The sequence below is a fragment of the Cytobacillus firmus genome, from assembly GCF_023657595.1.
GTDB classification, from domain to species: Bacteria; Bacillota; Bacilli; order Bacillales; family Cytobacillaceae; genus Cytobacillus; species Cytobacillus firmus_B.
The window spans coordinates 1,952,988-2,183,673 of the sequence record NZ_CP098323.1 but is presented as its reverse complement, the minus strand read 5'-3'; the positions used below and the strand labels follow the sequence as shown (position 1 = coordinate 2,183,673).

The 230,686-nt window shown below is 41.3% G+C and carries 221 protein-coding genes, 2 pseudogenes and 3 riboswitches (2 of these 226 only partly in view); of the genes and pseudogenes, 62 read left to right on the top strand and 161 right to left on the bottom strand.

Features of this window, described 5'->3' with window-relative positions; genetic code table 11:
- The 17 genes from NAF01_RS11130 to NAF01_RS11050 form a co-directional block, all read right to left on the bottom strand.
- Window positions 1–505: the beginning of a 5'-deoxyadenosine deaminase gene (locus NAF01_RS11130; protein ID WP_250802289.1), read on the bottom strand. Its footprint begins 833 nt before the window's first position; only the first 505 of its 1,338 coding nucleotides appear in the window; its start codon is at window positions 503–505; its stop codon lies off the left edge, out of view.
- Window positions 502–1,674 (bottom strand): M20 family metallopeptidase, encoded by a 1,173-nt coding sequence (locus tag NAF01_RS11125; protein ID WP_250802288.1) that lies wholly within the window; start codon window positions 1,672–1,674, stop codon window positions 502–504. The genes NAF01_RS11130 and NAF01_RS11125 overlap by 4 nt, the downstream gene beginning before the upstream one ends.
- The gene (locus NAF01_RS11120; protein WP_250802287.1) at window positions 1,671–2,297 is read right to left on the bottom strand and encodes a DUF1989 domain-containing protein; all 627 of its coding nucleotides are present in this window, start codon (window positions 2,295–2,297) and stop codon (window positions 1,671–1,673) included. Before NAF01_RS11120 ends, NAF01_RS11125 begins: the two co-directional genes overlap by 4 nt.
- A gap of 21 nt (window positions 2,298–2,318) precedes the next feature.
- Entirely contained in the window at window positions 2,319–3,002 is a 684-nt protein-coding gene (locus tag NAF01_RS11115) for a cyclase family protein (RefSeq protein WP_048010082.1), read from the bottom strand.
- Between the two features lie 59 nt (window positions 3,003–3,061).
- Window positions 3,062–4,873, bottom strand: a complete 1,812-nt coding sequence (locus tag NAF01_RS11110) for an adenine deaminase (protein ID WP_048010083.1) — start codon at window positions 4,871–4,873, stop codon at window positions 3,062–3,064.
- Window positions 4,874–4,876: 3 nt separating this feature from the next.
- Window positions 4,877–5,155, bottom strand: coding sequence for a EutN/CcmL family microcompartment protein (locus NAF01_RS11105; RefSeq protein ID WP_048010084.1), 279 nt, complete (start codon window positions 5,153–5,155; stop codon window positions 4,877–4,879).
- 13 nt (window positions 5,156–5,168) lie between these two features.
- Window positions 5,169–5,876: a hypothetical protein gene (locus tag NAF01_RS11100; protein ID WP_227887022.1), complete on the bottom strand. Its 708-nt coding sequence runs from the start codon at window positions 5,874–5,876 to the stop codon at window positions 5,169–5,171.
- Window positions 5,877–5,902: 26 nt separating this feature from the next.
- On the bottom strand, window positions 5,903–6,187 hold the full coding sequence (locus NAF01_RS11095; RefSeq protein WP_009334686.1) for a BMC domain-containing protein: 285 nt from the start codon (window positions 6,185–6,187) through the stop codon (window positions 5,903–5,905).
- Window positions 6,188–6,210: 23 nt separating this feature from the next.
- Window positions 6,211–6,624, bottom strand: a complete 414-nt coding sequence (locus NAF01_RS11090; protein ID WP_035332393.1) for a BMC domain-containing protein — start codon at window positions 6,622–6,624, stop codon at window positions 6,211–6,213.
- A gap of 85 nt (window positions 6,625–6,709) precedes the next feature.
- On the bottom strand, window positions 6,710–7,669 hold the full coding sequence (locus NAF01_RS11085) for a hypothetical protein (RefSeq protein WP_250802286.1): 960 nt from the start codon (window positions 7,667–7,669) through the stop codon (window positions 6,710–6,712).
- A gap of 32 nt (window positions 7,670–7,701) precedes the next feature.
- Window positions 7,702–7,965 carry a BMC domain-containing protein gene (locus NAF01_RS11080; protein WP_048010087.1) on the bottom strand — a complete coding sequence of 88 codons (264 nt, stop codon included), beginning with the start codon at window positions 7,963–7,965 and terminating at the stop codon, window positions 7,702–7,704.
- A 25-nt stretch (window positions 7,966–7,990) separates the two neighbouring features.
- Window positions 7,991–9,328, bottom strand: coding sequence for a UbiD family decarboxylase (locus NAF01_RS11075; RefSeq protein ID WP_048010088.1), 1,338 nt, complete (start codon window positions 9,326–9,328; stop codon window positions 7,991–7,993).
- Window positions 9,325–9,912 carry a UbiX family flavin prenyltransferase gene (locus tag NAF01_RS11070; RefSeq protein ID WP_206701238.1) on the bottom strand — a complete coding sequence of 196 codons (588 nt, stop codon included), beginning with the start codon at window positions 9,910–9,912 and terminating at the stop codon, window positions 9,325–9,327. The genes NAF01_RS11075 and NAF01_RS11070 overlap by 4 nt, the downstream gene beginning before the upstream one ends.
- Entirely contained in the window at window positions 9,905–10,495 is a 591-nt protein-coding gene (locus NAF01_RS11065) for a cysteine hydrolase family protein (protein WP_250802285.1), read from the bottom strand. The genes NAF01_RS11070 and NAF01_RS11065 overlap by 8 nt, the downstream gene beginning before the upstream one ends.
- Window positions 10,496–10,521: 26 nt before the next feature.
- Window positions 10,522–11,982 carry an allantoinase AllB gene (allB, locus tag NAF01_RS11060; RefSeq protein ID WP_048010090.1) on the bottom strand — a complete coding sequence of 487 codons (1,461 nt, stop codon included), beginning with the start codon at window positions 11,980–11,982 and terminating at the stop codon, window positions 10,522–10,524.
- A 70-nt stretch (window positions 11,983–12,052) separates the two neighbouring features.
- Complete coding sequence (locus NAF01_RS11055) at window positions 12,053–13,381, bottom strand: nucleobase:cation symporter-2 family protein (protein WP_284709506.1); 1,329 nt, start codon at window positions 13,379–13,381, stop codon at window positions 12,053–12,055.
- Between the two features lie 254 nt (window positions 13,382–13,635).
- Window positions 13,636–13,986: a Na-translocating system protein MpsC family protein gene (locus tag NAF01_RS11050; RefSeq protein WP_163145025.1), complete on the bottom strand. Its 351-nt coding sequence runs from the start codon at window positions 13,984–13,986 to the stop codon at window positions 13,636–13,638.
- Between the two features lie 164 nt (window positions 13,987–14,150).
- A riboswitch (purine riboswitch) is annotated at window positions 14,151–14,248 on the top strand.
- 182 nt (window positions 14,249–14,430) lie between these two features.
- Here NAF01_RS11050 and NAF01_RS11045 point away from each other — a divergent pair.
- From NAF01_RS11045 to ade, 8 genes are all read left to right on the top strand, one after another.
- Window positions 14,431–14,919, top strand: a complete 489-nt coding sequence (locus NAF01_RS11045) for a (2Fe-2S)-binding protein (RefSeq protein ID WP_163145024.1) — start codon at window positions 14,431–14,433, stop codon at window positions 14,917–14,919.
- A gap of 3 nt (window positions 14,920–14,922) precedes the next feature.
- Window positions 14,923–15,519 (top strand): nucleotidyltransferase family protein, encoded by a 597-nt coding sequence (locus NAF01_RS11040; protein WP_163145023.1) that lies wholly within the window; start codon window positions 14,923–14,925, stop codon window positions 15,517–15,519.
- 4 nt (window positions 15,520–15,523) lie between these two features.
- On the top strand, window positions 15,524–16,399 hold the full coding sequence (locus NAF01_RS11035; protein WP_163145022.1) for an FAD binding domain-containing protein: 876 nt from the start codon (window positions 15,524–15,526) through the stop codon (window positions 16,397–16,399).
- Entirely contained in the window at window positions 16,396–18,684 is a 2,289-nt protein-coding gene (locus NAF01_RS11030; RefSeq protein WP_163145021.1) for a xanthine dehydrogenase family protein molybdopterin-binding subunit, read from the top strand. Before NAF01_RS11035 ends, NAF01_RS11030 begins: the two co-directional genes overlap by 4 nt.
- 8 nt (window positions 18,685–18,692) lie before the next feature.
- A complete protein-coding gene (locus NAF01_RS11025) occupies window positions 18,693–19,526 on the top strand; it encodes an XdhC family protein (protein ID WP_163145020.1) in 834 nt (277 codons plus the stop codon).
- On the top strand, window positions 19,505–19,819 hold the full coding sequence (locus tag NAF01_RS11020; protein WP_163145019.1) for an XdhC family protein: 315 nt from the start codon (window positions 19,505–19,507) through the stop codon (window positions 19,817–19,819). Before NAF01_RS11025 ends, NAF01_RS11020 begins: the two co-directional genes overlap by 22 nt.
- A 90-nt stretch (window positions 19,820–19,909) precedes the next feature.
- Window positions 19,910–21,277 carry an NCS2 family permease gene (locus NAF01_RS11015; protein WP_163145018.1) on the top strand — a complete coding sequence of 456 codons (1,368 nt, stop codon included), beginning with the start codon at window positions 19,910–19,912 and terminating at the stop codon, window positions 21,275–21,277.
- Window positions 21,278–21,315: 38 nt separating this feature from the next.
- A complete protein-coding gene (gene ade, locus NAF01_RS11010; RefSeq protein WP_250802284.1) occupies window positions 21,316–23,058 on the top strand; it encodes an adenine deaminase in 1,743 nt (580 codons plus the stop codon).
- A gap of 26 nt (window positions 23,059–23,084) precedes the next feature.
- Here the strand turns inward: ade and NAF01_RS11005 are convergent, their stop codons facing one another.
- From NAF01_RS11005 to NAF01_RS10995, 3 genes are all read right to left on the bottom strand, one after another.
- The gene (locus NAF01_RS11005; protein WP_250802283.1) at window positions 23,085–24,806 is read right to left on the bottom strand and encodes a glycosyl hydrolase family 18 protein; all 1,722 of its coding nucleotides are present in this window, start codon (window positions 24,804–24,806) and stop codon (window positions 23,085–23,087) included.
- A gap of 128 nt (window positions 24,807–24,934) precedes the next feature.
- Window positions 24,935–26,377, bottom strand: a complete 1,443-nt coding sequence (locus NAF01_RS11000) for a phospholipase D family protein (protein WP_163145015.1) — start codon at window positions 26,375–26,377, stop codon at window positions 24,935–24,937.
- A 130-nt stretch (window positions 26,378–26,507) separates the two neighbouring features.
- The gene (locus tag NAF01_RS10995; protein WP_048010102.1) at window positions 26,508–26,831 is read right to left on the bottom strand and encodes a DUF3243 domain-containing protein; all 324 of its coding nucleotides are present in this window, start codon (window positions 26,829–26,831) and stop codon (window positions 26,508–26,510) included.
- 195 nt (window positions 26,832–27,026) lie between these two features.
- Between NAF01_RS10995 and plsY the strand changes: the two genes are divergently transcribed.
- The 5 genes from plsY to NAF01_RS10970 all read left to right on the top strand — a co-directional run bounded on the left by plsY (window position 27,027) and on the right by NAF01_RS10970 (window position 31,064).
- The gene (plsY, locus tag NAF01_RS10990; protein WP_048010103.1) at window positions 27,027–27,611 is read left to right on the top strand and encodes a glycerol-3-phosphate 1-O-acyltransferase PlsY; all 585 of its coding nucleotides are present in this window, start codon (window positions 27,027–27,029) and stop codon (window positions 27,609–27,611) included.
- Between the two features lie 186 nt (window positions 27,612–27,797).
- Window positions 27,798–28,514: a sensor histidine kinase gene (locus NAF01_RS10985; RefSeq protein WP_250802282.1), complete on the top strand. Its 717-nt coding sequence runs from the start codon at window positions 27,798–27,800 to the stop codon at window positions 28,512–28,514.
- 110 nt (window positions 28,515–28,624) lie between these two features.
- Window positions 28,625–29,785: a CapA family protein gene (locus NAF01_RS10980; RefSeq protein ID WP_250802281.1), complete on the top strand. Its 1,161-nt coding sequence runs from the start codon at window positions 28,625–28,627 to the stop codon at window positions 29,783–29,785.
- 66 nt (window positions 29,786–29,851) lie between these two features.
- Window positions 29,852–30,664, top strand: a complete 813-nt coding sequence (locus NAF01_RS10975; RefSeq protein WP_250802280.1) for a CPBP family intramembrane glutamic endopeptidase — start codon at window positions 29,852–29,854, stop codon at window positions 30,662–30,664.
- Window positions 30,665–30,770: 106 nt separating this feature from the next.
- Window positions 30,771–31,064 carry a HesB/YadR/YfhF family protein gene (locus tag NAF01_RS10970; protein WP_061790817.1) on the top strand — a complete coding sequence of 98 codons (294 nt, stop codon included), beginning with the start codon at window positions 30,771–30,773 and terminating at the stop codon, window positions 31,062–31,064.
- A 349-nt stretch (window positions 31,065–31,413) separates the two neighbouring features.
- Here the strand turns inward: NAF01_RS10970 and NAF01_RS10965 are convergent, their stop codons facing one another.
- The 9 genes from NAF01_RS10965 to acnA form a co-directional block, all read right to left on the bottom strand.
- Window positions 31,414–31,713: a hypothetical protein gene (locus NAF01_RS10965; protein WP_250802279.1), complete on the bottom strand. Its 300-nt coding sequence runs from the start codon at window positions 31,711–31,713 to the stop codon at window positions 31,414–31,416.
- 67 nt (window positions 31,714–31,780) lie between these two features.
- Complete coding sequence (locus tag NAF01_RS10960) at window positions 31,781–32,218, bottom strand: acyl-CoA thioesterase (RefSeq protein ID WP_048010108.1); 438 nt, start codon at window positions 32,216–32,218, stop codon at window positions 31,781–31,783.
- 2 nt (window positions 32,219–32,220) lie between these two features.
- Window positions 32,221–34,533, bottom strand: coding sequence for an AAA family ATPase (locus NAF01_RS10955; protein WP_250802278.1), 2,313 nt, complete (start codon window positions 34,531–34,533; stop codon window positions 32,221–32,223).
- Window positions 34,534–34,659: 126 nt separating this feature from the next.
- Window positions 34,660–34,911 carry a small acid-soluble spore protein Tlp gene (gene tlp / locus NAF01_RS10950; RefSeq protein ID WP_048010110.1) on the bottom strand — a complete coding sequence of 84 codons (252 nt, stop codon included), beginning with the start codon at window positions 34,909–34,911 and terminating at the stop codon, window positions 34,660–34,662.
- A gap of 540 nt (window positions 34,912–35,451) precedes the next feature.
- Window positions 35,452–35,595, bottom strand: coding sequence for an acid-soluble spore protein N (locus tag NAF01_RS10945; protein ID WP_035332449.1), 144 nt, complete (start codon window positions 35,593–35,595; stop codon window positions 35,452–35,454).
- A gap of 61 nt (window positions 35,596–35,656) precedes the next feature.
- Entirely contained in the window at window positions 35,657–35,788 is a 132-nt protein-coding gene (locus tag NAF01_RS10940) for an FbpB family small basic protein (protein ID WP_175609044.1), read from the bottom strand.
- A 232-nt stretch (window positions 35,789–36,020) separates the two neighbouring features.
- Entirely contained in the window at window positions 36,021–36,542 is a 522-nt protein-coding gene (locus NAF01_RS10935; RefSeq protein ID WP_250802277.1) for a peroxiredoxin family protein, read from the bottom strand.
- Window positions 36,543–36,597: 55 nt separating this feature from the next.
- A complete protein-coding gene (locus NAF01_RS10930) occupies window positions 36,598–37,014 on the bottom strand; it encodes a hypothetical protein (protein ID WP_250802276.1) in 417 nt (138 codons plus the stop codon).
- Between the two features lie 102 nt (window positions 37,015–37,116).
- Entirely contained in the window at window positions 37,117–39,825 is a 2,709-nt protein-coding gene (acnA, locus tag NAF01_RS10925; RefSeq protein ID WP_284709505.1) for an aconitate hydratase AcnA, read from the bottom strand.
- A 353-nt stretch (window positions 39,826–40,178) separates the two neighbouring features.
- On the opposite strand from acnA, the gene sspO reads away from it, so the two are divergent.
- The gene (gene sspO / locus NAF01_RS10920) at window positions 40,179–40,328 is read left to right on the top strand and encodes a small acid-soluble spore protein SspO (protein WP_048010116.1); all 150 of its coding nucleotides are present in this window, start codon (window positions 40,179–40,181) and stop codon (window positions 40,326–40,328) included.
- Between the two features lie 314 nt (window positions 40,329–40,642).
- On the opposite strand, the gene NAF01_RS10915 is transcribed toward sspO, so the two are convergent.
- Window positions 40,643–40,900 carry a hypothetical protein gene (locus NAF01_RS10915; protein ID WP_009334724.1) on the bottom strand — a complete coding sequence of 86 codons (258 nt, stop codon included), beginning with the start codon at window positions 40,898–40,900 and terminating at the stop codon, window positions 40,643–40,645.
- An 86-nt stretch (window positions 40,901–40,986) separates the two neighbouring features.
- On the opposite strand from NAF01_RS10915, the gene NAF01_RS10910 reads away from it, so the two are divergent.
- Window positions 40,987–41,166: a hypothetical protein gene (locus NAF01_RS10910; RefSeq protein ID WP_250802275.1), complete on the top strand. Its 180-nt coding sequence runs from the start codon at window positions 40,987–40,989 to the stop codon at window positions 41,164–41,166.
- A complete protein-coding gene (locus tag NAF01_RS10905) occupies window positions 41,163–41,309 on the top strand; it encodes a small acid-soluble spore protein P (protein ID WP_076256329.1) in 147 nt (48 codons plus the stop codon). The genes NAF01_RS10910 and NAF01_RS10905 overlap by 4 nt, the downstream gene beginning before the upstream one ends.
- Window positions 41,310–41,353: 44 nt before the next feature.
- Here the strand turns inward: NAF01_RS10905 and selA are convergent, their stop codons facing one another.
- Window positions 41,354–42,751 carry an L-seryl-tRNA(Sec) selenium transferase gene (gene selA / locus NAF01_RS10900; RefSeq protein ID WP_250802274.1) on the bottom strand — a complete coding sequence of 466 codons (1,398 nt, stop codon included), beginning with the start codon at window positions 42,749–42,751 and terminating at the stop codon, window positions 41,354–41,356.
- A gap of 92 nt (window positions 42,752–42,843) precedes the next feature.
- On the opposite strand from selA, the gene NAF01_RS10895 reads away from it, so the two are divergent.
- Window positions 42,844–43,245 (top strand): Hsp20/alpha crystallin family protein, encoded by a 402-nt coding sequence (locus NAF01_RS10895; RefSeq protein WP_048010119.1) that lies wholly within the window; start codon window positions 42,844–42,846, stop codon window positions 43,243–43,245.
- 86 nt (window positions 43,246–43,331) lie between these two features.
- On the opposite strand, the pseudogene NAF01_RS25050 reads toward NAF01_RS10895, so the two are convergent.
- Window positions 43,332–43,514, bottom strand: a pseudogene (locus NAF01_RS25050) (Rdx family protein); the annotation flags it as partial.
- Between the two features lie 175 nt (window positions 43,515–43,689).
- Here NAF01_RS25050 and NAF01_RS10890 point away from each other — a divergent pair.
- Window positions 43,690–44,433: an arylamine N-acetyltransferase family protein gene (locus NAF01_RS10890; protein WP_250802273.1), complete on the top strand. Its 744-nt coding sequence runs from the start codon at window positions 43,690–43,692 to the stop codon at window positions 44,431–44,433.
- 34 nt (window positions 44,434–44,467) lie between these two features.
- Here the strand turns inward: NAF01_RS10890 and NAF01_RS10885 are convergent, their stop codons facing one another.
- Window positions 44,468–45,412 carry an L-threonine 3-dehydrogenase gene (locus NAF01_RS10885; protein WP_076256322.1) on the bottom strand — a complete coding sequence of 315 codons (945 nt, stop codon included), beginning with the start codon at window positions 45,410–45,412 and terminating at the stop codon, window positions 44,468–44,470.
- Between the two features lie 56 nt (window positions 45,413–45,468).
- Complete coding sequence (locus tag NAF01_RS10880) at window positions 45,469–46,659, bottom strand: glycine C-acetyltransferase (protein ID WP_048010122.1); 1,191 nt, start codon at window positions 46,657–46,659, stop codon at window positions 45,469–45,471.
- A gap of 351 nt (window positions 46,660–47,010) precedes the next feature.
- Between NAF01_RS10880 and arcA the strand changes: the two genes are divergently transcribed.
- From arcA to NAF01_RS10860, 4 genes are all read left to right on the top strand, one after another.
- On the top strand, window positions 47,011–48,246 hold the full coding sequence (gene arcA, locus NAF01_RS10875) for an arginine deiminase (protein ID WP_250802272.1): 1,236 nt from the start codon (window positions 47,011–47,013) through the stop codon (window positions 48,244–48,246).
- Window positions 48,247–48,527: 281 nt separating this feature from the next.
- A complete protein-coding gene (gene katA, locus NAF01_RS10870; protein ID WP_163141200.1) occupies window positions 48,528–49,985 on the top strand; it encodes a catalase KatA in 1,458 nt (485 codons plus the stop codon).
- A 286-nt stretch (window positions 49,986–50,271) separates the two neighbouring features.
- Window positions 50,272–51,825 carry an ABC-F family ATP-binding cassette domain-containing protein gene (locus NAF01_RS10865; protein WP_197215106.1) on the top strand — a complete coding sequence of 518 codons (1,554 nt, stop codon included), beginning with the start codon at window positions 50,272–50,274 and terminating at the stop codon, window positions 51,823–51,825.
- Window positions 51,826–52,093: 268 nt separating this feature from the next.
- Window positions 52,094–52,948 carry a DegV family protein gene (locus NAF01_RS10860; RefSeq protein ID WP_163141206.1) on the top strand — a complete coding sequence of 285 codons (855 nt, stop codon included), beginning with the start codon at window positions 52,094–52,096 and terminating at the stop codon, window positions 52,946–52,948.
- A gap of 33 nt (window positions 52,949–52,981) precedes the next feature.
- Here the strand turns inward: NAF01_RS10860 and NAF01_RS10855 are convergent, their stop codons facing one another.
- The 17 genes from NAF01_RS10855 to NAF01_RS10775 form a co-directional block, all read right to left on the bottom strand.
- Window positions 52,982–54,136, bottom strand: coding sequence for a homogentisate 1,2-dioxygenase (locus NAF01_RS10855; protein ID WP_250802271.1), 1,155 nt, complete (start codon window positions 54,134–54,136; stop codon window positions 52,982–52,984).
- A gap of 9 nt (window positions 54,137–54,145) precedes the next feature.
- On the bottom strand, window positions 54,146–55,069 hold the full coding sequence (locus NAF01_RS10850) for a fumarylacetoacetate hydrolase family protein (protein ID WP_250802270.1): 924 nt from the start codon (window positions 55,067–55,069) through the stop codon (window positions 54,146–54,148).
- Between the two features lie 4 nt (window positions 55,070–55,073).
- Window positions 55,074–55,694, bottom strand: coding sequence for a flavin reductase family protein (locus NAF01_RS10845; RefSeq protein ID WP_163141215.1), 621 nt, complete (start codon window positions 55,692–55,694; stop codon window positions 55,074–55,076).
- 5 nt (window positions 55,695–55,699) lie between these two features.
- Window positions 55,700–56,794: a histidinol-phosphate transaminase gene (hisC, locus tag NAF01_RS10840; RefSeq protein WP_250802269.1), complete on the bottom strand. Its 1,095-nt coding sequence runs from the start codon at window positions 56,792–56,794 to the stop codon at window positions 55,700–55,702.
- 67 nt (window positions 56,795–56,861) lie between these two features.
- On the bottom strand, window positions 56,862–57,977 hold the full coding sequence (gene hppD, locus NAF01_RS10835) for a 4-hydroxyphenylpyruvate dioxygenase (protein WP_250802268.1): 1,116 nt from the start codon (window positions 57,975–57,977) through the stop codon (window positions 56,862–56,864).
- Window positions 57,978–58,090: 113 nt separating this feature from the next.
- Window positions 58,091–59,533 (bottom strand): dihydrolipoyl dehydrogenase, encoded by a 1,443-nt coding sequence (gene lpdA, locus NAF01_RS10830; protein WP_163141223.1) that lies wholly within the window; start codon window positions 59,531–59,533, stop codon window positions 58,091–58,093.
- Window positions 59,534–60,757: a dihydrolipoamide acetyltransferase family protein gene (locus NAF01_RS10825; protein WP_163141226.1), complete on the bottom strand. Its 1,224-nt coding sequence runs from the start codon at window positions 60,755–60,757 to the stop codon at window positions 59,534–59,536.
- 11 nt (window positions 60,758–60,768) lie between these two features.
- On the bottom strand, window positions 60,769–61,764 hold the full coding sequence (locus NAF01_RS10820) for an alpha-ketoacid dehydrogenase subunit beta (RefSeq protein WP_163141229.1): 996 nt from the start codon (window positions 61,762–61,764) through the stop codon (window positions 60,769–60,771).
- Entirely contained in the window at window positions 61,764–62,831 is a 1,068-nt protein-coding gene (gene pdhA / locus NAF01_RS10815; RefSeq protein ID WP_163141232.1) for a pyruvate dehydrogenase (acetyl-transferring) E1 component subunit alpha, read from the bottom strand. Before pdhA ends, NAF01_RS10820 begins: the two co-directional genes overlap by 1 nt.
- 74 nt (window positions 62,832–62,905) lie before the next feature.
- The gene (locus NAF01_RS10810) at window positions 62,906–64,015 is read right to left on the bottom strand and encodes a Leu/Phe/Val dehydrogenase (protein ID WP_048010134.1); all 1,110 of its coding nucleotides are present in this window, start codon (window positions 64,013–64,015) and stop codon (window positions 62,906–62,908) included.
- 84 nt (window positions 64,016–64,099) lie between these two features.
- A complete protein-coding gene (locus tag NAF01_RS10805; protein ID WP_048010135.1) occupies window positions 64,100–64,489 on the bottom strand; it encodes a thioesterase family protein in 390 nt (129 codons plus the stop codon).
- Between the two features lie 165 nt (window positions 64,490–64,654).
- Window positions 64,655–65,449, bottom strand: coding sequence for an ABC transporter ATP-binding protein (locus tag NAF01_RS10800; protein ID WP_163141235.1), 795 nt, complete (start codon window positions 65,447–65,449; stop codon window positions 64,655–64,657).
- On the bottom strand, window positions 65,424–66,455 hold the full coding sequence (locus tag NAF01_RS10795) for an ABC transporter permease (protein ID WP_048010137.1): 1,032 nt from the start codon (window positions 66,453–66,455) through the stop codon (window positions 65,424–65,426). The genes NAF01_RS10800 and NAF01_RS10795 overlap by 26 nt, the downstream gene beginning before the upstream one ends.
- Window positions 66,456–66,533: 78 nt before the next feature.
- The gene (locus NAF01_RS10790; protein ID WP_163141238.1) at window positions 66,534–67,547 is read right to left on the bottom strand and encodes an ABC transporter substrate-binding protein; all 1,014 of its coding nucleotides are present in this window, start codon (window positions 67,545–67,547) and stop codon (window positions 66,534–66,536) included.
- Window positions 67,548–67,794: 247 nt separating this feature from the next.
- Window positions 67,795–68,745 (bottom strand): NAD(P)H-dependent flavin oxidoreductase, encoded by a 951-nt coding sequence (locus NAF01_RS10785; RefSeq protein WP_048010139.1) that lies wholly within the window; start codon window positions 68,743–68,745, stop codon window positions 67,795–67,797.
- Window positions 68,746–68,889: 144 nt separating this feature from the next.
- Window positions 68,890–69,390: a hypothetical protein gene (locus NAF01_RS10780; protein WP_048010140.1), complete on the bottom strand. Its 501-nt coding sequence runs from the start codon at window positions 69,388–69,390 to the stop codon at window positions 68,890–68,892.
- Entirely contained in the window at window positions 69,374–69,856 is a 483-nt protein-coding gene (locus tag NAF01_RS10775) for a hypothetical protein (RefSeq protein ID WP_163141241.1), read from the bottom strand. The genes NAF01_RS10780 and NAF01_RS10775 overlap by 17 nt, the downstream gene beginning before the upstream one ends.
- Window positions 69,857–69,997: 141 nt before the next feature.
- On the opposite strand from NAF01_RS10775, the gene NAF01_RS10770 reads away from it, so the two are divergent.
- On the top strand, window positions 69,998–70,525 hold the full coding sequence (locus NAF01_RS10770; RefSeq protein WP_350457434.1) for a CBO0543 family protein: 528 nt from the start codon (window positions 69,998–70,000) through the stop codon (window positions 70,523–70,525).
- A 118-nt stretch (window positions 70,526–70,643) separates the two neighbouring features.
- Here NAF01_RS10770 and paaX read toward each other — a convergent pair whose 3' ends face one another.
- From paaX to NAF01_RS10710, 12 genes are all read right to left on the bottom strand, one after another.
- Entirely contained in the window at window positions 70,644–71,519 is an 876-nt protein-coding gene (gene paaX / locus NAF01_RS10765; protein WP_163141247.1) for a phenylacetic acid degradation operon negative regulatory protein PaaX, read from the bottom strand.
- A 177-nt stretch (window positions 71,520–71,696) separates the two neighbouring features.
- Window positions 71,697–72,893, bottom strand: a complete 1,197-nt coding sequence (locus tag NAF01_RS10760; protein ID WP_163141249.1) for a thiolase family protein — start codon at window positions 72,891–72,893, stop codon at window positions 71,697–71,699.
- Entirely contained in the window at window positions 72,890–73,756 is an 867-nt protein-coding gene (locus tag NAF01_RS10755) for a 3-hydroxyacyl-CoA dehydrogenase (protein WP_082138993.1), read from the bottom strand. The genes NAF01_RS10760 and NAF01_RS10755 overlap by 4 nt, the downstream gene beginning before the upstream one ends.
- Window positions 73,757–73,871: 115 nt before the next feature.
- Window positions 73,872–74,645 (bottom strand): enoyl-CoA hydratase-related protein, encoded by a 774-nt coding sequence (locus tag NAF01_RS10750; RefSeq protein WP_048010144.1) that lies wholly within the window; start codon window positions 74,643–74,645, stop codon window positions 73,872–73,874.
- Window positions 74,646–74,663: 18 nt separating this feature from the next.
- Window positions 74,664–75,443, bottom strand: a complete 780-nt coding sequence (locus tag NAF01_RS10745) for an enoyl-CoA hydratase-related protein (RefSeq protein ID WP_048010145.1) — start codon at window positions 75,441–75,443, stop codon at window positions 74,664–74,666.
- Complete coding sequence (locus tag NAF01_RS10740; RefSeq protein ID WP_009334759.1) at window positions 75,436–75,744, bottom strand: EthD family reductase; 309 nt, start codon at window positions 75,742–75,744, stop codon at window positions 75,436–75,438. The genes NAF01_RS10745 and NAF01_RS10740 overlap by 8 nt, the downstream gene beginning before the upstream one ends.
- 63 nt (window positions 75,745–75,807) lie before the next feature.
- Window positions 75,808–76,305 carry a 1,2-phenylacetyl-CoA epoxidase subunit PaaD gene (paaD, locus tag NAF01_RS10735; protein WP_163141255.1) on the bottom strand — a complete coding sequence of 166 codons (498 nt, stop codon included), beginning with the start codon at window positions 76,303–76,305 and terminating at the stop codon, window positions 75,808–75,810.
- Between the two features lie 21 nt (window positions 76,306–76,326).
- Window positions 76,327–77,127 carry a 1,2-phenylacetyl-CoA epoxidase subunit PaaC gene (gene paaC, locus NAF01_RS10730; protein WP_204260524.1) on the bottom strand — a complete coding sequence of 267 codons (801 nt, stop codon included), beginning with the start codon at window positions 77,125–77,127 and terminating at the stop codon, window positions 76,327–76,329.
- Window positions 77,128–77,140: 13 nt separating this feature from the next.
- The gene (gene paaB / locus NAF01_RS10725) at window positions 77,141–77,506 is read right to left on the bottom strand and encodes a 1,2-phenylacetyl-CoA epoxidase subunit PaaB (RefSeq protein ID WP_048010148.1); all 366 of its coding nucleotides are present in this window, start codon (window positions 77,504–77,506) and stop codon (window positions 77,141–77,143) included.
- Between the two features lie 9 nt (window positions 77,507–77,515).
- Window positions 77,516–78,475: a 1,2-phenylacetyl-CoA epoxidase subunit PaaA gene (gene paaA / locus NAF01_RS10720; RefSeq protein ID WP_048010149.1), complete on the bottom strand. Its 960-nt coding sequence runs from the start codon at window positions 78,473–78,475 to the stop codon at window positions 77,516–77,518.
- 34 nt (window positions 78,476–78,509) lie between these two features.
- Window positions 78,510–79,817 carry a phenylacetate--CoA ligase family protein gene (locus NAF01_RS10715; RefSeq protein WP_222499518.1) on the bottom strand — a complete coding sequence of 436 codons (1,308 nt, stop codon included), beginning with the start codon at window positions 79,815–79,817 and terminating at the stop codon, window positions 78,510–78,512.
- Window positions 79,818–80,014: 197 nt separating this feature from the next.
- On the bottom strand, window positions 80,015–83,410 hold the full coding sequence (locus tag NAF01_RS10710; RefSeq protein WP_250802266.1) for a hypothetical protein: 3,396 nt from the start codon (window positions 83,408–83,410) through the stop codon (window positions 80,015–80,017).
- Between the two features lie 341 nt (window positions 83,411–83,751).
- Between NAF01_RS10710 and NAF01_RS10705 the strand changes: the two genes are divergently transcribed.
- Window positions 83,752–84,936 (top strand): processed acidic surface protein, encoded by a 1,185-nt coding sequence (locus tag NAF01_RS10705; RefSeq protein WP_222499514.1) that lies wholly within the window; start codon window positions 83,752–83,754, stop codon window positions 84,934–84,936.
- Window positions 84,933–85,532: a class D sortase gene (locus NAF01_RS10700; protein WP_163141270.1), complete on the top strand. Its 600-nt coding sequence runs from the start codon at window positions 84,933–84,935 to the stop codon at window positions 85,530–85,532. Before NAF01_RS10705 ends, NAF01_RS10700 begins: the two co-directional genes overlap by 4 nt.
- Window positions 85,533–85,585: 53 nt before the next feature.
- On the opposite strand, the gene NAF01_RS10695 is transcribed toward NAF01_RS10700, so the two are convergent.
- From NAF01_RS10695 to NAF01_RS10685, 3 genes are all read right to left on the bottom strand, one after another.
- Window positions 85,586–85,777: a hypothetical protein gene (locus tag NAF01_RS10695; protein WP_048010154.1), complete on the bottom strand. Its 192-nt coding sequence runs from the start codon at window positions 85,775–85,777 to the stop codon at window positions 85,586–85,588.
- Window positions 85,778–86,134: 357 nt separating this feature from the next.
- The gene (locus tag NAF01_RS10690; RefSeq protein ID WP_048010155.1) at window positions 86,135–86,854 is read right to left on the bottom strand and encodes a YebC/PmpR family DNA-binding transcriptional regulator; all 720 of its coding nucleotides are present in this window, start codon (window positions 86,852–86,854) and stop codon (window positions 86,135–86,137) included.
- A 169-nt stretch (window positions 86,855–87,023) separates the two neighbouring features.
- The gene (locus NAF01_RS10685; RefSeq protein WP_250802265.1) at window positions 87,024–87,974 is read right to left on the bottom strand and encodes a Gfo/Idh/MocA family protein; all 951 of its coding nucleotides are present in this window, start codon (window positions 87,972–87,974) and stop codon (window positions 87,024–87,026) included.
- A 176-nt stretch (window positions 87,975–88,150) separates the two neighbouring features.
- Here NAF01_RS10685 and NAF01_RS10680 point away from each other — a divergent pair, with 176 nt between their 5' ends.
- Entirely contained in the window at window positions 88,151–88,381 is a 231-nt protein-coding gene (locus NAF01_RS10680; RefSeq protein ID WP_226619234.1) for a hypothetical protein, read from the top strand.
- An 89-nt stretch (window positions 88,382–88,470) separates the two neighbouring features.
- Here NAF01_RS10680 and NAF01_RS10675 read toward each other — a convergent pair whose 3' ends face one another.
- From NAF01_RS10675 to NAF01_RS10655, 5 genes are all read right to left on the bottom strand, one after another.
- On the bottom strand, window positions 88,471–89,589 hold the full coding sequence (locus NAF01_RS10675; protein WP_250802264.1) for a thermonuclease family protein: 1,119 nt from the start codon (window positions 89,587–89,589) through the stop codon (window positions 88,471–88,473).
- A gap of 111 nt (window positions 89,590–89,700) precedes the next feature.
- Window positions 89,701–90,579, bottom strand: a complete 879-nt coding sequence (gene sdaAA / locus NAF01_RS10670) for an L-serine ammonia-lyase, iron-sulfur-dependent, subunit alpha (RefSeq protein WP_250802263.1) — start codon at window positions 90,577–90,579, stop codon at window positions 89,701–89,703.
- A 31-nt stretch (window positions 90,580–90,610) separates the two neighbouring features.
- The gene (gene sdaAB, locus NAF01_RS10665; protein ID WP_222499510.1) at window positions 90,611–91,273 is read right to left on the bottom strand and encodes an L-serine ammonia-lyase, iron-sulfur-dependent subunit beta; all 663 of its coding nucleotides are present in this window, start codon (window positions 91,271–91,273) and stop codon (window positions 90,611–90,613) included.
- 78 nt (window positions 91,274–91,351) lie between these two features.
- Window positions 91,352–92,026, bottom strand: coding sequence for a helix-turn-helix transcriptional regulator (locus NAF01_RS10660; RefSeq protein ID WP_250802262.1), 675 nt, complete (start codon window positions 92,024–92,026; stop codon window positions 91,352–91,354).
- Between the two features lie 171 nt (window positions 92,027–92,197).
- Window positions 92,198–92,431: a hypothetical protein gene (locus NAF01_RS10655; RefSeq protein ID WP_061790869.1), complete on the bottom strand. Its 234-nt coding sequence runs from the start codon at window positions 92,429–92,431 to the stop codon at window positions 92,198–92,200.
- 159 nt (window positions 92,432–92,590) lie between these two features.
- Between NAF01_RS10655 and NAF01_RS10650 the strand changes: the two genes are divergently transcribed.
- From NAF01_RS10650 to NAF01_RS10640, 3 genes are read left to right on the top strand one after another with little or no spacing between them, the layout of a single operon-like run.
- Entirely contained in the window at window positions 92,591–93,967 is a 1,377-nt protein-coding gene (locus NAF01_RS10650; RefSeq protein WP_250802261.1) for a HAMP domain-containing sensor histidine kinase, read from the top strand.
- Entirely contained in the window at window positions 93,964–94,641 is a 678-nt protein-coding gene (locus NAF01_RS10645; protein ID WP_250802260.1) for a response regulator transcription factor, read from the top strand. The genes NAF01_RS10650 and NAF01_RS10645 overlap by 4 nt, the downstream gene beginning before the upstream one ends.
- A 3-nt stretch (window positions 94,642–94,644) precedes the next feature.
- Window positions 94,645–95,205: a TVP38/TMEM64 family protein gene (locus tag NAF01_RS10640; RefSeq protein WP_250802259.1), complete on the top strand. Its 561-nt coding sequence runs from the start codon at window positions 94,645–94,647 to the stop codon at window positions 95,203–95,205.
- 40 nt (window positions 95,206–95,245) lie between these two features.
- On the opposite strand, the gene NAF01_RS10635 is transcribed toward NAF01_RS10640, so the two are convergent.
- From NAF01_RS10635 to NAF01_RS10625, 3 genes are all read right to left on the bottom strand, one after another.
- Window positions 95,246–95,845, bottom strand: coding sequence for a YdhK family protein (locus NAF01_RS10635; RefSeq protein WP_250802258.1), 600 nt, complete (start codon window positions 95,843–95,845; stop codon window positions 95,246–95,248).
- A gap of 192 nt (window positions 95,846–96,037) precedes the next feature.
- The gene (locus NAF01_RS10630; RefSeq protein ID WP_163141291.1) at window positions 96,038–96,367 is read right to left on the bottom strand and encodes a four-helix bundle copper-binding protein; all 330 of its coding nucleotides are present in this window, start codon (window positions 96,365–96,367) and stop codon (window positions 96,038–96,040) included.
- A gap of 128 nt (window positions 96,368–96,495) precedes the next feature.
- Window positions 96,496–98,463: a lipoteichoic acid synthase gene (locus NAF01_RS10625; RefSeq protein WP_250802257.1), complete on the bottom strand. Its 1,968-nt coding sequence runs from the start codon at window positions 98,461–98,463 to the stop codon at window positions 96,496–96,498.
- A 328-nt stretch (window positions 98,464–98,791) separates the two neighbouring features.
- Here NAF01_RS10625 and NAF01_RS10620 point away from each other — a divergent pair, with 328 nt between their 5' ends.
- On the top strand, window positions 98,792–99,418 hold the full coding sequence (locus tag NAF01_RS10620) for a YczE/YyaS/YitT family protein (RefSeq protein WP_222499497.1): 627 nt from the start codon (window positions 98,792–98,794) through the stop codon (window positions 99,416–99,418).
- Window positions 99,419–99,453: 35 nt separating this feature from the next.
- Here NAF01_RS10620 and NAF01_RS10615 read toward each other — a convergent pair whose 3' ends face one another.
- Window positions 99,454–101,745, bottom strand: coding sequence for an ATP-dependent DNA helicase (locus tag NAF01_RS10615; protein ID WP_222499494.1), 2,292 nt, complete (start codon window positions 101,743–101,745; stop codon window positions 99,454–99,456).
- Window positions 101,746–101,903: 158 nt separating this feature from the next.
- Here NAF01_RS10615 and NAF01_RS10610 point away from each other — a divergent pair, with 158 nt between their 5' ends.
- Window positions 101,904–102,338, top strand: coding sequence for a hypothetical protein (locus NAF01_RS10610; RefSeq protein ID WP_048010170.1), 435 nt, complete (start codon window positions 101,904–101,906; stop codon window positions 102,336–102,338).
- Window positions 102,339–102,442: 104 nt separating this feature from the next.
- Window positions 102,443–102,628 carry a hypothetical protein gene (locus NAF01_RS10605; protein ID WP_048010171.1) on the top strand — a complete coding sequence of 62 codons (186 nt, stop codon included), beginning with the start codon at window positions 102,443–102,445 and terminating at the stop codon, window positions 102,626–102,628.
- A 69-nt stretch (window positions 102,629–102,697) separates the two neighbouring features.
- On the opposite strand, the gene NAF01_RS10600 is transcribed toward NAF01_RS10605, so the two are convergent.
- Window positions 102,698–103,732, bottom strand: a complete 1,035-nt coding sequence (locus tag NAF01_RS10600; RefSeq protein WP_222499492.1) for a mechanosensitive ion channel family protein — start codon at window positions 103,730–103,732, stop codon at window positions 102,698–102,700.
- A gap of 135 nt (window positions 103,733–103,867) precedes the next feature.
- Between NAF01_RS10600 and NAF01_RS10595 the strand changes: the two genes are divergently transcribed.
- Window positions 103,868–104,953: an AI-2E family transporter gene (locus NAF01_RS10595; protein WP_048010173.1), complete on the top strand. Its 1,086-nt coding sequence runs from the start codon at window positions 103,868–103,870 to the stop codon at window positions 104,951–104,953.
- A gap of 107 nt (window positions 104,954–105,060) precedes the next feature.
- Entirely contained in the window at window positions 105,061–106,110 is a 1,050-nt protein-coding gene (locus NAF01_RS10590) for a M42 family metallopeptidase (RefSeq protein WP_163141303.1), read from the top strand.
- A gap of 40 nt (window positions 106,111–106,150) precedes the next feature.
- Here NAF01_RS10590 and NAF01_RS10585 read toward each other — a convergent pair whose 3' ends face one another.
- On the bottom strand, window positions 106,151–106,705 hold the full coding sequence (locus NAF01_RS10585; RefSeq protein WP_261391476.1) for a M15 family metallopeptidase: 555 nt from the start codon (window positions 106,703–106,705) through the stop codon (window positions 106,151–106,153).
- Between the two features lie 220 nt (window positions 106,706–106,925).
- On the opposite strand from NAF01_RS10585, the gene NAF01_RS10580 reads away from it, so the two are divergent.
- Window positions 106,926–107,117: a CsbD family protein gene (locus NAF01_RS10580; protein ID WP_035330463.1), complete on the top strand. Its 192-nt coding sequence runs from the start codon at window positions 106,926–106,928 to the stop codon at window positions 107,115–107,117.
- A 53-nt stretch (window positions 107,118–107,170) separates the two neighbouring features.
- On the opposite strand, the gene NAF01_RS10575 is transcribed toward NAF01_RS10580, so the two are convergent.
- The 11 genes from NAF01_RS10575 to NAF01_RS10525 all read right to left on the bottom strand — a co-directional run bounded on the left by NAF01_RS10575 (window position 107,171) and on the right by NAF01_RS10525 (window position 120,138).
- Window positions 107,171–108,157, bottom strand: coding sequence for a C40 family peptidase (locus NAF01_RS10575; RefSeq protein WP_222499490.1), 987 nt, complete (start codon window positions 108,155–108,157; stop codon window positions 107,171–107,173).
- 286 nt (window positions 108,158–108,443) lie between these two features.
- Entirely contained in the window at window positions 108,444–110,321 is a 1,878-nt protein-coding gene (selB, locus tag NAF01_RS10570) for a selenocysteine-specific translation elongation factor (RefSeq protein ID WP_250802255.1), read from the bottom strand.
- Between the two features lie 78 nt (window positions 110,322–110,399).
- Window positions 110,400–111,200: a type II pantothenate kinase gene (gene coaW / locus NAF01_RS10565; RefSeq protein ID WP_250802254.1), complete on the bottom strand. Its 801-nt coding sequence runs from the start codon at window positions 111,198–111,200 to the stop codon at window positions 110,400–110,402.
- Complete coding sequence (locus NAF01_RS10560; RefSeq protein WP_250802253.1) at window positions 111,197–111,928, bottom strand: YwaF family protein; 732 nt, start codon at window positions 111,926–111,928, stop codon at window positions 111,197–111,199. The genes coaW and NAF01_RS10560 overlap by 4 nt, the downstream gene beginning before the upstream one ends.
- Before the next feature lie 68 nt (window positions 111,929–111,996).
- A complete protein-coding gene (locus NAF01_RS10555; protein WP_197215064.1) occupies window positions 111,997–112,371 on the bottom strand; it encodes an SET domain-containing protein in 375 nt (124 codons plus the stop codon).
- A 37-nt stretch (window positions 112,372–112,408) separates the two neighbouring features.
- Complete coding sequence (locus tag NAF01_RS10550) at window positions 112,409–113,086, bottom strand: Dph6-related ATP pyrophosphatase (protein WP_250802252.1); 678 nt, start codon at window positions 113,084–113,086, stop codon at window positions 112,409–112,411.
- 65 nt (window positions 113,087–113,151) lie between these two features.
- Window positions 113,152–116,286, bottom strand: a complete 3,135-nt coding sequence (locus NAF01_RS10545; RefSeq protein ID WP_250802251.1) for an AAA family ATPase — start codon at window positions 116,284–116,286, stop codon at window positions 113,152–113,154.
- The gene (locus NAF01_RS10540; protein WP_222499484.1) at window positions 116,283–117,428 is read right to left on the bottom strand and encodes an exonuclease SbcCD subunit D; all 1,146 of its coding nucleotides are present in this window, start codon (window positions 117,426–117,428) and stop codon (window positions 116,283–116,285) included. The genes NAF01_RS10545 and NAF01_RS10540 overlap by 4 nt, the downstream gene beginning before the upstream one ends.
- A 172-nt stretch (window positions 117,429–117,600) precedes the next feature.
- Window positions 117,601–118,887, bottom strand: coding sequence for a Na+/H+ antiporter NhaC family protein (locus NAF01_RS10535; RefSeq protein ID WP_222499483.1), 1,287 nt, complete (start codon window positions 118,885–118,887; stop codon window positions 117,601–117,603).
- A gap of 86 nt (window positions 118,888–118,973) precedes the next feature.
- Window positions 118,974–119,078, bottom strand: a riboswitch (SAM riboswitch).
- Window positions 119,079–119,236: 158 nt separating this feature from the next.
- Window positions 119,237–119,821 carry a DUF421 domain-containing protein gene (locus NAF01_RS10530; protein WP_222499482.1) on the bottom strand — a complete coding sequence of 195 codons (585 nt, stop codon included), beginning with the start codon at window positions 119,819–119,821 and terminating at the stop codon, window positions 119,237–119,239.
- A gap of 116 nt (window positions 119,822–119,937) precedes the next feature.
- Window positions 119,938–120,138, bottom strand: a complete 201-nt coding sequence (locus NAF01_RS10525; protein ID WP_009334826.1) for a cold-shock protein — start codon at window positions 120,136–120,138, stop codon at window positions 119,938–119,940.
- A gap of 339 nt (window positions 120,139–120,477) precedes the next feature.
- On the opposite strand from NAF01_RS10525, the gene NAF01_RS10520 reads away from it, so the two are divergent.
- Window positions 120,478–120,756 (top strand): phage holin family protein, encoded by a 279-nt coding sequence (locus NAF01_RS10520; protein ID WP_396021350.1) that lies wholly within the window; start codon window positions 120,478–120,480, stop codon window positions 120,754–120,756.
- Between the two features lie 50 nt (window positions 120,757–120,806).
- Here the strand turns inward: NAF01_RS10520 and NAF01_RS10515 are convergent, their stop codons facing one another.
- The 4 genes and pseudogenes from NAF01_RS10515 to NAF01_RS10500 all read right to left on the bottom strand — a co-directional run bounded on the left by NAF01_RS10515 (window position 120,807) and on the right by NAF01_RS10500 (window position 123,693).
- Window positions 120,807–121,133 carry a hypothetical protein gene (locus NAF01_RS10515; protein WP_163141315.1) on the bottom strand — a complete coding sequence of 109 codons (327 nt, stop codon included), beginning with the start codon at window positions 121,131–121,133 and terminating at the stop codon, window positions 120,807–120,809.
- Between the two features lie 127 nt (window positions 121,134–121,260).
- Entirely contained in the window at window positions 121,261–122,016 is a 756-nt protein-coding gene (locus tag NAF01_RS10510; protein WP_250802250.1) for an SDR family oxidoreductase, read from the bottom strand.
- A gap of 327 nt (window positions 122,017–122,343) precedes the next feature.
- Window positions 122,344–122,491: pseudogene (rpmG, locus tag NAF01_RS10505) on the bottom strand (50S ribosomal protein L33).
- Window positions 122,488–123,693, bottom strand: a complete 1,206-nt coding sequence (locus NAF01_RS10500; protein ID WP_197246136.1) for a GTP-binding protein — start codon at window positions 123,691–123,693, stop codon at window positions 122,488–122,490. The pseudogene rpmG and the gene NAF01_RS10500 overlap by 4 nt, the downstream one beginning before the upstream one ends.
- 295 nt (window positions 123,694–123,988) lie before the next feature.
- Between NAF01_RS10500 and NAF01_RS10495 the strand changes: the two genes are divergently transcribed.
- The gene (locus tag NAF01_RS10495) at window positions 123,989–124,981 is read left to right on the top strand and encodes a permease (RefSeq protein ID WP_227886955.1); all 993 of its coding nucleotides are present in this window, start codon (window positions 123,989–123,991) and stop codon (window positions 124,979–124,981) included.
- A 10-nt stretch (window positions 124,982–124,991) separates the two neighbouring features.
- Window positions 124,992–125,966: a TIGR03943 family putative permease subunit gene (locus NAF01_RS10490; RefSeq protein WP_250802249.1), complete on the top strand. Its 975-nt coding sequence runs from the start codon at window positions 124,992–124,994 to the stop codon at window positions 125,964–125,966.
- Window positions 125,967–125,998: 32 nt separating this feature from the next.
- Here NAF01_RS10490 and NAF01_RS10485 read toward each other — a convergent pair whose 3' ends face one another.
- The 7 genes from NAF01_RS10485 to NAF01_RS10460 form a co-directional block, all read right to left on the bottom strand.
- Window positions 125,999–127,687 (bottom strand): methyl-accepting chemotaxis protein, encoded by a 1,689-nt coding sequence (locus tag NAF01_RS10485; protein ID WP_250802248.1) that lies wholly within the window; start codon window positions 127,685–127,687, stop codon window positions 125,999–126,001.
- Window positions 127,688–128,045: 358 nt separating this feature from the next.
- Window positions 128,046–129,071, bottom strand: a complete 1,026-nt coding sequence (locus tag NAF01_RS10480; RefSeq protein WP_048008808.1) for a VanW family protein — start codon at window positions 129,069–129,071, stop codon at window positions 128,046–128,048.
- A gap of 163 nt (window positions 129,072–129,234) precedes the next feature.
- Complete coding sequence (locus tag NAF01_RS10475) at window positions 129,235–130,731, bottom strand: sodium/proline symporter (RefSeq protein WP_250802247.1); 1,497 nt, start codon at window positions 130,729–130,731, stop codon at window positions 129,235–129,237.
- Window positions 130,728–130,853 carry a hypothetical protein gene (locus tag NAF01_RS24970; RefSeq protein WP_261391473.1) on the bottom strand — a complete coding sequence of 42 codons (126 nt, stop codon included), beginning with the start codon at window positions 130,851–130,853 and terminating at the stop codon, window positions 130,728–130,730. The genes NAF01_RS10475 and NAF01_RS24970 overlap by 4 nt, the downstream gene beginning before the upstream one ends.
- A gap of 23 nt (window positions 130,854–130,876) precedes the next feature.
- Window positions 130,877–131,668 (bottom strand): enoyl-CoA hydratase, encoded by a 792-nt coding sequence (locus tag NAF01_RS10470; protein ID WP_048008810.1) that lies wholly within the window; start codon window positions 131,666–131,668, stop codon window positions 130,877–130,879.
- A gap of 17 nt (window positions 131,669–131,685) precedes the next feature.
- On the bottom strand, window positions 131,686–133,230 hold the full coding sequence (locus tag NAF01_RS10465) for an AMP-binding protein (protein WP_163141333.1): 1,545 nt from the start codon (window positions 133,228–133,230) through the stop codon (window positions 131,686–131,688).
- Between the two features lie 251 nt (window positions 133,231–133,481).
- A complete protein-coding gene (locus tag NAF01_RS10460; protein WP_197215050.1) occupies window positions 133,482–134,849 on the bottom strand; it encodes a sigma-54 interaction domain-containing protein in 1,368 nt (455 codons plus the stop codon).
- A gap of 644 nt (window positions 134,850–135,493) precedes the next feature.
- On the opposite strand from NAF01_RS10460, the gene NAF01_RS10455 reads away from it, so the two are divergent.
- Window positions 135,494–135,676: a hypothetical protein gene (locus tag NAF01_RS10455; RefSeq protein WP_250802246.1), complete on the top strand. Its 183-nt coding sequence runs from the start codon at window positions 135,494–135,496 to the stop codon at window positions 135,674–135,676.
- A gap of 46 nt (window positions 135,677–135,722) precedes the next feature.
- Here the strand turns inward: NAF01_RS10455 and fosB are convergent, their stop codons facing one another.
- Together fosB and NAF01_RS10445 are read right to left on the bottom strand one after the other, a co-directional pair.
- Window positions 135,723–136,145, bottom strand: coding sequence for a metallothiol transferase FosB (gene fosB / locus NAF01_RS10450; RefSeq protein ID WP_048008813.1), 423 nt, complete (start codon window positions 136,143–136,145; stop codon window positions 135,723–135,725).
- A gap of 133 nt (window positions 136,146–136,278) precedes the next feature.
- A complete protein-coding gene (locus NAF01_RS10445) occupies window positions 136,279–137,820 on the bottom strand; it encodes a DHA2 family efflux MFS transporter permease subunit (RefSeq protein ID WP_163141339.1) in 1,542 nt (513 codons plus the stop codon).
- Window positions 137,821–138,006: 186 nt separating this feature from the next.
- Between NAF01_RS10445 and NAF01_RS10440 the strand changes: the two genes are divergently transcribed.
- Together NAF01_RS10440 and NAF01_RS10435 are read left to right on the top strand one after the other, a co-directional pair.
- On the top strand, window positions 138,007–138,897 hold the full coding sequence (locus NAF01_RS10440) for a TetR/AcrR family transcriptional regulator (RefSeq protein ID WP_250802245.1): 891 nt from the start codon (window positions 138,007–138,009) through the stop codon (window positions 138,895–138,897).
- A 116-nt stretch (window positions 138,898–139,013) separates the two neighbouring features.
- Window positions 139,014–140,504 (top strand): spore germination protein, encoded by a 1,491-nt coding sequence (locus tag NAF01_RS10435; RefSeq protein WP_250802244.1) that lies wholly within the window; start codon window positions 139,014–139,016, stop codon window positions 140,502–140,504.
- A gap of 36 nt (window positions 140,505–140,540) precedes the next feature.
- On the opposite strand, the gene NAF01_RS10430 is transcribed toward NAF01_RS10435, so the two are convergent.
- On the bottom strand, window positions 140,541–141,956 hold the full coding sequence (locus tag NAF01_RS10430; protein WP_250802243.1) for an FMN-binding glutamate synthase family protein: 1,416 nt from the start codon (window positions 141,954–141,956) through the stop codon (window positions 140,541–140,543).
- Between the two features lie 134 nt (window positions 141,957–142,090).
- Here NAF01_RS10430 and NAF01_RS10425 point away from each other — a divergent pair, with 134 nt between their 5' ends.
- Window positions 142,091–142,246 (top strand): hypothetical protein, encoded by a 156-nt coding sequence (locus NAF01_RS10425; protein WP_250802242.1) that lies wholly within the window; start codon window positions 142,091–142,093, stop codon window positions 142,244–142,246.
- 36 nt (window positions 142,247–142,282) lie between these two features.
- On the opposite strand, the gene NAF01_RS10420 is transcribed toward NAF01_RS10425, so the two are convergent.
- From NAF01_RS10420 to NAF01_RS10380, 9 genes are all read right to left on the bottom strand, one after another.
- On the bottom strand, window positions 142,283–143,368 hold the full coding sequence (locus NAF01_RS10420) for a nitric oxide synthase oxygenase (RefSeq protein WP_284709504.1): 1,086 nt from the start codon (window positions 143,366–143,368) through the stop codon (window positions 142,283–142,285).
- Between the two features lie 181 nt (window positions 143,369–143,549).
- Window positions 143,550–145,169, bottom strand: coding sequence for a glycoside hydrolase family 13 protein (locus NAF01_RS10415; RefSeq protein WP_250802241.1), 1,620 nt, complete (start codon window positions 145,167–145,169; stop codon window positions 143,550–143,552).
- Window positions 145,170–145,227: 58 nt separating this feature from the next.
- Window positions 145,228–146,913, bottom strand: a complete 1,686-nt coding sequence (locus tag NAF01_RS10410; RefSeq protein ID WP_250802240.1) for a glycoside hydrolase family 13 protein — start codon at window positions 146,911–146,913, stop codon at window positions 145,228–145,230.
- Between the two features lie 34 nt (window positions 146,914–146,947).
- Window positions 146,948–147,769 carry a carbohydrate ABC transporter permease gene (locus NAF01_RS10405; RefSeq protein ID WP_250802239.1) on the bottom strand — a complete coding sequence of 274 codons (822 nt, stop codon included), beginning with the start codon at window positions 147,767–147,769 and terminating at the stop codon, window positions 146,948–146,950.
- The gene (locus NAF01_RS10400; RefSeq protein ID WP_250802238.1) at window positions 147,769–148,632 is read right to left on the bottom strand and encodes a carbohydrate ABC transporter permease; all 864 of its coding nucleotides are present in this window, start codon (window positions 148,630–148,632) and stop codon (window positions 147,769–147,771) included. Before NAF01_RS10400 ends, NAF01_RS10405 begins: the two co-directional genes overlap by 1 nt.
- A 57-nt stretch (window positions 148,633–148,689) precedes the next feature.
- The gene (locus tag NAF01_RS10395; RefSeq protein ID WP_250802237.1) at window positions 148,690–149,922 is read right to left on the bottom strand and encodes an ABC transporter substrate-binding protein; all 1,233 of its coding nucleotides are present in this window, start codon (window positions 149,920–149,922) and stop codon (window positions 148,690–148,692) included.
- Between the two features lie 75 nt (window positions 149,923–149,997).
- Entirely contained in the window at window positions 149,998–151,005 is a 1,008-nt protein-coding gene (locus tag NAF01_RS10390; RefSeq protein WP_250802236.1) for a LacI family DNA-binding transcriptional regulator, read from the bottom strand.
- A gap of 201 nt (window positions 151,006–151,206) precedes the next feature.
- Window positions 151,207–152,019 (bottom strand): uroporphyrinogen-III synthase, encoded by an 813-nt coding sequence (locus NAF01_RS10385; protein WP_250802235.1) that lies wholly within the window; start codon window positions 152,017–152,019, stop codon window positions 151,207–151,209.
- Between the two features lie 178 nt (window positions 152,020–152,197).
- Window positions 152,198–154,201 (bottom strand): lipoteichoic acid synthase, encoded by a 2,004-nt coding sequence (locus tag NAF01_RS10380; RefSeq protein WP_250802234.1) that lies wholly within the window; start codon window positions 154,199–154,201, stop codon window positions 152,198–152,200.
- Window positions 154,202–154,616: 415 nt separating this feature from the next.
- Between NAF01_RS10380 and NAF01_RS10375 the strand changes: the two genes are divergently transcribed.
- Entirely contained in the window at window positions 154,617–155,903 is a 1,287-nt protein-coding gene (locus NAF01_RS10375; RefSeq protein ID WP_250802233.1) for a serine hydrolase domain-containing protein, read from the top strand.
- A gap of 40 nt (window positions 155,904–155,943) precedes the next feature.
- Here the strand turns inward: NAF01_RS10375 and NAF01_RS10370 are convergent, their stop codons facing one another.
- The 15 genes from NAF01_RS10370 to NAF01_RS10300 form a co-directional block, all read right to left on the bottom strand.
- Entirely contained in the window at window positions 155,944–156,618 is a 675-nt protein-coding gene (locus tag NAF01_RS10370) for a lysozyme family protein (protein ID WP_250802232.1), read from the bottom strand.
- A gap of 139 nt (window positions 156,619–156,757) precedes the next feature.
- On the bottom strand, window positions 156,758–157,651 hold the full coding sequence (locus NAF01_RS10365; RefSeq protein WP_250802231.1) for an NAD(P)-dependent oxidoreductase: 894 nt from the start codon (window positions 157,649–157,651) through the stop codon (window positions 156,758–156,760).
- Window positions 157,648–158,409: a hydroxypyruvate isomerase family protein gene (locus tag NAF01_RS10360; protein ID WP_250802230.1), complete on the bottom strand. Its 762-nt coding sequence runs from the start codon at window positions 158,407–158,409 to the stop codon at window positions 157,648–157,650. The genes NAF01_RS10365 and NAF01_RS10360 overlap by 4 nt, the downstream gene beginning before the upstream one ends.
- Window positions 158,406–159,281 (bottom strand): MBL fold metallo-hydrolase, encoded by an 876-nt coding sequence (locus tag NAF01_RS10355; protein ID WP_250802229.1) that lies wholly within the window; start codon window positions 159,279–159,281, stop codon window positions 158,406–158,408. Before NAF01_RS10355 ends, NAF01_RS10360 begins: the two co-directional genes overlap by 4 nt.
- A gap of 120 nt (window positions 159,282–159,401) precedes the next feature.
- Entirely contained in the window at window positions 159,402–160,769 is a 1,368-nt protein-coding gene (locus NAF01_RS10350) for a vWA domain-containing protein (RefSeq protein WP_250802228.1), read from the bottom strand.
- Window positions 160,770–160,885: 116 nt separating this feature from the next.
- Complete coding sequence (locus NAF01_RS10345; RefSeq protein ID WP_250802227.1) at window positions 160,886–161,359, bottom strand: RidA family protein; 474 nt, start codon at window positions 161,357–161,359, stop codon at window positions 160,886–160,888.
- Window positions 161,360–161,654: 295 nt separating this feature from the next.
- A complete protein-coding gene (locus NAF01_RS10340) occupies window positions 161,655–162,005 on the bottom strand; it encodes a 2Fe-2S iron-sulfur cluster-binding protein (RefSeq protein WP_222496848.1) in 351 nt (116 codons plus the stop codon).
- 95 nt (window positions 162,006–162,100) lie between these two features.
- A complete protein-coding gene (locus NAF01_RS10335) occupies window positions 162,101–162,787 on the bottom strand; it encodes a GntR family transcriptional regulator (protein ID WP_250802226.1) in 687 nt (228 codons plus the stop codon).
- Between the two features lie 15 nt (window positions 162,788–162,802).
- Window positions 162,803–163,333 carry a chromate transporter gene (locus NAF01_RS10330; RefSeq protein WP_250802225.1) on the bottom strand — a complete coding sequence of 177 codons (531 nt, stop codon included), beginning with the start codon at window positions 163,331–163,333 and terminating at the stop codon, window positions 162,803–162,805.
- Window positions 163,330–163,926: a chromate transporter gene (locus NAF01_RS10325; RefSeq protein ID WP_250802224.1), complete on the bottom strand. Its 597-nt coding sequence runs from the start codon at window positions 163,924–163,926 to the stop codon at window positions 163,330–163,332. Before NAF01_RS10325 ends, NAF01_RS10330 begins: the two co-directional genes overlap by 4 nt.
- A gap of 83 nt (window positions 163,927–164,009) precedes the next feature.
- Entirely contained in the window at window positions 164,010–164,489 is a 480-nt protein-coding gene (locus NAF01_RS10320; RefSeq protein ID WP_163141408.1) for a GlcG/HbpS family heme-binding protein, read from the bottom strand.
- Window positions 164,490–164,508: 19 nt separating this feature from the next.
- Complete coding sequence (locus NAF01_RS10315; RefSeq protein ID WP_250802223.1) at window positions 164,509–165,972, bottom strand: aldehyde dehydrogenase family protein; 1,464 nt, start codon at window positions 165,970–165,972, stop codon at window positions 164,509–164,511.
- Between the two features lie 122 nt (window positions 165,973–166,094).
- Complete coding sequence (locus tag NAF01_RS10310; protein ID WP_019382771.1) at window positions 166,095–166,826, bottom strand: iron-containing redox enzyme family protein; 732 nt, start codon at window positions 166,824–166,826, stop codon at window positions 166,095–166,097.
- 223 nt (window positions 166,827–167,049) lie between these two features.
- A complete protein-coding gene (locus tag NAF01_RS10305; protein WP_048008848.1) occupies window positions 167,050–167,820 on the bottom strand; it encodes a creatininase family protein in 771 nt (256 codons plus the stop codon).
- 62 nt (window positions 167,821–167,882) lie between these two features.
- Complete coding sequence (locus NAF01_RS10300) at window positions 167,883–168,215, bottom strand: 2Fe-2S iron-sulfur cluster-binding protein (RefSeq protein ID WP_048008849.1); 333 nt, start codon at window positions 168,213–168,215, stop codon at window positions 167,883–167,885.
- 493 nt (window positions 168,216–168,708) lie between these two features.
- Here NAF01_RS10300 and NAF01_RS10295 point away from each other — a divergent pair, with 493 nt between their 5' ends.
- A complete protein-coding gene (locus NAF01_RS10295) occupies window positions 168,709–169,044 on the top strand; it encodes a hypothetical protein (protein WP_197246196.1) in 336 nt (111 codons plus the stop codon).
- Window positions 169,045–169,753: 709 nt separating this feature from the next.
- The gene (locus NAF01_RS10290; protein ID WP_222496855.1) at window positions 169,754–171,136 is read left to right on the top strand and encodes a hypothetical protein; all 1,383 of its coding nucleotides are present in this window, start codon (window positions 169,754–169,756) and stop codon (window positions 171,134–171,136) included.
- Between the two features lie 19 nt (window positions 171,137–171,155).
- Here NAF01_RS10290 and NAF01_RS10285 read toward each other — a convergent pair whose 3' ends face one another.
- Together NAF01_RS10285 and NAF01_RS10280 are read right to left on the bottom strand one after the other, a co-directional pair.
- Entirely contained in the window at window positions 171,156–171,836 is a 681-nt protein-coding gene (locus NAF01_RS10285; RefSeq protein ID WP_222496856.1) for an NAD(P)-binding domain-containing protein, read from the bottom strand.
- Window positions 171,837–171,927: 91 nt separating this feature from the next.
- Window positions 171,928–173,373: a hypothetical protein gene (locus NAF01_RS10280; RefSeq protein ID WP_222496857.1), complete on the bottom strand. Its 1,446-nt coding sequence runs from the start codon at window positions 173,371–173,373 to the stop codon at window positions 171,928–171,930.
- Between the two features lie 529 nt (window positions 173,374–173,902).
- Here NAF01_RS10280 and nadX point away from each other — a divergent pair.
- Window positions 173,903–174,709: an aspartate dehydrogenase gene (gene nadX / locus NAF01_RS10275; protein WP_163141430.1), complete on the top strand. Its 807-nt coding sequence runs from the start codon at window positions 173,903–173,905 to the stop codon at window positions 174,707–174,709.
- A gap of 30 nt (window positions 174,710–174,739) precedes the next feature.
- On the opposite strand, the gene NAF01_RS10270 is transcribed toward nadX, so the two are convergent.
- A complete protein-coding gene (locus tag NAF01_RS10270; protein ID WP_163141433.1) occupies window positions 174,740–175,414 on the bottom strand; it encodes a GntR family transcriptional regulator in 675 nt (224 codons plus the stop codon).
- 105 nt (window positions 175,415–175,519) lie between these two features.
- Window positions 175,520–176,140: a spore protease YyaC gene (gene yyaC, locus NAF01_RS10265; protein ID WP_250802222.1), complete on the bottom strand. Its 621-nt coding sequence runs from the start codon at window positions 176,138–176,140 to the stop codon at window positions 175,520–175,522.
- A gap of 287 nt (window positions 176,141–176,427) precedes the next feature.
- On the opposite strand from yyaC, the gene NAF01_RS10260 reads away from it, so the two are divergent.
- On the top strand, window positions 176,428–176,580 hold the full coding sequence (locus NAF01_RS10260) for a hypothetical protein (protein WP_250802221.1): 153 nt from the start codon (window positions 176,428–176,430) through the stop codon (window positions 176,578–176,580).
- A 35-nt stretch (window positions 176,581–176,615) separates the two neighbouring features.
- Here NAF01_RS10260 and NAF01_RS10255 read toward each other — a convergent pair whose 3' ends face one another.
- The gene (locus NAF01_RS10255; RefSeq protein WP_250802220.1) at window positions 176,616–177,740 is read right to left on the bottom strand and encodes a M14 family zinc carboxypeptidase; all 1,125 of its coding nucleotides are present in this window, start codon (window positions 177,738–177,740) and stop codon (window positions 176,616–176,618) included.
- A gap of 352 nt (window positions 177,741–178,092) precedes the next feature.
- Between NAF01_RS10255 and NAF01_RS10250 the strand changes: the two genes are divergently transcribed.
- Together NAF01_RS10250 and NAF01_RS10245 are read left to right on the top strand one after the other, a co-directional pair.
- Window positions 178,093–178,998 (top strand): DMT family transporter, encoded by a 906-nt coding sequence (locus NAF01_RS10250; RefSeq protein WP_250802443.1) that lies wholly within the window; start codon window positions 178,093–178,095, stop codon window positions 178,996–178,998.
- A gap of 48 nt (window positions 178,999–179,046) precedes the next feature.
- A complete protein-coding gene (locus tag NAF01_RS10245) occupies window positions 179,047–179,982 on the top strand; it encodes an acetamidase/formamidase family protein (protein WP_250802219.1) in 936 nt (311 codons plus the stop codon).
- Window positions 179,983–180,035: 53 nt separating this feature from the next.
- Here NAF01_RS10245 and NAF01_RS10240 read toward each other — a convergent pair whose 3' ends face one another.
- The 4 genes from NAF01_RS10240 to NAF01_RS10220 form a co-directional block, all read right to left on the bottom strand.
- A complete protein-coding gene (locus tag NAF01_RS10240; RefSeq protein WP_250802218.1) occupies window positions 180,036–181,283 on the bottom strand; it encodes a helix-turn-helix domain-containing protein in 1,248 nt (415 codons plus the stop codon).
- 109 nt (window positions 181,284–181,392) lie between these two features.
- Complete coding sequence (locus NAF01_RS10235) at window positions 181,393–185,580, bottom strand: S8 family serine peptidase (protein WP_284709503.1); 4,188 nt, start codon at window positions 185,578–185,580, stop codon at window positions 181,393–181,395.
- Window positions 185,581–186,119: 539 nt separating this feature from the next.
- Entirely contained in the window at window positions 186,120–187,064 is a 945-nt protein-coding gene (locus NAF01_RS10225) for an alpha/beta hydrolase (RefSeq protein WP_250802217.1), read from the bottom strand.
- A gap of 66 nt (window positions 187,065–187,130) precedes the next feature.
- Entirely contained in the window at window positions 187,131–188,777 is a 1,647-nt protein-coding gene (locus tag NAF01_RS10220) for a flavin-containing monooxygenase (RefSeq protein ID WP_250802216.1), read from the bottom strand.
- 176 nt (window positions 188,778–188,953) lie between these two features.
- Here NAF01_RS10220 and NAF01_RS10215 point away from each other — a divergent pair, with 176 nt between their 5' ends.
- On the top strand, window positions 188,954–189,649 hold the full coding sequence (locus NAF01_RS10215; RefSeq protein ID WP_163141457.1) for a response regulator transcription factor: 696 nt from the start codon (window positions 188,954–188,956) through the stop codon (window positions 189,647–189,649).
- 66 nt (window positions 189,650–189,715) lie between these two features.
- On the opposite strand, the gene NAF01_RS10210 is transcribed toward NAF01_RS10215, so the two are convergent.
- The 7 genes from NAF01_RS10210 to NAF01_RS10180 form a co-directional block, all read right to left on the bottom strand.
- Entirely contained in the window at window positions 189,716–190,990 is a 1,275-nt protein-coding gene (locus NAF01_RS10210; RefSeq protein ID WP_250802215.1) for an L-cysteine desulfidase family protein, read from the bottom strand.
- Between the two features lie 139 nt (window positions 190,991–191,129).
- Entirely contained in the window at window positions 191,130–191,483 is a 354-nt protein-coding gene (locus tag NAF01_RS10205; protein WP_048008865.1) for a hypothetical protein, read from the bottom strand.
- Between the two features lie 213 nt (window positions 191,484–191,696).
- On the bottom strand, window positions 191,697–192,995 hold the full coding sequence (locus NAF01_RS10200; RefSeq protein WP_250802214.1) for a Kelch repeat-containing protein: 1,299 nt from the start codon (window positions 192,993–192,995) through the stop codon (window positions 191,697–191,699).
- Between the two features lie 346 nt (window positions 192,996–193,341).
- Window positions 193,342–194,859 carry an osmoprotectant update ABC transporter permease/substrate-binding subunit OpuFB gene (opuFB, locus tag NAF01_RS10195; RefSeq protein WP_250802213.1) on the bottom strand — a complete coding sequence of 506 codons (1,518 nt, stop codon included), beginning with the start codon at window positions 194,857–194,859 and terminating at the stop codon, window positions 193,342–193,344.
- Window positions 194,856–195,809: an ABC transporter ATP-binding protein gene (locus tag NAF01_RS10190; RefSeq protein ID WP_163141472.1), complete on the bottom strand. Its 954-nt coding sequence runs from the start codon at window positions 195,807–195,809 to the stop codon at window positions 194,856–194,858. The genes opuFB and NAF01_RS10190 overlap by 4 nt, the downstream gene beginning before the upstream one ends.
- A 176-nt stretch (window positions 195,810–195,985) precedes the next feature.
- Entirely contained in the window at window positions 195,986–196,282 is a 297-nt protein-coding gene (locus NAF01_RS10185; protein WP_048008869.1) for a hypothetical protein, read from the bottom strand.
- Window positions 196,283–196,418: 136 nt separating this feature from the next.
- Window positions 196,419–197,624, bottom strand: coding sequence for an NAD(P)-dependent malic enzyme (locus NAF01_RS10180; RefSeq protein ID WP_222496867.1), 1,206 nt, complete (start codon window positions 197,622–197,624; stop codon window positions 196,419–196,421).
- A 138-nt stretch (window positions 197,625–197,762) separates the two neighbouring features.
- On the opposite strand from NAF01_RS10180, the gene NAF01_RS10175 reads away from it, so the two are divergent.
- The gene (locus NAF01_RS10175) at window positions 197,763–198,656 is read left to right on the top strand and encodes a LysR family transcriptional regulator (protein ID WP_250802212.1); all 894 of its coding nucleotides are present in this window, start codon (window positions 197,763–197,765) and stop codon (window positions 198,654–198,656) included.
- Between the two features lie 48 nt (window positions 198,657–198,704).
- Here the strand turns inward: NAF01_RS10175 and NAF01_RS10170 are convergent, their stop codons facing one another.
- Both NAF01_RS10170 and NAF01_RS10165 read right to left on the bottom strand, forming a co-directional pair.
- On the bottom strand, window positions 198,705–199,409 hold the full coding sequence (locus tag NAF01_RS10170; RefSeq protein WP_048008872.1) for a gamma-glutamyl-gamma-aminobutyrate hydrolase family protein: 705 nt from the start codon (window positions 199,407–199,409) through the stop codon (window positions 198,705–198,707).
- A gap of 144 nt (window positions 199,410–199,553) precedes the next feature.
- Window positions 199,554–201,203 (bottom strand): catalase, encoded by a 1,650-nt coding sequence (locus NAF01_RS10165; RefSeq protein ID WP_048008873.1) that lies wholly within the window; start codon window positions 201,201–201,203, stop codon window positions 199,554–199,556.
- A 228-nt stretch (window positions 201,204–201,431) separates the two neighbouring features.
- On the opposite strand from NAF01_RS10165, the gene NAF01_RS24965 reads away from it, so the two are divergent.
- On the top strand, window positions 201,432–201,557 hold the full coding sequence (locus tag NAF01_RS24965) for a hypothetical protein (RefSeq protein WP_258549827.1): 126 nt from the start codon (window positions 201,432–201,434) through the stop codon (window positions 201,555–201,557).
- 331 nt (window positions 201,558–201,888) lie between these two features.
- Here the strand turns inward: NAF01_RS24965 and NAF01_RS10160 are convergent, their stop codons facing one another.
- Complete coding sequence (locus NAF01_RS10160; protein WP_197207221.1) at window positions 201,889–202,674, bottom strand: glucose-1-dehydrogenase; 786 nt, start codon at window positions 202,672–202,674, stop codon at window positions 201,889–201,891.
- A 12-nt stretch (window positions 202,675–202,686) separates the two neighbouring features.
- Window positions 202,687–203,541, bottom strand: a complete 855-nt coding sequence (locus NAF01_RS10155; protein ID WP_250802211.1) for a GRP family sugar transporter — start codon at window positions 203,539–203,541, stop codon at window positions 202,687–202,689.
- A 294-nt stretch (window positions 203,542–203,835) separates the two neighbouring features.
- On the opposite strand from NAF01_RS10155, the gene sstT reads away from it, so the two are divergent.
- Window positions 203,836–205,068, top strand: a complete 1,233-nt coding sequence (gene sstT / locus NAF01_RS10150; RefSeq protein ID WP_250802210.1) for a serine/threonine transporter SstT — start codon at window positions 203,836–203,838, stop codon at window positions 205,066–205,068.
- Window positions 205,069–205,181: 113 nt separating this feature from the next.
- Here the strand turns inward: sstT and NAF01_RS10145 are convergent, their stop codons facing one another.
- The 5 genes from NAF01_RS10145 to NAF01_RS10125 all read right to left on the bottom strand — a co-directional run bounded on the left by NAF01_RS10145 (window position 205,182) and on the right by NAF01_RS10125 (window position 209,857).
- Window positions 205,182–205,577 (bottom strand): VOC family protein, encoded by a 396-nt coding sequence (locus NAF01_RS10145; protein ID WP_250802209.1) that lies wholly within the window; start codon window positions 205,575–205,577, stop codon window positions 205,182–205,184.
- A 417-nt stretch (window positions 205,578–205,994) separates the two neighbouring features.
- Window positions 205,995–206,429 (bottom strand): SRPBCC family protein, encoded by a 435-nt coding sequence (locus NAF01_RS10140; protein ID WP_250802208.1) that lies wholly within the window; start codon window positions 206,427–206,429, stop codon window positions 205,995–205,997.
- A 14-nt stretch (window positions 206,430–206,443) separates the two neighbouring features.
- The gene (locus NAF01_RS10135) at window positions 206,444–207,220 is read right to left on the bottom strand and encodes an SRPBCC domain-containing protein (RefSeq protein WP_048008879.1); all 777 of its coding nucleotides are present in this window, start codon (window positions 207,218–207,220) and stop codon (window positions 206,444–206,446) included.
- A 297-nt stretch (window positions 207,221–207,517) separates the two neighbouring features.
- A complete protein-coding gene (locus NAF01_RS10130; RefSeq protein ID WP_250802207.1) occupies window positions 207,518–208,876 on the bottom strand; it encodes an IS1182 family transposase in 1,359 nt (452 codons plus the stop codon).
- 138 nt (window positions 208,877–209,014) lie between these two features.
- A complete protein-coding gene (locus tag NAF01_RS10125; RefSeq protein ID WP_250802206.1) occupies window positions 209,015–209,857 on the bottom strand; it encodes a hypothetical protein in 843 nt (280 codons plus the stop codon).
- Between the two features lie 168 nt (window positions 209,858–210,025).
- Between NAF01_RS10125 and NAF01_RS10120 the strand changes: the two genes are divergently transcribed.
- From NAF01_RS10120 to NAF01_RS10105, 4 genes are all read left to right on the top strand, one after another.
- A complete protein-coding gene (locus NAF01_RS10120) occupies window positions 210,026–210,703 on the top strand; it encodes a response regulator transcription factor (protein ID WP_048008881.1) in 678 nt (225 codons plus the stop codon).
- Entirely contained in the window at window positions 210,703–212,082 is a 1,380-nt protein-coding gene (locus NAF01_RS10115) for a sensor histidine kinase (protein WP_048008882.1), read from the top strand. Before NAF01_RS10120 ends, NAF01_RS10115 begins: the two co-directional genes overlap by 1 nt.
- A gap of 215 nt (window positions 212,083–212,297) precedes the next feature.
- Complete coding sequence (locus NAF01_RS10110) at window positions 212,298–213,332, top strand: ABC transporter permease (RefSeq protein ID WP_048008883.1); 1,035 nt, start codon at window positions 212,298–212,300, stop codon at window positions 213,330–213,332.
- Window position 213,333: 1 nt separating this feature from the next.
- Window positions 213,334–214,011 (top strand): ABC transporter ATP-binding protein, encoded by a 678-nt coding sequence (locus NAF01_RS10105; protein WP_163141548.1) that lies wholly within the window; start codon window positions 213,334–213,336, stop codon window positions 214,009–214,011.
- A gap of 57 nt (window positions 214,012–214,068) precedes the next feature.
- On the opposite strand, the gene NAF01_RS10100 is transcribed toward NAF01_RS10105, so the two are convergent.
- Window positions 214,069–215,736: a M4 family metallopeptidase gene (locus NAF01_RS10100; RefSeq protein ID WP_250802205.1), complete on the bottom strand. Its 1,668-nt coding sequence runs from the start codon at window positions 215,734–215,736 to the stop codon at window positions 214,069–214,071.
- Between the two features lie 417 nt (window positions 215,737–216,153).
- Between NAF01_RS10100 and NAF01_RS10095 the strand changes: the two genes are divergently transcribed.
- A complete protein-coding gene (locus NAF01_RS10095; protein ID WP_250802204.1) occupies window positions 216,154–218,064 on the top strand; it encodes a CoA-disulfide reductase in 1,911 nt (636 codons plus the stop codon).
- Window positions 218,065–218,202: 138 nt separating this feature from the next.
- Complete coding sequence (locus NAF01_RS10090; RefSeq protein ID WP_048008886.1) at window positions 218,203–218,535, top strand: hypothetical protein; 333 nt, start codon at window positions 218,203–218,205, stop codon at window positions 218,533–218,535.
- 51 nt (window positions 218,536–218,586) lie between these two features.
- Here the strand turns inward: NAF01_RS10090 and NAF01_RS10085 are convergent, their stop codons facing one another.
- Together NAF01_RS10085 and NAF01_RS10080 are read right to left on the bottom strand one after the other, a co-directional pair.
- Window positions 218,587–219,237, bottom strand: a complete 651-nt coding sequence (locus NAF01_RS10085) for a YdeI/OmpD-associated family protein (protein WP_048008887.1) — start codon at window positions 219,235–219,237, stop codon at window positions 218,587–218,589.
- A 22-nt stretch (window positions 219,238–219,259) separates the two neighbouring features.
- Window positions 219,260–219,712 carry an SRPBCC family protein gene (locus NAF01_RS10080; protein ID WP_250802203.1) on the bottom strand — a complete coding sequence of 151 codons (453 nt, stop codon included), beginning with the start codon at window positions 219,710–219,712 and terminating at the stop codon, window positions 219,260–219,262.
- 175 nt (window positions 219,713–219,887) lie between these two features.
- Between NAF01_RS10080 and NAF01_RS10075 the strand changes: the two genes are divergently transcribed.
- Both NAF01_RS10075 and guaC read left to right on the top strand, forming a co-directional pair.
- Entirely contained in the window at window positions 219,888–220,286 is a 399-nt protein-coding gene (locus tag NAF01_RS10075) for a nuclear transport factor 2 family protein (RefSeq protein WP_048008889.1), read from the top strand.
- A 391-nt stretch (window positions 220,287–220,677) separates the two neighbouring features.
- On the top strand, window positions 220,678–221,667 hold the full coding sequence (gene guaC / locus NAF01_RS10070; protein WP_048008890.1) for a GMP reductase: 990 nt from the start codon (window positions 220,678–220,680) through the stop codon (window positions 221,665–221,667).
- A 157-nt stretch (window positions 221,668–221,824) separates the two neighbouring features.
- On the opposite strand, the gene NAF01_RS10065 is transcribed toward guaC, so the two are convergent.
- The 4 genes from NAF01_RS10065 to NAF01_RS10050 form a co-directional block, all read right to left on the bottom strand.
- A complete protein-coding gene (locus NAF01_RS10065) occupies window positions 221,825–222,001 on the bottom strand; it encodes a hypothetical protein (RefSeq protein WP_019381986.1) in 177 nt (58 codons plus the stop codon).
- 137 nt (window positions 222,002–222,138) lie between these two features.
- Window positions 222,139–222,588 (bottom strand): GNAT family N-acetyltransferase, encoded by a 450-nt coding sequence (locus tag NAF01_RS10060; protein WP_048008891.1) that lies wholly within the window; start codon window positions 222,586–222,588, stop codon window positions 222,139–222,141.
- A 216-nt stretch (window positions 222,589–222,804) separates the two neighbouring features.
- Complete coding sequence (locus tag NAF01_RS10055) at window positions 222,805–223,995, bottom strand: aminotransferase-like domain-containing protein (RefSeq protein ID WP_048008892.1); 1,191 nt, start codon at window positions 223,993–223,995, stop codon at window positions 222,805–222,807.
- A 55-nt stretch (window positions 223,996–224,050) separates the two neighbouring features.
- A complete protein-coding gene (locus NAF01_RS10050) occupies window positions 224,051–224,623 on the bottom strand; it encodes a GNAT family N-acetyltransferase (RefSeq protein ID WP_048008893.1) in 573 nt (190 codons plus the stop codon).
- 92 nt (window positions 224,624–224,715) lie between these two features.
- Between NAF01_RS10050 and NAF01_RS10045 the strand changes: the two genes are divergently transcribed.
- On the top strand, window positions 224,716–226,092 hold the full coding sequence (locus tag NAF01_RS10045; RefSeq protein WP_250802202.1) for a MocR-like pyridoxine biosynthesis transcription factor PdxR: 1,377 nt from the start codon (window positions 224,716–224,718) through the stop codon (window positions 226,090–226,092).
- Between the two features lie 30 nt (window positions 226,093–226,122).
- Here NAF01_RS10045 and NAF01_RS10040 read toward each other — a convergent pair whose 3' ends face one another.
- The 3 genes from NAF01_RS10040 to NAF01_RS10030 form a co-directional block, all read right to left on the bottom strand.
- Window positions 226,123–226,506, bottom strand: coding sequence for a PH domain-containing protein (locus tag NAF01_RS10040; RefSeq protein WP_197246307.1), 384 nt, complete (start codon window positions 226,504–226,506; stop codon window positions 226,123–226,125).
- A 25-nt stretch (window positions 226,507–226,531) separates the two neighbouring features.
- A complete protein-coding gene (locus tag NAF01_RS10035; protein ID WP_163141579.1) occupies window positions 226,532–227,110 on the bottom strand; it encodes an O-methyltransferase in 579 nt (192 codons plus the stop codon).
- Between the two features lie 106 nt (window positions 227,111–227,216).
- A riboswitch (SAM riboswitch) is annotated at window positions 227,217–227,323 on the bottom strand.
- Window positions 227,324–227,397: 74 nt separating this feature from the next.
- On the bottom strand, window positions 227,398–230,686 hold the 3' portion of the coding sequence (locus NAF01_RS10030) for a coiled-coil domain-containing protein (protein ID WP_250802201.1). It continues 1,172 nt past the right edge of the window; the window shows 3,289 of its 4,461 coding nt (coding positions 1,173–4,461); the start codon falls outside the window, past its right edge; its stop codon occupies window positions 227,398–227,400.

Genomic DNA, 230,686 nt, shown 5'->3' with positions numbered 1-230,686 from the left:
TTTGCTGGATGGATTTAGAGGTATTTTCTCTTAACGGAACAGGGACCTCATCCCCTTTATCCATCATGACCTTTCCGGCAAGTGCCCGAATGCCGCTTTCGGCAATGGCCTGAAAGGCATATTCCGTATGATTAACGGTTTCCATGTCCACTACAGTTGTTGTTCCGCTCTGGAGCAATTCGCCAATTCCGAGCATAGCAGAATAATAGATAGACTCTTCATCATGTGATGCCTCAAGCGGCCAGATCTTCTGCTTCAGCCAATCAAGAAGCTCCAAATCATCAGCCTGCCCGCGGAATAATGTCTGGCACAGATGGATATGTGTCTGAATAAATCCTGGAATGACCGTCTTTCCAGTGGCATCGATTACTTTATCCGCTTTATGTGTTAAATTCTGTCCAATGTCGGCAATGCGGTCATCTACAATATATAAATCCCCGAAAATGATTTCTTCAGCTGCATTCATTGTAATAATTTCAGCGTTTTTTATCAGAATACTGCTCAATTTCTTCCTCCCCCTCGTATTGGACTGACTTCTGACGGCTCCAGCTTCCCATATGACATAATAAGCTGTCTGTAAAATTGAATGGAGCGCTGATATGCCGCCAGACTAACCCACTCATTTGGCTTATGCGCCAGCTTTTCATCACCTGGGCCATAAATCAAGGTAGGAATTTCACTTCTTGGATTAAGTACGGCACCATCTGTATAGTAGGACACCCCGTAATGGTCCGCTTCCGATTCGTCCTTTACCATCTGCGCAATTTGAATAATGTCCCGGGCAGGATCAGTTAAAATAGATGGACGGTCAAGAAGGGTCTCAATACTGTATTTATAAATTTCTCCCTGATCCAAGAGAACATCGAGTTTGGATTTTAGCTTGTTTATAAAAAGGGAATGGGATTGAGGGGGAACTGTTCTAATATCTGCTCTGATGCTGCATTTATCTGGAATGACATTGGTCTGCACTCCGCCTTCAATCATAGTAACAGCCAGGCTGCTTTGTCCGAGGGGCTTCTTTTCTGTCTTCCATTCAATTTTCATTTCATCCAATACCCGGATTATTTTCAGCATATGATCTACTGCATTGATTCCCTGTTCCGGCATGGAACCGTGAGAGGTTTTCCCATAAGCTGTGATCTCAAGCCAAAGGGCTCCCTTATGGCCAATCACAATTTTTTCATTTGTCGGTTCGGCAATGACAAGTGCATCAATTTTTCGGCCATCGTTTTCTTTTAAAAAAGTCCTGGCACCGCAGCTGTCGACTTCTTCCCCGGCTGTTGCCAGAAAGGTAACGTCTGCAGGCAGATCAGTATTGGAGAGATACAGCTGCTCCAAAGCCAGGAACATTGCTGCAAGGCCGCTCTTCATATCAGAAGCTCCTCTGCCATAAATCCGGCCATTTGCGATTTCTCCTGAAAAAGGGGAGTAAACCCATTCTCCTGTTCCAGGTGAAACTGTATCCATATGCCCGCATAAGAATAGCTGTTTACCGCTTTTTCCTGGAAGCGTAACTTCAAAATTGCTTCGGGTCGCATCAAGCATGGTCACTTTAAACGGCAGACCATTTTGCTTGCATCTGTTAATAAAGGCTTCAGTCACTAAATGCTCGTTTCCGGGCGGATTGGAGCTGTCAATCTGGAGCAGATGCTGAAGAAACTGAATATCATTCATGAATCCGCCTCCATAATTTGCATTTTAATAGGGGTCACCTTAAACCCATTAACAGGCGCCATGTCCTGTGAACATGTTGTACAGGCAATGACAACATCACACAACGCTTTCAGCCTTATGTAATCGCCAGGCTTGGAAAGGGGTTCGGCAATGACATAATCCCCGGCATCATCAAGAACATTATTCATAAAGATATTAATAGGATCCGGAATAACAGCAGGATGAATATTATACTTTTTCAATGCATCCGCAATATTATCATGGCAATTAGGATGGTCCTCTTTGTCGAAATCAACTTTGTAGCGGTAATAATCACATGCCGGAAAGAAGAAATCATGTTTTCCAACAGTATCTTCCAAAAGCTGCATTAGCGGACGGCGGCGGTTGCTGTATAGCCAGTCTCCCGTTTTAAGCCGTATGCTGCTTAGTGAAGCCCGCATATGGACAGGTGAAACATGTTCCTCGGGATCTTCATAGTTAAAACAGACAAAGTCCCCAACCTGTTTTCCTTCCATATCAATAATAATCAGCTCTTCCCCTTTGTGAATCAGTGCGCTTCTTCCTTCATACGGCGGGATAATAATTTCGTCCCGGATCTTGCCTCTGTTAAAAACCTCTTTCATTTAGAACACCAGCCTTTGTTGTTATTCAATGAAAACTGCAACCGCACGAATCGGAGATCCCGTTCCTTTCCGAATTCTGAGAGGGAGTCCGAAATATAGAAATCGCATGCCTGCGATCTGGTCGAGATTGCAAAGATTTTCAGTATTGGTTATTCCGTATTCACGGCAAATAAGATGTCCGGAGTACTTTGGATCATCCGGATGGTCAATGGCCGGGGCATCAATGCCTATATTGACTGCACCTTTATCAGCCAGCCATTTTGCTGCCTGATAATCCAGGCCGGTATAAGTGGTGAGCCATTTGTCGGTACCATAAGACCGATTGTAATGGCCTGTATAGAGGAGGACGATATCTCCTTTTTCAATAAACTGCTGTGATTTCCTCAGTGCATCCTCGAGATCACGGTCTGTTATATATTGATGAGGCTGGATGTGGGATACATCAAGGCAAACTGCCGGCCCGTAAAAATACTCAAGCGGCATTTCATCGATGTATTGGCCGTTAGGATCATACTCATAAGTTGCATCACTATGAGTTGGACCATGTTCATTGATTAATAGATTATTAGTAGCAAACATAAATCCAATTTGCTTTTCACTTTCTTCGTGGGAGATATTCGGGAAGATCATTGTTTTCTGATGAAGGGGAAAAACAGGCATCCCCTGATAAATTTCCTGTGTTAAGTCGACAAGCTTAACTCCCATGCTATTCCTCCTTTACCTGCTGTATATATGAAAAGCGGCAGAGAACGCCGCTTTAATGATCAATTAATAATGGTCGGAATGACCTCAAACTTATCTACATCAATAAGCCCCATATCTGTAATTTTCCATTTGGGGCTTGTTACCAATGACCAGAATGATAAATGCATAAAGGGAACTTCCATACCGCAGCCCAGAACTTCTTTGGCAAGCTGCGATAATTCGTCGACCTTTTCACTCATTTCTTTTCCAGTTAATTCATCTGTCATTAAACCGCCAATCCGGAGAGGAAGATCACCTACTACTTTGCTATCCTTTATCATCGCTATTCCGCCATCCATGGCAATGACACGGTTAACCGCCATGGCCATGTCTACGTAGTTAGTTCCTGTAACAATGATATTGTGTGTATCATGGGCTACACTTTCTGCTATGGCTCCGCTTTTCAAATCAAAGCCATGAAGAAACGTCTTGCCGATTTTTCCGGTTCTGCCGTGGCGCTCAACAACCAGCAGAGGCAGAACATCCTGCTTTAGGCATGGCTGCACAATGCCTTCTTTGACATTCAGCGTATATTCGCTTCCGCCGGTTAAGTTCTGGAAAGGTATCGCTTCAATTGCCCTTACTTTTGCACGGCTGCCTGGAGCTTCAATGGCGATTTCCTTCACTGTTACAGGCTTCCGCTTCACTGACTTTTTCACACTTTCCGGATATATGTAAGGAGCAATATCTATAGTTAATTCGCCTTTTTCAGCTGCTTTTTTACCTGCCAGGTATACCTGATCAATTGTCATATTGTTCAGATCACTGATCACAACGACATCTGCTCTTTTGCCTGGTGCAATAACCCCCACATCCTTAAAGCCAAAGTGGGTGGCAGGATTAATGGTCGCCATTTGGATGGCTTCCACTGGATCAATCCCCACTGCAATGGTTCGGCGGACGATATCATTCATATGTCCGTAATTTAATAGATCAGCAGGCACCATATCATCTGATACGAGGATTGCACGGCGGGAATCCAGCCCATCCTCTGTTATGGCACGAATACAGTCGGCCATATTCCTTTGGGAAGAGCCTTCACGCATGAACACACTTACCCCATTGCGCAGCTTTTCGACTGTTTCTTCTTTCGTTGTAGTTTCATGGCAGGACACATGGTTACCTCCGCTGATAATATGGGCGGCAAGCTCTTTGCCAAACAATCCTGGGGCGTTCCCTTCAACGGTTTTTCCTATGCTGTTTGCATATGAAACTGCGGCAACAAGATCGTCTATTAATTCCGGTGCATGCTCATACACGGGACCTATATTGCTGAAGCTTTGAATCTCCCCAATTCCCTGCACATATGGGTCTGCCAGGAGCTCTTTCATATCCTTTGATGTCACATCAAAGCCGGATGTTTCAAGACCGGGAGCATCAGGCACAGCACAAGGTACCGTGAATAATACCCGGTTTGGAAGTGTCTTAGCTTCTTCAATCATTGCCTGCATTCCGTGAACACCCAGGACGTTCCCTATTTCATGCGGATCACCTATCAGCGTGGTGGTTCCTGTCGGAATGGAAAGCTTGGAGAATTCCGTACAAGTCAGCATCGCACTCTCAAAATGCATATGAGAATCAATGAACCCTGGACAAACGAATTTCCCCTGAATGTTTTCAACTATCGTTTTTGGCCCAATTAAGTCTTTTGCGTCCCCTGCCATTAATATATATTCGCCTTTCATCGCAACGTCCGCTTCATAGATCTCACGGGTGATTACATTAATAAAGTATCCCCCTTTCAGAACTACATCGGCATACTGGCTGGAATCAAGCAAAACATCAATAAGCTTGCGGTACTGCACTGCCTTTTTGATATTTTTTGCATCCATTTATTAACCCCCTGTTTCCATTCCTTCTACACTGTCAATAATTCCGATAATGGCAGCATCGATAGGTGCATCTTTATTCTGAACCGCTCTTGATGCCATGCTTCCAGTCACATAGATGACTTTCTCGCCAATGCCTGCACCAACAGTATCAACGGTTATAATGGGGTTCGGTAACATTGAGCCGTCCAATCCTATAGGCTGGGTAATTAATAGTTTTGTGCCCACCAGATTATCATCTTTTCTTGTGGCAGTTACACGGCCAACCACTATTCCCATTTGCATAAAGACCTACCCCTTAATGTAAAATAATTTCGATCTTAAGTTCCTTTGCTGTATCTTTTGCCAGGGGGGTTATGATAGCCCCTTTTGGAACAGTCAGCTGATCAAGATTGTTCAAATAGGCAAATCGGACTGTCTCATCGGTAATAACCGTTTTCTTCATTTGATGAACAGCAAAGTCTGCCCTATCATTGAAATCTATTAATCTTATGCCAAGCACCTTCAGCTCTGCCATCTGCCCATTAAGCTTTCTTTTTAATATGTCCGGCCCTTTATCCATTCCTTTCAGTTTCCAATACTGACTGAAAGGATCACCTCCAGCCTTCAACGCCGTGACCCGTTTTCCTTTTAATAAACCCATTAGTATAATCCGCACCAAAGGCCTTTGTTCGTTACAGTTCAATAGATCTGCTATCAGAGAAAATGATAGAATTGGCAAAAGAATTTCATCAAACTGATCAAGAAGCTGATCATTAATCATGGAAGCAGAGATCCAATCGTCATTTCCGGTCAGAGAAACTAACTCCTCAAGCGGAAATTGGGTCAGCAATTCTTCTTCAGCAGTCATTCTAAGTGTAATATCTTCCTCTGTTAACTTTTTCAAGTAAGAAAATCCCGGATCCATTCCTATCAAATGAGAGGTTAATAGAGCCAGGATATGAGGTTTTCTGTCTCTCCAGTTTTCATTTCGCATATAAAGCGCCTGCAGAGTGTTTTTTGCCATAACACTCTGCTTTTTGCTCCTCATGCTTATTCACCGATATTTTTTGATAATAGAGCTCTTTCAACTTCGCTGTGCGGTCTCGGAATGACATGGACCGAGATGAGTTCTCCTACTCGGCTGGCAGCTTCGGCTCCTGCATCGGTCGCTGCTTTAACCGCTCCAACATCTCCTCTGACCATAACTGTTACAAGACCAAATCCCACTTTTTCATATCCGCAGATCTCCACATTTGCTGCTTTAACCATTGCATCCGCTGCCTCTACTGCGCCAACAAGGCCTTTCGTCTCGATTAATCCCAATGCTTCACCCATTGTGTGTTTCCTCCTTAAGTTTATTAAACTGATGGTTTATCATTATCATTTTCATCAGGTTCAATTTGTTTTTTAACTTGCTTTTTTTCATGTGGCTTATCTACGGATTTAACCTCTTTTTCAGCACCTGCTTCCGGATGCATGTCTTTCAGTTTGAAATTCGGAAGCAGCTTCCCTGCCACTTCACTGTGTGCACGCGGGATTACATGAGCAGAAATTACTTTTCCTATTCTCTCTGCTGAACTCACACCGGCATCGACTGCAGACTTTACAGCCGCAACATCACCGTTAAAATGGATTGTGACGCCAAGGTAGCCATCCACTCCTATTACTTTTTCAATTCCTACAATTTCTACATCTGCTGCTTTTACGGCTGCATCTGCTGCAGAAACTGCTGTTGAATAACCAACGGTTTCAATCAAACCCAATGCTTGCAACTGAAAAATCCTCCTCATATGAAATTGTCAGACCGGCTAAATTTTCTGGAATTATTGAGCTGATCTGTGACTTGCTGGCCAAGCCTTATTTAATCCTGTCGAATTCCTTACAAAGCAGATCCGTGATCCGGGATACCTCATCAAACTGACCGTGAAGAAGCACATATTCCTTCTCTATTAAAAAATTAATGTGTTCAGCCGTATTTTTTTTCATCTGCCGGTCAAGGAGCAAAATACCCGAATAATAGTCAATTCCTTCAATGACAGCTACACCGCCAATTGACGAGTTAATCCCTAATTGTTTTGTAAGCCACGGACTGGGGGATTTTTCTTTATGTGCTGTAATCGTTTTAAATGATTTTTGGGAAAGTTTTTTGAAGAAGCTCTTTAAGGCGTTTAACAGTACTTCATAATCCTCTTCATAAAGCTCCAGCGAAAAGGATTGCCCGCTGTTTTTGTCCCATGACAGGCAATATTTTAAAGAAGGAAACTCTCTTAAAAGGTCATTCAGTAAAAATAGCTGTCCGGGCGTACATTTTTTTGCAGTCACTACCCCGATGGAGGCTGTTTTTAATTCCCGCTGGAAGGAGCCTTCCAAGGTGGGGTGAAGATCAGAGAATAGCCAGACTTTCACACCCTCCGGCGTTTGTCCGATAAGCTGGCTTTCTCTTGCATTTCGGCAGGGTTTTGTTTCTGCGGATTCAGCCCTGGCAGTAACCCGCTGTTTCCCTTGTACCAGGGACAGGGTCTGAAGCTGTGCCATTTTTCCTTTAGCGGAAGGCATAGGTGAAGAAAGTGAAACTGTCTGCCTTCTAACGTTTTGGTGTGGATTAGCAGACTGTGGCGCATCCGCATGATTAACAGCTATTCTTTTTTTCATTTTTTCTTTCTGATAATTTGGCCGGTTTATGCCCGGTATACCCGACTTCAATCCCGGCTGGCTGCGGGGCGGGGGAAAACTGGGAGCTCCATTAATAGGATTTTCTTTTTGCTTGCTGTAGGGCTTCATTACTTCTTCTACAACACTTTTAATAAAGTCAGACACACATTATGCACCTCCACTTTTGACACATACTCTTATAAAATTTTACGAAGTTCTGAATGAGGGCGGGGTATTACATTTGCCGAAACCAGTTCTCCTCCAGCCGTGGTGTGAGCAGTCTTCCCAACCTCAACAGCAGCTGTGACTGCTGCCACATCCCCTTCAATAATGACGGTGACAAGTCCGGATCCGACTCTCTTTAAATCTACTAAGCTGACATTTGCTGCTTTTGCCATTGCGTCCAGCGCTTCAATAGCTGCTGTCAAGCCCCTAGTTTCTATCAAGCCAATTGCCTTCATTTTTGACCTCCTCTACTGCAAAAGCTTAAAGATAGTCTTCAAGATTCACTTCAATGGGGATTGAAGTTCTTTTAAATAACTCTTCTTTTCCAAGCGGATAGGTGGCATCGATGCCCATCTTATCACTGACTCCTTTTAAATGATGGGAAGACTCGAGCGGTGATCCCTTCGCACCCTGTACGATAAAAATATCATCCCCCGCCTGCACTCTTGTCGCAATAGCCCACTCAACATCATCCGAATCAAAGATATCGACGTCATCATTCACAACAACCACATGCTTTAAATCCTTATCGCTTGCAAAAGCTGCAAGTGCCGCCTGTTTGCCGTCACCATCATGCTTCTTTTCAATTTGTATGACTGCATGATAGCGGGCGACACCGCCCATCGGGATATGTACAGCTTTGATATTTGGAACAACCTGCCTGACGGTGCTTAAAAGTGTAGCTTCCCTAACAAGCGCCATTGGCAGCCTTTCTTCATAACTTGATGGAAAAATAGTCTGTGAGATAGCGTTATTCCGGTAAGTAACGGCTGAAAATTCTACTATCGGCTGTGGCGTTCTGGTGCCATAATAACCGGCCAGTTCGCCAAACGGACCTTCCAGTTCTCTTTCAAATGGAAGCATCTTGCCTTCCAGAACAATTTCCGCATCAGCCAGCACTTCCAAATCGACCGTTTTGCACTGAACCACATCCAGAGACTGGCCAAGCAGTGCACCTGCTACATCCAATTTGTCGGTATGGTACAAATGCGTACTGATCTGAGAACTTAGGACAACCGCTGGAACAACACCAAACATAACAGCCACCTCCATCGGTTCGCCGATGCTTTCATAATGGGCATATTGCTCCATCAGTTCCGGTGAGGTTATAAGAATGTTCGTTCGATTACCGCCAAGGTATTGCATCCTGCGAATCGAGGTATACCTCTTTTTGCCGGATAAGTCTTTAACTACCAGAATTCCTGCCACATAATATGCACCTGAGTCTTCTGCATGATAGGTTGGTATAGGAAACAAATCTGCCAGGTCGAATTCCCCGGTTACAAGATTCTCCTGGACAGGACCAGTTTGCCTTAAAGTTGTCGGAATAGGATTCACAATTGATTCAATGATTTTAGGAATAAGTTCAGATGGGGTGATTCCCATGCTGTCAGCCAAAAGCTCTCTGTCTCCTCCCAAACCGGCAGCCATGGAAGATTGATAGCCTTTGATTTTCTGAAATAAGAAAGGCTGTCTGCCATTTTTCGTGTTTATCACTGCTCCCAGTTCATAGAGAGGGTCCACCTCTTTTTTCACCCGATAAAGAAGTCCCATGCTATCCCATCTGTCCAGCAAAGCCCTCATTGTTACAGGGTTCATGCCTTTTCCCCCCATCTCTCCAAGAGCTCATGGTCAATATCCAGCATGTCCAATATCCTCGCCACCATAAAGTTGGCCAGCTCCCAGATTTCCGTCGGCTTATGATAAAAGCCTGGAGATGCTGGCATTATGCAAGCCCCGCTCTCAGCTAGGAGAGTCATATTGCGCAGGTGAATCAAATTAAAAGGGGCTTCTCTCGGAACAATAATAAACTTTCTATTCTCCTTTAAAACCACACTGGCAGCCCTGCTTAGAAGCGTATCGCCGACTCCATTTGCAATCGCACCCAATGTATTCATCGAACATGGCACAATCACCATTCCGTCTGTTTTAAAGGATCCGCTGGCAACCGCAGCGAAAAGATTCCGGTTGCTGTGGATAGCGGCATATTCCTTCAGCTCGTCCATCTTGATCCCGCATTCAAATTGCATTACTTTTTCTCCCATCTCCGTAGCAATTAAATGCGTTTCGATCTCTAATTGATGAAGAGCTCGGATCAGTGTATATGCATACAATGATCCGCTTGCTCCGGTTATGCCCACTAAAATTCGTTTTTTCCTTGGAACTTGAGATGAGTTATACAACGGATTCGTCTTGGGAGAATTTCTTTTTAGCCAGTTCTTTGTATTCTTCTGTTGATAATATATCTCCGAAAATGTCAATGTCCCTTAGACCTGATACGTGCATATCATCATCCTGCGAAGCGGTGGCATCTGATACGCAAATCACATTATAGCCATGATACAAGGCATCAGAGGCGGTACTGCGTACACATACATTGGTCCAGACTCCAGTAAGGACGACCGTATCAATTTCTTCTTCTCTCAGGAAGAGATCAAAATCAGTATAACTGAATGCACTATGCCGCCTCTTTTGGATCACATAATCTCCTTTGCTCTCATCGGGCTGAAGCTCTGGAATGAACTCCGAACCCCAGGTCCCTTTTACTGCATGGACAGGTCTTACACGGAAATCACGGTCATTCTTTCTGTGAGCTTCCTGAACATGCACAACCTGAATATTGTGATTATGTGCGAATTCAATAAGTTCTTGAATTTTAGGAACAATTTTTTCGCCATTTTCACACCTTAATGCTGCTTTTTCACCGATAAAGTCGTTTAACATATCAATAATGACTACACAGTGCTTTTTTCCCCTAAGTTCCAATCCCTTCAGCCTCCCTCGATATATATTTATTGCTGTGCTACAGGATCTTTTGTTTTCACATTTACCGCCTCGTATTTTTCATACTTCAATGTTCTTTCAAGTCTCTGGATGCTTTGACGAGGAACATATTCTCCATATCCCGCTTCTCCAACTATCCCCTTATCTTCTTCGAAGACCACGCTTCCGCGGATAATGGTTTGTACTGGCTTCCCTTTTAGTTTCATGCCATGCAGCGGGTTGTATTTAGCCATTGATTCTGTTTTCTGTTCATCAATTACATACTCTTTTTCAAGGTCGATAACCGTGAAATCAGCATCGCTGCCAATTTCCATTGAGCCTTTCTTAGGGTAAATTCCATAATGAATGGCGGCATTACGGCTCGTTACTTCTACAAATCTCGATAAGGATATGCGTCCTTTATTTAAGCCTTCACTGACAAGGATCGGCACCATCGTTTCTACACCCGGAATGCCAGGGAAGGTGTTCCAAATCGTTGCACCTGGATAATCCTTTTCGGTGGCAATTTCATATGGGGCATGGTCGGTTCCGACGAAGTCGATTGTTCCATCAGCCAGTGCCTGCCAGTGGGATTCGTTATCCTCTTTTCCTCGCAGCGGAGGAGCAATTTTGGCATAGGAGCCCCGCTCTGACATGGAATCCTGAGCATTTAAAACAAGGTAGTGAGGGCAGGTTTCAGCTGTAACCTTGACACCACGCTTCTTTGCAGCTTTTACCAGCTCGACGCCTTCCTTTGTGCTCATATGTACGACATGTACACGTGCGTCTGTAGCTTCCGCGAAGCTGAGAATCAGTTCAATGGCCACTTTCTCAGCGAGGCTTGAACGAGCTTCAGCCCATGCCGGTCCGTCAAGGCGGCCTTCTTTTTCAAGTTTTTTCGAATTGAATGTGCAGATATCATAGTTTTCAGCATGAACACCAATAGGAAGACCGGTTTTTGCAACGTTTTTAAAAATCTCCAGCATTTCTGCGTCAGATACTTTAGGGAAGGTAGGCACAGAAGGAGTCATGTAAACTTTAAATGCAACAACTCCCTGGTCTATCTGAGGGTAAATATTATCAATCCAGCCTTCACGTGCATCTTCACCAGTCATGCCGCCCCAGAAGCAGTAATCAATATAAGCCTGATCTCTGATTGGACCGATTTTTTTATTGAAGCTATCCCCATCCCGAACAGATGGCTTGCTGCAGCATGGCATATCGATAATGGTTGTCAAGCCTCCAGCTGCTGCAGAACGGCTGCCGGTTGCAAATGTTTCTCTGTGAGTAAACCCGGGATCCATAAAGTGGGTATGTGGATCAATACAGCCTGGAACAACTAATTTTCCTTGAATATCAATAACCTTGGCTGCATTCAGAAAAGAAATGTCATTCGTATAGCCAACAATCTTTCCCTCGTTTACTAGAATATTCGTTAAAACCTGACGATCTCCCTGCGGAATATTTGCATTTTTCAGAATTAAATCCATTTACACTGCTCCTATCTATTAATTTGATTTCTGCCTCAAAATAAGAGGCAGATGGTTACAGCAGCTGCTATTAAATCATTTCAGCTGAGTGATCTCCTTTCAGCTGTTCGATTCTTTCACTTTCACTTATATTTAAATCTTTATAATTAAATACCAAATTTAATAAAATTGCTGTGATGCTTCCCAGTACGATTCCATTTTCAACCAGCAGGCGTGCACTTGTCGGCAGACTCTCAAAAATCTGCGGAACAACTGCCGAACCAAGTCCAATTCCTATTGAACAGGCAACAATCAGCAAGTTTTCATTTTTGCTGAAATCCACTGCAGAAAGCATTCTGATTCCTGATGAGATAACCATCCCAAACATCGGAATCATGGCTCCTCCAAGGACAGCCATAGGAATAATCGTAGTCAGAGCAGCCACTTTAGGCAAAAGACCTAAAGTCATCAATATGACACCAGCTGCGATAACAACATTCCGTGTTTTTACTTTAGTCAAAGCTACCAGCCCCACATTCTGGGAAAAGGAGGTATAAGGAAACGCGTTAAAAATGCCCCCTATAACAACAGCCAGTCCTTCTGCACGCAGCCCTTTCTTAATGTCTTTAGAGTCCAGTTTTCTTTCACAGACATCTCCGAGAGCAAGAAATACTCCAGTAGATTCAATCATGCTCACAATTGCTACTAAAGTCATCGTAAGGATGGCTGAGGCATTGAATGTCGGGAATCCGAAATAAAACGGCTGAACGACATGAAACCAGGAAGCCTGGCTGACTTCGGCAAAACTGACAAGCCCCATAAAGTAAGCTGCTATTGTCCCTGCCACCAATGACAGCAGGACAGAGATCGCTTTCATATAGCCTTTAAAAAACCTGTTCATTAAAATAATCAGGACCAGTGTAAATGCAGCCAGGAATAGATTTTTCGAGCTTCCATAACCAGGTGATCCCAGCCCGCCTGCAGCATTATTCATGGCAACAGGAATCAGTGATACCCCGATAATAGCGACGACTGAACCGGTAACGACCGGCGGGAAAAACCTCATAATTTTACTCATAAATTGTGATAGAATCATGACGATAATACCTGAAGCAATAATAGCCCCGTAAATGGCAGTAATGCCCTGCAAATTCCCGATGGCAATCATCGGGCCGACTGCTGTAAAAGTACATCCCAGAATGACAGGCAGCCTAATGCCAAAATGCTTCCCCCCTATAACTTGAAGCAATGTAGCAATCCCGCAGGTAAACAAATCAATCGATATTAAGTAAGCAAGCTGCTGGGCATTAAGCCCAATTGCCGGTCCCACAATCAGCGGTACAATGACAGCACCTGCATACATGGCTAGCACATGCTGAAATCCCAAAGTCCCTACCTTCCAAGGATTTAGCTTTTCCAAAGATTTTCCCCCCAGGTTTAATTCTTTGTTATGCCATAGCCTACTCCAGCTTTTAAAAAACGACATCACCTCCCAAAAGAAAAATTTGTATAAAAAAAACCGCAGCAATAGATAACATCAAAGTAAACCATAGATGTTCTATTACTGCGGTTTCATTCAGCTTCCGTTAAACAAAAGACAAAGGAACCGCTCCTATATTCAGGTTTAAGAAAAACTGCGGCATGCACAGCTCTCCCTAACATAATGTAAAACTGCTATTCTTCAAAATAAATAATGGTGCATGCTTCTTCAGTAACAGGATCATAATCTTTTAAAATCGTCTTGACTTTCAAATGAAGAGCATCTTCAATCATCCCTTTAAAAAGCGATTTGAATTCAACAATCAATGCTGAATCAACCGAAATGGTCAGGTGATGGAAGTTCTGGCTCAGCATATGCAGTGCCTGAACACGCTTATGCTGGGCAAAGATGATGACTCTATCATCAAAAGTTTCAATACGCTGTTTTTTTACGCCTGTTCCATAGATCTCCTGGTTCACACGATTATAGAGATAAGCGAGATCTTTTTTTATGGTCTGAGATAATTTTGAGGTAGAAACAGTCATGTAATCCTCCTGTTAATCAATATATTAAACAAGGCTATTTTATAAGTCAATATCTTTTTTCAGAAAATTCGTACTTGACAAAATATTGACTTAACTATTACACTACAAATCAACTCCCCCTCTATTTCTATAATTGTTCCAATAAAACCTCCCTACAGCACCATGAAAAATTAAATAGAATTTTTCGTATAACCTCAATAATCGGTTTGAGGGTTTCTACCGGGAACCGGAATTCCTATCTACGAAAGGTATATTTCCTGTGGACTTCAAACAGGGAACCTTTTGTGCAGGAATTTTTTTGTGCTTATTAGTCTATTTAGAAGAAGAAGCATAATATCATAATTTAAATACCTCTGCTTGCTCGCCAGACTAATATCCCTACAAACTGCTCACACTATTTTTTCATTGCCATTATAGTTTCATAATCTATGAGGAGGCGAAGATTTGAAAAGTATTCAATTTATTGTTAATGGAAAGGAATGTACGGTCCTTTGCCCGCCTGCGAAAACGCTCCTTGATGTTTTGAGGGAGGATCTGGGTCTGACTGCCAGCAAGGAATGCTGCGGAAAGGGAGAATGCGGATCATGCTCTGTTTTAATCGATAATGAGGTTGTATGTTCCTGTCTTGTCCTCGCTGGCCAGGCTGAAAACCAGGTGATCACCACTTGTGAAGGAGTCGGATTATCACCAAATCTGGATGTGATTCAGGAATCATTTATAGCTGAAGGAGCAACACAATGCGGCTATTGTACTCCGGGAATCATCGTATCAGCAAAAGCTTTCTTGGATGGAATTGACCATGTTCCATCCGTCGAGGATATTAAAACTGCATTAGGAGGCAACCTATGCCGCTGTACAGGCTATACCAAAATCATTAAGGCCGTTCAGACAGCTGCCAGCCAAAAGATATCTGAGCCGGAAACAATGAGGTAGTCCATGACACATACAGCCATTTTGCTTGCAGCGGGCCATTCCAGCAGAATGGGTACTCTAAAAGGACTGCTGCCATGGAATGGAACGACATTATTCGAGCATCAGCTCAATACTCTCAAAAAATCGGTGTTCACAGATATTGTAGTTGTATTGGGATATGAAGCTGAAAAATTCCTTTCAATCGCAAAAAAGTATTCTGCTAAATTGATAATAAATGAACATTTTCAAGATGGTAAATGCTCGTCCATCATTGCAGGGGTGAAAGCTGCAGACACGTTATCAGAAACGATTCTGATTACATCCGTGGACCAGCCGCTTCATTCTGTCATCATTAATAAGCTCGCCGGGAATCTTAGAAGAAGTCGCTGCCTGATTGCAGTCCCCAGCCACCAGGGCAAAAGAGGTCACCCAATCCTCTTTTCCTCTGGATTGAGGAACGAGCTTTTATCGTTAAAGGAAGAGAAAATGGGCTTGAGACATGTAATTCAGCAGCATGAAAAATTCCTCCTTGAGGTGCCAGTGGAAGATGAGCAGATTCATCTCAACCTGAATCATCAGGAAGATTATATAAATGCGCTTAATAAATATACCAGGAGGTAAGCCGATGCTTGTTTCAGAGATTGACATGATTACCCCTTCCTCTCTATCCGAATGTCTGATGCAGCTATCCGAGGAAGGCAGGATTCATAGATTGATAGCAGGCGGTACAGATGCTGCAGTCCGGATGAAGGAAGGCAAATGGCGGCCGGAGATTTGGATCAATATAAAAAACTTAAATGAGCTGCGGTATATCAATGAAAGTGAAGATTGTATTCAAATAGGCCCATTGACCACACATACGGATATTATTCATTCTCCGCTTCTGCAAAGAAAAGCGGATGTTCTCGTGGATGCAGCGAGGGAAGTCGGCGCCACTCAGATGCAGAATATGGGAACCATCGGCGGCAATATTGGCACTGCCTCTCCTGCAGGCGATACCCTTCCGGCTTTGTATGTTCTTGGAGCAAGGCTTGAACTCACTTCTATGTCGAATAAACGAATCCTTCCAATCGAAGAGTTTATCCTTGGTCCCGGCAGGACAGTTTTAAAAGAAAATGAAATGATCACAAAAATCCTCATAAAACCGCAAAAACCAAATGAAATAGGCATTTTCCAGAAGCTCGGACCCCGCAAAGCACAATCTATTTCCATTGTGAATGTTGCTATTTCACTCACAATGGACCAGGATCTGAAATGCAGGGAAGGAAAAATCGCTTTCGGATCTGTGGCACCAACTATTATCCGGGCACGCAAGTGTGAATCTATGCTTCCCCTGGGAACGCTTAACGATGAATTAATCCGGAATATCGCCAAAATTGCCTGGAAAGAGGTCATGCCTATCACAGATGGAAGAGCAACCGCTACATATAGAAGGGATATGGCGAGCGCTTTATTAGAAAGAGGATTGTACCGTTTAATCAGGAGGTGGAATAACCAGTGAACACCAAATGGGTTGGAAAAAGGGTGAAAAGAATTGATGGCCCGGAAAAAGTAACCGGAGAATTAAAATATATGACCGATTACCATTTTGACAATATGGTTTGGGGCAAAGTGCTGCGGTCTGAGTATCCGCACGCAAAAATTAATTCCATTGATATTGAAGCAGCCAAAAATCTGCCTGGTGTTATATGCGTACTAACCCATAAAGATATTCCCGGCTTTAATGGATTTGGGATTGTGGTTCCCGACCAGCCTGTTCTGTGTTCTGATGTCGTCCGGTGCACAGGGGACGCTGTAGCCCTGGTAGCTGCAGAAACACTGGAAATCGCCGAACAGGCTTTGAGTTTAATTAAAGTGGATTATGAGCCCATCGAGGTTGTCGCAGATGCTGAATATGCCCTGACAGATTCTGCTCCGAAGCTTCATCCGGATGGCAATCTGCACAGCCATGTCAAAATTAATAACGGAAACATTGAGAAGGCCTTCGAGGAAGCTGACATCATTGTAGAGAATACCTTCTACTCTCCCCGGCAAATGCATGCTTTTATCGAAACAGAAGGCGGCTGGGGGGTAATGGATGACGAAGGGTTCCTAACGATTCGCTGCCCTGGCCAATACGCATACCGCGATCGAATGCAAATTGCGAGGTCCCTGGCTTATAATCCTGAAAGAATAAGAGTCATTTCAAGCCCAATTGGCGGTGCTTTCGGCGGGAAGGATGAGATCACGGTTCAAATATACCTTGCCCTCCTTGCACTGCATACAAAGGGACGGCCTGTAAAAATCCATTTGAGCCGGGAAGAGTCTGTCATTGCGGGTATAAAAAGGCATCCTTTTAAAGTTCAGATGAAGACCGCTGCTAAAAAAGACGGGACACTTCTTGCCAATCAGGTTAAAGCCATTGGAGATACTGGTGCTTATGCATCACTTGGAGGGGCAGTCATTGCATTGGCGATCGAACATTCATGCGGCCCTTATAAAATTCCCAATGTGGATCTCGAAGGCTTCTGTGTGTATACCAATAATGGCATTGCCGGTGCTTTCAGAGGGTTTGGCGTCAATCAGGTATGCATGGGAATTGAAACACATATGGACATGATTGCAGAAAAGCTGGGAATGGACCCTATCGAATTGCGCAAAAAAAATGTCTATCACCAGGGGGAGGTTTCAAGTGTCGGCCATATTGTGAAATCCAGTGTTGGCACCTATAAAACCCTGGAAACAGCAGAGAATTGTGAGCTGTGGAAGAACCGGGAAAAGTATAAATCCGAAGTAAGTGAGCCATGGAAAAAACGGGGAGTTTCCGTTGCAACATCCTTTCATGGCATCGGAATGGGCATTGGCCTTCCTGACTATGGTGCCGCCTCTATTGAACTTCTGCCGGATGGAACATTCCTTGTAGGTGTGGGATGCGAGGAGATCGGAGGAGGCAATAGCACCGCCTATGCCCAGATAGCCGCTGAAATGCTGAACTGTGATATCAGCAATATTAAAATCGTTCAAGGTGATACACAAAAAACACTTGATGGCGGTACTGTAACTGCATCCCGCTCTACCTATACCGGTGGAAGAGCTGTTGCGGCAGCAGCACCCAGGATGACTGAGCTTCTTATTCAAACTGCTGCTGAAATGCTGAATTTAGATTCTTCTCAAATTGACTTAAAACCGAACCATATTTCAGCCCATGGAGAGATCATACCTTATAAGTCTATCTATAAATACCTTTATGATCATCATCAGGCAACTAGAGTAGAAGGTCACTTCTACCTGCCGAAAGAAAAAGAAGAAATCAAAGGTTCCGGCGGTGCTCCCCACCATTTATACGGATATTTGACACATGTAGTGATGGTGGAAGTTGATACTTTAACAGGTGAAACAGAAGTTCTGCGGGTTGTATCCATCCCGGATGCGGGCAAAGTCATTAATCCGCAGGGGCTGGAGGGCCAGACTGAAGGCGGAGCCGTAATGGGCATCGGCTATACCCTTTATGAAGATGTACTGATCGAAAATGGTTATCATAAAACGCGGAATTTCACTGATTATATCATCCCTACTATTCGAGAGACTCCTTTGATTGAGACCTTTCCGGTAGAAGAGCCTGAACAATCAGGGCCCTTTGGGGCGAAGGGAATCGGAGAAGTGGTGATGATTCCGATTATTGCTGCCATCATGTCAGCCATATATGATGCAACAGGAGCCAGAATCCGCCATCTGCCCGCTACTCCAGAAAGAGTGTTTAATGCATTAAAAGATCTCAAAAAACAAAAAGTCCAATCCTCAAGGTGATCCTATTGATGAGCCGCAGTTTATTTGCCAGATTAGAAGAATCAATCAAAAACCGGAAAGATACATTTCTGCTGACTATAACAGATTATCCTGATGAAGAACTCATTGGAGTGAAAGCTTTATTATGGCCAGACGGAGATTTCTGCACTGAAGCCTCCCTTCTGCCCCTGGATGTGAGGGATTTATTATTGGTACATTGCAATAAACTGGTCACCAAAAAACGGTCCGGCACTGTGAGATTTATGTGGAAGGATCGTTTAGTTGAATGTTTTGCTGAGTACTTCCCTTCTCCTCTTCATATGATAGTAGCCGGTGCCGGCCATGTGTGTGAACCCGTGGCAGAAATGGGACGTATGCTCGGATTTTTCGTGACAGTAATAGATGATCGGAAAGAGTTTGCAAACAGAGAACGCTTTCCAAATGCAAATGAAGTGGTTTGCCAATCCTATCTGGATTATTTCAGGCATGTCGACATTTCAGAAAAAACTTATATTCTCCTTCTTACCCGGGGACATAAGTATGACGTTCTCAGTTTGGATGAACTTTTAAAAAGGAAATGTCAGGCAGGATATATTGGCATGATCGGCAGCAGAAGACGTATTTCGGGTGTATTTGAAGAACTTCAGCGGGATTTTCCGGATGAAAGCTTTGAAAATTTATACACCCCTGTGGGTCTCGATATTGGTGCTGAAACTCCTGCAGAAATTGCAGTCAGTATCATGGCAGAAATTCTGAAAGTGAAAAATCAAAAATCAGGAGATTCCTTAAGTTCGCAAATTAAAAGATTTGCAAAAATGGGTTTCCATGAGGGGGCTGGCAAATGGACCAAATGCAGCTTATAAAGCGCACCCTCGATATCAGGAAAGGAGGTGAGAAAGCAGCACTCGCTACAATTATCCGCACGAAGGGCTCTACCCCAAGAAAAACTGGAAGCCGAATGATTGTGTTCCCCTGCGGAAGAATCGAAGGAACAATTGGCGGAGGCTGCGGTGAAGCAGAAGTAATTGAGAAGGCTTTTCAGGTCATACAAACAAATACCCCAACTCAAAAGCGCGTTGATTTAACAAAAGGGCTGTTTTATGAAGATGGCGGAATATGCGGTGGAATTATGGATGTTTTTATTGAACCCATCTAACCTCAAGAAAATAGATCTCCCGCCTATTCCATGGTCAAGTCAGTTCGTGTCTCAGGATGAACATTAACCATGAATAAGGAGTGACCTTTCATGTCGATGATTGAAAAGGATCTTGGGTCGGGCCTTCCGCCTGCCTCTAATGCGAACCTCTTAGAACGGCTCTTTAAGCTTTCCGAACGGAACACAAATGTTAAGACAGAAATACTGGCAGGCATTACTTCATTTATGACAATGAGTTATATCATCTTTGTCAACCCGATTATCTTAGCTGATGCAGGAATACCAAAAGAAGCCGCATTGGCTGCAACTATTTACGCAAGTGTCTTCTGTACTCTTCTAATGGCACTGTGGGCAAATTTCCCTGTAGCAGTTGCCCCGGGTATGGGGCTGAATGCCTTTTTTGCCTATACAGTTGTACTTGGTCAGGGTCTTTCCTGGCAAACAGCGCTTGGTGCTGTATTTATATCGGGGATTGTGTTTTTAATTTTAACTGTTACCGGAGTCCGGCAGAAGATTGTAGATGGTGTCCCGGATGTCTTAAAGTCAGCCATAGGTGTTGGAATTGGTTTGTTTATTGCTTTTATCGGGTTGAAAAATGCAGAACTTGTGGTCGCTAATGAAGCTACATTTGTCGGCCTGGGAAGCATCACAAGCAAGGGACCGCTTCTTGCCTTATTCGGATTAATTATTGCCGCCCTCCTAATGGCAAAGAAAGTAAAAGGCGCCCTGCTTATTAGTATCTTGGGTACAAGTGCAGCAGCCATGATTGTTGGCTTTATTGCCTATCCAAAAGCCGTAGGTGACATCGTTTCCCTCAATCTCCCTAGCATGTCTGAGACGTTTTTAGCTATGGATATTATGGGAGCAGTAAAATATGGCATCATCTCAGTCATTTTTTCCTTTACGATCGTAGAATTATTTGACAATTTAGCTACCCTCATCGGATTATCAAGAAAAGCCGGCCTCACAGATGAAAATGGAAAAATTGAAAACCTGGATCGTGCCCTTCAGGCAGATGCAGTTGGAACGATGGCAAGTGCAGCCTTCGGAAGCACTGCTTTAAACGCTTATGTGGAAAACGCCACAGGGATCTCGGAAGGCGGACGCACTGGCTTAACTTCTTTAACTGTAGCTGTACTATTTTTCCTTTCGCTCATTTTTGCTCCGCTCATCTATTTCATACCGTCTGTCGCCACTGCGCCTATTCTTATTCTTGTTGGCGCCTTAATGCTTAGTGAAATAAAACATATTAGCTTTGATGACTTTACGGATGTTATTCCTGTATTTTTAACGATTGTTCTCATGCCTTTAACTTTCAGTATCGCACAGGGACTGGCATTCGGCTTTATCTCTTACACACTGCTCAAGCTTCTTACAGGCAAGCATAAGCAAATCCATTGGATCATGTATTTTGTCAGTGCTGCCTTTATTATTAATTTCATTATGGGCGGACATTAATCTGACGATGGCCATTTTTTAAAAAGCGAGGAGTACAAATGAAGCTTACCATTGAAACGTTACGAAAAAGAATTGATGTGGCGGCCAAAAGAACTCCTGCCGATCTGGTTATTAAAAACGGAAAAGTTATAAACGTATTTACACGTGAAATCATTGAGGAAGACATAGCAATTTCCGATGGATTTATAGCTGGCTTAGGAAGCTATGAAGGCAAGGAAATTATTGATGCTGGGGGCAGCTATATCGCCCCCGGCTTTATTGATGGGCATGTCCATATTGAGTCGGCGATGGTGACTCCTGCCGAGTTTAGTAATGTTGTCCTCCCACATGGAGTAACGACTGTGATTGCAGACCCTCATGAAATAGCCAATGTCAGCGGAACTGACGGCATTGATTTCATGCTGGAATCTTCGGAAGATATCCCGCTTGATGTATTTTTTATGCTTCCATCCTGCGTGCCTGCAACTCCATTTGAAAATGCCGGCGCGTCCCTCAGTGACACGGATCTAGAAAAGTATTACAGTCACCCAAGAGTGCTGGGGCTCGGTGAAGTTATGGATTATCCCGCTGTTATGAACAACGTTGATGATATGCTGAAAAAACTGGAAGCAGCCTATAGCAAAAGGAAATGCATTGATGGGCATGCAGCAGGACTTAATGCGGATGAAATCAATATTTACATGGCTGCCGGCATAAGAACAGACCATGAATGCATCATTCCTGAAGAAGCACTGGACCGAATTCGGAAAGGGATGTATGTTATGCTGCGGGAAGGGTCTGCAGCAAGAGACTTATTGTCACTTCTCAAATCTGTCAGCGAACAAAACGCACGGCGCTGTTTATTTGTTACAGATGACAAGCACCTGGATGACCTGATCAATGAAGGCAGCATCGACCATAATGTCAGAATGGCCATTAAGGAAGGGATGGATCCTATCCTTGCGGTACAAATCGCTACTCTGAATGCAGCAGAATGCTTCGGACTGAAAGATAAAGGGGCTATTGCTCCCGGTTATGAAGCCGACTTGATTTTTCTTAATGACCTCAGGAATATCAAGGTTGATAAAGTATTAAAGAGCGGAATACTTGCTGCAGAAAACGGGGCCATGAAGAATTCTGTTCCAAACAGAATTGCACCTGCAGAACCCATCTTGAACAGTGTCAAAATCAGCAGCCTGAACTATGAAGATTTAAGTATTAGCATTGGCAAGGGTGACTGCAATATCATTGGCATTATACCGAACAGCATTGTGACCAGACACCTGGTGGAAAAGACAGAATCAATTGATGGATATTTCCAGCCAAATCCTCAAAGTGATCTTTTAAAGCTGGCTGTTGTGGAGCGCCACAATTGCACAGGCAGCATTGGACTTGGCATTGTTAAGGGATTAGGGATTACAAGAGGCGGGATTGCTTCAACAGTTGCCCACGATTCCCATAACATTGTCGCAGCAGGCACTTCTGATGAAGATTTGCTGGCTGCCATTAAGCATACCGAAGCAATGAGTGGCGGCCTTGCTGTTGTCCAGGATGGGAAAATTCTTGCCGAACTGCCCCTGCCTATTGCAGGACTCATGACTGATCGGGATTCTTCATTTATCCATGCACGTTTATCCCAATTGAATCATGCACTTATGACAATCGGATGCAGTATGGAATTCAACCCGTTTTTGACGCTCTCATTTTTAGCGCTTCCAGTTATCCCTGAACTCAAATTAACTGATAAAGGTCTATTCTCCGTAAAATCCTTTAGCCACATTAAAGCCGAGGCAGAAAAATAAGGCCGGGATGTTCTCCGGCCTTTCTTTCATTTTTTAGCTGCTTCCTTATTAGTTAAAGTTAAGGCAGACCAGGCTGTTTCATCAGCAAAGTACCTGCTCCAGCTTGCCACACCGGCCAAATGATATTTCTTTGCTAATTCAGCCCGTTTTGTCAGTGAGATTTCATCTTCAAGCCACACTTTGTATGTGACTTTATCTTTTTCTGAATAATGCTCCGCATAATTTTGCCCGCTTACCGGATCGTATACCGGAGTAATTTTATTTTGACTGAGCCATTCTTTCACTTTTCCCATAGAAAGGGCTTTGGAAGAAACATCCCCATTTGATTTTTGTTCCCATAATCTTGTATATAAAGGCACACCCAATATTAATTTCTCATTGGGCACAACCTCTAGCAAAAGTTTCAGGTTTTTCTCCACCCACGGGAGGCTTGCAACACTTCCAGCAACCTGAGAGCTGCCCCAATGCTCATCATAAGCCATGACTACCATGTAATCTGCTATCCGGGCAAGCTTATCCCTTTCATAAAAAGCCGACCAATTGCCGCTTGATGAAATGAAGGTGATATCCATCGACACTACTAAACCTGCGTCATGAAAATATGGAGTGGCTTCCCTCACAAACTGTGTTATGAAAGGCCCGTCTTCAGGATTAACATTTTCAATGTCAAGATTGATCCCGTTTAATTCATATAATTGACTGAAATGCAGAAGCTGGCGAATCATATTCTGCCTTGTTTCAAAAACACCAAAAGCTTCATGTGTTAATTCAGGGTCAAATGCATTTGAAAACAAGCCCCAAATTTGGTATCCCTGTTTTTTGGCCCATTTTGCATAATCCTTCGAACCCAGGTTTTTGATAGCCCCTTTTCCGTCCGCCAGCTCAAACCATGTTGGTGAAATGACATTCACGTCAGCCATCTTCGGGATGCTCGAAGTATTCGGGTTTTTTGTATATACAGCTTCCCAGGTCAGCTGAATTGGACCTTCCATTTTCGGCACTGTGTTTTTTGCTTCTTCAAGAGAAATAGCTATCTCCTTTCTCTCTCCCTTTTTTATGTATTTCTTTTTCAAATAGCCGGCTCTGCCGTCTTCTTTTCTTATAAAATAGTAGTCTTCTTTTTCCTGTTCTATAAATACATTCTCTTTCGGAGATACGGTGGCCGTATATGGAGAATCCAGGCTTGCTTTTGTCCGCAGCCGGAGCAATTCTTCACGAATATCTTTTTCCTGCACTTTACCGGCAGCAAAGGTCTCTCCATTCTTTTTAACCCAAACTGCACCTGTATCAGAGAGTATTGAATAAATTATTGGATAGAAAGCCAATAAGGGCTCAATCGCTAAATACCTGTTTCCTTCTATCTGTTTAACAACAGAAAAGTCCAATTTCACAGGTTTCTCATTCACATAATAGCTCGAAGATTCAGACGGCAGCTGCACTACTTTATTTGTAGTGGCAGTAATGATAGATTGTGAATGTTCATCAAAAATAATAGCTTCGTCAACAAATTCCTGCAGAAAAGTTAACGGCAGGTAGATCGTTTTGCCTTCTATATAAGCATTTCCCGCTTGTTTGCCCATAAACAAAATCGGATGATCTCCTTTAAAGTAAGATACCTTCTCTTTTGAAGCAAAAGGATATAATAATAGGATGACACTCGAAGTTATCAGTGTAAAAGCAAACAAAAGCCCCGCAAAAATAATTTTTTTAGCGGAAGGCTTTTGTGGTCTTGTTTCAATTTCATACATTCCTTTTCCTCCCCTGCATTCATCGTAACGAAATTATCAAAAAATGGGAAGAAAATTTAAAATGTTTTCCAATTATTTCACCCCTCCTATATTAACGGAATTTATATAAGAAAGGTTTCATGTTTTTGTCAGTATGTTGTAAAGTGAGTAAACTTCTGCAGTCTGTAAGTAATATATTTAACCCCCGGCATTTTCTCATTGGATGAATAGTTATTTGTATAAATGGCACCGTTATTATTCCAAAGCTTATTAAAATACCTGTCAACATCCCTTATAACCTGGGATTGGGCTGGGGCAATGATTTTTAAATTTGTCTCCAGGTTTAAATCATCCAGATTTCTTTTTGTAAAATTAGCTGAACCAGCTATGATCAAACTTTTTTCTTTGCCAGTTACATACATGATTTTCGGATGGTATTGTTCAAATCCAGTATTGTACCATTTGATATTTATGTTTTCATGGCCTAGTTTATCCAATTCAGCTGCAACAGGTATATTAGGCAGCCCAATTTTTTCAGATCCGAAAGCGTTCTGGTTGGGATCCAGGATCATTTTTACTATAACTCCCCGGTCGGCTGCTTCTTTAAGTGCATCAACTACTTTTCGGTCAGCAAGATAAAACATGCCAAGCCAGATGGTTTCCCCTTTCTTAACTTTATTAATTTCCTGCAGAATGTGTTTATAAATCTTTCCTTCAGTCAGTACCTGGACCTTAAGCGGGCCGGTTTTGTTGCTCTTTTCAGGCTTGAAATCTGCCAGTTTGCCGGATGCTGAATAATCGGCCACCGCCTGCTCGGTTTTTACGAGATCACCTAAGATTGGCCCTTTTACTTCAAATGCTATATTTGAGTGAAATCCACTGGCATTGTGGGGATTTCCAGATGTTACAATCCCTGATTTTTCTGTCACAAAGACTTTACGGTGATTTGCTTTTATGTTCATAAGATCAAGATAAGACCGGAATGTCACTTTAGGTGCATTTTCTGCGAGCGGATTGGGCAGCCAGCCTTCTCCACCCTGGCCAAACCATTGTATAAACACACGCCAAAATGCCGAATAAATGGGATTTGAATCCCTTAAAGGAACTAATGAAGTATAAACAACATTTATGCCATTCTCTTTGAGTTTCCGGAATTCCGGAACTTCATGCGATCCATAGGTGCTGTTAATCCGATCTGTGATCACAGTAATATCCATATTCGGGCGGCTAAGCTTTTTATCGATCAGCTTATCAGTTATTTTACCGCTAATATTAGGATAATCTTTATCACCGTCGTTAAAGCTATTGAATAAAAACATATCCATCACTATAAAATCCTCTGCCTCGTCAACTGCTTCTATAATACGCTGAAAGATCTGCTGTTCACTTTCTCTTTTGCCATTTTCTTTTTCATATGTTAAATCGTATAAGAACTGAACATCTTCTGCAGAATATACTTCCCCCTCAAATGAAAGACCCTTTGGCAAAGTTTTATTGGATTGATAGATAATGGTTGCTGCCAATACCAGCACAAGGCTCAAAATGGGTATCCATACCTTTTTTGTTTTTACTTTTCCCAGAACCTTTTTCACCAAGACTCCCCCTGCTCCTTAGACTGCGATAACTATATATAGACCATTTTTGACTATTGTAAACTCATCTATGCGCTTTCAGGCAAAATAAAAGACGAAGGCCGGTGCCTTCGCCATTAATATATATTTTTTAGCCAACAAGCTTTACAAGCATATGAGACAGCTTATGCTTTTCTTCTTCTGTTCCTACCTTCCACAATTCCTGAAGAAGCTTTTCTTCACGGTTTCTCGGTTCTTCTTTGGAAGCCAGATAATCGCCTACCTTTTGAGCAGTATTAGCAAGCTGCTCCTCATCCATGCCCATTTTCTGTCCCATGGAAACCTTTCCGCTTAAATAATCTTTAAATCCGTCAAAGCTTGAAAGAATTTCATCTTTCTTTTCGCTCCCCATATTATCCAGCTTTCCCTCTACATTTGCTGCTTGTCCATTTACGTTATTCATATTTTGTTCCATGCTGAATCTCTCCTTTAATTGGATTTGTTTGCTGTGACAGTCTACGTATACCCGGTGTCAAACATATCAAACACAAGCCAGAGAGTTTGAAGCACCCCTCAGAAATAAATTGGACTACTTTTTAATTGCACATGGTATGCTGCTTTGCTCACATGGTACAATATACTAACATAGAAAGTATGAAGGAGAGTTCTTATGATTTATGGAATTATCATTATTTTAGCTTATTTACTTGGCTCCATTCCTTCTGGTTTAATTGTAGGAAAACTTTTTTATGGAATGGATATTCGAGAGCATGGCAGCGGAAATCTTGGCGGTACCAATACTTTTCGGACCCTTGGAGTTAAGGCCGGCATGATCGTGACCATAGCTGATATCTTAAAAGGCACCCTTGCTGCATCCCTGCCATTGTTCTTTGGATCAGATATGCATCACCTTATTGCCGGGATTTTTGCAGTAATTGGACACATGTATCCTCTGTTTGCCGGCTTCCGCGGAGGAAAAGCAGTGGCAACTTCAGGCGGAGTGCTATTAGCCTACGTACCGTTCATGTTTCTTATCCTATTGGGTGTTTTCTTCTTAAGCCTTTACATAACCAAGTATGTGTCTTTATCCTCTATTCTGGCAGCAGCAGCATCTATCATTTACGCACTTGTACTAGGTGACATACCCTTGATAATAGTCGTTTCTATCCTGGGATTCTTTGTTATTTACAGGCATAGGGCAAACATTAAACGAATCAGGGACAAAACCGAGCCCAAAATAAAATGGCTTGGCTGAAAACCAGCCGTAAATGCAAAACAGCAGACCTTTTATCTGCTGTTTTTTATTTTGATTAAAAAATATTTTTTAATTAATAACATGAATAAACTTTATACATAAAAGAACATATATTGATATCTTTCGCCATACATTAGTTTAGGCTTAAATTTTGCCGAAAACGCTAATGTTAGGATGAATAATGAGATGGAAAAGGAAAAAATGAAGAATTTAAAAATAGCTGAAGGAAAAATCCTGGAAAACGACGGCCAGCTGGCAGCAGCATTAGCCCATGAAATCAGAAATCCGCTGACAACAGTAAAAGGGTTTATGGAGCTCTTAAAGCCTTATTTAACTGAAATCGGCAAAGAACAGTACGCCCAAATTGCGATTGATGAGATTAATAGGGCAAATGATCTGATTTATGAATTTCTAAATGCATCAAAACCTGGAATAAACAAGAAAACGGAAATAGACTTAAACAAATTGATTCAGGAAATGAAGATTTCTTTCGAAAATCAGGCAAATATTAAAAATATAAACCTTTCAGTTAACCTATGTCCTGGAGAGCCCGCCATCTATGGTGATTCTAATAAGATAAAGCAAGTACTGATTAATTTAATAAAAAATGCACTGGAGGCATGTGAAGAAGCTCATGCAGGAGAAGGAATGGTTTGCCTGACTGCCAAATCAAACAGCCGGAAAATCCAAATCATTATTGAGGATAATGGACCGGGAATGACAGGAGAAACGATCAGCAGATTATTTTTGCCATTTTATACAACGAAAGAAAAAGGGACTGGCATCGGTCTATCCATATGCCGGAAAATAATAGAGGAACATAAAGGCAGAATTAAAGTCCATTCCACACTTTCACAAGGCAGTATTTTTACAATTGAACTTCCTATGGCATTTAGCAAATAAAAAAATTGAATTTGAATGGGAAAATTGCAGAAAAATGATGAAAAATGCAAAAATTCATATTAAAATTAGACTATTAATATATTCTGCTTCATATTAAGGGGATAATTTTGATGAAATACACCAAAGCCTTCCTGTTATCTGCATTTTTCTGTACCACATTAGTAATTTGCTCGGGTCTCTTAATCTATAAAATGCACACTGAATATAAGGCTGAGGCAGCTGAAGCCAAACCTGTTCAATTGCATGCTGAAAACAGAGAAACTGCCGAGGGCAACAAAATCCTTATTGAAAGGGTGACCTTGGGAGCTATCGGAGACATCCTTATTCATGATTGGGTATATAATGATGCTAAAACAAAAACAGGCTATGATTTCAACCCGATGTTTGAACATGCAAAATCGCTATTAAGTACGCCTGATCTCTTACTTGCCAATCAAGAGACTATTCTTGGCGGCCCAAAGATAGGAATTTCCAGTTACCCAATGTTCAACAGCCCTCAGGAAGTGGGGAATGCCCTCATTGATGCAGGCGTTGATATCGTTTCAACTGCCAATAACCATTCACTCGATAAGGGAGTAAAGGGCTTGGAAGCCTCTCTGGATTATATGGATCAAATTGGATTGCCGCATGTGGGAACGAGCAGAACACCACGTGAGCAGCAAACCTTGAAAATACTCAGCAAAAACGGAATTAAAGTTGCCTATCTTTCTTATACCTATGGCACAAACGGAATTCCTGTTCCGGAAGGTAAGGAATATCTCGTTAATCTCATTGATGAAACCGCCATAAAAAAAGAAATTAACCGGGCTAAAGACGAAGCTGACGTCGTTGTGATGAGTATGCATTGGGGAAATGAATATCAGCTTCAGCCAACAGAGGAGCAGAAGAAATTAGCTGAGACTCTGGTAAATGAAGGTGTTGACATTATCTTCGGCCACCATCCACATGTTCTGCAGCCTATGGAGTGGATTGACAGAAAAGACGGCGGCCGGTCATTGGTCGTTTACTCGCTTGGCAATTTTTTATCCGGGCAGATGCGCGATTATAAAGATATAGGCGGGCTTGCCACTGTGGAGGTTACAAAATATATTGACCAAAACGGGGTCGATATCACACTTGCCAATCCGGAATTCGTCCCGACCTATGTCAGCAATAAACAGCTGAGTAATTACCGGATCGTACCGCTCGAGGATGCGGGCAGCTTTGGTTTACCACATGCAGAGTCCAAATTTGCCGAAATTATGAAACATATGACTGGAAACGTTCAGTAAAGCGCTTATTAGCGCTTTTTTTTTGTAAAGAATGGTAAAATATTTTGTATACTGGGAGGTTCGAATATGAAAACCGCTTATGTTAATAAATCTCTTCCTTTTTTGCAGCTAAGCGTATTCACCGCTGGCGTATTGCTTTTTCAAGTGAAGCTTTTCGCTTTCGCTTTCATTCTTTCGTTTGGCCTTATCATTTTTTTATTGTTTCTCTCAAAGCAGGAGCGTGTTTTTTCCTGGACCACTGCCGGATACTTAACAGGCAGCCTTTTGTTTCTTTATGGCGATAAGCTGCTTGATGCACTGCCCCTTCCATACTATATCTTATTGATATTGAATAGGCTACTTCTGGTAATCCCGATCCTGATTCTGGTCTATATTTCAATAAAGTTTAATAAAACGGCTATCCCCTTTCTGCAAAAACCGGATTGGAATTCCCTCATATTTTTCCCATTCATATGGAGCGGTTTCCATTCAATAAAAATAAAGCATTTTCTTATGATTGCTATCGTAATTAATTTTGCCGCATTTGCTTATTCTATTTTTTCAGCAGATAACTCGTTTTCAAGGGGCTTTTTAATATTCCTGATTGGCTTCTCAATTGTAAATGGACTAATGGAAGAGCTCTTATGGAGAGGAATTATCTTATCCAGAATGGCTGAACTTTCAGGAGAAAAGGCAGCAGTTCTTTTTTCCGGGCTGGCATTTGGATTTTCTCATATGATGCTTGGCTACTCATTTATTTTGTGTCTTCTGTTTGCTGTCGGCGGCATATTTTACGCGGCCGTCACAGTGAAATCCCAAAGCATCTTTCCTGCCTTCATATGGCATATGGCCATGAACGTATTTATGATATTAAGCGGTTTAATATCTTTTCCGGGCTAGTTGAATGCTGACATGGCATCAAAAAAGAAATGAAGCAGACATTTTATTCGCGCATAGGGAAAAACTAGCCTATAATATGACTATCACCCAGGAGGAGGAATTTCAAATGAACATACATATCGAAGATCAGGCTGCCCAATGGTATCAGGAAGAAATGCTCTTAAAAAAGGGTGACTATGTCCGCTTTTTTGCAAGGTATGGAGGCTGCAGCACTGTGCAGCAGGGATTTTCACTAGGGGTCTCGAATGAACAGCCACATGACGCTGGAGTGCAGACCGAAAAAAACGGAATTACTTACTTTATCGAAGAAAAGGACTTATGGTATTTTGATAATCACGATTTATTCGTGACATTTAATGAAAAAGCACAGGAACCTGAATTCAAATATAACAATGAGTAAAAGAAGCAGACACCGCCTGCTTCTTTTTTTCAGAAAATAAGTATATATTCTGAAGTTAGATAACTGTCTAGCTCCAGGCGCCATCGGCTCGAGATCATAAGCTTGTCTTGTTTCGGCTCCTAGGGACTCGCCTCAACATTTCTTTCAATCCGTCCAAAAGGTTAAAGAACAACCTTTCAGCCGGCTCGTCTTATGCTTGAGGCCCGCAGGACAAGGAAGACTTCGTTAGCATAAACATCGCACGACCAAAAGCGACAGCTTTTGGGAGGATGCGGGTCATGCAGACGTTGCCACAGGACGTGGCGGTTTTAGTCTGCGCTCCTTTATAGGCGGGCGCCTTCCGCTTTTCTTATTCCAGCTGTTCCAGCTGCTCCAATAGCTTCTCTTTTTTAAGGATTTCCTTCTGCCTGGAACCAATTAAATCAAAGTGTGAGTAGCCATCAGTCCGATAATCAATCCACTCTGGCTTAAGCCCATGCGATTCTCCCCAATCTATCAATTTCTTCAAATCTGAACAGCCGACCTTTGTGACCGTTTTACACCCAGGGAATCGCTCATCCAGCCAATAATGAGTTAAAAAAGCAATTTCTCCACGGTCTATTTTCCTCTTCCATTCTTGAAGATCTTTTCTTCGAAGGCCGAATGCCATTTCTATTCTCCATCCTTTAGTTTATCGCAGTTTAAGGCAGTAAGACTCCCACTGATTGAAGTTTCACTTATCTGACAGCACCTTCAGGCTGCTTTTTCGCTTTTTCATATGCTTCATGCCAATCAGGATATTTCTTTTTAATTGAAATTGGGCGGAAATTATCCTTTTTGACGCAAACATGCTTTGACAAGCCTGTTACGGCAAGCTCTCCTTCATCATTGAATATTTCATATCCGTAGCTGACGCGGAAACCGTCATACTCTTCGATCCAGGTTTTAATTGTTGCAGTCTGTCCGTAGCGCAATGGTTTTTTATAAGAAGCAAGAATATCCAGAACAGGAGAGATAATTCCATCCTTCTCCATTTCAGCATAGCTGAATCCAAGATCTTTAATGATCTGTGTCCGGCCAAGTTCCATCCATACCAGGTAATTGGCGTGATATACTACTCCCATTTGATCTGTTTCTGCATACCTTACCTCTATTTCTTTTGTTGAGATGAGCATCCCTATTCCCCTTTACTTATTTTATTTAAAGCTATTTCGAAATCCGGCTTCTCCAAAATACTTACCTGCTCAATATCCTCAGCAAGTGCTGAAACAATTCTCATAGCCTGTGCCTGAATGGCCTCATCAGCAAGATTGGCCGCAAAACGTCCATTCCCGTTTACTTCAATCTTTGATAAAGTGTGGTTAAGGTAATCCTTTGCTTCCTCCGTTAGTGTGTATTCATATTTTCCAGCATACGAAATAATAATTTCCAGGAGCTCTGGGGTTGAATAATCTTTAAAATGAAAGAACTTTTTGAATCGCGATTTTAACCCCGGGTTACTTGACATTAGCTTCTCCATTTCATTCGGATAGCCAGCCAAAACAACAACAAGATTTTCATTATGCTTTGTCATTTCATCCACTAACGTATCAATGACTTCTTTGCCAAAATCTCCTGATGTCTGAGAAAGAAGTGAATATGCCTCATCAATGAATAGGACACCACCCAATGCCTCTCTTATCTTTTTCTTTGTCTTGATAGCAGTTTGGCCAACATAGCCGGCTACAAAATCAGCACGGCTCGCAACTATCAAATGTCCGCGTTTCAGAAATCCGCATTCCTTCAGCAATTCTGCATAGATCTTTGCTACAGTCGTTTTTCCTGTTCCCGGATTACCGGTAAATACTGAATGAAGCTGGATAGGGACAACCGGAAGACCTCTTTCACGGCGTACCTGCTGCATTTTAACAAAGGACACTAAATGTTGAACTTCTTTTTTAACTGTTTCAAGTCCGATCAGCCGGTCAAGCTGCTCCCGAGGATTCATCAGCTTTTCTTCTTCTTCACTTTCAAAATCTTCTTTTTCCAAAAGTGTATAAGACATGATGTTTTCGTTACTTTTTGCTTGAGAGCCTTTTTTAAAAATCGCATCCAGAACAATGTTTCTTACAGTCCTGGCATTACCGAATGTATCATCAACCCGCTCTTTTTCAATACGTTTGCCCAGTTCCTGTTTTGCTCCTTCTGTTAGAACATAATCATTATCGGCTGACAGCTTCTCAGCAATCTGCAAAAGCTCCATATTCGAATAATCAGGTAGCGCAATAAAGTTTGACTCCGGGAAACGGCTGCGGAGACCAGGATTACTGTCCAGAAATTGTCTCATTTCTTCAGGATAACCGGCCATAATAACCGCAAACTTTCCTCCGTATTCAGTTCCGGTCATCAACGATACAAGGGTATCAATAGCAGTTTGTCCATAATCGCTGCCAGTCTGTCCCTCACGCTTTAAGCTGTAAGCCTCATCAATGAATAGTACACCGCCGATCGCCTTTTCAACTGCCGCTCTGACATTTTCTTCTGTTTGCCCGACAAACCCTCCAACCAGCTGTGACCGGTCAGCTTCGATTACTTCTTCCCGAGGCAAAACACCAAGGCTGTGATAAATCTTTGCCAAAAGCCGTGCGATAGTCGTTTTGCCCGTACCTGGATTCCCGGTTAGTATCATATTGAGGCTGAGTTCATCCTTCGTCTGAAAACCAAGTGACTTCCGTTCATTTTGATATTTTAAAAACCGATAAAAATCATGAACTCTGCTTTTGACCGAGTGCAGGCCAACCATTTCATTTAGTTCATCCAGAGGATCGGTTTGCACATCAGACTCCTCTTCCTCTGATTCAAATATCATTTTCCACTCATTTTTAAGCCTGCTGATGGCATTCAAGTGGTTTTTCATATCGGTATAATAAGTTGAAGTATGGAAAACACCTGATATGGATTGCTCATATTCCTCCGAAGCCTTTAAAAGTAAAGCTGTCTCCTCAATAGCTTTTTCAAGTATTTCAGCCAGCTTCCGGTATTCCTTATCCTCATAGGCATGCTGCTTTTTCTGCAGGTCTTCTAACTCATCATCAGCTTTGTTTATAAAGCTTCGGCAAATTTCAATAAATTGCTCCGCTGTTTTCTTTTTAGCTGCCCTGTTATCGGTTTCGCGAATTGGAGGGAAAGTCAGGGCTTCAAGTAGATTGCTTTTATTTTTCCATTCGGATTTTCCTAATTGGGCTGCTGCCATTGTATTTCCAGTGTCCAGTTCAACAGCTTTTTGCAGCCATGCACTGGCAAGAGTATCATCAGTATTGTTGTTTAGCCTGGAGATAGCAGCCATGGCCAATAATTCCGAAAGCAGACCTGGGTCTGTCTTTTCATTGATATTCTTAATTACATTTAGCAGCTCTGCTTCATTTTGTATGTATCCGTATTGATCAAGCTCATTCTTCCAATGGCCGACCTTAATTTCTTCTGATGTTGCCTGTCTATTCTGCTGTGTCATCGATTATCACTTCTTCTTCTTAGTTTCCTCAACTTATCTTACCATATTTCTGTAATTATCTATAAGGATGCGCACCTTTGCTCCAAAGGAAAAGACCTAATCACATTGGATTAGGTCTTGAAGATGTCAATAATTATTGTTCTCACTGCTATTGCCGTTTTGCTGTGCCTGATATTCATCTTTTATTTCCGAACGGAATGAAGCAAGACTTTCCCGGCGGCGTTCATTTTTAGCTTCAATTCTGGCAAGATCTTCTGCATTTGCATACTTCATTGATTCTTCAGCTTCGTCCATGTTCTCAATTGTATGAACGATCATGGATTGAAGCTTTTCAACGTTATCGCTGCGGTCATCAGGGTTTGGTCTATTATGTGCCATGGTATGTTCCTCCCTTTGTTAGGTGATGGTACAAATTTAGTTTGTGAAAGAACAAGAAAAATATTGGCGGAAAAGTGTGGGTCGCCTGCCTGATTTACCAGAAATGATCAGAAACAAAAGAACCTGCCCTATATAAATGGCAGGTTTTATATATAATTTTGAACGTCGATAACTGTCCAGCTCCAGCGCCTACCCCCTCGAGGTCACAAGCTTGTCTAGTTGCGGCTCCTAGGGACGAAAGACTAGCCAATCCCTTCCAGAAGGAAAGAACACCTTCTTGCAGGGCTCGTCTTATGCTTGTCGTCCCTGGACAGTCGCCTTCACTTTTCAGGCAATCCTCCCAAAAAGGCAAAGAACGTCTTTCCGGGAGGCTCGTCTTGTGCTTGAGGCCCGCAGGACAAGGAAGGCTTCGTCAGCATGAACATCGCACGACCAAAAGCGACAGCTTTTGGGAGGATGCGGGTCATGCAGACGTTGCCACAGGACGTGGCGTTCTTAGTCTGCGTTCCTTCGTGGGCAAGGCGCTTCCGCTTTTCTTAATTATTCGCCTTTAGTTTGTATCACTTGAGCATGCTGTCCGGATTTGTCCTGCATCTTCTTGCCTTTGTTGCCGCCAAATCCGCGTGATTGTGTACCAATATGGTTCGGATTGAAATGATTAGGGTGTCTTTTTGGATTACTCATTATATCCCTCCTCATTTAAAGTTTGTGCATTTGAGGAGGGTTTCATGATTGGCAAGTAATTCTATTCGGCCTTGTTCAGACGTTTAAGCTCGAGGCGCTCTTCAATTTTTTCCATAGCATCATGATCTTTAAGCAGCTGGCGTTTATTTTCTAGTACTAATTCAGCAAAGGAGCGTTTTCTAGGCTTTCTCATAAATCTTTCACCTTCCTTTAATAACATTGTAACAATCATTATCTCCAGAAAACCGTTGAATTATTACAACTTTTCGAAAATTTAATCCACATTTACCCAGACTACGTGAAAAAAGTACATATGGTTTGAAATTATTGATAAAATATTCTGAAAACGTTAATTCTAATTTAATTTTTCCCTTTTTATTACAGCATAAACCTATAAAAAAACATCTGCTTATGCAAATGTTTTTTTACATTTCATCTATATACTGATTCATAAGCTCCTCGGACATCGCACTTAAATATTTATTCCGAATAATTCCTTCTTCATCAATAAAAAAAGTGGTTGGAATTGTTATTATTTGATAGGCGTTAGAAGCTTTTTCGTCCACATCAAGTAAAATCGGAAAGTTTACTCGCATTTCCTTAGCAAACCCTGCTACATCAGACTGAGGATCAATGTTCACTGCCAATATAGCAACATTATCTCCCTTCTGAGTATAAAATTTTTGAATATCAGGCATTTCAGCTTTACATGGAGGACACCAGGTTGCCCAAAAGTTTAGCATGACTTTTTTTCCTTTGTAATCTGAGAGCTTGACGGTTTCCCCTTGCAGGTTTTTCAATTCGAAATCCGGGGCTTTCAATCCTATTCCTAATCCTGTCTGATTAACGGGCTGACTTTCGACATCACTTTTTTCAAAAGCCTGCACTGCAAAAACCGCGGTAATAATGATTAATAACAGAGAAGCTGCAAACATTTTTTTGAACATGCTGTTTTCCCTCCCGGCTTATTAAGCCTTTTTGCTTCCTTGATTGTATTTTAACCTAGAAAAGCAAAATTAATAAGGTTCTGAACAGCCAATAAGACAGCATAAATGTGACAGATCCGTAAACAATTCCTTGAATCCATTTATTCAGCGGATAGTTGTATTTCTTAATAGCTAATACTAAATAGAATATAGCAAAAAAGGTTCCTAAAATAATTCCTTTTCGTCCTCCTGAGAAATATATAAATCCCATCGGGCTGCTAAGAATATTTTCTGTTTGGAAAAGGATTGAACTAAACTTATAAGTAAAATAGCCGATAAGAACTGAATTCAAGATGACATTCAGAAAGACTTTTTTATATTCCTCGCTGTCCCTTAGGACTTGTAGAAGAGTGAAATAAGTAACAAATCCTGAAAGCAGCACAATAACCCATTCGTACTTCACTAATAATGGTCCAATCAAAAAAGCACCCAATATCAGCCCTCCAAAATTAAAGATACAATCAAGATACCTAAACCCGTATATTTTGTAAATAAAAAAGCCGCTATGTGAGCAAACACATAGCGGCGGGTCAAATTAGTTAGCCAATTTATCACGAAGAACCATTTGCAGGATTCCGCCATGACGGTAGTAATCGATCTCAACTTCAGAGTCGAAACGGACAAGAACTTCGAATGTAGTCTGGTTGCCGTTTTCATCTGTAGCTGTAACCTTAACAAAGTCACGTGGTCTAACATTTTCGTCGATTTGAACATCGATCGTTTCTTTTCCTGACAAGCCGAGAGTTTCTGCACTTTCGCCTTCCTTGAACTGAAGTGGAAGAACTCCCATTAGAACAAGGTTAGAACGGTGGATACGCTCATAGCTTTCAGCAATAACAGTTTTAATTCCAAGCAGGTTCGTACCTTTTGCAGCCCAGTCACGGGAAGATCCCATTCCATAGTCTTTGCCGGCAAGAACAACAAGGCCAGTTCCATCTTCTTTATACTTCATACAAGCATCATAGATAGATGTAACTTCACCAGTTGGCCAGTAAGTTGTGAATCCGCCTTCTGTGCCTGGCGCAATTTGGTTGCGGATACGGATGTTTGCAAATGTACCGCGCATCATTACCTCATGGTTACCCCGTCTGGATCCATAAGAGTTAAAGTCACGTGGTTCAACACCGTTCTCGCGAAGATATTTTCCTGCTGGCGTATCTTTGCCGATCGCACCTGCCGGAGAAATATGGTCAGTTGTTACAGAATCACCGAACTTGCCGACAACACGCAATCCTGATAAAGGTTTAACTTCATCAGCATTAGGAGTTAAGCCTTCGAAGAACGGAGGATTCTGGATATATGTTGAATTATCATCAAATGAATATAAAGGCTCATTGCTAGTTTGAATTTGATTCCAGCGAGCATTGTCGTCAAATACATGCTCATATTCTTTACGGAACAATTCAGGTGTAACAGTCTGTTTAACCACTTCATTAACTTCAGCAGTTGAAGGCCAGATATCGTTAAAGAAGACATCATTGCCATTCTTGTCTTTTCCGATTGGCTCGTTTTGAAGGTCAATATCAACCGTACCAGCTAGTGCATAAGCGACAACTAATGGCGGAGAAGCCAGGTAGTTAGCTTTTACAAGCGGATGGATACGTCCTTCAAAGTTACGGTTGCCTGAAAGAACAGATGTTACAAGAAGATCGGTTTCGGCTACAGCCTTTTCGATTTCTTCTCTTAATGGACCGGAGTTACCGATACATGTTGTACAGCCATAACCAACAAGGTTGAATCCAAGCTGTTCCATGTATGGAAGAAGTCCTGAATCACGCAGGTATCCAGTAACAACCTTAGATCCCGGTGCTAAAGAAGTTTTTACGAACTTAGGAACTTCCATTCCAAGTTCAACTGCTTTTTTCGCCACTAAACCTGCACCAACTAAAACGTAAGGGTTTGAAGTATTTGTACAGCTAGTGATGGCCGCAATGGCAACAGCACCCGTTTTCATCTTGGTTGAATCGCCATTTGCAAATTCAACAGTGACTTTTTTGTCGATTTCTTTCTTATCCAAGCCAAAGCCCTGGTTGCCCTGTGGAGCAGTGATCGCGTCATTGAACTCCTTTTTCATTGCTGAAAGCGGAATTAAATCCTGCGGACGCTTAGGACCTGAAAGGTTCGCTTCAATTTCGGAAAGATTGATTTCAACTACATTTGTGTATACCGGCTCTAAAGATGGATCGAAGAACATTCCATTTTCTTTGCAGTATTTTTCAACAATCTTGATTTGCTCTTCAGGACGTCCAGTCAGGCGCATGTAATCAAGGGCTTCTGCATCAACAGGGAAGAAACCGCAAGTTGCACCGTATTCTGGAGCCATGTTAGCAATTGTAGCGCGGTCAGCCAGTGGAAGCTGTGTAACACCAGGGCCGAAGAATTCTACAAACTTGCCAACTACTCCCTGGCTGCGCAGTACTTGAGTTACCTTTAATGCAAGGTCAGTAGCAGTTGTTCCGTTAGGAAGCTCGCCAGTAAGCTTAACCCCTACAACTTCAGGAACAGGGAAATATGAAGGCTGGCCCAGCATACCTGCTTCAGCTTCAATTCCTCCTACACCCCATCCAAGAACGCCGATACCGTTGATCATGGTTGTATGGGAGTCAGTACCTACAAGAGTATCAGGGAAAGTTTCGTAGTCGCCCTCTGTTGTCTCAAGCGCATGAACAACATTTGCAAGGAACTCAAGGTTTACCTGGTGAACAATACCTGTTGCAGGCGGAACTGCACGATAGTTGTCAAATGCTTTTTGTGCCCAGCTCAAGAACTGGTAACGCTCAGCATTTCGCTCGAACTCAAGCTCCATGTTGGCTTCAAGAGAATCAGGTGTTCCATACTTATCTACCTGTACAGAGTGGTCAATAACCAGATCAACAGGCTTCTCAGGATTAATTTTATCAGGATCCCCACCCATGTCAGCCATTGCCTTACGCAATGAAGCAAGGTCAACTACTGCCGGAACTCCAGTGAAGTCCTGCAGAATTACACGTGATGGTTTGAAAGGAACATCTACTTCTTTCACTTCAGAAGTTCCCCATTTTGCCAGGTTTTCAACATGCTCTTTTGTAATTACACGGCCGTCATATTGACGAAGTACTGATTCCAATAATACCTTAATTGAATAAGGCAATTTAGAAACATTACCTACTCCGGCTTCTTCCAGAGCACCTAAATGATAGTAATGATAGCGCTTCCCGTCCAGATCAAAGGATTTGCGGGAATTGAACACATCGTTCTTTGCCAAATGTATTACCCCCTCTTTCAATAAACATCATATACCAAGTGTTAGGTAATTGTCGAAAAGTTTGAATTTTCATCCATCCTTACTTTTCTCACAATTCCTATATTAATACAACCTGCTATATAAGTAAATAACAAGAAAGTTATTGTTTTTGATAAGTTTTTCTTATCATAATTTCTTATTTACTTCATTAAGCCTTTTAAATGCCGTAATTGATAGTGTTTTTCAATTAGACAAAAATACCTTACCTTGCCTGGTTATTATTCTGCAAAAACGAAAAAGGGAATCCGCCAGTCTAAAAAACAACATAAATTGACATTATCCAAGGAAAAATAGTATCAGGGAGGTGATTGACTATGGCTAAAAGAAAGTCTAATCATATTATTGAGGGTATGAACGCCGCAAAAGGTCAGGGCATGGGCGCAGGGTATAATGAGGAATATGCGAATGAACCATTAACAGAAGCTCAAAGGCAAAACAATAAAAAGCGCAAGAAGAATCAATAAAGTGAAACTTCAATCAGTGGGGAGTGCTTTTCTCCCCGCTGATTGTTAGTTGCGGCCCACAGGAAGTGGGTCACAAAGACGTTGCCACAGGACGTGGCGTTCTTAGTCTTTGTCCTTCTTTCGGGCCTTTACATTTAAAGCGAGACGACTTGCCCAGGGGTGACAAGCGAGCCCCTAGGAGTCGTAGCTAGACTGGGCAGTTTGACCCCCCTCTTATCTTCCTTTGATACCTTTGAGTCTTGAAGTGGGGGTCTTACTGCCCGTTAGACTGCGATAAATAATAATACCCGGCTGAACTGCAGCCGGGTAAATTTCTAGTATTGGTTTACATCATCAACCATGGATCTTAAATCCTGCTGGAATCTCTCCAGCTGTGCACGCTGATGGTCAGAAGCAACCTCCAGGGCATTTTCAATTTGAGCGTATGCTTCATTTACTTCCTGCTTTAGATGTTTTAGCTGATGTCCATAACTGGCAGAATCTTTTACAATTTCAGCGTAGAGCTCCTGTGCATCTTCCATTCCCTGCTGTGCAGCCTGAAATGCCTGCTGTTTATCTTTATGATATGGCATGCTTATTTCACTCCTAATAAAATTTGTACCATTAAATTGTGCAATAGCATCATAAAATATTCCGCGAAATCACTCAGGAGGAAATCTTGACATTCAGCCACATTTTGCAAGGCAATTTTTCAATAAAAAGAGACAAACTAACACATGAGATGAAGGTGAATATCACCTTGTATCTTTTCTACCCGTCAGCCATTAAGACGGCAGCCGGCATATCAGTTGCCTGGAGCGGAAGAAACATCCTATTATCCGAGGAGGGCTTCAATTGAACAAAAACAATGGCAAAGACATGCGCAGAAATGCACCTAAAGGACATAACAATGATGGACAGCCTGAACCATTAAGCGGCTCTAAGAAAGTAAAAAACCGTAACCACACCAGACAAAAACATAATTCACACCACGATATGTGAATGTAAAGAAGCAGCTGCCTCATCATCAGGCAGCTGCTTTTTCTTTATACAGCAATTAAAGCATTTATTATGGTGTCCTCTTCTTCAGCAGTTACTGTCCTAAGATCAATCAGAATTTCTTCCTTTTGAATCCTGACTATTATGGAAGAATTAATCCTTAACTGGCGGCCGATATGATCTGCTGAATATTGACGGTGCTTTAAAACAGCAATCCAGGATGGAAGCTCTACCTCAGGCATCGTGCCTCCCCCAACCTGCCCTGTACTTTGTCTCATTGAGCATACATAATCGTTCCCGGCGGCTTGTAATCTGTTAAGAAATTGGGACGTTCTCACTTTGAGTTCATCACTGGTCATCAAAACATCATGGACCACAGGAATATTTTTCAGACCCTCTTCGCCTTTTAAGTAATCAATTAGCGTGCCTTCGAGAGCAGCAATGGTCATTTTATCTACCCGGAGAACCCGGGCAAGCTGATGTTTTTTCAGCTTTTCGATTAAATCCTTTCTTCCGGCAATAATTCCTGCCTGTGGACCGCCCAAAAGCTTATCTCCGCTGAAAGAAACGATATCTGCCCCCATTTTTAAAACATCGCTGACTGCTGGTTCATTTCCGATTCCTTTGCTTTTAAAATCAAAAAGTGCACCGCTTCCCAGATCTTCATAAAATATGAGGTTTTTTTCTTTTGATAGGCGGGCAAGTTCCCCGGTGCCGACTTCTTTCGTAAAACCGATAATTTTAAAATTGCTCGTGTGCACCTTCATAATCATGGCTGTATCTTCATTTATCACTTTTTCATAATCTTCCAGGTGGGTTTTATTTGTTGTTCCCACTTCAACGAGCTTTGCCCCGCTCTCTTCCATTATGCTTGATACCCTGAAGGAGCCTCCGATTTCAACTAGCTGTCCACGGGAAACGATTACTTCTTTTTCTTCCGCAAGAGCTCTTAAAATGAAATAAACGGCAGCAGCGTTATTATTGACTGCCATGGCTGCTTCTGCACCTGTCAGTTCTTTGACCAGATTTTCCAGGTGACTATGCCTGGATCCCCGTTCGCCTTCAACCAGGTTATACTCCAAATTGGAATAGTTCATGGCAGCTTCAAGCACATGATCCGCTGCAGACTTGCTTAACCGTGCCCGGCCAAGATTAGTGTGAAGAATAGTGCCAGTAGCATTAATAACTCTTTTAAGTGTATATCCATACCGAACAGTGATTACCTCTTCTGCTTTTTGAAATATTAGGTCCGTAAACTTCTCCGTACCGGGCTCCTCACCGGTCCAATTCCCAGCAAGAATAGTATTCCTTATTTCAGAAATTACCTCTTTCAGCATGTTGGTTGTATGTATAAAGTCAATTCCATACTGGTTCATTAAATTAGTAAAACGCCGGTCTTTTTGCAGTTCATGCACCGGCAAAATATTTCTGACTGTACTCTTCATAATATCCCTCCAGCATTTCCCCCGTTATTATATCATTTTTCACTAATTTGCATGAAATGAATACTATAGAATGAAACAAGGGGGTTTTGAAGTTGAACAAAAAGGAAGATTTCCATCCTTTTAATTTGAGTGAATTGGAAAAATGGATGGAGGATTATTACCTGGACCCGCTTTCTTCTTATTTGGATCAGATAACATTCCGCATCGACTTATACGATACGGAAGCGCAGATTATCGTTGAGGCGCTTTTAACGGGATGTGCATCAAAAGATGTAACCGTTTCCTTAAAAGAAGACAGCGTAATCATCAAAGCTGCTAAAATAGATGACACAGAAGCAATTCGGCGCGGTCATCCATGCATGCGAAAAGTTAAACTGCCTTTCTCAGTTGTAAATAAAATGGTTAGTGCAGAGTTTGCAAATGAGATATTAGAGATTTTTATCAATAAAAATGAAGCGGGACCGGGATGCAATAGAGAGATAATCATCGATTGATAAACTGAGCTAGAGGTTGCCTTATACCCTTTGTTTACATAGATCAGGAAAAAACCTTCTCCGCCCGGAGAAGGTTTTTTACCGTTTTAATTTTGCATTTTTTCGATGATTTCTTTGGTTTTAGGAAAAACGCCTGTATCCAGCTTAGAATAAAGCTTTTCTCCATTCACTGTTACTTCAAAAGCTCCGCCCTTGCTTGGGACCAGCTCCATTTTTGAAATATCAGAACGAAAATGAGTAAATAGCTCTTCCGCGAAACTCGCGGCTTTAGGTGCGTAGTTTCACATCATGCAAAATTCAACTTTTACTTCATAAGTCATATTTTAACCCCCGTGTATTTGTTAAAATAAAATATAATGACATTCTAGTATAACTATTTTATTACTGCAAATCGATTTGTTTTTCCTTCAAAATAGAAAGCAAAAAAATTTATGGAGTGATTTGATGGATGCACAAAAATACCTGCAGCGAATTAAAGTTTCGGCTGACCGTAATCTGGATCTTGAATATCTGACAAAACTGCAGAGAGGGCATATGCTCAATATTCCATTTGAAAACTTGGATGTGACACGAAAAATCCCGATAAGGCTGGACACAGATTTGTTTTCTGAGAAAATACTGGAACGGAGCCGGGGAGGCTTTTGCTATGAATTAAACGGTCTGTTTCAACTTCTGCTGTCGGAACTGGGATTTCAATCACATCTTATTTCCTGTACCGTTAAAAAGCCTGATGGATGGGTCAGAGAAGATTCTCATGCAGCCATACTGGTTTACTTGCACCAGCTTCCTTATTTGGTTGATGTAGGGTTTGGTGATTCCGTCAGGCAGCCTCTGCCTTTAACCGGTGAGGAAAGAACCGATGTCAGCGGAACATATAGGATAAAATCAACAGCTGGAGAAAAGTTCGATCTTCAACGGCTTGCGGATGGCAAATGGAAAATTCTATACCGTTTTTCTGATAAGCCGGTGCAGCTTGGCGACTTTCATGATGCCTGTTTATTCAATCAAACCTCACCCGAATCCCATTTTACACATGGCGACCTGGCCACTATTGCTACAAAGGATGGCCGTATTACACTTTCGGGATTAACTGTCACTAAGTCTGAAGAATCCAGAAAAAATAAATTCGAACTAACCGAGGAGGAAAAAAGAGAATTTCTTCTCGGGCAATTCAGAATAAAATTGTAAAAGGGACAGCCCAGCGGCGTCCCTTTTAAATTGATCATAATTTTGTTCTTAATTTATCAAGCATATCAGCAGTCATTTTTGCTAAATCAAAATCTGCTTTGAATCCCCACTCTTCTTTTGCTGCAGAAGCATCAATCGAGTTTGGCCAGCTGTCTGCAATTCCCTGGCGCACAGGATCCACTTCATAAGAAATTTCAAACCCAGGGATATGCTTTCTGATCTCAGCTGCAATCTGTTCAGGTTCAAAACTCATTGCTGTTACATTAAAGGAGTTGCGGTGGATGAGTTTATCTGCATCAGCTTCCATTAAATCAACGATGGCATTCAGCGCATCCGGCATATACATCATATCCATATATGTGCCTTTGTCGATATAGGATGTATAGCGGCCATTTTTAATGGCTTCATAATAGATCTCAACAGCGTAATCCGTCGTTCCGCCCCCTGGAGGAGTTACATAGGAGATTAAACCAGGGAACCTCAAGCCTCGAGTATCTACTCCAAACTTGTAATAGTAGTAATCTGACAGCAATTCGCCTGCAACCTTATTCACGCCATACATAGTAGTTGGGCGGTGAATAGTATCCTGTGGAGTGTTGTCTTTAGGCGTAGAAGGGCCAAATGCGCCAATAGAGCTTGGCGTAAAGAATTGTGCATTACACTCTCTTGCTGTTTCAAGTGCATTCATAAGCCCGCCCATATTTAAATTCCATGCAAATACAGGGTTAGCCTCAGCTGTAGCTGATAATAGAGCTGCCATATGAATAACTGTATCTACATTGTATTTCTTTGCTGTATCCAGCATTGATTTTGCATCGGTAACGTCAACCATTTCAAATGGCCCTGAATTAGCAGCCTCGGAGTCATTTTTTCTGATATCTGTTGCGATAACATTGTCCGTTCCATAAATTTCTCTTAATTTCAAGGTTAGTTCAGAGCCGATTTGGCCTAAAGCTCCTGTAATCATTATCCGTTTCATCTTATTCCTCCAACGTTTCCTCTTTGCCTTAATTTTGAAGCCATTTATAGCCGAACTTAAATAATTCCCATTTCTTTGCCGACTTTTTCATAAATCGCAATTGCCTGATCCAGCATTTCTTTCGTATGTGCTGCAGATGGCATGTTTCTGACACGGCCCGTTCCCCTAGGGACTGTCGGGAAGACGATTGATTTTGCATAAACGCCTTCTTCATTGAGCTTTTTACTGAATTCCTGTGTTTTTACTTCATCTCCAACAATACAAGGAGTAATCGGTGTTTCGCTGTCGCCAATATCAAAGCCTAATTTTTGCAGCCCGTCTTTAAGGTAGTTGGCATTTTCCCATAGCTTTTCATTCAGCTCTGTGCTTTCCATCAGCAGCTCAATAGCTTTCGTACTTGCTGCTACATCTGCAGGTGTTAAAGATGTAGAGAATAGGAATGGTCTGCTGCGTACTTTCAGCCAATCAATCAAGTCCTTTTTGCCGGCCACATATCCCCCAACAACACCAATCGCCTTTGAAAGTGTGCCGATCTGGAAATCGATTTTATCGGAAAGGCCGAAGTGCTTAACAGTGCCTGCTCCCTTTCCAAGAACACCTGAACCGTGTGCATCATCCACATATGTGATCAGATCGAACTCTTCAGCGATTTCCACGATCTCAGGAAGCTTGGCGATATCCCCATCCATCGAGAAGACTCCGTCAGTAATAACCATGATCTTGTTGTACTGTCCTGATTCTTTCGCTTCCTTCGCTTTAGCTCTTAAATCTTCCATATCAGAATGATTTACGCGAATAATCTTGGCTTTGGATAAGCGGCATCCATCAATAATGGAAGCATGGTTCAGCTCATCAGATAAAATGGCATCATTTTTATCCATAACAGCAGAAATAGCAGCCATATTACAATTAAATCCGGACTGGTATGCGATAGCTGCTTCTGTATGCTTGAACTCAGCCAGCTTTTCTTCTAGTTTCGTGTGAAGCTCAAGTGTTCCATTGATCGTGCGGACAGCACCTGCTCCAACCCCATATTTTTCAATTGCTTCGATTGCAGACTTTTTTAGTCTTTCATCAGTTGCCAAACCTAAATAGTTATTGGATGAAAGATTAATTAGTTCTCTGCCGTTGATTTTAATTATTGGACCATTTGGGCTTTCAAGTGGGTCAATTACGTTGTAAAGTCCTCTATCCTTTAAATCCTCCAGGTTTTCTTGTAAAAAAGCATCTAAAATTTTGCTGGTCATATCAGTATCCCCCAGTACTTTTTATTGAATGTCGCCAACTCATATACAACTGTATTTTCAGAGAGGACATTTTTTAATTAAACAAACTTAGCTATGTAAAGGTTTTTTCACATTATACTTTAACACAATTTTTCATTTTGTACACTTATGAAGGACAGATTTTCTATTAGTGTTTCTATGAAATTTCCTTATAATAAGTTTTCCCTATTATCTCGAAAAAATTTACCTGCATATTTAGCTCAATTGAATAAATATACACATAATTGATCTGTTTACTCTATGATTGCACAGGGAACCAATCAAACATAGAACAATAGGTCAGGCATTAAGCCTTTGGAGGTATTTATTATAATGAAACATCCGCTAAATGTAACTTCGGAAATAGGAGAATTAAAGACGGTCCTTCTGCATAGGCCGGGTAAGGAGATCGAAAATCTTACGCCTCAATATTTGAAAAGACTTTTATTCGATGACATTCCTTTTCTGCCTGCCATTCAAAAAGAACATGATTATTTCGCCAATATATTAAGCAACCGCGGTATTGAGGTCTTATATCTCGATAAATTGATGACAGAAGCCATACAGCAGGACGAGCCCAGACTGGCTTTTATTGAAAAGGTCTTACGGGAAAGTCAATCAAATATCAATGGTTCCTACGATACAGTGAAAGAGTATCTTTTAGCTCTTCCTCCCGATGAACTGGTTAAGAAAGTGATGGCTGGTGTCGTTAAATCGGATATTGATCAGGATAAGAAAATTCATCTTCATGAAATGATGCCGGATCATTATCCTTTTTATCTCGACCCTATGCCCAACCTTTATTTTACCCGGGATCCGGCTGCGGTTATCGGTGAAGGCATAACGATTAATCGAATGCATGAGCCTGCAAGGAGAAGGGAATCCATTTTTATGGACTGCATCATGAATCATCATCCGCGTTTTAATAAACATGAAATCCCTGCTTACTTCAAGCGTGATGATCTCTACTCTCTTGAAGGTGGAGATGAACTGATTTTAAGTGATGAAGTGGTTGCTATTGGCGTCAGTGCAAGAACCTCTGCACAAGGAATTGAAAAACTTGCACGAGAGTTATTCTCCCGTCAGGATGCCATTAAAAAGGTTGTGGCAGTTGAAATCCCTAAAATTCGCGCATTCATGCACCTGGATACCGTTTTCACTATGATTGATCATGATAAATTCACCTACCATCCTGCAATTGAGGATAGAGATGGCAGTATGAAAATTTACATACTGGAACAGGAGAATAATTCTGATACTCTTAAGATTACAGAGAAAAACTCGCTGAAAGAAACCTTGAAAGAAGTGCTTCATCTTAATGAATTAGTGTTAATCCCCTGCGGAGGAGGCTGCCCGATTGCATCGGCACGCGAACAGTGGAATGATGGCTCCAATACACTCGCCATCGCTCCCGGTGTAGTTGTCACTTACGACAGGAACTATGTTTCAAATGATATACTCCGGCAAAATGGAGTTGAAGTTATTGAAATTCTCAGCTCAGAACTTTCAAGAGGTCGCGGCGGCCCAAGATGCATGAGCATGCCGATCATAAGGGAGAATATTAGCTAATAAATCGGGCGGTTGCCAAACCGCCCGATTTTTTATATTAGAGATCCTTCCTACTCCTACTCCTTCCCCTTTCAAAAAACAAGTTCTTTTAGGTAAAAACGGAAATATAAATATACTAATGCCTTTTTAAAACAAGCATTTGCCTGCTCTTTTTATAAGATGTTTCTCTTAATAATTTATATTTATTTATAATAATTATAAAAAAGTATTGATTTTACTTTGAGAAGTGTTATCATTACAAATATAAGCAAGTTATTAAACTTTTATGAGGTGATTATAGAATGACAAAAAAGAACAATCTCACTACAAGCTGGGGAGCCCCAGTTGGCGACAACCAAAATTCAATGACTGCCGGCTCAAGAGGGCCAACCTTGATCCAGGATGTACACTTGCTGGAAAAGCTCGCCCATTTTAATAGAGAACGTGTGCCTGAGCGTGTTGTTCATGCAAAAGGTGCGGGTGCACATGGCTATTTTGAAGTTACAAATGACCTCACTAAATATACAAAAGCCGCATTTCTGTCTGAAGTAGGCAAAAGAACGCCTTTATTCATCCGTTTTTCAACTGTAGCCGGCGAACTTGGTTCTGCAGATACTGTACGCGATCCGCGCGGCTTTGCTGTTAAGTTCTATACAGAAGAAGGAAACTACGATCTTGTAGGAAACAACACGCCTGTATTCTTTATCCGGGATGCAATCAAGTTCCCTGACTTTATTCATACACAGAAGCGTGATCCTAAGACTCATTTGAAAAATCCGACTGCCGTCTGGGACTTCTGGTCATTATCCCCTGAGTCGCTGCACCAGGTAACCATCTTAATGTCTGACCGGGGAATTCCTGCAACACTAAGACATATGCATGGATTTGGAAGTCATACCTTCAAGTGGGTTAATGATAAAGGCGAAGGCGTCTGGGTGAAATATCACTTTAAAACAGAGCAAGGTGTTAAAAACCTCAGCGTAGAAGCTGCAGCTAAAATGGCGGGCGAAAATCCGGATTACCATACAGAGGACTTATTCAATGCAATTGAGAATGGAGACTATCCTTCCTGGAAGCTTTGCGTGCAAATCATGCCGCTTGAGGATGCAAATACTTACCGTTTCGACCCATTCGATGTCACGAAAGTGTGGTCACAAAAAGATTACCCATTAATCGAAGTAGGACGTATGGTTCTCAATAGAAATCCGGAAAACTACTTTGCTGAAGTTGAGCAGGCTACCTTCTCTCCCGGAACTCTAGTACCTGGCATTGATGTGTCACCTGATAAAATGCTCCAGGGCCGCCTGTTTGCCTACCATGATGCACACCGTTACCGTGTAGGGGCAAACCATCAGATGCTGCCAATCAACCGCCCTAAAAACGAAGTGCAAAACTATCAGCGTGACGGCCAGATGCGCTTTGACAACAATGGCGGAGGATCTGTTTATTACGAGCCGAACAGCTTTGGGGGACCAACTGAAGTACAGGAGCACAAACAGGCTGCATACCCTGTATCCGGTTTAGCCGAAAGCGTTGCGTATGACCATAATGACCACTACACACAAGCCGGTGATCTATACCGCTTAATGAGTGAAGAGGAACGCTCCCGTCTTGTGGCAAACATTGTTGCTGCCATGAAGCCTGTAGAAAAAGAAGAAATTAAACTGCGCCAGATTCAGCATTTCTTTAAAGCGGATCCTGATTACGGTACACGTATTGCTAAAGGCCTTGGCCTGGCAGTTCCGCAGGGAGTCAAGTGAACCATTAGAAATAGTAAAAGGTGCCAATAACCTAATTGGCACCTTTTTTCCGGTTGAAGTGTTAATGTGACCCCCTATTTGCTGATCTCCCAATATTACTTCCCGCCTATTTTTCAATGCTATAAAATTAACCATCAGTTTTAAAAGAGCCTATAATTAAATAAGGGCAGAATTCATTTTATCCCAATAATTGAATTGCATTTTTCACAGGAAATAACTTTAGATAGAAAAAACAGTTTAAATCTAGTAAGATATCCACATGGAATATTAGAGAAGGGGTAAAAAAATGAGCGTATTAAACGTACAAAACTTAAGTCACGGTTTCGGTGATCGTGCGATTTTCAATGATGTGTCTTTTCGGCTTTTAAAAGGTGAACACGTTGGGCTAGTAGGGGCAAATGGTGAGGGTAAGTCTACTTTCATGAATATAGTTACCGGGAAGCTGCAGCCCGACGAGGGGAAAGTTGAGTGGTCACGAAAAGTTCGTGTTGGTTACTTAGATCAGCATGCTGTACTCAAAAAAGGCACTACGATGCGTGAAGCTTTAAGTACTGCTTTTCAATATCTTTTTGATGCTGAAACAGAGATCAATGAACTTTATGCAAAAATGGGTGATGAAGGTGCTGATATCGATGCATTACTTGCAGAAGTTGGAGAGCTGCAAGAAACTTTAGATAGTAATGATTTCTATCAAATTAATTCAAAAGTTGAGGAAGTTGCCCGTGGCCTGGGATTAGACGAAGTTGGACTTGATAGAGATATAGATGACCTTAGCGGTGGGCAGCGTACCAAAGTTTTGCTGGCTAAGCTTTTGCTGGAAAAGCCTGAAATCCTATTACTGGACGAGCCTACAAACTATTTGGATGAACAGCATATCGAATGGCTGAAGCGCTATTTACAGGAATATGAGAATGCATTTATTTTGATTTCACATGATATTCCATTCCTGAACAGTGTTGTTAACTTGATCTATCACATGGAAAACCAGGAGTTGAATCGCTATGCTGGGGACTATGATAACTTCTTAAAAGTATATGAAATGAAAAAGCAGCAGCTGGAATCTGCATACAAGCGGCAACAACAAGAAATTGCCGATTTAAAGGATTTCGTTGCCCGCAACAAGGCAAGTGTTGCGACTCGCAATATGGCGATGTCCCGTCAAAAGAAGCTCGACAAAATGGAAATTATTGAATTGGGGAGAGAGAAGCCGAAACCAGAGTTTATTTTCAAAGAAGCTCGTGCAGCCAGCCGCTGGATTTTCACGACTGAAGATCTTGTTATTGGTTACAATGAACCACTTTCCCGCCCTCTTAATTTGAAAATGGAACGCGGACAAAAAATTGCATTTGTGGGTGCTAACGGTATTGGTAAATCTACTCTGTTAAAAAGTATTCTTGGCTTGATTAATCCAATTTCGGGTATAGTGGAACGCGGTGAGTATCAACACATCGGTTACTTCGAACAGGAAGTTAAACAGTCCAACTATAACACTTGTATTGAAGAAATCTGGAGCGAGTTCCCAAGTATGAATCAGGCTGAAGTTCGTGCTGCTCTTGCAAAATGCGGATTAACGACGAAACATATTGAAAGTAAAGTCGAAGTCCTTTCTGGTGGCGAAAAAGCGAAGGTTCGATTGTGTAAAATATTAAACACAGAAACGAATTTATTAATTCTGGACGAACCTACCAATCACTTGGATGTGGATGCAAAAGAAGAATTAAAGCGTGCTTTAAAGGCATACCGCGGAAGTATCCTGATGGTTTCCCACGAACCTGATTTCTATCGTGAAATTGCGACCGATATTTGGAATTGTGAGGATTGGACTACGAAAGTTTTTTAATAAAGATTAAGGACTCTCCCCTGCCACGCAGGGGATTTTTTCATTTTAAGATACTTTTTATCATTACATTCATTGTTCACAAAAGATTCTTATTTGCCTTCAAGTGCTCCATATATACTTCTAACTGACATACACAGGATATTTCCTATAAATGGATCACTAAAAAGCAATACAGGTAATGGTCTATTCGTGTATAATGAGGGGAGTTTTCAATAATGGAAGCGGTTCAATTTATTCCAAAATAATTGACAAAGGACTTAAAACATTTATGATAAAAAAGAAAATTGCCTGGATTACAGACAGCACAGCCTATGTTACTAAGGAGATGCTGGGACATCCTGACGTTTATGTGGTTCCTCTAACTATTACATTCGGTGAGGAATCCTATGAAGATGGTATTGATTTAAATACAGATCAGCTGTATAGCCGGATTCGCAATGAAAAAGAAGTTCCTAAAACTTCACAGCCCTCCGCCGGAAAATTTGCGGAACTATTTGAATCATTGAAGCCGGAATATGATGCTGCAGTTGCTGTTCATGTATCCAGCAAGCTTAGCGGCACGCTAAATAGCTGTATAGCCGGAGCAGAGCTGGCAGAGTTTCCTATTTTCACAGTCGATTCTAAATGTATGTCTTATGCTATTACAACATTGATCAATAAAGGATTAAAGCTTGCTGAAAATGATATGCCGGCGCATAAAATTGCAGATATCCTGCAAAGTGAGACAGAGAAATCCGAGAATTATATATTGCTTGGAAGCCTTGAGCAATTTTATAAGGGCGGCAGAATGTCAGGCACACAATACCTGCTGGGAAGCATATTAAAAATAAAGCCAATTATCCGCATTAACCGGGATGGGGAGTTTGAACTGTTTGATAAAGTCCGTTCAGAAAAAAAAGCAATCAAAAGAATGATAGAATTGCTTGGGAATTCATATGAAAACCACACAATCCCCCAGGTTCAAATCATGCATGGGAATGTGCCTGCAAATGCGGAGGAGCTGGCCGAAGAAATAAAGTCCCATTTTCCGCGCCTCGATATTTTCATTGGTGATATTAGTTCAACGATCGCTGCACATGCCGGCGAGGGAACTCTAGCCATTATTTGGCAGAACGCAAGTTAAAAAAGCACTCTCCGAAAGGAAAGTGCTTTTTTTCTACTCCACCCAAGTAAACATGTACTTCTCATCTTCTATTAGATTAGCGTGTTTCACCAGCTTTAACGGCTTGAATGTATCAATCATAACAGCAAGCTCAAGAGTTTCCTTTTTCCCTATGCTGGCTTCTGTTTTTCCAGGGTGAGGGCCATGTGGAATCCCGCTTGGATGAAGGGTGATGGAGCCTTCTCTAATCCCCTTCCTGCTCATGAAATTGCCTTCCACATAGTACAGCAGTTCATCACTGTTGACATTGCTGTGATAGTAAGGGGCAGGGATGGCCTCTGGATGATAGTCATATAATCTGGGAACAAAGGAACACACAACAAAGTTATGGCCTTCAAATGTCTGATGGACCGGCGGAGGCTGATGCACCCTTCCGGTAATCGGTTCAAAATCTTCTATATTAAAGACCCACGGATAAAGATAGCCGTCCCAGCCCTCCACATCAAGCGGGTGATGATTCAGAATATGAGAATGCAAATATCCCCTGGTTTTCGTGATAATTTCATATTCTCCTTTTTGATCATATGTTTCCAGTGTTTCCGGTCCCCTGATATCCCGTTCGCAAAATGGACTATGTTCAAGCAGCTGCCCATACTCATTCCGGTATCTTCTTGGTGTTGTAATCTGGCTGAAAGACTCAACAAGGAGCACTTTAGTCATCTGCTCTTTATCCGGAATTACGCGGTAAATAGTGCCAATCGGAATAATGACATAGTCTCCAGGACGATAGGATAAAGTTCCGAACATGGTCTCAACTTTTCCGGTTCCATAGTGAATGTAGAGCATCTCATCTCCATCGCCATTCCGGTAAAAGCTTTTCATGGGCTCAGTAATATTTATGGTGCCTATTAAAAGGTCATCATTCCCGAGCAGATATTCCCTTGCTGAAAGTGCATCCCCTTTCTTTTCAATTTGATCTGTAAACAAATGCCTATGCTTTAAGCTCCCCTGATCTTCATACTCTGGAACATATTTTCCGATCAGTTCAGTTCGTGCTACTTCTGTCGGCATATAGTGATGATAAAGAATGGATTGGGTGCCGGAAAAACCTTTTGTTCCCATTACCTGTTCCCTGAATAGAGTTCCATCCGATTTTTTGAAGGTTGTATGGCGTTTGTGCGGGATTTTCCCCATTTGACGATAAAACATATTTCCACCTCACTCATTTGCGATCCGATTTTTTAATATTCCGAGATTGCCAATTTCAAGCTCAACCTCATCTCCAGGCTTAAGCCAGCGGTGCACATCGGTGCCCAGCTCAAGGATGCAGCCGCTGCCAACAGTCCCGGAGCTTATCATTTCACCTGGGCAGAGTGTTACACCATCTGAAGCCCGCTCAAGCATTTCGTAAAAGGAATAGTAGATATCCTGCATATTCCCTTCTGAAAGAAGAGTTCCGTTGACTTTTGCTGTCATCAGCAAATCATAGCCATTTTCAACACGGAAATTCTCAAGCTCATCCTTTGTAACGATATATGGCCCGACAGAAGTGGCAAAATCCTTCCCTTTGGCAGGGCCAAGACCTACCTTCATTTCTTTTCGCTGAATATCTCTTGCACTCCAATCATTCAGGATGCAATACCCAAATATATAATCATCCGCTTCGGCAGCTTTAATATCCTTTCCTTCTTTGCCGATAATACAGGCAATTTCGAGCTCGTAATCAAGCCATTCACAATGCTTGGGACGCGAAATTTCTTCATTTGGACCCTTAATGCTCAGATGATTTGAAAAATAAAAGACGGGTATTTCATACCATTCGGGTATCATATCAAGTCCGCGGTTATCTCTTGCCGTTTTCACGTGTTCTTCAAAAGCATAGAAATCCCGAAAGCTTTTTGGATTTGGCAGTGGAGCCATTAAGTTCACTTCGGATAAAGGATATACCCCTTTATCCGTGTTCTTCAGTTTTTTGCTGGAAGATAGGTACTCCATAAAAAACTCATGATTCTCAAGGAATGCCAGCATTGTTTTGGGCAGAACACCATTGGTCGCTTCATGCATATCAACAGCATACTCCTCATTCTTCAGCCAGCCCGCTCTTATAGATCCATCCGGTTTTCGAAAGGTTATGAATTTCATAGCATCACCTTGGGTCCGTTTTTCGGATCAATTCAAATACATCAGTCATTGGCCTCGTATAGATATGTCCTGCCATCCGGCCAACAGGCTTCAGCTTTTCGGAATTAATCCTTCCATTTTCGTAAAGCTCTTCAGCAACATGCACATGCTCCACTTTTCCAATTACCAGACTTCCTGAACCGGGTTGTTCTCCAAAGTGAAGTACCTGATAGAGACTGCATTCTAAGTGGACTTTTGATTCTTTAACCCTAGGAGGCTTAACAGAGGCACTTTTTTCTTTTTCGAGACCCGCTGCGTCCAGTTCGTCTATACCAGCCGGATAATCCGCTGCACAAATATTCATCTTTTCAGTAAAGTCTTCACTGACGATGTTAATAACGAATTCCTTAGTGGCTTCAATATTAGCAAGCGTATCTTTCTTAGAGCCATCTGTCCCTTTTCGCATAGGTGAAAAGCAAATCAGCATCGGATCTGCACATATGGCTGTAAAAAAGCTGAATGGAGCTGCATTAACATTTCCATCTGTGTCCATAGTGGTAACAAACGCAATGGGACGCGGCAGAATTGAGCCAACCATCAGCTTATATGCGTCTTTCCACTCGAGACTCTGTGGATTTAATTCCATATGCCCTACACCGCCTTTTCATTCAGAAGTTTGTTTATCACAGCCAATGCCGCTTCATTATCTTCCCTTGTTCCTAACGTCATCCGAAAAGCATCAAGATAGCCGTCAAGCTTCATTTTCCGGACAACCAAGCCATTTGCAATCAAGTTGTCTGCAATAGGAAGCTGGCTGAAAATATACATAAAATTAGTTTGGGAAGGAAAATAGCCGACATGTAATTCAGTTAGTTTTTGGCACACAAATTTCATCTCTTCGGCATTTTTTTGTGCACAATCCTTTATAAAGTCCTGATCATTTAGTGCTGCAGAAGCCGCTGCCTGTGCCAGGTGGTTGACATTAAATACATCTTTTACCTTATGAAGGTCATTCACGATCTCCCGATGCATGATTCCATAGCCGACACGGAGTCCTGCAAGACCATAGATTTTGGAGAAAGTCCTTAGGATGATTAAGTTAGGCCTCTGTGCAAGAAGCGGAATAGAGTCAGGATAATCCTCGGAATTCACATATTCATAGTATGCTTCATCAAGAATAATCAGGATGTTTGAAGGAACTTTATCAATGAATTGCAGCAGTTCTGTTTTTCCGACTATGGTTCCTGTAGGATTGTTGGGATTGCAGATAAACACCATCTTTGTTTTTTCATTCATCTTCTCATACATGGCTCTTAAGTTATGTGTTCCATTTTGCAGCGGTACTGTTATCGCACTGCCTCCTTCAATAAGGACGTTTGTTTCATATCGTGGAAATGTATTCTGAGCCATGACAGCTTCATCTCCAGCACTTATGTATGCTCTAGTCAATAATCGGATGATCTCTTCTGAACCATTGCTGACCAGAAAGTTATCTTCACTTATATTATAGAATCCGGCCAGCTTGCGTTTGAGGAGGGAAACAGTGCCATCCGGGTAAAAGTAAAGACTGTTCATCGCTTTGCTGATGCTGTTCCTGACTTCGGGTGAACAGCCATACACATTTTCATTATCAGACATTTTCCGGACAGCCATTAAATTGTACTTTTCTTTGATCTCTTCCGGCGAGCTGCCAAGCGGATAAGAAACAATCTTTTCCACAGCGCTTTTTGTCTGGATTCTAGCCATCTGGTCTGCCTCCTTCTAAAATTTATTAAAAAAGGGAGAAATGCTTTCTCCCTTTTAAGCTGAAAAGTTATAAATTCCCCCGTCTTTCCTGCTCACGTTCAATAGATTCAAAGAGTGCTTTAAAGTTGCCTTCACCAAACCCTCTGGCACCTTTACGCTGAATGATTTCAATGAATAAGGTCGGACGGTCTACGATTGGTTTTGTGAAAATTTGAAGCAGATAGCCTTCGTCATCGCGGTCAACGAGAATATTTAATTCCTTCAATTTGTCGATCTCTTCATCAATTTTCCCTACGCGCTCAGAAAGCATTTCATAATAAGAATCTGGAGTGCTTAAGAACTCTACCCCATTTTTGCGAAGGATGCTGACAGTGCTGACAATATCTTCTGTCAGAATGGCCAGATGCTGTACTCCAGCCCCGTTGTAGTATTCAAGGTATTCTTCAATCTGGGATTTGCGCTTCCCTTCTGCAGGCTCGTTAATTGGGAACTTAATTCTGCCTCCATTATGCATAACCTTGGACATCAGAGCGGAATATTCTGTTGTAATGTCTTTATCTGTAAAGTGCTTCATTTCCTTAAAGCCCATTACATTTGCATAATAATTCACCCATTCCTCCATTCTCTCTACATTTCCAACAACATGGTCGACGCCGATAAAACCTGCATCCTCAAATGGAACTTCAGTTTGATAAGGCTCAAAGCCAGGCATGAATACCCCTTTATAATCATTCCGTTCAACAAGTGTATGAATGGTATCTCCATATGTACCAATAACTGCCTTTTTGACCGTGCCGTATTCGTCTTTTATCTCAGCTGGAGGCTGTATTTCGATTGCACCTCTTTCAACCGCTGCTTTGTATGCCTTTTCAACATCATCAACAGTTAATGCTATATCTTTTACACCATCTCCATGCTTATGAATGAAATTTGAAACTCTGGAACTGTCATTTAATGTTCCTGTGATCACCAGGCGAATCTTTCTCTGCTGAAGGACATAAGAGACTGTTTCTCTATTGCCGGTTTCCAGACCGGAATAAGCAACTGGCTTAAAACCGAAAGCTGTGCAGAAATAATGGCAGGATTGTTTTGCATTTCCTGTATAGATTTCTAAATAATCTACCTCCTTCACAGGAAAGAAATCGGCTACCTTCTGTTCCTTCAACAATTTTTCATTTTGCATGCTAACCCCTCCGTTTTAATATTAATAATATTTTGAATTCATCATATAGGAAACGTGTAAATGTTCTCAAGAGTTCAAGTTAAAGCTATAATGCACTTCTGCATTAAAGGAATTTATACTTTTATTTTTTGCGTTTTTTTGCTTAGGGGCGGTATGTGAACAGCCAAATTCTTTAAAGCTTCTACAGCTTCCAGCAAGCCTTCATTTATACTTGGATGCGGGTAGTTAGGGAAAATTAAATCTTCATCCCTTGCTCCCATTTCCAATGCAGTAATTCCAGCTGAAATTAATTCTATTGCTCCGGAGCCTACCATGTGGATCCCCAGAAGAACTTGTTTTTTCCTGCAGCTGATCACTTTTATAAATCCATCTTTTTTCCCGCTCAATGTGCTGAATCCGTTGGCAGATAATGAGGATACACCAATTTCAATGTCATAGCCCATGTTAATGGCTTCCTGTTCCGTTAACCCCGCACACGCAATAGGAGGCTGTGTATGTGCAGCAATCGGAATGAAGTGAAAATCTGATTCCGATTTAATTCCCGCAATTGCTTCAGCGGCTGTTTTTCCTTGTTTAATAGCTTTTACCGCAAGTGCAGGACCTTCTGTTACATCACCGACTGCGAAAATATGTTTCTGTGTTGTCCGGCTTTGACGGTCAACCTTAATAAACCCTGCTTCACATTGCTCCACCCCTATACGGGAGAGTCCCAGCTGGTCAGTGTTTGGCCGAATGGAAGATGAAACAAATAGATGTGTGCCTGAAATGGTTTCTCTTTTTCCTTTACTCTCAAAAGTTACTGTTAACATTCCTTCATTATGCTCAAGTCCCAATACATCCGAATTTCTTACAATATCTATTTTTTTCTTTTTTAATATCCTCTTCAGTTCCCGGCAAATGGACTGATCAAAATCAAAATCCTCTTTTCCATCTTCGAGGATCAGAGTCACTTTAGATCCCAGTGCCTGATAGGCCATACCTATTTCGAGGGCAATGTAATCATTGCCATAGATTAATAGTTTATCGGGTATTTCACTCAAATTTGAAATGGAATGCTGATCGAATACTAATTCACTTATTTCTCTGAACCAAAGAGGTTTTTCCGGTCTGCCGCCGGTCGCAATGATGGCATTTTGAAATCGGAAAACGTCAAATTGGTCTCCTTTTTCGATCCCAATCTTATCCTCTGACAGAAAAAAGGCTGAACCATTAAGAACTTCTATTTTATTAGCTTGACAGAGGGCTTCAATTCCTGCCCGGAGCTGCTTAATTTTCTTCTGCTTGTATTCCTGGAGCTTGTTTAAGTTTAATGAAATATTTCCTCCTTCAAGCCCCCAATTTTCCCCTTCCTGGAATGAAGTGAATTTTTCAGCAGACTGTGTGAGAATCTTGGAAGGTATGCACCCTTTATTTAAACAGATCCCGCCAAGCTGATCCTGTTCAACTAATGTAACATTTCGCCCCAGCTGTGCAGCGCGGATTGCGGCATGATAGCCCCCGGGGCCGCCGCCGATTACGATGACATCACGCTCATGTGCCAGTTCTCCAACTACCATTTATACCATCTCCAGAACAAGCATTTTCGGATTTTTAATCAATTCAGCAAAGCGGTTTGTAAAGCGTACAGCTGTCGCCCCGTCTGCAACTCTATGATCAAAAGACATTGATATATTCATCATTGACCGAATGACAATCTGGTCATCATCGGTCACAACAGGCATCTTTTTTGTTTTATGGAAAGATACCAAAGCGGTTTGCGGATGCTGGATAATCGGAGTTGCTCCAAAGCTTCCGCCAAGAGGCCCCACATTGCTGATTGTAAAAGTCCCCTCAGAAATTTCTTTAACAGTAAGCTTATTCTCCACTGCTTTTTCCGTCAGATTTTTCATTTCTGCATGAATTTCTCTAATTGTTTTATTTTCGACATGCTTTATGACCGGAACGATTAGACCTTCGTCCGTATCAACCGCAATACCGATATGATGTTCACCTGCCAAATGTATTTCTTCCTTTTCTTCATGCAGCACTGCATTAAACACAGGAAATTCCTTCAGGCAAATTGATAAAGCCTTCAGGAAAAAGGCTGTAGCAGATATATTTAGGTTTAGAAGCTTAAGCTCTTTTCTGAAAGCAATCAGCTCGGTTACATCGATTTCTTCAAAATGGGTACAATGGGGAATGGTAAAGAGTGATTGTGCCATTTTCCTGGCAATCTGCTTCCGTCTGCCCCTGAACGGAATGATCTCTTTCTCAGCAGGGGGACTTTTTATGTTTTCATTCAAAGTTGCTTGTTCCTGTTCATCATGGGCCGGCTTCGTCTGAAGAGAAGCTATGTATTGATAGATGTCTTCATCTAAAATACGGCCAGCAGGACCTGTTCCTATGATTTTCTCAATATCAATGTCATTATCGCGCGCTATTTTTCTTGTGAAAGGAGAAGCAAGAACCCGATTTCCTTTGAATGCCACAAAAGAATGGTTTTGCTTCTGCGGCGAATGTGTGTAAACAGGAATAGAAACAGCATTCTCTTTTTCAGCGCCTTCCTCACCAGCAGATTCTAAAATTAAAATGGTCGAACCCACTTTAACCGTATCGCCAGGCTGCACTGTAAATTCCTTAATAATGCCTGCTTTCGGGGCAGGTATTTCAGCAGTCATTTTATCAGTCTGTACTTCAACAAGCGGATCGTCTGCTTTGACTGCATCCCCCGGCTTAACTAAAAAGCAATTAATATCTGCTTCCGTCATTCCTTCACCAATATCGTGCAGTTTCACCTCCACGGCTTCCCCTCCTAAAACTTCATTACTTTTTCTATTGCCTGCTGAATCCTTGCCGGAGTTGGCAGGTAATGGTCCTCAAAACCAAAGTATGGAACTGGCGCATCAAATCCAGTAACCCGTTCAACAGGTGCTTTCTGATATAAAAAGGATGTATCATTAATGATGGCAAGCACATCATTTCCGACTCCGCCGGTGGCATGAGCTTCATGGACAATAACTGTTCTCCCTGTCTTTTGGACAGATTCTGCAATCATGTCTTTATCCAGTGGAAATAGGGTTCTTAAATCAATTACATCACAATGTACGTTATTTTCTTTCATCTGCTTTGCCGCTTTCATAGCCTCTGGCACCATGGCTCCCCACGTGATGACCGTTACATCGTCCCCATCCATGAGTTTTTTGCCTTTTCCTATTTCAACTGTATACTTCCCTTCAGGCACTTCCTCTCTGGCCGAACGATAGCAGCGCATCGGCTCAAGAAACAGAACTGGATCCGGGTCTTCAATCGCAGCAATCAGCAGTCCTTTGGCGTCATAAGGGCTGGATGGGCAGACGACCTTGATGCCGGGCATGTGAGTGAAAATAGCTTCTGTTGAATCACAGTGAATTTCCGGAGCCCTAACCCCCGCTCCATATGGAGCCCTTATTACCATCGGAACAGTAAAATGTCCCATTGTCCGCATCCGGAGCCTTGAAGCATGGGTCATGATCTGTTCATATGCAGGATAGATAAAGCCAAGAAACTGAATTTCGATCACCGGTAAAAATCCATTCACAGCCATTCCAATCCCCGCTCCGACAAAACCGGCTTCACTTAAAGGCGTATCGATAACACGGCCTTCGCCGTACTTAGCCTGGAGACCATCGGTTGCACGGAAAACTCCGCCGTTCCTGCCGATATCCTCGCCCAGCAGCAAAACCTCTTCCTTTTCATTCAGCATAGTATCTAAAGCATCCGTAATGGCTTGCACTAATGTCATGGTTTTTGCTCCAACTGCTGTTTTCATTAACGGCCGCCTCCAATCAGCTTCAGATACTCTTCTTTTTGCTGCTTGATTTGCCAAGTAGGCTCAGCAAAGACATAGTCAAAAATAACAGCAGGATCTACAGGAGGAAAATCCTCCATTTCATCTACAGCTTTGTCTATTTCAGCTGCTGCTTCCTCTTCTATTGCCTTTTGCCAAATCTCATCAAATATTCCTTCATTTTTCATCCAGCGTTCCAGCCTTAAAATAGGGTCAGTCTCCTGTCTTCTGCTATTGCTTTCCGATTGATCGCGGTATTTGGATGGGTCATCTGCAGTAGTGTGTGCACCATATCTCCATGTCATGGCTTCAATGAGTGTCGGCCCTTCACCTTTACGGGCCCGCTCTAAGGCTTTTAGTGTTTCAAAATAAACCATGAAAACATCATTCCCATCAATCCTGACTCCTGGAATATCATATGCCAGGGCTTTCTGGGCAATCGTTTTTGTATTCATCTGCTTCTCAAGCGGTACAGAAATGGCGTATTGATTGTTCTGATTAAAAAAGACAACCGGAGCTTTAAATACGCTGGCAAAATTTAAGCCTTCATGGAAATCTCCCTCTGAGGTTGCACCATCACCAAAATAAGCAATAGCAGCATTGGCAGTGCCTTTTTTCCTTTCTGCGAATGCAGCTCCTGCTGCATGAGGGATTTGTGTCGCAATCGGAATGCCTGGAGGGAAGATCTTCTTTCCGTCAGGCGGCACACACCCTTCATTTCTTCCGTTCCAAAACAACAGGATGTTTCGCAGTGAGTGGCCAAAGGTCATAGCTGCTCCGTGGTCGCGATAGGTAGGAAACATCCAATCGCTCTCCCCCAGCGCAACAGCAGTTCCGACCTGGGAAGCCTCCTGACCTTCATAAGGAGCATATGTGCCTATCCTGCCCTGCCGCTGAAGTGAAATAGCTTTGCGGTCAAAAGTACGGATTCTTACCATATGTCTATAAAACTCTTTTACGATCTTTTCAGTTACTTTTTCTTTATAATCAGAATTGATGATCGTTCCATTTTCGTTCATTATTCGCCTGATCGGAAAGTGATTTTCCATCTTCTCACCCTTTGGCTGGTAAATTATTTTAATAACTTTTATACGGTACAAATATTGTTATCCAAGCAAAAAAATTAGGTTCTTACTGCCCACTTCGGGCGTTTCATATGGGAGAAAAAGCTGTTTCTGCGTGTGCGTGCTTCAATGCGGCTCTCGCAGAATTGGTTGGATGCTTCAACTGTTGTAATTCCATTTGCTTCAGCATGTTCGTAGATGTTCAGAAGAGAGTTATAAATAGCTTTCGTTTTGCGGAGTACCCTTTCTTTATTAGGTGTATATAATTCATCTGCGACCTGGATTAATCCCCCTGCATTTACAATATAATCAGGTGCGTATAAAATTCCCTTATCTTTTAGGATTTGGCCATGGCGTATATCCATTAGCTGGTTATTGGCAGAGCCTACAATTGCTTTTACTTTAAGCAAGTCGATTGTGTCATCATTAATGATGCCTCCCATTGCACAAGGAACAAAAAAGTCTGCCTCGGCCTCATATATCTCATTGCTGGATAAAACCTTCACACCGGCACCAATTTCTTTCGCCTTGCTGAGGAGCTGGTCGATTGCCTGCTGGCTGATATCTGTCACAAATAAATCTGCCCCTTCCTCCAGCAGCCTTTCTGCGACTTTATACCCCACTTTGCCAAGTCCCTGAATGGCATAACTCTTGCCTGAAAGGTCGTCTGTTCCGCTCAGTGCTTTATTTGTTGCCTGGAGGCCGTAAATAACACCCTGCGCTGTTGGTACAGAAGAATCGCCGCTTCCCCCATAAACCTCATCAACCCCCACAATGCAATTCGTTTCCTTTAGTGCATGAACGAAATCCTCTGTAGAAGTACCCATGTCTGTTCCTGTATAGAAGCGTCCGTTCAATGATTCAACAAATTGGCCAAAAGCACGGAACAGCTCAGGTGTTTTATCTTTTAATGGATCCCCGATAATGACAGCCTTCCCGCCTCCGAAGTCACAATCACTAGCCGCACATTTATAGGTCATGCCTTTTGATAATCGGAGGACATCCTCAAGGGCATCATCAACGCTTTTATACGGAAACATGCGGCAGCCTCCCAATGCCGGCCCCAGCCTTGTGCTGTGGATAGCAATGATTGCCTTTAGTCCGGTAGATTCATCGTTGCAGAATACGACCTGTTCATGGTCTTTAATTTTTTGAAACATATCTGTCATTTCGTTCTCCCCTTTATATATGGTAGCGCTTACAATATAATTTAATTAAAATCCCTTTTTTGTAACTCTGATACTGCTATTCTTTTAATCTTTCTTTAACAACTGTGCAATCCTGCTTTTCTTCAGAATCACCTGTTTGACTTCACCTTCGCCAGCAAGGTTTTCTCCATTATGGACGGATACAGTTGAGTAAACTGAATTTCCTTCCAGCTTGGATACGGTAGCTGTTATAACAATGGAGGATCCTTCAGGTGACGGAGATAAATGCCTGGCAGAAACAGCTCCACCCATCCCTTCTTCTTCCTCATCCAAATAGGGGGTGATCAGGAGTCGGGAGGCCCACTCCATGTGATAGATCATGGTTACAGTGGAATAGACAGGATGAATGACCTCTCCTTCAAATTGTGCGAACATTTCAGGTGAGACCACTGCACGGATAACTGCCTGGTTCCCAATTTGCAGCCCAGGTTTCATAACACCCCTCCCTTTTTGATTATAAATATGTATGACGTTTATTTAACGATATGATACCATTACGTTAAATGAATAGTCAATAAATTGTAAAAACTTTAAAAATTCTTTTGATTTGATCCATGTAAAAAGGATTAACCGGCAAATTGGCTAATCCTTTTTATTATTTTAAGAAAGCAGTGCACGATCACTTGCCATTTTTGTTCCGCGGATTCGCTGAAATTCATTCAACAGCTGTTCAATTGTCAAATGCTGTTTCTGTCCATCATCTACTTCAAGTATAATCTGGCCTTTATCCATCATAATCAGTCTGTTTCCTAAATCCAGCGCCTGCTGCATATTATGTGTGACCATTAAGGTTGTTAAATTATACTTTTGAACAATTTCTTTTGTGAGATTTGTAATAAGCTCTGCACGTGCCGGGTCGAGGGCAGCTGTATGTTCATCCAGCAAAAGAATGGAAGGCTCTGTGAAGGTTGCCATTAATAATGAAAGTGCCTGCCGTTCTCCTCCTGATAATAAACCGACCTTAGCATTTAAACGGTCTTCAAGGCCAAGATGAAGGCTTTCAAGAACTTCACGGAAATAATCCCTGCGCTTTTTCGTCACACCTTTTCGTAATGTTCTTGTTTTATTCCTTGAAAACGCCATGGCCAGATTTTCTTCAATTGTCATGGACGGGGCAGTGCCAGCCATCGGATCCTGAAAAACCCTGCCTATAAGCTTTGCCCGGTTATATTCCGACATGCCTGTGACATTTTGACTGTCGATAAACACAGACCCCACATCAGGTATCATGACGCCCGAAATAATATTCATTAAAGTGGATTTCCCTGCCCCATTACTTCCGATGACTGTGACAAAGTCTCCCTCATTCAATGTTAGATTGATCGTATCAAGTGCAATCTTTTCATCTGGTGTCCCTTCATTGAAGACTTTATGAATCTGATTTAATTGCAGCACCAGTCTCACCCTTTCTGCCTGATGGCAATTCACTTATGTTCATGCTTCCTGCCAGTCTTTTAGCTTTCCGTTTCTTCTCCTTCGTGCGGTCAATAATCTTCGGCATTATTAATGCAAGGATGACGATAGTTGCTGTAATCAGCTTCATATCACCCGGCTCAAGGAACTCTACCCTTAGCGCCATAGTAACCACGATACGATAGATAATTGCTCCGCCAATGACCGCTAAAGTCGTTCTGGCAATTGTTTTTGTTCCAAACAAGGCTTCACCGATAATAACTGAAGCCAGTCCGATAATAATCATTCCGATACCCATACCAACATCGGCGAATCCGCCCTGCTGGGCAATCAGTGCTCCTGAGAAAGCGACCATTGCATTGGAAAGGCCAAGCCCCAAAATCACCATCATGTTGGTATTGGCAGAAAGACTGCGGATCATCCTCTTGTTGTCACCAGTAGCCCTTAAAGCTAAACCAATCTCAGTCTGAAGAAAGCGATCTGTCAAAAATTTTATAGCCAATGTGACAACCAGCATAAAGAGAATAATGCCCCATGTTCTCGGGAGGCTGTCGCCCAGCCCTACCATGGACAAAATAGAATTGAAAAAAGAATCGATTCCTGTTTTATCCCAAAAATCTCTTACATGTGTAATGGCTGTTTCTGTGTTCAGGAGAGGAACATTTGATTTACCCATGATACGAAGGTTTATCGAATACAGGGCAATCATCATCAGGATTCCAGATAACAGAGCATTAATTTTTCCAAAAGTATGAATAATACCCGTTAGGCAGCCGGCAATAAAACCAGCAAATAATGCAGTGACCGTAGCAAGAAAAGGATTAGCCCCGCTGACAATCATGGTTGCAGCTACAGCTGCTCCAGTCACAAAGCTTCCATCGACCGTTAAATCCGGAAAGTCCAGGACCCTGAACGAAAGATATACTCCAAGTGCCATAATTGCGTAGATAACCCCTGACTCGAATGCACCGAATATCGCTGTAAACACTAAGAATCACACCCTTTATTTTGTTTTAGCTTAAAAAGCAGCCGGCCGGATATTTGCATTTCCAGCCGGCGGATTTTCCTACTCTTCATGGAACTCTGCGAAATCAGCCCATTCCTCTTTTACTTCCAGTCCCTGTGCTTCAGCTGCTTTTTTATTGATGACCAGTTTCAGGCTTCCAGGAAGCTCAACCGGAATTTCAGAAGGCTTTTTGTTTCCTTTTAAGATCTCAGCTGCCATTTTGCCTGTCTGGTAACCAAGATCAAAGTAGTTGAATCCGCTGGCTGCTATAGCTCCGCGTTTCATGGAATCAAGCTCACCGACGAATAAAGGAATTTTTTTGCTGTCAGCGACAGAGATAACCGATTCCAAAGCAGACACAACTGTATTATCCGTAGGGATATAGATGGCATCCACCCTTCCAACAAGGGAGTCGGCAGCCTGTTTTACTTCTGCAGAGGTTGAAACAGAGGCTTCAACAATCTTGGCTCCTTTTGGTTCTGCAAGATCTTTCACCTGTTTAACCTGAACCTCGGAATTTTGCTCTCCGGAATTGTAGATGATGCCAATATTTTTAACACCCGCTTCATCAATCATAAAATCAATCGTTTTTGCCGTTCCTTCCGGGTGGTTATCTGTTGTGCCTGTAATATTGTCTCCAGGCTGATCAAATGATTCAACAAGACCGGCTCCAACAGGATCTGTAACAGATGTAAAGAGAATTGGAATATCTTTAGTCGCATTAAGAGCACTAACAGCACTTGGAGTAGCATTTGCAAAAATCATATCTACTTTATCACCGACAAAATTATTAGCGATCGTCTGGGTATTGTTCATATCCGCCTGAGCATTTTGGAAATCAAATTTTACATTATCGCCTTCTTTAAATCCCTCATCTTCCAAAGCTTTTTTAAATCCCTCTGTCGCTGCATCCAGGGAAGGATGCTCGACAAATTGTGTAATGCCAATTGTGTACTGCTGCTTCTTTTCATTACCTTCTGAAGAAGAACCACTGGATTTCTCCTGTCCGCAGCCGCTCAAAACAAGCATGCCTGCAGCCATTAATAAAGAAAAAGCTTTCAACGATTTTTTCATTATATGACCCCCTATACTACTTTATTTAACTATCAGCTTGCTGATAGCTTACACACCTTATGTATACGCTTACATGTTGAAGTAAATAAATGGTTTTTACCATTTATATGATATTTACTTTAGATATCGTAAATACAACGTTATATTATCACCCGGAACCCGAGAGTGTCAATAATATTCTAAAAATTTGATATATTTTAATAAATCATCTTTATAAAAAAGCAAGCAGGTGTTTAAAACCTGCTTGCTAGTTTAATAGCTTATTAGCCTTTTGGAGCTGAAGATCAGCATCCTCTATCATCTTATCCAAGAGCTCCTTTACGCTTGGCAGATCGGAAATCAGGCCGGCTATCTGGCCGCTGTTCATAAAACCTTCGTCACCGTTTCCATTTATCGCTCCAATTTTATGATAGTCTTCAGAAGTGAGTTTATTAAACTCATCAATAGAAATCCCTTGTTTTTCGTAACCTAATAATTTATTGGCATAACCGGTGGAAAGAACTCTTCGAATTCTGCCTACTGAACGTCCCACTATAAGGGTTTCATGATCAGATGCTTCAATGATTTTCTTTTTATATTCCGGATGAAATGGCGCTTCTTTGGTTGCTATGAATCTGGTGCCCATTTGAACACCGCTCGCCCCCAGTGCAAGCATGGCAGCAAGCCCTTTGCCATCGCCGATTCCTCCTGCTGCCACTACCGGGACTGCGACATTGCCTATTATTTGAGGAATCAATACGAGTGTAGTCGTTTCAAGAGCACTATTGATTCCTGCTGCCTCATACCCTTCCGCCGCAATGATATCAGCTCCTGCTGCCTCTGCTTTCATCGCCTGTCTTACGGAAGCAGCAACAGTTATGACCTTCACCCCATTCTCATGAAGCTTTGGAATAAAAGGAGCAGGGTTTCCGGCCGAAAGGGAAACTGCAGGAACCTTATGCTTAATGACAAGAGAAAGAATTTCCTTTACATATGGGGAGACACTTAATGCAACGTTAACAGCAAATGGCTTATCTGTTAAACTCTTAGTTTCCTCAATTATTCTTTCAACATCCTCAGGAAGCATTGTTCCTGCTCCGATCGTGCCCAGCCCGCCGGCTTCCGAAACGGCCGCTGTTAAAATGGCATTGCTTATATTCCCCATGCCGCCCTGAATAATTGGATATTTAATATTTAATATGTCTGTTAATCTATTCAATAAAATTCCTCCTTCGTTAAAATAATGTTATACTAATTTTAATAGTTTGACAATTAGGAACACATATACTTAACAATGAAGGTGCAGCTATGCCTCAAGTTAAAATGACCGTTACATGCATATCGCTGTTTTGCAGACAGACCTCTATTCAGTACGCTTTTCCATTTTTAGTGAAATTTTATAAAACATGATTTGCAGGGTTTGAACAAATGCATAAATAGGAAAAGACCAGGCCATCTGATAGCCTTTTTCATAATGAAATATGCCGAGCTTAACAGTGAACCATTCAATCAGTACAGCAAGAATAGACCAGAGGGTGACATACAGGATATTCTTATATCCATTTAGATTTAGTTTCACATATAAATAAACAAAAAAATAACTGTATGGCCCGTACAAAATATAGCTCAAAAGATCAATGATTTGATAATTCGATGTATCATTTACATCATATAAATCCCACGGCCTGATACTAATGGTATGATCGAAGAACATCCCGATAAATACGCCGATGGTGAAATGAACTGCCGTTTCCAAGCCAGATAATTTTTTGGGCAGTTTCCATATAAGAATTAGCGATATCAGTAAATTTGCTAATACAAACCATTCATTTGCGTCAAAAGCTCTTTCATATACCTTTTCCAAATTTAGTAGGCTCCTGCTTTAGATACATTATCCCCCTGGACAATCCGAGCCCGGCAATCAAAAAGGCCAAATTTCCTATGCCTGCTTTAATTAAATTCCAGTCTAAAAATGTAATTACACCGGACATCAAGCTGAAAAGATCCATTCCAAGAAGACAGATTAAGAATATGGAGAAGACACTTACCCTTTTTACGCCAGATTGAGTTTTCCAATATAAATTAATAAACATTAGAACTAGAAAGGGGCCAATAATTTCACGATGAATCAAAAAGACAATAAATAAAATAGAGTCTTCTGTTATATGAATCCACTTTAATTGAAGGGCAAGTATGGTTGTGTAATTTCGGGCTGCAATGGAAATTAGCATAAGAACCAGAGAGTTTTGCATAAAGGAAAGCTTTTTTTCTATAAAGAAAAAGAAACTTAGTGTATAAAATGCAATTACAAGAGCTGCAGGCAGAACCATAAAATCACCTTATTTGAATGGATTCTCGCGATTAATTAACTATCATCAAGAAATGTATCATAAAAATAATATTGTTTAGGAAACATATATTTATTCATTAATGCGATGTTTTATTTTTGGGATTCGTATTGAAAGAGGGATATGATGCATTTATTTTATAATTTTTTCTTTTTATTGGCGGGACTGAAATGGGGGGATTGGAGAAACTGGCGTGAATACTACCCGACTATACTTTTTTTTATTGGAGGTGATTTGTTAAAAAACTTTCTTTTTCGCAATTACCCAATGTGGCAATATAAAGAGACCATATTTGCAGAAAATATCCTTATTGGACACCCGATCATTAATCTCATGATTATGGCAATCGTGTATCCGGTAACTATTCTAATTTTCATCGGCCGTTATCCGGCTGGACTCCTCAAGCAGGCTGGATGGATTTTGCTATGGGTGTTTCTATATACCTCAATTGAATTTATCAATCTTTACTATTTGAACCTCATTGAGCATTTAAATGGCTGGTCCATTCAATGGTCGTTCTTTTTTAATGTTTTCATGTTTATTATTCTTAGGATTCATCATAATCGGCCGTTAGCAGCAGTGGGAATCGGGTTCATCTGGATTATATTTTTGTGGAAAACGTTTGAGGTGCCGATAGATCTTTTACGTTAGATTTATATAATGATACTGCGAGGAAAGCTTTAATATTTACTGATGGAAATAGATTCGATTCCTTTGTTTGCGAAAATAATTGAGCCATCCTGCTTGTCTGCAGCAAGATGGCTCTTTATCACTCTACCATATAGGGGTGATTTAATGCGTCATAATCAGCATCTCTGTTTTTCAGTTCATTTCCTTCTTTAAAAACACTTTCAAAGAATCTGGATGCGGGTTCTGCCAGTTCTTTATAATATTCACTGAATAAGGCAGCAGCATGACTGCCCAGCCACTTATCAGGCAGAAGCTCTTCAGGCAGACCAGGGTCCACAAATAGGAACTTCCGGTATTCATGCACAAGCTTCGTTCTTTCTACGAAACATTCTGCATCAGTCATATTTCCCTTCAGAATCTTATTTTTATCAATGATATATTTCTGGCTGTATTGAGAAATAAACTCCTGGTATCTTTCGTTGATTTCTGTCAGGTTCCAGCTCTTTTCTACAATTTCGATATTTTTATGCGGTCCTGCATAACGGGCAATAAAGAAATCAACATAGTTGGCAATATCATATTTCTCAATCAAATCAAATACTTGTTTCTCAAGATTATTAGCAGAGATCCAGCAGCTGCTGGACATGGATCCAAAACCGCTCCATACAAGCTCCTTGCGCAATTCATCCCTCACATTGCGTATTTCCTCCGGGATGGTATACATAAGGATGCGCCACTCGCCATCCCACTCCTCAGGCTTTAATTTAAAAATACGCTTAGCCGCTTCCTCAATCCTTTTCTGGCCTCTTGGCGTTAAGGAATAATAGCTTTTATTGCCGATCTTTTCTGCACTTACCCAACCCTGCTTATTCATCCTTGAAATAGCCGCTCTGACGGACTGGTCATTGTGCCCAAATTCACTTAAAAGCTTTATAAGACTGCCGATCCAAATTTTGCTTCCATAATGTGAAATATAATCACCATAAAGTGTGAAAATCATTGATCTCGTATTCAACTTGCCTTCATCCTCATTTCATCATGTCGGTTGAGCGGAAAAATTTCGTTATATATTATTGTACTAAAATTAGGCAGTTTTGAAAATACTTTTTCGGCATACTAAATAATTGCCTTCCTTCTCCAACGCTAAAATCGTTAAGAGCTTTAAAAACCATAGAGTATAATGCCTCTATGGTCAGCGCTCAACAATTGTTGATATCCCCTGCCCGACACCCACACACATCGTTGCCAGGCCATATTTAGAATTCCTGCGCTTCATCTCATGCAATAATGTTGTCAGGATACGTGCGCCGCTCGCCCCAAGCGGATGGCCAAATGCAATCGCTCCCCCATTCACGTTTACCCGTTCCGGATCTGCGCCCAGTTCTTTGATGCAGGCGAGGGATTGTGAAGCAAACGCTTCATTTAATTCAGTTAAATCTATATCACTCATGGCAAGTCCCGCCCTCTTTAAGGCTTTCTGAGTGGAATAAACAGGACCTGCTCCCATAATCGACGGTTCAAGCCCTGCTGCTGCGGAAACAATATAAGATCCGAGGGGCTTTAATCCCAGTTCACGGGCTTTTTCCTCAGACATCAGCAGCAATGCAGAGGCACCGTCGTTAACCCCTGAAGCATTGCCGGCCGTAACAGTTCCCCCCTGGAAGATAGGCTTTAAACTTGAGAGCTTTTCATAAGTTGTTTCCGGACGGGGATGCTCATCATGTGAAATCGTGATTTCTTTCCCTTTTTTATCCATGTATGTAACAGGAATGATTTCATCGTCAAATAACCCGTTTTCAATAGCTGATTTTGCTCTCTTCTGGCTTTCAAGTGCAAACTGGTCCTGTTCTTCTCGGGATATACCATATTTCTCTGCAACATTTTCTGCCGTCTTAGGCATGCTTTCGGCACCATACATATTCTCAAGCCTGCTGTTTGTAAATCGCCAGCCGATGGTTGTGTCATACATTTCCATATTCCCTCTTGGAAACTCGCTGCTTGGCTTTGCCATGACAAATGGTGCACGGGTCATGCTTTCCGTACCACCGGCAATAAAAATATTTCCTTCTCCTGCCAAAATAGCGCGTGCAGCATAATTAACCGCATCTAAACCAGATCCGCAAAGCCGGTTAACCGTTGAAGCAGCCACTTCGACAGGCAAACCGGCGAGCAAGGCTGCCATCCTGGCGACATTGCGATTATCTTCTCCTGCCTGATTTGCATTTCCCATTATGACCTCTTCAATTTCTGCAGGGTCCACTACGGGGTTTCTATCCAGCAGGGCCTTAATAACGATAGCTCCCAAATCATCGGGACGGATATCCTTTAACCCGCCTTTATATCTTCCAATCGGAGTTCGGACGGCATCAACGATTACTGCTTTTCTCATTGCCTGACTTCCTCTCTGGCAGTGTAATCATAAACACCTCTGCCCGTTTTACGACCAAGCCTGCCAGCTTTCACATACTGTTCAAGCAGCGGTGCCGGCCGGTATTTTTCACCCAGCTTGCTGTGAAGGTATTTTAAATTATTCAGGCGTGTATCGAGGCCGACAAGGTCGCCCAGTTCGAAGGGGCCCATGGGATAGTTCAGACCAAGCTTAATGGCTTTATCAATTTCTTCGGGAGTACCGAGACCTTCCTGGAGCATATAAAATGCCTCATTTCCCACGAGCGCGCTGATCCTGCTCGTCACAAAGCCCGGAAACTCATTTATGACGACTGTTTCTTTTCCCATTTGCTCGGCAGCATGTTTTATTAACTGTGCTGTTTCTTCGCTCGTTTCAAGCCCTTTAATAATTTCTACAAGCGGCATTTTATGGACCGGGTTAAAGAAATGCATGGCAATCACTTTGTCCGGGCGATTGGTAAAGGACCCAATCTCAGTTGGACTCATGGTAGAGGTGTTTGTTGCAAAACAGCAATGCTCTGAAGCGTGCTGATCGATCACTTCAAAAATATTTCTCTTTATATCCATCACTTCAGGGACGGCTTCAATAACAAGATCTGCTTCACTTACATGCTGTGCAAGACTTACAGAATAGTTAAGCCGGTTCTTGCTTTCTTCCATATCAGCAGCTGTAATTTTCTTCCTCGCGAGCCCTTTTTCAAAGATGCTGTCAATCTCTTTTTCCGCACGGATTAATTGCTCCTGGCTGATATCTACAATGGTTGTATGGAAGCCCCCGACTGCACTTACATACGCAATCCCGCGCCCCATGACACCTGAACCGATCACGACAATATTTTTCAAGGTATACTCCTCCTTTCAGTTTAAAAAAAGACGAGCACCCGATACGAGATGCTCGCAAACCATATAACGGGCAAATATTCTAAAAGTAATTCTAAGTTTTATAGTTTTATAAAGGTTATTTCCCTTGAAACACAGGCTTCCGCTTTTGCATAAATGCCGCTACACCCTCTTTATGATCAAGAGTAAGGCCCGCAATCCGCTGTCCTTGTGCATCCCGCTCCAGACTTTCTTCCAGAGTTGAATCCCAGCTCGCTTTCAGGTTTTTCTTGATTACAGCAATCGCCGCTGTCGGCATACTGGCAAGCCTTTCTGCAAAAGCAGTTATTTCAGCCTGCCATTGCTCCATAGGAATTACCTTAGTAGCAAGGCCCAGCTCTTTGGCTTCCTCTGCATTAATTTTTTCACCAAGCACAGCAAGCTCCATAGCTTTGGCATGACCGATAAGTTTTGGCAGAAAGTATAGATTGCCGGCATCAGGCACAAGCCCGACATGAATAAAAGCTTCTAAAAAACTGGCTTTTTCAGACAGGAGCCTGAAATCGCAGGCTAACGCAAGACTCATTCCGGCACCTGCTGCCACCCCATTAACAGCCGCGATAATAGGTTTTTCGCATCTATGAATCTCCATCACCATTGGATTATAGAACTGCCGAAGAACCTCACCATGATCCATGTCCTCATTTACACCCTGAAGATCCTGGCCGGAGCAGAATGCACGTCCTTCACCTGTAATGACAAGACATCTGACTTCTTTATCTCTGCTTGCCTGTTTTACGGAATGCTGAACCTCTTTATTCAGCTGTTCGGTGAACGCATTCAGCTTATCCGGCCGGTTTAAGGTAATCCATGCTACACCGTTTCCGACCTCGTATTTAACAGTTTCAAACATTCGCTATGTACACCTCCTCTACTTTCCTTTAAAATGAGGCTTGCGTTTTTCAATAAAGGCATTCATTCCTTCTTTTTGATCTTCTGTCGAGAATAATAGGTAAAAATTCTTTCTTTCGAATTCCATTCCTTCATTTAAAGGAGTGTCAACTGCCTTTAGGACCGCTTCTTTTATGAGGCGTATGGCGATTGGCGCCTGGCTGGAAATATGCTCAGCCGCTTTCATTGTTTCTTCCATCAGAAGCTCTTCTGCTATAAGCTGGTTGACGATGCCGTGGTGAAGCGCTTCCCTCGCCGAGATTCTTTTGCCGGTAAAAAGCCATTCCATTGCTTTCGTTTTTCCGACAAGCTTAGTAAGCCTTTGCGTGCCGCCTGCACCAGGCATAACGCCAAGGTTCACCTCCGGAAACCCAAATTCAGCATTATCCGCCGCATAAAGCAAATCACAGCATAACGCTAGCTCAAAGCCTCCGCCAAGGGCAAAGCCCTGCACCGCTCCGATAATCGGTTTCTTGATCATGGCCAGCCGATCCCAATCTTTAAATTGATTGCGAAGCTCAAAATCGATCGCATGATCATTTGCCATTTCATCAATGTCTGCCCCGGCTGCAAAGGCTCTTCCATTGCCGCTTAATACGATGGCCTTGACGGTTGAGTCTGCCTCAAAGCCCTCCATTGCAGCAAGAATCTCTGAAACCATCGTGCGATTAATAGCATTTAGAACCTTGGGCCGGTTCAAAACGATTAATCCAAGTTTTCCTTGCTGTGAAACTTCAATGGTTTCATAGCTTTTACTCATCTGCTTCCTCACCGATCATAAGTGTGATAATATCACCTGCAAATTTCATGGCGTCTTTGCCTGATGCCTTGCCTTCGTCTGTTCTCATGGCTTCCTGCAATGCTTCATGGCTGTCATAGTACATTTCGCACATCAAATAGTACTTCCCTTCGCCTCCCATAGGGCTGCCCACAATTTTTGTAACTTCCATTTTTCGGAGACCCGGAATTTTGGCTGTAAGGGGCGCGTGCGTGTTAAAATAATGATCATCAAATGCCTCCTTATTTTCAGGATGCTTATAAAGAGCGATTAATTTTACCATTTGTCAACTTCCTCTCAATTTTTAATAGTTTTACGTATTGGATTTTATTTTTAAAGATACCTGCTACATCATAGTCGATACTGGTTTCATAGCTTCAAAAGGGTTCTTGCAGGATTTGCAGTATAAGATGCTGCGGCAGGCTGTGGGGCCAAAAAGGTTATCCATCGTCGTGTATGCGGACCCGCAAAAAGGACAATCCACATGCCATTCGCCCGTTTCACTTATGAATTTTGGAGGTGGCGCGATCCCGAATTCCTTTAGCTTTATCCTGCCTGTCTCTGTTACCCGGTCAGACGTCCATGGCGGATGATAGATAAACTGGACTTCTATTTTTTCAAAAATCCCTGCTTTCCTCAGCTCGCCTTCAACGTTTTTTTGAATAATATCCAGGGCAGGGCATCCCATAAAAGTAGGCAGCAGTTTAATCAAAACTGACTGACCCTCCACCTTAATCTGTTCTACCATTCCTAAATCAACGATTGAAATGGTATCTATTTCAGGGTCTTTAACATTATGAAGCGCTTCTAACACGTTTTTTAGCAATATTTGATCCTGCTCCATTTACATCACCCTTTAGAAAACTTACCAGCTTGCAGCTGGATTTATGTTATATACCTCGCTCAAAGTGGATAAAGCGTCATCAAGGTCGGCAGTATGCTCTCCTATTCGTCCGTTTCCAGTCTTCATAGCCAGGTCTGCTTCTGAGACTGCCAGTTTGACAGATTCAAAAACAGGCTTCATGATAAACAGCCAGCGCTGCTTTAAAACGTCTTCCTTGTCAATGAGGCCATGTTCAGCCATTTCTTTTGCCAGGGGTCCCAAATTCAGGACTCCTTCGAAATCCGCTAATACCCTTCCAATGGCCGCTTCCATTCTCGTTCTGGCTTCCCCGCCAGCCTGCATCAGCTGTATAAACCATGTTTTCCAGTGAAGAAGGTGGTAATAAAGCTCCATATTGACCTTTAATGCCACTTCGGCTAAAGGCTGATAAGAAGAGTTTTTCAGAGAATCCATTCTGATTTTTTTCGCTTGGGCATAAAAATAATTTCTTACAACCGCAAATGCCCAGTCATATTGTGCTGAAGACAGATAATGACCTGGTCCATTTACCAATTCCAAAAGGACTGCATTTCTCCTTTCAGATGTTTTTCTTGCATGAGCAAGACTGTCTACATTGCCTTCCCCGAGATCAGCCAGCAGCTGATAAAACATGGCCGCATGGCCCATGGTATCCTGGCTGATGGATGAAAAGGCGACATCCTCCTCTATGTGAGGCGCCAGGCCAAGCCACTCTGATCCACGGTAGGCAAGAATGAAATCATCGTCAGCCAGCTGATACAATAATGATGTCAGTGGCGGCTTAATCTTAGCGTCGATAGGCATATTTCCTGCTGGCTCAGTCACCTTTCTTCATCCCTCCCCATGAAAGTATTTCCTTTTCATCAAGCATTTCCTGCTCATAGTGGCGCCACTTTTTCTTCAGATAGCCATATCCTTTTGTCGTGCGGTATTCTTTGTTGTCCAGACGCTGAAGTGATTGCTTTTCTTCCGGAGTCATCTTCCGGATATCAGAGCGTTTGACGACCCAGATATCAGCAGCCGGCTCTCTCCTCATAAAATTTTCCTGCGCCATGACGAGTGCAAGCTCCCGATTTGGCGCCAGCAGGGAAAATTGATATTGCAGAGGCGAGGTATCTGTTCTTTGACTAAAAACTTCATATTCCTGATAAAATCCTTCGTTACCCAAAGGTACCCCTCCCATCTGAACGGTTTAGTTTGCAGTATTGAGAGCTTCACGCACCCATTTGTTAGTATCATAAGCTGTGCGCCGGAGGCCGAGCCGCTCTTGAGATTTTGGCCCATTATTTTTAATAATGTCCTTGAACCTATTCCAATCAGGCTGCTTATAAACCCAAAGCTCCCGCTCCTGATCGAAATGCATCGTCTCGTCCGGCAGAGTGAGGCCAAGCGAGAGAACTCGGGGAATATATTTTGTAAAAAAGTCCTGTCTTAAGTCTTCGTTCGTCTTTGTCCGAATTCTGTATTTTATCGTTGTGTCCTGTTTGGAAGTGCCTGTTGTAGAAGCATCACCCGGGCCAAAGAACATTAACAGCGCTTCCCACCATCGGTTAACCGCATCCTGAACCATCGCTCTTTGCTCGCCGGTTCCTTCAGCCAGGGCCATAATTATGGCTTCACCATGCTGGGCATGAAAAACCTCCTCCGCGCAAATTCTCTTAAGTGCTCTTGCATAAGGTCCGTAAGAGGCGTTAAGCATATTGGTCTGGGTAATGATCGCTGCACCGTCAACCAGCCAGCCAATCAGACCGGCATCCCCCCATGTTGGTGCTTCCATATGAAAGACATTATGGAATTTCAGTCTGCCGCTGAATAAATCCTGCATAATATCTTCACGGTTTTTGCCGAGGGGCTTCATTAAATCCTCCGCAACACGAAGCAGCAGCTGACCATGTCCCATCTCATCCTGTACCTTTGCCATGATGCCCAGCTTGCGTTTTAATGAAGGAGCTTTCGGCACCCATTCCTTTTCAGGAAGTGCTCCCATAATTTCACTGATACCATGCATTGAAATTAATTTGATTAATGTCATTCGATAATCTTCCGGCATCCAATCATCCGCTTCAATTTTTTCTCCTGCATTAATGCGTTTCATGAACTGCTCATATTTTTGTTCTTCCGTCATTTCTTGAAAGAAAAGAGCTTCTGACATGTGTTTCACCCCCAGTGAGTTTAAAATAGTTCATTCAGGTTACTGCATTTTCCACTGCCGGGCTTACAACCCTGACAGCTTTCCCTTCCGATCTCGGCAGCGTTTTGGGCGGATGGAGAACAAGTCTGATGGTAATAAAGCAGTTTTGTTTCAATGCTTCCTGAATCTTCTTTTTTACAAATTCCGCTTCTCCCATATCCCTATAAAACTCTTCGCTCCATTCAGCATGAAGCTCTAAAACTTTTAAGCTTCCCTTTTTATGCACGTGGATTTGATAATGGGGAGCAAGCTCAGGCACTTGAAGAATACACCGTTCAATTTCGGACGGAAAGATGTTTACACCATTAACATTGAGCATATCGTCAATGCGGCCTTTCACACGGCTCATGCGGATCGTGGTTCTTCCGCACGCACATTTCTCTTTTGAAAGGGAGGCGATGTCCCCAGTCCGATAGCGGATGACAGGAAAAGCTTCCTTCGTTAAACTGGTAAAAACAAGCTCACCTTCTTCTCCGCTTGGAAGCGGTGTCATTTTTATTGGATCGATCACCTCTGCAAAAAAGTGATCCTCTGCAATGTGCAGCCCATCCTGAGCTTCATGGCATTCCATAGCTATGCCCGGTCCCAGCACTTCACTCAACCCATAAATATCGCATGCTTTAATCCCAAGCTTAGCTTCAAGTGCTTTCCGCATTTCTTCAGACCAGGGTTCAGCCCCAAATATCCCAAATTTTAATGATGTACTTGCCGGCTCGATTCCCCGCTCCTCCATCTTCTCTGCTAAATTGAGAACATATGAAGGAGTTCCGCAAATAACCTCCGGCTTAAAGTCCTGAATCAGCATAATTTGTCTCTCTGTGTTTCCTCCAGAAACAGGTACGGTTGCCATGCCAAGCTGTTCGCTGCCATAATGCAGGCCCAATCCGCCGGTAAACAGCCCGTACCCATAAGCATTATGCAATATCTGACCAGGTTCCCCTCCTCCAATGGAGATTGCCCTGGCTATCAGATTGCTCCACATTTCGATGTCATTCCGGGTGTAGCCCACTACAGTCGGCTTTCCGCTCGTTCCTGATGAAGCGTGCAGACGCACAATTTCTTTTTTATCCACAGCAAAAAGCCCGAATGGGTAATGTTCCCGCAAATCTGCTTTCACAGTAAAGGGCAGCTTTTGAATATCATCCAGGCTGGTAACGTCTTGAGGCGCAATATTACTTTCCAAAAACTTTTTCCGATAAAAAGGCACATGGTTATATACTCTCTCCACTGTCTGCCTGAGCCGGTCCAGCTGCAATTCCTCTATCATATCGCGGCTTTCCGTTTCAATATCATGCAGAATCAAGACATGACCTCCCAGAATATTAGGATAATAATTTAATATAACGTTTAAATATCGTTAGATAAAATAAGTGTTATATATTTAACACAAAGATACCGTGTAAATAGGAAAAAGTCAACTTATTTTCTGAAAATTTACTTTTTTATTTTAAAGTTAATAAAAAGACCTAGCCCATATAATGGAGGGCTAGGTTAAATTTCTCAGGACCATTCTTTTAACTTATTGACTATGTTATTTTTCCATTTAGAAATTAAAGGCTCTTCACCTTTTGCTGTTTTCTGTTTCTGCCATTCATTATAGCTTGCTGCAGAAATGAGAATAGAGCCTGCGATTAAAAGGTATGCCCACCAAGGGAGGTTCCCCCAATACGGTCTGGTTTGAAGCAGTACATTCAGGAGCAGAACCCCGGAACCTACAAAGAAATAAGACTTTACCCTCCAAAAAGTGCCGGCCAGCATCGAGGTTAGCGAGAGCGTACCGACTATAAGTGCATCATAAACCGTATTACTTGAAAGAGCATCCTGCACAAGCAGCAACGATACTGCTATGAGAACTCCCCACTGAATTTTACTGGTCAGCTTTGAGTACTGCCCCTTCAGGACTTTCCTGACAAAAATAATCAGGATGAACCAAGGGAGAACATATGCCTCTCTAATAAAAAGATCCGGTATTTCAATATTCCTTAATACACTATAATATGGCTCCAGTAATACTGCTCCTGCCAGCAATTCAGGGAGCCTATAGTATTTAGATGCCACTCTGCTCCTCTGAAAAAATAAAAATGCGCTGATCAGGAGTCCAGGGAGAACTTCCGCCCATAGGGAAACCGCCGGAAAAAGATAAGCGGTAAGCAAAAATAGCAGGGAAATAATTGTGTAGCTATCAGCTTTTTTGCCCATGAAAATTTTGGCATATACCATTTTGCCGGTGAAAACCGCAGCCATGCCGAAGCCAGCGGAAATCACAATTTTCATATCTGGAGCAATACCGTTAATGAATAAGAATTTAAGTACTGCTGCATACAGTAAAAACAATGGAATAGCACCTAATATATCAAGCTTGGTTCTATGCATATATAAGATTAACCCTGCTGCATAGATAATAGATACGATAAACGGGAGAACTCCAAAGGGATAGGACGCCAGAAAAGCCAATAACCCAATCACAGACCAGGGTATAAAAAAGTAAACACTCCTCTGTTTATCCTGAGTTTTACCAGTCATCCAGAATAAGAGTACGGCACAGCTGACTGATAATATAGCATACTCACTATAGCTCTCCTCCCAAATATGCTCCATACCTGTCAAAATCACCATAAACAAAGTCATAAATGAGCTGTAGAGGAATATCTTTACTTTCCACTCATTAGCAGAAACCTTGAAACTGATCCAATAGACTGCCAGGGTGGCTATAAATGGCCAGATACTATCTTCCCTGTAAAGGAAAAATGTTAGGATCATGGCAAAAGGCATGAAGATATGGCCAATCCAGCTGAACCCTCTTGCCAGGACAACGTCTTTTTTAGAAATATAAAAAGCCGCACCAAGCAGGATCCATGCCCCTAGCGGAAATTGAACCCAATTAAAAAATGTAAAGTTAAATGGTAAACCAATCAAAATCATAAAGTAAGTAAAAAGTGAAATCGATGCTGTCACAAACGGAATCCAGCTTTGCTTATGGAATTGATATAGGACAAGGTACATTATTATACCGCCTATAAATACTGCAGGTCTCATCCAAACTTCATTGATCGTCAAAGCAGCGGCTGTAAACAGTGAGATTGTATAAAATCCCAGCGAAATTAAAAACACGTTTTTGGCTTGAGTTTTGTGCCCTTTCTTAGAAAGGATGACATAAAGGATAAGGAGGGCTATACTTGCCATTACGGTATTCATGGCCATACCCAGCTCCTTCTGATAAAAGCTTGAGTAACTTCGCAGATGTTCACCATAAAACATAAAGGCAAACCCGATTGACAATGGAATAGCCCAGGGAATCGTTTCTGTATAAAAAATCCGATTTTCAGCCTTATTCATGAGGTACAGGACAAAGCTGAAGATTAATAGCACGGTGCCTGCAGCAAGCCAATCAAGAAGTCCTGCAGCTATCACAGCCGAAAACAGCATAATACTGACAGCCACATCGCGTGAGCTTGATTCCACGACTTTAATTAGCGGATATTTAAGCAGATAACCGAAACTGATAAAAAGCACAAAGCCAATGAAGAAAACAGGTAAAGATAGATTGTTGAACGGGATGGCTTTATCCAGCATAAGAACTGCTTGGAATAGGGCAGAAGCTAAAAATACAGGTGCCAGGTAAGCAAACAGCCTGTTTCCCATAATATTTGCCAAATATATAAACTGCCCCGCGAGTATTGTATAAGCCAGCAGCAGTGATACAGAGGGTTCCCCGGCCGTTAACAGGATTCCTTCGATTGAAATATAAAGAAAAGCAAGTAGCGAAACTCCTGCACTGGTCAGTCTGAAAATCTTCTCCCAGGAATATTGCTTATCCATTACCATAGGAACAAACAGAAAACCAATTCCTGCAAGCGCATAGAAAACCGGGCCAGCTGCATTTAACATACTGTTTTCAATCAGCTGATAGGCACCATAGACAATCAGTAAGCTGAAGACGAAATGAAACTCCTTCCTGCCTGTTACATACACCATTGATAAATAAACGGCTGCAGTCAACAGGATATTCACACTGTAAAAAACATGGCTATTGAAAAAGATAAGCATCAATAAAGTGGAGATCACTAAATTGATTTGAGCAAAATAAACCATTTCTCTTGTAAATAATTTAAGGAAAGTATGCTTTTTTATGCGATGAAAGGCTGCAGACAAAAGAGCATTAAAAATCATTAAACCTAGATAAAAACTGTCATTTTCAAGGCTGAATGCTGCCAGGATATAACCTGCACATGCAGTCAGGGCAATAAAAGCAAACCAGACAAAAAGACGGGAATTCAGTTTCTTAGCAAATATACCGTATATTGGAAAGATCAATAAGCTGCCAGCCGCTCCAAGTATATAGCGTCCTTCCCCATAAAAGGAAAGATATGGGCCAAGCAGTTCAAACCAGCCGACAGACAAAATGAATATTGGCAAAAATAAACTCCCAAGAACAATGAAAGCAAACGATGTTCTTTCAATTTTCAGCAACTTTCCGGAAATAAACGCAAAGCCATAGAAAAGAAGGGAAACCACTGCAATGGATGCACTTCTCATAAAATTCGACATTGTCGCCCAGTTGCTTGTTGCAACAAAAAGTCCGCCGATCAGGAGCAGGATGACTCCAATATTCAGCAGCCAGGAAATGTTCCTTTCACGGATTTCTTCCTGAGATAACTTCTTTTTCACAGTTTTTTTTGCCGGCTGAATGGGCTTTAGTCTGATTTCTTCTGCAGCATTTACAGCCTTTATGTGCTCTCTTTTCATCTCTTCAAGGTCCTGATAGTACTGATGATGGGCTTTCATAGTCATTTCATAATGTTCTGGTGAAATATAGTCCTTCTCTTTCAATTTAGTGAGTTCAGCATGAAATATGTCGTGATAATCTTTTTCTGTCTGTGGGTTCAAAGGATCCACCTCTTTTAGTTATAATCGGTTCTTTTAGTGTAATATTACACACATAAAACAAATTAATCAATCCCTGATTTGGCATTTATTACTTCGCAGGGAAGTGTATTTAAACTTTATTTAATTACAGGAAGAAATGGTGCATTAAGGAACTTCACGCACAGTTTTGTTCTGAATTCTATGCCCCCAATTATTAAATCCCTTGATAAACAAGGATTTCTTCCGTCCCTTTCTGCTGCAAAAAAACCAAATATTATAGCTAATAAAATCCCAAATAACAATTCTATCCGAAAAATATTTTTTCCATTATATTATTCTAGAATTAATTATCTTATTTGGAGGAACTACCATTGAAAAGACTAAGTATTGTTATAGCATTGATCTTTTTGTTGAGCCTGTTTCCGGCTGTCAGCCTGGCAGCTCCAAGCAATGCGGAAGTGACAAAATTCCTGAAGGAAACAAATTGGTCTGAAAAAGGCTTAAATGACCATCTGGAATACTTTTGGGATATGAGTATTGAAGATTTCGAGACAATCGAAGAAATGATTGAATATCTTGGTGAGCCTATTACTGAAGAAAACCTTCAGCAGCTGCTGGCTGACTATGGTTTTGAAAATGAGGAAGAATTAACGGCATTGCTGGTCGAGAACGGAGAAATGGAACCAACTGATGATGTTAGCGATGTGTTTAGATATTTTGATGCATTGGATTCAACTGTTTCTTTTTTAACCTATACAGGCACTGAAATTAACGACGAAACTCTTCAGCAGCTATTAAATGATTACGGACTTACAAAAGAAGAGCTCCTTTCTCTGCTTGAGGAGAACGATGACTCCCTTGAAAACTACGAATATATTGAGGATCTTGATATCATGGTTTCCATTTATATGGGCGGCGATGAAATGCCCGGTGATGACGAAATGACTCAAATTCTTGGAGATATAGATCTTACCGATGAAGAACTTGAAGCATTATTTGCACATTTTATGACTCTGGATTTCGAAGATCCAGAATTGCTTGATAAAATGATGGATCTTGAAAGCCGGTTAATGGCATTTGGCGAGTTTGACAGTGCCGATGACTTAACAGAAGCAGAAATTGCTGAACTAATCAGCATTATGCAGGAAATGATGAATCTGTTCCAGCTTGATGCCGAGTTTTACCTATTTAAAGATGGTGAAAAAATCCATTTAACAACAGCTGAAATGATTGCTTTAGAAGATACAAATGGCTACGACATGCTTATAGAGCTATATAATACACAAGGCCAGTTCCTGGCAGATATGATTATTACAGCTGACATGTTCAGTTCGGAGCTAATAGAGGACACAGTGACCGATTTGGATCAGGCCGAAACGGTAATTAAAAAACAAGATCCTGGTAAAGTAAAACAGGCTTCAAAGCCTGTAAAAACTGTGAAAGGCGGAAAACTGCCAAACACAGCAGGAAACTATATTGAAGGAGTAATAGCAGGCATTGGACTTCTCCTAATTGGGATTGCCATTTTACTCAGACGGAAAGTGAAAGAGGCGTGAAAAGAAAACTCACGTTAAAAGGAGTTATTGGTCTGGCTTTTATTTTGGGTGGGGTTTGGCTTGCCGCTTCAAATCTTATGCCATATTTGAATGATCAAAAGACTTCAGCCCATATAGCTCCCCCGAGCAGCAATGTAAAAACAGAAGTGAAGGCCGCACAAAAAACGGAGCCTCATAACCTTTACAATGTCCGTCCTAAAATGGGCGAAGAAATGGGTGTCCTGTCAATACCGAAGATATCAGCGGATTTGCCAATCTTCCATGGCACTAATGAAGATGAACTGGAAAAAGGCGTTGGCCATTATGCAGGCAGCGTCCTTCCTGGAGAAGAAGATAATTCTGTCCTGTCCGGCCACCGGGATACCGTCTTTCGTAAACTTGGCGAAGTAGAGATAGGTGATCTGCTTGTCGTGAATACTTCAGCCGGAGAGTTCACTTATAAGGTGCGTAAAATCAGGATTGTCGATGCAGACGACAGAACAGTTATTGTTCCTAAACCTAGAGCAACTCTGACTGTAACCACCTGTTACCCATTTAATTTTATTGGAGATGCGCCACAGAGATACATTCTGATTGGGGATCTTGTTAGAAAGTGAAAAGCCCGCTAATCAGGCGGGCTCAGGGGGGGAGGCCGATTCCGGCCTTCCTTTTATTCTGTGATTGTGACTAACTTTACATCAGCGAAATCAAATCGGTGATAGTGACCTTCAGAACATGTCAGTTCAACATACCCTTCCAGATCCTTAATGCTCCCGATTACCTCGGATTTATTTTCTGCTTCAATCTCTTCTGTTACGGTAACGCCTTTTTCAAAAGTATAAATAACTTTAAATTTATTCATGTGTGTAAAACTCTCCTTTCCCTATTTTTGTTCCCATCACTGAAGTGATTAAAACACAAAAATTCTTATTTCAGTTATTTTCCAATAACCAGAATTATAAAAAGTGGGAAGTTAATGGCATTATCTATATCAGGCAGACATTAATAGCGCGCGCTAGCAATATGATATTCGACAGATATCATCTGATTTCATCATAAAACTGCACTTACCGCCTCTATTTTTAATAGAGGTTCATTTTTTCCGACAACCTTAATTTCATTTAGTGGAAATGATAATGGATTTATAGTTTACATAACATGATTATGGAAAACTTATTAAATAAAAATGGAGCCCAGCTATTAAGCGGACTCCTCTTCATTATTCACCTAAATCAACATTATGATATACACGCTGGACATCTTCCAGGTCTTCAAGGGCGTCAATCAGTTTTTCAAATTGCACCTGTGCATCAGCTTCAAGGGTGACTTCATTTTGCGGGAGCATTGTTAATTCAGCAACAGCAAACTCATTGATGCCTGCTGACTTGAATGCTTCCTGAACTGCATGAAACTGATCGGGCTCAGCATATACAATTACCGTATCTTCTTCTTCCAGAATATCACGTGCGTCTACGTCTGCTTCCATTAGTATTTCCAGTACTTCTTCCTCTGATTTGCCTTCAATGCCGATAACAGCGGTTGAGTCGAACATATAGGAAACAGATCCGCTCACACCCATATTTCCGCCATTCTTTCCAAATGCAGCACGTACATTAGAAGCTGTGCGATTTACGTTATTCGTTAATGCATCAACAATAATCATGGATCCGCTAGGCCCGAATCCTTCGTAGCGAAGCTCATCATAGTTTTCTTCCGCTCCGCCTTTTGCTTTTTCTATTGCACGATCAATAATATTTCTTGGCACGTTATATGTTTTTGCACGCTCAAGCACAAATTTCAGGGCCTGGTTTGCTTCCGGATCAGGCTCCCCTTGCTTGGCAACCACATATATCTCAAGTGCAAACTTGGAATAAACACGGCTCGTATTTGCGTCTTTTGAGGCTTTCTTTTCTTTGATATTGTTCCATTTACGGCCCATATGTCCCACTCTCTTTCAACTTTGGATCAAATAAGTTATAGAGTCTTCAGTTTTCTGAAGAACTCTCACTAAATTATTATACATTAAGACACCTGTTTTTTTCGAGCATTGTTTCTTGATAATGACTGTTGGCTTATAAGTGAAAAAAGAGACACAAATGTGCCTCTGATCAATTCAATAGGATTCTTTCTAATACCTTTTGCACCTGGTGGCCTTCTTTAAAGGATACCAAAAATGCTTTATCTCCTCTTATTGCTTTGAGGAGTTCTGCAGCAAGACTGGTTTCTGGCTCATCAAGCTTTATAATTTCTCCGTTCTTTTCAGTGGTAGTTTGAACCAGAATACTCCAGTTCTGCATATCTAAAGTTCCTTTATCACCAAAAACTTTAAAAGACAGATGTTCTTGCTGCCCGATTCCGGCTATTCCGTTAAACACAACCGGAATACCGCCTGGCAGCGTTAAAAATGTCGAAAAGCTTGTTTCACATAATCGTTCATCTTCAGGGAATTCAACAAAAGAATGGACATTGTCCAATTCTCCGAAGGTATCATGAATCATGTGGATGAAATGGGGCGCTACTTCCCTGATAAAGCCTCCATGTTCCCTGCTTGATATCCAATCGTTCTGCTGCCATTCACGCGGCCATTGCTTAAACTGCAGGTGCAGTTCAACTTTCTTAATCTTACCCAGCTCACCATTATGTATCTTATCCTTAAACAATTTAAAAGCAGGACTATATGCCATGGGAAAATTCATTGCGTGTATGATCCCGGCATTCACAGCAGCTTCACACATTTCCTTGGCCTCTTCAATGGAATTGGCCAGAGGCTTCTCACAAAGAAGATGCTTGCCGCTCTTTATAATATCCATTGCAATTGTATGATGAAATTTTGGCGGAACACCTAAATAGATCAGCTTGATGGTTTCATCCTGAAGTACATCCAAATAATTGGTATGCATTGTTGCATCCGGCAGCTCAGCTTTAAATTTATCTAGTCGTTCAGCATTTCGATCACAAAGTGCTGCAATCTCAAACTCCTCATTCTGCCGAAATTGACGGAGTATTCTTTCCCCTACGGCACCCATCCCTATCAATCCAACTTTAATCTTTTCTCTCACATACTTCACCTTCTTATGAAAAATCATGTACTAAGTGAATTATAACGTTAATTGCAAATATTCAAAAGTTTAATTTATCTTATAAGTTCTCAGAGTATGGACCAAAAATATACCGGCCAATAATTGGATAGAAAAACGTTGTATGGGGATAATAATTTTAATAAAACAATCAGGAGGTGCCATCATTGAACCTGGATAAGGATATGCAATTTGAAATCACAAGTACCTTCATGCCAAATCTTAACCGTTCCCAAACTCTTAAAATTCTGGAGGTGACCCAGAACAGCGTTGTCATTCAGATGGACAGATCAAATGGACGCGGAGTTTTTCCGGCAGAAAACTTTCATTACTGGATTAAAAGAGGCTCTCTTATTAAATTGAATGGCCACCATAAAAGAACCTCATAGAGCACTGGCGCCAGTGCTCTTAATTTTTTATTTTTCACACTGCAGCCTATTAAAAGAGGCTGGCTCTACATCCTGAGCCAGCCCTTCTCTTATCGTTCACAAGCATAATTGTCTTTATCTCTATCATGCTTTGAATCATATGCAGGGTGTGTAGATGGCACACCATTTGGATATACCTTTCTCAACTCCGTACAGTTTTGATAGGACTCTGAACCGCTTTCTGAAGAAGTTGAATTGCCGGCTGTACCGCTGCTGTCATTGGACCCGCTTTTACCGGTTTTACTTTTTGAACCGCTCACAGCTTTAGAATCCAGGTCCCCTTTAGTCGTTCCTTCATCTCCCAGGGCCCATAACCCTTTGTTGGCTTCTCTTGCTTCCCTGCCAAATTCTCTAAAGTATTCACTATATTTCACATCCGGATTGTAGGTGGATGGCTCCGCATAACCATTCAGTACCAAATGGGCATTGAACATTTTTTCACGTATTTCACCTTCGTCCATATCATCCGCCGGAATATCCAGCCAAACAATTCTCAGCAGGCGGCCATACCGATCTGTGTCTGAAACATCCTTTTGCATCCAGATTTTCTTGCCAGTCAGCTCAGATGTGGTGAATTGGCTTGCTTCTTTTCCGTATTCTTCTACTCTTGTCGTTGATTCGGGAGTGTTCACTCCAATGAGGCGGACTTTCCTGCCGTCAGAAGTTTCAATTGTGTCACCGTCTACTACTCTGCCAACGGTAACTAATTCCAGGCCTAAGCTCTCCGCAGCCTGACTTTGTACTTGTTCCTGTTTTTGCTTTTCTTCCTCTTCCTGCTTCTGTTTTTCTTCCTGTTCTGCTTCTAGCCGTTCTTGCTCCTCAGCTTGCTTTTTTGCTTCCTCTTCTTCAGCCTTCTCTTGGGCAAGCTTTTCGTCTTCAGCTTTTTTCTCTGCTTCATTCTCTTCTGATTGTATTTGTTCCTTCTCAGGCTCATTTACCGTTTCGGTTGCATCGGAATCTGCAGTTGCTAAAAATATGGATAAAATGAAGCCTGCTGCCATAATCCAGCCCGATTTTTTAAAATTAATTTTATATTTACGGTGCTGGTTACTTAAATATAAACCAATTAAAAAGACTGCTAACCCGATAAATGCAGCAGGAGCAGCTATGCCCATTAAAAGCATAAACACAATAACAATAGTAATAATAGTCCATCTTATAACTTTCAAACTCTTATTTCTCCCCTTTATAAAATTTCCCTAAATAAGCATACCTTTTTTCCTTCCAAATTTAAACACCAATTCACTAATGAATTGGTGTTTAAAGGCCATAAAATAAATTTACTGCTTTTTACCAAAAATCTTTACCTGCAGTCTTCTGCCGGTAGGCGTAGCAGCGAGTCCTCCCTCAGCTGTTTCCCTTAGTGCTGAAGGCATGGATTGTCCGATTAGGAACATTGCATTAATGACTTCATCACATGGAATTCTGCTCGTAATTCCGGCAAGTGCCATATCCGCCGCAGTCATGGCATTGGATGCACCCATGGCATTCCGCTTTACACATGGAACTTCTACTAGTCCGGCAACTGGATCACATACAAGGCCCAGCATATTCTTAAGTGTAATTGCCATCGCTTCGGCGGCCTGCTTTGGTGTTCCGCCTGCCAGTTCTACGATGGAAGCTGCCGCCATGCCGCTTGCAGACCCCACCTCAGCCTGACATCCTCCAGCTGCACCTGAAATGGAGGCATTGTTTGCCACAACAAAGCCAAAAGCTGCGGAAGTAAACAGGAATTCGATCATTTCCATCCGTGTGGGTTTGAGGACTTCTTTTACAGCGAACAACGTACCCGGCACCACGCCCGCTGAACCTGCTGTCGGTGTGGCACAGATTATACCCATTGCTGCATTAACTTCATTGGTTGCGACTGCTTTGCTGACAGCATCCAATAAAATATTTCCTGATAAAGCCTTTCCGCTCTGAATGTATTTTTGCAGAAGAACTGCATCGCCGCCTGTAAGTCCTGTAACAGATGTTACCCCTTTGAGTCCCCTCTCAACTGCCTGTTCCATGACAGTCAGGTTGCGGTCCATTTTGGCAATAATTTCATCACGTGTTAATCCCGTTACTTCTATCTCCTGCTGAATCATGATTTCAGCTATTTTTACACCTTTATTTTCAGCGAGCTCTACAAGCTCAGCAACATTTCTAAATAACATTAGACTTTCCCTCCTGATGACCAGCTAACTATTAGTCAACCATTCTGATTATTTGCGTTACATTTGGAAGCCCTTCAAGCTCCGTCATCACATCCTGGTCGATCTTCTGATCCACTTCAATAACCATGATGGCCATTTTTCCTTTTTCCTTGCGCGAAACTTCCATATGGCCGATGTTGATCTGGTGCTTGGATAAAATATTCGTTACAGCGGAGATAACACCAAACTGATCGTTATGAACAACTAAAATGGCAGGATGCTCCCCGGATAATTTAAGTTCAAAGGAATTCAGTTCAGTTATTTCAATAGTTCCGCCGCCAATGGATATTCCTACAAGTTCAATTTCACGATCACCTTCAGTTAGCTTCACTCTTACCGTATTAGGATGGTCTGTAACAGTATCTTCAACTGTAAAAATGACTTCAATCTCAGCTTCTTCAGCTAATTGAAGGGCAGAAGGAATTCGCTCGTCAAAGGTATCAAAGTCAAGGATACCGCCAACAATCGCCACGTCCGTGCCATGTCCTTTATAGGTTTTTGCAAAAGAACCATATAAGGAAATCTCTGCTTTGGACGGCTGTTTTCCAAAAAGAGTCCGGGCAACACGTCCAATGCGTGCAGCTCCTGCTGTATGAGAGCTTGAAGGACCGATCATAACCGGGCCGATAATATCAAATGCTGATCTGTATTTCATTTTGTATGCCCCTTTACTGTTAAGGTCTATAATTGGATACAGCTGTATTGATAACAGCATCTATTTTAATAACTACTCTTATTTATGCTCCAAGGCTGCTTCAGGCTGGAGCTCATTTATTGTTCTGATTTTCTGCAGGTAATTATAGATGGTAAATTTCGAAACCCCCAGAACCGATGCGACATAATCAGTTGCCCCTTTAATGAGGAATGTCCCTTTATCTTCAAGCTGGCGTACACATTCGACTTTTTCTTCAAGCGTCATCAATGAAGGTGCCTTCTTAAAGCCCTGAAGAACCTGATCTACCATCTCGTGAATAACATCCTGAACGGAATTAAAAAAGGTTTCCGATTTAGACGAATGTTCATCAAAGCTGATAAATTGTTCAATTTCTCCTCCGAATTGCATGAGCAGACTAATATCATAATTAAGGCATAATGCGCCAATTACTTTATTTTCATCATCCCGGAGAAAAATCGTAGATGATTTCATAACATTTCCTTTTTTTGACTGAGTTTTATAATTCGCAATATCATTAACTTCGTTTTTATGTTTGGCTAATTCCTTTAATACAAGGTCGGTGATGGGTGAGCCGATCTTTCTTTCTGTTATATCTCCTGCTATATGGATAAGCGATTTTTTTAAGTCGCTGAAATCGTGAACGGCCACTTCACAGCGGGAACCAAACATTCGCACAAGCATATCAGCAGTCCGGATCGCCAAATCAAATACAGGTCTATGGCATTCCTTCAACTTCGTCACTTCCTTTTATGAAATCGCTTTCAATATTATACTACTCTATATTTCTCTTCAATTTCATAATACCATAAAAACAATATAGTTAAAATAAAATTTTAATAGCTACAAAAAAATTGTAAGATAAATAAATATTGCCGCATCTGATTTATATGCGGCAATTCAATATTATACATTCTTTAGTACAAGGTAAAGCCTGCTGACACGCTCTGTTCGTTCTTCTTCAGAAGCAAGATCAAATTTTTTCAGCAGATGGAAGACCTCATTTAAAATATCCTGTGTATGTTCCTGCTGGAAAAATGACTGAAACAGCGGGTTCATATCTTCCGGGAGAAAACCTCTCTGCTGTTCAAATTTCTTTTGAACATCTTCCGGAGTATGATCCAATTTACATTCGCTCATTAAAAAAACCTCCTGTATGACTGTATACTTTTTTCGTTAGTATTAATCATTATTCTATTTTACCTTCTACAGTCCTATTAAAACATATACCTCTTCTGCATCGTTTCTTCAAACATTTCGACTATAATAGAAGTAATTGATTTGAAATGAGTGAGTTCTTTGAAAAAACTGTCTGTGAAGCTCGGTCTGCTGTTCCTTCTGATCCTTTTTGGCCTTGAAACAACTATGTTCTTCTTTTTACATAGTACCCTTGTTGAATCACGTGTGGAAGAAGAGCTCATAGCCTTGCAGACACGCGGCAATTCACACCGTTCTATACTCGAAAAGCATTTTGATGAAAATACGATTTCCCATGTAGCTCTGATGGAATCTGAAGCCACTACAGATGTAGTTATTACAAATTCAGCCAAGGAGATCCTTGGTTCTTCTGTTGATAGCAGTTTGATCCAAAGGTACATAGAAAAGCCGGCTATTTCTTCTGAAAGGGAGGGCAAAACCATCGGTGACAATTGGAAAGAAGAAGATTATATTTCAACTGTCAGCCCGATTGAACAGAATGGTGTGCTGATTGGCCATGTATATATGTTTCAAGATACAGCCTGGATTCAGTCGTTAATCTCACGCTTAAATGAACAATTTTTAATCGCCGGGTTCGTTGCCGTCATTTTTACCATTACGATCATTATCTTTTTATCAAAGGCTCTGGCGAAACCGCTGATTAAAATGAAGGAAGCCACCTCACAAATAAGCAGCGGTGATTTTTCAGTTTCCCTACCTAAAACAGGTGACGATGAACTTGGGGATTTAGCAAGGTCCATCCAGTTATTGGCAGGAGACCTGAATTATCTCAGAGAAGAACGAAGTGAATTTTTATCCAGCATTTCCCACGAGCTTCGCACTCCTCTTACTTATATTAAAGGATATGCGGATATAGTTCAGAAGCGGAACCTGAGCCCGGAAGAGAGAAATCAGTATTTATCGATTATCCTGGAGGAAACGAACCGGCTTTCAGATATGGTTAAAAATCTTTTCGATTTGGCTAAGATCGATAAAAATACCTTTGATATTATAAAAAAACCAATAGACCTGAACGAATTCATGAATAAAATTGAAACAAAATTTTCTCCGGCATTCGCTGAAAAAGGCATGCAGCTATCTGTCAGCTGCCCTGAATCAATCATCCTTTCTGCGGATGGATCAAGGCTGGAGCAAATCATATTTAATCTTCTGGATAACGCGATTAAATATTCCTCAGCTGGAAATAAAACAACAGTAGAGGTAAGCAGGACTAAAAAACATGTCATCATCAGAATAAATGATTCCGGAAGAGGAATCTCTGAAGAGGACCTGCCACTTATCTTTAATCGTTTTTACCGGGTGGATAAATCACGTGCAAGAGCTCTTGGGGGCACAGGTCTTGGACTCGCCATTGTGAAAGAACTTGTCCATGCCCATGGAGGGACTATTTCTGTCTTCAGCAGAGAAGGTGACGGAACAGAATTTGAAATTGTTTTTAAGGGAGAAACGGAAAGATGAAAACAATACTTTTGGTTGACGATGAAACTAGAATGCTTGATCTAATTTCTCTATACTTAGCGCCCCGCGGCTACAATTACATAAAATTGACTTCAGGTTCAGATGCCTTGCTTTACTTGGAAACCCATTCTGCAGATCTGGTCCTTTTAGATGTCATGATGCCTGATATGGATGGATGGAGTGTATGCAAGGAAATTAAAAAATATTGGGATATTCCTATCATCATGCTCACTGCCAAAAGCGAAAAGCCTGACATTGTAAAAGGATTGAACATTGGAGCAGATGATTATATTCTGAAGCCGTTCGATGAAGAGGAATTATCTGCAAGGATTGAAGCGGTTTTGAGAAGAAGCAAAAAAGATGGAAAAACCAAAACCTTTAAAGGGCTGGAACTTAAAGAAGATTCTTTTGAGCTTTCCTATAAAAATAAGGAAATTCTGTTAACCCCAAAAGAGTTTTCAATGTTAAGCCTTTTTCTCTCAAACTTGAACAGAGTTTTCTCACGTGAGCATTTAATAGGCTCTGTTTGGGGTTATGGGGTGTCAATCGAAGATCGCACCATTGATTCGCATGTAAGAAATTTACGTGAAAAATTAAGGAAAGCCGGGTTTCCTGCAGATGAGTATCTGACGACTGTCTGGGGTTTAGGCTATAAATGGGCCGGAAAGGATTAATAGATGTTTTCTGATATCATCGAATCGCTTTCAGATGAACCGATATTGGCGGCTTTATTTAGTATCTTCATGAACATTGCTGCAGCGATAACGGGATTCCTCCCAAGTGCCTTTATTACGGCTGGAACAGTTGCCGCTTTTGATTTAAAAGTGGGTCTAGTCCTTTTGATCATCGGAGAAGCAGCCGGAGCAATTATAAGTTTTATACTTTATCGCAAAGGGATCACCAAGCTTACCTCCTCTTTTCCTCAGCTAAAGAATAACAAATTTTTTTCAAAGCTTCAGAGTGCGGAAGGTACAGATGCGTTTTTCATGGTTGTTTTGCTGAGGGTCTTGCCTTTTGTCCCATCAGGTGCAGTCACACTGGCAGCTGCATACAGCAAAATGATGCTTCTGCCCTTTGGCATTGCCAGCACGATCGGTAAAATACCTGCTTTGTTCATGGAAGCCTTTGCGGTTTCACATATACTAAAATTTGAAAGGGAGCTGCAAATAGCCTTTCTTCTTTTAGTTGCGTTCTTCTTTTTAGTTTACTATTCATATAAAAAGTATAAATTAAGTTAAAGAGCTTATCTTCTGCTGATAAGCTCTTTAACTTTCTATATTATTCAGCAGGAGAAAGCTCGTTTTCTGTTACCCACATGTGATTTTTTACTTCCTGCCCGTCAGCTGTAGTAAAGTCAACCATATAGACAGTTGTTTCCTTCACAGAATCGATTTCGGCAGTTGCTCCTTCCATTCCCTTCATGTGGCTTGCGTTTAATGTTACCTCGTCGCCTTCTTTAAATGGCTCCTCACCTGCATCAGCAATCTCCTCGTGAACTACCCATTTATGGTTTTCAACTTTTTTACCGCCAGTGGTTGGTGTATAAGAGACCGTATATACGATTGTATTATATGCACCTGCAATGGTTGCTTCCGCTCCCTCCATTCCCTCCATATGTCCTTCTGTTATAAAGGCTTTGCTTCCAACTTCATATTTAGGGTTTTCAGCTTCCTTTATTCCTTCAGGAACTTCTCCGGAGCCGGAATGATCCATGTCTGAATGGCCTCCTGAATGGCCGCTGCTTTCATTATTCGTTGTATTCTCTTCCTTGCTGGCACTTTCCTCTCCAGTATTCCCGTCATTTCCGCCGCATGCAGTTAAAGTTAACGCTGCAGCCAGGGAAACAAACCAAATGGCGAATTTTTTTCTTGTTAACATATTCAATTCCTCCTTTTCTTCATGAAGTTAGTATGGCAATAAATTGTGCAGAAATTATGAAACAGGTATGCAAATGTCTAAATTAATACTGCCTTTTCAGACGGAAAATATGTACAGTCTTCATAACCAAATATTGCAAATAATCTGGATTAAAAACAGACACCCTGCTGGATGTCTGTTTTGTCTGATGATTTAAGCAGCCATTTTACGGCATTCTTCTGCACACTTAAAGCATGCTTCAGCGCAGCGCTGGCAATGATCGTGATCGTGTTTTTTGCACTCATTTCCGCAGGCATCACATATATCTGCACATAGATTGCAAATTTGCTTGGCAAAGGGGCTGTCAGACTGCATTGCCTTAGCAGCAAAGGCACAGATATCAGCACACTCCCTGTCCAGTCGAATACATTCTGCCATCATTTTAACATCCTCTTCTCCCAAGCATGCATCATAGCATACATTACAGGCTTTCATGCACTCTAAACAAGCTTGGATGCATTCTTCAAAAGATTGGTTGTACATCCTTATCACCCTTTCATTATATCTTTTCAATGATATTCTACCCTTGCATTTTCTCAGTAAACTCCATACTTTCTGCATATATTTAAGGGTTAAAAAAGAGCAGAGAGTATTCTCTCCGCTCCTGAATCTTACTTCTGTACACCAGGCCCATTTCTTTCCTCTTTAAACGGGACCTCTTTCTTAATATATGAATAATCACTCCGGTTCACTGGAACAAATCCTTCCGGCTTATAAAAGCGCAGCAGGTCTTTATAAACAATGTTGTCCGACATTTCCAGCTCTATTTTCGCCTGATCAGAAAGTGACTTACATGCATTAGCCTCAGCTATTTCGCCGGTTTCCGTAAAATAGCAGGTTTCTTCAATTTGGGTATATTCCAGTGAAATAAAGTTGCCGTTTCGGAATGGGACAACTTCACGGTGTTTTGCCGATAACAGATCTGATCCCATTTCAAGGTGATTTTTCGTATCAATGCCCAGCAGGTGAAGTAAAGTCGGACGCACATCTACCTGTCCGCCGACATTATGGATAATGCCGCCATCTACTCCCGGTACATGTATGAATACTGGCACTCTTTGAAGCCTGGCGTATTCGAACGGAGTAATTTCTTTTCCGATCACCTCTGCCATTGCCTCATTGTGGTTTTCAGAAATTCCGTAATGATCTCCATATAAGACAACTACTGTGTGATCATACAGTCCGGAATCCTTTAAATCGTTAAAGAACTGCTCGAGTGCCTGGTCCATATAATTCGCCGACTGGAAGTAGTGATTAACCACATCATTTTCTGTTTCTCCAGCAGGAAAATCAGTATCCCACTCATCCATCTTAAAAGGGAAGTGGTTAGAAAGAGTGATGAACTTTGTATAAAATGGCTGCGGAAGACTGGTTAGCATCTGCATGGATTCCTTGAAAAAAGGCTTATCTTTCAATCCATAGTTTTTCGTGTTTTCATCGCTCATATTGTAATACTCAGCATCAAAAAACTTATCATAGCCCATGGTTTTATACATTTCGTTACGATTCCAGAATGTCTTGTAGTTTCCATGGAAAGTTGCTGAAGTATAGCCATGTGGCTTTAAGATAGCAGGTGTGCCATGGAATGTATTTTGAGCTTTTGTTACATAAACGGCTCCCTGTGACATGGGATATAGCGATGTATCCATGATGAACTCAGCATCGGAAGTCTTTCCCTGTCCGGTTTGATTGACTATATTATCAAAGTAAAATGTCTTGCCGCTATGTGCCAGTGAGTTCAGGAATGGGGTAACTTCTTTTCCATTCAGCTTGTAATCTATAATAAAAGTCTGCAGTGATTCCATGGATACATAAATAACATTCATGCCCTTGGCTTTTCCGAAGTATTCAGGGTTTGGAGGTGCATATTTTGCTTTAACATAGTTCTCCACTTCAGTCACATCGTTCGTATCCGCAAGAGCTCTCTGGCTGGCAGACTTCGCATTCTGCACAATATCATAAATCGTGAAATTGTATGCTCCCAGGTATTTCACCAAATAATTGCGGTCAAAAGAACGTGTAAGCAGTTCAGGGCGGTCATTCTCTGCAATTCCAAGATTGATGAAGAAAACAATAATCCCGGCAGCCATAACAGCCAGGGCTGGTTTTCGGCTAATTTTCTTTCCAGGTTTGTACCACTTCCTGATTGCCAGAAAAAGAAGCAGCAGTGTATCTGTAAAATAAAAGATATCCCAAGGAGTCATTAACGACAGAGCACTATCTCCCAGCTGCCCCCCATTTACTTTTGCCTGCATTAGAACAGGAACCGTAATAAAGTCGTTAAAGAATCGATAATAAACGACATTTGCATAAAGCAGGAAGGATAAGAAGAAATCCAAGCCAATAAGCATGCCGGATTGCCATTTCCCTTTAAATAACAAAGCCAATCCCAGGAATACCAGTGTAGAACTTAACGGATTCAAAAACAGGAGAAATCGCTGTATGTCATTATTAATCCCTAAGTTAAATTCAATGCGATAGGCTACATATGTTTTTAGCCAAAAAAGAATGACAGTCAGAAAGAATACAGCAAGGCTGCTTTTCGCCAATTTGACAGGCGATTTAAATAACTTTCTCATTAGTGTGGTTTCACCTCTTAAATTGTACAATACGAAAAACTTAGCAGCGGCTAAGTTTTTATTATGTAAAAATTTTGTAGATGCAGCATTAATAAATGGTGAACGAATGTAAAATAATATAGCACAATTTCAAATCGATGAAAATGGTTATCTCCTTTATATCTTTCGCCTTTTTCCTGCAAAAACCAACAACTTTTACTAAAACAACCTGTTACCCAATATATTTTAATGGTAAAATGAATTTTCCCTTCATAATTTCAATGCTGAAGGAGTATTGATTTTAAAAAGGGCCAAGCTAAAATTAAACAAGTTGGATTGGAGAGTCTTCATGAAAGAACGTCTATTATTTTTTATAATTGGGATGCTGATCCTGACAATGGGTGTAGCCCTGATTATCAGGTCAAACCTCGGAGCTTCTGCATGGGATGCCCTGGCTGTTGGTGAATCGCAAATGTTTAACTTAACAGTTGGCACCTTTGTTTTTATAAATGGGATCGTGCTCATTTTTATAAATGCCTTTCTAATGAAAAAAAAGCCTGAAGTCCTTGCAGCCATCTCCATTTTGATTATTGGCGCACTGATTGACTTTTGGCTTCTCATCATTTTTGGTGACCTATCGCCGCAGACATTGGCAATGCAATCAATCATATTATTCGTTGGAATCCTTTTGATGGGAATGGGAGTTGCCATCTATCTTCAGGCTAAATTTCCGGCAAGCCCGATGGATACATTAATGGTAGCCATTCACACCAGATTCGGATTAAATTTAAGGAATTCAAGGATCATCAGCGAGAGCTTTGCTTTGCTGCTTGCATTTTTATTCAGAGGTGCAATCGGAGTAGGCACAATCGTGGTAACATTAACACTTGGACTTGTTGTACAATTCTTTTACCCGGTTTTCGAAAGAGCACTCGGAAAAATGCAAGCCCCGAAAGGTCCTGTCATTACTAAATAATACGATTTACATCCTGCTCTTTGAGCAGGATGTTTTTAACTTCTTAATACTTTAAAATCCTTCCATTCCTCTGGCAGCAGGGCCCGATATTTTGCCTGCACATACCTGTCATCCATTAAAACAATCATTCCTGTATCGTCCTCAGAGCGGATCAATCTGCCCCCTGCCTGCAAAACCTTGTTCATTCCAGGATAAGTATAGGCATAATCATAGCCGTTTTTTCCTTGCTGATTAAAATAAGCTTTCATAATGTTGCGTTCAAACCCTAACTGCGGAAGCCCTACACCCACCACGAATACACCGTTCAGCCTATCTCCCTGCAAATCAATTCCCTCTGAAAAAATCCCGCCCATGACGGCGAACCCCAACAGAGTTCCAGAAGGATTTGGCTGAAATGCATCCAGAAACTTCTCCCTTTCCCCTTCATCCATTCCAGTCCTTTGAATGATTGTATGTGCCGGCAGTTCCTCATCGAGTAACCGACGATAAACATCCTCCATATATTGATAGGATGGAAAGAAGATCAAGTAGTTCCCCTTCTGTTCCTTTAACATGCTCTTAATAGTACTGACGATCGGTCCGATAGACACTTCCCGGTCGCGATATCTTGTGGAAATCGGCTGTATGTATACCTTAGCCTGATCTTTTGAGAAAGGAGAAGGTACGGTTAAAATATAGTCTTCCTCTTGAAAGCCAAGCATGTCCAAATAATAATTAAGAGGCATTAAGGTAGCAGAAAAAAAGATTGATGATTTATATCCTTTTCTGGCCTTGTGCAGAAGATTCGATGGATCCAGGCAAAATAGCTTGATGTTCAGGTCATTTCTCTGCTTTTGAATATACGTTACAAACCTTTCATCATACAGTTTACCTATTCTGATAAAGTTCTGGGCAGCAAAGAATACTTCCAGCAATTCTTCGTCCGTATTGTCTCTGTTTTGCCCCAGATAGTCTTCGGCATATTGAACAAATTCCTCAAGAACTTCAAAAAGTTCTTCAGGAGGATCTTTTTCTGCGATTTCCTGATTTTCACCACATTTCTTTTTTAATGCAATAAAAATTCCATTAACCTGTTTTGCACTTTTTTGAATCCTTTCACCCTTCCCCTTAAAGCTTCTGCTCAATTGAAGAAAGGCTGATTTGTCAAGCGAGCTTGAATACATTTCCCTTCCGCGGTCCACAAGGTTATGTGCTTCATCGATCAGGAGCGACGTCTTCTTTTTCTCCTCTTCCAGCAATCGCTTCAGTGAGATCTTCGGATCGAAAATATAATTATAATCACCAACAATGGTGTCAGCTGCATATGCAGCATCCAATGAAAATTCAAAAGGGCAGACTTTATGCTTCAGTGCATATTTTTCAATTGTCGTTCTGGTTATCATGCTCTCATTTTTCAGGAGATCAAGTATTGCATTATTAATCCTGTCGTAATACCCATTGGCAAACTCACAGCTGTCTTTGTGGCATTTGGTTTCTTCCTTAAAGCAAATTTTGTCCTTGGCCGTGATTGTGACCGATTTAAGATTCAAACCATTATCCCTCATCAGGCTAATGGCCCCTTCTGCAGCCTGACGGGTAATGGTTTTAGCCGTGGCATAGATGATCCTCTGAATATGTCCTTCCCCAATGGCTTTTAATGCTGGAAAAAGGGTTGAAATGGTTTTGCCAATGCCTGTAGGTGCGTTGGCAAATAAGTTTTTCCCTTCGGCAATGGTTTTGTATACTGCCCCTGCCAATTTCCTCTGGCCATTTCGATAAGCTGGAAAAGGAAAAGTCAGTTCCTGAAGACTTTTTATTAAATCCTTTTGATGCCGAACCCTTAATTCTGTGTAGGGAGAATAGGATTCGAGAAGATGCACTATGAATTCTTCCAGTTCACAAAACGAATAGCTTTGCAGAAATCTTTTCACTTCATTTGTTTTAGCATGTACATATGTTAATTGAACTGTCATATTTGAAATATTTTTGTCTTTCGCATACATGAAAGCATAGCATTTAGCCTGAGCCCAATGGACTGGATATGCAAATTTATCAATTTCAGATAGAGGGAGAGATACAGACTTAATTTCATCAATAATCCGTTCGCCATTTTTAATGATAAGCCCGTCACATCTTCCATCGAGCTGAAAGTCGAGGTGATTGAAGGTTAATCCTGCTTGCAGATACACTTCTTTTTGATCCTCTTCCCCATACTGCTTTTGAATTCTCTGATGAATTCTTGTTCCTTCTGAAAGCGGCACTGCAGAACGGAAGCCCGTTTCAATGCTGCCGCTTTTATATACATATTCAACCAGTGATCTTACTGATATTTTTATCTTATTATCCATTGAAACGGCCCCTTATTTTACTATTCATCTATTATAGCACATACGTTCTGCATATAAGAAAGATTTGCAAAAGAAGGAACTAACCATATACAATTTAAGAAGAAAGAAAATGAGAGGAGTGTGAATGGAACTGTTCGCTTCTTGAGCAGTCCATAAAGTTGAAAAAAATTATTTTTTGGACAATCACTGGAGGGTCTTTTATTCTATTGGGTTTTCTCATTTATTTTGCTTCAATGAACTCCATATCAAATAAAGTAATGACAGAAGTTGCCGGCAGCATTACTGAGGATGACCTTGCGATGCTTGCCAGTGACCCAAATGTAGAGGCACTGCTTGGAAGCAGTGAGGATGATTTAATAGCTGTAGATCTTCAAAAGACATCATTGCCGATCAAGACAAAAGAAGAGGCTATGAAAAAGATTTCAGAAAGCTTCTCGATTGATGAAATCCAGAAGAGTGCTTCAAAAGTTAAAGGCGGATTGACTGCTGCAGAGAAAAACGAACTATACAGTCTTTTAACAGAAAGGTTATCCGAGGAAGAATTAACTGCCCTGAAAATCATTGCAGTACAGGAAGCAAAGCATGCACATTAAATAATTCAACAGAATTATTTTTGAGTTATTCTGAAGATTCGGGATATTAGACCAAGCAAGATTGCTTCCTTTTCATACGTTAGTATGGAAAGGAGGGATTTGTAATGTATCAATTGGCATTATTATATCTTGCATGTATGCTTGCTGGCTACGGCATGACAATGGTACCTGTTTCTGCAGTTATTACTTCAGGTATTGCCAGCTTTTTCACCGTTGTCGGCAGTCTGGCTATGATCATCTTTGGTCTTGCCATTCTTTATCTTGGAGTGAAAGCTCTGTTAGGAAAATAGATTTTACGTAGGAAAACACCAGCCCTTAGCAGCTGGTGTTTTCGTTATTTCTCCTGCTAACTTTATCCTTCATTCACTGGGCAGCAGCTGTGCTGAGGCAAGCTCAATTCCGTTCAAATAAAAGCTCTCTGCAATTACATGTCTTAGCCGGCTTTCAAATTTCTGCTTGGCTTCAAAGTTTGCAACAGGGACCTCTATTAGAAAGTCCATGGCTTTACTGCGAAAATCGACAAAGCGGATATCAGGTGCAGGAGCGGTTAAAACCCCTTCTGTTTTGGGGATTACCATATCCACAGCGTCTCTCAGAAGCTTATCAACTTTTTCAGTATCAGTCCCGTACACTACGCTGATTTGAACCTGGGCAAGCATTTCTGATCCTGTACGGTTTTTAATGATCTGTTCGATAAAGTATTGGTTTGGCACAATCAGGGTTCCCTCTTTAGCTGTGCGGACGATAGTGGATCTGAGACGGATGCTTTCTATTTTACCGATTTTGTTGTTTATCTCAATCATTTCCCCAATTTCAATGGGTCGTTCGAAGAGGATAATAATGCCTGAAATAAAGTTACCGGCAATATTGCGCATGCCGAACCCTATCCCAATACCGAGAACACCCAGTATGGCAGCAGCCGCTGTTAAATCAAGGCCAACCGTTGTCAGACTGATGGCGAGCGCTGCAATCATGACAGTATAATAGATCATTCTGTTGAATGAATAGCCGAGCCCCCGGTCAACCCCATAGAATTCATAAACAGATGTTAATACATATTTGGTGAATACTTTTACGATTCGACTTGCGAGTGAGACTGTCAAAAACGCTACAATTATTAAATATAGCGTCACATCTACTTCCCCTGCTGTGAACAAGGTATAAAAAAGCCACTTCTCCTTTGAAAAATAGAACAAGAATAGAATGATAATTCCATAAAAAGCAGCCCAGTTCACGAGTGAAGAAACTCCCTGCATGATCCGGTCGTTCTGAACAGACTTGCCCCTCCTCTTTTTCACAAGAAAGTTAACTGTCCATTTGGCAGCCAATATCACTCCTGCAAACAATAAAAACAGCAGTATTTCCTGCATGGTTACATTTTTTAAAAATAGCATCGTCAGATTCCCTCACTGTAATATAGTTCATTCTTAAACTATTCCTCTTACATAGATTCTTAAACCGGTGTTTAATCCTGTTTAAAAAAAGGAACAGTGAGTAGTAAATACATATATAAGGGTTGGGGTATATGCATGTGGATCAATAAACCATTTTTTAAATATGCAGCAGGCACTATCTTCGTGTTAATCATCATTTTCCTCCTTGGGAAAATTGATTATTTCTTATGGCCGATCCGTGCCCTGATTGCAACTATTTTCTTCCCTGTTTTAATTGCCGGCATTTTTTACTATATTCTAAGACCCCTCGTCAGGCTGGTTTCAAGGGCTGTGCCAAAAACAGCGAGCATTCTGCTTATTTTTGCTGCGGTCCTGGGTTTAGGATATTTAGGTTTTAATCTGCTGGGCACAACAATTGGCAGCCAGATAGCAGAAATCAGCGAAAATCTGCCTGCTAAGATGGAAGACTTATCGGATGAAACGGAGAAAGTGGTTGAGGAAAATAATATGGGCATGTTCTCCTATGACCGTGTAAAAAATAAAGTACTGAACTTCCTGGAAACACTTTTATCAGGGGCAGGAGAAAATGTTATGAAAGTTTTTTCTACCATTACTAGTATTGTCACTGTCATCTTTGTTGTACCTTTTATTCTTTTCTACTTCCTTAAGGATGACCACAAGCTCAGGCCTTTTCTTTTAAAATACCTTCCTGACAAACACGAGGAAGAAGGCCAGCGGATTTTGGGGGATATAGACAAGACCTTATTTTCCTATGTAACCGGCCAGTTTATTGTGGCAGTCGTCGATGGCGTGTTAATGTATGCCGGATATATGATTATCGGATTGGAATACGCATTGATATTAGCTGTGTTTGCGATGTTCCTGACTGTTGTCCCTTTTCTTGGTCCTGTACTCGGAATCATTCCTGCAGTATTCATCGGGTTATTGCAGGGACCGGGAATGGTATTGAAAATTATCATGGTACTGATTTCAGTTCAGCTTCTTGAAAGCAATCTCGTCTCACCTCATGTGATGGGCAAAAGACTTAACCTCCATCCGCTTACAGTCATTATTATCTTAATGGCAGCAGGATCGATTTATGGTTTTATCGGAATCCTGATTGCTATACCTTTTTATTCTGTCATAAAGGTTCTCGTAAAAGACTTCAGAAGGTTTTACCGATTAAGAACAAGGAAAAGCCTGCTATCCGAAGAGATTTAATCAAATGGACTGCCGTTATGGCAGTTTTTTATTTATAGCACATGCTTATCCCGACAAATAACAGTATAATAAGAATTGCGTGAGAATAATTTGAGAGGAGTTTTTGAATGGCATACCCGAGTACAAAAGAAACGATCAGCTTATTAAAAAAGATTGTTTCAATTCCAAGTCCTTCCGGAAATACAAATGAAGTGATTACATATGTAGAAAAGTTTTTAAACGAGCTTAATGTGGAAACGAAGCGCAACCGGAAAGGAGGACTTATTGCAACCCTTCCTGGAAAAGACGAAAATAATCACAGAATGCTGACTGCGCACGTTGATACCCTTGGCGCGATTGTAAAGGAAATAAAGCCGAGCGGACGCCTGAAGATTGATTTAATCGGCGGATTTAAATACAACTCGATTGAAGGAGAGTACTGTGAAATCGAAACATCATCAGGCAAAAAATTCACCGGCACTATTCTGATGCATCAGACTTCTGTTCATGTCTATAAAGATGCCGGGAAAGCTGAAAGAAACCAGGAAAACATGGAAATTCGCCTTGATGAAAAAGTACATAATGCTGACGAAGTCCGTGGGTTGGGAATCGGGGTCGGTGATTTTGTATCCTTTGACCCGCGTGTGCAGACGACCCCTGCAGGCTTCATTAAATCACGCCATCTTGACGATAAGGCTAGTGTGGCGATCCTTCTTCAGCTGATTAAACAGCTGAAAGCCGATAACACTGAGCTGCCGTACACAACCCATTTCCTCATCTCAAACAATGAAGAAATCGGCTATGGCGGCAATTCCAATATTACAGCGGAAACGGTCGAATATCTGGCTGTGGATATGGGTGCGATGGGTGATGGCCAATCCACTGATGAATATACGGTATCCATCTGTGTGAAGGATGCAAGCGGTCCTTATCACTACGAATTAAGAAAGCGTCTCGTGCAGCTTGCCGAGGAAAATGGAATCGGGTACAAGCTGGATATTTACCCATTTTACGGTTCTGATGCATCAGCAGCCATCCGTTCCGGCCATGATATCGTACACGGCTTGATCGGCCCAGGAATTGATTCATCACATGCTTTTGAGCGTACACATGAGGATTCGATTGAAAATACTGCTAAACTGCTGTATCACTATGTACAATCTGAGATGATTATTTAGCAAATAAAGAAACTGCACTCGAGTGCAGTTTCTCTTATTATCATTCGGCTTCAGGCGGCCCCTTCCCTCTCTGCAGCTCCCAGATAGAAAGACCGAAATCCATTTGAAGGTGTGGATAGTCCTTGAATTGTGTCCAGTCTCCACCCCATTCAAAACCAAGGTCCTTTGCAATCTTAACAACCTCCATCCAATCGGCCCTGCTGTTGCCGTTGCCGTCATAATTCATGTCCCAGATCACCTGGCCATCTACGGACATCAGTGCGAAATCAATTGCCAGGCCAAAATTATGGTAGGACTCCCCGCCTTTTGCATGGGTAACAATATTTCCCTCAGCAGTACGGCCTTTTTCATATAAAGCATCCTGTTCTTCAATGCTTCTGAAATCCTGGGTGATGACTACGTTAATGCCCTTATCAGCAGCCTCGGCAATCAGCTCGTCTTTCTTATCTTCAACCAAAGGGTGAAGGGAAGTTGGTGGCGGCACATCAGGGAAATCAGTTTCTTCTATAAAATGAATATATTGATAGATTAAAAGTCCGCAAGCTGCAGGGACTAATAAAAAGACAATAAAATTTCTTAGTTTTCTAAAAAGCAAGGTTTTTTGTCCTTTCTTTGTGGGTTCCACAGATTGCTGTTTCTTATTGTAACAAGACTTTGTGAAAACTTCACCTTTCATAAATTGTCATCGATTATTATTTTAGTCCTTACTGCAAATAAAATAAGTGCAGCTGCTGCCAGGAAAAAAAACTTGGGTAGTTTTGAATAATAGAATTTGGGTAAACAATAATCAAACAGTAATAGAGGAGGAAATACAAATGAACAGAGATCAGACAAATGGCAATGCAGATCAATTAAAAGGCGAACTTAAAAAACAATACGGCAAATTGACCAATAATGAATCCAAAGAAGCTGAAGGAAATATGGATAAAGTAAAAGGACAGGCCCAGGAAAAATGGGGAGATGCAAAAGAAGCACTGTCAAAGACTTTCAATGATCGGAGAGATTAATAAAAATACTCAACGCCGAATTAGAGGCGTTGAGTATTTTTAAGAGCAGGTTATTAGAAAGTTGTTTTAGCTCCTAAATAACGAGGCTTCCAATATGAATTATTCATGTCGCTGATTTCTACACCTCGTGATGATCCAGCATGAATAAATTTGTAATTGCCAAGATAGATTCCGGCATGGGATGGTCCGGACTTGTAAGTTTCAAAGAAAACCAAATCCCCAACTTTTGGTGATGCAACATGTTTTGTGGCATCCCAAATGGATGCTACTGTACGAGGAATAGAGATTCCCACATTACCATATACATAGTTCAGGTAGCCGCTGCAGTCAAACCCTGCAGGTGTGCTGCCTGCCCATTCATAAGGTGAACCGATGTATTTCTTTGCCTCAGAAACGAGTTCATTCACCTTTGATGTCGATTGAGCTGCAACCTGTGATTCAGCCGGCTTGCTTGTTGCTGAACCGGATACCTTTAGAGTTTGGCCAGCATAAATTAAGTCAGAAGAAAGATTGTTCATTGCTTTTAATTGTGAAACCGATATGTTATGGCGAGATGCAATCCCCGAAAGAGTGTCTCCTCTTTGGATGGTATAAGATCCAGTGCCTGCCGGAGCAGAAGGTGTAGCTGTTTGAGCAGAGCCTTTAACTTGCAGCTTTTGCCCTGGATATATCGTGTCACTGCTGATTCCGTTAAGGCTCTTTAGTGTCCTGACCGAAAGGCCGTGATTTCTTGCAATTCCCCATAAAGTATCGCCTGATTTCACAGTGTAGCTGACTGCAGCGCTTTGAGACCCGCTTGTTGAATCGTTATGGCTGTGCGGTGCTAACAGAGTCAGGGCTTGTCCTTTATATATTGTCGATCCTGAGATACTATTCCAAGTCTTTAACTCTTCAATTGAAAGATTGTTAGAGCGTGATATTCCCCATAATGTGTCGCCAGTCTGAACAATATATTTATTTTCATGAGCACTTGCTTCTCCATTGAACGGTGTAATCAAAAAACCAGCTGTCGCAGCCAATGTAAGTAGTTGTTTCTTCAAGTTGTACACTCCTTAAATTTCTTTGACATCCTAATATTAGTAATTATTCTAGTAAAATCCTACCCTAAAATTATGGATAAACAGGTAAAATAATCTATAATTTCATATAATTGCATAAAACGGTCAATCTGTAGTAATTTCGACACGGATATATTGGTAAAAAAGGGTAACTTTTCTGGTGTAACCGGGTAGTTTTTCATTGTTTAACTGAATATTTTAACTAAACTTTCTTTTATACAATAAAAATAGACCAGCCCTTAAGGCTGATCTATTATTAACAAACTCTTTACATCCAGATTCTCTTATTTTCTGTTCTGCGTGTCATTCCTAAAGAATCAAGTTTTTCGAGAAATGGAATCATATACTTTCTGGAAAGACCTAATACTTCCTTTGCACTGCTTACTTCAAATTCAGCATCTGTTCTCTTTTTTAATTCTTCTACTGCTGCCCTAAAATGATCACCGTGCCAAAAGTATTGTGAATCAAGCGGTATGACTATTTCCTGGTCTTCTAAATATCGTTTTAGATCGCCTTTTAGATTCTCAGGGATTCCTGCGGAAGCGTAATATTCATCAAACGGCTTTACTTTATAGCCATCTCTTTTTAATTCAGCAAGAAGGTTGTCAGTACGTTTTTGCCAGCTTTTCGGTACATGAGGATGAAAACCTTTATTCTGCAAAAACTGACCTTTTCGTTGAAATGCATTTTTTTCAATACCTGAATTTAAGACAAATTCAACCAGTATTTTTGGATATATATTTTGCATTGCCTGCAGCAATTCTGCTTTATTGGCCCCTTGCCTCATTGGATTTTCCAGATGGAACTCATTCAGGCGGTCAGCTATTTCTTCCTCTATTGCCTCTTGGATGGCTGCTAAAGTGAATTCCTTGCTGCTGATGCCCTGGAAATCTTCTTCTTTAAGTATTTCTTGAACCGTCAATTCATCCAGTGAAGTCTTTGCTGTAATCTCTGAAAGAGAAAGGACCTTATCTTCGAACAACACGGCTATTATGCGATCTGTCGGTGTTCCTTCTTTTTTCCTGCTTAAATCCTCAATGGTTTTTTGGCCGAACCGGTACTTTTCTCCATTGGGATCAATAACCCAGCCCCCCCCGATGGTCTCCTGGGGACTTGGCCGTCTTAAAATAAACCGATCTCCCCTTTTTGCTACCACTTCCTCTTCCAAACGCAGCTGGCAGAGAATTTCACCTTCTGCATTGGATAATTCATTACGGTCAAAAAAGACGATTTTGCCCATGACTTCTGCCGTACCAATATGGCATTTAATCGGCATTCTCTGTTTGACGATATGCTCTAAATCCCCTACCATTCTTACAGCTACATCAATGGTTTTTGTGACGCTGAAATGCTCAGATGAAACAAGGACCTCCCCCCGCTCTATATCCTCCTTCGAAACACTCGCAAGGTTAATCGCCGCCCTTTGCCCTGCAAATGCTGCTTTTGCAGGCTGATGATGCACCTGCAGCTGGCGTGCCCTGGTCTCGATGCCATTTGGCATGATTTTTAGAAGCTGTCCCTCTTCTACTTTTCCTTCATAAACAGTGCCTCTGACTACAGTACCCTGCCCTTTCACCGTGAATACCTGATCGATTGGAAGCCGGAAGGCGCCTTTTGCATCCCGTGTGTCCTGTTCTTTCAGGGTTTGGATAATCAGCTGCTTTAACTCTTCAATTCCTTTGCCTGACAGGCTATCTGTTAACATAAATGGAACATCTTCAAAAATAGTTCCTTTCAGTTCCTCAAGAATTTCTTCTTTTACAAGATCGGTGAACTCTTCATCGACACGATCAATCTTTGTTATGGCGACAATGCCATTACGGATCCCGAGGAAATCGAGAATTTCCAGGTGCTCTCTTGTTTGGGGCATTACTCCTTCATCGGCTGCGACAGCAAGGATGACTAAGTCTATCCCTGCAACACCGGCAATCATCTGTCTGATAAAGCGTTCATGACCTGGTACATCCACTACTGATATTTGAATTTCCTCATCTTCATGCAAAGGGGCAAATCCCAGTTCTATGGATATCTGCCTTTCTATTTCTTCTTTAAGCCTATCTGTATCCACATTTGTTAATGCTTTCGTCAATGTAGTTTTTCCATGATCGATATGGCCAGCCATACCGATTGTAAAATATCTTTTCATTAAATCTGCCACCTGCTTCTTTTGCATTCTTTTTCAACTGTATCCTGAAAAAAAGAATCTTTCAATCATCTGGTTTTATCAGGACAGCAGCGCACCTAGTGCTCCACAGTAAGTTCCGTTCTGAATAAAAACAGGTTTTTTGCCAACCATAGCGGTATATTTCTCTAAAAGGTGCTTTAATGGGGCATTTTGCAGAAGCGTGCTTCCTATATAAATGATATCGTCGATTTGGTTCCGAACTGCTGCCTGAGTGCTTAGGAGTACAATCGTTTCTGTAATCATGTTAGTTAAGCTGGCAGCTTTGTCTTCCTTACTTATCTGATCATCCTTAATCTTCCCAAAATTACTGGCAGTCAGGCTTCCATCTATCGGCGAATCGAATGGTGAATAAATATCATTGACCATTATATCTGCATTCTCTGCTTTCCCGCTGCCAGCCAGCGAAACGAGCCTGATGAAATCCTTTTCACCAGTCAGTAAACGTCCCAGACCCATCAATGTGCCCCCGCCGATGCCGCTTCCGGAAACCCTTGAGATTTTCCCGCCGCTGTTTAGGCAAATCGATGTCCCTGTGCCTATAATACTTAAGATGAAATTCTGATAGGTTAATCCATCTTGCTTAAGCAAATAGGATGCACCTATACTGGAAGACTCAAATTCAGGAAAGATCAGGGCATTTTGAAAATACTCTTTTTTTAGATATTCAGCCTTCCCGCCTGTCAAGGCAACTTCGGCATCAGCAGCAGTCATCTTAAGCCAATTCATTAAATTATCCAGCTCATTAATCAGATAGTTTTTATAATGGATTTGTCCTTGTTCTTCAAATGCCATCTTCAGCAAAGAACCTCCGGCATCAATCCCTATTTTTGCAGGTTTCATGCAGATTCCGCCTTTCCATCTTTATTTTTGCCAATCATTTTAAATGGAAGCAGCAGTAATAAAAACAGGAATAATGCCGCTATTTCCAGTGTTATTATGTAATAAGGATAAGGCCCAAAGTAATCTAATAATGAATTATTCTGCGGCTTACGGGCCAGAAACATATAGTTCCCGCCCGTTAGCTTATTTGCAAAAAATGCCGCAGCTGCACAGAGGTTTAAGAAGACAAAAGATTCGATCAGACCCCTTCCTGTTGGTCTGAATTGACGAACAAACACGAAATAAAGACAAGTCCAGATGATTAGATTATGAGTAATAAAAAATTGAAAAAATCGGAAATGAGGAAAGCCTAAAAACAGCTCAGGAGTCAGAATGGCCATTAACGCACCTGTGACGCCGATGTAATAGACAATTTGGAATACGGCCTTAGATTCCGTTGCTAATAATACTAAACAAAGAAGTAAGCTTATGGAACAAAGCTGAAGCGGCAAAGTGAAGGAAATTTCCCAATAGCCTCCAATATAAAGCCAGAAATGATAGAGGAGCTCCAATACAAAAAGCAAGAGAAACATAATCATCCTGAGTTTCCGGTCATATCTTTTTATAGTTTTTCTGAATATGTATAAAAACACCGCAACTCCAGTAAATAATGCAATCATGGCAATATGGGATAGGGTAAAAGTACTGAAAGGGAAAGCTTGATAATTGTGAGAAAAAAACTGAGACAAACTATACCCTCCCTTCTGGCCTGGAGACTATAACTCCCCGGCCAGGAAAGAGGTGGACTCCAGTAAAATTATTTATTAAACCAAAGGGGATCATCATTTTCAGCTTCCCCATTATAATTAATCAAAACCTCTTCACCTGCTTTAATATCTTTATAGGCGAAAAAATCAAACGTATGGTTGTCAAAGTTAATATCATATACTGCATTTGGCTGGTAGGAATGGTTGAAAAGCATTCCATAGCCTAATAAAAGGGCACTGTGATTTTTCCCGTATTCAAATGCATAGTCTGCCAGAGTGGTTTTTTCAATATGCTGATGCTCATTGTTTGGATAAGGAAGAACCGGAGCCTCATGAATCAGTTCACCCTTCTTGATATCCCGAGTAGCAAAGACTCCTCTGTTATGTTCGCCATCGCTTACTGCTGATGTCTTAATTTCAATCATTTCATTACCTGCACATTCCCGTCATTGACGTTTATTATTATTTTACAGCGAGCCTAAACTCGCCAAATTCCAATTTCTTTGTTGTCTCAAGCTGAATCACTTCAGGAGAGTCCAGCTGAATCCTATTAGAAAATAGCGGACCGTCATACACAAATGTATGATATTCACCTGATTCACCCATCGGACATACGGGCTCACCTTCTATTTTGCTTACAAAGTCATAATCAAGTTCTTTGCCCAGCCAGGAATTGTCCAATACCTCTTCCAGAACCCGTATGACTTTGGCTTTATAGCCTGATACCACAAAGGCTTTTAAAGCCTTAAGACTATCCTTCTCCTCCATCCATAGAGGGTATACCGCATCCAATCCTGCTTCAGCCGCTGTTTTTTCTCCCCATTCACGGTGTCCATCCAAGTAAAGATCCCCATATGCAATGCCTGTAATCCCATATGTATCTTTTATTTTTCTTAAATCACTCACAAAACGTTCAGAGTAATCTTCAAAGGTACAATAAATAAACTCTGCAGGTATGGATAAACTTTTAGCCTGAAGCTGGATTAATTCCTTTTTTTCCCCATGCCCAAAGGTTCTGCCAATTTCCTGCGGAACCGTTGTCAGAAGACATGCAACCTCATACCCCTGTTTTACCAGAACATCCAGAGCCAGACAGCTGTCTTTGCCGCCGCTCCATGATAAAACGACTTTCTTACTCAAGAGTCATCACCAACTTTAATAGTATGGGAAAAAGGATAGGAGGTCTATCCTTTTTCCTCTGAATCCTAATTTAAAAATTGAAACTGTGTTCGGCTTCCTGTCTGGCTTGCAGTTACTTCCAGACGCGCATCTATCCTTTCCTTCAGCTCAGGAACATGCGAGATAATACCTACTAGCCTTCCGCTGCTTTGAATTTCGATCAATGCTTCTATTGCCTGATCCAATGATTCGGGATCTAGTGTCCCAAATCCTTCATCAATGAACATCGTCTCAAGAGATACGCCTCCTGCGTATTGCTGCACCACGTCTGCCAGACCAAGAGCAAGTGCAAGCGCGGCTTTAAAGCTTTCCCCGCCGGATAAAGTTTTAACATGCCTTTCCTGCCCAGTGTATTGATCAAACACAAGTAATTCCAGGCCGCTTTGTGCGTTGCCCTTTGAACGGTCTGTTTTTCGAAGCAGCATATATCTCCCGCTGGTCATCTTCGATAAACGTCCGTTGGCTTCCCTCAGTATATCATCTAAAAATGCCGCCAGGACAAAACGTTCAAAAGTAATACGGTAAGTGTTCTGCCCTTTGGAAATTTCATATAAGTGTCCGATTACTTTATACCTTTCCTCAAGGGTCTTCATATCTTCATTGATTTCTTTGATTTTTTGCAAAGTCTCTTCATTTTGCTTTTTCTTCATAAACAGATTTGTATATTGATCCTGCAGCTGTTTCAATTGATCATCGGTTTCCTGCAATAATAGCTGCAAGCTTTCCATGTCAGGTTTTTCAATCCCTTCTAAGAGTTCCACCAGTTCAGCGTATCTGTCTTGAATAGAACGGACTTCTTCCCGATATTCCCGAAGTTCACCTTCAAGCTGCCTGATTTGATCTTCTGATTTTTTGGCATCCCGATATTCTCCGTATACTTCAAAGCCCTGGTCCTTCATGCGCTGTACAAAATTCTGCCTTGCAGCTGCAAGCTTTTGCTCGTTTTTAACAGCCTGCTTTTGAAGTGTCTCGAGCTTTGCCTGTTCTGCCATATGAACCGACTTTGCATCTTGATAATTCTGCTGGGCAGTTTCCAGCTGTCTTTGCATAATTTCAAGTTTTTCAGCCGCTTTTTTAAAACTTGACTCGTAAGCTTCAACAGACCGCAGGTTTTCAGGAATTGTGTCCGTCATCCTCGCTAAGTTGCTTCTCTTTTCCGCATGCATAATGGCAGCGTCATTTATTTGGCTTTGCAGAAGGTCAATTTCTGCAGCCAGAGATTCTTTCATCTCCTGTGAATTTTCTAACTCTACTGTACAGTTTTCCAGTCTTGAAGATTTCTCCTTCAGTTCTGCATCAAGTGTCAGCAAATCCTTTTTTTGATCGGCAAGTGTATTTTTCAGCACAAGCAGACTTTCAGGTTTAAAATCAGGACGGTGCTTCTGTATTTGGGCTTTTAATTCCGCTAATCCACTTTCACTGGAATTCAGCTGAGACCGAGCTTCATAAAATGCAGACTCTGCTTTCGCTTTCTCTGCTTCCATTTCAGCTGCCTGTTTTTTTGCTTCCTTCAGATCTTTTTCATCAGGAATATCTTGAGGAGAGACAGCTGGATTTGGATGGTGTTCTGAGCCGCAGACTGGACATGCCTCTCCGTTTTGAAGCCTGTCAGCCAAGATTGATGCCTGTCCATGAAGCCATTTGCCCTCCAGTTCATCTACAAGCAGTTTGGCGTCAGTCAGCCTGGACGAAGTCTGCTCAAAATAACTTTTTTTCTTGCTGAATGCATTCAGTGATAAGAGATGCTCTTTATGAAGCTCTTCATATCTTTGAAGCCGTTCTATTTCGTCTGATAGTTTCTCCAGGTTTCGTTCATTCTCAAACTGTACGAGCCTGCTCTTTTCAATGTCCTGCTTTTCTGCAGCAAGTGTTTTTATTTGCAGATCAGCTTTTAGGAGGGCTTCATCTTTCTGTTTTTTTTGAAGCCTGAGGTTTTCAAGATTTTTTTCAAGAGAACGGACAAGCTTTTCCACTTTTGCATAAGAGAGAATATCCTCTTTCATACTTTGCAGGTGATTGACCTGTTCGGCAGCTTGTTTTCTTTCTTCCTCCCGGTTCTTTTCAGATTCCCATTTTTCTTGCTTTTCTTTTAGCAGAGATTCAAGAGTGCCTATTTTTTTCTGAAGTCCCTCAATATCAGCATGTGCTGCATCCAGATCTTTCTTCAGTTCATGACAGAGCTGCTCCTGCTGACTAAGCAGTGCTGCTTTGTGGGCGAGAGCGATGGCATTCTCTTTGACAGTATATTGGTCTTTCAGCTCTTCAAGCTCTTCTTTCCGTTGCTTAAGCTCTTCTTTCATCTTCAGCTGTTTAAGCACCATTTCTGCTTCATAGAGCTTTTGCTGAAGATGATCTCTCTGTTCCTTCTTTTTCCTGCCTGCTTCTGTCAGCTCGGCAAGACCTTCTGCCATCTCCTTAATTTCCTCTGCTAGGAGCGGCAAGAGCAGGGTGTCATTAACACTTCCTGCTTCGAGGTACGTTTTCAGCTCCCCGCTGTATACAGGCTGCACATGATTAAAGTATTGATCTCGCAATTTAATCTGTTCTTCTACCGCTCTTTTTAATTCAGTTGCATCTTCTTTAAGTTTTTCTTCGATGCGCTTGTATATTTGAGTATGGAATAACCGCTGCAGAATGATTTCCTTATCCTTGCTTTCAGAAGTCAGGAGCTTTCGGAACTCTCCCTGGGGAATCATCAGAATTTGCCTGAACTGATTGCTGTCAATGATCATAATTTCTTTTATCTTTTCATCAACATCCCTGACATTTGAAGCCAGGAGCTTTTGCTCTCCATTTTCATCATATATATACAGTTCTGCTTTTGCACTTACTGTTGTTGTCCCATCGCCCCGCTCTTTTTTCTTTTCCTGCTGAGGAGATCTTATAATATGATACCGTTTATTTCTTAAAAAGAATTCCAGGGAAACCTCGGTTAGTGTATTATTTTTGGCAAACTGACTCCGAAGCTCAGGACCATTTCGATCTTCTCCGCTTGCCTTTCCATAAATGGCATAGCTGATGCCATCAAAAATAGTGGTCTTGCCTGAACCCGTCTTTCCGGATATGACAAACATGGTCCGATTTCCAAGTTGGGTAAAATCAATGCTTTCACTGTCTGCATAGGGGCCGAATGCCTGCATCGTTAATTTTAATGGCTTCATTTCAGGGCCTCCTCCCTAAGCACTTTTTCAATCACATCCGTCATTACTTGCTGTTTATCTTCTGTAAACTCAGAAGTAGTCATTTGTTCATAGAATTGTTTAAACAGATCAAGCTCCGACTTTTTCTCTTCCTTCATCGATAAGAATGAGCTTTTTTTCTTCAAATCTGTAACGGCAATTCTTCTTTCCAGATGAAGAACATTCGGGTAGACCTGTCTCAGCTTATTAATTGGATCAAGCAATGCGCCTTCATCAAAAAGGGTGATTTTCAGGTAGTCATCAAGATTCTGTTTTTCATAGAATGCTGGATCCATCAATTCATCTAAATGCCCTTCGATTTCTCTCAAGTCTTTTTGGGGCTTCAGTGAACGGGTACGCAAATCAAATTCGCCATTTTCCTTCATTTCTATAATTGAAATCGATTTTTCCTGTTTGGCTTCTGAAAAAGAATATTTTAAGAGGGAGCCAGAATACCGAATTTTTTCATGCTTTATGGCATCAGGACTATGCAAATGCCCCAGTGCTGTATAAGAGAAAGGATCAAAGGAACTTGAATGGACACAGCCTGTTCCGCCGACTGAAAGGGTCCTCTCCGAATCACTGGTAGAACCACCCAGGACAAAAGCATGTCCTACAAGAACGTTCGGTTCATTATGATTCAGGTCCTTTTCAATTCTGCTCACAATTGCCTTCATTGCATCATCATGGGAGTGTACACGGTCATCATCAAGCAAATGCCTGACCATTCCGGGTTCAGCATACGGAACCAGAAAAAAGTTCACACCATTAATATGTACGGGCTTAAAATCATTTGACAGTTTTCCAGACAAGTAGAACTTGCTTTGCTTATACCAGGAGCTTCCAAATGACAGCCTCTCTGCACTGTCATGGTTTCCTCCTATGGCAACCACAGGTGTATTAAGCTCTACATTTATTTTAAAAAGAATTTCATTCAGCAATTCTACAGCATCAGTGGGAGGTACGGACCGGTCATATAAATCTCCTGCAATTACGACTGCATCCGGCTTTTCTTCTTCTACCACATCAATAAATTGATTCAAAAAATGGCGCTGATCTTCGGTCATATATACACCATGGACCAGCTTGCCCAAATGCCAATCAGCTGTATGGATAAATTTCATATCTTACACCCTCTTTTCCTTGCCTGAGATACTTTCTGCAATATTACCATTATACCAAATCAAAAAACGGCAGAGGCTCAGTAACATTTCACAGAACATTCGTTCTAATTATATCATCAATTATTTTTAAAACACAGCATTGTTCAAAGAAAAAAGAGCCCGGCAGGCTCTCTCATTTATTGCTTTTTAACTTAGGAAAGTTGATCAGAATGGCAATAATACCGAAAATGCCAATTAATATTGGATAAATGGAATATGCCATGATGCTCACCGGCGAAATGGCAGCGAGCCCCGAAGCAGCGAGCATCTGTGCTCCATAAGGGATAGTCCCTTGTACAAAGCAGGCAAATATATCAAGTATACTTGCTGATTTACGCGGGTCAATCTCATATTGGTCAGCAATTTTTTTGGCAAGCGGCCCTGCAATAATGATGGCAATAGTATTATTGGCTGTAGATAGATTGGTCACAGAGACAAGCGACGCAATACCAAATTCTGCTCCCCTGCGGGATTTTATTTTGCTGGTAGCCATGTGAAGCAAGTAATCTATTCCTCCATTAACCCGGATGATCTCCACCAATCCGCCAATGAGGATGGCAATAATCGCAAGGGTCTGCATACCGGCCATTCCCTCAGCAATCATCTGCAGGAATGAAACAAACGTATAGCTGCCGTCAGCAATTCCAATCAGGCCTGCAAGAAGGATACCCCCGCTAAGCACAAGAATAACATTCATGCCGAACAAAGCTGCAGCCAATACGCCAAGATAAGGGACTACTTTTAAGAAGTTGAAATCTCCGCTGGTCACGACGCTTTCCTGACCTGCTGTTAAAATTGCAAGAATTATAGCAGTAAGAACTGCAGCAGGCAGTACGATTAAAAAATTCACACGGAATTTATCAGTCATTCTCGTTCCCTGCGTCCTGACCGCTGCAATCGTCGTATCAGAAATGACAGAAAGATTATCGCCAAACATTGCACCGCCAATTATTGCTGCCATGGCTAGAGCTACTGTAATATCTGTCTCTGCTGAAATGGCTACACCAATTGGAGCAAGAGCAACAACTGTCCCCATTGATGTTCCCATCGATAATGAAATAAAGCATGCAATGATAAAAATTCCGACCATGAGCAGATTCTGCGGGATAAAAGAGAGTGCAAGGTTCACAGTCGAATCAACCGCACCCATTCCTTTAGCCGTAGCGGAAAAAGCCCCTGCCAGGATAAAAATGATGGACATTAATATAATATCAGGATGTCCAGCCCCTTTTGTGAATATCTCTACTTTTTCCATGAATGGCTTTTTTCTATTCATTGCGAGCGCAATTCCGGCTGCTGCGGATACAATGACAATAATTGGTATGCTGTTAAAATCACCAGTTGCTATACCGCTGCCAATAAAAATAAGCAGGAAAGCGGCTAGCGGCAATAAAGCCCATGGATTGCCCCTGTTTTTCATTGAATTCTCCTTTAATAATGGATTTTCCAAGCAAAATAAAAAGACCCCTTCAAGCAAGAAGAGATCTTGATCTATCAATCGTTCTCTTCTTATCTGCCAAGCATCAATGCTTGCTGGATTTGGCACAGCGCTCTGCAGAGCCCGCTGCCGAGACATCTTCGGGCCAGCCCCTCCGTCTCTCTTGATAAGTGAATAGTATTAAATTATTCTAAAATAACTCACGTTTGAAAATTATACAGGAAACTCGCTAAACTTCAAGTACTTTTTTCTTAATGGAATTGGAATTTGAATAATGCTTAAAGGGGAAAGACGGAAGTTGAAATATAAAAAGCCGCAATGCGGCTAAAAACTAGTGAAGATCATTAGAATTCGGCAGGGAATGTCCCTTTTTCAGCTCCTGAAAAATATCATCTGATGCTTGATGAGCAGGCTGAACGGGTGACTGCAAAATTATTTCTCCCATCAGCCTTTTAAATTCTCCTACTGTCAAAGGCTTTGCATCATCCATTAATTCATACCCAAGCTGTCCATTTGGCTCAAGTGTAGCCATTTTAACATCTGAAATTTTAGTAATACCGTTGGTTCTGAGCCTCATTTCCAGCTGATCTGCTGTAAAGCGCAATTTCCTCATATTTGCTGTTTTTAATTTCCCATTCTCAATCACTATTTTGGATTTGCCTGTAATAAATTTTTCAATGAAATTGTATTTCACCTGCAAATATTCCATTATAATTAGTGATCCAACAAAGATTCCAGCAGCCACGATGGTCTTCCATACACTTGTCTCAATGATAGGCTGAATGATAATGGAACCTATGGAAATCATAACTACCGTTTGCGCCAGCGTCATTTGGGAAATAGACTTCCTGCCTGCTACACGTAAAAGCAAAACTCCTGCTAAAACCAGAATCACTGATTGCCAGGCAAAATTCATCTGGATACACCTTCCTTTTTCTAATAGGGTATGGAACTGGTGGAGGAATATTCAAGTTAGCGCAAAATAAAACAGCCTGACCTAATGGCCAGGCTGTTTTTGTATGGGTGTGTCGATTATAGTTTAGTTACGTTAGCTGCTTGAGGTCCGCGTGCACCTTCAACAACTTCGAAAGAAACTTCTTGGCCTTCTTCTAAAGATTTGAAACCTTCAGATTGGATAGCAGAGTAATGTACAAATACGTCGTTTCCGTCTTCACCTTCGATGAATCCGAAACCTTTTTCAGCATTGAACCATTTTACTTTACCGTTTTTCATGAAAAAAATCCTCCTATTGGCTAGAAAAAGCCATGTGTAAATTCACCATATACACGCTTATTACTTTACGTTCATTACTCATCCAGACCATTGCCTAACGGTTGAAAAAGCAGCTAGCAAAATATAACACGATGCATAACGGCTGATTCAAATTTAGCACTTATAGAAATGATTGTCAACTATTCTGCGCGTCTTTGATAGCATTTTATCAAACTATTCCGTCTTTTTCGAGCGTAATAATTCCCAAGCTTATTAATAAAATCTCTACTAATTTATAGACAAGCAGACAAACAACTTATAAGGGGATTTCATAAACTATATAAAAACATTAACCAGGGGGTGAGTGGATTGAACTTACTGGATTTTTTAAATCAGAATTATTACATGCTGGTCCCGGCTTTGTGGGTAATTGGGTATGCATTGAAACAGACACCCAAAGTTCCCGATTGGTCCATCGTATGGATTCTTCTAATGATTTCGATTTCTGCAGGCAGTCTTGCATTTGGCTTTTCTTTTGAAGGGCTCCTTAATGGAATCGTTGCAGCAGGCGTGGCGGTGCTTGGACATCAAATGATGAAACAGACTATAGAAGGTGCATACAGCAATAAAAAGAAATAGGTAATATTAAAAAAGTTCATCCAATTGGGATGAACTTTTTATATAATCTATTATTTTAAGCCGGCCAGGACTTTTTCTATATCTTCGGCAGTCATTTCGTGTGCTTTTCCAAAACTGTATACATGATTCGATGCCCAGTAATCATAAAGCCTGGCAAGATCATTTCGGTCATATACTTTATTGGCAAACGTGCTGAAAAAATAAACGATCAGAACATTAACGACATTTGGCGGCAGCTGTTTTCTGTTTGCAAGCGTGCCCAAAGCGATTTTTTCCAATCCTCTAATATTGCCGCCTGTTAAGTACTCAACCAGCTCAAGCGGGGAAGCAGTTTCACAATTCTGCACAAAATCAGGGTCATTTAATAAATTTAACATTGTTCTCTCCCCTCTATAACTTCTATTTATACACATTGGAGGAGATCAATAAACCCATTTGGGTATTTTGTATCGAAAATGATATAAATAGCTCTAATTTGTTAAGTAAATGTCACTTGCTTTCGTGTTAACCGCGTATGAACCCTCCCTCAGAATGAATCACCTGTCCTGTTATCCACCTTGAATCTTCTCCTGCCAGGAATGCTGCCAGATTGGCTGCATCTTCAGGCTGGCCGATTCTGCCCGCTGGAAACTTGGCCAATAGGTGATTTCTTATCTCCTCATTCATCCATGTAGAGTCAGTAGGTCCCGGGTTAATCGCATTTACCGTAATCCCTAAATGAGCAATTTCTGTTGAAAGCGACCTGGTAAATGCCGTTATGGCAGCTTTGGTAGAAGCATAAGCCAATTCGCCGGGCATTGGGCCAAGCTCTTGGCCGGAAGTCATATTAATGATTCGGCCGTAAGGCAAATTCCATTCTGGAAATCTTTTGGCGAATTCTGTACAAAGAAGACATACGGCTCTCATATTAACAGCATAGTGTGCATCCAGTGTTATTGCATCAAACTCCAGATATCCATCTCTTGTTGAATGGGCTGCATTATTAACAAGTATCATCGGATTTCCGACTGTCAAGGCAGCAGATTTCAGCACCTTTTCTGCTGATTGAACATTCGATAAGTCAATTTCGAGGCCTTTACATACGATGCCAGTTTCCGATAATTCCTTGCTGAATACTTTTTCCCAAAGGGGCTCCGCGTCCCAATAAGTAAAAAAAATATTAAAATTCTGGCTGGCTAATTTTCGGCAAATAGCTGCACCAATACCCTGATGGCTGCTGACACCTGTAACTATTGCGGTTTTATTCTGCTTTTCGATCATACAGCGTTCCCTCCATTTAGGGCCTGCCGGGACTGGCATGGAGATTGGATTCCAATAAAAATGCAGATACACAACAAGGTATCTGCGAATTTATGGTTTGAAATTCCACAGCAAGCATTCCTTGTTCATATCATTTTATAAATAGACAAACCTCTCCCCAAAAAAGCAGGCAGACGTTTATTAAATTAAAATGATTACAAGTTATGCCACATTTAGAATTTCAATTCCCCTTCCGTATATCTCCTAATTTGAGCATATCTGCAAGACCAGGAAAAAGCAACATAATTTTTCAAATTGCTCTGTTATATGTCTGAGCTCAACCAGATATTAAAGGGAACGATTGTGTAATTTTGTTTCCCTGTGCTTAGTGTACCTTTTTAGCTTTGGAGAGTATTTCATTAATTCAATTCTTTCAGGATCTTTTGGCTGTTATATAGTTGCGATCCCCTGTTACAGTGCATGCCAATGCTCTCATATTATTTCCTCCATCATATTAGTTTGAAAAGCTGGCAGCCGGTCAGCAAGCCTGCTCCAATCTGAAATCATTTCTTTATCAGTTAGTAAACAGCCATCTAGACTTGATGCGATCTCTTCTGATTTCTTCATACCCAGGCCAATAAACACGAGCTCTGTCATCCTGTCTCCAAAATCCTTATCCCATCTATCAAGCAGTTCTGGTTCATCTTTTAAGATTTGGTTTCTCTCCATCTCTGGAAGTGCTGCAATCCATTTCCCTACCCCTTGCAGTGTTATAGATGGACCGGCCTGAGACAGGAGACCGGCTATGTCATTTCGTGAAGCCAGCCAAAAAAAACCTTTGGCTCTCACAATATCTACCGGAAAATCTTCAAGCCATCGCATAAATCTTTCTGGATGGAAAGGCCTTTTTCTTCTATAGACAAATGATGAAATTCCATATTCTTCAGTTTCCGGCGTATGCTCCTCATTCAGTTCCTTAATCCATCCTGCTCCCTGGCTTACTTTTTCAAAGTCAAAAAGACCTGTATTGAGTATTTCTTTTAATTCAACTTCTGAATTTACAGCTTTAATTATTTTTGCATCTGGATTTAATTTTTCCAATACAGCCTTCAGTTCATCAGCACTTTCTGAATCAACCAGATCCAGTTTGTTCAGCACCACGACATTTGCGAATTCAATCTGGTCAATTAATAAGTCAGCAACTTCCCGGACGTCACTTTCATCTGTGGCCTGTTTGCGGTCCAGCAGTGTTTCTCCGGATGCATAGTCATGCCAATAACGATTTGCATCTACAACTGTAACCATGGTGTCGAGCGTGCACCTATTTGAAAGATTAATTCCCAAACTTTCATCCATATAAGTAAAAGTCTGGGCAACCGGAATAGGTTCTGAGATGCCTGAGGATTCAATCAGGATATATTCGATATCCCCTTCGTTAACCAGCCTTTCCACTTCTATCATTAAGTCTTCTCTCAACGTACAGCAGATGCATCCATTTTGAAGCTCTACCAGTTTTTCATCGGTCCTTGAAAAACCGCCTTTTTTAACCATGGATGCATCAATATTGACTTCACTCATATCATTTACAATCACTGCCATTTTCTTATTGCCGCGATTATTTAAAATGTGGTTCAGCAGAGTGGTCTTTCCTGAACCTAAATAGCCGCTCAGTACAGTGACGGGTATCTTCTTTGTCATGGACTTTCTCCTTTTGAATATAAATAGTATTCATTACGATTTGCAATTGATTAATTCCCCCCTTGCTCTGATAAATCAAGAATTACTGGTGGGTATGGAGAAGTATCTGATAAATCGTAATTGTTTCGATTTAAATGATATTAAAATTTTTATGCGATTGCAAGGATAAACTTTATATCCTTTTATCCTCCAATTCTCCTATCCTTTCAAAATGCTCATAATCCCATTTACAATTTCATAAAATTAATATAGAGTATAAAACGAAATCATTACGATTTTAATTCAGGAGGATACTATGAACCGAATTTTTCGCAGCCATATTATTGATATAACAGGCATAATATTGATAGCCATTCTGGTATATTTAATATCTTTCAGCTCTGGATTAGGTTTGTCTTTTGATATTCCGACTTCCCTGTTAAATCTGAACGTAATCTTTATCAGCATTTTAATAGAAGCATTGCCTTTTGTGCTGATAGGTGTGCTGATTGCAGGGTTTATCCAAATTTTCATTACAGAAGACCATATTAAAAGGTGGATTCCGAAAAATAGAACAGCTGCTGTTGTCATGAGCTGTGTGGCTGGCGCACTTTTTCCAGCGTGTGAATGCGGAATTGTTCCTATCATCCGCCGTCTTATGTCCAAGGGTGTTCCAGTATATGCAGCGATTGGTTTTATGCTGACTGGGCCCTTGATTAATCCCATCGTTATTGCTTCTACATACATGGCTTTTGGAAACGATTTTGAAATGGCGGGCTTACGAATGGGATTGGGATTCCTAATTGCCATTATAGTTGCCTTTAGTGTGAGCATCTTCTTTAAGTCCGGGCAATTGAAGAAAACTCTTCATTTACCTCACAGCAGTGAAATCAATCGTCCTTTCCTGGACCGGATTTGGTCCATGCTGACTCATTCAATCGATGAATTTTTTGACATGGCCAAATATTTGATTATTGGCGCTTTATTAGCTTCCATTGTACAAGTCTATATGCCTGCAAAAACATTTATGCAAAATGCTGATAATCCAGTTGTATCCTTACTGATCATGATGGGCTTTGCTTATGTTTTGTCACTATGCTCAGAGGCCGACGCTTTTATTGGTGCCTCATTCAGCAGCATATTTCCTAAGTCTTCCGTACTGGGATTCCTGATCTTTGGTCCGATGATCGATTTTAAAAATACAATCATGATGCTTAGTGTGTTTCGGATGAAGTTTGTTCTTGGCGTATTAGCGCTGACTGCTTCTGTTGTCTTTTTCACGCTGCTTCTTGTACAGAATTTCATTTAGGAGGATTGCTATGAAAATCCATTTCCAGCAGGCATTAAGGGCACTGATTCTACTGGCTTTTTGCGGCCTGATTTTTCAGCTTCATTATACAGGCGACATAACCAAGTATATTAATCCCAAATATGTCCGCTTAAGCCAATCCGCTTCCATACTGATTTTATTTTTATTTTTTATTCAAATTACAAGAATATGGACTTTTAATAGAGAAAACGTTGTTCACGAACATCATCAAGGTCAGGACTGCTGCCATCATGATGTTGATACGTGTTCTCATCATCATGATCATGGAGATACACCGTTTACAGTAAAAAAGCTGCTGTCTTATTCCATTATATTATTTCCGCTATTAACAGGATTCTTCTTGCCTGCAAAGACGCTTGATGCTTCCATAGCTGAAAAAAAAGGCGGACTGGCCATACTTGGTAATCAAAAACAAGAGGTGAGCTCCTCGACAGGGTCTGATGAATCAGACTTTGACCTAGAAGACTATTCTTTTGAAGAAGAGCTGGAGGAAGCCGGGGAGCTGGAACATGACCTGTCTGTAAATGAAGAAGTAGAGGAAATATCCAATGAAGAGTTTGAGCAATTAAAAAAGGACCTTTATTCCGCTTCTGCTATTAAGATGGATGATAAAGTTTTTAGCTTGTATTATGAGGAAATCAGTAAGGATATTGATAAATTCATTGGCAGGGAAATTGAATTTCAGGGATTTATATATAAAGAAGAAGGACTTGCTTCCAATCAGCTTGTCATTTCGAGATTTTTGATTACGCATTGTGTGGCAGATGCAAGTATGATTGGCTTTCTATCAGAGTTGGAGGAAGCTCCGGACCTCTATGATAATATGTGGGTCAAAGTTAGCGGAGTTATAGATAAAGCAGCCTATAATGGAACAGAGATGCCGATGATTAAAATTAAGGAATGGAAAGAAATTGAGGAGCCGTTCATTCCATACCTGTATCCATTAACCATTAAAATCTTGTAGTAAAATTCAAAAGGGACTCAGCTGAGTCCCTTTTATAATTTAAATCTTGATACAAGTTCCTGCAATTCTTCAGAAAGTTTTGCAAGAGACCCCGCTGATGATGATACTTCTTCCATGGTGGCAAGCTGCTCTTCTGTTGCGGCTGAAGTTTCCTGTGAAGCTGCTGCGTTTTTTTCTGAAATGTCCTGCACATTGGACATAACATCAATAATCTGGGTGGTTAAGGCAGTCAGTTCTTCCACTGAGGATGAGACTTCTTCAACTTTGTATGTTACATCACCCATTGAATGGGCGATCTCATCAAAAGCTGCACTTGCTTCCATTGTATCTTCGAGGCCATCCCTTACCTGTTCATTTCCTTTTTCCATTGCCAGAACGGCATGCTTTGTTTCTTCCTGAATAAGCCCTATCATTTGCTGAATCTGAATGGCAGATTGCTTGGATCCCTCTGCCAATTTACGGACCTCGTCAGCGACAACCGAGAAGCCTCTCCCGTGCTCACCCGCCCTTGCAGCTTCAATGGCAGCATTGAGTGCAAGCAAATTTGTCTGTTCTGCGATATTCGTGATCAATTCAACGATATTGCTGATTTCTTTTGACCGGGATTCGAGCGTATAAATATGCTGAGCAGCACTGCCTACTGTAGTATTTATTTCATTCATTTGCCTTACAATATTATCGACTGAATTAGTGCCTTGTTTAGTTAAAAAATCTGCCTTTTCCGCTGCTTCAAGCATCAGCTCGCTACTTGAAGAAATTTGCTGCATTCCGGAAGCAATCTCCTTAATTGAAGAAGATACCTCTCTAAAACGGTAAAGCTGCTGTTCAGTCCCCAGAGCATTTTTCTGCGAAATAGCAGCTACCTGTTCAGAAGCCAAAGAACTTTCGTCTGCACTTGCAGCCAGCTGTTCACTGCTTGATGCCACTTGTTCTGATGTGCTTCTTACCTGGCTGACTAGAGACCTCAAGTCCTGGACCATTTTATTTAATGATAAAATAAACACTCCTATTTCATCCCGGTTTTTTACTTTAATAGAGGTCTGACTTAAATCTCCTCCTGCCACTTTGTCTATCGCTCCTGCAGCCAGGTTAATCGGCCTGGATATCATTCTGCTTATAAAATAAGCGATCAGCATGGCAGCAATAACGGCTGTAATCGAAATAATTAAAGTAATCGTCTGAGAGAATTTAACGCCAGAGACAGTTTCATTTATCCCGGCATTTAATTGGGATTCATAAAATTTTACAAGTTCATCCGCTTTTTTATTAAAATCCTGGCTGATCTGTTTATCGGAAGTTTCAACTAATGACATATAAGCATTATTTTCCTCCAGCTTAAACTTAATTTCTTTGTCAATAATGCTCTGATAGCGATTATGGAGCACTCCCAGTTCTTGCGCCAATTCCTTCTCCTTCTTATTGCCGGCTAATTCATTCAGTTTATTGATATGATGTTCCATCCTCTTGCGGGAACTTTCATAGTCACTCAGATATGTAGAGTCGCCTGTCAGGAGATAGCCGCGGATTCCCCCTGCTTCATTCATAAGCTCTGCCTTCAGTGTTTTTACAAGCATCACTTCAGAGACATTATCATCTATTAAACTTTGATAATTTCTGTTAACATTACCGAGTTCGTAATTTGATAAACCGGCGACAAGACCAAATAATAAAAGGACAGACAAAAACCCGAGGAACAGTTTTTTTGCCACAGATAATTTCATGCCTTTTCCTCATTTCCAGATATGATAGGATATTCTACTTATAATTTATCATGAACACAACTGGTAAGTCAGGTGCTTTTTACCTGGATCTTCAGATATTTACAGAAAATTCTCCTTCTTTCGCTATTATTTTCATAATAATACAAAAAAAATGCCGCTAATCCGGCTGGCAGATTAGCGGCGACTATGCAGACCAAAGATCCTTAGGGAGGAGATCTTCTATATTATTGTATTAAAAGTGACTGGAATGGTGTGGACAAACCCCTCCGCTATTTGCTTATTTTTCCATAACTTATTCAGTGCATTAAAAACAGCTCAGGCACCTAAACCGGAAATAAGTCTTAGGTGCCTGATGCAGTTAAACTGCTTTCTTAAGCATTCCCTCATACTTTTTTGCTGTTCTGATTTCAATTGTTAAGACACCATTTCCGAAGTTTGCTTTTACAAGAAGCGGGATGCCGGTTGTGTTTTCAAACCTGAAGTCTTTGCCTCCATATGAAACGGTTGCGTCCCGGCCCTTTGGGACATAACCCACCGTTACAGAATGGTGGTGTTTTTCTACATAACTGACCCCGACTTTATCAACAGCGTTGTATAGAGTGGAGGATGTTTGGCAAATACCGCCCCCAATCCCCATTACGAGCTTGCCATTAATGGCTTCCTCTGCAGGCTGATACCCATGTGCTTCATCACTGGGCCCCACTGTTGTATTAAAAGAAAAGTGATCTCCCTCACCAAGAATGATATTATTGATGGCTTCTGCTGAGAGTTCAATGTTTTTTGTCCTGCCTGCCACGCCGCTGTTAAAATTGGTACTATAGGATGCGACGATTACTTCTCCTAAATGAGGTACATCAGCAGGATCATAACCGCTTTCTGAAACATAGAGCGGCAGCTCAACATCCCCGCCGCTTACAGAAGCAGCGAAAATCTTATCCACTAATTCGCTTTCTTCAAGAATAATCTCAGGCTGCCCTTTAATGATATTGCCATCGGGACCAATTTTGTCAAGGGTCATCCTTTGGTCATAGCCTTTTATTGTATCCGTTCCTCGCGCTATTTCCTTGGCCCATTGGGAAAGATCTGCTTTATATTTTTCATCATCCTCACCAAATCCCATTTCAGCAGGGCTGAAGGTCTTTAGCACTGTTTTTGCATCAGGATCGATGACATTAACCACAACCGGCTTTATTTCTTCCTTCTTTTCTTCCTCTTTAGCCTGCTCCTCTGCCTTTGCCTCCTCTTTTGTCTTATCTTCTTTAGACTTCTCTTCCGCGGCCTTTTTCTCCGGCTCATTATCGCCGGCAGTTTTTCCTGAACACCCGGCTAATCCTATGAAACAGACAATAAACAAAAGTGCTATTCCCCATTTTCGCTTAGTCATTTTTCCCCCAGCTTTTTTAAATATTTGCTTCCTTTCTCTATATAGAAAGCTGTTTCCATTTTCTAATTGTATTCACCGGCGGAAAGGGGTATTCCTGCCATTCTGCAAGTTAAGTTGTACCTTTTTACCTATTTTAAAAAACACCCGCGGAAGTTTTCTTAAACTATGAAAGATTAGCTGCAGCAGGATCGGTTTTAGCAGCCTGACCGGGCTTATCTTCAAAAATTGGGCTGGATGCCGGTTTTGTGATGAGGGAGATTCCAACCAATGATAAAGTAGAGATGATCATAGCAATAGCACCAGTATCAAGTGCCGGAACATAAATCCCTTTTACTTTCAAAATGTAAAGACCAAGGCTCGAGATGAAACCTAATGCAGATGAGCAAATAGCAGCTGTCTTTGTTGCGCGCTTCCACAGCAGACCAATGCTCAATACAGGCAGCAATGAGGCTGAGAAGATTCCCCAGGATGCATTGCCAAGCCAGCCAACGAGATCAGGCGGATTTAGTGAGAGCAGGAATGTAATAGCAATGATGATAAGAGTAAACCATCTGGATAGGGCCAATTCCTTTTTCTCCGGTAATTTTTCACCTTTCTTAATAATCTGCTGGTATATATCTCTTACAATCGATGAGCTTGCTACTAGAAGAAATGCTTCGCTGGTTGACATGATTGCTGCCATTACAGCGGCAAATATGATCCCGGCGACAACAGGCGGGAAAAAGTTTTCGATAAACATTGGGGCCACCATATCAGGAGTTGCCGGTGCTGCCATTTCCCCGCGGTTTACCATTACGCGTGTATATAATCCTACAAACCATAATAAAGCTGTTAATGCGTAAGTGGATGCCGCTATAATGCAAGCCCACTTAAGCATGGAAATTTTTCTGATCATATAAAATTTGGTTACCACATGCGGCTGTCCCTGATGTCCAATTACATAAATGAAGAAATAAGAAATAAAAGCAAAAATTCCGATTGGGCCTGTAGTATGGAAGGCCTGAACCATATCAGGATTAATAGCTGTCAGTTCAGCATTCATCTGGGACATGCCTCCAACCATTCTCATTCCGCCTATGAAAACAATTAAAGAGCCAACAATCATAACAATCATTTGAATAAAGTCTGTCCAGACGGCACTGATCATTCCGCCGCCAACAACATAAACCGTTAATATGGCCACTCCTATAAATAAAGCAAGTTTATAATCAACTCCTAAGACAGTTTCAAGCATATTGCCCAATGCTTTATATTGAGCCATCTGATAGCCTATTGCTCCTCCAAGAATGGCAAGTGCAGTAATGGCCCGCACTGTTTTACTGTTATAGCGGATTTCCAATAAATCCGGAATGGTCAGAGCGCCAAATTTTTGTGTAATTCTCCTCATCGGCTTAGCCAATACCAAAAAGCTTACAAAAATCCCGGCAGTGGCAAAAATACCGATCATAAAAATGGCATAGCCATGCTCATACACAAGCCCAGTCAATCCAATAAAACCGTATCCGGACATGGTTGTGGAAGAGACAGCCAGGGCAACAAGCCACGGGCCAAATCTCCGGCCCCCGGTATAGAAGGTGTCCATGTCTTTCTGATGCTTCATCGATAATAACCCTATAACCAGGATTACAAGCAGATAGATAATTCCGATTGCCAAAATCATAAAGCATCATCCTCTTCCTCTTTATTTTTAAATGCCAATAATCCCCATAATCCAGCGGCGGCCAATGACAGCGGCCAAAAAACAAATAACATAAAAGTCATTAATGGCGATAATCCAAACATTTTTATTCCTCCTAATCTTTAAATTATTGATCAGTAAATTTAGGGTCCCTTTTTTGTATAAAAGCCCCGACCCCCTCCTTAATATCCTCGGTCTGAAAAACTTGGCCAAAATATTCAGCCTCGGTGATGAGTCCGTTTTCAAGCCTTTGCTCATAACCTTTATCTATCGACCTCTTGGCAAAAGCCAGGGCGGGAAGTGAATGATTGCTGATAGATTCCGCCAGATCCAAGGCTGTTTCAAGCGACTTTCCTTTAGGGGCAATCCGGTTAATTAAGCCTATCCGCCAGGCATCCTCTGCAGACAGTGGCTCACCGGTGAAAATCATTTCTTTTGCTTTTGATTTACCAATAAGACGTGATAGCCGCTGAGTTCCTCCCGCACCTGGAAATAAGCCAAGCTTGATTTCAGGCAGCCCGATTTTTATGTGCTCCTCTGCTATCCGGATATCACAGCTTAAAGCCAATTCACAGCCGCCTCCCAGAGCAAACCCATTAATGGCAGCTATCGTGGGCTGCGGCAGCCTTTCCAGTTTATTTAAAGGCTCCTGAAGCCAGAGAGACTTTTCCTTTGCCAGTTCAATCCCTTTTCCCATCCAATCAGGAAAACCCTTTATATCGCCACCTGCGACAAAAGCCCTTTCTCCAGCCCCCGTTACGATAACAGCTTTGATATTGGAATCGCTTTCAATTTCATCCGCAGCAATTGATAAAAGCTCAATGACTTCCTCACTTAGAACATTCAGTGGTGGATTATCGATTATAATAATGGCAATTTTGTTTTGAATGGACCAGGAAACAGCTTTTGTTTTTTCCAATTTCATTCCTCCTCATCTCAGCTATATTGTTCTCTTAGCATGAACTTCTGAACCTTACCTGAAGGTGTGCGGGGCAGCTCTTCTGTAAAGATAATTTTTCTTGGTTTTTTATAGCTTGCAAGATACTTTTTGCAATGTTCGATGACTTCTTCTTCTGTAAACGTGCTGCCTTCCTTTTTGACTATGACTGCACATACAGCTTCAATATATTTCGGATCAGGAACACCAATAATGGATACTTCCTTCACACCTTCAAGGCGGTATAAGACATCTTCAATTTCAGCAGCATACACATTTTCTCCGCCGCTCCGAATCATATCTTTTTTTCGTCCGGCAATGGATAAATATCCTTCTTCATCCAGCACCCCTAAATCTCCTGTCCTGCACCATCCGCCTGTGAAAGTTTCTTTGGTGGCTTCCGGTTTTCGCCAATATCCAGCTGACACGGCAGGGCTTTTAATGGCAATTTCCCCGATTTCCCCTGGAGGAAGGGGCACTCTGTTCTGATCAATAATTTGAATTTCAGTCAATGGCAATGGCTTTCCAACCGTTTTCCCCTTTTTCAAAGCATCCTCGGAATCAAGACAGGCGGCAATGGGAGTTCCTTCTGTAAGTCCATAAACCTGAACAATGCCTATATGCGGGAAATTCTCTTTTAATTTTTCAAGTGCCCAAGGCATTAACGGGTCTCCGCCTGTATAAATTGTTTTTAGATTTATAAATTTGTAATCCACAAGATTAGCAAGATTGAGCATTTCATAAATCATAAAAGGGAAAAGGAAACAATCCGTTACGTATTCCTTTTCTATCACTGATAAGATTCTGGTTATTTCAAAACCTTTGCTCTCAGTTATAATCACCGTTCCCCCCATCATTAAAATGGGAAGCGCAATATCTTCCATTGCTCCTACATGATAGAGCGGGCCGGTAGTCATTCCGATTTCCTTTCCTTTAAAGTTCCACTTAAGAGCCTGCATAACAGAGAACCAAAAAGTGGTTTCGTGAGTCCAGATGGCCCCTTTCGGTCTACCGGTCGTACCGGACGTATACATTAACATTACGGGATCGCTGAGGCGAATGGAGTCTGTACTGATTTCATCTTCACCGCCATTCTCCAGCAGACTCCAGCTTTGAGCCCATACCGGTATCGGCCCAGTCCTACCCGCCAGGCAAATATACCTTTCCACTCCTGTATTTTTGCGAATAGATTCAATCCTGGGAGCCAGCTCCGAGTGAAAGCATAAAATTTTTGTACCGGAATCATTTAGGGCATACTCAAATTCGCTGCTGGTCAGACGGAAGTTCAGACGGACAGCGATAGCTCCAATTTTTGCAGCTGCAAAATACAACGCGAAATACTCAAGACAGTTATAGAGCAGAATCCCTATCCTATCGCCTTTTTGGACACCAAGATCTTTAAGCTTGTTTGCATAAGAGTTTGAAGTCCGGTGAAGGCATTCGTAACTCCATTCTCTGCCGGATTCTTCTTTAATAGCCACTTTGGCAGGATTTTCACGATTAATATCAAGTGCCATTTTCCTTGTAAAATATCCGAGATCCAAGAAATCCTCCTCCTTTAGTTATGTAAGCGTATACATATCTTTCAAAATAGTTTTCTATTAAAAACATAATGCAAGTTTTGTGCCACATTGGAATTTCAATGGATAAGCCATTCCTGCCAGATTCACGATATTATTTTTCCGACTTTTCAGAAATATTACTGCATATACATGTCCTCAAATATTAAAACTAAAATGAAAAACGCAAAAATCCGGGATTTCGGATTGGATTCCGAGTTCCCGGATTTTTGGCATTAAAAAGAAATATTATATTTTTTTATTTTATCGTAAATAGTAGAATTGCCAATTCCCAATGATTCTGCAGCTTTATTTTTGTCATACCTGTACCTTTTTAGAGCGGCTTCGATTGCATTCTTTTCGGTTTCTTCCAATAAAACTTTTAGATTTTTCACTTCTGGTTTCTTTTTCCCGCCTTTTAGATAATCAGGAAGTTCCTCAACACCAATCAATTCACTGTCAGTTAAGTGGACACTGGCTTCCAGAACGTTTTCTAATTCCCGGATATTTCCCGGCCAGTCATATTGTCTAATCAGAGCGGCTGCCTCAGGACTTGTTCCAGTCACCCTTTTGCCTATCCGCTTAGTCGCTTTCCTCAAAAAGTGTTCGGTCAAGATCGGCAAATCAGATCTTCTGGACCTTAAAGGCGGTATAAATAACTGCACCGCATTAATCCTGTAAAACAAGTCTTCCCGGAATAATTGATCATTGATCATTTTTTCAAGCGGACGATTTGTAGCAGCAATCACTCTCACATTCACTTTTTTAGGCTGAAGCGCCCCAATAGGCTCGAATTCTCTTTCCTGGAGAACCCTTAATAGTTTCACCTGCATATGCAATGGCATGTCCCCTACTTCATCAAGAAAAATAGTCCCTCCATCAGCCAAATGGAATTTACCTATTTTTCCGCCTTTTCTTGCACCTGTAAATGCTCCATCCTCATAGCCGAACAGCTCAGATTCCAATAAATGTTCAGGTATGGAGCCGCAGTTTACTTTAACAAAAGGCTTCTCGCTCCTTTCACTCAGCTGATGAATGCTTTGGGCAACAATTTCCTTCCCTGTACCGCTCTCCCCCCTCAAAAGAACAGAAATATCGCCTCTTGCAATGCGCATGACTCTATCTTTCAGATCTTTAATCTCCGGTGTTTCCCCGATCAGATCATGAAGGGAATATCTTAATCCATTCGATTCATTCCATTCGCTTCGATAATAATTGAGCTCTGATAATACCCCTTTAATATGACTGTTCAATTTCTTCCATTCATCCAAATCACGAAATATTATCGTACCGACTGCTCCGACAATATCATTATTTTCGATAATCGGAATGCGGTTGGCGATGACAAAATCGCCTTGCAAAAATTGTAAATCAGCAAAATCCTGTTTACCAGTTTGTGCAACGAGATGCATTTTTGTATTTTCAATAACATCCGTTGCATGTTTGCCAATAACTTCGTCTCTTTGAACTTCAAGAAAATCACAATAATTATTGCTCATATATTGAATGATTCCATCTGCATCAACAATCACAATTCCATAGTATGTACTTTCAAAAATCAAGTCCAGCAATTGATTATTGATTAATAGTGCCGTATTGTTCATACTAACCCCCCTTTTTTAAATATTCGTCTTCTTCCTATTTTAGCATGTTATTTTTAGGAATCAGCAAATATAGACAGAAAATTCATAAGAGTAAATTTTATGTTAAGCATTTGTCCCAATTCCTCAGCGCATTGGAGCAAACCATTTCATGAATGGGCAAACAGTCTGCATGTTGGAAATGTATCCCTTTACGTTTAAGAATCTTTTGCTGATGGTGAACTGAAGCGGATCTAAATTTCTGCTACACGGTGAAAGCTGAAGACGTTTTTTGGCAACATGATGGGCGATATTACAATTGGATAAAAACTCTCTCCCTATTAGGCTATACCCATGAAAAGGTACTTAACCAAGCTCATATTATTTCCAGTACCGCATCTGCAAAAATCAGTGTGGTAGCCGCAATACTCACAAAATTCCATTAATGCTCACATCCTTATTAGATATTTATACTACTTTATTAACCTTGAGGACAGGTAGCCTGTGCTATTAACTTTGTTTAAGTGATCTTTTTATCAATATGGTTTTGGGATCAGAGCAGTCAAAGTGCAAATTGTTCATAATTAACAGACAAACTTTAATTCCTACTTGACTAATCGGATAAATATGAATTAAAATAAAACTAACAATAAGGGAGGGTTCATTACATGCCATTAAACAGAGAAACGTTAATCAGCAAATTATTATCACTTTCTAAATTCCAGCATAATCACAGATTGTTTAATTTAAGTGACCGAAAGCTGGAAGCTCTGTATCTGGATCATATTTTGTTTTCTCCTCACCCTCACAGCGGACATCAATCAATTAAATTAGTAGGAAAAAATAGATAATAAGAAAGAAAGCCTGCAAATGCTCAAATAGCATTGCAGGCTTTTTTTAACCAAAAAACTCCATATGTCCTTTTTCAGATCTGTAGTATTCCAATCTATCCCTTAATGTTCCTGTATGAAATTCAAATTTATGTCCATCCGGATCAGTAAAATATATCGATTTCTTATCTCTCATGTCTCTCGCACGACCAGGCAGGATATGAACTTTCAGCTTTTCAAGTTTATTGCACATATTTTCAAAATCTGAGTCATCGACTTTAAAAGCAACATGAGTATACGAATGGGCAATTTCATTCCTTGGTATGTTCCGTTCTTCATTCAGGGCAATCCAAATTCCCGCCAATTCAAAATATGCAGTCGTTTTGCCTTTTACCAGCAGCTTTGCATTAAATACATTTTTATAAAATTGTATCGACCTCTCCAAATCTGAAACGGAAAATAAGAAATGATTTATACCCCTAATCGACAAATGTTCAACTTCCAAATCAGCATTTTAGTAAAACAATCTTTGCATACCAATTTAGACGCACGACGGGCCAATTATGTTTCATATTCATTTCCTGCGCATAAAAAAAAGGGAAATCCTTGATTTCCCTTTCCGATTAATTCTTAGCCAATTTAGGCACCATATTCTCCTGCTTAGGCTCTTCAACCGAGTCCTCCATTGGTGTTGCGCGTTTAATGAAGAAAGCCAGAACAAGTGCAGCAGCAGCTATAAAGGTTGCTACGAAGAAAGCATCGTTGATTCCCTCAAGCATGGCTTTCATTAGAACCTGCTGCTGCATTTCCGCCACAGCAGCTTCAGTCATCTGGCCGCCATTAGCCATAGCCCCGCCTTTCATTGCTTCTTTCGCAATTTCAGCAGCATGCGTTTCCGTTCTTGTTGACATAACTGTTACCAATAAGGCTGTGCCAATGGCACCTGCCACCTGGTTCAGTGTGTTGTTCATTGCAGTTCCATGCGGATATAATCTTCTAGGCAGCTGGTTCAGGCCATTTGTTGAAACTGGCATCATGACCATGGACATCCCGAACATCCTGATTGAGTTGAGTATAATCAGTTGAGTATAGGTTGTTTCCAGAGTCAGCCTGCTGAATACATACGTAGTTCCTACTGTAATGGCTAACCCAATGATCGCCAAAATCCGGCCCCCGATTTTATCGAACAGCTTTCCAGTTAATGGCGACATCACAGCCATAACAAGGGCACCTGGAAGCATCATCAATCCCGCATCCAGCGGTGAAATCCCCCTTAATGTCTGAACATAAATCGGAATCAGAATCATTCCTGAGAACAGTGCCATATTTACCGTCATGCTGATAGCTGAAGATAATGCAAACATCGGGTACTTATAAACACCAAAATTAAGCATCGGACGTTCTGATTTGGTTTGTTTTAAAATAAACCAAATCAAACTTATGACTCCCACTGCAATTGTTAAATACACATGAGGGCTGTCCCAGCCCTTGTTCCCTGCAGAACTGAATCCGTAAAGTATTCCGCCAAACCCTATACTTGAAAGGACAAGAGAAAACATATCCAGACGGATATTCACTTTTTCCTTTTTGTCTTTCAGCATGACGGCTCCAAGAACTAAAATGACACCTGCAATTGGTGAAAGGAAGTGGAATAACATTCTCCAATCATAATGTTCAATAATCCATCCTGAGAGAGTTGGCCCAATTGCAGGGGCAAACATTAAGATCAGACCAAATACACCCATGGCTGCTCCGCGTTTTTCAACCGGGAAGCTGATCAGCATTACATTCATCAAAAGCGGCATCATAATAGCCGACCCTGAAGCCTGCAGCATTCTGCCTGCCAGCAAAACCGGGAATACGTGAGCAATACCCGCTACAAGCGTACCGATTGTAAATAGTCCCATTGCCACAATAAATAGCCTGCGGACTGTATATTTTTCAATTAAAAAGGCAGTAGCCGGGATCAAGATACCATTAACCAGCATAAAGCCGGTAGTCAGCCACTGCACTGTTGCCGCTTCTATTTCTAAATCTGCCATGATAGATGGCAGGGCAATATTTAATAATGTATTATTCAAAAAGGCAATAAATGCCCCAATCATTAAAACAGCAAGAATCCCATAAGGCGGCCGGTCTGTTTTATTGTTTATTGCTTGTTCCATTATCTTTCCTCCTGTACAATCAGTTCATTCTTTTATACTCTCGTTACACACAAATCATATAATATACTATGAGTTCAACTTTTGCAACAAAAAAATCCTTGTAAAATAGAGGGTTTGTGTAAATTAATACAATGAGGTACTATTAAGTTATACACATAGTTCAAATAAAATGACAGGTGATTATAGATGAATAACAGGAAAATGCATGTTATAAAAAAAGCACATCAATTATTCCTGGATAAAGGTTTTCAGGCTACATCCATTCAGGATATTTTAGATTACAGCGGGATTTCTAAAGGCACCTTCTATAATTATTTTTCTTCAAAAAACGAGCTTCTTATCTCCATTTTTAAAACATTGCATGAAAAAATGGAATCAGAACGCAATAAACTTCTTATTGGCCAGGACCCAAGCAGCTTAGAAGTATTCACACAGCAGATCGAATTACAAATGAATATGAATCGGACCAATAAGCTGGTTGCCCTTTTTGAAGAAGTACTTGTGTCAAATGACCCTGAGCTCAAGCAGTTTATTAAGGAAGGCCAGCTTAGAATGGTGAATTGGATTTTCAGCCGGTTTATTGAAATCTTTGGTGAGGACAAGAAACCATATTTACTGGACTGTGCCATAATGTTCCTTGGCATCCTCCATCATAACGTAAAATACTATACAAAATTCTTTGAATTCTCTTCCAGCATTAATCCAGTAGTCCGTTATAGTGTCGAGAGAATCAGGAAGATCGTTGAAGAGGTCAGTTCTGCCGATGAATACCTGCTGAAGCCTGAACTGATTGAAAATAGATTTAAGCAGACCGATTATCGAAATGTGCATATTCTCTGCAAATCCATATTGATTTTGAAGAAATCCATCAAGCAGGAAGAACAGAACGATTGCATGGATCTTCTGGACTTTATCCAGGAAGAAATGATTCATTCGAAAAAGCCAAGAAAATTTCTCATTGATAGCGCACTCCAATCTTTGAGCAGGTGCATAGCATTTTTGGATGCCAAAGAATTTGAGAATCTTGAAAATCTGGTTTCATCCTGCTTTAAACACCCGGAAGAAGAACCGGTATAATTTCAGGCCTGCCCCATTCTGAGGGAGGCTTTTTTTAGCTATTCCCACTATTCATTCATAATCCTTCCAAAAACGGAAACACTACACTTAATGCCGAAAAAATTGGTGATTACAGAATGAAAAAAGAGTTAAAAAAGAAGAGACCTGTGTCAGAGATTGAACTTGACCAGCTGGAAAAGTCGCTTTCACGGTCTCATGATTTTCAAAAAGTACATTATAGCAACAGACAAACTAGCCTCTGCTTTTCTTTTACTTATTTCAAAACACTGATTGACCAAAAAATGCTCACAAAAAGTTTGCTCCCTCAGCTTCTTCTTGGTGAGTTCAGCAAAATTGATGATTTAAAAAAACTTTTGCCATCTGCAAGCATACAAATATGCGAAGATCTTTCAAAAGCAGAACATATGCTTTTGAAGGGCTATGTGATGGTTACATCAGAAACCGAGAAGCAAAAAGCGGCTTTTATGGCTGCTAAATGTTCATATGTCAGGGAAATCACACATCCGGAAGTTGAGCAAACGGTTATTGGAGCAAAAGAGGCCTTTGTTGAGTCTCTGGAGAATAATTTGAATTTAATCCGCAAACGGCTGCCCATCTCTGAACTGATCATAGAGGAATATATAATCGGAAGCATATCCAGAACCGTAGTGGCTGTTCTCTATATTGAGGGAATTACGAATACAGATAATGTCAGCATGGTAAAAGAAAGAATCGAAAATATAGATTTTGACGAAATCACTGACAGTTCTTACATTGGACAGCTCATTTCAGATAATAAGAACTCCCCATTTCCTCAGCTGCTGGATACAGAAAGACCGGACAGGGCAGCCGCTGTCCTTGCTGAAGGAAAAATAGTGATAGCCGTAGATGGGTCACCGCATGTACTGATTACCCCTACAACGTTTTCTGAATTCTTCAGTTCCTTTGAAGATTATTTTTTAAATTGGACTATCGCTTCTTTTGCCAGAATATTGCGGGCTTTTTCTGTTATTTTTTCCATACAGATCACGTCTATTTATGTTGCAACGCTTACTTATCATATGGAGCTTGTCCCCACCGATTTATTAGGAACATTGGTAACTTCAAGGCAGCATATTCCTTTGCCTCCTTTCTATGAAGCGTTAATGCTTGAACTGGTAATAGAGCTTTTAAGAGAGGCTGGAGCCAGATTGCCTACGAAAGTTGGTCAGACAATCGGTATCGTAGGGGGGATTGTTATTGGGACTGCGTCTGTACAGGCAGGTCTGACAAGTAATGTCCTGTTAATCTTTATCGCCCTTGCTGCTCTTGCCGCTTTTACTACACCTGTATATAAGATGAATAATACCATCCGATTTCTAAGATTTCCGTTTTTATTATTCGCAAATTTATGGGGATTTGTAGGTGTGCTGTTCTGTTCATGTATTTTGTTAACTCATATGATCAGGCTCACATCTCTTGGCAGACCCTTTATGGAGCCGTTTTATCCTCCCAGATATCGGGACTTGAAAGATTCATTTATAAGATTCCCGTTTCAGCCTTTGAGGCCTGTGTATTTAAGAACGCAAAATCCCCATCGGTTCGAGCCTCAGAAAAAATCAAAGGTAAAGAAAGATATTGATGAATAAATAAAAAAAGGGCCTGGCTAACAAGTGCCAGGCTTTTTATACCTTCTTAGATTTGTCCTCCCATGGTTCAAAGGAAAATGGGATTCCGATCATTTTCGCGGTGAGTTCATCATAAGACACAAGATCTTTCTTAGATAATTCTTTTAATGACTTTTTCCCCATGGCTCTTAAAGCCATTTTGATTTCCTCGGTGCTCGCGGTCAAGAACTTTTCCGCCGACTTAGCCCCATCCTCCGTTTTAAATACATCTTTGAATTTCCCCTGGTTCCAGACAGCCTGTGTTGGCGGTTCAAAAGGAAGAGCATTCAATGTTTGTTTATGAGAAACAGTAAACAGCATTACAGATCCCAGATAAACCGCATCCGCTCCAAGCGCCAGGACTTTTAAAAAGTGTCCTGGTGTAAAAAGACCTCCAGAAACAATTAAGCTTATATCCCCCTTCTTTTTTCTTTTTTCAAGATGGTTTGAGGCACGGGTGATAGCATGCAGGGTTGGTATTCCAAAATCGTCTGCCAATAAGGGAGGTGCACCGACAGAAGCCCCTTGTCCCCCATCAACAGCGATAAAATCCACACCGATTTCGATTAAATGATCAATATCATCTTCGATCTTTCCGCCTGCCCCTATTTTTGCGCCGATCGGGACACCTCCGGACATTTTACGCAGCTCATCCACCAGCTCTTTTAAATCCTTCAATGTCTGTTTTTCAAAAAAATGTTCCATTATATGGGCAGTTTCGTTTTCCTTTAACCCCATGACTTCCCTTGCACGACCGGTTAAATTTTCAGGGGAGATGTTCCCGCCCATACCCAGTGTAGCTCCCTGACCCAGCTTAAGTTCAATCATGTCCGCCCTTTTAATAGTCTTTTCTTCCTTACCCCACTCCGTCTTGGAGAACTGAAGAATGTACTTCCCCGCACTTTCAAGCTCTTCAGGCAGTATTCCGCCTTCACCGGAATTGATGGCTGTTCCTGTATTCTTGGCAGCTGTGGCCAATGCAATTTTGACTTGCTCACTTAAAGCGATTCCATAGGCCATTCCACTAATCATCAGTGGAATTTTGATTTTCATCGGCTTTTTCGCTCTTGGACCAATTGTCACTTTCACATCAACATCTTCCTCGCCGTCAATGGGGAAAGGTGATGTTTGTGCAGGGATAAACGTAATTTCTTCAAAATGCGGCCATTTTTTCGATGAGCCAAAGGGGCGGTGCAGGACATCACCTGTTTCGGCCCGCAGGTTATTTTCAAGCGCATTTTGAATGCCCATATGCTTAAAGCCGGGAATCAGCTCAATGAGGTTTTCCTGATAGCTGTCTGTCATAATAATTTTTCCTGCCTGCTTCACTGCCCGCTTCATGATCCAGCGCCAGCCGATAACAAGCATAAATAATAAAAAAATATATAATAAGGAAATCATTGCAAGTGTTGCAATTAATAATATATTGGTCATTAGTCTTCTCCAAAAGATCTTTTAGATTTCATTATTTCCATTGAGAGGGAATTTAACCTATGACTTTTCGGTTTTTGGAATAATCACAAAGCTGAAAGTAAACTCTATGTGAAAATATAAATTGAGGTGAAATAATGGACAACCGCGAAAATGTTCAGTCGAAAAATATTAATGAAGAAAAAAGAGTTAAAGGGAGTCTTCTTGAATCTATGATGGAGCCTATGGACCAGCTATCTAAGATTCCTCCAGAGAAAACGGACCGAAGAACCAGTGATGGAGAGATGAATTAACAAATGAAGAAAGCCGGCATTTTTGAATGCCGGCTTTCATTTTTGATAAGGAGTATCTTGATAAAAGTAATTAGGGGTTTTCACTTCATTATTATACTGCTTATGAAAAATATGTGCAGCAGCAGGGGAAACGGGCGGAATCAGCCAGGTCCAGTCACCGGTCAGGTCCCTTCCCTGGTTCTTTTCGTTTTCTTCAAATTTCTTGAATTGCTGTGCAGCAGTATGATGGTCTACTATGCTAACCCCTTCTTTTTTAAAGGAATGCAGTACGGCTGCATTTAATTCCACCAGAGCCCGATCCTTCCATAGCGAAGAATTCGACCTGGTATCAAGCCCCATTAATGAGGCAATTTGAGGGAGCATATCATAACGAAAATCGTCTGCCAGGTTCCGCGCACCAATTTCAGTACCCATATACCAGCCATTGAATGGGGCTGCATTATAGGAGATGCCCCCAATTTCCAGTTTCATATCCGAGATCATCGGGACTGCGTACCATTTCAAACCGAGATCACAGAACCAATTATACTCTGGATGCTCAATCTCTATTTCAAGAATCAGCTCTTCCGGTATTTCCCTTAATTGGGGCGGCTGATTGTTCATTTGTATAACTAATGGCAGCACATCAAATTTGCCGTACTTCGGCTCCCAGCCCAATTTCATGCATTGCTTTGTAAATGCGATGGAGTGAGGATCGCCAAGGATGCCTTCCTCTGTCTCATACCCAGCATACCGGATTAGCTGATGATTCCAAATTCTAATTCCCTGTTCGGAAGTGTCCGGAGAGAAAATGGTGATGGCCGGACGCAGTCTGCCCTTGTTAGTGGCAAATTGTATATGTTCAAAAAGAGCAGAAAATACTTCATCCGCTTGTTTCACATTCCGCTTGTCCAAAACATTCAGCTGATCCCAGAACAGCCTGCCGATGCAGCGATTGCTATTTCGCCAGGCTGCTTTTGCACCAAATTCCAATTCTTCTAAAGTATGTTCATAAAACCCTTGCTTTTTAATGGAGTATTCGATTTCCCTTAACCTGCTGTTTAGCTCAGCAGGACTTTTATTCTGTTCACCATAATACATTTTTATAAATTCTGATGCTTTTTCAAGTAAGTCCTTTTTCAAAGACGAATCCTCCCAGAATAGACTATTTGTTAATGATAGCATAGGGAGGGTTAGGGAGAAAGTAATGAATGTTCTGTGGTTTGCCTGATGTTACTGGTATTGAGGTGGAACTTTCTGAATTACTTTCATAGACGTTTTCGCAATGAAAAAAGAGAACCGCACGGGTCCTCTGCTTTTACCATTAATTTATCTTATAAATTCTCGCTTCATGGGGATGCAGGACTTCTTCATTTTTTTCAAAGTCACTTCTATAATTAGAAAGAATCAGCTTCCGGTTTGTGAATCCATTAAAGGTAAATCTCTGCTGCTCGTCATCATGGTTTAAAACTATCAGCCAGGTTACATCATTATAGGAACGTGTATATACATATAGGTGTTCATCATCTGGCAATAGATCCTTATAATCCCCGTAAACCATTACCTCGTTTTGTTTTCTTAATTCAATCAGCTTTTGATAAAAATAATATACGGAGTCTGTATCATTCAGAGCTGATTCGACATTGATTTCCTTATAATTCGGATTCACTTTGATCCATGGTTCACCAGCAGTAAAGCCTGCCTGGCTGCTTGCGTTCCACTGCATCGGTGTCCTGGAATTATCGCGGCTCAAAAGCAATAAGCTATCAAAAACCTCCTGAGGGTCACGCCCTTTTGAAACTTCTTCATGATATTTATTTTTCATAGCAATGTCATTATAGTCTTCAATGGAATCAAATCTCACACCTGTCATGCCGATTTCTTCGCCCTGATAGATATAAGGAGTTCCAGGCAAGGTATGAATCATAGCTGCCAAAAGCTTCGCAGACTGAATACGGTACTGGCCATCATTTCCATAGCGGGTAACCTGTCTTGTGTGATCATGGTTGTTAAGGAATTGCGAATTCCACCCTTTTTTCTTAAGGCCTTCATGCCAGCTTGTTTGGATTTCCTTGAATCTCAGCATATCCCATACCGGCATTTCATCTGCCACCTGAAAATGGAACAGAGTGTTCAGTTCATTTCTGCTTTCATCCACATAGAGCAGTCCCTCTTCCGGTGAAACAAACGGGATCTCACCGACAGTCATCACATCATAATGCTGAAGGACTTCTTGATGCATTTCCTGAAGATAGTCATGGATACCCGGATTATTGGCAAGATAGCTTATATCATAAGGGTTCCCTGCATCTGATAAATCTTCTCTTTTTGCCAATAGATTAATCACATCCATTCGAAACCCGTCAATCCCTTTATCCAGCCAGAAGCGCATCATTTTGTAGATTTCCTGTCGCAGTTCAGGATTTTCCCAATTAAGATCCGGCTGCTCGACTGCAAAGGAATGATAATAATATTGTCCTGATGCTTTGTCCCATTCCCAGCAGGATGGAGCAAAATAGGAGCGCCAATTATTTGGCTCCCTGCCATCCTTTGGATCCTTCCAAATATACCAATCTCTCTTCGGATTATTTTTGGAGGAGCGTGATTCCACGAACCAGGGATGCTGGTCAGAAGTATGGTTTACAACCAGATCCATAATGACCTTCATACCGCGCTGATGTATTTCATGGATCAGCTCATCGAAAGCTGCCATGTCACCGGCTTTTTCCATAATCCCATAATAATCTGAAATGTCATAGCCATTATCCCTGTCTGGTGATTGGTAAAAGGGATTCAGCCAAATCACATCAACGCCAAGATTCTTAATATAATCAAGCTTTTTTATAACCCCTCTTAAATCACCATACCCATCACCATCGGAATCAAAAAAGCTTCTCCAGTAAATTTGATATACAACTGCTTCTTTCCACCATTTTTTACTCACAGGGCCACCTCATTATCATCAAATCTTCGTAAAAAAGGGCCCTAAACAGGCCCAGTCTTTATTTTTTCAAACGATACACTCTAGCTTCATATGGCTTGAGTGTCAGGATATCAATTTCTTCATCTTCATCTGCAGACAAGTTGGATATCAGAAGTTCCTTAGACGAATAAAGGACATGTCCCGGCAGCTTAAAGTCCGGTGTTCCATCACTGAAGTTGCAGATCACAAGCAGCTGGTCATCACCAAGAGTCCTTGTAAAAGCAAAGATCTGCTCATCCTCTTCCATTATTAAATCGAATGTTCCATATACAATCACTTCATTTTGCTTTCTAAGCTGAATGAGCTTCTTATAAAAATGGAAGATCGAGTCTTCGTCTTTTAAAACTGCTTCTGCATTAATCTTCTCGTAATTCGGGTTCACATTGATCCAAGGTGTTCCGTCTGTAAAGCCCGCATTCGGGCTGGCATCCCACTGAACAGGCGTTCTCGCATTATCCCTGCCTCTCTCATGAATGCCCTTAAAAATCTCATCATGTGTTAAGGAATCCGGTGTAAGATCACGGTAGGCATTCAAGGTTTCGATATCACGGTAATCATTGATATCATTGAACTTAACATTTGTCATGCCGATTTCCTCGCCCTGGTAAATATAAGGCGTCCCCTGCAACATATGAAGGCAAACAGCAATCATCTTACCAGAAGTTACACGGTATTCTTCTGAATCATTGCCCCATCTGGAGATGGCGCGAGGCTGGTCATGGTTGCTCCAGTACAGACTGTTCCAGCCATCTTCTTCAAGGCCCTTTTGCCACTTGTTGAAGATCTCTTTCAAATCAGTCAATTTCCAGGGGCGGGGGTCCCATTTGCCGTATTGTCCATCTCCTAGGCCCACATGTTCAAAATGGAATACCATATTTAATTCATTTCTGTCCCGGCCGGTGTAGAGTTTGCCTTCATCAACTGTTACACCAGGCATCTCGCCAACCGTGATGGTATCATACGGGCTAAGGGCTTCCTTGTTCATTTCCTGCAGGAACTCATGAATTCTTGGACCGTTCATATAATACTCGCTGCCGTCCCCATATTTGTGACCTTCCCGGATCTTCCCCTGAGGAAAGCTCGTATCTTTTGAAATGAAGTTGACTACATCCATGCGGAAACCATCAATACCTTTATCCAGCCAGAAACGCATCATTTCATACACTTCATTTCGCAGAACAGGATTTTCCCAGTTCAAGTCAGGCTGCTTTTTACTGAACAGATGCAGGTAATATTCGCCGGTTTGTTCATCATATTCCCACACGCTTCCGCCAAACGCTGCTCCCCAGTTAGTAGGAGGCTCGCCATTGTCCGTCTTTTTCCAGATATAATAATCCCGATACGGATTATCTTTAGATTTTCGTGATTCCTTGAACCACTGGTGTTCATCGCTTGAATGGTTGACAACGAGGTCCATCATGATTTTGATACCGTGTTCATGGGCCTTTGCAAGCATCCCGTCAAAGTCTTCCATAGTTCCGAACTCATCCATAATATTACGGTAATCTGAGATGTCATAGCCATTATCATCATTAGGAGATTTGTAAACGGGGGATAGCCAGATGACATCGATCCCCAATTCGGCTAAGTATGGAATCTTTTCAGTGATTCCGTTGATATCGCCAATTCCGTCCCCATTTGAATCATTGAAGCTTCTTGGGTAGATTTGATAAATAACGCTTTCTTTCCACCATGTTTTGTTCAATTTTTACAACTCCGATCAAAGGATAATTTCATCTTTATTTTATTGAACCCTTCATTACACCGCTTATGATCCATTTTTGAGCAAAGATGTACACAATAATCATTGGCGCAAGTGCCATTAAATAGGAGGCAAATGCAAGATTATAATCTGTGCTGAATTGGCCCTGGAAAATGTACTGGACCAGCGGAAGTGTGGCCATTTCCCGGTCGCTGAGCAGGACAAGCGGAAGCATAAAGTCATTCCATGCACCAAGGCTCGTAATGATTGCTACGGTTGCATTCATTGGTGCCAGAAGAGGGAAAATGACTTTCCAGAAAACACCCCATGTGGTTGCTCCGTCCATGATAGCCGCTTCTTCCAATTCAACCGGAATGGCACGGATGTAGCCAATATAGATAAACACATTGAAAGAAAGGTTGAAAACGATATACAAAATGATTAATCCAACCAGGTTATCCATTCCCCATGCACTGGTCTGTTTGACAAGCGGCAGCATGATGATTGGAAAAGGAATAAACATCGCACTTAAAAAATAGAAGTATAGGAACTTATAAAACTTCTTATGAAGGTTTCTGGCGATGGCATATGAAACAAGCGAGTTCGTTAACACTGTAAAAATGACTACAAATACCGTAACAAATGCACTGTTTTTAAATGCATTAAAGAAATTAGTCATTTCAATGGCCTGTGTAAAGTTGTCAAATGACCATGACTTAGGAAGAGCCAGTAAATTGCCTGCCATTTCAGGCGGTGTTTTAAACGCAATGGTAATAGTTAAATACAGTGGAAAAAGAATGAGCAATGAACCTAAGATTAATAGAGTGGTCACAAGCCAGCTCGTTTTTTTGCGATTCATTAGTTTTCCACCTCTCTTTTATTTAAAAATTTCAGCTGAATAACAGAAAAGACGATGATGACGATGAAGTATATGACCGCATTGGCTGATTGATAGGCAAACTCGCCGCCTTCAAATCCTCCTCTGTAAATTAGCAGGGAAATGGATTCGGTCGACTTTCCCGGGCCTCCTCCAGTCAAGGCAACAATCTGATCAAAGACCATAAGGAAGTTTTTCAATGAGAGAACCATATTAATGGTGAAAAATGGCGCGATGAGAGGAAACGTAATTTTCCAGAACTTTGTCCAGACACCGGCACCATCAATGCTTGCTGCTTCATATAAATCCTCTGAGATTGTCACAAGCCCTGCAAGATACAGTATCGTATTAAAGGACACAGCCTGCCAAACGGCTACAATGACAATTCCAATCCAGGCAAGGTCCGGGTTTCCAAGAATATTGCGGGTCAAAAATTCCCATCCGAATACATCGCCAATCTGCGGCAGGAAATGAGCAAAAATAAAATTAAAGATAAAGCCAACAATCAAGATACTCAGAATGTAAGGCAGGAAGTAGATTGCCCGAAGCGTTTTGTGAAACTTTATCTTGGAATTAAGCCCAATGGCCACAAGAAGGCTTATGATATTGACCAAAATGGTCGCAACAATGGCAAATTTAAAAGTAAATAAGTAGGCATCCCCTGCCCGTTCATCTTTAAAAACGTTTAAGTAATTTTTTAACCCAACGAAATTCCAATCTCCATACCCTTTCCAATCTGTAAAGCTGTAAAAAATCCCCTGCAATGCGGGAAAACTGTGGAAAATAACGAAAAGAAGGAAAGCGGGTATGGTGATGATGAGAAACACACTGTTTTTCTTTTTCATAGTGACAACTCCTTTTTAGAAAGCCAGGAAATCATGAGATTCCCTGGCCCGATGCCTTTATCGGTTTTGAACTTTTTCCCATTCGCTGTCCATTTTCTTCAGGAATTTTTCTTTATCTTTCTTGATCAGGAATTCCTGAACAAGGTTTTCGGCTCCCATGCCTGCAGGGTAATAGTGATCAGGGAAGCTTGTGATGGTGCCATTTTCAAAGTTAGCTTTGATTCCTTCAAACACCGGATCTTCCTGATACACTCCTTCAATGGCTGAGAAAGCTTTCTGCTCGTCAATATACTTTTGAGCAGTATCATTATTCATCATGAATTCAGCAAATTTCATCGCTTCTTCTTTATGCTCAGTATCTTTGCTGACTGCTAAAAGAACATCTACACCAGAAACAAGTTTGTTTTGTGAAGTATCATTTGTTACAGGCATTGGAAATACTCCAAGTTCCATGTCAGGATTTGCTTTAAGAATTTCAGGGATTGCCCAGTTGCCCTGCAGGTAGAAAACAGATTTGCCAGCCGCAAATGCATTGTTTCCATCCCCGTAAGCAACACCCATATTGTCCTTGTGGCCATACTGAACTAATGTTTCCATCTTGTCTGCAACTTCATCATATTGATCGGTGAATGATGTTTCCCCTGCGTTTTTCTTCTCAGCAAAGTCTTCTCCCGCTACATTAGCGCCAAGTGAGTTCCATGCAATCATGCCTGTCCAGGCATCTTTTAATGTGAAGTAGATTGGTGTGTCACCGGCAGCTTTTACCTTGTACAGGCTGGCAATGAATTCATCCCACGTAGTTGGGACTTCAAGGCCATGTTCTTCAAATTTCGCTTTGTTGTAAATTACGGCATTTGCATTTGTAGCATATGGAAGACCAAAAGTGCCTTCTTCTTCAGGTCCAACCAGTCGATTGATCATGTCGATATAGGATGGCTGAACTGTTTTAGCTAAATCTGTCCCTGAAAAATCCTCAAGAACGCCTGCACGGCCAAGCTCGCCGTATGTAGCATTACCAGCGATAGACATGATGTCAGGCAGATCGTTTTTGGTCAAACGTGTTTTCAAAACTGTTTCTGCTTCCGGCGGTGCGTCCAATTTGATCTTAATATCTGGATTTTCTGCTTCAAATTCTTTAATCAATCCTTTGTACGTCTCGATGCTTTCTGATTTATTGGAGAACAGCTCAAGCGTTACTTTCCCGTCATCAGCATCACCAGATGAACATCCAGCCAGTAAAGAAGCTCCTAAAGTTAATGCCATTACACCTGCAGTCATTTTTTTTATCATGGTATATCCCCCTATTTGATTTTATAGTCAAATTACGTAAACGTTTACGTAATTGACCTGAGAAAAAGAGAGTTATTATTTTCTCTCTTTCACACTCATTCTTTCAATGATTTTATGCGGCATTATCCGGCTTTCCGGAGTTTCGCCAGTTTCTAGAATGGAAAAAAGCATTTCTGCTGCAGCTTCACCCATTTTTGCGAGAGGCTGTCCTACTGTTGTCAGCGGCGGGATGGACATTTCAGCAAGATTCAAGTTATCATACCCTATAACAGAAATTTCGTCCGGGACCCTTATTCCCATTTGATAAGCTGCTGATAAGGCACCTATAGCCATTTCATCACTTGCTGCAAATATTGCCGTTGCATCAGGAAACTGTTTGATAAGATTTTTCAAACCCTCAACACCATCAGGAAATGTAAATCCCCTGCTGAATACAATATTTTCAGACCCCAGCGGTATGTTATGATCGGTCAAAGCTTTCTTAAATCCTTCTATCCTGGGAATCCCCGCGATGATATCATCCTTGTTCCCGCTTATCATTCCAATTCTGGTATGACCCTTGTCTATTAAATGCTTAGCTGCTGCATATGCTGCATGAAAATCGTTAACTTTTACAAAAGGCACCGGGTACGCATAGGACTCTGTCGAAAGCAGAATCATTGGCATGCTGGTTTTGGTTACAAATCGATAATATTCATCCTTTAAAATTTCACTTGCGAAAATGATTCCGTCTACCCTTTTTTCAATAAGCAGCTGAAGATACTTCATCGTTTTTTCGCCATTTGATTCAGTATGACAGACAATCACACTGGAACCGTTATCATTTGCAGCCTTTTCAATGCCATCCAGCAGATCGGTAACCAATGAGCTCGATAGTTTTGGGAAAAGCACCCCAATCGTATGGGTTCTCTTATTAATTAATCCCCTTGCTACTGCATTTGGCTGATAGCCCAGTTCTTCAATCACTTTAAGAACTTTAGATTTTGTTTTTTCCGAATACCCTCCCTGGCCATTTAAAATCCTGGAGACTGTTGCAATAGAGACATTTGCCTTTTTGGCAACATCTTTGATGGTATAGGACATATCCCACCTGCTTTAAGTTACTGAATTATTTTTATAACGAAAACGTTTACGTTGTAATATTATCATGATGTGTAAGCCTTTTCAATATTTTTTAATAATTTTTTAAAAATTTGTATATACATCTAGTCATTGAAAAAGAGCCTATACAGGCTCCATGATAAATTTTGCAATGCTGAACATTTATGAATACAAACTTCATTTCTAAATATCTTCTTCCGTATAATAACGGGCTAATTCAATTACCGCACTGCCTATCCTTTCGACTTCGGGGAAAATGACTCTAATAATCCCTTCTTCATATAAAGCTTGAGCAGTTACTTTTCCAACAGATAACGCAACAGTTTTTTCCGAAAAACAGGTTTTCAATTGTTCTTCTGTATTCTTTTGGCGGGCGAAGCTGAATAAATTCCTCACTTGTGGAGTGCTTGTGAAAAATACGGAATCGAGCTTTCCGTCAAGGATCTCTGAAAGCAGCAGACTCATCACTTTTTCCTCCGGAGGAATATGGGTATATGGAAGAATTTCTTCATAGACGGCCTGGTTATCTTCCAGCCATTGTTTAAGGAGCGGTGCGGGGTCGCCGTGAAGCTGCAGAGCTACTTTCATGCCTTTTAGAGAATATGCTGAGAGCTCTCGAAGTAATCCTGCCATGCTGCCGTCATCATCCCGAACAGCAGGTATGATATTAAGTTTTTTCAGCATATTGGCGGTTTTGTATCCCCTTACAGCAATATTTGCTTTTTGCAGGCTGCTGATCAGGGCATCACTTCTATTCATTTCAAGAGCAGTTTGATAAATGGTTTCAACACCGATTCCAGTCGTAAAAATAATCCAATCGAAGCTGCACTCAGTCAGCATTTCTACATGGTCCTGGAGTTTTTCATCTTTCAGCAGTAATGTTCCCTGAGCGGGCCTGCTGACAGCAGCCCCTCCCTGATTCTCCACCAATTTACTGATATCTTCTATTTTCCGTGAACCTAAAAGTGCAACTTTTTTGCCGGCAAGCTTTTTCATTTTTACTCCCCCTCGGTATGTACATCTATATGAATCATAATAAAATATACATTACAATAAAACAGTGATTAAGCACTTTAGTAAAACATATTTTACTTTCGTCCAGTTGTTTCATTTTTTAATTAAAAGGAATGCCATTAAAAAACTGCCTGCAGGCTCTCCCGCAGGCAGTTTTAATTTATTTATCAGCTGGTTCAGTTTCAGACGTTTCATCAGGTTCTTCGCTCTTCTTGATTACCCCATTGTTTTCTGCTTTGTAATCGTATTTTGAACGATCAACCGGTTCGAAGTTTTCCGGTTGGTAGAAGCGGAGAAGATCTCCGTTTACCACTTTATCAGATAGTGCCAATTTCTGCTCAGCACTTTCCTGGAGTTTTTTCGCTTCTTCAAAACGGCTTTCATCCAGCAGTTCACCCGTTGTTGAGTCATAGTACTTTCCGTCAACAGATGAAATGGTTGGGCTCATGAAGTCTCCGTTACGGAACGGCACAAGGTCATCATGATTTTCTGATAATAAGTCTGTACCGAATTGGAGATACTGTTTAGTATCAATCCCAAGCAAGTGCATCAATGTTGGCATCAGGTCGATCTGACCGCCAAATTCATGATTTACTCCGCCTTCCATGCCAGGTACACGGATGAATAGAGGAACACGCTGCAGACCGGCACTATCGAACGGTGTAATTTCCTTGCCAAGCACTTTTTCCATTGCTTTATTATGATTTTTGGAAATTCCATAATGGTCACCATACATGACAATTACTGAGTTTTCATACAGACCGGAAGCCTTCAGCTGTTCAAAGAACTGTTTAAGCGCTTCGTCAGCATAACGGGCTGTCTGAAAGTAATTATCAACTGATTTGTCCCCTGTAGTATGGGGCTCAATTGTCGCCATCTCCTGATCCATATGATACGGATAGTGATGGGACACTGTAATGAATTTAGAATAGAACGGCTGCTTCAGCGATTCCAGGTACGGCATGGATTGTTCAAAGAACGGCTTATCCATTAGACCGTAGTCAGCCATGTTTTCAGGTTTTAAATCATAATAATCTGCATCAAAAAAGTTATCATATCCAAATGATTTATAAATTTCGTTACGGTTCCAGAAACTTCCGGAGTTGCCGTGGAAGACCGCAGAAGTATATCCTTTATCCTTCAGAATTGCCGGCGCTGCATTGTACGTATTCATACCTTTTGTTGTAAAGGCAGAACCCTGAGGGAGCCCATATAGGGAGTTCTCAAGGATAAACTCAGCATCAGCTGTTTTCCCTTGTGCAGTCTGATGGAAGAAGTTGTCAAAATACGTTGTATTTTCCTCTTCTATCAGCGAATTCAGGAATGGTGTTACTTCTTCACCATGCAATTCATAGTTCATTAAAAATGTCTGAATGGACTCAAGGTGAAGGTAGATCACATTCATGCCTTCGGCTTTTCCAAAATATTTCGGATTCGGCTCAGCATAATTCGATTTTGTAAAGTTAATGACTTCAGTTGTATCACTGCTATCCGCCATAACTCTTTGTGCGGATGCCTTTGTGCTTTGCACTGCATCATAGATTGTATAATTGTACATGCCCAGATATTTAACAATATAGTTACGGTCAAAACCTCTTGTCAAAAGCTCAGGGCGGTCTGTTTCAGCAAGGCCCAGATTTGCAAAGGAAATGGCAAGCGACGCATAGATTAGGGCTGCTGATCTGCGGCGCGTCAAATCCTTTGTTTCCATTTTAACGGCTTTAAAAATAAGCAAGCCGGCAAGCACGATGAAATCAAGGAAGAAAAAGATATCAGTTGGCTTTAATAGTGAGCTGATGCTTCCGCTAACATCACCGAAATTTTGTGTCTGCGTCAATGTCGGCAGTGTAATAAAGTCATTAAAGAAACGGTAGTACACTGCATTTGCAAACAGCAGGAACGACAGGAAGAAGTACATAACCATCAATGCGATATATTTTCTTCTGCCTTTAAAAAAGAATGCAATCCCTAAAAACAGCAATGCAGACCCAAGCGGGTTAATGAATAAAAGGAACTGCTGCAAGGCACTTTCAATGCCTAAATTAAATTGTGTCATTTGAGTAATATACGTTTTCATCCAGAGCAGAAATACTGCTAAAAAGAAAAAGCCTATATATTTATTCAATATATCCTGACTTTTATGAAGTAAAGTATTCAAAATCATACACCTGCCTTCTAGCACATTATTGTAACATACTTCGCTAGTAATTTAAAAATTTAATGTTGGCAATCAGCCTAATTATTAGTTTACCTGAAACATATTAATAATCTATGAACAGGCAAAAAAGCCCTGCACAAGAATATAACTATACTCGCATTTAAAAAAATGTCAAGCATGTCCAGATAAACCGCTCTTTAATGCCGATAAAATCAGGGTGAGAGCCCTATTCACAGTCTAAGCTCATTTTAAGACATTTATAAATGCTGCACGTCTATATAGACGAATGAAATACAATTTGGTTTCACTTTTTATATAAAAACTTATGAATCTATAATTTTCCAGGGAAGGAGAAAAATCAGACAACAGCCAATATATATGAAGAATGGTAAACAATTATACATAAAGGCGGAATATTTTCATGGACAAGAAACAGCAAATTAATGAGTATATGAACACCCTTGCAGAGGGCAATTATTTTAATGGATCTGTACTTGCAGCAAATAAAGGAGAAGTCATTCTGAATAAAGGATATGGACTATCAAGTTATCAATATGCCATTGAAAACACGTCAGACACCAGGTTCCGAATCGGTTCTTTAACAAAGTCATTTACCGCCGCGGCTGTCCTGCTGCTCCACCAGCAAGGAAGACTGAATCTTTCGGATAAAATTAATGACTATATTAACAATTTCCATTCTGAAAACGGTGTGACCATCCACCATTTATTATGCCATTCTTCGGGTGTGGCTGATTTCACTTTCTCTTCTGAATACTGGGAGAAATATATGCGCCTTCCTTCCAGTCTGGAACAATCCGTCAATTGGATTAAAAGCAGACCGCTGCAATTTAAGCCCGGTACAAACATGCAATACAGCAATGCAGGATATCTGCTCCTGACTGCTTTAATTGAAAACGTTTCAGGTTTACCCTATGAACAATTCCTCCTGGAGAATATTTTTAAACCACTTCAACTAAAAAATACAGGCATTGATCATGGCCGCAAGATTGTGAAGGACTTGGCCAGCGGTCATTCGGTCTGGGAAGAGGTAATTAACGCAGAATTTGTAGATATGAGCATTCCACAGGGAGCATATGGGATGTACAGCACTGCTGAGGATTTATACAAGTGGACAGAAGCATTGCGGAATGGTGTACTGCTAAACAAAAACATGACCTTAAAAATGTTCACAGCCAGCCATGGCGGATATGGCTATGGCTGGTTTATTAGCGGCAATTCGGAGACAGCCAGACACACTGGGGACATCAATGGCTTTACAAATGAACTGTTGATGAACTTTAAAGAGGATCTTACCATTATCGTGTTGAGTAATGTAAATATAACTCCAGCGGACAAAATCTGTGAGGATATATCCAAAATCATTTTAAATAAGGAGGTTCGCATGCCGGAAAGGTTTTCTCCTGTAAGAGAGCCTATTCCATGGAGAAATCTTATAGGTGAATATAAATCCAATGAATTATATTCATCAGTCCATTGGGAAAACAATAAATTGTTTGTGACCATGCCAAAGAAATATGGGGCACTATATAAATATGAAATAAGACCTTTTACCCTTACAGACGGCAAAGCTATTTTCAAATCAGAATTTGTGTATGAGGTTTTTACATTTGATTTGAAAGGTCACTTTCTAGAGTTTGTAGATGTATATGGAAAAACGCATATTCTTAAAAAACAAACCGCACAATAAGGTGCGGTTTTAGTTTACAATAATATTATTATGTTTGGTTTTACCAAACTGATTTATATTCACCGTTTTTTCCTGTGCCTCTTGCTGTGAGAATCTCGATATTCTTTGTTACCTTAGTGGTGTATGTGAAATCGCCATAACAGTATGGATAGCGGAAATTATTCTTATCGCCTCCGCAATCATATACCTCTGGATTCTTTTCAGCCTGCTTGAGAGAGAATTGCTTAGCGATTTCTTCACTGTGTTTTCCCCCTTGTTCAGCGACAAAGTCAATATATCCGATTCCCATATTATAAGCCTGGATAACGGCAGGGAAGTCTACATTTTTTTGACTGCCATAATTTAATGCTTTCTGAAAGTGTTTTACTCCCTGTTTAATGCTCTGTTCGGGGTCCTGAATTGAATTTGGGGGCAATCCTGCTGATTCAGAAGCCTGCATCGGGTCACCTCCCTTCCCTTTGCTTTCCTGCTGCATGATTGCGGCCAGAACAAGTGTGTATTCTTCTAGATTGACCTCTTTCAATTCCTTTTCAAGTAAAGGCGTGTAATTCTGGACGTTTTTAGATACCAAATTTGGCATTAAAGAAACTGCAGTTTCCTTTATATTAATCTGCTTGAATTGGTCAAATAAGACGAAGATCAAAACCATAAAAAATAACAGTAAGGCTATATTTGAACTGCGTTTTGTACGCTTTTTGCTTTTTCTGCGCTTCATTGCTGCACTCCCGGTTTTCTCTATTATTATTTCAGATTATTATTATAGCAGAAAATACTGATATTTTAATAAAAAAACTCCTTACGTGAATTTGCAGGAAAATGATAAAGAAAAGCGGACGCATTTCTGCACCCGCTCATTAATCTTTCAGCTTCACAACAGTGCCCGTCTCTTCCTCGAGAATCTTTATCACTGCCGACATATCCTGCTCGCTTAGTTCTTTCTCTACTGCTTTTTGGAATGCTTTTTCTGCCATCCTCCCGGTAAATTGAGTAAGGCCGGCTTCCTGCAAAAGCTGGTTGGCAAGCAGGACGTCTTTATGTACATACTTGACTGCCCCTCCTGGTGTGAAATGGCGGGGTAATACGTATTGTTCCATATGCCTGCGTAGGATCTTGCTGTCGCCATAGCTTGTTTTCAGGACTTTTAATAGCTGTTCAGAATCCAGTCCATATGCAGCTCCGGTTACCATTGCCTCTGAGGCAGCCAGCGAGTGGACAGAAACAAGGTACTGATTAATCAGCTTGGCAATGCTGCCAGACCCCGAAGGTCCCATATATTCTATAGTGTCACCCAGCACATCAAGTACCGGCTTAACTTTCTGAAAGGCCATTTCCCCTCCGCCAGCCATGATCGTTAAAGTGCCGCTTTCGGCCCCTTCAGGTCCGCCGCTGACAGGACAGTCAAGATAACTGATTTCTTTTGCACCTGCCATCCTATTGATGATTTTACTCGTATCGGCCCCTACTGAAGTAAAGTCAATGCATATCGTTCCGGGCTTGGCATTGTCAATGATTCCTTGTTTACTCATATAAACGGTCATAACATCCTGAGGCATCGAAAGACACGTGCATATAATTTCACATTGATTGGAAAGCTCACTTACTGTCTCTGAATAAATCGCTCCATTTTTAATAAGCGGCTGCACTTTTTGGAATGTCCGGTTATGTACTGCCACTTGAAAACCATGGCCTAATAGCCGCTGGGCCATTCTGGAGCCCATCACGCCTGTTCCTATAAACCCGATCTTCATGAGGTCACCTCCTTCAGCCTAGCAAAGCTCTCAGCGCTTCTGCCTTGCGGATTATATTCAAGACCAATACTGCCTTTATAGTGTTTCTGCAAATATAGGAGGATCTCTTTATAGTTCATTTCCCCCGTCCCCGGCTCATGTCTGCCCGGAGAGTCTGCAATCTGTACATGTGAAACCAGCTCAGCATACTTTTGAAAAAAAGAAAGAGCCTGGCCATGTATTCTTTCAATATGGTAAAAGTCGAATTGAAGCTTCACATTCGGCAAACCGACACTATTGATTATCTCTTCAGCCTGCTGGATATCGTTTAAGAAATAGCCAGGCATGTCGATTGGATTGATTGGTTCAATTAATAAGTTAATTCCGTGTTCAGACATAGCAGTGCCCGCAAAGAAGAGATTTTCAATAAAAATATTCTGATTATTACTCGGGTGTATCCCTGCCATGCAATGAATCTGATTTACCCCAAGTCCTTTCGCATAACGGATCCCGATTTCAACTGATTCTCTGAATTCTTCTCTGCGATTGGGGTCTGCAGCAAGGCCCCTGTCCCCTTCTTCCCAATGACCTGGAGGCAGGTTTATTAAAACCAATGATAAATCATTGTCCTCAAGCTCATTTCTGATTTCTTCTATTGTATTAGAATATGGAAATTGGCATTCTACAAGATCAAAACCAGCTTCGCGGGCTTTTTTGAATCGGTCCAAAAAAGGGACTTCTGTAAAAACGGTTGAAAGATTAACAGAAAAATTGTTCATGGCAGCCTCCTGGAAGGTCCTTTCAGTTCATTTCCATTTGCAAAGAACTGTATCGTTTCTAACTCATTCTCATTCAGTTCACGATTAACATAGGATTGATAGGCGTTCTTCATTTCTTCCATCTGTCCTTCGTATTTTTCGCTTAGGTGGGCTGCTTTCCTGAGCATGGCCGCTTCCTCCTGGTATTCTGCCTTTGAGATTGCAGTCCCGTGGGATAAAATATATGTATCTGCATCAAATTGATCTATTGCATCTAATAACCGAAGCATGGGATCTTCCGTGTAATTCCATTTACTTGCGTAAAGATTCGCGTAAATCGCATCACCTAAAAATAATATTTTTTCTTCTTTTATAAATACCACTACGGAATCTGGAGAATGGTCCCCACCGACTTGCTGCAGTTGGCAAGTCACACCGCCGAGATCAATTTCAAGCTTATTCTCGAAAGTGATATCTGGAAGTTTAATTTTAATACTCCGGTCATTACCATATTCTTTCTTTATGGCGCTCGCGCAAAATTCTATTTCGACTCCGTTTTCCACACGTTCATCCAATGCTTCATCTGTCCATAAATATGGGATTAGTTTTTCCATTTCAGCTTTGGTCAGTCGGGAAGCAATAGATGGGATGTTCAGTCGAGACAATCCGAATATATGATCCCAGTGCCAATGAGTCAACACCACCATCCCTGGTGAAAGTATTTGATGTTTCTCCAGCTCGCTTAAAAATAGTTGAGCATGAGCTTCCGAATTTCCTGCATCAATCATCAAAGTCATTCGATCCCCGACCACAGCCCCTAAAATGGGACGGTCTGTTTCTGCAACAGGAGTAAGATACCAAAATCTGCGCTTTAGTTTTTCTAATGTTTGCATAAAATCCTCCCTTTGATTCTGTTATACTTTAATTCGGTAAAAGTGAAGAGAATCCTTTTTTTAGTCCTATATACAGACAAAGCCTGCTCTTAATGCTTTTTGAGCAGACTCTTTATAAATTTACTTATTAACATTTTCTAAAAATCGATCTGTTATCTCATCCCAATTATCAAGGAATGAGTCACGATTTAGACTATCGAGCTCTAAGAATAAATCACGCGCCTCCTGATCCACTGTCAAAAAATATTCCCGATAATGATCATCATATCTTAAGAAAACATCTGTATCAATTTTCTCTTGATCATTCAAATAATTTACCGCTGATTGGAGATTCTTATGTTCCCTGTTCATCTTTTCCTGCTCTGTTTTGTGCCACTCGTTCAGCTGTGATTGAACATTATTAAACAGACTGTTAATGGCTGCATTGGCATCTTCATGCCATTCAGACCACACTTTAGCCATTTCAGCTGTCCTGTTAAATTCAGATTTTAGATCCTGCTGATTTTGAACGTTCACAAACTGGCCATTGGCGGCCTTTGCCATTTCCTTTAATTGACTAAGACCATGGTTATCTACCTGATAGCCAATGATATTGACAACGGGCTTGAGATTGGACGCACCAAGGCTTTCCATTGCTTTAACTGGATCTCCTCCGCATGTTTCAATCCCGTCGCTGACTAAATAGATTATGTTGGTATTCATCTCACCATCCTTTTCCTTTAAATCCTTCATCACCTGCTCGACAGCTTTAGCCATAGGTGTCCAGCCTGCAGGCTTAAACTGATTTAATGAGTTTGTGAATGCAGCAGGGTCATAAGCTGAAAGCGGATAAACTTCTTCAACCTTTCTGCAGGACTTTTCTTTATCTTTTTCCTGACCTGTGCCCACATGTCCATAAACGCTGAGAGAGACATTAGCTTTTTGCGGCAAACTCTCAACAAATTGCTGAATTGCCTCTTTGGCTAAATCCATTCTTGTCCGCCCGTTCTCGAGCGCACCCATGCTGCCGCTGGAATCCAGCAATATAGCCACATTATAATTTTGTTTAACCTGCAGATCTTCCCCCCCGGCATTTGGATCTGTAAACTTCATTGCTTCCCATTGATCAATTGGCACATTAGGCAAACTAAGATTTTCTTTAAACAGCGCAAATATCTCCTGTTCCATTGCCTCTATTTCTTCCTCTGACGAATCCTTATTAATGTCAGGAAGCTCATTAAGCTTATTTTTTGCTTCTTGTGAAAACTCTTTTCCTGCAAATTCTCCTGTCATGTCATATTCAGCAGATTCTTTGAAAGACTTGGGAACAGGAGGAAACTTTTTTACAGTTTGCTCTGAATCTTCTTCCTCAGCTCCTTCCACACTTTCAGCTGATTTCTTTTGATCAGACTCCTTTTTATCGTCCTTATTCTCTTCAGCTGAACTGCATGCAATTAGAACAACTGCAGAAAGAATAATGGTTACGATTAGCAGTAATGCTCTTTTCATAGTACCCTCCTTCTTATCTTCAATATCCTCAATCATTTTACCATGACAGTGAATCTATGAAATTAGTTTTAAGTCACAAAAAAACTGCTCTAAATTGAGCAGCCCTTGTTCGGAATTTATTCTATTTCAACAATCATTTCAATTTCTACAGGAGCCCCGCCTGGCAGTGAAGCTAATCCCACTGCTTTACGTGCGTGTCCATTTTCCTTGCCGAAAATATCATGCAGCAGTTCTGATGATGTATTTATGACGATTGGATGATATTTAAAGTCACTTGTTGAGGCAACATATCCATCCATTTTGATGATTCTTTTCACTTTATTTAAATCTCCAATTATTCCTTTAAGGGCTGCCAGCAAATTCAGCGTACAAATTCGTGCCGCATCCTTTGCTTCTTCGATCGAAATGCCTGCCCCGACAATTCCGGTATACTTTTGAAGACCATTGACTCTGGGTGTTTGCCCGGATAAATAGACAATCTTTCCTGAGATAACGCCCGGTTCAAAAGGCATTCGGATATCAGTCAATTCAGGGAGCTGGATATTCAGCTCTTCCAGTCTTTCTTCAATTCCCTTTTTTACCCCTTCCATCGCTATGCCTCCTGGGAAACACTTTGTTTTAATGAAGAATAAAGTTGTTTAGTGAATTTAAATGAGCGGTGAGTATAATACACTTTGGCGAAAGCTTGATTTTCACAAAGTGAGCATTTAATTTCATAAGGAGCTTTTCGAATATGAGGTGTTTTTAATATTTGCATGGCTTCTTTTAAATGAGTGCTGCAAACCCACATAATTTCACCTTCTTCTATATTATTGGAAATTTATTTTGCATTCTGTAACGTGCAGAAGCTAAGTTCCTTCATTACAGAATGCATTCTTCGGAATCTCATTTTCCTGTTGAGACGGCTTGCTTCAATTTATCCGGTTTTCTCTTCTTAACCTGATCTGTCACTTTATCATCCCAGGAAATGGTAACATCCCCTTTTGTTACAAAAGTCTGGCATCCTAAACGGTAGCCTTTTTCCAGCCACTCTTCTCCCAGCTTTCTTCTTTCCTGGATTTTCACGTTGTCCAGATATTCGGACCCTTCTTCTGTTTTAAAAACACATGTGCCGCAAATACCGCCGCCGCAGCGATTTGGCAGATCACCATCATAGCGGAGCGACATTCTTAATATATTAGAATCCTCAGGCACTTCCAGAGTTTTGCTGCTGTTGACAAAATGGATGTTTGGCATGAATGAATTCCTCCCTGTGATTTCGTTTCTTGGTTCTTGGTATACAATATACCATAAATATAATATTCAGACAATACTAAGCTTTTAATTATTTATTAGTTTTTAGCAGTCCCTCTCTTTTTAATTCGGTTAATATATGCCATATAGGCCTTCTTTGAGTTTTCAATATGAATCCTCATCAGGTATTCCGCTATTTCGGCATCTTTATCGCGAAGTGCTTTCATAATATCGATATGTTCTTTTAATGAGTCCTTTCTTCTCCCAGGTGTTTCATATCCCATATTGGCAGCCATGTGAATGAAATCAATCAAACCTGATAGAATTTCATATAGCTTTGGGCTTTTGGATGCCTTATTAATCAGCCTGTTCATCTGGATATGTTCGGAATTGAAGTTTTCTTCATCCTGTTCACTTAGCTCTATTAGTTCCTTAATCTTGAGATCGAGTTCTTGTTGTGTACCTGTATCCATTCTTTGTGCTGCCAGTTTTACTGCCAGCACTTCCAGTGAAGCGAGAATCGTAAATACCTCCAATACTTCATCCTCTGAGATATTGGAGATAACCACCCCTTTTCTGGGAACTGTTTTCACGAAGCCCTGGGATTCCAGCCTGAACAACGCCTCCCTAATCGGTGTGCGGCTGATGTTTAGTTTGGCTGCAAGTTCTCTTTCTACCAGTCTGTCCCCTGCCTGGTATTCTCCTTCTAAAATAAGTTTTTTCAGATACAAATACGCATGTTCGCGTATAGATATTAAGTTATTTTCCCCCCATATTTTTTCCATTGTTTCACCGCCTGTTTAAGATAAAAAGATCCCTCCATAAAATAAGGCTCCGAATATAACAAGAGAAGGATGAACCTTGAATTTGATTAATGTTAAATAGCTGACGGCTGCAAGAAGTATAAGGTGCAGCATTCCGCTTTTTTCGAAGGCTGACATAAAGAACTGATAGGCCATGACAGCCAGAAGGACCGCAATGACCGGCTGTACGGATTTGGTCATTAATTTCACTTTAGGAGAATCTTTAAATAAATTCACAAACTTAAACAGCACAATCACTGCCAAAGCGGATGGCAGGATGGTTGCGGCTAAAGCCACCGCCGCACCCAATACTCCGCCTAGTTCATAACCGATAAATCCGGCCATTTTGGTTGCTATAGGACCCGGCAGCGCATTGGCTATGGCGAGAACATCCCCAAATTCAGCGAGTGTCATCCAGCCATTGTTATTGACTACTTCAATTTGTATGAGGGGAATTGTTGCGGGTCCCCCTCCGTAACCCAATAAATTCGCTATAAAAAATGCCCAAAAGATATCCCAATAGATCATGAACTTTTCTCCCTTACTGGCATGTACTCTTCAGCTACCTTTTTATTCGCCTGTTCTTTCCGGTGGGCAATATAAAAAGCAGTACTTAAGATAATTGCAATTAAAATACCGGGATGCCATTCCAAGAATTGCACAAAAATTAATGACACTGCGGCCAATATAAGGTTTTTTGGCAATCCTAACCCCTGGCTGCCTTTCTGGTAAAAACGATAGGCCATCTCTGCCAGCATAAAACCGATCACTGGTGTCACTCCCTGCACCATTCCACTGACAATTGGGGACTGGCGGAAAGAGTATAAAACGCCCAGCAAGGCTAGCATGGCAATAATGGAAGGAAGTATATGCGTAAGGATGGCTACAGTAGCACCCAAACTGCCTTTGACTTTATAGCCGATATAGGCAGCCATCTTTGTTGCAATCGGTCCGGGCAAAGTATTGGCTAGAGCCAGAGTCTCTCCGAATTCCTCCTCCGTCATCCACTTATATTTCTTGACTGCTTCAAATTCGATCAGTGGTATTGTCGAGGGACCTCCTCCATACCCTGTCACACCGGTACGTGCAAATCCAACCGCCAATTCAAGATAAGGCTTCATGCGATCCTCCCCTTTTTTAGGTGCTTCTGACTGAAGAAGGACCTCATTCCGCTACTATTAAAAACGAATGAGGTCCCTTTCTATTATTTTTTAATATCTGCTTCGGTTACGACTTCATAGCCGTCTTTTTCCAGGTAAGTTTGAAGGGCTTTTAGTGCAGCAGTCCCAACAGCGGTATCCTGCTCGCCGTTTCCTCCGCTGATGCCGATTCCTCCAACAACCTCACCATTTACCACAATTGGGAACCCTCCGACAAACACAGCAAATTTGCCATTAAGCATATGCTGAATGCCAAATGCCTCATTGCCAGGCAGGGCAGGCCCGTTCGGTTCTTTATTGAATAGGTGGGTGGAGCGTTTGTGGCCGGCGGCAGTGTATGCCTTAGCAATCGCAATTTCCGGGCCAGTGATTCTTGCTCCATTCATGCGTTCCAGGGCAATGACACTTCCGCCGTCATCGACAATCGCAATTGTCTCAAACACATTGATTTCAGCAGACTTTTCCTTTGCTGCTTCAATCATCAATTTTGCTTCTTCCAGTTCAAGCTTTAAAGCTGTTTTCATCTTTCATTCTCCTTTAGTTTTAATAGCCGATATAAACGGTTTTTACTTGAGTGAAAAACTCCAGGCCAACCCTTCCTGATTCCCGGAAAGTAGCCGTGCTTGATTGCTTTAATCCGCCAAACGGAGCATTGATTAAGTTGCCTGTTGTAGTCCGGTTCACTTTTACCGTGCCTGCCTGGATGTCTTTAGTAAACTGGCTGGCTATTTTTAAGTTATTTGTCACGATGGAAGCAGATAATCCGTAGTCAACGTCATTTGCAACCGCAATGGCTTCTTCATATGTATCTGCCTCGATCACGGCAATAACCGGTCCAAAAATCTCTTCCCTGGCAATACGGTGATTCGGTTTGACATTCGTAAAAATGGCAGGCTGAACAAAATATCCTTTTTCATATTGGCCTTCAGTCAGCTGTTCACCGCCATATACAAGGTCTGCACCGTCTTCTTTTCCAACCTCAATATACTTTAGAACGTTTTTCAGCTGCTTTTCATTTGCCAGCGGACCAATTTTAACTCCTTCTTCAAAGCCGCTGCCAATTTTAAGGGCACTCGTTTTTTCAATCAATTTGTTTACAAATGCTTCCTTTACTTCCTTCATTACAATTACTCTGCTTGTTCCAGTGCAGGCTTGGCCTGTTAAAGAAAACCCGCCATTTACTGTTAATGTTGCCGCCAGATCAAGGTCAGCATCTTCCATAACTAAAAGCGGGTTTTTGCCGCCAAGCTCCATTTGAGTACGGGTGGTGAAAGAGCTCTTGCTGTGGATGTCCTCACCTGCAGCTGTTGAACCTGTGAATGTAACAGCCTTGACGGCAGGGTGGGTGACTAATAAATCACCTACATCGGAAGCCCTCCCTGTAACAAAGTTTAAGACCCCTTTTGGTATACCTGCCTCGTGCAGTGCTTCTACAAGCCGGACAGCAATTAGAGGGGTATCTGATGAAGGTTTGAACACAACTGTGTTCCCTGTAATTAATGCTGGAGCAATTTTTCTCGCCGCAATGGAGATTGGAAAGTTCCATGGCGTTATGACACTTACAACGCCGAGCGGTTCTCTTTCCGTTGAAACTCTCATTTTGGGATCATCATTAGGGAAGGTTTCACCTGTGAAGCTTTGTCCCTCAACCGCATAATAACGAAGCGTCTGTGCGGAACGGAGCACTTCATTTTTTGCATCACTGACATGCTTCCCTTCTTCTCTTGTCAGTTCTTCTGCAAATTGGGCGGCATTTTCTTCAAGGTATGCTGCTGCTTTGTTTAAAATGGCTGCACGCTTGGATGGCGCTGCCTTTGCCCAGCCCGGGAATGCTTCTTTCGCGGCTTCAATCGCCAGCTTGACATCTGTTTCATTGGATGCCTGAAAAACGCCGACGACATCTTCAGTATTTGCCGGGTTAACACTATAAAACTTCTTTTGGCTCCCGGATTCCTGCCATTCACCATTAATATAATTATGGAAGGTTTCTACTTTTGTTGTAATCAAATGAAATCACCTTACTCTCTGTTTATTTCTCCCTTTACTGCGCCAAATTCTCTGGTTATAGAAAGGGCCGCCACATAGACCTCGGATGACAAGATTTAGTGTGACGGCCTGGATAATAGATATTATTTTGCTTCTACTAAAGAGCCAAGATCCTGTTCAAGATATTCTCTCCATAGGCCATCCATGTACATGCGGCGCATCTTCGCACCTGTGCGAACGACTTCCAGACAGCGCTGCTGCAATTCAGGAGTGTCAGCATGATCTAAAACAATCTTATAGCCGCGTTCTCCATGGATTTCATCGGATACGATATGAAGATCGAAGAATTCGATTTCTTCATCTGTAAATCCGTATTGGGCACGAAGAGCAGGAGTCTGCTTTCGATAAATGTCCGGTACCTGTGACTCTAAGCCGACAACAAGAGCTGCTGTAGCTACAACGAAGTTTTCACGGGCAGCAACTGCATAGCACCAGCTTTGAAGACCTAGTGTAGTCGGTGCCATGTTTTCTGGATTAATTACGCGTTCGCGAGTTGTTCCGCATGCCTCTGCAAAACGAATCAGCAAGTCTGTATGACGGTCGGCCGCAATTTCTTCTTCATACATATTTTGAAGAGTGAAATCTTTTGCTGCTTCGAATTTCGGATCGGTTGGAGTGTTGTGATAGATGTACGCTAAGTAGTCAGCAAAAGGCCCTACATAGTGGTAATGATTTTCAGCCCATCTCGCAAAATGCTTTCTTTCCAGTTTTCCTTCAGCCCAAGCTACAGTGAATGGAGCTTTCTGACTGTGGTTTCCTTTAATGGCTTCCTCTAGTTCTTTGCGAAATTCATCTTTAGATAATAATTCTGGCATGTGTAAACTCCTCCTCGAAATTTATGTAGCCTATTGGCATTTGATATTTTGTATACCAAAACTTCTTTTAAAAAATAATAGGTTGCTAATTTTCAGCCCTATTTAATCTTGTTTTTGGTCTTTGGTATACCTTAATGAAATCATAACCTATTCTTTTTTAATTGTAAACACAATTTTTAGAATTTTTTAAAGATTATTTTTTCTCGCCGCTAGTTTGTTAGAATTAATAAGGAAGTTCTTCTTTCAAATCAAGCAGTTCAGAAAGCTCCTCAGTAAGATGATCCAAAGCTTCCTCTACAATTTGCTCTCCGATTTCCCTGCTCCCTTGCCGGGCATCACCTATACAGCCGTTTCCAGTCATTTCTTCGTAAAAATAAAATCCCTGGACAGCCTTCCCCGGACGGAGCTTTTCCCATCTGCCGCCTTGCTTGATTTCTCCTTTTTCCAAAAGGTCCTTTCTGACCAGTTCCGGAGCCAGATACAGAGCTTCAGATACCTCCCTTTCGCAGCTGTGGCCAAATAGAGGGGATTTAACATATTTTCCGATAGATTCCCTGGCAGAGGCAGTAGTCTTTGCATAGTAGACTTCTACTTCTAATTCCTTCGTGATAGTCATTGCTGCGAGATTCAGTGTAGATTGGTTTCCGCCATGGGAATTCAAAAACAGAAACTTCTTGATGCCATGCTGTTTCAGTGAAGAGACCATATCTTTCAGAACAGCAATCAAAGTAGACGGCTGAAGGGTGATGGTTCCGGGAAAATGAATGTGATGCTCGGAAACACCCATATTAACTGTTGGTGTCACAATAGCATAAGGAAACATTCTTTGCCCCAGTTTAAATGCCATTCTTTCCGCGAGCACTGCATCACAGCTTTCCGCCATATGAGGCCCATGCTGCTCATGTGCTCCGACCGGAATTATAGCAAACTCTGCATTTTCTAAGGATTTCTCGACTTCCTTCCATGTCATCTTGGTAAGCTCATAACAATTCATTTTCTTATTACCCCGCTTATTCTTCGGTATTTTGTATACCACTAAATAATAAAAATAAAAAACTATTTTGAAATAGCTGCAGTTGTTTTCTTGGGAGGTTTAACAGAGATATTTTCCTGGGATATTTCAATATCACTTTGGATAGTCATCTGACAAGTTAACCGGTATCCTTCTTTCACTTTATCGCCAAGCATTTTTTCTTCCTTCCAATTTGGCGGCGCGAGATCATCTCCCCCGTTTAAAACAATACAAGTGCATTTTGTGCATCTTCCCATGCCACAGCCATATTTTAATTCTGGAAATTGGCGGATCCCTGCCAGAACAACCAAATTGGCATTATCCTTTACTTGCTTCTCCACAATCTCCCCATCCACATGAAGTTTCACCTTTGGCATATCATTACCCCTTTCAGTTTATTCTAAAAATTTAGATACTTTTTTCAAAGTATACAACCTTTCTGTAAGATTGGCAAACTGGTTTTTTATTTTTTTGTTGGAAATGATCCTGGAGATGGAACACTTGCTGTTTTTTTATACAGTATGAAGGTTTGTAGATGATATAGGAAGGAATAACTCCCATTTTAGGTTGCGCTCGCTTATTATCGGCGTTATTAAGGAGGATTAACAACCATTTTTAACTTGGCTCACATATTTTCGTCGTTAATCGGCCATAGGAGCTGCCATTCATAAGCTGCTTAACATAATCAAACGGAACTTTTACCGAATTATTAAAAAATTTAGAATATACAATTGAATTTTTCGAAAATTTAGTATAAAATACATTTAAAGTTATTGGTATACAATGTTCCAACAAAAAAAGGGAGGTATGCTGCCTAATTACATATTGAAAAACACTGAAAATATCAAAATAAAAAAAGGAGTGTTTTAATTGGGTAAATATATTGTATTAACGAATAAAGATACTTTCCAGACCATTCTTGAAAACGAGGGACTGAAGCCGGTTGAGACGTATCATTTCTATTTTTTCGATAAACTGAAGGCAAAGTACACAATTGCAGAAGTTTTGGATGAGAATATGAAAATCCAATTGTTTGAAGAATTTGAAGGAAAAGAGTATGTAAATCATATCGGTGTTAAATTTTTTGAACGTTTTGAAACGCTGGAAGCTGCCAGAGAAGAATTGGATGAGATTGTAAAGGCATCCGGCAATAGTGAAGACTCCATTCACTCGAAGCTGGTTAAATCTGATGAAGTAGCAGTATAAAGTGAAACTTCAATCAGTGGGGAGTGCTTTTCTCCCTGCTGATTGTTAGTTGAGGCCCACAGGACAAGAAAGGCTTCGTCAGCATGAGCATCGCACGACCAAATGCGACAGCTTTTGGGAGGAAGTGGGTCACAAAGACGTTGCCACAGGACAAGGAAAGCTACGGCAGCGATACATCGCACGACCGAAAGCGGCAGCTTTTGGGAGGATGTGGCGTTTTTAGTCTTTGTTCTTCTTTTCGGGCCTTTACGGGCAGTTTGACCCCCACTTATCCTCCCTTGATTCATCTGAGTCTTGATGTGGGGGTCTTACTGGCCGTTAGTCTGCGATAAAAACTTCTTAAAACCCGGGAGAAGCCGCTCTTCTTCCGGGTTTGCTGTTCACAAATAATAATTTTATAAAAGAAAAAACCGCCAAAGGATGGCGGCATAACTAGAATTTTAATGTTCTTCTTAAACGGGCTAATTTTCTTTCAGTTTTCTCAATTGCATATTTGGATCCAAAAAGAAAATGGAACATCGGGGCAGCCTCCTTTTTTTCTCTTACCTGTTATCATTATTATAAGATGAATTTTTAAGATTTACAATACAATTGTATACCAAATACCAAAATATAAGAATATTTGTGACTGATTTTTGAACAATTATATAAAAATTGGGATTTTGGTATACAATTTATGTTGAAATTCAATTAAATGAGGGTGGCTGATATGCTAAGAGTTTTATTTTTGACAGTGATTGCTTTATATTTGCTGTCCACCTTGCTTCCGCAGTGGAATATTGATTCTCTCCTTTCTATCTTGTGTTTTTTCATCGTCGTTTTGACATTCCGGCTTACGAAGAAATTTGTACAGATTCTCGGGGGCGTTTTCCTGACTTTAGGTGCATTCCTGCTATGGACAAGCAGCTCTGAGTGGCAGCAGTATATTTTTGCTTTTGGACCAATGCTTGATTTGCTTACCATGTTTACTTTAATACCCATTTTGGGGATTCCTGTTAAACTGGGACGATACGGGGAAGGCATCCAGGCCATCATTCAAAAACGTGTAAAAACATCTGGTCATTTGTATATGATGACTTCTGGAATCTCTTACTTCTTCAGCATTTTCATGAATCTTGCCACCCTGCCCATGACTTATTATTCTATCAGGCCGGCTCTGGGGAGCTTTCCGGTAAGGAATAAAGAGCGGTTCATGAGCAGGGCTATTTCCAGAGGGTTTGCAATGCCTTTAATTTGGGCGCCTGTAACGCCTATTGTGGGGATTGTGATAACGATGACGGGGGTCAGCTGGGGATCCATCCTCCCTTATGTCATTCCGCTGAGCATATTAGGATTAGCAATGGATTGGTTTATTGGATCCCGTCAGTCCCAGCCAATGAAACTCCCTCACTCTACAGATGAATCTGTGCATGAAACAGCTGCAGCCCTGGAAGTGACCAATGACAGTCGTCCGGGCAGAGTTTTTCAGATCCTGGTGGCAATCGCAATATTTAATGTCCTCGTATCCTTTGCAGAGACACAAGTTTCGTTGCCATTCTTAATTCTTGTATCGCTGATCGTCATTCCATTTGCTTTCAGCTGGTCCCTTTTTTTACGTAAAGGAAAAGAATTTGGCCATCAGCTGTCTGACCATTTCAATTCCTTCGCGATGAGCATGAAGGATCAATTTTTTATCTTTTTATCAACAGGCTTTTTTATCTCAGCGATTAATATTTCGAAGGCAAATGAAATCCTTTTTGACTGGATTGCAGCTTTTATAAGTGTGGCAGGAGTCGAGATATTCCTGATCATACTTCCTTTGATTCCTTTAGGGCTGGCCTTTCTGGGCCTCCATCCAGCCGTTTCCCTGGCTTTGATGATTGAAGGAGTAAACCCGGAAGCCATCGGTATTTCTCCTCATATTCTGACAGTCGCAATGCTTTCCGGCGCAGTTTCCGCCTTCTTAGTAGGCCCATATAATGCCACTCTTGGTCTCATGTCTAACATTATCAAAGTCGATTCCTATAAAGTTTCGAGCTGGAATCTTCCCTTTGCGGCAGTTTATGTTGCCTGCGTAATGTTCTATTTGTTTATGCTGGAAAGATTGCTCTAATAGGAAAAGCTGCTGAAAATTAATCAGCAGCTTTTTTAATAGATTCCTGTATTTCCTTCACAATTTCTTTTGCAAAATGCCCCAAAGTGCCTTCGCTGTAAGAGCGAATGACTTCCGGTGCAAGGGAAGTAAGACCTCTTTTAATGTAAGCTGGGTCGTATCCTTTGCCTGTCAAATCATTCTCAATTTCAACAGCCGTTTTCACAGCATAATAGGTTGCCAGTTTATTTATTTCTGCTACTCTCTCTTCGCTGTCTTTTATGATTTCCCCCACTGGTCTAAACAGGTCCTGTATGGGAGCAGGGAGTTGGTCCTCAGTAATAAATAATCCCTTTCCATTCTCCATTAAGTCTCTTGAATGCCCCATGTATTTCAACCCACACACCTTACAGGAAGGGAACCTTTCTTTAATCTTTTTCGTTGGAAGAGCGGTCGCCATATTAATGAAGACAATCGAAGAATTCTCTGGAATTATGCTATCCATAAAAGAAATCACTTTTCCAGCCGGCAATGCGAGCAGGATAATATCCATATGTCTCATTTCGTTATCAGTTAAAGGATGTGCGTTAGGATACCTTTCAGCAAATTGTTCTGCCTTTGAGCTGTCAGGATGAAAAATACCAATTGGAAGATTTGATTTATTCCAGTGAGTCATCATCGCTGAACCTAATTTCCCTATACCTGCTAATCCAATTTTCAAATCCTCACTCCTCTCTTATAAAAAAGACTACCCCCTAAGTTAGTTTATACTAACTTTGCAGGATAGCCTTCTTTATTTCAAGCTTACTATTTTACCAGATTAATATGGCAATTAAGGTTGCGATAAATAAACTGGAGACGACTGGAATAAAGTTTTTCCTGGCCAGCTCCAGCGGTGAAATCTGCAGGAATCCTGCTACTGCAACAAGCGAAGACCAGGCAACAATCGTTCCTCCACCCCAGATGGCACCCATTTGTCCGATGGCTGCTAATGTGGAAGGGTCAATATGGCTTCCACTTGCTAATGCACCTGATAAGGCACCTGTTAACGGCAGCCCGGAAAAACCGGAGCCATCTAAGCCGGTGATCAGACCAACAATTAAGAGGCCAAATCCAGCAATAAACGCATTTTCAGGAATATAAGCCTGGCCTGCCTGTATCATATCAAATAAAAAAGCAGGTTTGGCAGCGCTTTCATCTAATGATAAAATGGTGCCGGTAAAGTCTGAGCTTCCCATAAAGAAGAATCCTGCTATTGGAATAACCGGAGCCATCGCCCTGAAGGCAAACACGAAGCCTTCCGTTAAATGCTCGCTTATCTTATCTAAAGCATGGATGCGATTAAATGCCACTGTGGCAAGCACCAATAAAAGAGTCGCAACACCGCCAATAAAAGCAGCTCCATCTGTTCCTTCAAAGCCTGACCCGCCTGTTAATTTGGTTGAAAACATATAAATCATAACACCCAGCATCGATAAAGGCACTAATACAGCAAAAACCTTGCCCCATGTATTTTTTCTCTGAATGATTTCAGCACTTTCTTCAGCCGTAGCAGCAAGCTCATTCGCTACACCAAAAAAGGCAGCATCTTCAGGGTTTAACGAGGAGTCATGGTTCCCATTTTTCACGATTGATTTTCTATGCGCCACATAAACATAGGTCAATGCAAGTACACCTGTAATGACGGAAAGAACCAGTGTCTTATCCGCAACCAGGGCCTTATCAATTCCAGCTGCTTTGGCACTGAGCATCGGTGCTACCTGCATGATATAGTCAGAGGAAAGCGCCATACCCTGACCGGCAATGACAATAACCATGGCTGCTGTCATTACAGGCAGCCCAGCTCTGACTGCTGCGGGTACAAGCAGGGCACAGATAAGCGGGACAGCAGGTGTTGGCCAGAAAAAGAGAGAAATCACATACGTTGTTACCATTAAAACTAAATAAGAAATATGCCCATTCACCATAACCTTCTCAATCGGACCAATAAGCCTTTTGTCAGCTCCCAAATCCTTCAGTGAATTGAGTAGCGCGATCATGAGAGAAATGATTAAGAATATACTGAATAACTCTTTTGCTGCGAGGAGATTAGCGTTAAACACAGCCTGAAAGCCAGCGATCAGGCTGCCTTTATAAATGACTGCCACAAAGAAAGTTCCGATGATAACCGGCAAGACAACGCCTCTTCTAAAAAGCATCGTGGCGATGACAGACACAGTAACAATTGCATAGACCCAATGAGCAAATGTTAACTCCATATATTCCCCTCCGTTTTTCGTTATAAATAATAACCCCTATAAAATATTGCAAAAGACAGATTGCAAGGTTTTCTGTTTTTCTATGGCTGACTATGTAATACCCCGGCATTTTGCTTCACTAGAAGGACTTGTAACTTTTACCAAAAAGAATACAGCATTTGGTGGATTGTATACCAAATTCATCAAAAAACAAAAAAGCGCTTTTCATGGATGACTTGGTTATCTGCTGGTGCACCGCTCTCTTCATGCTATACCAATCTCTTATGCTCTTTAGATGTGCAAACATCGTCAAGAACTTGAGACCACCACCACCTCCTCTTTACACTATTTTAAACTTGTATACTATAATAACACTAAAAATAGCTATTGTGCAAATAATTTTGAAAATTTAGATGTTTTAATATTTTCTATAAAATCTATTGCTCTATTAATGTTTTTAAGTTAAAATCTAGAATAAAATTGCACAAAGTATATCGTATACCAAATTTATGCGGTTTTTTAAGGGTGATCCCGAGAAGGAGTGATAAATATGTTTAAAGCTGGAATTATCGGCTATGGAACGCTGGGGAAAACCATAGCGGAATTAATAGAAGCCGGCCATGCCGGCAACGTGGAGTTAAAGTCTGTGCTTGTTAGAAGCACTAAAAGTTCAGAGCATGCTGATAAACAAGCATTTACCCTTACATCAGATGAAGACGAATTTTTTAATGGAGATTTAGATATTATCATAGAATCAGCAGGTCATCAGGCATTGCATATGTTCGGGGAGAAAGTGCTGGCAAATGGAAGCCATCTTGTGGTGCTTTCTGTTGGAGCATTAGGAGACACCGGTTTTTATGAAAAACTGCAGGCTGCGGCCAAGCAGCATGACCGGCAGATCTTTGTTCCCTCTGCAGCAATAGCCGGCCTGGACCGGATTGCAGCGGGAGCATTGGGTGAGATTGAAGATATTACCTTAATTACAAGAAAGCATCCGCGCAGCTGGAAAGGCACGTTTGCGGAAGAAAAAGTGGATCTGAATATGCTGACTGAGCCATTTTGTATTTATGAAGGGAATGCACGGGAGTCATCCAGGCTGTTTCCGCAGAGCGTGAATGTTTCAGCAGCCCTTAGCCTTGCAGGGATTGGCTTTGAAAATACAAAGGTGAAGGTGTATGCCGATCCGACTATCCAATCAAACACACATACCATCAAGGCTAAGGGTTATTTTGGCGAAGTAGAGATATCCGTTTCGAATGTTCCTTATGAGGAAAATCCAAAATCCAGTCCAATTGTCGCCATGAGTGTGGCTAAGGTTTTAAATAATTTAACTTCGCCATTCGTGATTGGCATTTAATAAAAATTAAGAAAGAGCTGAGGCTCTTTCTTAATTTTTGTCTTCATTCTGCTGAACCGCTTCAATATATGCTTTTTTTGAATTCTCAATATGTATTTTGGTCAGATACTCAGCCATTTCCATCTCTTTATTAACGATGGCTTCCATGATTTTTAAATGCTCCTCCATGGACTGCTTTGCCCTGCCGGGATTTTTATGCCCGATTTTGGCAAATGCTCGAATGTAATCGGACAATCCGCTCAGCATCTCATAAAGCTTCACATTTTTGGCGGAGCTATATAGGAGATGATTGAGCTCCCTATGTAATTCAGCAGCATCCTCTTCAGGATTGTTCAGAAACTCCTGTACCTTCTTTATGCTGCCTGTGAACTTGTTTTTCATTTCATCATCCAGCTTTTGGACGGCCAATTTTGCAGCCAATACTTCAAGGGATGATAAAATGGTAAACACTTCAATAATTTCCTTTTCAGAAATATCGGCAACGATTACGCCTTTTCTTGGAACTGTCTTTACAAACCCTTGTGATTCCAGGCGGAACAGCGCTTCGCGAATTGGCGTCCTGCTGATATTTAACCGTTCAGCAAGTTCCCGTTCCACAAGCCGGTCTCCCGCTTTGAATTCCCCGTCTAAAATAAGATCCTTAATATGCAGATAAACCCTCTCACGTATTGAGATCAGATTATCTTCTGTCCAATTGTTAACCATCCCTTTCCCTCTTTCTCCCTTTAGTAACCTTACTGCCCATTATAACTTACCTGTCAGGGTAACAGCAATTTTTTGGCTGATTTACCAAGAGTTCTTATACAATGTTTACGGCACATTTATTTGTTCTATCTCCCCTCTGGAAGTCCGATCATTAGCCGCTACCCGTGAAATAATTTCCGCAATGATCTCAGCCAGTTTTAAAACCATATATAATCTCGTACTATTTAAGGAGTGTACAGGTGTTAATGGATCCAGAGTATTTACAATGGCCTTCAGATGATAGTCACCCACACTCGGCAGAACCCGATTTACTGCATTCCCCGGAATAAACGACCCTTCTCTTATTAAAATATAGCCGATTTGCCGTTCGTCCCCGAGGCAGGCGTCTATGCCAAATATAAACGGTTCATGATGCGTTTCCTTGATTTCTTTAAGAACCGTTTTGATATTTAATGCGTGAACAGGATCCTTTAGAGTCCCATATACCGTATACGGAATGTTCTTTTCTATAAGGAGCTTACCTGTCAAGGGTCCAAGAGAGTCTCCTGTTGACCGGTCCGACCCGATGCACAATATAACAATTTCCCTGGATGTGCTGTAAAAGATCTGTTTCAGCTTCGATACCATCTTTTCAATTTCCGCTTCTTCCGTTGTTTCTTTGATGGAAATGTAACTTGCTGCATTGATGACATTTTTCTTCGATTTGCTGGATGAAAAAGGCCACATTTTGGTCCCCCCTTTCCCGGTAAAAGGTTATATATTCCGAATCAGCATTAAATAAAAACTAAAATGACAATCGTTCTTAGTTTATATAATGACAGAAGCAGTTGTAAATTTTTTAGCCGGTATATTATGTAATACCCTGACTTTCGGTCACATATCCTCGGACTTTTTTTATATCTATTTTTAATCATAACCGAAGCCCAAGCTGAAGTTCAGCACCTTTATAAATCCGTTTGAAGAATATTTTAGATACCTAAACAAAACATACTTTTTATGGAGGTGAGATTAAAATGAAAAAGGATAAAATTAATGAAGGAATTGATAATCAAAATGGTTCTTCCCAGGATATAATGATACATCGGGTTAATCAAGTTTTTGACAAAATGGCTGAAGTTGTAAGGGGGATGGTTGGTGAGAGCAATAGCAGAAGGTATAAACGATAAAAGAAGCTGGCACCATGACCAGCTTCTCCATTTTGTTAAAACCCTGAAGATTCCACAGGTACTATCCCATTATAATCTGTCCAATAGCCTGCTAAAGGATAAGCTGGGATCTCATTCCATTTCGCAGGATCCACTTTATTTACCTCTCCTGTGACATAGCCATAAACTAAGGATTTTAAAGCTAAATAGTTTTGTTTTGTTAGATATCCGTTTGATTTCTGCCCTAGGCTGCCATCGCTTGAATTGCCTTTTGTTTCAAAAAATATGGCCGGATGGCTGTGATTGTCAGGATTCAAGTCGTTATAGTTCAATCCCATCATCATGGCCGATACAACTCCGCCCTTAATGTCGATGTCATAGCCAACCTGTTTCCCACTATCAACAATTTGGTAACGGTCAATATGCGTGTAGCCGTATCCTTTCATTTCATCATACACATATGCCATCATCTGTTTAGTAATATCATTGTACTTTGTTTCATTTGGCAATGTTGGCCCGTCTGGTGCTAAGGATATTCCTAAGGAGAATGATGTCGCTTCATTTGTTCCATATATTTTCTTTAAACCTTGATGATGCAAATCAATCGCAAAATCCGGCTTCAATTCTGCCCAATAAGAATACACAACTTTTGATTCCTTGGCTTTAAAGCCTCCCTCTACCCAATCGCGATTTAGGTCCAGAGACTGGCCTGTTTCCATAATCTTTGTGCCACGGGTATTCATCTCTGCGCCATCAGGATTGTACATCGGAATGAAGTATAGTGTGGACTCTTCCAGAACGGTCTGTACTTCTTTGGAATTGTTGCTCGAATAATTTTTTAACAGCTGAAGCGCTGCCTCTGTAACAAGTTTTTCATTTCCATGGATTTGAGCCTGAATCCAGATTTTCTTTTCTCCTGTTCCAACCTTGGCAGCATAAATGCTTCTGCCCTGCTCCGATTTTCCAAAGCGATCAAGTGTAAAGACTTCAACCTTCCCTTTGCTTGTCTGTTCAATACTGTTAAGCTCTTTCACCACATCTTCATAGGAAAGCATGCTGTTAATGTTCGTGTTTCCATTAGTTGATGGCCCTCCTGGTACTGTTGCCGCAAAGGAAAGCGATGAAAACAGCAAAATAAAAAATGCTGTCAGCAAGCTTATTCTCCCTGCTCCTTTTTTCATATGTATTCACCCCTTCTTCGCCCCTTTCTTCGGGACTCTAAAGAAAGAATAAGGGATGGGCTTGTCATTAGATAGAGAAAAAAGAATGAATTTTCCAGCAATTTTAAATACAGTTTTTCAATGTTTAGCAGAGTGATTGAGAAAAAAGAACTGTTTTATTCTTTAAATCGATAAAGTGAGACAAAAAACAACATATTCCACCCATCCATTTTTCCTATAATTGGATTTGAAGTTCATCTAATAAAAAAATAACTATTTCGACTTTCGAAAAAGGTGTTATAATACTATTTATAAAATTTTACAGAAATGAAGGCGAGTTCGTTTGAAAAAGAGATTATGGCTTATTTATGGAATGCTTACTTTGGCTACTGCAACATGGGGCAGCGCATTTATTGCCGGCAAGTTTGCTGTTCAAAGCTTTGAACCTGCAACCGTTGCACTTTTGCGTTTTTTGGGAGCTGCCATCCTGCTTTTTCCGCTCATGTGGATTATGGAGAAAGACCGGAAACGACCAAATTTAAAAGATCATGGACTGTTTGCTATCTTGGGCCTGACAGGAATTGCGCTGTATAATATTTGTTTCTTTCTGGCCACAAAACACGCACCTGTGATTAAAAGCTCATTATTCATTGCGTCAAACCCGGTTCTTATCGTCCTTTTATCTGGACTATTTCTTAAAGAAAAAATTACCAAAAATCACATCATTGGAATGGCCGTTGCTTTGACAGGTGTAGTGTTTATTATTACAGACGGACATTTGCTCACTCTTTTCCAATATGGCTTTGAACCAATTGATTTTGTATTGCTTGGCGCTGTCGTAAGCTGGGCTATTTATAGTGTTGTAGGAAAAGTGGTATTGAAAAAATTCAGCTCAGTGGAATCGACCACATATGCAGTTGCCTATGGGACCTTATTTCTTTTGCCCTTTGCATCTGCAGAAACAACGTGGATGGATCTTCAGCAAGCCAGCTTTACGACTTGGGCTGCTATCGCTCATATGAGTATCTTTGTTACGGTGGTTTCGTTTGTCATGTATTATAACGGAATTAAAGAGGTCGGAGCGGCCAAGGCTTCCATTTTTATAAATGTGATGCCTGTGTCTGCTGTTATAATGGCTACAGTATTTTTGGGTGAAACGTTCACCATTGCGCATGGAATAGGCGCAGCCTTTGTTCTTACGGGAGTATATATAGGAACAAACGCGAAAATGTTCCAAAGAAAGATGAATAAACAAACCATGAAAAATAAAACTGCCTAGTAATTTATAAGATTTTAAATTTCTTAATCCTGCAAGGAGAAACAATTTATGATTCATACACTTACAATAAAGGACGAAAATCTCCACGGTTCTTTCAGCAATGAATATAAACCTGCTCTAACAATTCATTCCGGTGATTCCATTCGCCTGCAAACACCTGATATCCAATGGGGGTACTCAAGCTCGAAGGATAATGAAAGAACCACTTTTAATTCCAAAGAGAATGAGGAGAAGCCAGGTCATCCAATGGTGGGCCCCATTAAGATTCATGGAGCAGAGCCAGGGATGGTTTTGGAAGTAAAAATCAATGATCTTGTACCCGGCTGGTATGGCAGAAACTGGGCAGGAGGCAATAAAAGCTGGCAGAATGATCAGCTGGGATTAACAGGAACAGAACGCATTCAGCTTGATTGGGAACTGTCTCCCGCAAAAATGACGGGCACCTGCCAGATTGGAGGGCGTCCATTTCATGTGGCGCTTAATCCATTCATAGGATTAATGGGAGTTGCACCTGCAGAATCAGGTGTGCATTCCACCTCCCCTCCCCGTTATTGCGGCGGAAACATAGATTGCAAGGAACTTGGCAGAGGAAGCACTTTGTTTTTGCCGATTTCTGTGGAAGGTGCGCTTTTTTCAATTGGTGACGGCCATGCAGCCCAGGGAGATGGAGAAGTATCTGGAACAGCAATTGAATGCCCTATGGATCTGGTTGATATTACCTTAACGGTTAGAGATGATATAAAGCTTTCCTTGCCGAGAGCCAAAACACCGGCTGGGTGGATTGCATTTGGCTTTAATGAAGATTTAAATTTAGCAGCGGCGGAAGCTTTGAATGGAATAGTTGAATGGATCCAGGAGATGTATAAACTAGGAAAAGCGGAAGCATTAGCTTTATCAAGCGCCGTAGTCGATCTAAAAGTTACCCAGATAGTCAACGGGGTAAAGGGAGTCCATGCTATCCTTCCGCATGGGGCAATCAGATAAAATTGAATCAAAAGGCTTGTTTCCCGAATTGCGGTAAACAAGCCTTTTGTTATTTAATCATGATCATAATAGCTTTTTTGTTTATGTATAAACGAACGGGCGAGTTCAATTGCCTTTTGAGCATCGCCTTTTTTTGAGTAAAAGTGAAAAAGCTTTTTCTCATAGTGGTCGATTAAAATGCCGTAGCCAATATTTTTAAAGTATGGCAGTGCTGTTTCTTCAATAAATTGATAGTAATGCTGTTCTTCATTTTTCAATAGATGAAGATGTAGCTGAAAATAAATCCAGGTATATGAATCACCCGCTTTTGCCCTCTCCAAGCCTTCTTCAGCTAATTTTATTAACTTATTTCGGGACTTGAGTTTCCCTTTATAACAGGTATGGATATATCCGTCCAAAGCAGTCAGATAGTGAGGGGAGTTTTCAGCGGTAAGCTTTAGTGCTTCTTCATAGAGACCGGCTGATTCCCGATATTTCTTCCGGCGAAAATATTCAAATGCCAGATTATGATAAAGCTTGGATTTACGATCACCTGAATTACATGCATCACAAAGTTTTATTAGCTGTTCATATTTCTCCTTCGTTTCATGAAAATCATGAAGTTCCTTCGCATTTAACTGAACAATAAGCAGCATTTCTGTATCAATAATGCGGAGAATGTTTAAGGTTCTTTGAAAATATTGAAGAGCCTTTTTGCCATAATAATAGGCTGTGATATTGGAATGGATTGAGTGGTAAGCAATCGCTAAATGGTAATAGTATTCTTCGTAGCTATACTGTTCTCTGTCAATGGAAGCTAAACAGCTGATACAGTCACGGTATTGCCCTGTAAGAAAGTAATAAATGCCCTGGATATGCTTCAGCAGATTAGCATCATGGGGTGAAAAGGGAGCGGAAGCTTTGGTAAGATCAGAGATTAATTCTGATGCTGAAATCAAATCGTTCACAGATAAATAGTATCTGGCTGACAGCAGGCGATATAGAGTTTGAAAGTCAGGCATATGAATCAGTTTTTCAACCTGCACTTCCTCTTTTATCTTTTCAGATTCCTGTATTCGCTGCATGATCATGCTCTCATGCCATTCATTCAGCCTCTTTGCAAGCCGATGATATCGAAGAATTTCCTCTTCGTGATTAATGCCGAGCCTCCTGGCCAGAAGCTGTGTTATTTCTCCGGAGTATTCGGTAATTCCGCGTTCAATTTTACTCAAATGGGTTACAGAACAAATCCCTTCCCCCAGCTGACCCTGAGTTAGACCTTCTCTTTCCCTGTAAAACTTAATTATTTTCCCAATGATCATGCTGCACCTCGGTATTCAAGTTTCTATTATTATAGTGAAATCACCAGTGATTTTCTATAGGTTAATAGAAACAGGCAGGAGAACGTGTCTCCCGCCTTCTGTGAAATTCTTATTTTTCTTTTGGCTCCAATCCAATCATTTTCAGGAAATCTGCAAGACCTTTTTTCCCGATTGTTTCTTTCGGCTGATTTCCTTTTCCTGCTAATGAGCCTTTCGTTAAGAAATTCTTTTCAATCCATCTGACATCGGATTCATCGACTACACCATCCTGGTTCATATCCAGATGAGCATTTTTAGGGTTTTCTTCTCCATAATGTTCCACAGCTTCTTTCAGGTCACGGATATCGATTACCTGATCCTGGGTAACATCCCCTGCAAGGTTATCTTCAGGATTAATTCTGACGTATAGACCGTGATACTTTCCATCTTTCTCGATGCCGGCTGAAACATTTTGAAATTCTGTCAAGTGGCCAGGAACCTCGATATAAACCGTATAGGCCTCTTTTGCTGCTGGCACAATGACATCAAACAGCCCTCTGCTATCCATAGTTCCTTCATAAATTTTTCCATCTGCCGCTTTGGCATAAACCTTTGTTTTAAGCTTGGTAAAATCGTATTTGCTGTCAACCCAGCCTCCGGAAGTTAAGAAAGCTTCCGGTGCTATATTGCCTGAAATACGTGAGTGAGTTGATACAAGTTCAAAATGGTTTAAGCTGTAAGCGGGAATGGTTATGGCTTCTGACTGACCTTGCTTATGATAAGAAAGTTCCTTTAAGCCAAAGGATGCAAATCTTGCATAGCTGGTGTCGTCCACCATTTTAAAAGTAACATCAAGGAATGGCATGTCTCCGCTGATCCCTTCAAAGCCTTCTTTTAAAAGGGCTGCTCCAACTTTTACACCAGAACCCGTGACAACTGATTCATCTATTTTTATTTCTATGCCATTTTGATCTGCAAACTTCTGAAGCACAGGATTTGCTTTAACCTCCTGCAGCTCAAAATAGTCAAGAAGCGGCTGTATTTCATAAGAACCTGAAATAAAGTTCTCCACATTATTTAAATCAAGGGTCACGGTTATTTCGTCATTCAGCTTCAAGCTGCTTTTATTAAATCGGCTGGCTGCGTATTCAGTACCTTCCTGCATAAATACATACCGAGGAGATTTAAACATATTGGCTGCTGTTGCCATATCCCATGGAAATAGCCTTAACTGGTAAGGAGTCGTTGCATATTCTTCAGGAAGCACACCGAACTTCGTAGCGCCATCGTCATCCAGCGGCAGAAATCCGCTGATAAATGGTATTTCACTTTCATAATAAGCAGCTGTATTGGTTTTTTGAGTATAATCCATTCCTTTTGATTGCAATAGGTCAACTGTTTTGTCGGTCACCTTTCCATGAACCCAGAATGCTTGGTGGCCATTTTCAGTTGTTAACATGCTATCATTTATTTCAATCACCCCCGGTTCAATGTCGAGATCCACTTCCGGCGGAGTGTTGTCTACAATACCGACACTTTCTTGATGATAGGTTTTTCCTTCTGCATCCCGGCTGATCAAGTCAAGAACATATTCACCTTCCGGCAGTTTCTGAATGTAATCGGCAATCGGCTGCTTCTTATTCCCTGTGAATGGATAAACAAGCCCTCTGTGCCCAAAGTATATGAGGTATTCTCTATCAGGCAGGGCTGCTCTGGCATCATAGCTTCCTACAATGCCGATAGCCTTTCCAGTTTTTGCATCCTTTACAACTAAATCGAATGTCTCCATTGGGCTTTTAAACTTAAAGACATAGTGCGTACCAGGCGAATAGTATTGGTGCATTGGTGTATCAGTCGTGATAGACGGCTGTAGCGGTTCTGCAAACTCGATGCCTTTATCAGTCACTCGGATCGCAAATGGAATTTGATAGCGTTCCTTTGGATTATCCTGATTCACCACATGGATATATCCTTCATAACGCCCGATTTCAGCTGTTTTCGGGATTGTAATTGCTGCCTTTAATTGTTCCGTTTTTCCCGCTCCGATTGTAACCGATGCTGGAAGGTTTACTTTAATATTATTTTTTACCCCATCCTGCACACCGTTCCGGGCTGAATGATATTCAACTGTTACATCATAGGATTGGTCCTGGCTACCTTTGTTTATCACTTGAAGTGTACGGCTATCATTTATATCAGCACTGTCCATATAGTGGTTTCCATAGCTGATGGAACCCGTGATTTCATCGGCCTCAACGTACTCACCGTTTTCAATATGCTCTGTTTTATCGAGCACCTTAATTGAAACGTTTGAGTGAACGGCCTGATAGGCATCCACACGGCCGGCGCCAACTTCATACACGGAGTAATCCTTCTTTAAATCATCCGACGTATTTATTAGTGCGATTTTTACATCGAATGGATCAAGATTCGGATTATCCTGAAGCATGAGTGCCGCCACGCCAGCAATATGAGGAGTGGCCATGGACGTACCATTTAGGCGTGCATAGGCAGATGTGTAATCCTGGTCATCTTCTGGATGGTTCATAAACTCCGGATAGGTTGAGAAAATGGAAACCCCTGGTGCCACGAGGTCAGGCTTTATATCGTAGTTGCTATTCACAGGGCCTCTTGAACTGAAATCGGCAAGAGTGTCTCCTTCCGTCTTAACCACTAACAACTGGTCAAATGCTACAGAAGCTCCCGGTATGCCTTTTAAATACTCCCCATCCGCCTTTGAAAGCTGGAATGTCGGAATATACTTGGTGCTCTCACCTATGTAGGCTGGAATTTCGCCCTCCGTATTATTAAAAATAATAACAGCTGCTGCACCGGCATTTTTGGCATTTTTCACTTTTTCCTCAAATGTTAGCTCTCCGCGTTCAATGAGGGCAATTTTTCCTGCAAGATTTTTCCCAGTGAAATCTTGCGGAGTGCCCAGGCCAGTAAACACAATTGGATAAGATTTCCCTTCTAGTGTTTTTAAATCATCCGTGAAGTTTTTGGCTAATAATTTCATAGATTCGAAAACCTTCCCAGCCGCACTAGCTTTAAAAGCTGGAATGGAAATGGAGGCATCACTTGCTCCTACCGTAATTCCGAATGCACTCGTACCAGGTGCACCAAGCGATTTTTCATATGGGCCCGCATTTCCTGCTGCTACAACGGAAACGACTCCGGAAAGCATAGCGTTATTAATTGCAACCGAAGTAGGATATAAAGGATCGTTTACGCTCGCTCCAAGTGACAGATTGATCACATCCATGCCATCTTCTACTGCTTTATCAATACCAGCAAGTACCCCGTCAGTCGTTCCGGATCCATATGGTCCAAGCACCCGGTAGGCATACAGATCAACATCCGGTGCTACTCCCCTGACGGCATAATCTACACTATTTTCTTTTTGGGCAGCAATGGTTCCTGATACATGCGTTCCGTGAGAAGTATAGTAGGCAGACCCTCTGTAATCAAATTCAGGCTGATTGGATTCCTCCCACTCATTGTAAGTAGCTTCCATTGGATCAGCATCATTATTGATAAAGTCCCAGCCTTTAACAGTGCTTGGATCAACGGTTTTAGGGTTTTGACCGTTTTCTGTACGGTATCCTTTGTAAGAACCTGTTAAGTCAGGGTGTGTATAATCAATTCCTGTGTCCAGCACTCCCACCTTGATTCCTTTACCGGTAACCCCTTCATCGTGAAGCTTATCCACACCGATTTGGGGAATGCTGTCTGCCATCTTTGGCTTCATTTTAGATTGTTCTGCTGAAGGAAGATCCAGTTGGACCTGTGCATTGCTCCAAATCCTTTTTACTGTGCCTGATTGCAGGAGTTCTTCCACCGCTATACCCGGCAGTGTCATGGAAACTCCATTAAATGCATTCCTGTATTCGCGTTTCACTTCAATTTTACTGGCGTCGTACAGTAAACTGCCTTTCTTCGATTTCAGCTTGCTAACATGGGTATTGAATTCATAGTGAGATTTGTCAACTTTTTCTTTAGCTGCATGAAGAGAAGATTTTTTGCCTTTTAAAGCTTCTTTCTTTACCTCCACCTTTGCAGGAGCCTGGTTAAATTCCACAATGACTTCGACCAGCTCGGGAGTGGATGTATTTACTTCAGGAGAAATAACAAAACCAGGGCCTATCTCTAGCTGTTCTAAAGCATCCCTTTGTTCTTTAGAGAGGCCGCTTAAAATTTTTTCCGCTTCGTCCACCGAGATCTCCGGCTTCTGAGCAAGCACATTAAATGGAATGGAAGCAGTGAATAATAAACTTGCAGCAAGAGCCCCTTTTAATAGATTATTGCGTGACTTCATATTTTTCCTCCTGCGGTTTAATTGATAGAAAAGTAAGAATACTTACTATGTTTATCTTAAATGGGAAAGATGTGAGCAGTAAATTGGGGTAATAAAAGAGGTACATTACTACTGAATTTCTAATTTTCAACCGTCAATAATCACGAAAATAGGATAAAGAGCATCTTAATAGACAGAAGAAGAAGATAAAGGTGAAAGAATGGAAAATTGATTACCCCAAATTGAGCGATGAGGAAAGTTATTTTGGGGAAACTTATTTTCTGGCATTATGACGAAATTTCTTTTCGATACTTCTTTATTAGTCGCCTTGTGTTGCTTCATGGTGACTATTTACCTCGCCTCCCACCCGTTTTTGTCGTCGTGAACGCTCCATGGCGACCGCTTTCCTCGCATCCCTTCCGTTTTAGTCCTCATGAACGCTCCATGGCGGCCGTTTTCTTTCACTAATGGACCCTTCAGAAAATCTAGCAATTAATTAATTTACAAATTAACACAAAAAGGACACTCCCCAAATCAGAAGTGTCCAATCTAAATATCTATTATTTTGAAGCGACACTGCCCTGGAACACACGGTTTAACGCATCTGCCGCCTGCTCAATTGAATTTCTTCCCTGCTCCAGTACACCCGCCATCCAGAAGAATCCATGGATCATGCCGTCATATCGTTTGGCTTCAACCGGGACGCCGGCTTCTTTCAGGCGTTCCGCATAGGCTTCACCTTCATCGCGCAGCGGGTCAAATTCTCCAGTTAACACCAATGCAGGCGGCAGTCCGCTTAGGTCTTTTGCCTGCAGAGGAGATGCATATGAATTTTTTCCATCCTCTTCATTCCGCAAATAATGATTCCAGAACCATTCCATGCTGTCTTTCGTTAACAGGTAGCCGTCTGCATTTTCAGTATAGGATTCTGTTGCATAAGAATGGTTAGTTACTGGATAGATCAGCATCTGATAGGCAATTGAGATTTCACGCTTGTCTCTTGCCATAAGAGCCACAACGGCTGCAAGGTTTCCGCCGGCACTATCGCCGCCAACGGCAATGCGGCTTGGATCCACTCCAATGGATGCCGCATTTTCAGCTGCCCACTTGGCTGCAGCGTACGAATCATCCGCAGCAGCAGGAAATTTATGCTCTGGTGCAAGTCTGTAATCTACCGAAACGACCACGCAATTCGCCAAATTCGTTAACAGTCGGCAAGGAACATCAACTGTCTCAAGGTCACCAATTACCCAGCCGCCGCCATGATAGTATACCAGCGCAGGAAATGGACCTTCTCCTTTAGGAGTATATATTCGGACAGGGATTTCTCCTCCAGGTCCCGCAATTTTCTTATTTTCAATCTTCCCTACTTCCTCCGGCTCTCCAGCGAGAGCACTGAAATCTGTGGTAAGGCGGGCTTCCTCCGGTGATAGCTGGCTCATCGGAGGAGCTCCTGCTGCCTCCATCTGTTCCAATAAAAATTTTGCCTGCGGATCTAATGCCATAATTATTTTCCCCCTATTAAAATATTTATTGACAGGGCAGGAGTATGCCTGCCCAATCTATACCCACTACTTAACAGTACTTTTTTCAGGTGCTGTCAGGATAAAACCTTCATAGCCTTTTTCGGCGACTTCATCACAAATCTTCCGGTAGGTTCCTACACCGCCAAGATAGATTTGAAAGCCGCGGGCTTTTCCTTCGATATTGGCACCCATGTACCAGGATTCTGTTTTGGTAAACAAAGTCTGATCGGCGATTTCACGGCAGTGCTTGCTCCATGTATTTTCCGACTCTTCTTTGACTTCAATGACAGCCTGATTTTGTTCCCGCATATAGCTGATGCAATCAAATACCCACTCCACATGCTGCTCAATTGAAACCATCATATTGCTTAATACGGACGGACTCTCAGGTCCAGTCAGCATGAACATATTCGGGAAACCTGCTGTGCCGAGGCCAAGATAGGTTCGGGTTTGTGAGCCGACTGCCCATTTTTCTTTCAGGGAGACGCCGTTTTTCCCGCGAATATCCATCTTAAATAGCGGTCCAGTCATCGCATCAAATCCTGTGGCAAACACAATCATGTCAAACTCATATTCATTATCTGCAGTCTTAACGCCTGTTTCGGTAATCTCCTGAATCGGTGCCTTTTTTACATCCACCAGCGATACGTTATCCCGGTTATAGGTCTCAAAATAATCTGTATCTATGATGGTGCGTTTAGTACCATAATAGAACCTCGGAAGGAGTTTTTCCGCAACTTCAGGATTTTTAACTGTTTCGCGGATTTTAGAGCGAATGAATTCAGCCACAATCTCATTCGCTTCCGATGAGATGGACAAGTCATTATATGCGTAAGATAGCTTAAGAAGTCCTCCTTCTTTCCAGGCTTCCTCGAAAACTTTTTGCCTTTCTTCAGGAGTTTCGTCAAAAACGGAAACATTTCTTGGCTCCTCCGGTATGCCGGTTATGGAATGGCGCATTTTTGCTCTGATATCCCCGTAATTTTTCCGTATATTTTTCAGATGTTCAGGATCATTCGGCGTATTCCTGGCCGGGCTGCTGTATTGCGGGGTCCGCTGGAATACGGTCAAATGCCCGGCTTCTTTTGCAATAACAGGAATTGCCTGGATACCGCTGGACCCTGTGCCAATGATGCCAACCCGCTTCCCTGTGAAATCCACTCCTTCATGCGGCCAGTGCCCGGTATGATGCCATTCGCCTTTAAAGTTTTCCAGCCCTTTAAATTTAGGTACATTGGACGCTGACAAGCAACCTACAGCTGTAATAAAATATTGTGCAGAAACCTTCTCACCATTATTTAATTGTACGTCCCACCTATTTTTCTTTTCATCATATTGTGCGGACTGCACCCTTGTATTGAATTTCACATCACGCCGCAGATCAAACTTATCTGCTACATAGTTTATGTAGCTTAATATTTCAGGCTGTTCGGCGTATTTTGCCGACCAGCTCCATTCTTTCAGTAGTTCCTCAGAAAAAGTGTAATTATAGTAGATGCTTTCAACATCGCATCTTGCGCCGGGATAACGATTCCAATACCATGTACCGCCGACATTATCGCCTGCTTCATAAACCCGGGTGGAAAAACCGGCCTCCCGCAAACGATGCAGCATATACAATCCAGAAAAACCAGCCCCTACGACAACAGCATCAAAATCCGTGAGAGAGTTCGATTTTTGAAATGATGACATACTTTCTTCCTCCTCATGATATTAATTTTTATGAAAGCGATTACATTTTCCTTTTTACTAAGTTCCTCCTCTCCAGTACTTATAATTTTTAACTATAACTAAAGCTTACTATCATTCATTTGTATTGAATATTCATAATTTTCTATATATAATATCCCTATAAGGAAGGTGTTAATATGGCAATAGAATCTACCATTTTGGATAATATCCAGAATTTAGAAGATATCGAGAGTCATGAGGAGAAACTGTATAAAATTTTAGAGGTTTATATGAACATTTTTCCTGTTAAAAACGCCTATTTATTTCGTTATTCACCTTTAGGTTTTATTGGTGAAGGTATCATCGCTATTACATGCCACGGATTAATACATATTAGAGATATCAGGGATGATGTTCGTTCATTGCCGCTCATTTACTCCGCCCTCTATGAAAGAAAAGCTAAATATTGTTCGGGGATCGAATACCTCAAGCAAATAAACATCAAATACATAACAACTTCCAATGTCAACTCCTTCCTTGCTATCCCCATTTGCTTTGGTGCAGTCCCTATCGGCTATATTTGCACAAACGAATTTGACGAACAGGGAAAAATTTCTGATCAGCAGCTTTCCTCTTATACACAGTTTGGTCAGCACATTGGAAAAACTCTTGAAAAAACAGAAGGAAAAGAAGATGCCCGGCTATTAAGCAAAAGAGAAATGGAGGTCATGAAGAGGATTTCCTGGGGAGAAAGCATAAAGGAAATGGCTGATTCCATGTTTATCAGTGAAGTCACCATCAACCAGTATATTAAAACAGCTATCAGGAAACTGGGAGCACAAAACCGGACACAGGCAATTGCGGAGTTATTTCGACGAGGGATGATTTCGTAATTCGCACATGTTCAGTTACCGCACCAAAAGGCCCTTTTCTTAAAGAAAGGGGCCTCTTTGGGCTGTTTATTTCTCCATCATTAATTTCAATATCAGCTCATCCGTATGACGGGTTCCTTCATTTCCTAATTTACAGAAACTCTCGATACTTTTTTCAACATCATCGTGAATAAATCCATCGGTTGATTTGATTTCCTGATCGTTGAGTGCAAGAAGGGCAGACTGCACAGCTACATTAGAACAGGTAGACACTTTCATGGCACAGCCTGCTTTAGCTCCGTCACAGATCATTCCAGAAACATTCCCGATTGTGTTTTGAATGGCTGCTTTGATTTGGTGAAGCTGTCCATCGAGCAAATATACGATGGCTGCACTTGCCCCCATTCCTGCAGCAGTTACACCGCATAATGCAGAAAGCCGGCCAAATTTGGATTTAATATGAATGGTTATCAGATGACTGAGTGCCACTGCCCGAATCATTTTTTCATTTGTAACCTTAAGTCTGTCTGCAGCAGCAACAACTGGTAGAGTGACTGCGATTCCCTGGTTGCCGCTTCCGGTGTTTGCCATAACAGGCAATGTGGAGCCTGCCATTCTCGCATCTGACCCAGCTGCAGCCAAAGACATTGCAGCAGTGGCAATATCATCCGACAAAATCCCCATTTCCACATTCCTTTTTATCGTTTTCCCTACCTTTAGGCCGTATTCACCTGATAGGCCTTCCATTCCAATGATCCGATTGAGCTCAATACTCTTTTTTACAAGTGATAAGGAACTGATTTCCGCACTAAGCACCCATTCATATATTTCATCAATGGTGAGTGCAATTAATTCATCTTCTTCAGATTGGATTCCTATATTTTCACATCCACCCTGGTAGATAACTTCTCCATCAACCTCAATTAAAGTAATATTGCTGTGGTTATCAGAGATTACGACTCTGGAAGTGTGGATATCAGTTTTTAATACAGTTTCGATATAAAGCCTTTTCGGTGACTCCGCCTGCAGGGAAGTTACTTTTCCTTCTTTAATAAGTTTAAGAGCCAGCAGCTCATCTTCAGGCCCTACTCCCTCTAATACTTCCAGCTTTCTTGCAGGGTCCCCTGCCACAGCGCCAATTGCCGCTGCGAAATCAAGACCATAGGAACTCATGCCCGGAATTCCGACTGATTTAGCATTTTTGATGATGTTTCCGCTCGCTTTTAAGCATAGCTCTTTTATTTCCCCTTTAGCATGGCTCTTTGCAGTTGCTGCAGCGAGTGCGATCGCGACAGGTTCCGTACATCCAAGGGCAACCACTAATTCTTTTTCCAGAATTCTTAAGATCTTGTGCTTCTCCATTTTTCATACCCCTAATTGTTTAAAGTAAAAGAATAAACTTTAACTATTATAATCCAAATAGTGATAAATTAAGAGAGGCAATATTTCCTTCCAACATGAAACTCTTCGGATTCATTAAACCAGGAACAGCTCTGTCTGTTTAATCTTTGCTGAATAATGAACTTAAATTCTTCAATGTATATAATCTCCCCGTCACCATAAACAGGCTGTTATAGTTTCTTTGTACATATTCATCAATTATTATGAGACCTGTTAAAAATTGATTCACCAAATAATTTGTGTACTTTGGATCCCAGACGAAACGGTTGATTCTGATCAGCTCATCTGCGAGGATATGAAACTTAAAGTCTTCAGCAATCAGTTTGATTTGTCTTAATTTGCCGGTATCCATATAGAAGATATTTTTTTCGAGATTTTTATTCAGGAATGTCAGAAAGTCATTAATATTTTCAGCGAGCATCGTTGCTTTTTGCATTTCATGTTTCACAATCATACTCTCCTTTATTCTTTGTTCTGTTTAAGAAGAATTTATGAAAGAGAGTATGATCTTAATACAGCAAAAGGCCAGGAATCAGTTGCTCCGGCCTTTTGTAATTATTTTATTTAAATACAGTGTGATGTTCAGCATTTCAGGTCAGGTTTATCCTTTCCCAAGCATGTCCTTAAGCGGATCCAGACAGTTCTTTTTCTCTTTCACCCAAACCTCTCAGCCCTCAAACGGATTGGCAGTGCCCAAATAGAGATTGCCTTTTTCAGAGACAAACAGATTCCGGCATCCATAATTTTTCGGATTTCCGAGTCCGTTAATCCTTACGGGAAACCAGTGAATTCCATCAGGCGACTTCCACAGGCTAAACCCAAATGTCAAGCGGGTTGCCGAAGAAATCAAGGCAAAGAAAAGATCAGATATACATTCGATCGGCAGTGAACGCAATAGTGGATTCTCGCTCCATAAGCTTTTCAGCACCTCGGGCAAAAGCGGCGGAATAAGGTCTGTCCAGTCCCAGGTTCCAAGATACAGCCAGCCATTATATTCTTTCAGCTGCCAGCAATAGCCATTGGCAATATTGCTAAATCCCGATGGAATTCCGCTTATGGCCGTACCTCTTGTCCCTGTTTCAGGGTTCGATTGTTCAACAGGCTTGCTTCCAATGACCAATTCCCATTGATCATTTTTATTGATTCGAATTAAGTCAAAGCCCTTTGGTGTTACTAGCCGATCATTCGGATCAAGGCTAAAAATGCCAAAATAAACGGCTGTACCAAGGTATAGATATCCTTTATAGATTTCGAGGCTTAATGGCACCTCATTCCTTGCATCGCCTGCTCCTTTGTCAACAACCTTTACCCATCTGTCTGCCACAGGATTCTCATCTTCGGATCGCCATAACTGGAAGCCTTCCGGAAGGGCTGTCCCAATATACAATCTATTATTAAAGCTCGACATAATAATTCCATTACCCTGAGGATTTTTTTCGGGATCCCCTGACAGATCAATTTGCTCCCAGCCATTTTGTTCGGGATCTTCGCTCACATAAAGCAACGTATTGGAGACCTGAAGCTCGTTTCCTGGAAGCGCGGCCAAGTAAAGTTTATTGTTATGAACCACCATTGTTCTCGTTGATCCGCCCTGCAATAAGCTTGGCAGGGGACGCCACCCTTCTTCATCTGTATATTTCAAAACAAGCAGGTTTGGACTAAAAGTTGCACAACCCGCATATAAAGCCTCTTCTCCAGAAGGTGATTTATAGGAGATCATAAATCGGAAGCCAACTATTCCAAGAGAAGGTTCTTTAAAGACGCGTTCCCATTCCCCGCAGCCATCCTTCCTATAACGCCAGATTTCACCGCTAAAGTCAGGATTCGTTGGAGTCAATTCCTCAGGCACTTCGATATCGCCAAAAATAGCTCCGCTCGAAAGGACCGAGTAGACTATATTACGGCCTGTCCCAACATAAAGATACTCTCCAAACTCGGCAACAGACCATGCGTAATTGTTCTGCATGGCATTGTCTTTACAGCACTGGTCCTATCAAATCCGTTAACCGGGGTAATCTTCTTAAAGCCAGATACATTAAACCCCATTGTTTTTACACCTCTTTTCGCTTTTTAATAGACTATGCGAAAGTATGAAAAACGCGGGGGCACATGTCTTGGACAAGTGTGAATTTACCGGGAAAAGGAGAAATGGGCTTAGAGTGTTACCCGATCAATGGCTTCTATCACAGGAAAAGGATAAATCGACACCAATAGAAGTGCAGAACCAAAAAAACAGCCCCATTTACAAAAATGGGGCTGATGAATGAAAGTGCTATTGTTTTTACTCGATAACTTTCCCGGTTTGATGCAGTTTATTTCAGCAATCCTTCCTTCTCAAGATACTCCCTTGCTGTTTCTTCAGGACTCACACCATCTACATTTACTTTGTAGTTCATTTCACGCATTTCATCATCGCTGATTTTTCCATCCAGCTTGTTTAAAGCTTTAACCAGCTCCGGATGGTTTTCAGCGGTTTCTTCTCTCAACAGCGGGGCGCCCTGATATGGCGGAAACAAGTGTTTGTCATCCTCCAGGACAGTGAGGTTGTATCTGGCAATTTCGCTATCTGTAGAATAAGCATCCACCAGGTTGATTTCACCTTTTTCGATTGCTCCATAGCGCAGTTTAGGCTCCATGGTTAAAACAGTTGGAAATTCTACGCCATATAGCTTCTGGATGCCACGATAGCCATCTTCCCGATCCGAGAATTCAAGGGTGAAGCCGGCCTTTATGTTTTGCTCGACTGATTTTAGATCTGAAATTGATTGCAGTTCATACTCTTCAGCCAGTTTCTCAGGCACTGCCAAAGCATACGTATTATTGTAAGCCATCGGTTCCAGCAGCTCCATGCTGAATTGTTCCTTCATTCCTTTTCTCGCCTGCTCATATACCTGACCGGAGTCTGTGCTTACCGCTGTCTCTTTTAAAAATTCCGCAATAGCTGTACCGGTAAACTCAGGATACACGTCAATACTGCCAGACTTCAGAGCATTGAAGACGAACGATGTTTTTCCTAACCCTGGTTTTAACTCGACATTAAGATCGGTTTCATTTTCAATCAGCAATTTGTACATAGTGATCAGGATTTCCGGTTCTGAACCAAGTTTCCCGCCGATGACAATCTTCTCCTCCGGTTGATTTGCCAAAAGAGGAATCGCCATAACTAATATCATCGCACCAATGAATACTCCAAGTGCTGTGAGCGATTTTTTAAATGACATTTGCTCAAACCGGCGCAGCAGCATATCAAAAAGGATTGCCAATATGGCTGCAGGGATGGCCCCAAGTATAATCAGGGCCGTGTTGTTCCGGTCAATTCCCAGGAGAATCAATTCTCCTAAACCCCCTGCTCCAATTAAGGCTGCAAGAGTGGCTGTTCCGACTATTAAAACCATCGCGGTACGGATCCCGGCCATAATGACCGGCATGGCAAGAGGAAGCTCTACCTTCATAAGCCTTTTGCGCCTGTTCATCCCCATTGCCCTTGCAGCTTCGATAATAGAATCGTCCACTTCCTTTATGCCTGTATATGTATTTCTCAAGATGGGCAGGAGGGCATATACGACTAATGCGATAATGGCAGGCACTTTTCCAATCCCGAATAAGGGGATCAATAGGCCAAGCAGCGCTAATGAAGGTATGGTCTGCAATACGGCTGTTACACCAATGATTCCTTCTGCGATTTTTTGCTTTTTTGTAAGATATATTCCAAGCGGGATGGCAATCAGGACTGCAAAAAATAAAGCAATGAGCGAAATCTGGATATGTTCAATCAGCACACTTGCTAATTGGCCTTTTCTTTCACTAAAAACTGAGCTTAGGGTGTTCATGACTTCACCTCTCTTTGCATGCTGCCTGCCAATTTACGAATAACAGCCTGCCTGTTAACCAGTCCAATGATTTCCCCGTCCTCTTCCACAGCAAGTTCATTATTAGCGGCCAATAAGCTAAGCGTTTCTTTGAGTGAAGCCGAGACTGGAAGGACTGCCATGCTCTCTTCTGTTTCTGAAATCGGCAGAAGGATGTCATGAAGACTAAACCCCTCTATATAAGGCCCCTGTTCTTCCCCTACGAACTGCCTGACAAATTCGTTTTCCGGATGCGCAAGCAGTTCTTCAGGTGTGCCAATTTGCACGACTTCCCCGTCCTTCATAACACAAATGCGGTCGCCGAGCTTTAAGGCTTCCTTCATATCGTGTGTAACAAACACAATGGTTTTCTTTATTTTTTTCTGAAGGCTGATTAGGTCATCCTGAAGCTTTTCCCTGCTAATGGGATCCAGTGCACTAAAAGGCTCATCCATCAGGATGATGGGTGGATTGGCTGCCAGTGCTCTTGTTACGCCCACTCTTTGCTGCTGCCCTCCTGAAAGTTCATGCGGCTTTCGGCTCCGGTATATGTCAGGCTCCAATCCGACCATTTCCAATAACTCATCAATCCGTTCTTTAATTTTCACCTGCTCCCAGTTCTTTAACTCCGGTACGATCGCGATATTTTCCCCAATTGTCATATGTGGAAAAAGGGCAATTTGCTGAAGGACATAGCCTATATTCCAGCGGAGCTCATGAATGTCATAGTCACTGATCCGTTTGCCATTTATGGAAATCGTTCCTGAAGTCAAAGGAATCAGCCGATTAATCATCTTCAGAACAGTGGTTTTCCCGGAACCGCTCGGACCAATAATCACGAAGAACTCGCCTTCTTTTATATGTAAATTGATTGAATCAACAGCTTTGGTACCATCCCGATACTGTTTCGACACATGGTCAAACTGAATCATTGCTCCACCCCTCTAATATGTTTACGTCTGAATTATTCCCATAACAAATTTCTGAAAAACGGTCCTGCCCGCGTTTTCTTTTTAGCTGTTATACTATCATACAGATAGACAGGAAACATTTCCAATCCTAAGAATCCAAAGAAAAGACAGCCTCCTGCATTGGAGGCTGCCAGTGTTTAAGCGGGATAACTTTTCAGGTTCTTAAAGAGGTCCGGAAAGTCTTTTCTGATTGCTTCGCGGATATCCCCGAATGCAAGATGGCGAATGGGATAGGTTTTTACTTTCTTTAAGGTGGAATGCGGGTTTCCTATAAAAATATTAACGGTCTCTTCTAAAAATCTTTCCTGTTGAAACATATAATTGTTTCGATTTTCAAAGACTTTGTTTTCCGTTTGCTCATAAATAACGTAATAGTTTTCGATGATTTCACCACGGAACATTTCCTGCGTCTCAATTACTTCGTATACTTTCATCGGTATCAGTCTCCCCTTTAAATAAATTCAAGTGACGAAGTTGATAAATTCAATCCCATTGGCAAAATCTGCAGCTTTATATTTTGGATACTATGATGGATTTCACTTGAACATGCCTACGCATATTAATTTCATTCTATTGGCTTATTATTTGGTTCTGTATAATTTCGATTCGGGCTGCACCTGTTTCCTGTGCTGCTTTTATTACTGCATCCCTTACTGCAGGAACAATCCGGCTGTCAAGCGGCCCTGGAATAACATAATCAGGTGTCAGGTCTGTAGCATCGATTAATCCGGCAATCGCATCGACAGCTGCCATTTTCATTTCTTCATTAATTTCAGTAGCTCTGACGTCCAGGGCCCCTCGGAAAATTCCAGGGAATGCGAGGACATTATTCACCTGATTCGGCAAATCGGATCTTCCTGTTCCAACGACTTTAGCGCCTGCCGCTTTCGCCTCATCCGGCATGATCTCAGGAATTGGATTAGCCATGGCAAAAATAATGGAATTCGGACTCATCGTCTCGACCATTTCCTTTGTTAAGGCACCGGCAGAGGAAACCCCGATGAACACATCGGCGCCAATGATAACATCCTCAAGCGCTCCTTTACGTTTTCCTGGATTGGTGATTTTCGCGACAGACTCTTTGACAGGATTCATTCGCTCCTGCCTTCCTTCATAAATCGCTCCCTTTGTATCACACATGATGATTTCTTTTGCTCCCATATTAAGGAGCAGCTTGATAATCGCAATTCCTGCAGCACCCGCTCCATTGATTACGATTTTTACTTCATCCATTTTTTTGCCGGCAAGCTTCAGCGCATTGATTAACCCTGCTGCTGTTACGATCGCTGTTCCATGCTGGTCATCATGAAAAACGGGGATATTCATTTCCTGCTTCAGCCGTTCTTCAATATAAAAGCAATTGGGTGCCGCGATGTCCTCCAGGTTAATGCCTCCAAAGGAAGGCTGCAGCAGCCTGACTGTTTTAATGATTTCTTCGGGATCCTTCGTATCAAGGCAAATTGGAACGGCATCAATCCCTGCAAAAGCTTTAAATAATGCAGCCTTACCTTCCATAACAGGCATGGAGGCTTCAGGGCCTATATCCCCAAGTCCCAGAACAGATGTGCCGTCAGAAATCACAGCGATTAAGTTTCCTTTTATTGTATAATCATAGACCTTCTCAGGCTGGTCATGGATTCTTCGGCAAGGCTCTGCCACTCCTGGGGAATAGGCTAAGCTTAAATCCTTCATGCTGTTCAGCGGCATTTTTACATCGACCGTTAACTTCCCTTGAAACTTCTCATGAAGCAGTAAAGATTCCTTCTGCAAATCCATTCTATCCATCTCCCTTATTGAATATTGTTAATTTTCAGTATTTGTTGTAGATTATTATATAATGAACGTCATCCATAAATGAAATACATATAATCTATAATCCTTATGCCTTTTGGTTATACGAGAGGAGTGCAGTAATTGGATATCAGGCATTTAGAATATTTTGCTGAGGTAGCCCAGCACTTAAGCTTTACAAAAGCATCCCAGACCCTGCATGTCACCCAGCCTTCCATCAGCAAAGCCATTAAAAATCTCGAAGGCGAACTGGGAGTGCCGCTATTTTACAGGTCATCGAAGCAGCTTGAATTAACGGATGCAGGAAAAGCCGTGTTAATCAATGCGAAAAAAGTGCTGGACGCATTTCAGAACCTGACATTGGAGTTAACAGATTTAATGGAGCTGAAGGGCGGTGAAATCAAAATTGGCATACCTCCCATAGTCGGCGCAGCCTTCTTTTCGAAGCTTATAAGCCAATATAAAGAAAAGTTCCCATTGATCGAAATTAAATTAACAGAAGTCGGCACGAAGAAAATAAAAAAAGGGGTGGAAGATGGCACATTGGATATTGGCCTGATATGCACGGTCCCATCCCATGGAAGCGGTTTTGAAATAATCAATGTCCTAAGGGATCCCTTAATGCTCATTATCCACCGGGAACATAGGCTTGCTTCAAAAAAAGAAGTGCATTTTTCAGAATTAGCCAAAGAGCCTTTCATCCTCTATCGGAAAGATTTCACCCTCTATGATCTGATTATTGAGGAATGTTTAAACAGCGGCTTTCAGCCTAATATTGTCTGTGAAAGCTCGCAAAAGGACTTCCTGCTGGGAATGGTTGAAGGAAAACTGGGAATTACCATGCTGCCAAGCAAAATCTGTCAAAATATAAACTTCAATGACCTAGTGGTTCTGCCCATCTCTGAATCTGCTGTAAATTTAGAGCTAGGGATGATTTGGAAAAAGGATAAGTACTTATCCTTTGCGGTCCGGGAGTTTATCGCCGGTGCGGAGATTTATCTGGAGGAAGGGCAGTGAAACGGCCGTCGCAAATTTGAGAATTGCGACGGCTTTTTACTTCTGGAGCTATTGTGAGCAAGCCTTAACAAATGCATCAAATATAGCATTTGAAGGGTCATCATTCTTTTGTGTCATGCATTCAGGGTGCCACTGTACTCCTAATGCAAAGCGATGCTTTGTACTCTCAAAAGCCTCAATAACCCCATCACTCGCCTCTGCACATACCTCAAAGTTTTCAGGCATTTTGCGGACAGCCTGATGATGATAGCTGTTTACTTTAAAGCTTTGCATTCCAGTAACTTTGTGGAGGAGAGAATCTCTTTTTACATTCACAAAGTGAGTCGCATGCCAGCGGGGGGCTTTTTGGCCATGCTGCAGCAAAGGTACGCCAATTTGGGAAAAGATGTCCTGATACATATCACCCCCAAGAGCAATACTGAGGACTTGGCAGCCCCTGCATATGGCTAAGATTGGTTTATTTCGAGCAAGCACTTTTTGAATCATGCTGATTTCGAATACATCTCTTTCCGGACAAATACTGCCCAGCTTTTGATGGGGTTCTTCACCAAATAGTGTTGGGTCGATGTCCCCCCCGCCAGTAAGCAGCAGCCCGTCAAGCGTTTCAGCCAATTTTTCGACTTTCTCATCATCCAGCAAATTAGGCACAACAACTGGAACGGCCCCTGCGTTTAATAATGAATGGATATTATCCATTGAAACGGAAAGGGTATGATCATCTAAATTTGATGTAACTCCAATAATTGGTTTCATTCGGCACCTCTGGTTATATAGTTTAGAAGATTATCCTATAAAACCGGGAAGAAGTCCTATCTGCCATAAAAAAAGAAGCAAAATAAAAAAAAAGAACTGCCCTGCAGTCAGTATTGCTGACTTTTGGACAGTCCATGTTTGCTATTAATAGGGATCCGTTTCATGGCTTTTCTCAACCGCTTCTTTTGATGCCTGGTTTTCAGCGATTGAACCCTGGCCATATTTAGATCTTCCAGCGTCACGGCCTGGAATTTGTTCTTCCCCGCTCATCGCCTGGATCTCTTTCATGACTTTCCCGGTTTCTTCCTTGACACGGCGGCCATAGTCTTCATCAGCTTGTGTGAAATGCTCAAACATAGCATCCTGAATCCGTTTGTCGCATACCGCTAAAGCTTCAGACAGGTTTTTGATCAGTTCATCTCGCTCCCAATCATCAAAGCTCCTGTAAGTATGGCCGGCCTGGCCGTAATTATTTGGCCGGTCGATCGGTGCGCTCATGGCAGCCGCATTATAAGTTGGCCGATGCGGGATGCGCGCTTCTTCAGGTGCTTCCTTAAAGCCACCCTTCATTGAAGGCTCGTAGTTAATATGCGGATTATCTCCTGCCTCTTTCGGGTCCCGAATATCCATTTGGCCGCGCTGCTGATTCGTACGTACAGGCGCTTTCGGAGCGTTAACCGGCAATTTCAGATAGTTCGCTCCTACTCGATAACGCTGTGTATCGGAATATGAGAAAGTCCGGCCTTGAAGCATCTTATCATCGGAAAAATCCATTCCATCAACAAGTACTCCCGTTCCAAAAGCCGCCTGTTCAATTTCTGCATGGTAATCCACTGGATTGCGATCAAGCACCATGCGGCCAACAGGAAGCCAAGGAAACTGATCCTCCGGCCAAAGCTTGGTATCATCAAGGGGATCAAAATCCAATTCTGGATGGTAATCATCCTCCATGATCTGTACAAAAAGCTCCCATTCCGGATAATCTCCCCGTTTAATCGCCTCAAATAAATCTTGTGTAGCATGTCCGACATTTTTAGCCTGAATCTCGCTTGCCTCTTCCTGTGTCAGGTTGCGAATACCCTGTTTTGGTTCCCAATGATATTTCACCAGTACAGCTTCCCCTTTTTCATTCACCCATTTATAGGTATTGACACCGGATCCCTGCATGTGACGGTATGTAGCGGGTATTCCCCAAGGTGAAAACAGGAATGTAATCATATGTGTGGCCTCTGGTGTCCTGGAAACAAAGTCAAACATCCGCTCGGGATTTGACACGTTTGAAACAGGATCAGGCTTGAATGCGTGAATCATGTCAGGGAATTTCATCGCATCACGGATAAAGAATATTTTAAGGTTATTGCCGACCAAATCCCAGTTTCCGTCCTCAGTATACATTTTTACGGCAAAACCTCTAGGATCACGTGCTGTTTCGGGTGAATCCTTCGCACCTGCCACAGTTGAAAAGCGGACCATTAATGGCGTCCTCTTCCCTGCACCAGAGAAGACCTTGGCACGTGTATACTTCTCAACCGGCTCATCGCCCACTTTTCCGTATGTTTCAAAGTAACCGAATGCGCCTGCTCCTCTTGCGTGCACCACACGTTCTGGAACCTCTTCCCTGTCAAAATGGGAGATCTTCTCAATGAAATGATAATTTTCCAAAGTAGCAGGTCCCCGATTGCCTATCGTACGAATGTTTTGGTTATCCGTAACAGGATGCCCCTGCCGAGTTGTCAGTGTCTCACGGCTAACATTCTGCTCATTTTCTGTATTCATATCTTTGTTATCTGCCACAATCTAACCTCCTAAAAATGAATGACCATATTTTTCCTATGATTTAAAAATTTATACCTGAATTTACTTTAAATATTAATTATTGTATTTACTTCCAAAATAGATTGCCTGGTTATCATACCCATGTAAATGGAAATGAAACCTTATTGAGTAATGTACTTAATTAATTTCGTCGGAATAATGTTCATGTCTTTGTAAAAAATATTCTTGTCCAGGGGAGGTGGAGACATGCCGAATCTTAATGATAACAAGTTCAAAAAAATTCAATCTGAGAGCCAAAAGCAGGGTAAAACATACGAAGAGTATGCTGCTGAACTGGAAGCGAACAAAATGAAGGCTCAAAAAAGGAAATAAATGACTGTAAGGCAGGGAATAGCGTTCCTGCCTTTTTAGCTGCCACTGCTAATTATAGGTTCTCGCTGTATGTATCATTTCCGTGTCCTTAACAATCTTTAACCCAAAAGGTATATTTAATAATTTGTCCGCATCCCGGTCACAGTTTGTTAACATTTACTCATTACAATGTAAATGTACCGAAACATCATAAAGCCCTTTTTCTTTACCCCTTCAGGTCCGGCCCTTTTTAAGCGGCCGGATTTTTTATGTCTATCTTTTTACCGCTGGGCACTAAAAGTTCCGTTACCTGCCTAAAAAAAGCCCCTCTCAAATGAGAAGAGCTTTCCATTCATCCTTTGCCAGCCTGAAATCCCGGATATTGCGTCATACCGCCATCAGCATACAAGGTCATTCCGGTGACATAGCTTGCTTCAGTGGATGCCAGCCATACTGCACAAGCTGCTATTTCTTCCGGCTTGCCGATGTAGCCCATGGGAATGAGCTCAACCACACCTTTCTTCAATTCAGGATCTGCGAATTTTTCCGCATTAATGGGTGTATCAATAGCACCAGGGGCAATGCAGTTCACCCGGATACCATGCGGGGCAAATTCAAGCGCAAGTGTCTCAGTCATCAATTTAACTCCGCCTTTACTTGCTGCATAATGAACAAAATGAGGCCATGGAATTTCCTGATGAACAGATGACATATTAATGATCGAGCCTTTTATTTTGTTTTCCAGCATGTAGTCAATTGCTTCACGGCAGCCTAGAAATTGTCCCGTTAAATTCGTTGAAATCACTTTATTCCAATCCTCCAGGGTAAGTTCTTCAGATGGGACTTCATTTTCGATTCCCGCGTTATTGATCATGACGTCGAGAGAACCAAACGTTTTAATGGCATGTGCAATCATTCTTTTAATATCCTCTTCCTTTGTAACATCCCCCTGGATGGCAGAGGCACTGCCGCCAGCTTTCTCAATCGTTTCTATAATCCCCTGCACTTCCTGTTCTTCATTAAAATAGTTGATGACTACCTTCGCTTTTTCAGTACCGAAACGTTCAGCCATTGCCTTCCCGAGCCCGGTCGCTCCGCCGGTAATGACGACAACTTTTCCTTCAAGACTTGGATACATAAGATCACTCCCTTATTTTTTCGTAAAGCCGAGCAATACTCCCCCTGCAATAATAAACAAACAGCCAAGGAGAACCATAAACACCTGTTTTTTGCTTTTCCGCTCATTTAAAAAGAAAAGCCCGCCAATGGTCGATATTACAATTCCAGTCTGAGAAAGTGAAAAGCTGGTTGCCACGCCGATCTTCGGAAGGGAAAGCAGCAATCCCAGATTCCCGGTGCTCCAAATCAGCCCCGTAATGATATTACGGACTGCATATTTGTTGTATGGCCTGCGGCGGAGGGTTATGAGGAATGCTCCTGTTACCATTCCAATTGCCTGCGGCAGGATGGCAGACCAGCCGTCAATTTCAAACCAGCGGATTAGTACGACATACCCGACAAAGCCTGCTGTCGATAATAGGAGTACAAGCAGGCCTTTTTTGAGACTTTTTCCCTGTTCCTTGTCATCCCCCTGTTTCAAGGAAGTCAGAACAGCACCGGCAATAATGCAGACCAGTGAGGTGACTCCGATGATAATGCCCATCCGTGTTTCCCATTCTTTAAAAATGAATACTCCAAAAAAAGTTGTTCCAATAAGCTGCAGACCTGTGGACATCGGAGCTGTCTTGGCAACCCCCAAATAGCGGACTGCCCCAAACTGATTTTTCTGCCCAATCGACCAGAACAAACCAGAAATAAAGCCGACTGCCCAAACGATATTGGACAGATCCGGTCTCTTGAAAAGATAGACCGCAATGGCAAATAATAGAGCTCCTATTGTCGTGCCAAGCGTCTGGCTGTCTTCGTCCCCGCCAAGCTTATTGCTGACAAATACAATACTGCCCCATGAAACCGCTGCAATGAGGGCTAATAGAATTCCTGTCATGATGTGTACCTCATCCTTCGATTTTATGTACATTTTTAGATTGCGGCTATTGATAGGCACTTATTCCACAAGCAAAAAAAGTATTGAAATTTTTATTATCATTCCACAAAGATAATCTTATGAAACCAATAGCATCAGCAGGATATCTCAAAAAAAGCCGTTTAACAGATATTTCAATATAATAATTTATCACACAATTTATAATATTTGTGTTAAACTAACAAATATCACTGTCGAATAACAGTGATAAGCCATTATTCTCTTTTATATAATAATCATTTCGGAGGGAATCGAATGAAAAACGCAATCAGCAAGTGGAACCAAATAAGTCTGGTAAAAAGAATTCTGCTGGGCATCATCGCAGGTATTGTCCTCGCTTTGACTATTCCGAAAGCAGCGGGATGGGTCTCTATCTTCGGTACTTTATTTGTAGGTGCATTAAAAGCAGTAGCACCGGTACTGGTTTTTTTCCTGGTCATGCATGCCATTTCCAAACATAGAAGCGGACAGCAGACAAATATGAAGTCCATTATAGCTCTTTATGGTGTAAGCACCTTTTTAGCAGGACTTGTCGCAGTAGTAGCAAGCTTTATTTTTCCTGTTACCCTTTCACTTGCACCGGGAGCAGAGGATGTAACACCTCCTGGAGGGATAGCAGAAGTTCTTACAACCCTGCTGACTAACGTCGTGGACAACCCGGTCAATGCACTGATCAACGGCAATTATATCGGCATTTTGACTTGGGCAATCCTGCTTGGCATTGCCTTAAGAAGAGCAGCTGATACAACAAAAAACATGCTCGCAAACTTCTCGGATGCCATCTCGACACTAGTAAAATGGGTGATTAGCTTCGCCCCAATCGGAATTATGGGCCTTGTGTTTGATGCGATTGTCAGCAATGGTCTTTCAGCATTGATGGATTACGGCAAGTTACTGTTCATCCTTCTGGGCTGCATGTTCTTTATCGCTCTGGTTGTGAATCCGCTTATCGTATTTTTAAATATTCGCAGAAATCCATATCCGCTTGTACTTAGATGCTTACGAGAAAGCGGAATTACAGCGTTCTTCACACGCAGTTCAGCGGCAAACATTCCTGTAAATATGAGCTTATGCGAAAAGCTCGGACTGGATGAAGATACGTATTCCGTTTCCATCCCATTAGGCGCAACGATTAATATGGCTGGTGCAGCTGTTACAATTTCTGTTTTGACTCTTTCAGCGGTTCACACATTAGGTATTCAAGTGGATTTTGGAACAGCTCTAATCCTTAGCGTGTTAGCAGCAGTCTCTGCCGCAGGTGCTTCAGGTGTTGCAGGCGGATCCCTTCTTCTCATTCCTTTAGCAGCCAGCTTATTCGGAATTCCGGATGACATCGCGATGCAGGTGGTAGGAGTAGGATTCATCATTGGAGTTCTTCAGGATTCATGTGAAACGGCTCTTAACTCTTCATCAGATGTTTTATTTACAGCAACTGCAGAATATGCAAAAAAACGCAAGGAAGGCAAGATTGTGAAAATCAGTGCCTGATAACAAAATAGAGGATTCATTCCTTTGAATGAATCCTCAAAAAAAAGCCCTCTCGATAGAGAAGGCTTTTTTCATTTATGTATTTTTCCATATGATGCTATAAGATAAAACAATTACTTCGCATTGGCATCTGGCTGGTGGATTCCGAAGATATTCCCTTCTGTATCCTTATAGTACCCCTGCCAAGCCATTCCCGGAAGAGCATACTTCGGTAATGCGACAGTGCCGCCGTTCTCAAGAATTCTGCCTTCCGCTGCATCGTAATCTTCCACGCCAATTGTGCAGGCATATCCGTTTATCGCTTGATTATCTCCTGGAGGCGGTCCCTGGCGCTGCATCAAAGCACCGTTAATGCCCGGCTCTTCATCATTTCCCGTCACTGCTCCATAATAAGGCATTCCGGCATACTCACTCCAATCCTGAAATGACCACCCGAATACCTCGCCATAAAACTTCTTGGCCCTCTCCATGTCATCCACATGAACTTCAAAATGAACTAATCTGCCCATAGTCTCTTCCTCCTTTTATTAACGTAATCGCTTACAAATCTATTATAATGTTTATCGTAAAAAGTACAAAGCGCCTTCTTATCCTCCAATTGCTTTGCTGAATTCCTTATTTCTGAAGTTAAACAAAAAGATTCGTTAACCAAATTGATAATTTAGTTTTATAAAAAAAGGAACAGAAATGAAAATAAGCCGACCAGTAATTAATAGGCAGGCTAATTTTGATTTGTAGAGATTGGACGGTTTAGGAATTGCTAATTGATTATTGAGGCTTTAGTGTCTCCTTATTTTGTGCTTTAAGGTGAAAACTTCAGCTTATTACTAAGGTGCCTTGCCCTTTTAATAGCCTTTTTAAAGCTGCAAAGGGCATACACCTTATGTTAAGTTCACAGGAAAAACTTCCAGCCCGATGGATAAAAATTATTGTTCAAGTATGGCTTTGATTTTTTTTAAATCCTTCATATTTGCTCTTCTCATCATCGGTTCCATGAATGGAGACATGACCTTATTAAAGCCTTTTGGGTTCCCATTATTTCTTAATGTCATGAGAGTTTGGTACTCATCTATAGCTTTCCATGTATATATGGTTTCCATTGGAAAAGGGCCATTTGCAGTTTTCATTACCATTATTTCATTTGGAATATAATCAGTAATTTCGTAAACATAAGCAAGTTCCCGGCCAAGAAACTTCGCTCTAAAAGCAATCTGTGTTCCTACTTGAAGCGGTTTTGGTGTCTTCCACTCAACAGCATGTATATTGACATACCATTCAGGAGCATGATCAGGGTTTGAAGCATACTCTGAAACCTGAGAAACAGGGCAATTAATTGTTATTTCTGTGATTACATCTACCATCTTGTTCTCCAGAATTAGTTCGATTCTACGTATTTTTTTAGCAGGATGCCAAGCAGATATTCCCATCCCTTGGTATGCTCCTCTTCCCATTGCTCTAGAATAACACCAGAGGCTGTATGGGTAAGCTGCAGCAGCGTCCCTCCATCTTTCTCAAGAAGACGATACGTATAGGCACTGTTTACCGCTCCATGCATGCCAAGATGGCCGTGCAGCCGTATTTCTTCAGGAGCATTTACATAGTATACATTCCCCCAGACTGCGCCTTCTTTTTCACCCCATCTTTCCATAAATTGCCCGCCTGGAACAGGCTCAAACGTAAAGTGGGATGTTACTCCCTTCGGAGCTATGCGAAACTCCCACCACTCTTCCACCTTTTCAGTTAATGCCCTAAATACCTCATTTCGTGGTGCATTAAGAAATATCTCTTGTTCAATGCGAAAGTCCTTTGTTGAATCCATTGTTTTGTCTCCTCCTTTATCTTGAACGGCCCTCCGTAAATTCATCAGCGAGCTGGCTGTGGATTGCATGTATTTACCTACCCAGCGCTCATGCATTTCCTGAAGGGGCACTGCATTAAGAAAGTGTTTTTTATATTTTCCTTCTCGACGTACCAAAATTAAGTGGCCTTCCTCTAAAATATTTAGATGCTTCATAATGGCATACCGCGTGACTTCAGGAAAATACTCGTTTAGTTCTCCGGTAGTTCTTGGCGATATTTTAAGAATATCGAGAATTCCCCTGCGGATCGGATGCCCCAATGCCTTAAAAACGGTGGATAGCTCGTCGCTCATTACATCGGCCCTTTCATTATAAATCCAAAGTTTAACATGTGACCAATAAGTAACATATATCATGTGACCTAATAGTAACATGATGGTCATTGGCAGTCAAGATAACTATTAAAACTCACTCTATCTAAATCCGTTGTTACTTATTAATTGATTTCTTATTATCCTAACGAAAAAAGCCATGGAACTATCCATGGCTTCAGTTTGTAGACAAAAAGGGTTCGGATTAGTCTCATTCCGAACCCTTTTTTGATTTTTTATGGTTTTTTAAGCAATTACAGACCTCTCCGAGGTTATCATTTAGGCCATTTCTGGACCTTGCCAAGTCCAGTTGGCCATTTTCTTCAAATTCATGGCAGCGAAAGTAAGCATCGCCTGCATCGACAATTTTTTAAGTCCCCTGAGGGTTGTCCAACGCATGCCATGCTTTTCTTTTGCATCTGCGAATACTCGTTCAATTGTTTCTTTGCGTTTTTCATAGATCGATTTGACGTCTCGATGATGGCGAAGATGATCTGCTTCTTCCACATGCTCCTCCCACACATGACGTTGAATCAGTTTTTGTTGTGCTTGACTCTGTGTGCATTGAGACAAGAAAGAGCATCCAGCACAAATTCGAGGATCTGATTTATATTGGCGATACCCTTCCTTTGTAGTTGTTGTATATTTTAATATCTCACCATCCGGGCAAATGTAACAGTCAAAATGCTCATCATAAACATACTCATGTTTTCTGAAGAAACCCTCTTTTGTGCGAGGTCGTGTATAAGGTAAGGCAGGAGTGATGTCGTTTTTCAATAAGTAGCTCGTGATGGCAGGTGTTTTATAGGCTGCATCTGCCGCAACAGCTTTTGGTTTACTAACTTTATCAATGACCTGTTCTACTAATGGCTCTAGAATATGACTATCATGCGTGTTACCAGGAGTTACAATTGTCCCAAGAACAAAGCCGTTGCGGTCTGCGGCCGCATGGAAAGAATAGGCGAACTGTTTGGTACGCTCATCTTTTACATAGTAACCACTCTCTGGGTCCGTTGTACTTTCCTTGATTTCTTTGTATTCTTCCTTATCAAACTTATCTGGTGGAAACGGCTTTTTTCCATGATCCTCACGGTCTTGGTTAATCTCCTCTTGAAGGCGTTCTTGATAGGCACGGGTTTCTTTTCGAACCACTTTCTTTTCAAATTTGCGTTTATTTGCACTCGCTTTTACATGCGTAGAATCTACAAAAACGTGTTCGACACTAATTAAATTCTTTTCAGCTGCGGTTTTTAAGATTCGATAAAATATTTGTTCAAAGAGATCGGTGTCTTTAAATCGACGCTCATAATTTTTACCGAAAGTTGAGAAGTGAGGAACTTTATCGTGAAAGCCATAACCTAAAAACCATCGATAAGCCATATTCGTTTTCAATTCTTCAATTGTTTGACGCATGGAGCGAATACCGAAGGTATACTGAATGAATGTGAGTTTAATTAATATTACAGGGTCAATACTTGGGCGCCCTTTTTCTGAATACTTATCTTTTACCAAGTCATAGATGAATGAGAAATTAATCGCTGCTTCAATTTTGCGAACCAAATGGTCCACTGGTACAAGTTCGTCTAAAGCAACCATTTCAATTTGATCCCGTTGAATTGGATTATGTTTTGAAAGCATTTAAATCACCTCAAGCATTGTATTACTTCTATTTTAAAACAAAAAAGACTGCAGACAAGCACGATTTTCACCGAGTTTGTCGACAGTCTGAAGCCATGGAACTATCCATGGCTTTCTTCAATTCTTTTATATTTGCTCTCAATTGGCGACGTTTCTCTCCCAGAATTGTACTTCTGAAACCGAAAGCATAAGCGGTCCGCTATGAGATTCTTCAAAAATAATTTTCACTTTGGCAAGCTTTTTCCCATCTGGAATTTGAGTATATTCAGACAAATGGTAGGTGACAGATTTATCTGTTGAGATGACCTCCTTTTCTCCCAAATCGTACTCATTCCCACCTTCATCATAAGCTTTTGCACGGAGAACTTTGATTTTTCCATTGGTATACAACGGTCTGTTTAATACCTCAAATCTCGTAAGTACTGCAGGACTATTAAAGCTAAAATCAACTTCTAATGGCAGAGAAATACCATCGGCTTCCGTGATGCTCCACTTTAGCTCAGCAAGGGAAGATTCACTTATTTCACCGTCAATCAATCGAGGAAATGCCTCAGCTCCATCCTGCATTTTATCCGCTTCACCAGATACGACGATATCCCTTGCTGTCAAAAGCAGTTCCTTCGGCTCTTCAGGCTGCTCGACTTCCCCAGGCTCTTCTCCAGGCTTTAAAACATGGCCGATTTTATCGATGGTAGCAAAGCTTGTATTCAAAAGCAATGCTCTCGTAGTCGGTATATCAAACTCTAAATCTTTCTTCGCTTTTATCTTAATGGTTGCCAGAGTGGATGTGCCTTCTAACGTTTCAAGAGAACTTTTGTTTGAAAAAGCAGCCATACTTCTTTGCTTTTCATTGTCTATCCCTGCAAGAATTGAATAATTCAGCCTATTTTCTGTAGAAGCAGTATAGTCGGCAATTCTCTCGCCACAAAAAGATCCTTCTAAACACTCTTTTACAATTATTTGGATCAATTTCAAGTTCAAGATTGAACGCATTAATTTCCTTTAGCCCTGCACCGAACTTCGACTGAAAACTCTTCACCTGCTTTTAATAGATGCTTATCAAGTATAGTTCTAAAAATTAGCACATTGGTAAGAGTGATGGTATCTTTCTATAAGTGAATGCTATTAATTGCATAAGGAGTTTTTAAAATGATTAATATTCTAATTGTCGATGATGATATCAATATTTTAAACTTTGTTGATCTTCATTTATCTGAAGCAGGTTATAAAGTATACAAAGCTCAGGATGGGATAAAAGCTTTAAGCATCTTAAGCAATAATAAGATTGATTTAGCAGTTGTGGATGTGATGATGCCATATATGGATGGTTTTTCCTTAACGAGAAACATCCGGGATCAGTATGATATTCCTGTCGTCCTTTTAACAGCTAAAAATCAAATTGAAGATAAGGAAAAAGGGTTTCAATCCGGGACAGATGATTATATAGTCAAGCCCTTTGAACCAAAAGAATTACTTTTTAGAATCCAGGCTTTGATGCGGCGGTATAATAAAAAACATGATGAATCAATCATTCGTACAGGAAATACAACGATAAATAGAAAAAGCTATGAAGTTCAAATTGGGGAACGAACGATATTTTTACCCTTAAAGGAGTTCGAACTATTGTATTTTTTCATTTCAAATCCTATGCAGGTGTTTTCCCGGGAACAGCTGATCGAACAGATCTGGGGTTTGGATTATGAGGGCGATGAACGAACTGTAGATGTTCATGTAAAAAGATTAAGAGAAAGATTTTCGAAATTGACAGATGATTTTAACATCAAGACTGTGCGCGGGATTGGATATTTATTGGAGGCAAGGCGCTGATGAAGTCTCTTTATGTGAAATTTGTCGTGATTACAACTGGAATCATGATTTTAAGCGGATTTTTAGCATTTTTAATTTCTAATGCATATTATCAGCAAAAACTAAAACCCTATAATGATAAAAAAAATACAACAATTGCACGGGAAATAGCTGCGTTTGCTGAAGAACATCCGAATGTCAATTTGAAGGAGTACTTAGAGAACCTCTCTGCAATTGGATACCAAATTTACTTGGCAGACGATTCTGGAGGAGAAAGCTATTTTGGCGCAAAATTCAGGGATAATACCCTCCCTTCTTCTACTAAAGAGCAGGTATTAAATGGTGAAGTTTATCATGGTATTATCCATTTTCCACAAAAAACCTTTGTGACAGGCTTTTTTGCAAATGAACTAAAGAATACAATAGGTGTCCCTTTAAAGCATAATGGCATTAACTATGCTCTTTTTATTAGACCTGATATTAAGCTTCTTTTTAATGAGATGCATATTTTATTTGGCTGGCTTCTCGTTTTAATGATTGTGATAAGCATCTTGATGGTAGTTGTCAGTACAAAATATTTAGTGAAGCCGATATCTAAATTAACAGCGGCCACAAAGTCACTTGCGAAAGGAAACTTTCATGTTGAGCTTGATATTAATCGCAGTGATGAATTAGGGGAATTATCACAAAGTTTTTTGCAAATGTCGAGTAAATTAGAACAATTGGATGAGATGAGAAAGGAATTTATTTCAAACATTTCTCATGACATTCAATCACCCTTATCCAATATAAAAGGGTACACCAATCTATTGTCACAGGAATCTCTGGGTTATAAAGAAAAAACAAAATACATCTCTGTCATAAACGGTGAAATTAGCAGGCTTTCGACATTGACAAAACAATTATTGCTTCTTGCCTCATTAGATCGCAATGAAGATATTATGAACAAAAAAACATTTAATGTTGCCCAGCAAATTAAGGAACTGGTTCGAAATTATCAATGGGTTGTAAATGAAAAAGACATGATGCTTGACTGCACCTTACCAGATACAGAAATTACGGGTGACCCTTCTTTACTGAATACGGTTTGGGATAATTTATTAACGAATGCTATTAAGTATAATCATCCCGCTGGCAGTATTGAAATATCAATTGAAGAAAGCAGAGGATCGGTTTTTGTCACTTTTGCAGATACAGGGATAGGCTTGAACAAGAAAGAAATAGATAGAATATTTGACCGCTTTTACCGGGCAGATATCGCACGCACGCGTTCAGTTGAGGGGACAGGGCTTGGACTTTCAATCGCTGCCACGATTGTTAAACTGCATGGTGGACAAATACATGTGAATAGTAAAGAAAAAGAAGGCACTGCATTTGTTGTTAAATTGCCTATTCGTTAATAAAGTCATTGATTGTGTCAGGAATTTTCCGTGGGCCCCCACTGATCATGTCTGACACTTTTTGTATACTTTTCTTCACCTTCCGCTCATCTCTATGGGACCCCTATTCGAAAATGTCTCCGCCCCGCTCCCCGCAAATTTGTAACTTGTTGTTCATTTTCCGTTCATATAAGAATTATAGACTAAGGATGTCAAAGGAGATTGGAGGAGATTATATGAACATTGCATGGAAAGAAATCAAAAGAAATAAAATCCGTTTTTTAATATTAGGTTCAATCATTTTTCTAGTCAGTTTATTAACTTTTATTATTTCAGGTTTGGCAAATGGATTATCACAAGATAATGCTGCATTAATTAAAGACTTGCCAAACGGTGTATTCTATATGGATGAAGAAGCTGAAGAAACCCATAATTTTTCAAGAATAGACAGAAGTATCCAGGATGAAATATTAAGCAAATATAAGGATGCTGCAGCGCTTTCCATACAAATGGGCTTTTTGAATGATGAAAACGATAAGCAGAGAAGCGTCGCCTTTGTTGCATCCACAGAGTCAACGTTATTTGAAAACGTCAAAAGCGGGGAAATCGTGCTTGATCGTTCATTGGAGGAAGAAGGCATCAAGGTTGGAGATACCTTAAAGAATAATCAATATAGCGGCAAGTTTGTTGTAAAAGGGTTTGTGGATCAAAAGAAATATAGTCATGCCCCTGTTGCTTATATAAATTTGAAAGATTTCAAGAAAATTTACCGAGTAGAAGAAATGCAATTAATTTTCATACCCGGAGGGGATCTGACACTAAATTTTCCTGATTTACAATCATTCTCAAAGAAAGATTTTCTCAATACCATTCCGAGTTATAGTGCAGAACAGATGTCTTTAAATATGATTGTGTGGTTTTTAGTTGTAATTAGCGGAATGCTGTTTGCTATCTTTTTCTACATGATGAACGTTCAAAAAATTGGATTATACGGTATCTTAAAAGCTATTGGAGTAAAAACAAGTTCATTGTTTAAAATGATGTGGACACAGATGCTTTTTATTACAATCATTGCACTGTTACTCTCTATTACATTTAGTCAAGTTTTTAATATGATTGCCCCTAAAGGAATGCCTTTTAGTCTAACCTCTGCTACAACAGGGCTACTGTCATTGGTCTTCTTGATTATAGGGTTTATTGGAGCTACCTTATCAGGTATACAAATTAAAAAAGTAGAACCATTACAGGCGATTCAGCAAGGAGAGGTTTAATATGACTGTATTTACAATTGATGAAGTGAGGAAAACATTTTCTAATGGTGAAGTGAAGGAAGAGATACTAAAAGGAGTTAACCTTTCTCTGAGAGAAGGTGAGATAACGGCGTTAGTGGGTGCATCAGGTTCTGGTAAAAGTACACTTCTTACAATCGCAGCTGGCCTTCAGCCTGCATCAGGTGGAAAAGTACTATTTGAAGAGGAAAATATGATTACCATGAGTCCGGAGCAAGTCCGAAAAATACGGGCATGTAAATTTGGTTTCGTGTTTCAATTTGCTCATCTTGTTCCGTTTCTCACAGTAGAAGAACAGCTCATGTTAATGCTGGATGTTTCTGAGCTGAAATTAAAGAAGGATGAACAAAAAGCAGAAATTGAGAAAGTTCTAAAACTAGTTGGAATGGACCATCGGAAAAAAGCTTACCCGTCTTCATTGTCTGGCGGTGAAAAGCAGCGGGTTGCAATTGCCCGTGCAATCATCCATAAACCTAAAGTGCTCTTCGCAGATGAACCCACTGCAAGTTTGGATTCAAAAAGATCTAAAGATATTATGCTGCTAATCAGGGATTTAACGAAAACCCTAAACATAACCACTCTAATCGTTACACATGATGAAGAAATGCTTTCTTTTGCCGATCGTATAATAAAAATGAGCGATGGCCAGATTGCAGGTTGATTAAAATCGGTGAAAAGGCATTACCCGGATGAATAATGCCTTTCACCTTATATTAACCTAGTAAATCCCCACGGCATCAAATCCAGATGCAGTTGCGGTATGTTCGGTGCTGCCTTCTCCGTATAGATCAATGGCAGACTGAACAATTGCCTGGCGTGCATCACTAAAATTAGAATTAGAGGTCAAATAAACAGTTAATGCACGGTAATAAATTTTCCCCAGCTTCTCCCTGCCAATTTCCTGCCCGATCAGGTAGGCTGCATGGTTTGTAATAGAAGAATTTACATGGACTCCGCCATTGTCGACATTTAAAGGCATGTCGTAATATTCATCCATATGGGCCGGATAGACTCCGCTTCCATATGCTGCTCTTTGCGGATTACTTACGACAACACTATTTGGGTCGCTTAAGCTGCGCAATCTCGTAACACCATCAGCTTTAGCAGCCGGTGCCATAATGTCCTCGCCCATTTCCCAGTCTTCATCGTCAACCAGCACTCCAAAGACATCAGCGAAGGATTCGTTCAAGGCTCCGGATTGATTCCGGTATGCAAGGTTGGCAGTATGAGAGATTACACCATGTGTCATTTCGTGGGCGGCAACATCAAGTCCTGCCGATAATGAAATGAAGAACTCGCCATCCCCATCACCATAAGCCATATAACGGCCGTTCCAGAATGCATTGTTATAATCTGTGCCCATGTGAACATATGAATTTATTGCCATTCCTTCCCCATCGAGAGAATTGCGGTCATGCTCATTCAGGAAATACTCATATACCCTCTCAGAATTATAATGCGCATCTACTGCAGCACGGTCATAATCCCCTATGAACGCAGCCGAATTCCCGACATACAGAGCATCATTATTTGAATCCCAATCATTTTTAGAATCAAATGTAAAGATCCCATCCAGATTCTCATGAGAGTAATCGGCTAACGCAAACTTTGTCCCGGAGGCACCTTCTTTCGTTCGGGTAATATGAAGCTCCCTATGGTCTCCATTTACCCCTTTTCCGAATCCTTTCTGGGATTTATTTTCATCAGCATGCATGATTCCATTGAATTGATCAATGACTTCACCAGATTTTGCATCTACAAACACAAACCAGTTTCCAGGCTCATCTCCCATGAAGTTTACATTTACTTTATAGGCTGTATGATTTTCCCCTTCAAACGGATAGATTACAAGTTCAGAAGTTGGCTCATATGTAAGATCCTTTGGAGCACTGACAGCGAATAAAGCTGTATTTACTGCAGCATCATGTTTTAAAGCCACCGACGTGTCCACTGCTTCATCGGCAATTGCCTGATTTATTCTTCCGTTCGCGGATACTACTTCATTATTTTCATTATAATGAACAATTACTTCGGACCCTTCTACGGTCACACCATTGACTGCCTGATTAAACCTGATATGGGTCATGCCAAGCTCATCTTTTTGTACATTTTTCACTTTCAGGTTTTTATCAGGATTTTTAATACCTGTTTGATCCTGATGCTTTTTTAAATAATTTAATGCATTCGCCGGAGTGCTGGAAGAGAATTTCTCTGCAACTCTCTCTTTTACAAATAAAGGAACACTTGCTTTCTCATTCCACTCCTTGGAAGCTTGGACAGGCTGAACCTTCGCAGAATCTGCCGGCTGGGCAAAAACATTTACAGGAATGGAACCTGCCATTAACGCTGATGACAGCAATACAGGTGCAAGCAGCTTTTTTTTCATTAGTTTGACCTCCTATTATTTAGATACTCTAAATTATAGAATAGGAGACTATTAATTGAATGAATAATACGAATTATTTTTATATTGAATAAAATGTCGAATTAATAGTTAAAAATTACCAAATTTCTTTCCTTATACTAAATTATAATTAATATACAGGCCGAAACAATCATTTTATAGTTAACGGTGCTTTTTTGTCTATTCTGTGTACGCCACAATATTGTCACATATCAATAAACAAGGATTTTATTGCGCAACGTTATATACCCCATATAGTATATTAATATAAACAATTTCTTTTAAACACAGAAGCATTAAAGGGGCTGAATGCACTTGTGAAGGAGTGAACACTTAAGCGATATAAACGGGAATAAACCAATTTAAGCATATTTTGAAAATAGTCAGGAGGAATATATCATGTCAAAAAAAATTGTCATTGTAGGCGGAGTTGCCGGTGGTGCTACTGCTGCTGCACGATTAAGAAGATTAGATGAAAAGTCAGCTATCGTCCTGTTTGAACGGGGTGAACATATCTCGTTCGCCAATTGCGGCCTTCCCTATTATATCGGTGAAACCATTAAGGACCGGAATAAGCTTCTAGTGCAAACGCCAGAAGGTATGAGCAAAAAATTCAATCTGGATATCCGCAATCTTTCAGAAGTTATCGGAATAAGCCGTGAACAAAAAACAGTGGAAGTCAAAAACCTCCGAACCGGTGAAATATATGAGGAATCATACGACACTTTACTTTTATCACCGGGAGCAAAACCAATCGTGCCGCCTATTGAAGGACTATCAGATGCGCAAAATGTTTTCACACTCAGGAATATTCCGGATACAGATAAAATAAAGGCATTTGTTGACGAGCAGCATCCGGAACGGGCTGTTGTGATTGGTGGAGGATTTATCGGGCTTGAAATGGCAGAGAATTTGGCTAAGCGCGGGATTCAAGTTACAGTGGTGGAATTAGGCAAGCAGGTGATGGCCCCTATCGATTATGAAATGGCCTCTATTGTTCATTCTCATCTCATTGACAAAGGAGTCGATTTGATATTAGAGGATGGAGTCAAGGCGTTTAAGCAGAATGGGAAAACCATTGAACTGGCAAGCGGGACAGAGCTTTGCACGGACATGGCGATTGTATCCATAGGGGTAAAACCTGAAAATAAGCTGGCCCTCATGGCAGGGCTGGATGTAGGAAAGCGCGGGGGAATTTTGGTAAACGAGTATCTGCAAACGGATGATCCAGATATTTATGCCATTGGCGATGCCATTGAAGTGAAGGATTTTATCAATGGAAATGCAGCCATGATTCCTTTAGCAGGCCCGGCTAACCGCCAGGGAAGAATTGCAGCCAATAATATTTACGGGAAGCAGGAAAGGTATAAAGGGACACTCGGTACATCCATTGCCAAAGTATTTGATTTAACCGTCGCATCCACAGGCATCAATGAAAAACAGCTGTCACAGCTGGGCATGAAATATCAGGCTGTGCATATTCATCCAAGCTCCCATGCAGGGTATTATCCAGGAGTTGCTCCAATCAGTGTAAAGCTGCTCTTTAGTCCCGATACAGGAAAAATCTATGGTGCACAGGCAGTTGGAGAAGATGGAGCAGACAAACGAATTGATGTAATTTCCACAGCCATAAAAGGGAATTTGACTGTGTTTGATTTGACCGAAATTGAGCTTTCCTATGCTCCGCCATTTTCATCTGCAAAGGATCCTGTCAATATGGCAGGATATGTGGCGGAAAACATCATGAATGGCGACACGGTTACCGTCCAGTGGAATGAAATCGATGAAATCGTTGAAAATGGCGGTCTCCTGATCGACGTCCGGGAGCCAATCGAAAGGGAGATGGGCTATATTAAAGGTTCTATTAAAATTCCGCTGAGTGAAATACGTGAACGCCTGAGTGAACTCCCTAAGGACAAAACGGTTTATGTTTCATGCCAGGTTGGGTTAAGAGGCTATTTGGCTTCCCGTATTCTTAAAGAAAATGGTTTTGTTGTGAAAAATCTGGATGGAGGCTGGAAAACATATGCAGCTGTTCATCACCAGAAAAAGAGAGCCATCAATCCAGATCACAAGGAGCACATTCATCCATCTATCACCATAGATGCGGCCGGGTTAACCTGTCCCGGGCCAATTATGGAGGTTCATAAAAATATAAAGTCCCTTCAGCCAGGTGAATATCTTCAGATCACCACAACTGATTGCAATTTTGTGAAAGATATTGCTTCATGGTGTGAAAAAAATGGACATATGCTGGTTCAGACTGAGCGCAGCAGCAAACAATATCAAACTACTATCCAAAAAGGGTAAGTGTTTTTCAGGATATTATGCTTGAGAAAAAGGAGGAATATCAAACTCCTTTTTCTTATGCTTAGGTTTCTATAGTACAGAATAGGCATTCTGCCTTATAATATGAGATGGCATTATTTAATGGAGGTGAATGATCCAATGGGAAACATACATAATACATTTGGGTTAAACAAATTCAAAACGATGAAGGAAACATCTAAGGGTGTTGAATTTAAACATGTTGGAAACGGCGAAGTCATTTATCTGCTTCCGAATAAAGAAATTACGATTGTTTTAAATCCAGAAACCGTTGAAGGCAATAAGAAACTGGAGGACAAATCCACTGGTATGCGTCATAGTACAGTCCTGCGGGAATTCCCTAAACGGGAACATACAGGAAATGAACCAATTTCCTATGGATATGCATATAAATTTTTATCTGAAGATGACTTAGATGCATTTCTTGATGAGTTAAATACACTTAGTTTCTAAAAAAGGTTCCTGCCCCTAATTATGAAAGTAACCTGGGGCAGGAACCTTTTTTTACTTCTTCTTTTGTCTAAACAAATCAACAGATTTATAACCTTGTGATAAAATATCGACCATTTGCGATGCTCGTTTCTCACGGGTTTTCTGCTGCTTAACTGAAAAGATGTAGCGAGCCCAATCTTTTTGGTAACCCGGTGTCAAATCCTGATAAAATTTCAATTCATCTGGATAATCCGCTAATAGTTTTTCAACATCTTTTACATGGTCCTGATAATCAGCCACACATTGACTAGGAGCCGATGACTTTTTCTCTTTTTTCTCTTCGCGCTTCAATCCAACAACCGTAAAGACATCATCCATACTTACCATTCTCGAGAATTTCACTTCGCTATTTTCCACATACCCATCTTCTCCCACTTTCATTGCCGGAAAAATATCATCCCTATGAACGTATGTATCAAACCGTTTATTCCCTTTTTTAGGATAAGCGAAAAATAAATATCCTTTTTCAAGCAGGTGTTCTTCATTAATTATTTTTCGTGTATAAATCACCATTTCATCAATTGTTTCTACAAAGATGAAGATTGCATCATGTTCACCTGATAAAGTAGTTTTGCATTCATTAAATACAGCATAGTCACTTGGCTGGTTAAGAACAGCCAAATTATTATATTTGTTAAGCTTTAATTTATCAATGATTGACATAACATTCTGCTCCTTTATACTTTCACTTTTCTAAATAGTTTATTAAAGCATCCAAATCTTTTGCACAGGCTTTCTTAAAGGCTCCAGCCATTATCTTTCCAAACAATTTCGAAAAGCCTATAAGTCCCTTAATCTCACCAAGTAAAGTAACTTCTGAAGCATCACCTGCTGGAACGATTATGTATGTAAATATAAATTCTCCTTTGCCTGTTGTTCCTTTGGTTCCATCACAGCGCAGCACAATTTTATTGGGCTCATCGAGTTCGACAACTTCAAAATGTTCAGAAGCTTCTTTTCCAAACATTTTCCTTGTCTCTTTCCACTGACTCCCCACTTTTAATGGCCCGCTGTCCTCCCACTCTATTCCAACTAGTCCATTCATCCAGTCCTTTGCAGAATCAAGATCGATTAAAGCTTTATAGGCATTTTGTGCAGATACCTCAATGGATCTTTTCAATTCAAAATGGATACTCAAGCTAACCGCCTCCTTTGTCCCTTTTTCTAATATATATCACAAATTAATAAAGTTCTCACTCTATATTAAAGTAAGATAACTAAAAGAGATTTCCCTTATGGCAACATATTGTCATTGGGATATCAATAACTTATACTTCAATTGAATTCATTATTGAGAAGAGAGGATGAATCAAATGAGTACAGAGCAACAATCGACTTCGAACCTATCACTGAAAGAGAAAGCAGTATCATTTCTGCGGCTTGTAGCATCCGGTCAAGTCCGTGAAGCCTACAAGCGTTACATCAGCCCTGATTTTTCCCACCATAATCCCTATTTCCGTGGCGATGCAGAATCTCTCATGCTCGCGATGGAAGAGAATGCAAAGCAAAACCCTAACAAAAAACTTGATGTTAAACTTGCCATCCAGGAAAATGAAACCGTTGCCGTTCATTCCCATGTGAAGCAAAACCCAGAGGACCTCGGTGGAGCAGTTGTACATATCTTTCGGTTTCAAGATGGCAAGATTGCTGAACTTTGGGATGTAGGACAGCCCATACCAGAGGAATCTCCTAATGAGAATGGGATATTTTAATCTCAACTCAAAAAAAGCCAACTGCAGCAATGTATGAAGGATCCTCCATTTGTCTCGCTACCGCTATGTCATGGCCCCTATGGTTGAAATACTGGGTGGAATATCCAAAGCGAGATATGTCTTATAATTGTTAATCCGAGTAGAAGTTTTTAATACACTATCACTTTTATGCGTTTTTACTTTAATAAGTTGAAATAATAAACAGAATTGTATATTATTAAAGTGGTCGAACCCTCACAATTCGACCCCCTATTATCCATTGAGCTTAGGAATTTTCTAAGCTCTTTTTTAATGATGCTTCCCTGCCAGCCTGTATAAGATGGATTGAAACTGAAAAACCTATCCTTGCAATGGCCGTACGTATTCAGCTTCGTTCAATAGGAGGATTACAATGGAAAATGTATTCGATTATGAAGATATTCAATTAATTCCCGCAAAAAGTATCGTCAATAGCCGATCTGAATGTGATACAACGGTCTTCCTGGGGGACCGTGCGTTTAAACTGCCAGTGGTGCCTGCCAACATGCAGACGATTGTAGATGAGAAAATTGCCGTATACCTAGCAGAGAACGGATATTTTTATATCATGCATCGATTCGAACCGGAGAAGCGAATTTCTTTTATGAAAGATATGAAGGCACGGGGATTATACTCTTCGATCAGTGTTGGCGTCAAAGAAGGCGAGTATGCGTTTATACAGCAAATAGCTGATGAAGAGCTGTCACCGGAATACATTACTATTGATATAGCCCATGGCCATTCCAACGCTGTCATCCAAATGATTCAGCATATTAAGAAATACCTTCCTCACAGCTTTGTGATTGCTGGCAATGTCGGAACCCCGGAAGCAGTCAGAGAATTAGAGAATGCTGGAGCTGATGCGACAAAGGTTGGCATTGGACCTGGCAAGGTATGCATCACAAAAATTAAAACAGGATTCGGAACGGGCGGCTGGCAATTAGCTGCACTTCGCTGGTGTGCAAAGGCAGCAAGCAAACCGATCATAGCAGATGGAGGTCTTCGCACCCATGGTGACATTGCCAAATCAATTCGATTTGGTGCAACAATGGTGATGATTGGTTCCTTGTTTGCAGGACATGAGGAGTCACCTGGAAAAACCATTGAGAATGAGAAAGACGGAAAGCTCTATAAAGAATACTTTGGCTCAGCCTCAGAATTTCAAAAAGGCGAAAAGAAAAATGTTGAAGGCAAGAGAATTTTAGTAGAGCACAAAGGATCATTAGCAGATACGCTGAAAGAAATGGAGCAGGATCTCCAGTCCTCTATTTCTTACGCAGGCGGCAACAAGCTGGATGCCATTCGTCATGTTGATTATGTAATTGTAAAGAATTCAATTTTTAATGGCGACAGGGTATTTTAAAATCCCAAATACCTACCCTTCTAATAAAACCACAGAAGATGCCTGCACTTTTCCATCTGGCAGGCATCTTCTGTGGTTTCAGTATTTCCTTTTTAAATTGGACAAACACTTACGAAGACACTCAATTTCAAAAAAATATGTTATGTACTCTTTGAGGTTAAGATCCTATAGACTGCTCTACTGCATTTTCCCAGCTAGGAAAATAATACAATGCATTTTTCATTAGCTCTGGATTTGATTTCTTTACTTGCTTCTTTCGGGGCGGCTGCCCTTCTTTTTCCAACAGTTCAGAGATCCCGGTCAATACTTCTTCAACACTCATGCTTGTTTCCACATCATTCCTCCTTTTTGAATTCAACTATATAATTTCCATTTAACGAAAAATTATTCAGCATTCCTCCATTATTATTCAGTATTAAACTTGTATTCTAGCTGGTCCAAAAATCGCGCCAGCGAAATAAACCTATCAAATTAAAAGATTAATTTCATCCCTTCATGACTTGCCAGAAATCCCAGCCTATTATAAAAACGTTGTGCATCATCACGCTGCTTGTCTGTTGTCAATTGGACAAGGCCACACTCTTCAGACTTCGCTATTGCAATCGCTTCTTTTAACAAGGCTTCTCCTACCCTTTTACCACGGTGGCGCTGATCAACACGCACACCTTCAATTTGTGCACGTTTCATCCCTTGGCGTGCTAAACCAGGAATGATCGTTAACTGAAGGCAGCCAATCACCGCCTGACCGTCTACAGCTAAAATGATCTGATTTCCCGACTGTACTTCTAGTGCCTTAAATGCTTTATAATAACAATCCGGCAGAGGTTCTTCATACCTCTCACGCTTTGCTCCTAATTCATCATCGGCAAGCAAGCGGACAATAGCTTGTAAATCTTCTTCATTTGCTTTTCGAAAATGCATTGAAAAATCACTCCTTCAAATTATAAGGGGATCGTGCTAGTAGATGTCAAAGCCAAGGACGGTACTGAGGTTAAAGTTAGACTATAATTTAGAATTTACCGATCATTGACTGGCATTTTTAAAAAAGCCTAATTTCTGGCCTACAATACCAGGATAATTAGGCTTTGTTTACTTTATTCCTCATCATTTTTAAAAGTTCCATAGAAATATTTTCATTTAAAGATAGGCCTCTGCCACTTTTCCCAGCCTGCGAATCCCCTCTATTATTTCCTTCTCATCCGCATAACTGAAGGAAAGGCGAAGAAGTTCCGTTCCAGCTGCCTGATCTTTGAAAAAGTACTTGCCAGGAATAAAAGATACCCCCTCTGCAAGGGCATTTGTCAGCAGTTCCGATGTATCGGCACCGGGAATTTTCATCCACACGAAGTACCCGCCTTCAGGCACATACCAGGAAGCTGATTCAGGAAGGTACTGTTCCAGTGCGGAGGTCAGAACATCACATTTGGACCGGTATGTATCTCTCAAGGTTTCTAGTTTATTATTAAAATCCGTGTTTGCAAAATAAACAGCCATGGCAGATTGAGCAAACGGATGGTTCAGATCTTTTTTAAACCAGGCGCATGCATGGATCATTTCACTTGCTCCCGCTATCCAGCCTATACGCATGCCCGGGGCCACTATTTTGGATAGCGAACCGACATGCAGAACTCGGGAGTTTTGATCCATTGCTTTTAGAGTGGGGAGACTTTTATTAAATGATAATTCCCCATAAGCATCATCCTCTACTAATAGGAAATTATATTTGTCTGCAAGCTCCAATACATGCTGCCGGCGCTCTCCTGTCATCGTCGTCCCTGTAGGATTCTGAAACGTTGGGATCGTATAGAGAAAACGCGGCTGAGCGAGCCCTTTTTGCTTTCTTTCCTCTAGAATCTCTTCCAATGCCTCTGTTTGAAGTCCGTCCTTGTCTACAGGAATACTGATTATATGTTTTGTGTAATTTTGGAAAATCTCTAATGCCTCCATATATGTGGGGGACTCTATTGCAATAATTGTCTCCTCATCAAGGAGAATGCGGGCAATCAAGTCGATTGCCTGACAGGCACCCGAAGTTATCAAAAGCTCATTTTCCGTTACAGATATCCCCCGCTCTTTCAATCTTCTTAAAATCTGCTCCTTTAGTTTTGCTATTTTTGGACTGCCTATATAATGGAGCGGCAAATCTTGTTCTTCTTCTAATAGACTGTTAACAGCTGCTTTTACCTCTTCAACCGGCACGAGATCAGGTGCCGGGTAGCCGCAATGCAGGCGTATACAATCATCCGGAATCTCCGGAATCCACTCCCCTGGGGGAGTATTCTGAAGCGCCTTTTTGATTTTATCAGTAAATAAAGAATCATCATTCACTTCGATCTACACCCTTCCAGCAGTTTTATTATTCAGTATAAATGTTCCACAAAACCTAGAAAAGCAAGTTTTCTACGAAATGTCTTTTTACTTTTCCCCAATCTTCCTTTATAACACTATAAAGGACAGTATGGCGAATTGTCCCTTCTTTTCGTATCATATGATTTCGAAGTACGCCTTCTTTTACCGCACCGGTCCTTTCGATCGCTTTTTGTGAACGGAAGTTTTCATGTCCGGTTTTAATTTGTACGCGATTCACGGACAGTTCTTCAAAACAGTATGTTAATAATAAATATTTACAGTTTGAATTAATATTCGTGCGCCAATAATGAGGGTTTATCCATGTTGAGCCGATTTCGAGCCGTTTATGCGGGATTGAGATATCAAGAAACCAAGTAGCACCGACGATATTCCCTGTTTTTTTATGGACAATGGCAAAAGCAAAATCGGTGCCCTGCTCACGTTTTTGTATCGCATCTTTTACATATTGAATGACCCGGCTTTTATCAGTTAAATCAACAGACATATGCTCCCATATGCGTTTATCCTGAGCTGCTTCATAAATTCCTTCAATATGCTCAAGTTCCATGGGAATTAACTGCACAACATTGTTTACTAAAATTTGCATGCTATCACTCTCCTTGAATCAATTAAAACCGAATTATGGTATGATACAAATAACCAAAAATGAATTTTAATATAATACCAGGGAATGATTCAATGGAATTTCAAATTCTGCTTACGGAAAATGGAATAAAGTATAAAGAAATTTATGAACAAATTCGGCTTGCGATTTTAGATAGAAAATTGTCAGCTCATTCAAGACTTCCTGCTAAGCGGCGGCTGGCTGAACAATTGAACGTAAGCATCATAACTGTTCAGATGGCTTATGAACAGTTGCTGAGTGAAGGGTACTGTTATTCAGCAGAACGCAGAGGCTATTTTGTTTCTGAAATTCAGAATGAATGGCACTATAGTGAAATTAATACAATGGAATTGGAGAAAAGAGTTCAGAATGAGTTTCATATTAATTTTAAAAATGGGCAAGTCGATGCCTCCGCCTTCCCCTATAAACATTGGAGCCGATTATACAGAAAAGAGCTTAATGAATCTAATGCCAGCAATGCACCGTGGCAGGGCGAATATTCTTTGCGTGCCCAAATTGCACTATACTTACAGCAAGCTAGAGGGCTGGCCTGCCAGCCGGAGCAAGTGTATATCTTCAGCGGATTCCAACAGCAGCTGCTAAATGTATGTTTGTTTTTTAAACGGAGCGCCATCGGAATAGAAGATCCAGGTTTTATTCGGGCTAAATCTATTACTGAGCAATTACAGCTGCCATGTTATCCGATTACTGTGGATGAGGAAGGATGCTGTGTGCCTGATGCTGATGAGCCTGTAAATTTGTTATACACCACACCTGCTCATCAATATCCTACCGGTACAATTATGTCTATTGCCAGAAGGGTTGAACTGTTAAATTGGGCAATTAAACAGTCTGCTTACATTATCGAGGATGACTATGATTCTGAATTTCGCTACAAAGGGGCACCAATCCCAGCATTATCCCATCTGGATTCAACCGGGCGGGTACTGTACTTCGGTACCTTTTCAAAAACATTGCTGCCATCACTTCGGATCAGCTATCTGGTTATGCCAGCAGCCCTGAAGCAGGACTTTGAAAAATTTAATGCTTATCAAAAGTCTACTGTTTCAAGAATCGATCAGAGAGCTGCTGCAAAGTTTATGGATGAAGGATTTTATTTATCCCATATAGCAAAAATGAGAACTTTATATAGAGCTAAAAGGAGCTGTTTAATAGATAGCCTGTCAAAGCATTTAGGAGAAAACTTTGACATAATTGGAGATACAGCAGGTTTGCATATCATCGTGACATTACCAGAAGGATTGAATGAATCTAAAGCAATTGAACTGGCAAAGTCGGCGGGAGTTGAAATCGATGCTGTTTTACCTATGTATCATCTTCACAAGCCAAACAATCAAGTGATGATTGGATATGGCGCCCCCTCGATGGACGAGATTGAGAGAGGAGTCAAATTAATCGCTAATGCATGGAAACGTTATCTTTGCATTTAGACTAAGTCAAATATTCAACTAAAAGAGCGCTTATCTTACAGGATAACGCTCTTTTGGTGAAGTGGTAAACAGGCTCATCTTTTCCTTAACAGCCACCATAAAATCAAACAAATTCATCCCCTGGATTTGCTGGAATTTGTACAAGTCTTGCTTATAGTACATATGAATATGCTTCCCGGTGATACCCCTTTTTTCTTCAATGGAAGTTATATGGCTATACGCAAATTCTTCAACTAATTCCTTGTTTGTTTCTGATACCGGGATTCCATAGAATAGCAGTCTTTTGTTCGTTGCTGCAAATAAGCCTGCCTGCGGTGCTAAACAGTAATGTGCAACTAATGAACAGCTTAAACATTCAATTATGTTTTCACCTTCATGCAATACATTTTTAACCTGATTTTTAATGTTGTCCATGGAACTCCCCCTCACATTTCATCTGTCAAACCGCTGTCTTAACTGCCAGTATCAGCCCAGTAGACCAATCCAATTCTGTTATGTCCAGGTCAGGTCTGTCCTGCAGAGTTTTTAGAAGTTTAGTTGCTTTGATCCGAAATTCTTCAGGCAATTTCTGTTGCGGAAACACATCATGAATCACATAAAAACCGCCGATATTTAAATGATCCAGGGTTTTGTCCAGAAGCTCGAATTTCCCCGGCCATGTATCTGCAAAAATAAAATCGAACCCTTCCGACAGGTTTTGAATAAAAGCTGCTCCGTCCTCACAGCAAAATGTGATTCTGCTGTCATTCCCGAGGTACTTTCTCGCGATCGATTGCACTGTCGGATCTATGTCAACGGTCGTAAGCTTACTGCCTTCATCCATCCCATCAATGATCCATGAAGCAGACGCTCCCGTACCTGTTCCCAGCTCCAAAAAGCTTCCTCCAGATTTAGAGGCTGCCAGCCCCTTCAGTAAAAATCCTGTTTTTATATCACATGACTGCCCGAAGCCGAGCACATCTGATTCCTGTAATATCCTTGAATATGCTTCCGGTACCTGTATAACGCCGTTTTCCATATTGCCATTCCTCCTCTTTCTTCGTTCTAATCTAAACCAAGCTCAAACTATAAAAGAGCATCAAAAAAAGGCCTCTTTATAAGAGGCCTTTACTTATCAAAACGACCTCTTATCTCCCAGAGCGTCAACTCTGTTGGAATTAGCACCTTCCTGACATAATCAGGGGTTGCTGAGGCTTCGCAGGGCCAGTCCCTCCACCTCTCTGGATAAGAATTTGTATAAAATTTATATTTTCAACCAAGTATTGCATAGTTTCAGTAAAATGGCAATACTTTCATTCTTTTAATCTAATGAACTGCTTCCTCTCCCTGATAAATCCTATAAGCCGGAACAATCGTATCCGACACAATTTCTTTCCCCTTTTCACGGATGAAGTCCAATTTATAGTACGCTTCGAATCTCTGGCTGATTTCTGTTTTCACCAATTCAGGCGGAGTGACGACGATGAATTGGAACTTCAGCTTATCGGCTACAGCGAAAATAGGATCAAGCACATGGGCAGAAGCAGCTTGGCCGAAGGGATTATCACAGACTAGCGGAACCCAGCTTTGATCGGTTTCACTCTTGACCGAAAGAAGCATCATCATCATAACCATGCGGGCAGATAGCTTTTGACCGCCGCTGCCATCAGATTTCGTCTTCGAACCCTGGTTGATCGTCTGCCAGGTCGAATAATGCTCACGCTGCGGTTTACCGTACATGAATGCATTGTCTGTACGCATGTTATACACCAGGAGCTCCGGATAGCGATTTCTGAGGGAAACAAATAAAATTTGCTCATCACTGATAAGCTGTTTGATTTCCTGATCCAGCATCGGATTATTATCATCAATCATCTCAAATCGCTTCGTAATTTTATTAATGGCTGAAACAAAATGCTGTTTCAGTAAAGGTTCGACATCTTCCGCTTTTTTAGGCAGGATATCTTCTTTAAGCTGGACGAGCGGGAAAGAACCCCTTTCATTCTTAAGCTTCATTTTCGCAATCATCGAGCGAATTGCCTCTGAAATGCTCATTACCTTCATGCTTGCCCGGCTTGCCCAGAAGTTTTGCGCCTTTTCCGCCCGTTCTTTGTCGCGCTCCAGCTGCTCCAGGCCGCTCTGAGAAAAGCGCTTCATGTTTTGGACGACACTTTGAATATGCGCATAATGCCTTGTATCCATATGATCAAGCGTAGTTAAGACTTCATTCTTAAAGCGGATTTCCCAATCCTTGCCTTCAATAGCAAGCTTTAAATTTCTTAGTGATTGTTCAATCTTCGCATGCTTCTCTTGCCCTTCATCCTGAATAGCCTGATGTTTTTCACTCCAGGAAAGGATGCTTTGCTTTCCTTGACTCTTTATTTTTTCGATGTCATCATCCGAGAAAGCTGCCGCTTCCTCTTTAAGAATGACGGATAAATGCAATTGATCTTTTTCAAACTCAGTTATGCTTTGTTCTGCCTCTTTTTTGCGTTCTTCCGTTTTCTTTATTTCTGCATTTGTCTGTTTGGTCTGGTCAGTAATTTCGATCGTCTTCACTTCCAGATCAAGCTCTTCCCATTCTTCAGGCTTTTGATCATGCTTGGCCACTTTTTTTGAGGATTTTTTACGCTGATCCATTCCATGCTTTAAGGAAGTTTCAGCAATGGTTACGGTCTTTTCCTGCTCACGCTCTTCCTTTTCTGCTGCCTTTGTTTCCTTTGCAGCTGCCTGTACCATATTTTCCAAAATACTTATTGGTTCATCCGGTACAGAAGCGTCCTTCCACTCTTCATTAAGAGCATGAAGTTTTTTCTCCAGCTTCCTTTGCTGCTTTTGTTCGGATTCTCTTGTCGCCTGAATCGCGAGCAGTTCACTGGCTTGTTCTTCTTTTGATTTTTGCAGCTGTTTAAGCTCCTCAATGCTGCCATTGATTTCTTCTAAAATATAGGGTGATAATCGCGGAACCTCCTCAGAAGCTTCTGCTTTCTCAGCTGCTGGAAAAGCAGCACCGTCTATAAAGAAGCCGATCTTCTTAATATTTTGCTCGGCTGACAGCTTCCATTCCAGATAGGTCTGGCTCCACTTTTCCTGAAGGTCAGCGATGGTCTGAAACTCGTTTCCCAGTTCATTCTGCAGCTTTTCGAAAGCTTCCTTTTGTTTCTCTTTTTCCTGCTTTACCCGTTTATTTTCCTGATGCATCGACTTTTCTCGGTTAAATCCCGCTAAGGATTCCGCGTCTTTAGATAGATTTTCAATCTTTTTCTTCGTCTTTTCCAACTGTTCTCTAAGTCCCAGCTGCAGTTCTTTTTCTTTTTCCTCCTGCACGATGATAGCCTGCAATTCCGTTTTCCTCGAAAGCAGGGCTTCCATTTCCTGAAGAAGTACTTTTTCGATATCACCGGCAAGGTCATGGGAAAGGAATCGGTCGATTTCTTTTATAATACGGCGCAGCGCTGTTTCTGTTTTTTCCAACTCTGCAAGTGTATCTTTCTGATCTTCTATTTGTTTCGCAATCTCAATCTTCCAGTTTGTGAACTGATTTTTATCCGCCAGCAGCTCCTTCTCCGTCCCGGTGATCATCACAAAGGCATTCTGCTGATTTTCGCCCGCCATTTCTTCCCGCATAAAAATCGGGACCGGACTTTTATACATCCTTCCGCTAAGGACCCGCTTATTGATTTTTTCCCATTGCGGCCTGCTGACTACTAAGCCGTACGGCAGAAGAGGATGAGAAAGCATGTGGCTCGCCACTTCATCCGGCTTTAAGGATTGGAGAAATTGGGATCCGTAAAATACGTCAATCCCCGTCTTTTCATCAATCCATTCCTTCAATTCCTGCACATCATTATTGGCAATCCAGAAATGCTCATTATTTAAGGCATAATCCAGCTGCGTTTCCCAGAGTGCTTTCTTTAATTCTTCCCCTTGCTCGCGATTTTGAACGAGGAGCTCTTCCACTTCCAGGGCATATTTTGATAAAAGGGCATTCGTGAATGGTGCTGTTACACCTTGCAGAACACCTTGCAGCTGATCGAACAGCTTTGTTTCTTTTTGCTGCTGCTCTTCACTTTTCTTTTTTAGCTCTTCACACTTTTCTTCTGAAAACTGAATGGATTGTGCGAGTGTACCATGGGAAGAAGCAAGCTGGTTCTGCTTTTCATTTGAACTATGCTCTTTTGCCTGTATATCTTTGAGTGCCGCTTCTTTGGTTTCTATCTGTTTATTCAGATTTTCAATAAAACCCGTTAAATCATAGGCAATGCGGTCACCGAATTCCTCGATAAGCTGTTCTTCTTTTGATTCAAATTCATGAATTTTGGTATAAAGAAAATCAATTTCTGTACGAAGCTGAGCAATCTCCTGGGTCTTTTGTTTGTCCTGCTTTGACAGGTCGTTTGCTTTTTTCTTTAAAAACCTTTGATATCCGGAATATTGCTGAACGGCTTCCCTAATGGCAACGGAGGATTTCTCCCATTGCTGTGCCGCCTCTTTTTTGATTTCATCCATTCTTTGATTCACTTGCTCCAGGCCGCTGTTCTGCTCGAGCTTCGCAATTTGCTGGGAAAGCGCGCGGATGCTTTGTTCCCCTTCATGCCATTCTTTTAGTAACAGC

Excerpts from the sequence above, each read along its gene's own strand:
- NAF01_RS10940 (WP_175609044.1), bottom strand. The coding sequence starts at position 35,788 with ATGAGAAAGCCTAGAAAACGCTCCTTTGCTGAATTAGTACTAGAAAAT.
- NAF01_RS10350 (WP_250802228.1), bottom strand. The coding sequence starts at position 160,769 with ATGAAAAGAGCATTACTGCTAATCGTAACCATTATTCTTTCTGCAGTT.
- NAF01_RS10355 (WP_250802229.1), bottom strand. The coding sequence starts at position 159,281 with ATGCAAACATTAGAAAAACTAAAGCGCAGATTTTGGTATCTTACTCCT.
- katA (WP_163141200.1), top strand. The coding sequence starts at position 48,528 with ATGACAAAAAAGAACAATCTCACTACAAGCTGGGGAGCCCCAGTTGGC.
- NAF01_RS10615 (WP_222499494.1), bottom strand. The coding sequence starts at position 101,745 with ATGGATAATAAGATAAAAATATCAGTAAGATCACTGGTTGAATATGTA.
- NAF01_RS10085 (WP_048008887.1), bottom strand. The coding sequence starts at position 219,237 with ATGTCAATCATTGATAAATTAAAGCTTAACAAATATAATAATTTGGCT.
- paaD (WP_163141255.1), bottom strand. The coding sequence starts at position 76,305 with ATGGAGCAGGATCAAATATTGCTAAAAAACGTGTTAGAAGCGCTTCAT.
- yyaC (WP_250802222.1), bottom strand. The coding sequence starts at position 176,140 with ATGTGGCCTTTTTCATCCAGCAAATCGAAGAAAAATGTCATCAATGCA.
- NAF01_RS10590 (WP_163141303.1), top strand. The coding sequence starts at position 105,061 with ATGGCATACCCGAGTACAAAAGAAACGATCAGCTTATTAAAAAAGATT.
- NAF01_RS10110 (WP_048008883.1), top strand. The coding sequence starts at position 212,298 with ATGAACATTGCATGGAAAGAAATCAAAAGAAATAAAATCCGTTTTTTA.
- NAF01_RS10270 (WP_163141433.1), bottom strand. The coding sequence starts at position 175,414 with ATGGTTAACAATTGGACAGAAGATAATCTGATCTCAATACGTGAGAGG.
- selB (WP_250802255.1), bottom strand. The coding sequence starts at position 110,321 with ATGAAAAGATATTTTACAATCGGTATGGCTGGCCATATCGATCATGGA.
- NAF01_RS10845 (WP_163141215.1), bottom strand. The coding sequence starts at position 55,694 with ATGGAATTAAATCCACAGAGTCTCGAGTGGAAAGACGCATATAAGCTG.
- NAF01_RS10935 (WP_250802277.1), bottom strand. The coding sequence starts at position 36,542 with ATGTTCAAAAAAATGTTTGCAGCTTCTCTGTTATTAATCATTATTACC.
- NAF01_RS11050 (WP_163145025.1), bottom strand. The coding sequence starts at position 13,986 with ATGACTGTTTCTACCTCAAAATTATCTCAGACCATAAAAAAAGATCTC.
- NAF01_RS10445 (WP_163141339.1), bottom strand. The coding sequence starts at position 137,820 with ATGGAACAAGCAATAAACAATAAAACAGACCGGCCGCCTTATGGGATT.
- coaW (WP_250802254.1), bottom strand. The coding sequence starts at position 111,200 with ATGAAACCTGCAAAAATAGGGATTGATGCCGGAGGTTCTTTGCTGAAG.
- NAF01_RS10555 (WP_197215064.1), bottom strand. The coding sequence starts at position 112,371 with ATGATTGAAATTAAGACATCAGCAGTAAGCGATGGCGAACATAACAGA.
- plsY (WP_048010103.1), top strand. The coding sequence starts at position 27,027 with ATGATTTATGGAATTATCATTATTTTAGCTTATTTACTTGGCTCCATT.
- NAF01_RS10320 (WP_163141408.1), bottom strand. The coding sequence starts at position 164,489 with ATGAAAACAGCTTTAAAGCTTGAACTGGAAGAAGCAAAATTGATGATT.
- NAF01_RS10280 (WP_222496857.1), bottom strand. The coding sequence starts at position 173,373 with ATGGAGTTAACATTTGCTCATTGGGTCTATGCAATTGTTACTGTGTCT.
- NAF01_RS10500 (WP_197246136.1), bottom strand. The coding sequence starts at position 123,693 with ATGACAAAGAAGATACCCGTCACTGTACTGAGCGGCTATTTAGGTTCA.
- NAF01_RS10250 (WP_250802443.1), top strand. The coding sequence starts at position 178,093 with ATGCTTACTTTGGCTACTGCAACATGGGGCAGCGCATTTATTGCCGGC.
- NAF01_RS10375 (WP_250802233.1), top strand. The coding sequence starts at position 154,617 with ATGGACAAGAAACAGCAAATTAATGAGTATATGAACACCCTTGCAGAG.
- paaA (WP_048010149.1), bottom strand. The coding sequence starts at position 78,475 with ATGTCAGAAGCTCTTTTCTTTCAAGAAATGACGGAAGAACAAAAATAT.
- NAF01_RS10390 (WP_250802236.1), bottom strand. The coding sequence starts at position 151,005 with ATGTCCTATACCATCAAAGATGTTGCCAAAAAGGCAAATGTCTCTATT.
- NAF01_RS10305 (WP_048008848.1), bottom strand. The coding sequence starts at position 167,820 with ATGAATTGTTATGAGCTTACCAAGATGACATGGAAGGAAGTCGAGAAA.
- NAF01_RS10220 (WP_250802216.1), bottom strand. The coding sequence starts at position 188,777 with ATGTCATCATTTCAAAAATCGAACTCTCTCACGGATTTTGATGCTGTT.
- NAF01_RS10635 (WP_250802258.1), bottom strand. The coding sequence starts at position 95,845 with ATGTTAACAAGAAAAAAATTCGCCATTTGGTTTGTTTCCCTGGCTGCA.
- NAF01_RS11080 (WP_048010087.1), bottom strand. The coding sequence starts at position 7,965 with ATGAAGGCAATTGGCTTGATAGAAACTAGGGGCTTGACAGCAGCTATT.
- paaC (WP_204260524.1), bottom strand. The coding sequence starts at position 77,127 with ATGCCTATCGACGCTAAGATTAAGCCGCCACTGACATCATTATTGTAT.
- NAF01_RS10040 (WP_197246307.1), bottom strand. The coding sequence starts at position 226,506 with ATGGACAACATTAAAAATCAGGTTAAAAATGTATTGCATGAAGGTGAA.
- NAF01_RS10995 (WP_048010102.1), bottom strand. The coding sequence starts at position 26,831 with ATGGAACAAAATATGAATAACGTAAATGGACAAGCAGCAAATGTAGAG.
- NAF01_RS10985 (WP_250802282.1), top strand. The coding sequence starts at position 27,798 with ATGGAAAAGGAAAAAATGAAGAATTTAAAAATAGCTGAAGGAAAAATC.
- NAF01_RS10885 (WP_076256322.1), bottom strand. The coding sequence starts at position 45,412 with ATGAAACGGATAATGATTACAGGAGCTTTAGGCCAAATCGGCTCTGAA.
- NAF01_RS10980 (WP_250802281.1), top strand. The coding sequence starts at position 28,625 with ATGAAATACACCAAAGCCTTCCTGTTATCTGCATTTTTCTGTACCACA.
- NAF01_RS11115 (WP_048010082.1), bottom strand. The coding sequence starts at position 3,002 with ATGGGAGTTAAGCTTGTCGACTTAACACAGGAAATTTATCAGGGGATG.
- NAF01_RS10370 (WP_250802232.1), bottom strand. The coding sequence starts at position 156,618 with ATGAAGCGCAGAAAAAGCAAAAAGCGTACAAAACGCAGTTCAAATATA.
- NAF01_RS10345 (WP_250802227.1), bottom strand. The coding sequence starts at position 161,359 with ATGGAAGGGGTAAAAAAGGGAATTGAAGAAAGACTGGAAGAGCTGAAT.
- NAF01_RS10605 (WP_048010171.1), top strand. The coding sequence starts at position 102,443 with ATGTATCAATTGGCATTATTATATCTTGCATGTATGCTTGCTGGCTAC.
- NAF01_RS10580 (WP_035330463.1), top strand. The coding sequence starts at position 106,926 with ATGAACAGAGATCAGACAAATGGCAATGCAGATCAATTAAAAGGCGAA.
- sstT (WP_250802210.1), top strand. The coding sequence starts at position 203,836 with ATGAAAAACGCAATCAGCAAGTGGAACCAAATAAGTCTGGTAAAAAGA.
- NAF01_RS10625 (WP_250802257.1), bottom strand. The coding sequence starts at position 98,463 with ATGAGAAAGTTATTTAAATCGCCTGTCAAATTGGCGAAAAGCAGCCTT.
- NAF01_RS10385 (WP_250802235.1), bottom strand. The coding sequence starts at position 152,019 with ATGAAAAAGCTTGCCGGCAAAAAAGTTGCACTTTTAGGTTCACGGAAA.
- NAF01_RS10380 (WP_250802234.1), bottom strand. The coding sequence starts at position 154,201 with ATGATTTTGAATACTTTACTTCATAAAAGTCAGGATATATTGAATAAA.
- NAF01_RS10490 (WP_250802249.1), top strand. The coding sequence starts at position 124,992 with ATGAAAATCCATTTCCAGCAGGCATTAAGGGCACTGATTCTACTGGCT.
- hppD (WP_250802268.1), bottom strand. The coding sequence starts at position 57,977 with ATGCAAAATGAAAAATTGTTGAAGGAACAGAAGGTAGCCGATTTCTTT.
- NAF01_RS11075 (WP_048010088.1), bottom strand. The coding sequence starts at position 9,328 with ATGAACCCTGTAACAATGAGGGCTTTGCTGGACAGATGGGATAGCATG.
- NAF01_RS10630 (WP_163141291.1), bottom strand. The coding sequence starts at position 96,367 with ATGTACAACCAATCTTTTGAAGAATGCATCCAAGCTTGTTTAGAGTGC.
- NAF01_RS10475 (WP_250802247.1), bottom strand. The coding sequence starts at position 130,731 with ATGATTTTGGCAATCGGAATTATCTATCTGCTTGTAATCCTGGTTATA.
- NAF01_RS10365 (WP_250802231.1), bottom strand. The coding sequence starts at position 157,651 with ATGAAGATCGGGTTTATAGGAACAGGCGTGATGGGCTCCAGAATGGCC.
- sdaAA (WP_250802263.1), bottom strand. The coding sequence starts at position 90,579 with ATGTTATTTAGAAATGTTGCTGAGCTTGTAGAGCTCGCTGAAAATAAA.
- NAF01_RS10130 (WP_250802207.1), bottom strand. The coding sequence starts at position 208,876 with ATGCTTTCAAAACATAATCCAATTCAACGGGATCAAATTGAAATGGTT.
- NAF01_RS11110 (WP_048010083.1), bottom strand. The coding sequence starts at position 4,873 with ATGGATGCAAAAAATATCAAAAAGGCAGTGCAGTACCGCAAGCTTATT.
- NAF01_RS10120 (WP_048008881.1), top strand. The coding sequence starts at position 210,026 with ATGATTAATATTCTAATTGTCGATGATGATATCAATATTTTAAACTTT.
- NAF01_RS10160 (WP_197207221.1), bottom strand. The coding sequence starts at position 202,674 with ATGTATCCAAGTCTTGAAGGAAAAGTTGTCGTCATTACCGGCGGAGCG.
- NAF01_RS11025 (WP_163145020.1), top strand. The coding sequence starts at position 18,693 with ATGAGCCGCAGTTTATTTGCCAGATTAGAAGAATCAATCAAAAACCGG.
- NAF01_RS10510 (WP_250802250.1), bottom strand. The coding sequence starts at position 122,016 with ATGATCGAAAAGCAGAATAAAACCGCAATAGTTACAGGTGTCAGCAGC.
- NAF01_RS10745 (WP_048010145.1), bottom strand. The coding sequence starts at position 75,443 with ATGAGTAAAAGCTATGAAACCATTGAAGTTTCACAGCAAGGAAAACTT.
- selA (WP_250802274.1), bottom strand. The coding sequence starts at position 42,751 with ATGAAGAGTACAGTCAGAAATATTTTGCCGGTGCATGAACTGCAAAAA.
- NAF01_RS10640 (WP_250802259.1), top strand. The coding sequence starts at position 94,645 with ATGTTTTCTGATATCATCGAATCGCTTTCAGATGAACCGATATTGGCG.
- allB (WP_048010090.1), bottom strand. The coding sequence starts at position 11,982 with ATGGATTTAATTCTGAAAAATGCAAATATTCCGCAGGGAGATCGTCAG.
- sdaAB (WP_222499510.1), bottom strand. The coding sequence starts at position 91,273 with ATGAAATACAGATCAGCATTTGATATTATCGGCCCGGTTATGATCGGT.
- NAF01_RS10405 (WP_250802239.1), bottom strand. The coding sequence starts at position 147,769 with ATGAATCGCAAAAAAACGAGCTGGCTTGTGACCACTCTATTAATCTTA.
- NAF01_RS10775 (WP_163141241.1), bottom strand. The coding sequence starts at position 69,856 with ATGGTTCTGCCTGCAGCTCTTGTAATTGCATTTTATACACTAAGTTTC.
- NAF01_RS10400 (WP_250802238.1), bottom strand. The coding sequence starts at position 148,632 with ATGAAAAAGAAAAACAGTGTGTTTCTCATCATCACCATACCCGCTTTC.
- NAF01_RS10105 (WP_163141548.1), top strand. The coding sequence starts at position 213,334 with ATGACTGTATTTACAATTGATGAAGTGAGGAAAACATTTTCTAATGGT.
- NAF01_RS10760 (WP_163141249.1), bottom strand. The coding sequence starts at position 72,893 with ATGAGAAAAGCAGTAATCGTTGATGCCGTCCGAACTCCGATTGGAAGA.
- nadX (WP_163141430.1), top strand. The coding sequence starts at position 173,903 with ATGTTTAAAGCTGGAATTATCGGCTATGGAACGCTGGGGAAAACCATA.
- hisC (WP_250802269.1), bottom strand. The coding sequence starts at position 56,794 with ATGGCTAGAATCCAGACAAAAAGCGCTGTGGAAAAGATTGTTTCTTAT.
- NAF01_RS10600 (WP_222499492.1), bottom strand. The coding sequence starts at position 103,732 with ATGCTATTTTTAAAAAATGTAACCATGCAGGAAATACTGCTGTTTTTA.
- NAF01_RS10865 (WP_197215106.1), top strand. The coding sequence starts at position 50,272 with ATGAGCGTATTAAACGTACAAAACTTAAGTCACGGTTTCGGTGATCGT.
- NAF01_RS10060 (WP_048008891.1), bottom strand. The coding sequence starts at position 222,588 with ATGCATTTTCGAAAAGCAAATGAAGAAGATTTACAAGCTATTGTCCGC.
- NAF01_RS11040 (WP_163145023.1), top strand. The coding sequence starts at position 14,923 with ATGACACATACAGCCATTTTGCTTGCAGCGGGCCATTCCAGCAGAATG.
- NAF01_RS10485 (WP_250802248.1), bottom strand. The coding sequence starts at position 127,687 with ATGAAATTATCTGTGGCAAAAAAACTGTTCCTCGGGTTTTTGTCTGTC.
- NAF01_RS10425 (WP_250802242.1), top strand. The coding sequence starts at position 142,091 with ATGGACAACCGCGAAAATGTTCAGTCGAAAAATATTAATGAAGAAAAA.
- NAF01_RS10050 (WP_048008893.1), bottom strand. The coding sequence starts at position 224,623 with ATGCAAATTTTAGTAAACAATGTTGTGCAGTTAATTCCCATGGAACTT.
- NAF01_RS10860 (WP_163141206.1), top strand. The coding sequence starts at position 52,094 with ATGATAAAAAAGAAAATTGCCTGGATTACAGACAGCACAGCCTATGTT.
- NAF01_RS24965 (WP_258549827.1), top strand. The coding sequence starts at position 201,432 with ATGCCGAATCTTAATGATAACAAGTTCAAAAAAATTCAATCTGAGAGC.
- lpdA (WP_163141223.1), bottom strand. The coding sequence starts at position 59,533 with ATGGTAGTTGGAGAACTGGCACATGAGCGTGATGTCATCGTAATCGGC.
- NAF01_RS10235 (WP_284709503.1), bottom strand. The coding sequence starts at position 185,580 with ATGAAGTCACGCAATAATCTATTAAAAGGGGCTCTTGCTGCAAGTTTA.
- NAF01_RS10890 (WP_250802273.1), top strand. The coding sequence starts at position 43,690 with ATGGATGCACAAAAATACCTGCAGCGAATTAAAGTTTCGGCTGACCGT.
- NAF01_RS10740 (WP_009334759.1), bottom strand. The coding sequence starts at position 75,744 with ATGGTAAAATTAATCGCTCTTTATAAGCATCCTGAAAATAAGGAGGCA.
- NAF01_RS10855 (WP_250802271.1), bottom strand. The coding sequence starts at position 54,136 with ATGTTTTATCGTCAAATGGGGAAAATCCCGCACAAACGCCATACAACC.
- NAF01_RS10205 (WP_048008865.1), bottom strand. The coding sequence starts at position 191,483 with ATGATTGTGAAACATGAAATGCAAAAAGCAACGATGCTCGCTGAAAAT.
- NAF01_RS10820 (WP_163141229.1), bottom strand. The coding sequence starts at position 61,764 with ATGAAAACAGCAGTTGGAGCAAAAACCATGACATTAGTGCAAGCCATT.
- NAF01_RS11105 (WP_048010084.1), bottom strand. The coding sequence starts at position 5,155 with ATGCAAATGGGAATAGTGGTTGGCCGTGTAACTGCCACAAGAAAAGAT.
- NAF01_RS10260 (WP_250802221.1), top strand. The coding sequence starts at position 176,428 with ATGAAAAAGGATAAAATTAATGAAGGAATTGATAATCAAAATGGTTCT.
- NAF01_RS10430 (WP_250802243.1), bottom strand. The coding sequence starts at position 141,956 with ATGACCAATATATTATTAATTGCAACACTTGCAATGATTTCCTTATTA.
- NAF01_RS10545 (WP_250802251.1), bottom strand. The coding sequence starts at position 116,286 with ATGAAGCCATTAAAATTAACGATGCAGGCATTCGGCCCCTATGCAGAC.
- NAF01_RS10335 (WP_250802226.1), bottom strand. The coding sequence starts at position 162,787 with ATGGAAAAAATATGGGGGGAAAATAACTTAATATCTATACGCGAACAT.
- NAF01_RS10135 (WP_048008879.1), bottom strand. The coding sequence starts at position 207,220 with ATGAGCGACGAGCTATCCACCGTTTTTAAGGCATTGGGGCATCCGATC.
- NAF01_RS11100 (WP_227887022.1), bottom strand. The coding sequence starts at position 5,876 with ATGGCAAAAAACACTCTGCAGGCGCTTTATATGCGAAATGAAAACTGG.
- NAF01_RS10140 (WP_250802208.1), bottom strand. The coding sequence starts at position 206,429 with ATGGTAGATGTAATCACAGAAATAACAATTAATTGCCCTGTTTCTCAG.
- NAF01_RS10185 (WP_048008869.1), bottom strand. The coding sequence starts at position 196,282 with ATGAAAGTATACGAAGTAATTGAGACGCAGGAAATGTTCCGTGGTGAA.
- NAF01_RS11005 (WP_250802283.1), bottom strand. The coding sequence starts at position 24,806 with ATGTATGAAATTGAAACAAGACCACAAAAGCCTTCCGCTAAAAAAATT.
- paaB (WP_048010148.1), bottom strand. The coding sequence starts at position 77,506 with ATGGGAGGGGTACCTTTGGGTAACGAAGGATTTTATCAGGAATATGAA.
- NAF01_RS10850 (WP_250802270.1), bottom strand. The coding sequence starts at position 55,069 with ATGAAATTCATAACCTTTCGAAAACCGGATGGATCTATAAGAGCGGGC.
- NAF01_RS24970 (WP_261391473.1), bottom strand. The coding sequence starts at position 130,853 with ATGTTTGGATTATCGCCATTAATGACTTTTATGTTATTTGTTTTTTGG.
- NAF01_RS10200 (WP_250802214.1), bottom strand. The coding sequence starts at position 192,995 with ATGCAGAACAATTACGCATGGTCTGTTGCCGAGTTTGGAGAGTATCTT.
- NAF01_RS10190 (WP_163141472.1), bottom strand. The coding sequence starts at position 195,809 with ATGATTCAGTTTGACCATGTGTCGAAACAGTATCGGGATGGTACCAAA.
- NAF01_RS11095 (WP_009334686.1), bottom strand. The coding sequence starts at position 6,187 with ATGGGTGAAGCATTGGGATTAATCGAGACGAAAGGCCTTGTTGGCGCA.
- NAF01_RS10960 (WP_048010108.1), bottom strand. The coding sequence starts at position 32,218 with ATGCTCATCTCAACAAAAGAAATAGAGGTAAGGTATGCAGAAACAGAT.
- NAF01_RS10915 (WP_009334724.1), bottom strand. The coding sequence starts at position 40,900 with ATGCCATATCATAAAGATAAACAGCAGGCATTTCAGGCTGCACAGCAG.
- NAF01_RS10790 (WP_163141238.1), bottom strand. The coding sequence starts at position 67,547 with ATGAAAAAATCGTTGAAAGCTTTTTCTTTATTAATGGCTGCAGGCATG.
- NAF01_RS11035 (WP_163145022.1), top strand. The coding sequence starts at position 15,524 with ATGCTTGTTTCAGAGATTGACATGATTACCCCTTCCTCTCTATCCGAA.
- NAF01_RS10290 (WP_222496855.1), top strand. The coding sequence starts at position 169,754 with ATGCTAAGAGTTTTATTTTTGACAGTGATTGCTTTATATTTGCTGTCC.
- NAF01_RS10530 (WP_222499482.1), bottom strand. The coding sequence starts at position 119,821 with ATGAATTTTGCCTGGCAATCAGTGATTCTGGTTTTAGCAGGAGTTTTG.
- NAF01_RS10310 (WP_019382771.1), bottom strand. The coding sequence starts at position 166,826 with ATGCCAGAATTATTATCTAAAGATGAATTTCGCAAAGAACTAGAGGAA.
- NAF01_RS10325 (WP_250802224.1), bottom strand. The coding sequence starts at position 163,926 with ATGAAGCCTTATCTTGAATTGGCGGTTGGATTTGCACGTACCGGTGTG.
- NAF01_RS10525 (WP_009334826.1), bottom strand. The coding sequence starts at position 120,138 with ATGAAAAACGGTAAAGTAAAATGGTTCAATGCTGAAAAAGGTTTCGGA.
- pdhA (WP_163141232.1), bottom strand. The coding sequence starts at position 62,831 with ATGGAAAATCACTTTCCGATCAGGCGAATAATGAACGAAAATGGAACG.
- tlp (WP_048010110.1), bottom strand. The coding sequence starts at position 34,911 with ATGGCACATAATAGACCAAACCCTGATGACCGCAGCGATAACGTTGAA.
- NAF01_RS10535 (WP_222499483.1), bottom strand. The coding sequence starts at position 118,887 with ATGAAAAACAGGGGCAATCCATGGGCTTTATTGCCGCTAGCCGCTTTC.
- NAF01_RS10115 (WP_048008882.1), top strand. The coding sequence starts at position 210,703 with ATGAAGTCTCTTTATGTGAAATTTGTCGTGATTACAACTGGAATCATG.
- NAF01_RS10180 (WP_222496867.1), bottom strand. The coding sequence starts at position 197,624 with ATGGATTTGCAGAAGGAATCTTTACTGCTTCATGAGAAGTTTCAAGGG.
- NAF01_RS10480 (WP_048008808.1), bottom strand. The coding sequence starts at position 129,071 with ATGACTAAGCGAAAATGGGGAATAGCACTTTTGTTTATTGTCTGTTTC.
- NAF01_RS11015 (WP_163145018.1), top strand. The coding sequence starts at position 19,910 with ATGTCGATGATTGAAAAGGATCTTGGGTCGGGCCTTCCGCCTGCCTCT.
- NAF01_RS10695 (WP_048010154.1), bottom strand. The coding sequence starts at position 85,777 with ATGAATAAATTTAAAGTTATTTATACTTTTGAAAAAGGCGTTACCGTA.
- NAF01_RS10340 (WP_222496848.1), bottom strand. The coding sequence starts at position 162,005 with ATGCCAAACATCCATTTTGTCAACAGCAGCAAAACTCTGGAAGTGCCT.
- NAF01_RS10645 (WP_250802260.1), top strand. The coding sequence starts at position 93,964 with ATGAAAACAATACTTTTGGTTGACGATGAAACTAGAATGCTTGATCTA.
- NAF01_RS10435 (WP_250802244.1), top strand. The coding sequence starts at position 139,014 with ATGAAAAAAGAGTTAAAAAAGAAGAGACCTGTGTCAGAGATTGAACTT.
- NAF01_RS10395 (WP_250802237.1), bottom strand. The coding sequence starts at position 149,922 with ATGATAAAAAAAATGACTGCAGGTGTAATGGCATTAACTTTAGGAGCT.
- NAF01_RS10595 (WP_048010173.1), top strand. The coding sequence starts at position 103,868 with ATGTGGATCAATAAACCATTTTTTAAATATGCAGCAGGCACTATCTTC.
- NAF01_RS10515 (WP_163141315.1), bottom strand. The coding sequence starts at position 121,133 with ATGTTAAATTTATTAAATGACCCTGATTTTGTGCAGAATTGTGAAACT.
- NAF01_RS10495 (WP_227886955.1), top strand. The coding sequence starts at position 123,989 with ATGAACCGAATTTTTCGCAGCCATATTATTGATATAACAGGCATAATA.
- NAF01_RS10770 (WP_350457434.1), top strand. The coding sequence starts at position 69,998 with ATGATGCATTTATTTTATAATTTTTTCTTTTTATTGGCGGGACTGAAA.
- NAF01_RS10955 (WP_250802278.1), bottom strand. The coding sequence starts at position 34,533 with ATGACACAGCAGAATAGACAGGCAACATCAGAAGAAATTAAGGTCGGC.
- arcA (WP_250802272.1), top strand. The coding sequence starts at position 47,011 with ATGAAACATCCGCTAAATGTAACTTCGGAAATAGGAGAATTAAAGACG.
- NAF01_RS10255 (WP_250802220.1), bottom strand. The coding sequence starts at position 177,740 with ATGAAAAAAGGAGCAGGGAGAATAAGCTTGCTGACAGCATTTTTTATT.
- NAF01_RS10330 (WP_250802225.1), bottom strand. The coding sequence starts at position 163,333 with ATGATCTATTGGGATATCTTTTGGGCATTTTTTATAGCGAATTTATTG.
- ade (WP_250802284.1), top strand. The coding sequence starts at position 21,316 with ATGAAGCTTACCATTGAAACGTTACGAAAAAGAATTGATGTGGCGGCC.
- NAF01_RS10970 (WP_061790817.1), top strand. The coding sequence starts at position 30,771 with ATGAACATACATATCGAAGATCAGGCTGCCCAATGGTATCAGGAAGAA.
- NAF01_RS10245 (WP_250802219.1), top strand. The coding sequence starts at position 179,047 with ATGATTCATACACTTACAATAAAGGACGAAAATCTCCACGGTTCTTTC.
- NAF01_RS10655 (WP_061790869.1), bottom strand. The coding sequence starts at position 92,431 with ATGAGCGAATGTAAATTGGATCATACTCCGGAAGATGTTCAAAAGAAA.
- NAF01_RS10045 (WP_250802202.1), top strand. The coding sequence starts at position 224,716 with ATGGAATTTCAAATTCTGCTTACGGAAAATGGAATAAAGTATAAAGAA.
- NAF01_RS10210 (WP_250802215.1), bottom strand. The coding sequence starts at position 190,990 with ATGGAGAAGCACAAGATCTTAAGAATTCTGGAAAAAGAATTAGTGGTT.
- NAF01_RS10440 (WP_250802245.1), top strand. The coding sequence starts at position 138,007 with ATGAATAACAGGAAAATGCATGTTATAAAAAAAGCACATCAATTATTC.
- NAF01_RS10965 (WP_250802279.1), bottom strand. The coding sequence starts at position 31,713 with ATGGCATTCGGCCTTCGAAGAAAAGATCTTCAAGAATGGAAGAGGAAA.
- NAF01_RS10455 (WP_250802246.1), top strand. The coding sequence starts at position 135,494 with ATGCCATTAAACAGAGAAACGTTAATCAGCAAATTATTATCACTTTCT.
- NAF01_RS10215 (WP_163141457.1), top strand. The coding sequence starts at position 188,954 with ATGGCAATAGAATCTACCATTTTGGATAATATCCAGAATTTAGAAGAT.
- NAF01_RS10100 (WP_250802205.1), bottom strand. The coding sequence starts at position 215,736 with ATGAAAAAAAAGCTGCTTGCACCTGTATTGCTGTCATCAGCGTTAATG.
- NAF01_RS10690 (WP_048010155.1), bottom strand. The coding sequence starts at position 86,854 with ATGGGCCGTAAATGGAACAATATCAAAGAAAAGAAAGCCTCAAAAGAC.
- NAF01_RS10460 (WP_197215050.1), bottom strand. The coding sequence starts at position 134,849 with ATGAACAATACGGCACTATTAATCAATAATCAATTGCTGGACTTGATT.
- NAF01_RS10880 (WP_048010122.1), bottom strand. The coding sequence starts at position 46,659 with ATGACCAGCAAAATTTTAGATGCTTTTTTACAAGAAAACCTGGAGGAT.
- NAF01_RS10240 (WP_250802218.1), bottom strand. The coding sequence starts at position 181,283 with ATGATCATTGGGAAAATAATTAAGTTTTACAGGGAAAGAGAAGGTCTA.
- NAF01_RS10225 (WP_250802217.1), bottom strand. The coding sequence starts at position 187,064 with ATGGCATTAGATCCGCAGGCAAAATTTTTATTGGAACAGATGGAGGCA.
- NAF01_RS10075 (WP_048008889.1), top strand. The coding sequence starts at position 219,888 with ATGAGTACAGAGCAACAATCGACTTCGAACCTATCACTGAAAGAGAAA.
- NAF01_RS10145 (WP_250802209.1), bottom strand. The coding sequence starts at position 205,577 with ATGGGCAGATTAGTTCATTTTGAAGTTCATGTGGATGACATGGAGAGG.
- NAF01_RS10945 (WP_035332449.1), bottom strand. The coding sequence starts at position 35,595 with ATGAGTAATCCAAAAAGACACCCTAATCATTTCAATCCGAACCATATT.
- NAF01_RS10170 (WP_048008872.1), bottom strand. The coding sequence starts at position 199,409 with ATGAAACCAATTATTGGAGTTACATCAAATTTAGATGATCATACCCTT.
- NAF01_RS10090 (WP_048008886.1), top strand. The coding sequence starts at position 218,203 with ATGGGAAACATACATAATACATTTGGGTTAAACAAATTCAAAACGATG.
- guaC (WP_048008890.1), top strand. The coding sequence starts at position 220,678 with ATGGAAAATGTATTCGATTATGAAGATATTCAATTAATTCCCGCAAAA.
- NAF01_RS10540 (WP_222499484.1), bottom strand. The coding sequence starts at position 117,428 with ATGAAATTTATCCATACAGCTGATTGGCATTTGGGCAAGCTGGTCCAT.
- NAF01_RS10975 (WP_250802280.1), top strand. The coding sequence starts at position 29,852 with ATGAAAACCGCTTATGTTAATAAATCTCTTCCTTTTTTGCAGCTAAGC.
- sspO (WP_048010116.1), top strand. The coding sequence starts at position 40,179 with ATGGCTAAAAGAAAGTCTAATCATATTATTGAGGGTATGAACGCCGCA.
- NAF01_RS11120 (WP_250802287.1), bottom strand. The coding sequence starts at position 2,297 with ATGAAAGAGGTTTTTAACAGAGGCAAGATCCGGGACGAAATTATTATC.
- NAF01_RS10300 (WP_048008849.1), bottom strand. The coding sequence starts at position 168,215 with ATGCCAAAGGTGAAACTTCATGTGGATGGGGAGATTGTGGAGAAGCAA.
- opuFB (WP_250802213.1), bottom strand. The coding sequence starts at position 194,859 with ATGAACACCCTAAGCTCAGTTTTTAGTGAAAGAAAAGGCCAATTAGCA.
- NAF01_RS11020 (WP_163145019.1), top strand. The coding sequence starts at position 19,505 with ATGGACCAAATGCAGCTTATAAAGCGCACCCTCGATATCAGGAAAGGA.
- NAF01_RS10155 (WP_250802211.1), bottom strand. The coding sequence starts at position 203,541 with ATGACAGGAATTCTATTAGCCCTCATTGCAGCGGTTTCATGGGGCAGT.
- NAF01_RS10095 (WP_250802204.1), top strand. The coding sequence starts at position 216,154 with ATGTCAAAAAAAATTGTCATTGTAGGCGGAGTTGCCGGTGGTGCTACT.
- NAF01_RS10035 (WP_163141579.1), bottom strand. The coding sequence starts at position 227,110 with ATGGAAAACGGCGTTATACAGGTACCGGAAGCATATTCAAGGATATTA.
- NAF01_RS10360 (WP_250802230.1), bottom strand. The coding sequence starts at position 158,409 with ATGAACAATTTTTCTGTTAATCTTTCAACCGTTTTTACAGAAGTCCCT.
- NAF01_RS10805 (WP_048010135.1), bottom strand. The coding sequence starts at position 64,489 with ATGAAACCTGGGCTGCAAATTGGGAACCAGGCAGTTATCCGTGCAGTG.
- NAF01_RS10620 (WP_222499497.1), top strand. The coding sequence starts at position 98,792 with ATGAAAGAACGTCTATTATTTTTTATAATTGGGATGCTGATCCTGACA.
- NAF01_RS10750 (WP_048010144.1), bottom strand. The coding sequence starts at position 74,645 with ATGTTTGAAACTGTTAAATACGAGGTCGGAAACGGTGTAGCATGGATT.
- NAF01_RS11125 (WP_250802288.1), bottom strand. The coding sequence starts at position 1,674 with ATGAATGATATTCAGTTTCTTCAGCATCTGCTCCAGATTGACAGCTCC.
- NAF01_RS10810 (WP_048010134.1), bottom strand. The coding sequence starts at position 64,015 with ATGACAGATATGTTTCAAAAAATTAAAGACCATGAACAGGTCGTATTC.